We start from the raw sequence: 230,686 nt of genomic DNA on the forward strand, positions 1-230,686 counted from the left end.
GACTTAATGCCTTCAGATATTGTTGGTGCTGAAACGATGGACAAAGAAAGAAACTTCAAGTTTGTTATGGGCCCAATTTTCGGCAACATCATTCTCGCGGATGAAATTAACCGTACACCTCCCAAAACACAGGCGGCGTTGTTGGAGTCAATGCAAGAGTATGCCGTTACAATTGCCGGACAACGATACGAATTGCCAAGACCGTTTTTTGTATTAGCTACTCAAAACCCAATTGAACAAGAAGGCACGTATCCACTTCCGGAGGCGCAGCTTGACCGGTTTATGTTTAACATTCAGTTAACCTATCCATCTTTTAAAGATGAAGTAGAGGTGGTAAAAAATACAACATCCGATGAAACACGCTCCGTGAGCAAAGTTCTTACCGGAGAAGAAATTTCATATTATCAACACTTGGTCCGCCGGGTTCCAATTGCTGACAATGTTATAGAATATGCTGTTACGCTTGCTAATAAGACAAGGCCGGGCATCACAGGAGCTTCTGCGATTGCCAATGACTACTTGGAATGGGGTGCCGGCCCTCGGGCTTCGCAATACCTGGTGATGGGAGCGAAATGCAATGCATTGCTTAGAGGCAAGTATTCTCCTGATATCGAAGATGTGCAGGCGATTGCAAAGCCAGTTTTGCGCCACCGTATTGTGAGGAACTTTAAAGCAGAAGCCGAAGGAATCACGGTTGACAACTTAATCGAAAGACTAATGGTGTAGGGACCCAATGTCTTGGATTAACGTCCTGGCTACTCCAGCCCTTTCGCTTTCATTTTCTTAAACTCGCGGATTCGTCGTGTTGCAGCAACGCCAAATCCAACCATTAGCACCAGCGTACCGATCCAAAGGACGTTGATAAAAGGTTTTTCCATTGCTTTAATGACAACCCAATCTTTTTGGCGGGTGTTAATACCTAATGAAAATTCGTTGGTTTCCGGATGAATATTCATCAGTGTTATCCGAACTCCTAAATCAGAAATTTCGTCAGGAATACGACCGACCATTTTATCTCTTATTAGAAAAATTGGCTCTGCGATATAGTCGCCTTTTTCACCCTGAATTCGGACACGTGCTTTAACAGCAACGTCCTGATCACCGAGCTCCAATCCAAATACATTGTAGATGCGGTCGACCGATTCCAGAATGCCGACATAGTCATTCGCAAAAAATTCTTGCGCTTGTTTTACTTTCATTTCTTCTAATTTACTCCACTCGGCTTCTTCTGATGGGTCCATTACAGAAGACACGTGTGTGTATAGATCGGCCGTTACAGCGCGGTAAATATCGGGCGAGGCCAGTAGCCCACCCATCTCCGGGTTAATCTGCGCTCGCGGAAATAGTTTATATTTTTTATCGCCTTTTCTAAGTTCGATTTCAAAAAATGTATTCTCTCCTTGCACTACGATTGTATCGTTCTGATTATATTTTTTTGAACCTACCTTCAACTCGCGTTTGGCAACCACGAGATTTTGATCTTCGGTTTCATGTACATCACTCGTTCGAATAAACCCGCTATGATATCTTGGCTCTAATCGTTCGCCCAGGTATTCTATTTCAAATCCCCACATCGTACGCGGTTCGTGAATAAATAGTAATAAATTATCACGATTAAATTCTTCGCTGAACTCTTTTGATATCTGAAGGCCCGTGTTATTTAAAGAAACCACCCGTGAGTAACCCGCCGAAAACATTACTCCTATCAGCATAAGTCCCACACCTATATGTGCTATGGCCCCACCAGATAACGAAGGACTGGATTTTAGCAAACCGAAAAGAATCTTTGCGTTTGCGAAAACAGTAAAAAATCCTGCAAGCATCATTAATGCATACGAAAGGTTGAATACTTTGAAGATGTTGACAGCTAACAAGGAAACCAACAAAGCAGCGGTTGCGGGAATGAACAACTGATTCATCAGCACCTTGCGGTCAATTTTTTTCCACCAGAAGAATTGTCCTACAGCCGAAAGTATACCTACGGCGATAGCAAACCAGATTTGGAATTTGGAATAAAATGCAACGGCGTCAGTAGGCGGCGCAAGTTTTTTCTCAAAACCCAGGTTACTCAGAATCGTGTTAACCACAGGAATAGACGTTCCTGCTAAAACCTGGAATCCCATTAGGCATAGCGTTGTTGCACCGATGAAAATCCAGAATTCTCTTGAATATGTTGATGCTTCTTTTTCCGTAAATGGTATTTGCTTCCAACGGATTGCTGAAATCACAATTGATCCAATCAGGAAAACAAGCAGATACATCAATAACTGACCCGATAAACCCAAATCAGTAAAAGAGTGGACAGACGACTCTCCAAGAATTCCGCTTCTCGTCAGAAATGTTGAATACAGAATACCTATAAAGACACTAATCACAAGGATAATGGATGCTTTTAATGCCGTCTCACTATTCTTATAAGTAATCATCGTATGCAACGAAGCAACCAGGATCAACCAAGGAACATATACCGCATTTTCTACAGGGTCCCAGTTCCAATATCCTCCAAAGTTTAAGGTCTCGTAAGCCCAATATCCTCCCATCAAGATTCCCAAACCTAAGACGCCACATCCTATTAAAGTCCACGGTAAGGCTGGACGTATCCAATCGCTATATTTTTTTAGCCAAAGGCCAGCAATACAGTATGAAAACGGAACAACGGTAAGCGCGAAGCCCAGAAATAATGTAGGTGGATGTATTACCATCCAATAATTTTGCAACAAGGGATTTAACCCCTGGCCATCTTTTGGAATAAATTCGGGTTGCGCTTTAAAAATCGGGGCATCATGCATAGCCTCACGCAGCAAGATGAAAGGCGAACTCCCGATTTTGAACTCCAAACCCGGTATTACCACACCTAAAATCATTGAAGCAAGAAAAGCCTGGACCAGCGAAAAGACCGTCATTACGGGTGCTTCCCAAAACTTATTGGTCAGAATGATAATGATTCCAAGCACCGCGTGCCAAAACATCCATAATAAAAAGCTTCCCTCCTGTCCGTTCCAGAAAGTTGAGATCAAATAATACGTTGGAAGTTTCTTATCGGAATAGTTATAGGCGTAATGATATTCAAAATAATGGTTGGAGATAATCACGAACAGCGTAACGCATATTCCAAGGACGGAGGCGGCATGGAGATAGAAGCTAACTTTTCCATTCGATCGCCATGCTTCCTGCTTGACCAGGTCCAAAACCGTGGTAGCTTTCAGGTAGGCAAAAGAAGCGATCAATGCCGATATGAAGGACGTTATAACAAAAAGGTGACCAAGGTCACCAATGAAATAGTGCATGCGTAGAAGTTTTAGTGTCTAAGCTTTCCGAAACAACGCAAAGCAAAGTATGTGTGATGTTGTGAGTGTGCAGTCAACCAAATGTCAGACGTTAATCGTTTCTTCCTGGTACTTGGAAGGGCATTTCAAAATAATCTTTGAGGCGTGAAAAACGTCCCCCTTGTAACTTCCGATTACTACTACTTTTTCAGATCGTGTAAAATCCGGGGGCATGGGTTGATTATAAGTTACTTCTTGTTCTTTCCCCTCATCATCAACCATCGTGAAAGAAAAAGATACTCTGTCCTCACCTTCTTTAATACCGATGATATGGCCATTGGGGTCTTTCTTTAACTGTCCCACCACGTGAATTTCTTTTTTATTTCCAGCGGTAGACATTGCCCATGCCTCACTGAAACCAACATATGTGCTGGCGTCATCTGCTGTTGAAACAATTATGCCTATGGCAACTGCAATAACAATCAACAAGAATATATGGGATTTCTTCATGATGTTTTCGGAGAATTATACGGCAAACTTAGGCACAAATGGCTAAAAAATTAGTGATTTGTACGAAAAACAGAAGCTATGTTTAATTGGTTTCTTTTTTTTGCCCGGAAACCAATTTCTCTAGTTTTTTCACCTTCCTGTCCATTAAGAAAAGGTAAAAAATGAGTCCAGCAAGGATGATTAAAACGATGGAGACTACTACATAGATTTTACCTTCAGCCCTGAATTTATCGGCCATTTCTACCTGGCTTTGGCCATAGACGGGCAGAATAACGAAGAAAAATAAGCCAGCTGTGAGTAATTTAATGAATCTGATCATGTTGAATATCTAGAATTTTTTCTTCTAACTCCCTTACCTTGATTCTTAATCCCGCAATCCATACACCAATTAGAAACCATCCAATGACCGCCGGATAAAACACCAAACGCATTTTACTGTCGAGATCGTACATATTAAATCCTGGATTGCCTCCGCTGCCGGGGTGCATGGAACTTGTCATTCGGGGGATAATAAAAATCAGCGGTATCATCGCGGTGAAGGCAAAGATGTTGTAAACGGCACTCAATCTTGCTTTTTGCTCCTCATTTTGTATGGAACCCCGAAGAATAAAGTAGGCCAGATAAACCAATAGGGCGATTGCTGCCATGTTTTGTTTCGGGTCGCCATGCCATGGGGAGCCCCAAGTATAATTAGCCCAAAGCATTCCAGTGACCATTCCCAATATTCCAAAAACCAGCCCAACGTTCGCAAACTCGACTGATTTAGCATCGAGGTTGGAAGAGGGTTTCAATAAGTAAAGGATGGCATAAACCGAGGAGACCAAAAAAAGCAATACCATTCCAAACCACATTGGTACATGAAAGTACAGGGCCCTAATTGTTTCATTCAAGATGTTTAATCGCGGCACATCCAGGAGCAGTCCTCCGATGTGTACATAAAGCAAAAGCGCGATGGCCAGAATTTTGACCCATGTTTTCATACTCGAGGAAGGTAAGTATTTTAGCTTAGCGCTCACCTTCAGCTGCGCCAAATATAGGGGAATAGAAGGTAAGCCAGTGCTACCATAATGGAATTTATGGCAAGTAAATTCCAGAGTTCGTCCTGACTGTCATCCCAGGCTAAGCCATCCAATGCATTTTTCGTAAGTTTGATAGCCATAAGTAAGAGGGCAATAATTACCGGAAAGCTTAACACGGCCATCAGGATATTACTGTTATTTGTTTTTGAGGCTATCGCGGATATCAGACTCAGGCACGCAGAAAATCCAAATGAACTTAGTAATAGCGTTAGCAGAAAAAGCCCTTTATCCTGCAGCGGATTATCAATGAAAATCGAAAAAAGAACATAACCCATTACCGAAAGCGCAAGGCTTAGAACAACGTTGTATATGATTTTTGAGAGGATAATCGCCTGGGGGCTGGCGATTGAATAATAGTAAATAAGCAAGCCCTGTTTTTCGCCGATAAAACTTTTGGCAATACCATTTACGTTGGCAAATAAAATGGATAGCCAAAACAACGCTGACCATGTAGCTTCATTGATTGAGCTTTGGCGAAGACTGAAGGTGAGGTAGCAGATGAAAATAATGCTTACGAGATACAGGCTAATGCCGGAGATCACAGCTTTCCGGCGAAGCTCAAGGATAAATTCTTTTTGAATGAGGTTGAGGATCATTGTTTGGGCTTAACCTCATGGGCCATGTTTAATAATTTTCTAACAGTTTTAAAAGCAATTAGAATACTGACCAACACCAGTCCGACGAATGATCCTGAAATTAACGAAACGTAGAGGCGAGGTGTGGACGGTCTATCGAATTTCGGAAAACCTTCTATTACCTGGACGCTATTTATTAACTTGAGATTCGTTTGAACAAGAAGCTTTTCTTTTGTCAATTCTAAAATTTTTGTATTGACGGTAGTTGGATCAAACATGATGTTTCCATTTGCACGCTCGAAAAAATTACCGTCGATGATTTTTTCCTTCAAAGCTTCAATATCTTTAATTTCTCTGTTTAGCTGCGCGAGCGTTTGTTCGAGTGACGATTTATTCTCTGCTACCCGAATTTTGACATAATCGTTATTTTCGAGATAATAAATTATGCCTTGTTCTAAACCTTGTAATATTTCAGGAGTATACACCTGGGCAGTGATCACAAATTTGTCTGGCTCTTTTAGATCATCTACTCTAGACAGATTTTCAACTTCTAGGTGAACAATGTTCGTCGCAATTTCTTGTGACACATTAAGCAAACTTCGTACTGTTTCAATATTTGATTCTCGCCTGTGTCTGTTTAAATTGTCGATCAATGCTTCGCTGAACGACCTTGTTAAGATCGTAGAACTGACTACAATCCGTGATTCGTAAATTTTTTTTGAGGAATAATAGTAGACAAGTCCGATTGCTGTACCAACGCAAAAGAATAGGAGAATAAGCCAAAAATTTGCTCGTAGTGTATTAACCCCTCGGAGAAATAATTCGAATAAATCGACTTCATCCGGTTTGTTCGCTTTTTCCATTTTTAGTATTAATTGGTCGAAAAATAGAAAATAAAAATTAAAATCGACCTAATCTATTAGTTTTGTGCGCTAACTATTTGGACTTTATGAAGTCAAATCCTACAACTGTATTGATCACAGGAGCAGCTGGGTTTATCGGATTTCACCTCTCGCAAAAACTTTGCGACGAAGGCTATACCGTGCTTGGAATAGATAATCTGAACGATTATTATGACGTGACGCTAAAAGAATCGAGGCTTAGGATATTACGAACGCTTCAAGGGTTTGAATTTAAGAAATGCGATTTGACTGACTATGCCGGACTCGATAATCTTTTCAGGCAAAATGCGGTGACATATGTTGTAAATCTAGCGGCGCAAGCTGGCGTCCGTTATTCTTTGACAAATCCTCACGCCTACTTAGAAAGTAATCTCCGTGGATTTTTGAATATATTAGAGGTTTGCCGCCACCACAATACAAAGCATTTAATTTATGCTTCCTCCAGTTCTGTATACGGCGCAAACAAAAAAATGCCTTTTTCAGTTCATCACAATGTGGACCATCCGATTTCTTTATATGCAGCGTCCAAAAAGTCAAACGAACTTATGGCCCACACCTATTCAGCATTATTCAGCTTGCCGACAACGGGGCTAAGGTTTTTTACCGTCTATGGGCCTTTTGGAAGGCCGGATATGGCGTTGTTTCTTTTTACTAAAGCTATTGCAGAAGGCAAGCCAATTAATGTCTTTAACAATGGTAAAATGAAACGTGACTTTACATTCGTGGATGATATTGTTGAGAGCATCGCTCGATTAATTAAAAAAATCCCTACGCCGAACCAGGATTGGTCAGGTTTGTCACCAGATCCTTCGAGCAGTTTCGCGCCGTACAAGGTTTACAACATCGGTAATAATAAGCCGGTCGAGTTGCTTCATTTCATTGAAATTATTGAACAAAAGTTGGGTAAGAAAGCGATTAAAAATTTTCTTCCAATCCAAGACGGTGACGTCCCTGAGACATATGCGGACGTTACAGATCTGATACGGGACATCGATTTTAAGCCAACAACGCCCATCGAAGTGGGTGTTTCCAAATTTGTGGAATGGTATAAAGATTATTATAAACTAAACCTGTGATTTTTTAGCATGGAAAAAATAGGCATCATCGGGCTCGGTTATGTAGGCCTACCGTTAGCAGTAGAATTTGGAAAAATCTTAGATGTAATTGGCTTCGATATAAATGAAGAACGAATCAAACAACTCAAAGCTGCCTTCGATCGGACACGCGAAGTTGAACCAGAAGAGTTAATTCTCTCTAAAAAACTAAAATATTCGAGCCTTGTCGAAGACCTGAAAGATATAAACTATTTTATCATTACAGTTCCCACACCTATCGATGAATTTAAAACCCCTGATTTAAGTCCACTGAAAAGTGCTAGTAAAACGGTGGGTCAAGTATTAAAAAAAGGAGACATTGTTATTTACGAATCCACCGTATACCCCGGTTGTACAGAGGAGATCTGCGTTCCGATTTTAGAACACGCTAGTGGTCTCACTTTCAACCATGACTTTTTTTGTGGCTATTCCCCGGAACGAATAAATCCTGGAGATAAACATCATCGTGTAACTACCATTAAGAAAGTAACAAGCGGAAGTACGCCTGAAGTTGCTGATAGAGTTGATCTTTTGTATAAAAAGATTATCGTAGCTGGAACCCATAAGGCATCGTCTATCAAGGTAGCAGAGGCTGCAAAAGTTATTGAGAATTCACAACGTGACCTAAACATCGCCTTTGTCAATGAACTAGCGCTTATCTTTGAGAGGATAGGGATTGATACTCATGAAGTGTTGGAAGCGGCCGGCACGAAATGGAATTTTCTACCGTTTAAGCCAGGGCTCGTGGGTGGACATTGTATTGGCGTTGATCCATATTATCTAACTCATAAAGCCGAAAGTCTAGGTTATCATCCAGAGGTAATCCTATCTGGCCGGAGAATAAATGATAACATGGGGGTACACGTAGCAAATTCAGTTATTAAACTCATGGCGCAACACGAACTCCCAATTAACAAGGCTAATATTCTAATACTTGGTATAACATTCAAAGAAAATTGTCCTGACATCAGGAACAGTAGAGTAATCGATGTCATCAGAGAGCTTGAAAGCTTTGGAACAGATATCGATATTTATGATCCAGAGGCCGACGCCAGCGAAGTGAAGCATGAATATGGTTTAACGCTTATTAGTGCACTTGATAAAAAATATCATGCGGTGGTACTTGCAGTAGGACATCACGTTTTTAATGAGATTGATTGGAGTGTCATTACTTTTGAAAACTCCGTCATCTACGACGTGAAAGGAATTCTAGATAAAAGTAAAATTACAGCGCGCTTATAAATGAAAGCAAAAAAAATTCTTGTTACAGGTGGGGCCGGATATATTGGAGCTCATACTGCTGTTGAATTGATAAACGCAGGATACGATGTCGCTATCGTTGATAATTTGTCGAGAAGCGACAAACGCCTGTTGGAGGGGATTGAAAAAATAACGGGAAAACCTGTAAAATTTTTCGAAGGGGATTGCCGCGATAGAAATTTCCTTTTAAAAGTTTTTCAGTCCGAAGGTCCTTTCTCCTGCGTCCTTCATTTTGCTGCTTACAAAGCAGTAGGTGAATCGGTCGAGAAGCCCCTCCTTTACTACGAGAACAATTTGAATTCGACGATTGCGCTCGTTGAAATAATGATAAAATGTGGAGTCACGGATTTTATATTTTCATCTTCGTGTACCGTGTATGGTCAACCAGACCAAATTCCAGTGAGCGAGGCTGCCCCATTCAAAAAGGCGGAGTCTCCATATGGAGCTACAAAACAAATGAGCGAACGTATTTTAGAGGATGTTTCCAGAAATAATATACGAATAATCACGTTGCGCTACTTTAATCCAATTGGCGCGCATCCATCAGCACTAATTGGAGAAATTCCGCTTGGTACTCCTAATAATCTTGTCCCCTTTATAACGCAAACAGCTGTGGGTGTTCGAGAGAAATTAACTGTTTTTGGCAATGATTACAACACTGCCGATGGAACTTGCATTCGGGATTACATACATGTTGTTGATTTAGCGACAGCGCATGTAAAGGCAATGGAGTACTTATCCCAACAGCGAGAAACGAAATTTTATGAAGTCTTTAATGTAGGCACGGGGATCGGAGTTTCAGTATTAGAGTTGATCAACCGGTTTAAAGCCGTGAATAATGTGGAACTTAATTACGAAATCGGGTCGAGAAGGTCAGGAGATATTGAGAAAGTTTTTGCTGATCCATCGAAAGCTATGTCTTCTCTTGGTTGGGCGGCAAAGTTCACCATTGATGACTCCTTGCTACATGCTTGGCAATGGGAGAAAAAAATAAGGGATAAATGAAATTGAGCATTTAAAACTTGCGGCATGAATAAAATCAAGATGGTAGATTTAGAAAACCAGTACGCAACAATTAAAAGTGAAGTTGACGAAGCGATTCAGACTGTTTTAAGATCAACGGCGTTCATTCAGGGGCCCGAGGTACAGGAATTTGCGCAAGAATTGGCAACATACACGGGAGTAAAATTTGTGATTCCGTGTGCCAATGGAACTGATGCATTGCAGATTGCCATGATGGCGCTTGAATACAAACCTGGCGATGAAATTCTATTGCCAGTCCACACCTATGTGGCCACCGCAGAAGTTATCGCTCTACTTGGCTTAACTCCCGTTTTTATTGATGTTGATTGGAATACCTTTAACATTGATGTGACTCAACTGGAGAAAAAGATCTCAAGTCGGACTGTGGCCATAGTTCCAGTGCATCTCTACGGTCAATGCGCCAATATGGAAATCATTCTGCAGTTAGCGAAAAAGTATAACCTACATGTAATTGAAGATGCAGCGCAATCATTAAGCGCTGAATATATTTTTAGTAGTGGGGAAAGAAAAAAGTCTGGTACGATCGGAACGATAGGTACTACATCTTTTTTTCCATCAAAAAACCTTGGATGTTTTGGAGACGGCGGAGCCCTCTTTACGAATGATGAAATCCTCGCAGAGAGGATTCAAATGATTGCTAACCATGGACAGAAAGAGAAATATCATCACGAGGTGATTGGCGTAAATAGTCGCCTCGATACGTTGCAAGCTGCTGTCTTGAAGGTCAAACTGAAATATCTGGATGACTATTCGCAAAGGAGAATGGACGTCGCGTCCGCGTACGATAGCGCCTTTGGTGAGTTGGAGAACGTTGAAATTCCTGCGCGATCAGTGTTTTCAACCCATGTTTTCAATCAATATACCCTTAAACTCAAAAGTGATAACCGAGACGACTTTAAAAAATATTTGGCGCAGCATGACATACCAACCATGATCTATTATCCTGTCCCTTTACATCTTCAAAAAGCGTTTCGTCGAAATAATACAACCAACGGTTCATTCCCGGTGACCGAAAAACTTTCGAAAGTGGTAATTTCGCTCCCCATTCATACCGAATTGTCTAATGAACAAATAGAATTCATCTGCCACCGAGTTAAACTTTATTTTAAGAATGATGGAAGGTAAAGATTACTATGCCCACGCTACGGCTGTAATTGATGAGGGTTGTGAAATTGGTAAGGGGACAAAGATCTGGCACTTTTCTCACATCATGCCTAACTCTAAAATTGGTGAAAATTGTAACATAGGCCAAAACGTAGTCATTTCGCCAGATGTCATATTGGGACGAAATGTTAAAGTGCAAAACAACGTCTCCATCTATACTGGAGTAATTTGTGAGGACGATGTATTTCTTGGGCCCTCGATGGTTTTTACCAACGTGATTAATCCCAGAAGTTCCATTAACCGAAAAAATCAGTATTTAAAGACTACTGTTAAAAAGGGCGCATCTATCGGCGCAAATGCTACTATTGTGTGTGGGATAGACATCGGAAAATTTGCGTTTATCGGTGCAGGCGCCGTTGTCACCAAATCTGTGCCTGATTATGCACTTGTGATGGGAAATCCTGCCAGACAATCAGGATGGATGAGTGAGTATGGTCAAAAACTTTTATTTGATAAGAACGGCGTAGCAAATTGCAGTGAGAGCAAGGAGACATACCATCTCAAAAATGGTGTCGTCGTTAAAGTGTAAACTTCAGTTTTGCGTACAAGTGAAATTAATCGATTGACAAATATGATAACCTCATACGGGCGGTGGCCATTTTTTTTTAACTTATCGCATTCTGTACTTCTTTTTCAAATTGACTTTAAAACAAGGTCCAAAAGAAGACATGGTTAAGTATCTGATAAAGGAAGCCAATAAGTTCGTTAGCATTGAATACAGAAAAATTCTAAAGAACATCGGCTGGCTTTTCTTTGATCGAGTCTTCCGGATGGGCATGGGATTGGTTGTGGGCGCATGGCTTGCGCGTTACCTTGGCCCGTCTGACTTTGGCACATTCAATTATTTGTTAGCTACCATTGGTATCTTTATGCCTTTTGCCAGTTTAGGACTTGAAAGCATGATTGTTAAGGAGCTGGTCGAGCACCCTCAACGCATCAGCACTATCATGTCTACCTCAATAACGTTGCGCCTATTAGCAGGAATGCTATCCTTTTCTTTATGTGTCGGGATTTTCTTCTTTCTCAAACATGACGATATGCGGACGTTTTACGTTGGAATGATCCTGGCCTTGACGCTTTTCGCTCAAGCACTCGTAAGTATGGAATTGTATTATCAGTCACAAGTAGCATCCAAAGTGGCTGTCATTTCACAAAGCATCGCTTACGTACTTGTAAACATCATAAAGGTTATTCTTATCCTCGTCAAAGCAGAGTTGATGGCATTTGCCGTAGTTACTACCCTGGAGATGGCATTAGGCGGTTTATTCATGATTGGTGCTTTTAAAAAGATTACAAAGCAGCGGCTCACTTTAATGGTCGACTGGATTTTGGCAAAAAAGCTCCTCTCGAAAGGCTGGCCGCTTATCTTTTCCGGATTTATGATCATGATCTACATGCGCATAGATCAGATCATGTTGGGTGAAATGATCAATGACTATCAAGTTGGAACGTATTCCGCAGCCTTGAAGCTTTCAGAAATCTGGTACATCATTCCAACCATCATCTGCAATTCGTTTTTCCCCTCTATTATTGAAGCCAAAAAGCTAGGCGAAGAAACATATTTTCGAAAAATTCAAAACCTGTTTAATATTCTATTTATACTAAGTTTCGTGATAGCGATTGTGGTGACCATTTTTTCAGATCTGATCATACATATTCTTTATGGCACCCAGTATAAAGATGCCGCCACCATTTTATCGATACACATTTGGACGTCGGTGTTTGTGTTCGTTGGTGTAGGAAGTTCTAGTTTCTTCATTGTTGAAAATTTACAACTAAAAACTTTTACTAGAACAGCACTAGGCGCAGTCGTAAATATTGGGTTAAACGTAATCCTTATTCCAAAATATTTAGCTGTAGGCGCCGCTGTAGCAACACTTATTTCCCAGTTCCTCTCTTCTTATGCTTTCGATTTGTTGAGCCCGAAAACCTATGTACTTTTTCGAATGAAAAGCAGGGCTTTTTTGGCCATTAATTATATATCCCAACTTTTAAAGAAGCGGCAGTAATTACTAACTTCGCGGCTATATGATGAATAATTCTGTGTTCGGTGAGATTTCAAGGTTAATGAATATCAGCTTCACGTGTCAAAGTATTGTAGAACGATTATGTATTGTTATAGTATGAGTTTATTAAGTATACACTATCAGAAAAAAATCATATGAAAAATTTCGCTTTGATTGGTGCTGCCGGGTTTATCGCACCGCGTCATTTGAAGGCAATCAAAGAAACGGGAAATGAACTTGTGGCCGCTGTGGACAAGTTTGACCAAGTAGGCATCATGGACTCATATTTTCCCAAGGCAGATTTTTTTACCGAATTTGAACGATTTGACCGGCACATTGATAAGTTAAAACGACGAGGACAGAAGATTGACTTTATAAGCGTTTGCACGCCGAACTATCTCCATGACTCTCACATTCGCTTTGCTTTAAAACAGGGCTGCGATGTAATTTGCGAAAAGCCACTTGTTCTAAATCCCTGGAATATAGATTCGCTTAAGGAGATTGAAAATGAGTTTGGCAAAAAAGTATACAACATTCTCCAACTTAGGTTACATCCGGTAATTATTGACTTGAGACAGAAAATAGCAGCAGGGCCAAATGGCAAAATTTATGATGTTGATTTGACATATATCACTTCAAGAGGCCACTGGTATTTTACAAGTTGGAAAGGTGATACGGCAAAATCCGGAGGTATTGCAACTAATATCGGTATACACTTCTACGATATGCTAACATGGATTTTCGGGTCTGTTAAAAATAATATTGTTCATGTTCATACGCACGACAGAGCTGCCGGGTTTTTAGAGCTGGAGAAAGCAAGAGTCAGATGGTTTTTAAGCATAAATGACGACACCCTACCGCAAGAGGTAAGAGCAGCTGGAAAAAGAACATTCCGTTCGATCACTATCGAGGGAAAAGAAGTCGAATTTAGTGAGGGATTCACGGACCTTCATACCACAAGTTATCAGGAAATCTTGGCAGGAAGAGGTTTTGAAATAGACGAAACAAGAACATCTATCGAAATTGTTCATCAGATTAGACATCAGCAACCTTTGGGACTGAAGGGTGAATATCATGAATTTGCAAAAAAACCAATAGCTACCCATCCGTTTTCACGAGAATAATTCTTTCTTATGTGTAAAAATTTAAAACTTTTTTTAAAACGGATATCGAAGAAGGTAATTCAGGAAGCGGCTCAGACTACCATTCGGCACAACCATTTGACTCTTAACAACGATGGATTTACTGGGTAAAAAAGTGCTGATAACAGGCGCAGATGGGTTTATTGGAAGCCATCTGGTTGAACACCTATTAGAAGAAGGTTGTAAGGTCAAAGCGTTTGTCTACTACAATTCCTTCAATAGCTGGGGATGGCTCGATACCTTTCCTGCGGACAAATTAAAGTTACTTGAGATTTTCGCGGGCGACATACGCGATCCTAACGGTGTCAGAGAAGCAATGAAAGGAACGGAGGTCGTGTTTCACCTGGCAGCACTGATCGCTATTCCATTCAGTTATCATTCCCCCGATTCATATATAGACACAAACGTAAAGGGGACATTAAATATCGTTCAAGGCGCGAAAGATCTGGGCATTGAGCGTGTGCTCGTTACATCGACTTCTGAAGTTTATGGAACAGCAACCTACATTCCAATTGACGAAAATCATCCGCGCCAACCGCAGTCGCCTTATTCTGCATCGAAGATCGGGGCAGATTGTATAGCCGAGTCATTTTACAGAAGCTTTAACCTACCCCTAACCATCGTACGACCTTTTAATACATATGGTCCGCGTCAGTCAGCAAGGGCAGTGATCCCTACAATCATATCGCAGTTGCTAAATGGTATGAATGACATTCGACTTGGCGATACCATTCCGACAAGGGATCTACTTTTCGTAAAAGATACTGTGAAGGCATTTGCTGCCATTGCAAAGTCAGATAAGCTCATCGGACATGATTGTAACATCGCGACGCAATCGGAGATATCCGTTGGCGATCTTGCACAGGAGCTTATTAATCAGATAAATCCATCGGCGAAAATTGTTTCCGACAATACTCGCATCAGACCAGCTAAGTCGGAAGTGTTCCGGCTGTATGGCTCGAACCAGAAAATAAAGGAGCATACAGATTGGAAACCATTGTATACTTTATCTCAGGGTTTGACAGAGACGATTGCCTGGTTCAGGCATCCCGATAATCTTAGCAGGTACAAGGCCGATATATATAATATCTAGCATGCAGAAAGTATTTGAGGATATTTTATCGGTTATCAAGGATGCGTTTCCTGCGCAGGCACTTATTCCGCTACACGCACCAGTGTTTCCCGGCAATGAACGCAAGTATGTGTTGGATGCAATTGACTCAACGTATGTCTCATCCGTTGGGGCATATGTAAATAAGTTTGAGCGAATGATGTGCGATATTACCGGCGCATCTCACGCAGTGGCGATCGTTAACGGAACCAATGCATTGCACCTCGCATTGATACTTGCCGGGGTTGTTCGAGAGGATGAAGTACTTTCACAGAGCCTCACGTTCATCGCGACATGCAATGCCATCAGTTACCTATCAGCTACGCCAGTCTTTATCGATGTTGATAAAGATACGATTGGGCTATCTGCCGATTCCTTGAGACAGTTTCTCGATAAAAATGCAAGAATTGGTCAAGATGGATTCTGTTATAACAAGCGTTCAGGAAAACGAATAAAGGCATGTGTGCCCATGCATACATTCGGCTTTCCATGCCGCATTGATGAAATTGCACAGATATGTGCTCAATGGAATATCATGCTTGTTGAAGACGCGGCAGAATCGCTCGGAAGTAGTTATAAAGGAAAGCACACCGGTACGTTTGGAACGTTGGGAACGTTCAGCTTCAACGGAAACAAGACGGTGACCTGCGGCGGTGGTGGGGCCATCGTCACTAACGACGAGAATCTTGCTCGTCGGGCAAAACATTTAAGCACACAGGCTAAGGTTCCCCATGCATGGGAATTCGTACATGATGAAGTCGGTTTCAACTACCGGATGCCAAACTTGAATGCTGCCCTTGCATGCGCGCAGTTGGAGGAACTCAATTCCTTTGTGTCGAACAAAAGAGATCTTGCGCAACTTTATCATCGGAAATTCAAATCGCTTAAATTGTCAATCCTTGAGGAAATAACCGGCTCAAAATCCAACTACTGGTTAAATGGAATATTTTTTGAAAACAGGCATCAGCGGGATGAATTTTTAACGTATTCGAATGAAAATGGAGTTATGACGAGACCCGTGTGGGAGCTGATGCATCGACTCAAAATGTTTTCTGGTGGCCACAATGCGCCTTTGCCGAATAGTGAATGGATAGCAGACAGGCTGGTAAATATTCCAAGCAGCGTAAGGATGGAGTAATAAAGGCTGAAGTAAAGTTTAAGTATAAATTTTCAAATAGTAATGAATGCGCGTGTCATGATAATTGCTGAGGCTGGTGTGAACCATAATGGTTCACTTGAAACAGCCCGAAGCCTGATAGATGCTGCATGCGATGCGGGTGCAGACTTTGTAAAATTTCAAACTTTTAGGGCTGAGAAGCTGGTTAGCAAGAACGCAAGAAAAGCTGCGTATCAGCAAAAGAATATGGCAGATACAGGAAGCACGCAATTCGACATGCTTCGAAAGCTTGAACTGTCTGAAGATGATCATTTCAAACTCAGAGATTATGCCAACCAACGGCGCATCAAATTTTTCTCTACCGCGTTTGATGAAGATGGCCTGGATTTCCTCTATGCCCTCGGTATTGCTATTTTCAAAATACCTTCCGGAGAAATAACCAATCTTCCCTACCTCAAAAAAATAGCCAGCAAAAAAAAACCAACCATTCTTTCAACAGGAATGGCAACACTTGGCGAGATTGAATCCGCGCTGGCCGTACTGCTCACAAATGGACTGCAGAGAAATCAAATAACGGTATTGCATTGCAACACTGAGTATCCGACACCTTTTTCGGATGTGAATCTCAAAGCAATGAACACGATCGCGCAGGCATTCCACGTAAAAGTCGGCTACTCTGATCATACTACGGGAATTGAAGTACCCATTGCAGCCGTTGCCCTGGGGGCGACCTGCATTGAGAAGCATTTTACCCTGAGCCGGGATATGGAAGGCCCCGATCATAAGGCTTCATTAGAGCCTGAAGAATTAAAAGCCATGGTAACAGCCATCCGGAATATTGAAAAGGCGATCAGTGGCTCCGGCTTGAAAGAACCGTCACCTTCAGAAATAAAGAATAAGGAAGTTGCACGCAAAAGCATTCACCTGAAAAAGGATCTTCCGCAGGGCCATATCTTAAGAGAAGCGGATCTTATCATGAAAAGACCGGGAAATGGCATCAGTCCAATGAACATTCCCATGGTTCTGGGGAAAAAGGTTAGTCAGGATCTTCCATCCGATACAATGCTTGCGTTCAACCATCTCAGCTGATATGAAACGAATTGGAATTCTGACAAGTTCTCGCGCTGATTATGGTATATACTACCCGTTACTGAAGAAGCTTCAATCAGATTCCTTTTTTTCTTTATCAGTTATCGCATTTGGAACTCACCTCTCGGCTAAATTTGGTCATACTGTTGATAGGATAAAAGAGGATGGATTTATAGTAACCCATGAACTGGATACAATGCCTCCGAATGATTCTCCTGAGGGCGTTAGTATAGCAATGGGAAAAACCATACTCGCGTTTTCCTCCCTGTGGGTCAAAGAGAAATTCGATGTGGTCCTTTGTCTTGGAGACCGTTACGAAATATTTGCAGCGTGTGCCAGCTCAATTCCTTATAACGTAAAACTTGCACACCTTCATGGCGGGGAAGAAACCCTTGGCGCGATAGACGACTGTCTCCGACACTCCATTACCCATATGTCTACAATTCACTTTACTGTTGCTGAGCCGTACCGCCAGCGGGTTGTAGCATTAAAAGGTTCTGATAAAAATGTTTTCAATACCGGTTCCCTTAGTATTGACAATCTTAAACACCTCAAGCTGTTTACAATTGAGGAGTTTAAAAAGCAGTTTAATATTGATCTTTCAATACCAACGATACTCATCACGTTTCATCCTGAAACCGTATCGTATGAAAAAAACGATTGGTATGTCAACGAGCTGGTTGGCGCTCTGGAAGAATTAACCTCGTACCAGCTTGTGATTACGATGCCAAATGCCGACACGATGGGTAATGTAATAAGGGAAAAGCTGAACCAATTTATTGGAAGATCAGCGAACGCAATTGGTGTTGAGTCGTTTGGAATGCTGGGGTATTTAAGCTGCATGAAACACTGCAGCCTTATGCTCGGAAACACTTCAAGCGGTTACGTTGAAGCTTCATTCTTCCCGAAGTATGTGATTGACCTCGGAACGAGGCAGAATGGAAGAATAGTCACTGAAAACATTCGGAAGTGTGACATCGAAAAAACTGCGATACTAAAAGCTGTTAATGCCTATTCCTATATACAACTTCCATCGAAAATCGATATCTATGGGAGCGGCGAATCCTCAGACTATATCGTTAAAATATTAAAGGAAAAGAATGATTGATATTGTTAGCCATACCATTCACCATAATAGCACGGTCACCGACGCATTCGTGCAGATGGACAATTTAGGTCAAGACCTCACGCTATTTGTTGTAGACGACGATAACCGGCTAATGGGCACCTTGACTGACGGAGATATCCGCAGAGGATTGATCAAAAGACTCGGCTTGCTCGACAAAGTCGAGCTTTTTATGTTTCGCAATTGCAGCTATGTAACTAAAAATAATTTTACCGTTCAGGACGTTGCCAACATCAAGCGGAAGGGAGTGCTGCTTTTGCCAGTTCTTGATGAGGATAAAAAAATTGTAAAAATAGTTAACCTCAGCACCACGCAAACCATACTTCCCCTGGATGTGGTCGTGATGGCCGGTGGAGAGGGCAAACGGCTTAGACCGCTTACTGAAAGAACGCCGAAACCTTTACTCAAAGTTGGAGATAAGCCAATTATCGAACACAACCTTGATCGACTTATTCATTTTGGAATTGATGACTATTGGATTTGTATCCGATATCTCGGAAAGCAATTGGAACAATACTTTGGTAATGGCGCGTCCAAAAACATATCGATCAACTTCATCTGGGAAGATCAACCTCTTGGAACAATAGGTGCTATACGGAAGATCCAAAACTTCAAGCACGACTATATTTTGGTCACCAATTCCGATTTGCTGACCAACCTGGATTACGAAGCCTTCTTGGTTGATTTTATTAACAATGGCGCTGATTTTTCAGTTGCGACCATTCCCTATTCGGTTAATATTCCCTACGCAGTTTTGGACACTGCAAATGGCCATGTTGTCAGCTTCAAGGAAAAACCTACCTACACTTATTATTCCAATGCTGGAATTTATCTGATGCGAAAGGAAGTAATTGAACAGATCCCGGACGGTTTCTATAACGCAACTGATCTGATGGAGAAACTGATTCAGAAAGGACGCAAAGTGATTTCCTATCCGATTATTGGCTACTGGATTGACGTTGGAAATCCGCAAGACTACGCTAAGGCAAATCAGGACATAAAACATCTGAAGTTTTGAAATTCCTTGCATTAATTCCTGCGCGTGGAGGTTCTAAGGGTATTCCCCAAAAAAACATTAAACCCTTTTTCGGCAAGCCGCTGATTAGCTACTCCATTGATCTCGCCAGAAAATTTTTACCTGACGAAGATATATGTGTTTCGACTGACGACAGCGAAACAATCAAAGTAGTGGAAGCTTGCCATCTTCAAGTTCCATTTGTAAGGCCGCATTCGTTGGCTGGCGATGACGCTGGAATGTATGAAGTGGTTTTACATGCGCTTGATTTTTATGCACAAAAGGATAAGATGTACGATGCGGTAATACTTCTGCAGCCAACTTCACCCCTTCGTTCCGAGCAGTCATTGCGGGAGGCAATTACCTTATACAATCCTGAAGTTGACATGGTGGTTTCAGTTAAGAAAACTTTGGCCAACCCCTATTTCAAGCTTTATGAGGAAGATCAGCAAGGTTTTTTAGTGAAGTCAAAATCGGGAGATTTTAAGACGAGGCAGGAAGCTCCTGACGTTTGGGAATTAAATGGTGCGATTTACATTTACAACGTTGCAGCCCTGGGCCGTTCCTCACCATCCGGATTTAAGAAAGTTCGGAAGTATGTAATGAATGAGATCGAGTCTATAGATATCGACACTCCAATGGACTGGGCGTTAGCAGAATTTCTAAAACAAAAACAAATCGATGAAAGAAGATAGTCCAACTGTATATATTGTACACCACATCGATACGGAAGGCCCTTTGCATGAGCCTATGCAGGAAGTATTTAAACGTATTGAAACCATCCTTGGTGTTTCCCTCAATCTCTTTCCGTCTCCGCAAAATCTAAAAAAAATACAGGCAGGCCAACTTGAAAATGTGAGCAATTCAATTGCAGATGCTGCGAGGGCCATTGCAGACCCGCATCTTCTGGGATTCAAATCCTCATGGTCGGAGGTAGACGAAATGTTGTACAGGATGATGAGTAAAGATTATCGGAATTCCCTGCGTGATTCTTTTGGAAATGGCTGGATCTATAACTGGCATATTTTAGATCATGTTGGATTTGTCACCAACGAACGACGGCGGGACCTTGGGTATCTCAATATCTTTAATCACTACGAGCAAATCCTGAAGGAAACTGATTCTGCTCAGGATGAGCTTCATTGGCATTTTCATCCACTGCCGTTTTTCAGAGAAGCACATATTCCTGCCACGAGTTATGATAACTCTTTTTATGAACTGCATCAAGTGATGTGCCGACGCCTCATTGAAAAACATTGGTTTCCCAGAATAAACCGTGCCGGATTTCACACCGTACGTCCAGACTCCAATTTCTTCCTTGAACAATGGATTCCTTTTGACGCATCGAATCAAAGTATGATCGAAGAAAACGAGCAGGTGCAGAAGGATGCGATCAATGGGAGATTTGGAGACTGGAAGGGAGCACCTTCAGACTGGTCTGTTTACCACCCAGATCTTTACGACTGGAGAAAACCTGGAGATTTGAAAAGAGTAATTGCCAAATGTCTTAATCTCAAAACACGTTTTAGAAATATTAGTCAGAATGAGTTAGAAATTGCGTTCAGTAAGGCGCAGCGCGAGAATTCCGGAGTTTATGTGGGGGTGACTAACCATGATTTCCGCGAGATGTCAGTCGAGATCGAGGCGTTCTATCAGCTACTTTCAAATGTCGCAAAAAATTATCCAGATGTAAAGTTTCAGTTCAGTGGCGCTCTTGGTGCATTCCGAAATGTACTCGGATATTCATCCACGGAAATTCGAAAAAATAGAATAATGATTGAAGCTGAAATAAATGAGGAGGTGCTTAAAGTTGAAGTGGTAAATGGTGCCCTCTTTGGAAGTCAGCCATACTTGGCACTGAAAAGCAGTACCGGGACATACTGGCACGACAATTTTGACTTCGGCAAACCGGGAAAAGAATTTTTCTACACTTTCGATAGGAACACTATTACGTTAGATGCGCTAAGTACGATTGCGATTGCTGCCAATGACAAATACGGTAATACATCAATTGTAGAAATTCAGCTCGCTAACGCGTCCGTAAAAAGTAACAAACCCTATCAACAATAAGGGTCGCTGATTATTTTTTAGATGTGCCTGGGTTATCGGCGTCGAACGACTTTCGGAAATAACCCAGAACGTCAGTTCCAAACCCTTCGCATTCTGCTTTGGCCCTCGCTGTTACTGAATATTCATCCCACCATTGTGTGACACTGGCGCCCGAGGGCTCTGTTACTTTCTTGAGAATTGCTACAAATTCATAAAACGAGTTCGATTGAATTTCCTTCAGATCATTCAACGGCTGATTCAATCCAAGGTCGCCCCGTTTTGAAAAATGGAATTTTCGTTCAATGGTAAAGCCAAGCAACGGTAGGGCTTGCATAAGCAATTCAAGATCGATAAATCTGTTCGGGAAATTTTTAAGTTTTGCATTACGTTCGGCAACGTAAGCCAGGCAATCGGAGTCCGGATAATGCGCACCTTTGGCCGTAAAAAGGAACTTGCCACCGGTCTTTAGGATCCTGTTCGTTTCTTTCAAACATTCTATCTGGTCGACAATATCGAATACCCCCCACGCCACTACATGATTAAAAAAGTTGGACGGGAACGCCAGCTTTTCGGCCTGACCAACTATGGCGATCACGTATGGGTTCTTAATCGCTTCGTTGACAACCTGAAGGTCGACATCAGCGCCAAATATCTGCTTTGTATAGTTGGCAAATACCGGATATAACCTTCCATAACTGCATCCCAGATCCAGCAACCGGTCATTGGGATTGACGCCTAAAAGATTTACGTAGTGATTGCATACATTAAGCCCAGGTATAACTGTGCCATCAAGGGATTTATCAACCGCTTTTCGAAAATACTCATAGTACTCGACGCCAAATTCAAATTTTTCATTCATTAGTTCTTGGGGCAGGGTAAAGTTATGTTCTATTTCACCAGTTCGATATAAGTATTCGAGTTATAACCGCTAAAATATCATTATTTTTATCTTTTTTAATTGCGACTTGTTTAGAATCTCAAATTTTGGAAAGCCCAGGTGACTTAGTACTTGACCGACTTCTCAGTAAACTAGAAGGGGATTCAAAGGTTACAGGAATCACGCACGATGGTTCAGGGTTGGCATTATGGCCATTTATCAGACATCAGACACTTTTTTATTTCGCCTTTACAAAAAGAAATTTTGCTTCTGTGGGTAAAGGGCATTCAGCTACCAAATGGCAGGTGATAAGAACCCTCATTTTTGCTGTTTGGAAAAATGCTTTTATCCTTACAATAAAAAGCAAACCGATATGGATTGTTAATTCTGGAATTACCAATGTAAAAACGGGTAACAAATACTTCAACCGGCTTGCTGATTATTTCTATCAGGTAAAACCCAACGACACTATTGAACTGGAGGAAACGGCTTATGGTATGCATTCGCTGCCCCGAATACACAGGGAGGTTTACTCACATTTATCAATAAGAATTTTAGCTAAGGTTCTTTCTTTTTTTCTTTACCGATCTGAAGGCATAGGGGTGCAGCCGCAGGTTGATCGCCTCTTTGCAGCGTTGGAGGAAAGACTTTCTGATGAAGAGTATGATGCAGACTTCTTGAAAAATCTTAGACATGAACTGCTGGCCAAATTCCGTACGATATTAGCGGAGTACGCGATCTATAAATTTCTATTCAAGTATGGGAAACCCAAAATATTGCTGGTGGAAGACGCCTCATATGGTTCGAAGTCTCATTTGATTAAGGCCGCGAAAGACTTGGCAATTCCGGTAGCAGAATATCAACATGGTCAGATCAATCACCTTCATATTGCTTACAATTTCGGGCCTTCCGTTGGCAAGTCGTCATATGTAAATTTTTTGCCCGACTTTTTTCTAACGTTTGGAAGTCTCTGGGGCGACATGATTCAATTGCCCGTTAAGAAAGTTAACATTGGCAATCCTCATTTAGCCGAGTCCGTTGAAAAAGCGAAAGGAATAACAAAGGAAAAAATCATCCTGGTCCTAGGTTCGGGCACGAATTCTGAAGAAATGATCGATCTCGTGCTGCGTTTAGCCAAAAGGTATAAATCAATGGGATATCAGTTAATCTTTAGACCTCACCCACTTGAATGGGCTACCCTTGATTCAGTCTACAAGCGGGTTCTTGACGAAAAAATTGCAATTGATACGACCTCTAATTTATATAACTCTCTTCAAAGAGCCGAAGTTGTCGTGTCAGAGTTATCCACCGCCCTGTATGAAGCAAAGGCATTTGTTAATAAGGTTTATATAATCCGAAATTATTTTGCGGAGAGCTTTGGCGATGAATCTATTAACCTATTCCCGATTTTAAAAGCAAATGCCGAGTTGGACTTGGCCGGAGACAATAAGGCAGGCGAATCGAATCACCAGCTTTGGGAACGGAACTGGAAAAAGAACTATGAAGAATTTATTCGTTCGGTTATAAACAGTAATGCAAAAAGCACTCTTTAAGAATTCTTTTATCTATTCGCTGACTACTTTCGTTCAGAAAGGTCTTGTTTTCCTGTTATTGCCGCTTTATACGCGTTACTTACCTCCTCATGAATATGGGATTGTCACCGTAATGCTAGCCATCAGTTTTATATGCTCTGCGTTTTTTACGTTCGGCCTGGATAGCGCCATATTACGATTCTATTATGATGCAAAACAAGACGCGGAGGAATTTAAAAAGCTGTTCGGTACCTTGCTAATTGCTCTTTTTTTTATCTCACTCACAGTCTTTTTCCTCGCAGTAACGGCATTTTCTCCAGTTGTACAATTCTTCATGGACAACATACCTTTTTATCCTTATGCCTACATCGGTTTTGCAATCGTGGTGTTCCAACCATTGTATAATCTGTGTCTTGCATTTCTTCAGGCGAAGCATCAAGCATCCGGTTATAGTTTTCTCAGCTTTATGTATTTCATTATCAACATCGGGTTTATGGTTTTCTTTGTTGTGATCCTGCAAATGGGTGCTATTGGATATTTGCTATCGATCCTTATTGCACAAGTATTATCAAGTGTTGCTGGTCTGTGGATCCTTCGGGACGAATTTCTCTTTAAGTTCCAGCTACAATTTCTTAACGCGGCAATGAAGTACTCAATGCCATTGATCCCCCATTCAGTGGCGAGTCAGGCCGCTGGATATGCCGACCGTATTCTTCTAAATAAATTCATGAATTCAGGTATGGCCGGGATCTACCATCTTGGCTATGTTTTAAGCATGCCTATTGAGGTGGTGACATTTAGTATCAATAGGGCATATACACCTTTGTTTTTTAAACAGGTCGGGGAAAACCAAGAGGACCTTTCCAAGGTCGTAGATGTTGCCTTAGTAGTAACCTTGATCTACCTCTTTTTCAGCACGGCGTTGGCCCTGTTCTCATTTGAAATTGTTAGCTGGTTTTTCAGTGAAAATTTTCTCCCTGCTTATAAAGTAATCCCTTTTATAAGTTTTTCATTTGCTAATACGGGATTCTATTATCTGTTCAGTACAGTTTTATTTTACGACAAAACGTTGACCAAGTTTGTCCCAATCAGTACAATAATTGCAGCCATAACGATCATTGCGCTAGACCTCATCCTTATTCCCGAGATCGGTTTTCTTGGAGCGGGTATAGCTATGTATACGGGGCAGTTAACGCTTGCCATCCTGTCGTATTGCTTTTCATGGAACAAAATTATCCACTGGCCGTTATCCAAAATCCTTCCATGCTATCTGATTGCAGTGGCCATTTCGGCTGTAGGTATTTTCATCAGCAGTAATTTGCCAAGCCTATTTTTTTCAATTGGACTAAAGCTAATGCTGCTTTTAGTGTTGTTGTTTTTCTGTAGCTGGATATATTACCGTAACATGCTTCAGATTTTTAAGCACATTCTCAATGTTCTAAAGAGTTTAAAAAAGTGATGACCCAATGCCTGTTGTATCCGAATCCTTTTTCTGCTGTGTTTCAAAACGATGTTTGAATGCTCACGAGTCTGTGATGCTCAATTTCTGCAGTTATATTTTGCTTATTTTTGGTGCTGAGCTCAATTCTCAGAGAGGACTATACCCGTTACACTTGACTGGAAGAAATTTAGATTACCCTATGCAATCGTGTTCCCTTCCGTTGTGGATATTTTTATATGGCCACGATCTTCTCCATATTTGCTTTTGATTGTTTGCTTTACAATGTTGATTTTGCAAACGAAGACCTAAGAATTTTATGATCAAAGTGTCGCCATTGTTATTGAAAAAACAGGGCTTCCAAAATATTTAGATAATTAACAGAGATGATCCAAATAATTAACTATGGACTTGGAAATCTAGGCTCTGTCCAAAATATGCTCAAAAGAATAAACATTACGAGCGTAATTGTTAAAAGCCCTAAAGATTTAGTCCCGGAAAAGATCATTCTGCCTGGCGTTGGATCTTTTGATACAGGTATGCAAAATCTTTTAAATGACGGGTGGATTGAAGCCTTAAATGAAAAGGTGTATAAAGACAAAGTTCCAGTTCTAGGAATTTGCTTAGGGATGCAGTTAATGACAAACAGGAGCGACGAAGGGCACTTAGCAGGCCTGGGCTGGATTGATGGCGAAGTATTAAAATTTCAGGGGAATGGTCTCAAAATTCCTCACATGGGATGGAACATCGTGAGGCCGTCAACCGAGGATGTTTCTATTCTTCGCAGCGACAAGAGCGAATTGCGTTTTTATTTTGTGCATTCTTATTTTGTTAGTGTTAAGAATCATTCCGATCAGCTCGGGGTCACGCGATATGGAAATGACTTTACGTCTGTTTTTCGTCGGGAGAATATCTACGGGGTCCAATTTCATCCTGAAAAGAGCCATAAATTTGGAATGATGCTTCTTAAAAATTTTGCTTCTGTCAAATGCTGAAAATCAGAATAATTCCATGTTTGCTATTGCATGATGGTGGCTTAGTGAAAACCGAAAAATTTAAGAATCCGAAATATGTGGGTGATCCTATTAATGCCGTCAGGATTTTTAACGAAAAGGAGGTAGACGAGCTTATTTTTTTGGATATAGATGCTTCCAAACATAATCGCGAGCCAAATTTAAGCATCATTGATGATTTGGCATCCGAGTGCTTTATGCCATTTGCTTATGGCGGGGGGATAACTACTCTAAAACAAATTCAGCACATCCTTAAAATTGGTGTGGAAAAGGTTATTATCAACTATTCTGCCTTAACGGATGTTAATTTTGTAAAAGAAGCCAGCAAACATTTTGGCAGCTCTACGATAATCGTAGCGTTGGATATAAAAAAGGATTTATGGGGAAATTATAAGGTGTTTAATCATGTTAGGCAGAAAACTGAAAAAATAGGTCCGCAAGAACATGCGCAAAGAATTTGTGACGCCGGAGCAGGAGAATTATTCATCAATAATGTTGACCGAGATGGTACTTATTTAGGGTTCGATTTGCCCATTTTGGAGGCCATCAATAAAACCGTATCCGTTCCTGTAATTGCCTGCGGAGGCGCCTCACGTCTGGCAGACCTGAAAGAAGTGGTTGCTAAAACCAACGTTTCAGCAGTCGCTGCTGGTAGTTTATTTGTTTATCAAGGCCCACATCGTGCTGTGTTGATATCTTACCCGTCTCAAGAGGAACTTAAACAGTTATTTTCCTAGTTTCGATGTTACTTTATTAGTTTTGCGTCATGAATAAGACTTTTCAAAGGTGTGTCCGCTGTGTGATTGACACAACCGATCCAGATATCAGATTTGACAATGAAGGTGTTTGCAATTATTGCCGGGAGGCTGAGAAGGAACTGCCCAAATATCGATTTACCCCTGATCAAGAGAAGAAAAATCTTGATCGTATTTCCCAGCAAATACAGAAAGAGGCTAAGGGTAAATATCATGCCATTGTAGGATTAAGTGGTGGTGTGGATAGTTCATATGTTACTCATCTGTCGAAGTCCATGAATTTAAATCCGTTGATTGTTCATTTTGATAATGGTTGGAATTCAGAGAAGTCTGTCTCCAACATTAAAAAAATCGTCGACAAGTGTGGATTTGATCTAGAAACATATGTTATTAATTGGCCTGAGTTCAAGGATTTGCAGCGTTCTTTTTTTAAGGCAGGAGTCGTTGATATTGAAATATTAAGTGACCATGCTATCATGGCAACAATGTTCAAATTGCGGAGGAAGCATAACATAAAATTTGTTCTTTCAGGGAGCAACTATGTAACGGAACATGGCATGCCATTAGGCTGGCTTTGGCGTAAACAAGATTTGACAAACATAAAAGCCATACAAAAGCAGTTTGGCACAAAACCCCTAAAGGAGTTCCCTACGCTGAGTTCTGTTGAATTTCAAATGATAAAAATGTTTGGATGGGGTGGCGTTTATATAGAGCTATTAAATCATATTAATTATTCAAAAAAGAGAGCTCTGGAAATCCTTATTGAAAAGTATGGTTGGGAATATTATGGTGGTAAGCATTATGAGTCTACTTTCACCAAATTTTATCAGGCTTTTGTTTTGCCTCAGAAATTCGGATACGACAAGCGCAAAGTTCACTTATCGGCTTTAATTCGAAATAATGAAATTACCCGGGAAGAAGCCTTGAAAGAGTTGGAGAAGCCGTCATATGATCCACAGGAACTAAAAATCGATAAGGAATATGTACTTAAAAAACTCGGTTTTACTGAACAGCAATTTGACCAAATGATGAGTGAAAAACCAAAGAAGCATCTGGATTATCCGAGCGATGAATGGGTCTTTAAGATTTGGAGAAAGTTTAAGCCACACCTCGTCAAACTACCTTCATAATGGTGGGCCCAAAGAGGATTCTTTTTCTATCTGGGGTAGACTTTAAAGAAAAATCCATTCAGGTCATACGAAAGACTCCGGAGGCGTATGTTCAACGAAACTGGGAGGTTCATTATATTGTCGGTCGTGACAATTCAGTTAATGGCGATTACTTCTACGAATCTGTCATAAATCCAGAAGGGGTTATTGTACACAGGTTTATAGTACCTCTTACGAGAATTCATGGTTTGTTAAATAATGTGATTTGGAAAGCCGTTTGGTTTAGGATCAGAAATATCATCCTGGTTTGTAAACTTGCATACATTGCGGCCGGACTTATCAGAAAAAAAGACTTTCATGTTATATATGGCTACGAAATTCCCGGTGTGTTGGCTGTCCGGCTCCTTCGATTCTTTCGGATTAAAACGAATGCCAGATTTGTTACCCGATTTCAAGGCGTGCTGTACGTTAAAGAGTGGCTGCGCAAAAAACAGCGGTTCAGGTTTCTGTCTAATATCGATGCAATTTTGGCGCTGAAAACCAAGGCGGATCTTTGCATCATGACAAACGATGGGTCTCAGGGATTGGATGTCCTTAAGAAGGTCAAATCACCGGTGAAAAATATCTTATTTTTCCCCAACGGAGTAGACAAGGTTTGTTTAGACCAGCACATACTGGATGAAATACGATCTAAGTATTATCCAGACCCTCAAAAAAAATACCTTTTATCAATTTCAAGATTAGACAATCATAAAAGAATCGACAGGAGTATCCGAGTGATTCACAAGATGGTAAACTCATTTGGCTTCACTAATTTTAGATTTATAGTTATTGGGGGAGGAGTGGAGTACCAGAATTTGATCAGATTAATAGATAGGTTACACCTTAAAGATTACTTTGAATTCTTGGGTCCTATAAAACATGAATATATAAAGTATCATTTTGCTCTTGCGAATCTTTTTCTCTCCATGTATACCAGTACAAATGTGGGCAATCCATTATTGGAAGCTATAAGACATAACAAAGTAATTATAACGTTGAATAACGGCGACACAGGAGACTGGATCGCACATAGAGTCAGCGGGTTCATTTATGATGTAAATGATGACCGAGATTTGGATTCTAAGGACTATGAAATAATCGCCAGGGACGTTATTGGCGTATTGAATGATCCACACTTGCATAATGATTTAACGGCAGGTGTTAAGACCGTTGAAGCGAGTAAATTGTGGACATGGGACGAACGTTTCCAAGCGGAAGTTAATAGAGTAGAATTACTATTGAGCTAAGATCCTTTTGATTATCTGACATGTTAATTTTTGCACTCATCATTTCGCTGGTCCTTGTTGGTATTTCGATACTGAGATATAATAAAATTTTCAACCCGTTTACAATAGAGGTTTACTTTACAATTTTTTTTCTCATCCTGCCACAACTTTTGATAATAAAGACGGTAGGGATAGATAACGAATTTTTTTATTCAGATTTAGTGATCATAATTTATGTATTGGCTATTTTCTTTGGGACATTTTTGAATGTAAACTCTTTTAAGCTCAGAGCTATTGAGAATGTTAGCATTATTAATTCATTGAATATCCTCTTGTATGCGGCTCTTATCATGCCAATGATTCCTTTTTTATTACAGAGTGGGATTTCAGCTCAAGGTTTCAGGCAATTTTATGAAACCGTTGTTTTTTCAAAATATGCTTCATTTTTTGAGTTGTCTAAATTGGTCTTGTATTTTATTATTTTTTTCAAATTAATAAATCGCCAAAAGTTTACGATTGGCTTTTTCTTCCTTTTCCCACTTGTGTTTTTTTATGGGAGCAGATTTGTGATCCTTGATTGCATTATTTATTTGTGTGTCTTCCTTGAGCAATTCAAAAATCTAGGCATAAAAAGGATAATTGCTGCCTGTTTATTAGGCGCGCTTTTTATTGGTATTTACACCTATCTCCAATTTTCGTCGAGGTATAATATGAGCCAACATTTAATTTCATACTTTGATATCTATAAAAATCAATCCTATGTAATTAATAAATTTTTAAATGGCGAGATGGAATATTACTATGGTGAAATATATTTGTCATCTTATTTGAAATTTATACCGCGAATTTTGTGGGAAGATAAACCAAAGCAATTTGGTTTTGCTATTCTTAACTATGCAATATTCCCTGAGTCAGCAGCTTCGGGATATATGCCCTCATTCGGACTAGGCACTCTGTTTGCTGATTTTGGTTTTTTTAGCGTTGTGTTCACCGGATTTGTCAACGGTTTTTTTAAAAATTTTTTTTACCGAATATTTCTAAAGTCAAAGAACAATCTTTCATTTTTTCTTTTCGTTTTCCCTTTTGGAATTATAACTAGCGCTTTTCTGCTAATCTATCTAATGCTTGATTATTTCATTAGGTTGGCGCGTGGCAGACCCAATCTGGAAGGCAACGCAGATGGACAACAAGGCTAGAGCGAACACAAAGTGGAAAAAAGAGTAGCAATAAATCTCCTTAATTTTTCTGATGAAAAAATTGCCGGGGCAGCAGTGTTTGCTAAAAATTTGCTTAATGGATGGTTTAAAAAACAACTTGATTTGCCTGATGTAATTATTTATCATGCTGATAGCGTTGACATAAAGCGTGTGTTTGCCTTTCCTGATTTAGATAACGTAACCTATAAAAAAGTTAAGGCGAATAATTTTTGGTTGCGAATTCTCTATGAACAATTTATGATGCCGTTTGTCCTCAGGGGTTTTGATGTTTATTTTTCGCCAACGCCTGTCATGCCGTTCTTAAGCAGAATTGTTAACAGACAGCTAAAACACATCGTGACCATCCACGACATGATTCCTTTTTTTGTTCCAAAAAAATATGGGAAAATCCGCTCCGTATATGTAAAGCTTATAAGCAAATACAGTTCAAAATACGCAGACAAAATTATTACAGTTTCTGAAAACTCCAGGAAAGACATAAGTTTTATCACTAAGATCAATCCCGCTAAGGTGGTTATCATCTATAATTTTATGCCTTCAATAGTTGCCGCAGAAAACGTATCTTATGATCAATTCTTCCTTTCCATATCAACGATAGAACCAGGAAAGAATATAGAGAATACTATTCGCGGATTTAAGGTATTTTTAGAAGATGAATCGAACCGAAACTATAAATTTTATTGGGTTGGAAAAATTGGATGGGGTTATACGCCGGCAGCCATAAAAAAGATGATCGAAGATTCCGGATTGGAACAAAAGTTTTTTCTTTTGGGATATGTCGATGATACAAAGAAGATCGAGTTGTTAAGGCACTGCACTGCCTTAGTGTATATTAGCCATTATGAGGGATTTGGGCTGCCCGTTCTGGAGGGCCTTTACTACAATAAGCCGGCTGTGGTTTCAAACACCTCGTCGTTACCCGAAGCGGTTGGGAAAGCAGGTATCTTATGTGATAAAAGCGATGCCAACAATATTGGCGTTGCTCTCACAAAGATTACCATGAATTTGCACGAATATGTAAATGAAATACCCGATCAATTGAAAAAATTTGATGAAAACATACAGGTGCAAAGGTTTCTTGAAGTAATGGAATTGAACTGATAATTAATTTCAAATGATTGGTGAAAAAATAAGCGCGAAGTTATTAACTCAGATTCAATTTTTATCGATCATCTTGTTAGCAATTATTTTAGCTTTCAAATTTCCGGCGGCTTTCATCGTTTTGCCGCTCCTTGGTCTTTTCATTTCAGTGATAATAAATCGAGATAACTTTTCCATTAAAAGTCTTCGGGTATCAAAAAAAGGGTATGTCTTTATAATTTTTTTTGGAATTCATTTTTTATGGTTTTTTCAGTCAATTATGGAAACAAAGTCATTTTCTTATTTGGAAAAAACTTTGCCATTCTTGCTTTTCCCCCTGATGATATCGTCCACCTCAATTGATAAGCAAAAACTGAAAATTGTTTTGACAGGATTTATTTGTGCTGTTTTACTTTCCTATAGTTTATCGTTGATAGCGGCTGTCTTTCATTACTTTAATTCGGTTCCCCGATGGGGACGAGCCAGCGATTTTTTTTTCCATGAGCAGTTTACTTCCGGATTATTTGATATCCACCCAACGTACTATAGCTTATTGGGATGCTTAGCTACTCTTTTCGTATTTCAGATCACAACAAAATGGTATCGTTTTCTTATTGTCCTGATATTGACAATTTTTATCATACTAATTAATGCAAGGGTCACCATACTCATTCAGATTTTATTAATCATTTCTTTTCTCTTGAAATATTTTTTTCAAGGTTTTACGTTTCGAAAGCTTGGTTTAATTACTGGGATGGGCTTGATTATTTTGATTTTTATTCGGGTGACAAATTCAATATATGATTATCCGCATCGTAAGATGTTAGTCGATGTAAAATCATCATGGGAAAGGAGTTATGCTACGGATATTTCTGACGGAGATGGAGGCTTAGTGACACGATTTGCCATTTGGCGCAGTGCAGCCGAGGTGATAAAACGTCATCCTCTATTCGGTGTAGGTTTAGGTAATGAGAAGGAAGCTTTGGCGTTTGAGTTCAAGAAAAACAATATCCCTTTTTTAATTCAGAATTCGAACAATGCGCATAATCAGGTGCTCAGTTATCTGATAAGCCTGGGAATTGCAGGCTGTATTCTTTTGACTTTGTTTTTTCTTATACTTATAAGAGAAGCTTATTCGAAAAAATGCTGGCTCTATTTTGAATTTCTGGCCATTTTTTTTATTGTGAGTATGACTGAATCCATATTCAATAGAGGACATGGTGTTGCCATTTTTGCGTTCTTTAATTCGTTGGTACTTTTGAAACATGTAAATCAAGATGAATAGTCCATTTTTCAGAATGTATCCATTAACCCACGGGCTCAGGTTGAAATAATTTAGGTACTAATACATTAACCAACTATATTATCTTGCATCGTTTTTACGGAATAATCACATAATGCTAACGTAGAACAATACGCTGACCATACACATACGCATGTTGCAACATTCAATGTATCCTAAATTTTCAGTTTTAATTCCAGTATATATTAAGGAGAATTCATCGTTTCTTGAATCCGCCTTACGGAGTATCTTGGATGAACAAACTATAGTTCCGGATGAAGTGATCGTTGTCGAAGACGGTCCGATAACGGAAGCGTTGGAAAATGTTATCGGCGATTTTCATACGCGGCATGGTAACGTTATCAAGCGATATAAATTAGAAAAAAATCAGGGAATGGGTATTGCGATGAATTATGGATTGACGCGTGCCTCTTTCGAATGGATTGCAAGAATGGACTCTGATGACATTGCTGTATTCGATCGGTTTGAGCGACAACTCAAATTTTTGAAAAGGAATCCAATGATAGATGTACTCGGCTCTTCAATTGAAGAATTTAATCTCCAACCCGGAGATTTGCGCCGCTTTAGAGCTTTACCACAGGAAAATAACGCCATTGTAAGGTTAATGAAGTTCAGAAATCCTATAAATCATATGACGGTTTTTTTTCGCAAAGAAGTTGCCTTAAGGGCCGGAGGATATTGGTCTCATAAGTTTAACGAGGACTATAATTTGTGGTATGAAATGCAAAAAATCGGTGCTAAATTCCACAACTTGAGCGATAATCTTGTTCACGTTAGAGTTGGAAACAATATGGTAGGTCGACGGAGAGGCTATCACTATTTTGTGTTTGAAAGGATTCTTTTAACGAAATTTTTAAATGACCGTTTTATTACGCCTTTTCAATACTCATATTTAACTTTAGTTAAGTTGTCTTTAAGAATTTTGCCCACGGGTATTTTAAAAATGTTTTACAAAACATTTTTAAGAAAATCCAACTAAATGTTTTTGGTGTGATTGCCACTAACGATATCATATTGCTTTTCGTAAAAGCTTTGGAAATGATATGAGCCCCTGATCTTGCAAATAGAGAAGGAGGCCAAAGTATATTCCAATAATTTCTTAAAGAAATTTAGAGAGTTAGAATAATAGGCACATTATCTGGCATTTCACAGAAACAACTTTATAAGTACATTTGAGTTATGCACGTTTTCAATAGGATTGCCGTTGGTCTATGGGCCTCGAGATTTTTGATTTTTATTATTTGTGTTACAGAAAAATATAATTAGTAAGCATGATCCTGTTAACTGGAGGTTCTGGGTTCATTGGGAGCCATTTTCAAAGGTCTCCTTACGAAGAACAATTCATTAATTTAGACTTAAATGAACCGAAATTTCAATCCAAGGCGGCGTTCTCTCAGGGAGATATCAGGCGAAAAGAAGATGTAAGCAAGGCCATACAATCAAAAAACATAAAGTCGATTATTTCGTTAGCAGCCAAGCATCATGACTTTGGGATTGGCCATGCCGAATATTTTGACACTAATGAGGATGGGACAGCCGTGATATGTGAGGTAGCATCGGAAAATGGGATTAAAGAAATCATATTTTTCTCGTCTGTGGCCGTATATGGTATACGTGGCGAAGTGTCAACAGAATTAACAACTCCGCAGCCGGACAGTCCATACGGAGCATCTAAACTAGCGGGTGAAAAGGTATTGCAGAAGTGGGCTGATGAAGCTGCTGATCGAAAAGTTCTCATTATTCGACCTACGTTGGTCTTTGGACCGAATAATATGGCGAATATGCGAAATCTCATCCGGCAGATCGATTCTGGACTTTATTTCCACCTAGGGAAAGCCGACAATATCAAATCCATAGCATACGTTGAAAACCTGGTGAACGCTACGCTCTATTTAAAAAATCGGATTAAACCGGGCGTGTCAATATATAACTACGCAGATGAACCGCAGCTTACAACGCGGCAAATAAGTGACACAATTGCCCATGCTTTGAATAAAAAAATTCGGGTAACGGTTCCTAAAACATTAGGGATCATGATGGGAATACCATTTGACGTAATGATCAAAGTGACTGGCAAAAATTTTCCAATATCATCAGCAAGAATCAAAAAATTGGGGACACAAACACATCACTCTGCACAAAAGATTTTTCAGGAAGGTTTTAGACCTTCCTTTACTACCCTGGATGGCCTAAGAAAGATGGTGGAATGGTATAAAGAAGAAACGTCCACAGTACGAGAGAATGACGACCACCTGAAAGCAAAATAACCCTTTCCAAAGTGAAATTGTAGAATCTTATTTCTTGGCGGCGCGGACAACCCAACACTCGCGTATCGAATACTTAGTCATAACGTTAAAGAGCGTCTGATGGACTTAAATACCTGGGATAATTTTTGGAAGCGCGAAGAAGATTCATTTCACGAGGTGATGAAAATTAGTACTTCTTTTTTTGCCGCCCGCCTGCAGAAGATATTGAAGATAAAGCCTGGTGATGAACTATTCGACTATGGGTGTGGCCCTGGTTTTCTTGCCGATGATTTGGAACTAAAACAAATAAGGGTAACCGGAGCGGACATCAACAATTTTTTTATAGAACAAAGTAAAAAAAACACCCGGCAAGTTTGTTTTTATTGATAACAAATGATAGCTCCCATAATAAAAAAATATTTCAGGAGCATTTAGTTGATAAGAAATTCGATTTCATCGTATTATTGAGTATCGTTCAATATTTTGAAAATCTTTCAGCCTTAGATTGCGTAATTGACACACTACATCCTTTGTTAAAAGGAACAGGACAAATAATAATAGCGGATATATGTGATCGACATACTTCGTCAGTTACAGATGCACTGTCCTTGTTTTTTCATTGTATTAAAAATGGCAAGAGTATATCGTTTTTTAGGTTCATATTTTACTTACTTTTTTCTGACTACAGGAAGTTGCGTAAAAGGGCCAGTTTACTTAACATATCAAGTGCCCACATGATCGAAATTGCGAAAAGAAACTCGTTGTATTGTAAAAAAATTGATGGACTTACTCTTCATCCTAGTCGAACAAGCTATATCTTAACAAAACGTTTACACACTGAAGCGCCAGACATGTAACTCTATTCTAGATGTCGAACAATATCGATCTTAACCCAAAGTTTGGTGGACTTTTAAAAGATATACGCTTCTGGATTGTATTTTTTTTTCTGCTGCGGCTCTATGGAATTACTTTTCCCCCATTGGAGGTTGGCCACAATTGGCGGCAAACTGATGGGCTAATGATTGCCCGGAATTTCTATGAACGTGATTCGAATATCTTTTATCCGACCGTCGACTTAGCCGGAGAAAAAAGCGGTATTGTAGGTTGTGAATTCCCCACATTAAATTATCTCGTTTACTTGGTTTCTTTGTTGTTTGGCTATGACCACTGGTACGGAAGGCTGATTGTTTTGCTATCTTCATCCATTGGTGTTCTTTTTTTTTATAAGCTGATAAGAAAATATTTTGATGAATCAACCGCCTTTAATTCCTCGATCATACTCATCGTTTCGCTATGGTTTTCTTATTCAAGAAAAACTATTCCGGATGTTTTTGCTGCGTCACTTTGCATTGTGGGTTTATACTGCGCTTTTGGGTATTTTGAGAAAGGAAAACCACTCCATTTACTCATATTTTTTATTTTAGCACTTTTAGGATGCTTGTCCAAAATTTTAGCCGCGACACTTTTAACAGTGCTTCTTTTCCCAATGTTAGATCGCAATATTCCCCTTGGAAGAAAGATTGCATTGTCGTTATTTTCATTGTGTATTTTATCCCTTGTTTGTTGGTGGTATTTTGTTTGGGTTCCATATCTCAATACCACCTATGGGTTTGGAGGCCATTTTTTTATGGGACTATCTTTCACGGAAGGCGCCTCGCGGATTTTACAAAACCTGAACCCAGTGCTAAAACGGTTTTATGGAACACCCTTGAAATATTTTGGTTTTGCTGTCTTCCTGTATGCTGTTTTTCTTGTCATTCATAAAAAGCTCTGGCTACCTCTCGGAGTTTTTCTTCTTCCCTTCATCTCTTTTATAATTATTTTGATAAAGACAGGAACGAGCATCATCGGGGACCACTATTATATTTTAACAGCAATTCCTTCCATGGCTTTCATAACGGGCTACGGTCTAACAAAGGTCAATAGCACAAAGATTGCAACTATCGTGCTGACTTTAATCGGGATCGAATGTATTGCAGCGCAGATTTATGATTTTAGAATACGACAACCTTATAGGTCATTAGCGGAATTAGAAGTACTTTTGGATGAAGTATCCCAGCCTTCTGATTTAATCGCTGTAAATGCAGATTTCCACAATCCGACAGCAATGTACTTCACACATCGTCGTGGGTGGGCTACTCCCAACAGCAACCTTTCGGACTCTACATATAGAAATGAGTTAAGAGATAAAGGATGTCAATACATACTGATAGTCAAAAAATTATATGGAGATTTAAATCTGGAGCATCCCGTAGTGCACGACTCCGAATATTTCAAGATTTATCGGATCAATGATTATAAGAAAGAATCTTTTAAATGAATGACAATTTCAAAAAAACAATTTCATTTGTAATTCCTGTTTACAATGAAGCAGAGAATCTTGGATTGCTTCATAAAGAACTCTGCTCAACGTTATTTGATTTGCCTTATGTCTACGAATTTATTTTCGTTGATGATGGTAGTGCTGACGATTCCTTGGCAATAATTAAAAGGCTTACTGAAAAGGATTCAAATATATTTTACATTGAACTTTCCAGGAACTTTGGTCACCAACATGCATTGAAAGCCGGAATGGATATAGCGCAGGGCGATTGTGTAATTTCCATGGATTGTGACTTACAGCATCCGCCTCAAGTTGTGAGGCAATTGATTGCAAAATGGGAAGAAGGTTTTGACATCGTGTATACCCGGCGAAAGGAGGACAAAAAACTGCCAAGAATAAAAAGAAAAACATCATCGCTCTTTTATGCTTTGTTGAATAAAATATCAGACATGAAACTTGAAAATGGAACAGCCGATTTTCGGTTGGTCAATCGACACGTATTAAAGGCTTTTTCACATTTGAATGAAAATGAACTTTTCATTCGTGGACTGATCAAATGGGCAGGTTTTCGACAGTTCGCTATTGACTATTACCCGCGTGAGCGTTATGCGGGTGAAAGTAAATATGATTTTAGGAAAATGCTGTCATTTGCTTTTCGGGGAATTACTTCGTTCAGTGTTAAACCTTTAAAACTCATCGCATATCTAGGTATATTGCTTTTCTTAATTTCGATGGTCCTTGTTCCATATGCGCTGATTAGTTATTTCATAGGCAAAGCAGTTTCAGGCTGGACATCCCTAATGATCTCAATTATTTTTTTTGGTAGCTTACAACTTTTAATGATAGGTATAATTGGTTTATATCTTGGCAAACTTGTGATCCAGGCAAAACAACGACCGCTCTATTTTATTCGAGATACCAATTACAGTTCTAATGCAGCCAGCAATTTGGAAAGACCCAATCATGAAGAAAGTACTTCTCTCTTTTGATATTGAAGAATTTGATATGCCATTGGAGTATGGAAAGTCCATCCCACTCGAAGAGCAAATTCGTATTTCAAAAGAAGGTACTAGGGTTATTTTGGATATTCTCCATAGAAATAAAATTCGAGCTACCTTCTTCAGTACGGTTGTATTTGCATCACATGCCCCCGAGTTAATTGATCGCTTGGTTAATGAAGGCCATGAACTTGCATCCCACGGATATTTTCATTCGCAGTTCCAAAATAAACATTTATTAGAATCTAGAGATCAGCTTCAAAAACTATCGGGAAAGCGTGTGGATGGTTTTAGAATGCCCCGCATGATGCCCGTAAATGATCAAGAAATTAAAAAAGCAGGATACAAGTACAACTCGTCGTTAAACCCTGTATACTTACCCGGACGATATAATAATTTTTTTAAGCCCCGAATAATATTCAAATCAAATGAAGTATTTCAATTGCCTGCCTCGGCTACACCGATCATTCGGCTTCCATTATTTTGGTTATCATTTCACAATTTGCCCCTCTGGTTGTATAAGTCGGCGTGTCTTTGGACAATAAATCGAGACTTATATCTCAACATTTATTTTCATCCATGGGAATTTATAAATCTTGCCAAGTCCAACTATGGTCTTCCGAAAATCGTAACGAGGAAAACTGGCGCTAAAATGGCTGTGAGATTTTCCCATTTAATTGACTGGATGAAAAGCCGTAAATACGGCTTTTCAACGATAAAGGACTTTTTGCTTTATGATTTATACATATATAAGGTTGGGAACGACATACATTGAAATTTTGATTGTTTTCCAAGTCATCAAATCCGTTTAAATAACAAAGGTCGTTCATTGGAGAGATCAGTTCGTTCCGTCAAATATTGATCTGAGTGAAATAGGCGTATTCCTCGTCCACGTAACACCATTGGTATTGTTTTGAAGATTTTTCACTTTTTAAGCAGCGTCCATTTAGCCAGAAAGTCAAAATGCTAAAAACTTTATAAAAGGGCCTACTTCCATAATGAAAGCTGTAAGATTCCTTATGTTTCATTATTTTTAACATCTTTTTAAATCATATGGCTGTTCAACTCGCTGCTGCGATAACTTCTTTTGTCATTGCTTTTTTAATTGTTCCAGTGATTATCAAATATTCGCTACGGAAAAATCTTGTCGATGTACCAGGCCGGCGGAAAATTCATAAGAAAGTTACTCCTTCAATGGGTGGTATTGCAATATTCATAGGTTTTTTCATTTCCTCGCTCATCTGGATAGATATTCAGGGTTGGGCGAACATCAAATTTATTTTAGTTGCGCTCTTTGTAATTTTTTTTATTGGAGTCCGGGATGACCTTGTGCCATTGCGCGCAATGGTGAAGTTAATGGGGCAGATTATGGCGGCCTCGCTCGTCATCTTCTTATTTGACCTGCGTATTAAGACTTTTTACGGGCTTTTTGGTATTTATGAGTTGCCAGATCTCGTCAGTTACTTCATTACCTATCTTACCATTATTGTTATTACAAATTCATTCAACCTCATTGATGGCCTTGACGGATTAGCAGGTACAATTGCTATTGTTGCCCTCCTTGCGTTTGGATTGTGGTTTTTTCTAGTCGATGATTCGATTTTCTCCATCCTTGCCTTTTCCATGTTAGGTGCCATTTTCGCTTTTCTGATATTTAACTGGGAACCCTCGGAGGTCTTCATGGGTGACACGGGTGCGTTGGTCATCGGAATGATGCTGGCAATCCTATCCATTCATTTTATCAACACCAATTACGGCCTGCCCGCTATGGCTCCTTATAAGTTTAACGCATCGATTGGTACCGCAGCTTGTATTATCATTATTCCATTGGTGGATACGCTACGAATTGTAATACTTCGCCTCTCTAAAAGACAGTCACCATTTCATCCTGATAAAAGCCACGTACATCACGCGATCATGCGGTTGGGTATGCGACACAGTCAGACCACGTTGATCCTGGCTGCTGTTCATATATTCTACATAGCGCTGGCACTCATTTTTAATCAATTCGGTGATGCTTATGTCCTTTCAGGCGTAATCATCCTTTCTTTTCTTTTAAGTGTGTCCCTCGACAGGCTGATTATAAACAAGCTTTAGAAGCAATTATTTTCTGGATTAGTGCGTTTTCTTTCAAAATCTTAATTTTGAGGTTTCTCGAAGTTAATTATGGAAGAACGAATCCAGGAACTATTAAGTGAAGTCAAAGGCTATCTGGCGCGCGACAAAAAGGAACTTGAGGCGTTTCGCCTTAAATACATCAGCAAAAAAGGTGAGATCAGCGAGCTGTTTGAACAATTGCGAAAGGTTTCTTCTGAACAAAAGAAAAATGTCGGTAAGGTATTGAATCAGCTGAAGCAGACTGCCGAGTCAAAGCTTGTAGAACTGACCGAGAAACTGGACGCGGTTCCGGTGGAGTCGGCAGAAATTGACCTTACGCTGCCTCCGGTTCCAAATGAAATTGGGAATCTTCATCCTCTCACCTTAACACGCTATCGCATCATAGAAATATTTGAGCGCCTAGGTTTTAATGTTGCTGATGGCCCTGAAATAGAAGATGACTGGCATAATTTCTCAGCGCTAAATTTTCCTGAGAATCATCCCGCGCGGGAGATGCAGGATACTTTTTTTATTGAGAAAAAAGCAGGTGAAAAGGGACATCAGGATGTGTTGTTACGGACCCACACCTCCAATGTCCAGATCCGGCTTATGGAAAAACAAAAGCCACCTATACGAGCCATTATGCCTGGGAGAGTCTATCGTAATGAAGCTATCTCTGCTCGTGCGCACTGTTTCTTCCACCAAGTTGAAGCACTGTATATCGACAAAAATGTCGGGTTTGCAGACCTAAAACAAACCATTTACCATTTTGCGAAAGAAATGTACGGCAACGACATCAAGATCAGGTTCCGGCCTTCTTTCTTCCCTTTTACAGAACCCAGCGCTGAGATCGACGTCTCATGTTTGATCTGTAAAGGAAGTGGTTGCAATGTGTGTAAGCATTCCGGATGGGTTGAGATTGCTGGTTCCGGGATGGTACATCCCAATGTATTAAAAAGCTGCAATATAGATCCGGAGGAATACACTGGGTTTGCTTTTGGAATGGGAATAGAGCGCGTTACAATGCTTCGTTATCAGATTAATGATCTCCGATTGTTCTCTGAAAATGACATACGTTTCTTGCGGCAGTTCCAACCGGTGATATAAATCTGAAGAGGGACGGAAATCTAAGTGAGGATCTGGATGAATATGCTACCAACGAAAATTCGAAAAACAGCATCTGCTTTTTGGAGTAAGGCCACCGTTGTGTTGGTCTTTCTCGCAAGTTGTTCTCCAGATCTCAGCGATGATAACATCCCGCTGGCACATTTTCCAGATATCATTGTCAATTTAAGTCTTCCTTCCAACATCGCCCTGATAGCAAAGGGCGGTCATAAGGAATTTAATGATGAAGGTGTCAGGGGCATCATTGTGTACTGTGAAGATGTAGGTATTTACCACGCTTACGAACGTAATTGTTCGTACACTCCGAACGAAGCCTGTGCCACGGTCAATGTAGATGCTTCCAATTTATTCATGAAAGATCCATGCTGCGGATCCTCATTCGACTTTCGGACAGGAGAGCCTATTGGCGGTGTTGCCTGGAGACCCTTACGAAAATATGAGACCCTTGTCAATGGTTCACAATTGACGATTACAGAAAATATCATCAACTAATTTCTTATGCTGAGTTACGAGCGGCATTAATGATTCCAAACATACAGCGAAGCACAAGCTTACGATACAGTTTCTCATGTTGTTCTTCCGACTTTTCTAACGTGCGCAGTTGTTGAAGAGCGTATTGCTGAATGGTGATCAGCGGTAGCACGATGCGTTCACGCAACTTTACAGAATCCCGGTTCATAGGCGTATTTTCCATCAGTTCGCTTAGTCCGGAAACCTCTAAAATCATATCTACGGAAAGTTTATATTCCGAAAACATTTTCTTCCAGAGTTCACTGAACTCTTCATCCTTTGCCAGGTAGGCCGTTGCCGGATAATATGATTTGGTAAGCGACATCATACTATTGCTTAGCAGTGTTCTGAAAAATAATGATTCCTTAAAAAGTAGTTTTAACTTGGACAGCTTTCCTTTCTTTTTCAGTTCCTTTAACGCAGTGCCTACACCATAAAAACCTGGGATGTTTTGTTTCATTTGAGCCCAAGACCCAACGAATGGAATCGCCCTGAGGTCTTCGAATTTCAAACTTCCCTGACTACGTTTTACAGGCCGTGAGCCAATGTTAGTATCACCAAAGAAAGCCAATGGCGTTATTTTTTCAAGGTATGGAACGAACTTGGGGTGCTGTTTTAGATCCAAATATGCCTTGTGACCTTCTTGTGCAAGACCGTTTACCAATTGAATTTCATCCGGCGTAAGCTTGTTTCGGTTGATCTTGAAAACATCATTCTCCACTCCAGCCGAAAGCAATTGCTCTAAATTGTATGCGCATGAAACAGGTTTGCCAAAATTAGAACTGATGGTTTGGCCCTGGATAGTTACCTGCACTTCCTTATCTTCAATACTGTCTCCGAGCGATGCATAAAAATCATGTGTATTTCCACCACCTCTGGCAGGAGGGCCACCGCGACCATCAAAAAATACTGCCATAAATCCCTGTTCACGAGAGATTCTGGTGAGATGTTCTTTCGCCTGAAAGATCGACCAGTTCGCGCGCAAGTATCCGCCATCTTTTGTACCATCTGAAAAACCTAGCATGATGGTCTGCTTCGAGCCACGCCTTTTCAAGTGATCACGATAGGCTCCAACGTTGTATAGTGCCTCCATTATTTCAGGGGCGTTGGCAAGATCCTCAATCGTTTCGAACAATGGAACAATGTCAAGCGTGAGTTCATTATTGTGGCCTATGATAAGCTTGGCCAGTTGATAAACACGGATAACGTCTAAGGCAGATTGGCAATTGCTGATCACGTAACGATGACATCCATCTTCCCCATTCTGCTCCTGTATCTGTCCGATGATATCGATGCTTTCAATAAGTTCATGAACAAAATCATCTTCAAATTTTAATGAACCTGGATTGAATTTCAGCGATAACAGCGTTTCAATTTTCTCAGCTTCTGATAGCGAGTCGAAGTCCTTAAGTTTTTTATTTTTTGGTTTTAATTTTTCGATAATCGCGTTCCAAGCATAACCATGCTTACGGCTATCCTGACGGATGTCCATGCTCGCAAAATAAAATCCAAAGATTCTGATTTTTATTATAAACGCCTCTAGCAGATTTAGAAACAAGCCTTTATGATCACGCAGCAATACTTCGCGTGCTTCTGCCAAATCTTGCAGGAGCTCCTTCGGATTGTGATAGATGTCTCCATATCCTCCAAAAGCCATGGGATAAACTTTCCGTTCTGCTTTTGCGATAATATGATCAACACCTTTAAACGTTAATCTTCTTTTCAAAAAGCGTATATCACGATAGTAGCATCTGAATAACGTTTGCTGTAAATGCTGTGCAACCTTCAATGTAATTTCGTGCGTGACGAACGGGTTTCCATCACGATCGCCTCCCGGCCAGAAACCTATTTTTAGTAAATCGAAATTAGTCCAATCCTCCAGCTTCATGTGTAAACCAGTCATGAGCTTGTTCACGATTTCAGGAATGGCAACATAAAAAACATTTTCAAGGAACCAACACAGGCTTACGGCCTCATCAAACGGCGTTGGCTTTTCTCTGTTAATAAATGCTGTCTTTCCCAACTGACGAAGTAACAGGTTAATATGTTCCAGGCGGTTTTCGCGAATGGCTTGCTCAAGGTCATTTAGTATGGCCAGAACGTTACCCGGATAAAACTGAGTAGGGTGAGCGGTAAGGACTACTCTAACACTGAATTCGTTTAGCTTTTTCTTCAACTCATCCACGGCTCCTTCTGCCTCGGCCCGTAAAAGCAGTTCAGTGATTGTGCCCTTTCCTTCCAATTCATTTATTTCTTCAAAAGCAGCATCTTCTATCGAATCAAAAAGCACAACCTGGCGTTCGACATATTGAATAAAGCCGAACAATAAGTTGAATTGTTCTTCGCGGGAAGCTTTAGGGGTATAGTCAGTAAAAAACTTCTTTATGATAGCCTTGGGGTCCTTTCCTTTGTCATAGCCATTTTCACAAGATTGTTGCAAAAGTGGAAGTAACGTTCCAGTGCGGTAGATACCGGTATATGGAAGGTTAAGGAAAAGACTGTTATACATGTGATAACGTGTAGAAACAGTCTCGTTGAATTGACTTGCCATGGTAGTATAAGAAATCCAGTAAAGGTATCAAATACTACATTGGCATTTTCCCTCTAACGCCGAATTGATAACATTTTTTTTGAAAACGTTTTCGATAAAACATTTAGCCGTCAGACTAAGGATACCGTGGCCTTTGCCCACCAACCTTGCATCTGACGGCTAATTCTTAAACGACTTAGATGTTGGTTTTATTGAACCACTTCTCCTTTTATTAGTAGCTGTACGGCACCCTCACCCGCGTTTGCATTTACGGTAACTGTCTTTGTAAAAACACCAACTTTTGCAGCGTTATAGGTTGCTTTTACATAACCCTCTGCGCCGGCAGGAATAGGATCTTTGCTATAATCTGTAACAGTACATCCGCAGGAAGCCTGCACGGAAGAAATGACCAGTGGCGCATCGCCGGAGTTTGTAAATCGGAATTCGTGAGTAACGGGATTGTTCACTTTGATCTTTCCAAAATCATAAGTTGTAACGCTCCACAAAAATTGAGGTGTTTCATTTAGTTCAATGCGTGGCGTCAAAAAGTTGATGGCTGCAAATTGTTGGGCAAAGATGGGTGTGGCTAGCAGGCCGATCATTAAAATCAAACAAATCTTTTTCATAAGTTTAAAATTTAAGGTGAATAAATAATATCATTAACTCCGACGTTGCGCCAGATCAATTTGATCGTCACCAAATGATTTCCGTGCCTCGAAGTACTTGGACAAACTTCATTAATAAATCCCTTCATGAATGTTAATGAGTTTCTAATTCTTGTTAATGACATGTTAAAAATTTCAACGTTGTCTATAAAATTGCGATACCAACGTATCTGTCCAGACCAACATGCCAGGATACACCTCTTTAAACTATGATTTAAATCGTTGGGGACGGAGAGCTTTGTTAACAACTTGTTAATGCCTAAAACCATAATTCAGATTTATCGTAACTTTAATAGGTGAAGAACTCAACCATACGTTTTGTAGTTATTCTGGCAGCCCTCAGCATCGTGGGGATTACCATTACTCAAATCTATTGGATCAGGCGCGCTTTTGATCTGAAGGAAGCTGAGTTTGAACGAACAGTTAGTACAGCCCTTTACAATGTTGCCCAGCAAATTTTTGATATTAATCATACTCCCTCTCCGGCAAATAACCCTGTAAAACAACTCTCCACCAACTATTTTGTGGTCATGGTGAATAGTGAAATCGATGCCAACTTTTTGGAATTTCTTTTAAAGAATGAATTCGAAAAGCGCGGAATCATTGCCGATTTTGAATATGGCGTATACGACTGCTCGAGTGAAAAAATGGTATACGGGAATTATGTCCCTTTAAAAACTTCCAAAGAAAAAGCAACTTCAAAAAATCTTCCCAAGTGGAGTAATCAGAGTTATTATTTTGGTGTTCAATTTCCCAATCGCGTCGCTCACATCATTAATCAAATGGGTATTTGGTCCTTCTCCTCCATCGTGCTGTTACTGGTCATTACATTTTTTGCCTACACTTTGTTTGTTATACTCAAGCAAAAACGCCTCTCCGAAATTCAAAAAGATTTTATCAACAACATGACGCATGAGTTCAAAACCCCCATCGCTACCATCGCTGTCTCAACGGAAGTGTTAAAGGATCCTGCGATTATTTCGCAACCTGAACGTTTAATGAATTACGCGGGAATCATAGAAAAGGAAAATGTAAGACTCAAACAACAGGTTGAGCGGGTTTTACAAATGGCGCGTCTGGACAAGGAATATCCACGACTTAAAAAAGAAATTGTCGACATTCATCAAATCCTCCATGATGCCGTTCGACATCATACCATGGCGTTAGAAGAACGCAAAGGAAGTATCCATTATGAGCTAAATGCCACAAAAACTGAAGTTCAGGCTGACAGGTTTCATCTTACCAGCGTCTTCAATAATCTGTTGGACAATGCCATTAAATATTGTAAGGAGATTCCGCAAATAACAATTCGCACCTCCAACAAAAACCACGGATGTCTTATCGAATTTATAGATAACGGGATCGGTATTAGCCGAGAGAATCAAAAAAGAGTCTTTCAAAAATTCTACCGCGTACCCACGGGAAATGTTCACGACGTAAAAGGCTTTGGCCTTGGCCTCAGTTATACTAAAACAATTGTAGAAGCGCATAGCGGCGAAATTTCTCTGCAAAGTGAATTAGGAAAAGGTTGTTCATTTCAAATTTATATTCCTGGTTAATTTGTTTCATAAATGATAACGGATAACAACAGAATTCTGCTCGTTGAGGATGATCCAAGTTTGGGGTTTGTCATTAAAGACAATTTGAGTTTGAAGGGATATGATGTGACCCTTTGTAAGGACGGCGAAGAAGGTGAGCGATCTTTTCTTAACCACCATTATAACCTCTGCATCTTCGACGTGATGCTTCCTAAAAAAGATGGATTTTCCTTAGCACAAAGCGTTAGAAAAAGTAATGCAACGGTCCCGATATTGTTTTTGACAGCGAAGTCGATGATGGAAGATAAGCTGGAAGGATATCGTACCGGCGCAGATGACTATATCACAAAGCCGTTCAGCTTGGACGAATTGCTTTGCAAAATCGAAGTGTTTTTAAGGAGAAGTCCCAGAATTCATTTGGGGCATGAGAAGATTGTTCCGCTTGGAAAATACGAGTTTGATTTCGCTAACTTAACGCTGAAACAAAACGGCGTCGAAAAAACGTTAACACAAAAAGAAGCGGAGGTTTTAAAATTGCTTTACCACAACCGCGAGCGCGTTTTAAAGCGAGAAGAAATTTTGAAACATGTGTGGGGCGACGACGACTACTTCATGGGAAGAAGTATGGACGTTTTCATTTCGAAGCTCCGAAAATATTTAAAAGAAGATGCCTCCGTTCAGATTGTGAACTACCATGGTGTCGGCTTTAAACTCGAAGTTGCCGGCTAACAGATCTTTAACAACTTCCCTCCTATTGATTTCGTAGATGGCTGTTGTTTTTGCTGTATACGAAATAAATTACAATTCCCATGGCCATCCATACGAGCAAGCGAACCCAGGTGTCTCCTGGCAGAAATGCCATCATCCCCAAACAAATAATCATTCCCAATATAGGTACCAGGGGAACAAGGGGTGTTTTAAAAGCCCGTGGCTGATTTGGCATTTTAACACGCATAACCCAGACACCGGCACAGACCAATACAAATGCCAGAAGAGTTCCTATACTCACCATTTCTCCTACTACACGTGCAGGGACAAAGCCAGCAAACAGGCTCACAAATATCATAAACAATAAGTTCGATTTGTAAGGCGTTCTGAATTTGGGATGGACATCAGAAAAGAATTTAGGAAGCAGCCCATCTCTTGACATCGAAAAGAAAACACGCGATTGCCCCATGAGCATAACCAGAATAACAGAAGTATATCCAGCCAGAATAGCCAGGATAATTGCCTGTTGCAAAAATGTGTAAGGTGTATGACTAATCGCGACGGCAACCGGTGCAATACCATCCTGGCCTGCAAATTCTTTATAATTAGCAAGGCCGGTCATGACGTGCGCAAATAAAACATACAGGATTGTACAAACAACAAGCGATCCTAATATTCCTATGGGCATGTCCTTCTTTGGATTCTTCGATTCCTGTGCAGCAGTTGATACAGCATCAAATCCGATATAAGCGAAGAATACGATACCTGCTGCGCGAATTACACCGCTAACACCGAACTCCCCGAAAGTGCCCGTATTTTCAGGAACATAAGGAATGTAGTTATCAGGATTGATATAACCCCATCCTAGAAAAATAAAAACAAGCACCACAGTTACTTTCAACATCACAATAATCGCATTTACAAACGCTGACTCCTGGATACCCTTGATGAGAATAAAAGAAATGATAAATACAATGACAACGGCAGGGAGGTTGATCATGCCACTCACAACAGAACCATCGGCCAACGTTGCTGTATCGTATGATGACATAGCAAGATAATGGGGAATATGAATATCGTAGTACTCTAAAAACTTAACGAGATAACGAGACCAACTGATGGCAACCGTTGCTGCCCCCAATGCATATTCCAAAACTAGGTCCCATCCGATGATCCATGCTATGAATTCGCCCAAAGTAGCATATGAATATGTATATGCACTTCCTGCAACGGGAATCATAGACGCAAACTCCGCATAGCACAGGCCGGCAAATGCACAGCCCAATGCGGCAACGATAAACGATATCGTAATCGCAGGACCAGCATTTGCAGCAGCCGCAACGCCCGTGATAGAAAACAAGCCCGCGCCGATGATTGCACCAATACCCAAGGCTACCAGGTTGGTAGGCCCCAGTGTACGCTTTAGACTTTTTTCAGAATCCTCAGCTTGCTCCAGTAGTTGATTGAGAGGTTTCTTAATGAACAGACCCATGGTAATTTCTTAACGTAAACAATTCAATCATTTCGCTTGTACTTTTTCGTACAGCCATTTTAATATTATTCGCTTTTCTTATTAGGATATTCCTTCTTGAATCCGATCCAATATTCTTTTAAGGTAGTCTTCATGTCTTTATGCAATAAAAGAATTCCCACCAAATTCGGTATCGTCATGAGTGCTATGGTAATTCCAGACAGCGTCCAGATAATGGTCGTATCTGTAAATGACGCCAGAAAAAAGCCGATGACATAAACGATGTGATAGTAGATTACCCCTTTCGCCCCAAACAGGTATGTCACCGCCCGATCTCCGTAATACGACCATGATATCGCTGTGGAAAAAGCAAATAGTAAAAGTCCGATAGTAACAATGTATTTCCCATATTCTCCAAAAGGACTTCTCTTGAATGCCTCATTGGTAAGCGGAGCGCTATGCAATAACGATTTACCACTGATTTCTACATCACTACCGTTTCTTATAAGCTTGCCATTCACAATTTTTAATTTACCAGTAAACTTACCGTTGCGTTCACTAACCAGTATATCTTCTCCCACAGACCTCGCATGAAGTATGGTAAGATTGTTCGTAATTTCTCCTGCGCTTACGTCCAAATCCCCTGTAAAAAAAGGCAAGGATTCTTCGCCTTTGATGTAATTCGAAAGTTTTTGCTTGTCCTCTGCATTTGCCTCATCGTATTTGGAATCAAGCACAATAAGGTCTGTATCTTGAAAATCATTTTGAATTTTATCGTCCCATGCCCCAGAAGACAGTACAGCTAAGCCTGTAAGCAAACAAATAATAATGGTGTCAATAAAAGGTTCGAGAATGGCGACCATTCCTTCGGAAACAGGTTCATGCGCTTTTGCTGCAGCGTGCGCGATCGGGGCAGAGCCTTGTCCAGCTTCATTAGAAAACAATCCCCGGTTTACGCCCCTATTAAAGGCAAAGGAAACTGTCGCACCAAGGAACCCGCCGGTAGCGGTCGTGCCTGAAAACAGGTCTCTCCCAATTGTAGCGATGGATGGAATTAAGTTCTCTACGTTGTAAAGAATTACAGAAATGGCTCCGATGAAATATAAAATGGCCATGAAAGGAACTAACATTTCAGAAACCTGCGCAATGCGTTTGATTCCTCCAATGATGATGAAACCTAAAATAACGGTGAGGATACCCCCTGTGATAATATGATCCAATCCAAAGGAGGTATACATGGCGTTGGCAATGCTATTGACTTGAGGGAGGCTGCCAGTGCCGAAGGAAGAAAGCACGGTAGCCACGGCAAAGATTACTGCAAGCCACTTCATGTTCAATGCATTTTTCATATAATACATTGGCCCGCCGGCAACATGTCCTTTCACATCCATTTCCCTGTATTTGTGTGATAAGGTCACCTCTACAAATTTTGTAGTCATACCGAGAAATGCTGTTACGAGCATCCAGAAAAGCGCCGCAGGTCCACCGAGGTGAATGGCTAACGCAACCCCTGCAATATTTCCCGTTCCAACCGTACCAGAAAGTGCTGTCGCCAATGCTTGGAAATGTGAGGCATCACCTACATCAGTAGATTTATCATACTTGCCTCTTACGATCCGAATGGCGTGACGGAAAAAACGTATCTGCGGAAATTTTAAATAAAAGGTAAAAAAGATACCGGTGCCTAATAGAAAATATACAAACCAATTTGCGCTTCCAATATAACTGTCGATGGTGGCGAGAACGTCATTTAGCTGCTGCATTTCGGAATCGGCTTTGGTTTAAGCTAGTAATAATAGCGAAATGAAATAAAAACGCTCAATAAGTTAGAATAAAACTTATTGGAATATTTTTATCAGGTACAAGCACACGAATTCAGACTTCCTTGGAATCCGATATTTCCTTCTCTGTCGTAGAAATCGGGGGGGAATCAATCTGTGGTTCTTCCTGATGGAGTTTGTCAGCAAAGAACTTTCGCTGAAAAATCAAAATAATGACTACGCCAATGAAAATAGAAGAGTCGGCAACGTTAAATACCGGACTAAAAAATAAAAAATATTCACCACCAACCAAAGGCACCCAAGCTGGCCAGGTATGATCGAAAAGCGGAAAAAACAACATATCAATTACTTGTCCATGAAACCATGGGGTTGGAGAATTCGGCGGGTGATTGTTCAGCAGCACACCGTAAAATGTGCTATCAATTACGTTACCAACAGCTCCTCCAAGTATTAAGGCCATGCATACCAAAAATCCATAGTGTGCTTTCCTTTTAGCCATTTTAACAAGGTAATAAGCTATCCCGACCATCGCGGCGATGCGAAAAGCAGTAAGCGCAAGTTTTCCGAATTCATTGTTCCAACGAATTCCGAAAGCCATGCCCGGGTTCAAAAGATAATGCAGTTTAAATCCATACTGCTCATTGCCTAACACTGTGATTTCCTGATGCAGATACATATAATGATAAACGAGCAGCTTCGAAACTTGATCGATAATAATCACCAGCAACGCCAGCAGGAAATATTTGTAGACTTTCATTCTTCCGTTATCTGTTAGTGAAACCGTGTATCAGCACGGACATCATTTCATTACACTGATTCTGACCTTTAATACAAACTCATCCATGTCTACCTCAGTTGCATCTGCAATACTATCCTTTAACTCTAAAGTAAGTGCTTGTGTTTCTGTACTGATATAGTCGCTAAATTCTGTCAACGCAGCCGTTACAGCCTCACCATCTTTTTCGACCTCTATACTAATTTTATCGAGCACTTCCAGTCCTTGCTCTTTTCTTAAATTCTGGACACGGTTCACGAAGTCGCGGGCAATACCTTCCTTCTTCAATTCATCGGTCACCCGGATGTCCAACGCAACGGTAAGGCCACCCTCGGAAGCTACTGCCCATCCTGGAATATCTTCCGAAGAGATCAGCACATCTTCCAATACCAGGTCAAATCCTGATTTTGACAATGCACCCTGTTTTTCTAAAACTTGGATTTCCTCTTTATTAAGGCTGCTAATGACAGCAGAAACTTCTTTCATCTTCGGCCCGTATTGTTTGCCTAATTTGGGGAAGTTAGGTTTTACTTTTTTAACCAATACACCAGAAGTATCATCAATGTATTGAATGGTCTTTACGTTGACCTCTGCCAAAATAATATCCTCAACCGTCTTAATCCGATCAGCAAATGACTTGTCTAACACCGGTAACAAAATCTTCTGGAGCGGCGTGCGAACTTTGATCTTGGAATTTTTTCTTATCGAGTGCACCAGTGAACAAATCCGTTGGGCATAATCCATCGACAGCTCGAGTTCCATATCAATTCTGGACGACTCAGCCTTTACAAGATCTGTTAAATGAACTGATTCATGACGCAGCGGCGTTTTATTTGCGATAGCCTTTTGACGAATGTTATCCGTAAGATTTTTGTATAACCACTCAGCATAAAACGGCGCAATGGCTGACATCAATTGAGCAGTCACCATTAAACTTTCGTAAAGCGTTTCATAAGCTGCTTTCTTATCAACAGAAAATTCACCTTTCCAGAAACGTTTGCGATTTAAACGTACGTACCAGTTAGACAAATGATCATTCACAAAATCCTGGATCGCTCGCGCTGCCCGGGTAGGTTCATATTCATCATAAGCTTTGGTCACTTCAACGATCAACGACTGCAGTTTCGATGTGATCCAGCGATCCAGTAAACTCAAATTACTTGCCGGAACATTATTCATTTCATCCTTTTCAAATCCATCGATATTAGCATAAAGTGCAAAGAATGAATAAGTATTTTGCAGGGTACCAAAGAACCTTCGTTGAACCTCCACAATCCCATCGTAGTCAAATTTAAGATTATCCCAGGGTGGCGCATTCTCCATCATATACCAACGAACCAAATCAGGTCCATACTTCGACAACGTTTCAAATGGGTTTACAACGTTCCCCAAACGCTTGGACATTTTGTTTCCGTTCTTATCGAGCACAAGTCCGTTGGAGATTACATTCTTAAATGCAATGCCAGGATTACCGTTTGAAAGATTAACCGCTTTTATTTCATCGCTGCATTCGTTAATCATTACTGCAATAGCATGCAGCGTGAAAAACCAGCCGCGTGTTTGATCAACGCCTTCTGCAATGAAATCAGCGGGGTAATTTTTTTCAAATACTTCTTTATTTTCGAACGGGTAATGCCATTGCGCATAAGGCATGGCACCCGAGTCGAACCATACATCAATCAAATCAGGCTCCCGGTACATTGGTTGTCCTGACGGACTTACTAAGATAACGTCGTCAACATATGGTCGATGAAGATCAAATTCAGGAGGAAGTGCAGCTTTCATAATGCCGGCCTGAATTGATTTTTGAACTTCATTTGTTAGTTCGTCCATCGAGCCAATACAGATCTCTTCCTGGCCCTCCTTAGTTTTCCAAATGGGTAAGGGAGTCCCCCAGTAGCGCGACCGTGACAGATTCCAGTCTACAAGATTTTCCAACCAGTTTCCAAAACGGCCGGTACCTGTTGACTCAGGTTTCCAGTTGATAGTCTTATTCAACTCCGCCATTTTATCCTTTAAAGCTGTGGTCTTAATGAACCACGAATCAAGTGGATAATAAAGTACCGGCTTATCTGTCCGCCAGCAATGCGGATAAGTGTGTTCGTATTTCTCGACTTTAAATGCTTTGTTCTCCTCTTTTAGAATAATGGAAATGATAACATCGGTGTTCTTATAATCGTGATGGGTTTCATCTTCATTTGTATAATTCTTTACATAGAAGTCATCAACATCTAAAAGCTTATGTGTTTTGATTCCAAATTTGGCAACTCCTTCTTTTAATTTAGCGCCAACTTCTCTAATAAATTTCCCTTTGCGATCGACCGTTGGTATTTCATTTCCCGCATCATCGCGCACTGTTAATGGCGGAATGCCATGTTGTTTGGCAACTCGAAAATCGTCGGCACCAAAGGTTGGCGAAGAGTGAACTACGCCCGTTCCGTCTTCCGTTGTCACGAAGTCTCCTGCAACAACCTGAAACGCCTTTTCCGCGTCATACAAGGGCTGCACATAGGGCATCAGTTGGTTATATTTTATGCCGATAAGCTGCTTTCCGGAAAATTCCTGCACTATTTCATAAGGTATAGCCTTATCGCCGCTTTTGTATTCACTTAGTTTTAGGCCTTTATTTTTTTCTGAGAAATATTTTCCTAAAAGATCTTTTGCCAACACAACACTAACCGGTTTGAAAGTGTAAGGATTAAATGTGTTGACCTGAACATAGTTTATTTTTTCACCGACAACCAACGCGGTATTGGACGGCAATGTCCAGGGGGTTGTTGTCCAAGCTAAAATGAAAACATCTGCATTTGCTTTCTTGAACAAAAAATCAGATTTGTGATCTTTCTTGATATTAAACTGAGCAACAATAGAAGTATCCTTGACATCCTTATAGCAACCCGGCAAATTCAGCTCATGAGAACTCAGGCCCGTACCTGCAGCCGGAGAAAAAGGTTGAATTGAATAACCTTTGTACAACAGTTTCTTATTGTATAACTGCTTTAGTAACCACCAAAGTGATTCGATGTATTCTTTGGAATATGTGATGTACGGATGCTGAAGATCTACCCAGTATCCCATTTTTTCCGTAAGGTCATCCCATTGATCCTTATACATCATCACCGTCTCGCGGCATTTTTGATTATATTCTTCAATGGAAATTTTCTTGCCAATATCGTCTTTAGTAATGCCTAGTTGTTTTTCTACCTGGAGCTCCACCGGCAATCCATGCGTATCCCAGCCGCCCTTTCTCTTCACCTGGTAGCCTTGAAGCGTTTTAAATCGGCAGAAGATATCTTTTACGGTCCGGCCGATAACGTGGTGAATGCCAGGAGTTCCGTTGGCAGAAGGCGGGCCCTCATAAAATGTAAAAGAAGGTGCACCTTCACGGTTAGTCACCGATTTTTCGAAGATTTTCTCTTTTTTCCAAAAATCAAGTATTTCACTTCCGATCTGGGCAAAATTCAGTGATTTATATTCTTTGTATTTCCCGGCCATTGTTTCTACCTATATTTTTCTCACTCCCGACTACCATCGAGACAAATTTAGCCCGCAAAGATATTTGTTTTTGGATAAAGTCCACAGTAACTCCAGGGCCGGCGGTCGCTCAATTCCCGACGGGACAGTGATTTGAGTTGAAGAAAATATTGAAAGGTATCACCGGCAGCCTAATTCCATGTTGCAGCAACCACTGCTATTCCGCGGCTGGATGTCGGTTTCTGATTCTGATCTTATTCAAATCGATTTCCTCATCTTCACTTTCCCCATAAAAACTTGAGTCGAAATCGTCAATCAAGAGGTGTTCGCCTTTGCGCCCTTTTGGTTTATCGAAGGTCATGATGAGTGCAGGAAGCAGGATTAAGTTGGTAAACATCGAAATGACAAGTGTCGTTGATGTAAGCAGCCCCAAGGCGATAGTTCCGCCAAAAGATGAAAAAGCAAAAATGATGAATCCTGCAAACAGTACAATGGATGTATACATGATGCTTTTACCTGTCTCCATAATGCTGTCGCTTACAGCACGTGGCACGTAAAAATTATTGGTTAAGATTTCCTGACGGTATTTTGCGAGGAAACGAATGGAATTATCTACTGAAATTCCGAAGGTGATACTGAAAATGAGGGCCGTACTGGGTTTTAGTGGGATATTAAAATAACCCATCAATCCTGCGGTAATCATGAGTGCCAGCAAGTTGGGCAACAGGGAAATTACGATCATTCTAACGTTGGCAAACAGAATCGCCATGGAAAGGGTAATGAGCAAAAACGCCAGCAATAAACTTTCCTGCAGGTTCTCGATAAGGAATTTATTTCCCTTGATAAAGATTTTGGTAGAGCCTGTAATAGAGGTTGAAATGGAATCTCTGGCAGTAGAGGCAAAAATGGATTTCATTCGCGGCTCGATAACCTGGACAAGAGAATCCAATCGCGTGGATCCGATGTCAACAATGCGCGTACTGATCCGCATTTTGCTAAATGTTGTGTCGACGATCGAATTGAACAAACCGCTACTATCGCTTTGTCCTTTCATGTATCGTAAAATAAACGCTCCTTCCTGTGCACTGGTTGGAAGCTGATATTTCGCCGGGTTATTGTTGTAGAAGGCCTGCTTAAACGTTTTAACGAAACTCAACATGGAAAGCGGTTGAGAAATTACAGGAATGGAATCCAAAAAGTTTTCAAACTCTTCCACTTTCCGAAGATTCTTAAGATCTAAAATTGGTCTTCTTTTTTTTGTATGAAATTCAACTGTAAACTCCAATGGCATGATACCATTGAAATTTGTTTCGACGAATTTTAAATCCTTTTTGATCTGACTTTCTTCCGGAATGTCATCTACCATAAAAGACACTGATCGCAGTTGAAGAATTCCATAAATAGAAATCAATGCCAGTACAAGCGAGCCAGCATAAATCACTGCCCGATGTCGATGTACAAACAAATCGATCAGTGAAAGAAAACCCTTCATGATGGGAAAGTCCAAATGTCTCAGATGCTTTTCGGTTGGGATGGGCAACCATGAAAATATGCCTGGTATCATGATCAAGCTCACAAAAAATAAAGCCATGATATTGAGTCCAGCAACGATTCCGAATTCGCGCAAAATAATGACATCGGTGGCAAGCAACGTAAGGAAGCCTATCGCGACCGTTAGATTCGTGAGGAACGTAGCGAGTCCCATTTTTCGAACTACAATCCGGATGGCTTCCAGTTTGTTTTTCGTCTTTGCAAATTCCAGGTGGTATTTGTTGAGCAGGTAAATTGCATTGGTGATACCGAGGGTTACAATTACAGGCGGTATCAGTGCACTCAACAGCGTAATTTTATAACCGAAAAGCGACAGCGTTCCCATGGTCCAGACCACAACAATACCAATGATGATCATGGAAAAGAGAACCGCCTTAAAAGAACGAAAGAACGCGAACATGATCAGTCCGGTAACCAATATGGACGCATATAAAAATATTTGCATTTCCTTCCGGACGGCGTTGGCAACTAATGTTCGGATAAATGGCAAGCCAGCATAGTGGACCTGAATTTTTGTTTTTTCTTCAAACTTTCTTCCGGCTTCTTGCAAAGCTTCGGCGACGGCTTCACGTTTCGAAGAATTCATCACCTCCTTTGGAACAGAAACAGCCATCATCGCGGCGCCATTCTCAGGATTCAATAATAAATTAGCATATATATGTTGATTTAAGGCGATGGTCAAAAGGCTATCCAATTCTGCCTGAGTGGCAATGGTGTCAGGGAAAATGCGTGCAGGATAAAATCTAGTGTTAACTGTATCTTTTAATATGATGGGCAACACCGATAGTGAAATTGCAGTCTTAACACCGGAAATATCTCTAATATCCCGCGTCAGCTGCTGGTAAGCCTGAAAATTCTTTAATTGGTACAACGAACTGTCTTTAACGCCAACTGCAATCACATTTCCGTCTTCGCCAAACTGCTCCCTGAACTTTGTCAGATCAATCATATCGGGATCATCCAACGGAACAGAGCGCGCGAAATCGTAACTCATTTCAACCCTAGCGGCATGGTACCCCATAAAAGCCGTAATGAGCCCAATCAAAATAATGAGCGGTAAACGTTGTTTGATGACGAAATCAGCAATCTTATTCCACATGTTAAAAAGAGGAATTATAAGGGGCCAAAGCTAATGAATTTGTGGTTTAATCAGGTGTGAATTAGTTTGATTGGCCTGACTTAAGGATTTTGACTTCAGTATTTAAAATAAACTTTGAATGTCGTGCCTTGGTTGAGCTCACTTTCGACGTCAATTTTTCCGCCGAGTGCAATAATTTGCGTTTTTACAAGATAGAGGCCTAAACCCTTTCCTTCCATATGGGTATGGAATCGTTTATATAGGGTGAACATGTTTTGTTTATACTTACCAAGATTAATACCCAGGCCGTTGTCAGTGATGGTGAGACACACAAAATCCTGATCAATAGCCGTGGAAAGATTAATTCTGGGAGGCCGCTGTGGGTCGCGATATTTAATGGCGTTGCTGATGAGATTATATAAAATACTTTCAACATATGGGGCAACCGCATAGACCTTTTCTGCAGCGGAAAAATCTTTCGTAATAATGGCACCCGTTTCCTCAATTTCTTTTTCAAGCATTTTGACAACACGAATAAAGGCGGGTGCAAGATCAACGCTCACCAAATTGCTTGTGTGTTTCTGAATATTGAGTATTAGGTTCAGATCGCGAATAACATGATCAAGATCCTGTGTTGACGTAACTAATTTCTGCAGTGCTGTATCTTTATCTTCTGCGGTTTTGCTCAGTTCAACCACATTGGCAAGTCCTAAAATACGTGCAAGCGGTGCCCTTAAGTTATGCGCTGCTATAAAAGCGAATTGTTCTAACTGGTTATTGTGAAGTACCAGTTCACGGTTAGTATTTTGAAGTTCCTGCGTCCTGCTTTCGATCTCCAACTCCAACTTTTCGTTTTTAAGCTGAATTTCCCTGTTTTGTTCTTCGATAAGCTTTTGAGCATCGAATAATTGCTTGTTCTGGAATGCAAGCGCTTCATGCTGCGCTGCTAGTTCTTCACTTTGAGAAATAATTTCTTCGTTTTGAGCAGCTATCTCCTGGGTTCTTTTTGCCACGCGGTGTTCAAGCTTGGTGTTTTGATTTGTCAAAATTTTATTCCGCTCTGCTTCTGCCTGGCGAAGGAGATCTGATAACTTGAAGGTCTTGCCGGTATAATACGCCGTGTACAACAAGGTGGGTATACAAATTATAAACAGGATAATCTGCAGCATTTGATTTCGTGCAAGCGCCTTTTCGTAACTTTCTTGAGCCTGTGCAGCAATATTATTTGTGAAGGCAACTATACTTTCTTCTGAGCTTATGTATTGTCCCCAAAGACCTGCACCTTTATCAGCACTGAATAACCTTAAAAACTCTTCTGTTTTATTTTCATCCAACAATCTTTTCAAGTTGTAACAATACGTTGCGTAGGCATAAACCGAATCTTTTAAAGCGTTGAATTCTGTTAAGTCATAATTTAATTTCCTGAGGGGTTCCTCAATATTTGTAAAAATGCTGTCGCTCCATTTTTTAGCGTTTTCCATGGGCGTGGAAAACCGGTCTTCTTTTATAATGGCATACCCTCTCAATCCAATGTCTAATGAGTGAATAACAACGCGGCCCACCTGATCATGATAGCGCTTGATGGTCTCTGTTTGGATTTGGAGATCTTTGTTGTGCCTGATAATGATATTGTTTTGTCTGGTCAACAGAATATCCGCAAGGATTAGCGCGCCAATTAGTAAGACAACGATGTAAATAATGTTTTTCCAAAACATAGCGCTACCGCAGAAAGAAACCTAATGTACAAATGCAGGACAAGTTAAAGGAATATTGTAATTTCTTAAAGACTCATGCCCTTAATCTTACGATAAAGCGAGATTGCGTGTCGATCCGTCATTCCTGAAATGAAGTCAACAATGTTTCGTAGCATCAAATAGTAATTTTCAGGATCCGCTTTGGTGGCCAGTATTACTTCTGGCGGAAGTAATTTTTGCAGGTTAAAATATTTTCTCGATACTTTTTGTTCCATCAAATAAGCACCAGTCTTTGTGAACTCCTCCAGCAACCCGGGTAAGACTTCGTGCCCCGCGGCTTCAATCTCAACAACACTTCGAGCGCGATAAATTTTATCTATGGAAAGCTTAATAATTTCATTAAGCGCATTTTTTGACGAGCATTCATCACACAATGCCCGATCAAATTTGCCGTTCAAAATATCCGTTTCATGATCGAGGAACAGGCTTGTACATTCTGCCATTAGATCGGCAATCGCTAATGCTCGCAGGTAGCCGATTTTCTCCGCCTGACTGTTGATAAATTCTAATTTTCCAAGCTTGGATTTGCTTTTGGTAATGACCGATTCAAAAAGCATTTTGGCTTCGGAATAATTGACGAGCCCAAGGCTACATCCATCTTCGAGGTCGATGATACTGTAACATATGTCATCAGCCGCCTCTACCAAAAACGCTAAGGGATGGCGATTCCATCCACCCGGGTTAGGCTCAATCAGTTCTAACTGCGTGGCCACCTCCTGAAAAATTTGTTTTTCAGTTTGAAAGAATCCATACTTTTTCTGACTTCTTTTTCCTTTATCGCGAAATTGGAATTGAGCTGGGCAAGGATACTTTGTAAAAGCACCTAAAGTTGCAAAGGTTAGCTTGAGCCCAAATTGATTTTTATTCAGAATTCTGAACCCTTGCGCATTGCCTTCAAATTTGATCAGGTCGGCCCACGATTCGGGGGTTACTTTATCTTTAAAAAATAAACCTTCAGGATGGTGAACGAAAAAATCGGAAATCGCATCTTCTCCCGCGTGCCCAAAAGGCGGATTGCCTAGATCGTGAGCGAGTGACGCCGCAGCGACAATGGCACCAAAGTCGAAAAGAGAGAAGTCTTTTTTTAAAACCGGATAGCGTTCCAAAACCACTTCTCCAACGCGTTTTCCCAACGATCGCCCTACACTGGAAACTTCCAAACTATGCGTCAATCGTGTGTGAACGAAATCATGCTCCGGCAGCGGGTGAACCTGCGTTTTATCTTGTAGCCTGCGGAATGGATGTGAGAAAATAATTCGATCATAATCCTGTTCGAAAGCACTGCGAGATTGTTCAGCGGCCAATATTTTTTGCCCGGTGCGTTGTGAAGATAAAAGTGTATTCCAGTTCAAAGCTTTTTTATTCTTAAGATAGTGGTCGCAATAAGGTCGGGTCCTGATTTAGAAGCTTGCTAAGGATTTTATAAAGTTCGGGCAATGCATTTTTAAATTCGTGTGGCCGCTCAAAAAAATTTTCTACTGCCACTGCGAAAAATTCATGTTCATTCGCACATGCATACGGACGAAAGAACGTATCGTTCCAATTTTCGACATGACAAAGCTTCTGGGCATAGGCATCAAACTCATTTACTAATTCCTCATCAAAAAACTGATACTCATCATTTTTGATGATATTTTCCAGTCGCAACGCATGGGCCATCTCATGCAAACCAAGATTTATAGAATCGTTAGGATAAATAAAACCATCTACGAAACTCTGCCACGACAGCACAATGATTCCAAAGCGTGGATTAACCTCGCCTTTGTGATAACGCTTAGTAATGGAAGAATAGTAGTCGTTTGGGTATACCAGTATCTTGTCAAAATGTTGTAGATAAACGTCGGTCAGCCCGAAGGTGAGTTGAACTGCTGTGGCCGCAATTAATACCCGGGCTTCCATGGTGACCTGATCCACATTCCGAGGGATAAATCTTTTTCCATAGATGAACTGACAAACCTTTTGGACAAATTTCGTTTTTGCCACATCGTCTAATTGGCGGTAGTATAGAAAATATTTTTGAAGAATATCTCTATAAGCCTGCGGTATGGGTAAGACTTTTGAACGCAAAGGCGCTGCAACGCGGCCGGCATACAAATAGCTTTCTTTTAATTCCTTATCAAACCGGTAGATAGCAAACGCGACTACCAGAACGATGACAAAGGAAATCATTGCTCGATCTTCCGTAAAATATTATTGATAGAACACGCCGCAATAAGTTGTGATTTCACATCGCTAATCTTAACACGTTCTTGTTTCATACTGTCGCGATCACGAATCGTTACAGTGTCATCGGTTAGCGTCTGATGATCAACGGTAACGCAATACGGTGTGCCTATCGCATCCTGTCGACGATAACGTTTTCCAATAGCATCTTTCTCTTCATAGAAGCACCGGAGGTCATATTTGAGTTCATTCATGATTTCCATTGCTTTTTCCGGCAGGCCGTCTTTCTTAACGAGCGGAAGGATGGCAACTTTAACGGGGGCCAGCGGAACAGGAATTTTTAATACCACACGTTCGCTTCCATCTGGCAACTTTTCTTCGGTATACGCTTTTGAAAGAATGGATAGAAACATGCGGTCTAGTCCAACGGAGGTTTCAACCACATAGGGAATATAACTTTCGTTATCCTCTGTGTCAAAATATTGAAGCTTTTTACCAGAATATTTTTCGTGGCTTTTTAGATCGAAATCGGTTCGTGAATGGATGCCTTCCAATTCTTTAAAACCCATTGGAAAATTAAATTGAATATCGCAAGCAGCGTTGGCATAGTGCGCTAAGTTTAGGTGATCGTGGTATCGGTAATTCTCATCGCCCAGATCTAATGCTTTGTGCCACTTCATTCTTTTCTCCTTCCAGAATTCATACCACTTCATTTCTTCACCTGGCTTAACGAAAAATTGCATTTCCATTTGCTCAAATTCACGCATGCGGAAAATAAACTGGCGGGCGACGATCTCATTACGAAAGGCCTTTCCAATTTGTGCGATACCAAAGGGAAGTTTCATTCTTCCTGTCTTTTGAACATTGAGGAAGTTTACAAAAATCCCCTGCGCGGTTTCTGGCCTTAAGTAAATCTTGTTTGCTTCTTCAGCGATCGATCCCATCTCTGTTGAAAACATTAAATTAAACTGGCGTACATCGGTCCAGTTTTTTGTGCCGGAAACGGGATCAGTAATTTCCAAATCCTCCATTAATTTCTTCATGCCGGCCATATCACCGTTACCCATTGATTCCTTTAATCGGGCATTGGCATTCGCTATCTTTTGACTGTATTCAAGTACTCGCGGATTTGTCTTTATAAACATTTCGCTGTCGAAAGAATCACCGAAACGTTTAGCGGCTTTATCAACTTCCTTCTGAATTTTTTCCTCCATTTTGGCAATGGCATCCTCCACCAAAACGTCAGCACGATACCTTTTTTTGGAGTCTTTATTATCTACCATGGGATCATTGAATGCATCCACATGGCCAGACGCTTTCCATGTTGTCGGATGCATAAAAATCGCGGCGTCAATTCCTACGATGTTGTCATGGAGTAATGTCATGAACTTCCACCAGTACTCCTTGATGTTATTTTTTAGCTCAGCACCATTCTGACCGTAGTCATAAACGGCGCTTAGACCATCGTAAATTTCACTGGAAGGAAAAATAAATCCATACTCCTTTGAATGGGAGATTACATTCTTAAATAAGTTATCTTCTTGAATTGCCATAAGTGGCAAAGATAATATTAGTCTACAGTCAACCTGTTTGCTGCTGAAAGTTTTTTACCCAGGAAGGTGAAAAAATAAGCCTCCTCATGAATTTCTATGCGGAAGCATAATTGTAAAAGTCGTGCCTTCACCTACAGTAGATTCAAGCTTAATTGAGCCGGAAAGCTTCATTAACGCTTCCTTAACAATGTATAAACCCAATCCTGAGCCTTTGGATTGCTCATTTGCGCGAAAGAACATGTCAAATATTTTGGCGTGATATTCGGAAGCAATGCCCTGACCATTATCCTCAACCTGGATATAGCTGATGCGACCCGACATCTGATAATGCATGCGGATGTACTGATGGTCTTTTTTTAGATCATGATACCTCACCGCGTTCGAAATCAGATTTCCGATGATCACACGCAACCTGTTCTTATCTGATTCAATATAAATATCATCCGGTATGTCGATCCTAAAATCAATGTTCTCGGCTTCTGGCGAGAACTTGAGACTTTCCCATACGTCGTGGGCTAAATCCGCTAACTTCACGGGCTCACGCTTAACCTCAAGTCTATTGTTACGGGAGTAATCTGTAATGTCTTTAATAAAATGGTCTAGGGAATGAACCCTGTCCTTCATCAGGGAAAGATACCTTCTAACTTCGTTGGGATTTTGTGAATCGAGTGTAATGTTGATCAACCCCATGATCGAAGTTAGTGGAGCACGCAAGTCATGCGATGTGCTGTAAACAAATCTATCTAATTCAGCATTTGTTTTAGAGAGCAGCATGTTATTTTCTACAAGCTCCAATGCATTGTGGTGATTTAAACTCTTCAGCAAATATACCGTCATAACAGTTCCGGGAAGTGCCGCTGAAAAATTTATGACGATACAAAAAAGAAGCACGTCATCACTGTAGTTACGCAATGGTAATATGCTATAATCGACGAAGTATGCTAATGCAAAAAGCACATAAGTGAATACGGCAAATAGTATGGACAGTAAACGTTCATGGTAGCTAAACACAGCAAAGGACGCAATGCTGCTTACTATAAAAAATAAAAAAGATCCGGTTTTTGCTGATTCACTGGAAGCAAGAATATAAACCGAGATATTCATTGTAGCCAGCAGAATGTAATTCGCTAAGGAGTGGCGTCCATTTCGGTGACAGATAATCGAGAGAACTAAAAAGAGGGTCGTCGCCCCAAGAACAGGAAGCGTCTCCAAATACCCGATCTTATAGTTGAAGATCGCGCTCACGACGCAAAACAAAACACCTACAATAGCAAACTCACCTGAGAGCAAAGCTTGTCGGTATTCACTGTAGGATTCAATAAACTTGTCATCTCCGATAATTACATTTCTGATGACTCGTTTGAAGGACATATTGGTAATTGAATAAACAAAATTACCCGGCAATGGAGGTGCACACAACCATAAACTCAATGGTAGAGTATGCATGCAAGTTTTTTTTATTATTCCAATAAATACACATTTGCATTGTGGGAATAGGTTTAATGATGGGAATACAGTCTGAAGCACCCTATCTTTTCCCGGAATTTGAGCCTTTAAAAATTGATGAAATAATGAATAACTTTCCCTTAGCATGCTGAACGTTATCAAAAAGATAGGTGTTGCCATTGCCTTTTCACCACGCATCGAAGCCATCCTTGCGGAAGCCATTCGCATTAAAAATATGTGGAACGCCGAATTGATTCTTATCCATGTGGGTGTTCACGGAGAAAAAGAGACTGCAAGATTAAATGAGTTATTGAGTAAAACAGGGTTGGGCAATGCCGGGGATGTAAAGATTTTTTGGGAGGAGGGAAAACCTAGTCACCGCATTTTGGCAACATGCAAAAAAGAAAATGTTGACTTGCTTATTGCAGGCGCGTTGAAAAAAGAAAACCTCGTTCAATATTATCTTGGCACGGTAGCACGAAAAATTATTCGAAAAGCCGATTGCTCCGTGCTTCTTCTCACCAATCCCTCCACTACACCTCAACCTTTTAAAAATATTGTGGTAGATGCTGACGATAGGCCCTACGTAGAACAGTCATTACAAGCTGCATGTGAAGTTGCATTGAAGGATCAATCGACATGGTTGCACATTGTACGCGAATTAAAAATGTATGGCCTTACGATGGCGGCCGCAGAGCAATGCACAGAGGAGGAGTATGAAGAAATGCGCCATCAACTTGTTCAATCGGAAATTGAAACGGTAGAAAAAATTCTCCAGAAAATTCCTCACCAGGGACTAAAAGTTAATATCAAACTGGTCTCCGGCAAATCGGGATTTGAACTGGCACAATTTGCTAAGCGAAAACAAGCAGACTTATTGGTAGTTGGAGCACCTGACCGGAGGTTTTCTTTTTTTGACCGCGTTTTTACACACGACCAGGAATATATTTTTGCCGACCTCCCCTGTAATCTTTTGATCATCCACCCAAGGAAGGAGGTAGTCAATGGGTAAATTAAGCCATGCCGATGTAGTGCATCTTTTAATTCAGCTTAGTGCCATGCTGGTTATGGGGAGGCTCTTTGCCGAAGCAGCGCGAAAAATTCACCAACCGGCAGTCATCGGTGAAATTATAGCTGGTATTTTGCTTGGACCAACCGTATTGGGAATGCTTCAACCGGAGTGGTTCGAAGCCTTGTTTCCGCCCGCATCTGGCGCAGGCGTTGTGCTCACGGGATTTGTACAAGTGGCTGTGGTTATGCTGTTGTTTATCGCGGGGCTGGAAGTTGACTTACACATTGTATGGCAACAAGGGCGACAAGCAGTTACCACGAGTACGGTAGGGCTGGTGGTTCCTTTCAGTGTAGGCTTTACGTTTCCGTATTTCTTCTCTGATTTTTTCGGCATTAACGATGTAAACGCCAAATTGACTTTCGCACTTTTCATGGGTACAGCTATGGCCATCACTGCCTTACCAGTAATTGTGCGAATCCTTATGGATTTAAACTTATTTAAATCAAAAATGGGACTGCTGGTAGTCGCTTCTGCCATGGTCGATGATTTGGTAGGATGGTTGATCTTCTCCGTTATTCTAGGACTGATCGGAAAGAACAGCGGCTCAATGCCGTTAATAAATACGATAATTTTGACTATTGGCTATGCCGTTTTTATGCTGACCATTGGACGTGGTATGTTGAATAAGCTGTTGCCTTGGGTTAATAAAAAACTGGCGTGGCCCGGAGGCGTTCTGTCAATTTCGCTAGCCTTGTGCTTTCTTGCAGGCGCATTCACTGAATACATTGGCATCCACGCAATTTTTGGTGCTTTTATCATGGGCGTGGCGCTAGGTGATTCAGAACACTTTTCCGAACGCGCGAAAGAAATTGTGCATCAGTTTATCAATAACATTTTTGCTCCATTATTTTTTGTATCGATTGGGCTAAGGGTCAACTTCATCGCCAATTTTGACCTCGTGCTCACCTTGGTTATTTTATTGATTGCATTTACCGGCAAAATTATTGGAAGCGGTTTGGGTGCTCGGCTTGGCGGCTTCAGTTGGAAAGAATCCGTTGCCGTTGGTTTCGGGATGAATGCCCGCGGTGCCATGGAAATTATCCTGGGATTAATTGCGCTGGAAAATGGCCTTATCAATGAAAAGGTATTCGTATCGTTGGTTATCATGGCGTTGATAACAAGTATGACCAGCGGACCTTTGATGAAGTGGACACTAAATCGATGAAGCGCCTGATTTAGATTCAGCTATTTCGAATGTCAGATCTTTTTCGCTCGCTCCCAGTACTTGTCCATCTCGGCTAATGTCATCTCTCCCATTTTTTTACCGTCCTTGGCCGACTCGGATTCCAGGTATTGGAAACGCTTGATGAATTTTTTGTTCGTACGTTCCAAAGCTTCTTCAGGATCAATGTTGATGAAGCGCGCATAGTTCACCAGCGAAAAAAGCAAATCCCCGAATTCTGCCATAGCCCTTTCGCTATTGATGGGCTGAGATGAGTCTGTATTAAATTCACTCTTGAACTCCTGCATCTCTTCCTCAACCTTTTGCCAGACTTGTTCCTTTTTTTCCCAGTCAAATCCAACGCCGCGAGCTTTGTCTTGAATGCGTATGGACTTCACCAAAGCGGGTAGCGATTTCGGTACACCTTCCAAGACAGATTTATTTCCAGTTTTAAGTTTAATTTTTTCCCAGTTTGCTTTTACCGTTTCTTCATCGTTGGCAATGACGTCGCTATAAATATGCGGATGGCGTTCTATCAGTTTGTCACAAATAGAATTCAACACATCCGTAATATCAAACGCCTTCAATTCCGAAGCAATGCGGGCATAAAAAACAATGTGCAAAAGGATATCGCCCAGTTCTTTTTTAATTTCCGTCAGATTTCCGTTCAGTATGGAGTCTGATAATTCATAGGTCTCTTCTATTGTCAAGTGGCGCAAACTTTCGAGCGTCTGTTTTTTATCCCATGGACAATTCTCCCGCAACTCATCCATAATGGTGAGCAATCTGTCAAATGCCTGTAATTTTGCCTCCCGGTCTAAATCTGGTGTCGAAAGAACCTTTTTCATGTAAAAAGCTGTTCAAATAATATGTTAATTTGCCGAAGGTACTAACAAATTTTTAGCACCGACGGATTCACACAAAAAGCTGAAATCAGATGACAGTTTTCTTATTTAGTATCGGAATCTTTGCTCTTTTTTTTGTACTCCTATCCGTTCGGCTTCTTTTTATCAAAAACGGGGAATTCCGGGGAACTTGTGCCTCGCAAAGCCCATGGCTTAATAAAGAAGGAGTTACTTGTGGCTATTGCGGTAAGCAGTTGAAGGCCGGTGACGCAGCCTGCGGAGATCCTGATGTTTTAAATAAAGAAGCAATGCCGACCATCAAAAGAAAACCGGGCCAGTAAAACTTCTTCTCCGATCCACTTGAGGGATCTTAAAATCATTTTTAGCATTTCCGGGATTTGGTAATTAGTTACATTATTCTTTTAATTTTGCTGTACAAAATGATGTATTGTGGCTTTAATTAAATCTATTTCCGGAATTCGCGGGACGATTGGTGGCAAGACCAATGAGAATCTTACCCCGCTTGATATTGTAAAGTTTACGGCTGCCTACGGCACGTTAATCAAAAAGAAAAAAGGCACTACTAAAATTGTATTAGGTCGCGATGCCCGACCATCAGGTGAAATGGTGAGTGCTTTAGTTACGTCAACCTTGCAAGCATTAGGAATCGATGTCATTGATCTTGGGTTGTCCACTACGCCAACCGTGGAAATCGCGGTACCTTTAGAAAAAGCTGCCGGAGGAATAATTCTCACTGCAAGTCATAATCCAGTACAATGGAATGCCCTGAAACTTTTAAATGAGAAAGGTGAATTCATTTCGGGCAAAGATGGTGAAGAGGTATTAAGAATTGCTGATAAAGAAGAATTTGATTTCGCCCCTGTCACGAAACTCGGTGGCTATACCAAGAATGATACTTATCTGCAGAAACATGTCGATCTTATTTTAAAATTGCCTTTGGTTGATGTAGATGCCATCAAAGCCAGAGGATTCAAAGTTGTGTTGGATGCAGTCAATTCATCGGGTGGAATTGCTGTACCACTCCTGTTAAAAGCTTTGAACGTTACGGTCAAGGAATTATACTGTGAGCCTACCGGCCATTTTCCTCACAACCCAGAACCACTACCAGAGCATATTGGTGACATTTGCCGAGAGATTAAAAAAGGTAAATATGATTTGGGTATTGTTGTTGACCCTGACGTAGATCGGCTTGCGCTTGTTTCAGAAGATGGATCTCCATTCGGAGAAGAATATACTTTAGTGGCAGTGGCAGATTACGTTTTGAAAGCCACCAAAAAGAAAAAGGGGAACTCCGTTTCAAATCTTTCTTCAACACGCGCGCTACGCGACGTGACCGAGAAAGAGGGCGGAGAATATTTTGCCGCAGCAGTCGGGGAAGTTAATGTTGTTACGATGATGAAAGAATGTAATGCGGTGATCGGTGGGGAAGGCAATGGTGGGATTATCTATCCTGACTTACATTACGGAAGAGATGCGCTGGTAGGTATTGCGTTGTTTTTGACGCACCTAGCAAAGTCAAACATGCCCGTATCCAGGCTGCGAGCTTCTTACCCCAACTATATCATATCCAAAAATAAGATTGAGCTTACCCCTAGCATAGATGTAGATAAAGTGCTTGAGGAAATTAAAAAGAAATATAAAAAACAACCGATCAATACGATCGATGGCGTAAAAATCGAGTTTGATAAAGAATGGGTACACCTGCGTAAATCAAATACAGAACCTATTATTCGTATTTATGCTGAATCTGACCTAGAAGTGAAAGCTGAGAATCTCGCAAAAAAAATGATCAGCGACATAAAGGAAATCATTACGGAAAAAGTGATTGCGTGATCCTAACATTTATTCCGTAAGGATGTATACAACAGCAAGCATGGTCTCTTATATGCAAATCTTATCATCGGCCAAGTAACTTTTGTTAGTGTAGTTTTAACAGACACGATTGCAGTCAACACTTATGCGCATATACCTGGACAACGCCGCAACAACGCCTCTTGACCCTGAAGTCTTTGAAGCAATGAAGCCCTTTATGCTGGAAGATTTCGGAAATCCTTCATCCACACATGCGCATGGCCGGACAGTTAGGGCTGCAATAGAGTCAGCTCGAAAAAAAATTGCTGAGTTACTGCATTGTACGCCGGGAGAAATTATTTTCACTTCTGGTGGAACAGAAGCTGATAATACCATTCTTACGGGCGCAGTTATCTCCTACAATGTCCAAAACATTATAACTTCTCCAATAGAACACCACGCTGTCGAAGAAACATTGAGCAGTCTTTCCAAGAAGAAACATATCCATCTTCACATGGTTGACCTGGACGAACATGGTCATATAGATTTGACTCACCTCGATCTTTTGCTAAGCAAACATCCGAATTCGTTGGTGTCGCTCATGCATGCCAATAATGAAATTGGAAACTTGCTTAACCTCGAGGCTGCCGGTGATTTATGCAATGAGCACAAAGCATATTTTCACTCGGATACCGTTCAGACTATTGGTCACTATCACCATGATCTACGAAAAATTAAAGTACAAGGTCTTGCTGCAGCTGCCCATAAATTTCACGGACCGAAAGGTGCAGGTTTCATGTTTATTCGAAAGGATAAAAAAATACAACCTTTCATTCACGGCGGTCCGCAAGAAAGAAACATGCGTGGAGGCACCGAAAATGTATACGGAATCATCGGCCTGGCCAAAGCTCTGGAAATCGCCTACCGCGATATGGATGGCCACCAGAAATATATCACAGGGCTAAAATCTCGCATGATCGATAAGTTAAAGGCGACTATCCCCCACGTCGAATTTCATGGCGATTCTGCAAACCTCGATAGAAGCTTATACACCGTATTAAATGTTTGTCTCCCAGAATCCGATCAAAACAGCATGCTGCTTTTTAATTTGGATCTTCATGGGATATCTGCGTCCGGGGGAAGTGCTTGCTCGAGCGGTGCAACGGCTGGCTCACACGTTTTGGGAGCCCTCCACCCAGGTTCCAAAAAGGGGGCGGTAAGATTTTCATTCAGCAAATACAACACCGTAGAGGAGATTGATTTTGCCGTAGAAAAACTAGCGGAATGTTTGAAGGCGTAAAGGCGAAGTCTAAAGACAAAGACCGTTCGGATTTCTAACCGTTTCTTCAACATTTCGACTTAAACACTACCAATAATCCCCATCTTCTTCATTAAAAAGGTAGCATTCATTTTTTGCGCAATGCCCAATTTTAGTTTGTAATCGAAGGACAGTTGATCGTTTTCAATGTTGGCTTCGAAATAATAGTTTTTAATCTGACTGGGAAATTGATTTTCGAGATCACCCAATACAACATCATGGGTGGCTATCATGGCAAGGCACGGATGTGGCAACAGTTGTTTTACAAGCGCAATCGAGCCTGATTGCTTATCAGTTGAGTTAGTACCTTTTAAAATTTCATCTAATAAAACGAAAAGCGGTTTATCGTTTCTTAACTCGTCCATAATGGTCTTCAACCGATCTAACTCTGCATAGAAGTATGATTGATGGTCTTTCAACGAATCAGCAGTCCGCATTCCCGTCCGGAGGTTGATGATCGGACAGGAGAATTCGCTAGAAAATACAGGGGCTCCGGCGAGGGCCAACACCAGATTAATACCAGCAGTACGAAGAAAGGTGCTTTTTCCCGCCATGTTCGCACCTGTTATAATAAGTATTGACTGCCCTTTACCTAAATACAAATCATTTGTAACACATTCATTTGTAGACAACAACGGATGACCTAGACCCACCGCCTTGATTTTCAATTCCGAATCTATTGTCGGGTAAACAAATGTTGGATGATTGAATGCAAAAGTTCCGAGACTGCAAATCACTTCTGTCTCACGAATTACATTGAGCCAAATTTTAAGGGAGTTTGAATTTTCGTATTTCCATTTTTCCAAACGATAAATGCACTGGAGATCGTATAACAAAAGACTATTAACGAATACACTGGCCAGGAAATTAAGTCTTGCATTTAAGTAACTCACAAGACTTGCCAGCGATTTGATCTTTATATCCGCATCGTTTGCTTGTTTCGAAAAAGTTTTAAGAATACCGGAAGAAAATTCTTCCCTCCCAAAATAATGCAAGATAGATGCATACTTTTCTAAAGTGTACTTCTTTTTGCTAACGTATTCATGAAATGCATTGATTTTTTTTATATGAAACCCAATAATCACCCATTGTATAAGTACAAGGACGATTGCAAAGGGGCTGGCTTGAGTGATAACAAATGCCAACCCAACAGCAGCAACAGTCAGAATAGGTAAAACCACTAGCAGAAATTTGTAGAAAGCGGATGTGTAAAGAAACGGGGGTTGCTTTAACCACTCCAGTAATTGCTCATGATCGCCCGGCTGTTCACCAATTTCAATTCCGGCAGCCTGAAAGTGTTGTCGGAAATCCGTCTTCAATGATACTTCCCGCACAGCTTCCTGGTGGTCGAGAATCTCCTGCTTTGAATCCAGTGCATAACCCAACCGTTGTGCCATCAACTTTTTACCATGGATCGTATTGCATCGGTTAACTGCCTGAAACAACGAACCGTCTCCAAAAATATCCAGATCATGAGAATACGGATGGCGTGGATCTATGAACTCTGACCCGTTTAAAAATCCAGCGTTGTCACCGCTGAGGGACTGCCGCTCGAGGTGATTAATCTTTACTAGATTTTGAGCATGTACCTTTTGATCAAACAGATTGCTGTGTTTTACAACCAGATAAATAAAAAGGATTAGCAGAAAAAAGCTTGCAATGAGAATTAAATGATAGGAAAACCCGAAATAAAGCGATGCAATAAAAACTAAAGCAACGAAAATCCGAAAATTGGAAATCACATTTATTTGCTTTTTTACTTCTAGTAGTGTCCCCTCAAAATTTTCTTTTCGTTTTTGGTAAAAAGCAATAAGGTCAATTGAAGTCATTAAGGATCGATGTGGTTTATACTTGCTCGCGTTTTCATTAGAGAACGGATTCAATAATACGCATTATTTCTTCTAAAGCTTTTTGGTCAATCGAATTAAAATCATTTAACACATCACTATCAACATCCAACACAAGTGCTACATCATTATTTTTAAAAGCAGGCAAAACAATTTCTGATTTGGACGCCGAACTACAGGCAATATGACCTGGAAACTTATTAACGTCTGGAACCAGAATTGATTTCCTTTCTTTCCAGGCGGTGCCACAAACACCCTTTCCAAAATCGATCCGGGTACATGCAATCGGTCCCTGAAAAGGCCCAAGCACAAGTTGGTTCTCCTTTACCAAATAAAATCCTACCCAGAAAAAATTGAACGACTGCTTCAGGGCAGCCGCAATATTCGAGAGGTTCGCAATAAGATCAGGCTCACCGTTCACTAATTCTTTGATCTGGGGTAAAAGCATTTGATACCGCTCGTCTTTAAGGGTCGATGTAGAAATGATTAGTTCCTCAGCCATGATTATATTTTTTCCAATTGTTTATGCGTCTTTTCGTTTTCGACATTGCCCGTATTTAACGTCGAGGCTGGTTCAAACAATACGATATGCACCTCCTCGTCTGCGGCGGGCTTGTGCTCCACTCCCCGCGGCACAATAATAAATTCCCCCGGGTTAACCTCAACGGTTTTGTCGCGAAACTCCATCCTCAATTTTCCTTTTACCACCAAAAAAAGCTCATCTTCATGATCATGATGATGCCAAACAAATTCGCCTTTCAGTTTAACTGCTTTTACATGTTGGCCATTAAGCTCACCAATGATGCGAGGATGATAGTAGTCAGTAAATTGGCTGAGTTTTTCAGAGATGTTTACTTTATTCATAAATTAAAATTTAAAGTCGCCCGACCACCTGTGCGGCCGGACGATTATTAAAGAGAGGGTCTGTTACAAGCAATGAAACGCATTACAATAGCTTTGGTTGGTGACTTTGATGAAAAGATACATACGCTGGTCGCCCTGAACAAATCGATTGATCACGCAAGACAGGCTTTGTCGTTTGAGCTTAACGCCGAGTGGGTGCCAACCGTCGACGTGGATAAAATTTTGTCGTCCTCCAATTACTACGACGGTCTATGGATTGTTCCGGGTTCGCCTTATAAAAATGATGAAGGCGTTTTCGCTGTAATCCGTAAAGCAAGAGAAAAAAATATTCCGATTCTAGGATCATGCGGAGGCTTTCAGTATATGGTTCTCGAGTACGCAAAAAATGCGTTGAACATCCATGAGGCAAATCATGAAGAAACTAATCCTGGCGGAATTTCTATTATTTCAAAACTTCATTGTTCATTGAAAGGGCAACAGGAACAAGTTGAAATAAAAGATAAAAATTCCTGGCTATACCGAGTCCTTAAAACTGATGAAATTGTGGGAAGTTACTATTGCAGCTATGGCGTAAATCCTCAGTTCTTCGAAAAAATAAATCAGCCCCCTTTTACTTTTACTGCGTTCGCTTCAACGGGGGAAGTACGCGCGTTTGAACTGAAAGGTCATCGATTCTTTAATGGAACTTTATTCCAGCCATCTTTAGATTCCTCATTTGAAACGCCAAATCCGTTGCTCGTGAATTTTTTTAATACCTGTAGTCGTAAGGCGATTGAAATGTAAGGACGAAAATTTGGCGAAGATTAAGAATGGATAGGGTTTCGATAAACATTTAACCAATCCCGTTTTATCTTGTATTGATTATCGAGTACACCTGAAAATGCAGGTGCTTTGATCCCGGTTTCAAAAGTTTGGGGAGAGATGAATATTCGCGCTTCGTCCCAAAGCTGCTGATCTATAAAGGCCTGCAACGTCTGGGCACCACCTTCCACAATAACGGATTGAATTTGTCGCCTGTAAAGGTCTTTCAAAAGGTTCGGTAAAAAATTCTCTTCATCGATTCTGATAAAAGAAATGTTTTTTAACTGTTGATGTTTCAGTACATTATAACACCACGTTTTTTGAGATCCATCAAACAAATTTATTTTCTTATTTAATTTTAAAAATCTGTCAACCACTATGCGCACTGGATTACGTCCAGTCCAATCTCGAACATTCAGTTGCGGGTTATCGTACTGTGCAGTACGCATTCCGACCAGCACTGCATCTTCTTCCGTTCTCCATTTATGTACAAACTGACGGGAGAATTCATCGCTTATCCATTTCGAATCATAATTTTTTCTTGCAACAAATCCATCAGCTGTTTCAGCCCATTTTAAAATGATATACGGTTTTTGTTTTTCCACGAAAGTGAAGAAACGTTTATTCAGCTCACGGCCTTTCTTTTCAAGAACCCCAGTTATGACTTCAACTCCCGCATCACGCAACTTATGTAGCCCCTCGCCATTGACTACAGGATTTGAATCGACGTTGGCAACGACAACTTTTTTTACTTTGTGCTGAATGAGCATGTCACAACAAGGGGGCGTCTTACCGAAATGAGAGCAAGGTTCGAGGGTAACGTAGACGGTACTTTCGCGCAATAAGCTTTTGTCCGCCACGGCGCTAACTGCGTTGACTTCTGCATGAGGGCCACCATATTTTTGATGCCATCCTTCACCGATAATTTTTCCCTCATGAACAACGATGCTTCCTACTAACGGATTAGGACTGACGTGACCAATCCCAAGCTGCGCAAGTTCCATGGCCCGCTGCATAAAAAGTTCGTCGGTATGATGATCGTGCTTGGTCATTGCTTATACTTGCAAAGATTGATAAGCTATGAAGAATTCCAAAGCGTTGTTTCAGGATTTCGTAAACAGGGTTCAATTACCCGAAAATAAAGATGAAATCAGAAGCATTGCATATCTGGTTTTCGAAAATGTTTTTGGTTTAACGCCCACAGAAATATTGGCTGAAAAGCAAATCGATAATAACGCCGCAATAAAAAGGCTCAACGATATCCTTGCCAGAATCAATAAACATGAACCTGTTCAATACGTGTTGGGCGAGGCAGACTTTTACGGGCGAATGTTCGGCGTAAATCCGGCGGTTTTAATTCCAAGACCTGAGACGGAAGAGTTGGTTCGATTGGTAATCAATTTTGTTAATCGTTCAAAGCCTGTGAACTGCCGGATATTAGATATCGGCACTGGCAGTGGTTGCATTGCCATTACATTAGCTAAGGAATTGCCAATGGCGGATGTTATAGCGATTGATATTAGCCCAGCGGCATTGGACGTTGCTTCAGCAAACGCCGATAAGTTGGGAGCAAAAGTTCTTTTTGAGATCGGCGATGTATTAATGGATAAAATCCCTGCGCCGATCGATGTCATCGTAAGCAATCCGCCTTATATCACACGTGACGAATTGAAATCCATGCCATGCAATGTAGTAGCATATGAACCTCAAACGGCCCTTTTTGTTGACTCGAATGAACCATTGTTATTTTACAAAGCTATCATCAATCAAGCTAGACAATCGCTGAAGGCTACAGGTTTATTAGCAGTTGAAATCAATGAGAAATTTGGAAATGAGGTGTATCAACTATTTATTGAAAACAATTTCAAGGAGGTTGAGTTAATGCAGGACTTATTTGGGAAAAACAGAATTGTAAAAGGTTTATCTTCATAACTTGATTGGTCCATAATGTAATTGACTATGACTAAACACACACGCGTGTCATTTATTGGATCGGGCAACCTTGCATGGCACCTGGCTCCCGCACTCGACAATTCAGATTTTCCCGTCCAGGAAGTTTACAGTAAAAATCCAGTACACGCGGCTTTATTAGTAGAACGTCTTTATGAAGCCGATGTAAAGGCATCGTTGGATTTTTCAACCAGCTCATCGAGTGTATTTATAATAGCTACTACCGATGAAGCCATCGAGGAAGTGGTTCAGGAAATCATTCTACCAGAGGACGCGATATTAGTTCATACTTCCGGTAGTCAGCCTTTAAGCATCTTGGGATATGCAGCAACGCAGAACCTAGGGGTTTTTTATCCGTTGCAGACCTTTAGCAAGGACAAAAAAGTTGACTTCAAAGAAGTACCCGTATTTATTGAAAGCGCAAACCCGGTTACTGAAAAGATGCTGCGCGCCATAGGAAACGCCTTGAGTAAGGTGGTGATTCCATTAAAGTCATACGAACGAAAGGCGTTGCATGTGGCTGCTGTGTTTGCTTCCAATTTTACGAATCACATGTTGCTTGTTGCGCAAGACATCATGAAAGAACACAGGTTAAGTTATGATTGGCTAAAACCACTCATTGCTGAAATGATCAACAAGAGTTTAAGTATTGGGCCTGAAAATGCACAGACCGGCCCAGCTAGACGCGGCGATTTGGAAATCCTGGATAAACACCTCGAATTTTTACAGGAAGACCCTTCAATGGCAGAGCTGTATAAGGTGATTAGTCAACATATTATCGACCGCTACGGGTGAATTACTGCCAAGCAATAAGGACGGTTAACTGATCATAACAATACGTTGCGGAGAGATTCACGCATGCATTTGTTTAATCTCCTACGAAAACGGTGTTCACTTACTATTTTCTGGTCACACTTAACTTTTTTTGCTATCAAGGAAGCGTTAACTTTCGAGCTTAATTTTGAATGATGACTTCATTGAATACAATACGGCCTAGGAGAAACCGGAAGAGTAATACCATTCGCTCGATGGTGGCAGAAACAACCGTAACAACAAATGATTTTATATATCCCTTATTTCTGGTAGATGGAAAAAGCCAGAAAGTAGAAATCAGCTCAATGCCCGGAATTTTCAGGTTATCCATTGATTTAATGTTAAAGGAAATTGAAGAATGCATGAACCTTGGGGTACGTGCGTTTGATATTTTTCCAGCAGTAGAGGACCAGCACAAAGATCGGACAGCCACAAAAAGTTATGATTCTAGTTTTTTTTACCTGAAAGCATTGAAGGAAATAAAAAAACAATTTCCCGAAGCCTGTATTATGACCGATGTCGCAATGGATCCGTACAGTTCCGATGGGCATGACGGATTGGTAAAAGATGGCAGAATTTTGAATGATGAAACGTTAGAAATCCTGGGTAAAATGGCCCTGGCGCAGGCCGAAACTGGTATCGATATTCTTGGGCCTTCCGATATGATGGATGGCCGTGTTGGATATATTCGAACGTTATTAGATAAAAATGGGTATACCGACGTTTCCATTATGAGCTATACCGCGAAATATAGCAGTGGTTTTTACAATCCTTTTCGTGAAGCGCTGGATTCAGCGCCGAAGTTTGGTGATAAAAAAACTTATCAAATGAATCCCGCTAACCGCAAAGAAGCGTTAATAGAGGCGGCGCTCGACACGGAGGAGGGTGCAGATTTCTTGATGGTCAAGCCTGCGCTGGCATACTTGGATGTAATCAGATTGTTAAAAGATAATTCGTGCTTGCCTATCGCGGCTTACAACGTGAGTGGTGAGTTTTCAATGGTTAAAGCAGCTGCACAAAAAGGTTGGTTGGATGGCGACCGCGTGATGAATGAAATCCTTTTGAGTATTAAACGTGCGGGGGCTGATATTATCTTGACATACTTTGCAAAGGAATTTGCTGCAAAAAAAATCTAATTCATTCCTCATGTACAGGATACTCCTGTTTGTTTCCTTTATAACGGGCAGCCTCTTGTCTTCCGCACAGACTTTGCAACTAACGGATATCGGTAAGATCCAGGTAAATGGACAACTAGGATATCTCCGGGATGACTCACAGTCATTGACTACAGACGACGTTAAAAACATGACGTTCATGTCAATCAATACTAAATATGCGCCCAATCTTGGATTCGACCGTGCCGCGCATTGGTTTAAACTGGAAGTAAACAATGTATCTGCATCGGCTGAATGGCTGCTCGAAGTAGCTTATTCTCCCTTAGACCAAATTGATCTCTACATGGTCGATAAAGATGGAACTCCTATTCATAGAACCTCCGGCGATCACTTTCCTATTACAGCACGTGATCTTCCGCATCGACATCCAATTTTCGCTTTCGAAATTTTGCCCGGGCAAACACGCGATATTTTCCTGCGTGTACAGACCATTTCCTCCGTTCAGGTGCCAATAATTTTCTGGCATCGTGACGGCTTTCTGAAGACATCGTATAAAGTTCAACTACTCAATGGGCTTTTCTATGGAGCGATGGTACTGATGATTTTGTACCAGCTATTTTTATTTTTTTCAGTTCGTGACAAAATCACGTTCTACTATGTGCTCACACTGGTCACCATGGTAAATGTGGTAGCATTCTTTCAGGGATATTCATTCCTGTATTTATATCCTGACTACCCGAAGTTTAATGACATTCTCGCGATGGTTACGGGCCCTTTTTTCCTTGTTTCCTCAACGTTGCTGACCCGAGCATTCTTGAATTTGCGGCACTTCAGCAACTTACTCGATAAACTGCTATTGGGAAATATGGTACTCGACCTTGGTGTGGCCCTGCTCATGGCAGTCTTCTTCAGAAAAATTTCATTCCAATACCATAACTATCTCATTTTTATCCATTGCTTGCTGGCATTAATTTCTGCCGGATATTGTTTTCATAAAAAATACAAACCAGCCCGATACTACCTTATTGCTTGGTTTACCGTTTTAGTGGCCGCTGGAATTTTTACCATCAGCAGCGTTGGATTTATGCCCGGGTATTTGAGTACAAATTATATGGGATTGATGGGCGGCTGCATTCTGCAAATGTTGTTCATATCCTTTGCCCTAGGCGATCGATGGAGTACGTTAGAAAAAGAAAATCAAGAAGCCAAGGAAGCTGAACTCGATCGGGAGCATAAAGAAAAAATTCTCCTCGAAGAGGAAGTTAAAATCCGGACCGTAGAAATCCAGCAGCAAAATGTACAGTTGGAGGAGGTTAATCATGTGAAAGACAAACTTCTCTCCGTTGTATCACATGATATCCGTGGACCTTTAGGCTCGCTTCATCTGGCGTTGAATTTGGTAAAAAGTGGATCAATGACAGCAGATGAGTTCCAAAAAGTAACAGAAGGATTAGAAGCACGATTAACGCATACAACGGAGTTCATCGATAATTTATTGCAGTGGGCAAAACTTCAAATGCGAGGTGAAACGTTCGAACCCGATCGGCTGGATCTCGGCAAACTCGCAGAAGAATCAGTTGCCCTGCTCGAACCTGAATGTTCGCAAAAAAATATTCGAATAAAGAATCATATCCAGGGTCCCTTAGAAGCCTATGCCGACGTGAATATGATTCGTAGCGTTTTCCGGAATTTACTAACCAACGCTGTTAAGTTTACAAAGCCTAACGGAACCATTTCGATCGGAGCTTATCGTGTGGATCTTAAAATAATTATTTCAGTCGCCGATAGTGGGGTTGGAATTCCTGAGAAAAACAGAAACAAACTTTTTACCATTTCAAGTGTCACAACCCAAGGAACGAAGCAAGAAAAAGGAACGGGCCTCGGACTTTTACTTTGTAAGGAATTTGTCGAAAAAAATGGCGGGAGCATTTGGTTCGAAACTGAAGATGGAAAGGGAACAACCTTTTATTTTTCCCTGCCTGAATTTGTTGAAGAATCGCGCAGCGCCCAAGCCAATTAATGTCTCTGGTGTAATCGAAGGGACAACTCGCACAAAATTTTGTACGTTGTATATTCGTACTTCTATTTTTATTGATTGCAATGCCTTACCGGATTGACCTGTTCGCTGTATTTATATTTTTAGGCATCGTCCAGGGCATTTTTCTGTGCGTATTTTTCTTACTCAAGGAACACAGAAAAAATAAATCAAATCTCTTTCACGGATTAATGTTATTGAGCATTGTCGCGTGCATTACTGAGATCTTTCTGATGTATACCGGATACATCATACATTATTTGTATCTCGTCGATTTTTCAGAAGCTTTGGGATTGGCGATCGGTCCCTCATTTTATTTACTTGTCGTCAGCTTAACAACAGGAAAATTATCCTGGAAAAATTATTTACATCTCGCCTTTCCGGTAGTTTATTTTTTTCTGCAATTACCTTTTTTGGTTCTTCCTGAGGATGCAAAATATAACGCGTGGATTGGATCCTATCATCCTGGTTTGGAAGCCAGGCTATTTGATTATGATTATGACCCTCGCCTATTTTGGGTTACAGATAATTGTACCGAAATCTCTTTACTCAGTTTATTCCTCTACAGTACGTTGGGACTTACAGAAATATATAAGGCATTTAAAAGAAGGAACGAGTCCTTTTGGCATCCCGTCACCGGTGTCTTGAAGTTTTTACGATGGGAAGTTTTTATAATTGCCTCCGCTGCTTTAGGGATCCTAATCGTAAAACTGTTTCATGATCACGACACTGGCGATCATCTTTTTGCGTCTTACATAACAGTTACAATTTACTTGACCAGTTTTCGAATTATCAGCCATTCAGGATTCTTTACACAAGCCCCGTTGACCGAAAATCAAAAATACAAAAACTCGTCAGTTAGCGGGGAACATCAAAGGGAGCTGCTTATTAAATTGAATTATTTAATGACGAGCAAGAAACCCTTCCTAAATTCCGATTTTTCATTGCCGGAATTGGCTCATCAGTTGGGGACAACGATTCATACTTTGTCCCAAACAATTAATGAAGGACTAGGAAAAAGCTTCTTTGAAATGGTGGCCGAGTATCGTGTGAAAGAAGCGAAGCATTTACTAGTAGACAAACCGAACATTAAAGTGGAAGAAATTGCCGAACAAGTTGGCTACAATTCAAAATCCTCCTTTAACACGGCTTTTAAAAAGCTTACAGGTTCCACACCTTCCGAATATAGGCTAGCCAAAACCAAGTTTGTAAAGTAACTTCATTCCGGTAAAGCCGAATTTCGGCTGTTGCCAGTGCCTTTTTATAAAGTCGAACGCCCAAATTATAAAATCAATCGTGCTCTTCTCACTGATGTGTAATCTTTGGATCGGTAATCTGTCGCTAATTGGCAGGCATTTTTACATCCTTAACACTTTGTCATGAGAACTATGTTATCTACCCCGCAGTCAGTTATTATCGATGTAACCGGGCGTCGTCACGACTTGGATTGGCTCCGGTTTATTGCCATCGTCATTTTATTATTCTTTCACACAGGCATGCTTTTCAATCCCTGGGACTGGCACATCAAAAATAATGAGACCAGCGAAAGCTTTCGCTATTGGATGAGTTGGCTTCATTTCTGGCGGATGCCGCTGCTGCTTTTTATTTCCGGGGCCGGTACATATATGGCATTGGGAAAAAGATCTCCCGGGCAATTTGCTAAAGAAAGGATTACACGCCTTTTTATTCCATTAGTCTTCGGAATATTTGTGATAGTACCGCCGCAGATTTACTACGAGCACATCAGGGAATACAATAGTTACTGGGACTTCTATAAAACAGTCTTTGAATTTAAACCTTACCCCGATGGAAGTTTCAGCTGGCATCACTTATGGTTTATCGCGTACTTGTTGGTGTACTCATTGATAGCCATTCCATTTCTAATTTTTTTCCGTTCAACTGGCTCACGCCCTGTTAAGGAAAAAATTTTTAAGATTTTTTCAAGTCCAGCCGGAATTCTTTTTGTTCCGGCGGCGATTATTTTAATCACGCAAATACTTTTAAGACCCTATTTTCCCGAGCAGACACACGCTTTGATAGACGACTGGGCTTATTTTACGTTTTACCTTTGTTTTTTTCTGTTTGGAATAATTTGTTATTCAAATCCACTATTGTGGGAGTCTATTGGAAGAAATCGAAAACATCTTTTGGTAAGTATGGTGGTGCTACTGATTCCATTTTACATTCTCTACTTTCACTTACGAGAGCTAATACAACTGCCTTGGACTTTTGATACGGTGGAAACCGCCTTTGATGTAACTGCGATTTTTGTGAGTTGGTCCACGGTGATTACCATCATTGCTTATGGTCAACATTACCTGAACAAATCACATCCATGGCTAAGCAAGATCAACGAAGGTTTATATCCCTTTTATATCCTTCATCAAACGGCCATCATCTTTATTGGATTCTATATTTGCCAATTATCCTGGGGTATCGCGGCGAAATTTTGGGTCATTGCAATCTTGACGCTCATCACTTGCATTATTTTTTACCTGTTGATTATTCGACCATTTAACCCCATGCGTTTCTTATTTGGAATGAAAAAAATAAAAGTTAATAGCTGACCCGGACTGGGATAGAAAGCCATCGTCCTGGATATCTCAAATCGTGAGGAATATGTCAACAACTATTGACGCTGCAATTATATCGAATCAAAAAGCCCTGGTAGCTTCGAAGAAGGCGGCGCTATCTTTAAATGTTTATACGCGCGGTCCGCGGCCTCCCGGCCACGTGAAGTACGTTTTATGTATCCTTCCTGTATCAAGAAAGGTTCATACATTTCTTCTATTGTTTCTGCTTCTTCACCTACTGCTGTGGCTATCGTGTTTAGTCCGACGGGACCCCCTTTGAACTTTTCAATTATCGTGAGCAAAATTCTGTTATCCATCTCGTCCAGCCCATTTTGATCCACATCCAATGCCTTAAGCGCAAGTTGGGCAATGGCCATGGTTATAATTCCATTACCCTTAATTTGTGCAAAGTCACGAGTTCTTCGTAAAAGGTTGTTCGCGATGCGAGGAGTACCACGACTCCTTCGGGCAATCTCGAATGCTGCGTCGTCGTCAATCGGTGTTGTTAAAATGTGCGCTGAACGTTTAACAATTTTTGTGAGCAGCGTCGAGTCATAATATTCCAGCCTTGCATTAATGCCAAACCTTGCCCTGAGCGGAGAAGTAAGAAGCCCCGCGCGTGTAGTGGCACCGATAAGTGTAAATGGATTTAGTCCGATTTGTACCGACCTCGCATTAGGTCCGGAGTCCAACATAATGTCAATACGAAAATCTTCCATCGCGGAATAAAGATATTCCTCCACAATAGGATTTAACCGGTGAATCTCATCAATAAACAAGACATCATGCGACTCAAGGTTGGTTAGCAAACCTGCCAAATCGCTAGGCTTATCGAGTACCGGCCCGGATGTAATTTTAATATTCGTACCCAGTTCATTGGCAATGATATGAGACAGGGTAGTTTTGCCAAGGCCGGGAGGTCCATGCAAGAGGACGTGATCCAGCGATTCACCGCGCTGTTTTGCAGCCAGTACAAAAATCTTAATGTTGTCAACAATCTTTTGTTGCCCTGTAAAATCTTCAAAAGAAAGTGGCCGAAGCGCTTTTTCTACTTCCCGTTCTTCTCCGCTGAGAGATGCACTATCGCCTTTCAGATAATCTTCACGCATGGTCCATGTGACTTTATTCGTTATACGCAGCTCTGCTACTGACTCGTTAAAGGTAAAGAAAGGATCGATAAAGGTATGAATTGTTTATTTCAGTTTTCGAATGCCTAAATCATTTCGCAGAGCCAGTCGCATCAAAAAGTAGGGTTACAATGGCGGCTGGGCAATCAAATGAAGAATTAGCCGTCTCGCAACATTGTTGCATTTATAAATAAATCTATATCTTGCGCATCTTTAAAAAAACATGGACAATCGAAAGAAAAATATCATCTACTCTGCGCTATTGTTCATCGCTATTGTTGCCGTATGGTTCTATCGTAAAAACCAGGTTCAAGAACCGCTCAAGGTAGAAGGTCAAACTATGGGAACTACCTACCATATAACCTACTTTGATAAGCACAAAAGAAATTTTAAAACTTCAATCGATTCCCTGCTATCAGTGGTAAATAAGTCCATCAACAATTACGATCCGACGTCTGAAGTTTCCCAGTTTAACAAAAGTGAGCAAGGTATTGCGATAAGTCTCCCATACCTTCTTCCGCCCATTCAAAAGGCGCAAGAAGTTTTTCAGGCGTCCAACGGTGCGTTTGATGTTACGGTCATGCCGCTGGTAAACGCCTGGGGATTTGGTGCCGGCAAGCAACTCAATCCGGATAGTGCGCAGGTAGATTCTTTAAAATCTTTTGTGGGGTTTGATAAAATCCGATTTACAAGAGATAGCGTGATCAAATCAGAACCAAAAGTTCAGTTGGATTTTGGTGGAATTGGTCAGGGTTATGGCGCTGATGTTATTGCAGATTTTCTAAAATCTAAAGGCATCAATAATATGCTCGTCGAACTGGGCGGAGAAGGAATGGCGTTGGGTAAAAATTTGAAATCCGGAAAATCGTGGGAGCTCGGTATACTGGACCCAAATTCCACTTATGAAAATCAGTTTTTTAAAGCGTATGTATCATTATCCGATAAGTCTTTCACGACCTCCGGAAATTATTTTAACTATCGCGAAATTGACGGTAAAAAATATTCTCATACTATAGATCCCGCAACAGGCTACCCTGCACAACGCGCCATTCTAAGTGCCTCTGTCTTTACAACGGACTGCATAACAGCCGACGCTTGGGGAACGGCCCTCATGGTGATGGGTCACGAAAAAGCAATTGCGTTATTAAAAAATCATCCGGGGCTAGACGTTCTTTTGATTTACACAAACGCTGAAGGTAAAATGGAAACATTCATTACCCCAGGAATCAAACCTTTTGTAAAGTTAGAACCTTAGAACAGCCATGGTACTTAAGTTACTTGTTTTATTCTTTACACCGCTTATTTCGGGCTTGATGATTTATTTGTTGCCCAAAAGTAAGGGAACAAATTTCAGACTACTGCTGGTCTTTGCGGGATCTTACCTTTTTGCTATTACAGTTATTCACATACTGCCCGAGTTGTACAAACACAACCAGGAACTGGAACTCATCGGATTGTTTGTGTTAGCCGGTTTCTTTTTACAACAACTGCTGGAATATTTCACTTCCGGAATTGAACATGGCCATATCCATACGTCGGAAACTCATGTCCATGATCACAGCCATCAGTCGGTATCGGCACTGGTGCTGCTGTTTGCTTTATGCGTTCACGCTTTCCTGGAAGGAGGCATGTTGGCACAACCCCTCACAACGGGCCCGGTATATGACATGAATGCAATTCTGCTCGGCATTGCACTACATCGGGCGCCTGCAGCTTTTGCGTTGATGACAGTTCTGGCCTTTCAATTACATTCAAGAAACAAAGCGTTGCCACATTTGATTGGCTTTTCCTTTGCGGCACCTGCGGGCCTGTTGTTAAGCACGTTTCTAACCAACCACGAAGTCCTCTCGACTGCCAGCCTCATGTATTTGTACGCCCTTGTATGCGGCAACTTTCTTCACATTTCCACAACCATCGTTTTTGAGAGCAGTCCCGGACATCGGTTTAATGCGCGGAAGATGGCGGTAGCGGTGGTAGGTGCCCTGGTGGCGGTGGCGGTGGAGTATATTTTTAAGTAACAGGTTAGGTTAGTTTTTTATCTGGCAATTTATTACCTACGCTTCGAATTTAAATAGGCAAAATGTAATTGCGGGTAATGACTTATAGTGACATTTTAGCCGTTAAGTTTCATGCTATGTATATCCTTGGTGTATCTGCTTTTTACCACGATTCCGCTGCCGTACTACTTAAAGACGGAAAGATTATTGCTGCAGCCCAGGAGGAGCGATTTACGAGAAAGAAACATGATGCACGATTTCCTGAGAGTGCCATAAAATATTGCCTGGACGAAGCGGGTATTTTATTAGGTGATATTACAGTTTTAGCATTTTATGATAAACCTCTATTAAAGTTCGAACGTCTAATCGAAACTTATTACGCCTATGCACCCCGTGGAATTTTGTCTTTCATAACCAGTGTCCCTGTCTGGTTAAAAGAAAAAATGTTTCTTAAAAGGGAAATCAAGAGAGGCCTGGCAAACATTGGTTCTGTTAACAAACAGATAAAACTTTTATTTCCCGAACATCATTTATCTCACGCTGCAAGCACATTTTATGTTTCACCGTTCAAAGAAGCAGCAATATTGACAATTGACGGCGTGGGTGAATGGGCTACTGCATCAATTGGATACGGAAAGGAAAACACCATTTCAATATTCAAGGAACTCAGGTTTCCTCATTCGTTGGGGTTACTCTATTCTGCGTTCACGTATTATCTCGGTTTCAAAGTCAACAGTGGCGAGTACAAATTAATGGGCCTTGCACCGTATGGAAATTATTATTCGGAAGAGGTAAAAAATTATATAACTAAAATTAAGAATGAGATTGTCAAAATATATCCCGATGGCTCAATATGGTTAAACCAAAAATATTTCCAGTATGCGACCGGTTTAACGATGACAAAAGATTCTCCTTGGGAAAAGCTTTTTGGATTTAAAAGACGAAACCCAAATGAAGAGTTGCTAGAAGTGCATTGCAATCTTGGTCTTGCTATTCAAATTATAACCGAAGAAATTGTTTTGCAGATGGCCAAGGAAGCAAAACGATTAACCGGGTCAGAAAATATATGCCTTGCGGGAGGAGTGGCCCTGAATTGTGTTGCCAATGGAAAGTTACAAGAATCCAACCTTTTTAAAAACCTATTTATCACACCTCCTTCAGGAGATGCAGGAGGTGCTCTTGGGGCTGCCTTGGCTGCGTGGCATATCTTTCTTTCTAAGGCACGTGTGGTACGAGAAAACGAACTGGATGCTCTTCACGGCTCATACCTTGGTCCAGGTGTAGAGGAAAAAGATATCCGTTCAGTAATAAACAAGTTCAATGCATCAGCAACTAAGTATGACGATTTTGAGGCATTGGCAAACGATGTCGCTGATTTTTTAAAGGACGGTAAAATTGTAGCGTGGATGCAGGGAAGAATGGAGTTTGGCCCGCGTGCATTAGGTTCGCGAAGTATATTAGCAGATCCAAGAAATGCCGAGATGCAACAAAAACTTAATCTTAAAATTAAGTATCGAGAATCCTTCAGACCTTTTGCACCTTCCGTCTTGATTGAGGATGCGGCGAGTTATTTTGAACTTGACGGCGCATCTCCCTATATGCTGCTGGTAAAACCTATTAAGAAGAATCTGAGAAAGCAGGTTCCCCTCGCCTACAAACAATTAGATGTCCGCCAAAAGCTCTACTATTCCAGATCATACCTTCCGTCAGTAACCCATGTTGATTTTTCCGCTCGAGTACAGACCGTGCACTTGGAAACAAATCCAAGGTATCATAAATTAATCCAGGCATTTAAAAAAAAGACAGGATGTTCTGTCTTGGTGAATACATCATTCAACGTCCGGGGCGAACCGATCGTCTGTACACCTGAAGATGCCTATAGGTGTTTTATGAGAACAGGAATAGATTATTTAATTATAGGTGATTTTTTCTTTTCAAAAAAAGATCAGCCGAACTGGAAGAAAACAGATCAGTGGAAAGAAGAATTTATTTTAGACTAATAAATATTGCAGGATGGATTTCTTAAAAGATTTGATTGGCTTCCTTAAAGCAAGAAAGAAGTATTGGTTAATTCCTATGATCTTTATTTTTCTCTTACTGGGCGTTCTAATTGTAATTGGCGGAGGTTCTTCTGTTGCCCCGTTTATCTATACGCTGTTTTAAAACCAAATGAAGGCCAATCCATATCAGACTATTCTTGTCATTGTGACCGGTTTCCTCGTCTTAGGATTCATCTTTCCACGCGCTGGAACTTATTTATATGTGCTTGCAGCATCCATTGGCACATTAGGACTGGCACACAATTTTACTCGGGATTGGATTATTTTGATATGGAGAAAGTTTAGTTATGCGTTAGGATGGTTTAATAGCAAGGTATTATTAGCTGTGGTTTTTATTTTCTTTCTTACTCCAATAGCATTTTTATATCGCATACTAAAAGGTGATACTCTGAAAATAAATAAGCCACCAGAGAAGTCAGCGTTTATTGAGAGGAACCACACTTTCAGTTCAGTTGATTTGGAAAACCCATGGTAATAATCTAATCATTTCAAATTCTCAGGAGCGTGCATAATTCAGCTAATCTTTTGACTATTGTATGTGCGCTTGTCCTTATAGGAATGGTTATCCTTGCTCTTATATTGTTTAAAAATAGAAGAAAAGAGATCTGGCTTATTATTGTGTCATGTGTTGTTGCACTGATTATTGCTGAAACTTTTTTAAGAATTTTCTTGCCACAGATCGCGGAACACAATAAACTTTTTGAGTATGATGAAATACTCGGATGGAAATTTGTTCCTAATAAAAAAGCGGAAATAATATATCCTGGTGAAATACGAAATACCGTAAAGATAAACTCGCAAGGCTTCCGTGATCATGCACCTTCCGCAGAAAAGAGAAACAAATTGATGGTGGTCGGCGACTCCTTTGTGAGTAACATTTCAGTTAAAGACAATGAAGTTTTTACAGAGATCATGGAAGTCAAGTTAAAAAATTGTGATGTGCTGAATTTTGGCGTGAACGGATACGGACAAGTCCAAGAATATTTATTGTTGCAAAAATGGATAGATAAAATAAAACCAGATGCAATTATTTTGATGATTTATCTTCAGAATGATCTTACAGACAATACCGGAAACTACTGGCTTTATGAAAGGCCTTCCGCATCTTTTGGTGGTGAGGATTCTCTCCTGGAAATAAAATCACAATCAAAAATTCGACCTCTACAGAACACCCAAAAATCACCGAATATATTTTCTAACTCGCACCTGTATAGACTTATAAGTTCCACGGTAAAGAAAAGGGGACTGTTTACCGAAACAGACTCGCTCTACACTCCTCCAGAATATTACTCTTGCCGATGGCCAGTTTCCGAAGATTATAATTCCATGTATCGGATCATGGAAGCTCTACTACTTAAAATCGTTTCTCTTTGCAAAGAGAAAGGTATACCTGTTGTTTTCGTCTTAGCACCTTCCATTATCCAAATTGAAGATGAAGTATGGAAACTGTTTTTAGAAAAATATGTCGAGATTGAAAAAAATTATAACAGATCACTCCCTAACGAGATGCTGATGCACGTAGCACACAAGAATAATCTGTATATGATTGACCTTTTTCCTACGTTGAAAGAAGAAAGCCAAAAACAGGTAAAATTGTATCACACATACGAGCAGCACTGGACAAAAGAAGGCAATCGTATTGTTGCTGATTGCATTATTAATTATTTGAAATCGCATTCGCTGATTGATCACTAGGGTAAATCCACAAAAGTTCTTGTTTCAATCTGTATTTTGCTGCAAGGCCGCATCCTGCGCTTCCAATGCTTTAATAGATTCCAGTATAATTTGTGAAAATAATTCTCCTCCCGCTTCATTGAAGTGACCGTAATCAGCAAAATATTCTTTAGTCCACTTTTGTTTTCGGAGAATATCGTCAATTACTATAGTTTGTGCACCCGATGAAATCGCTTTTCGCATTAAAGCATTAAAATTCTCCATCAACATGGGCATCTCTTTATTATTAATTGTCGGTGTCCATGAATTGCTTCGAGTTGAATTCTTCAGAGAATCGAAATTCAGAACCTGTGGAATGAAAATCGTTTTTGAATTCAAGTTATCGCATAACAATTTCATGGTACGCAAATTCTTTACATACAGCGAATCAATGTATGGATCATTCGTGGTGAAAGCCTTAGTGTCGTTGAGGCGCCAAAATCCTTTTATAGTCTGTCCTAACTTTTTGGCCACTTTCGAAATAAAAAAATTATCCCAAATGTCTCTTGCTCCAAATTCAAGATTGGTTTTTTGACTCATACCATGCCAATAATAATCAGGGGAGTGGGGTTTGATATGATAGTTTCGGATATCATTCCAGCCTTCATAAATTATGATAATGTGTGGATCAAGTTCGGGCACGAACGTGATCAATTGTATTATGCCTTCGAGTGTTGAATAACCAGGCACGCCTAAATTATATACATTATAGTTTTTGCCAAGCTTCTCCTGAAGCATAAATGGCCAGCTATTTTCATCCGTAACGAATGTCCCAAAAGTGGTAGAACCACCCAGGCAAATAACATTGATGGCATCCTTTTCGTATGCCGTTGGACGCGTCTTTCTAAATCCATATTGGTCCGTGGTAATGGATAACCCATTTGAATTCACATAGTGAAATTCTTTTTTTGATACACCACTCAAATAGGGATGTTCTTCAAAGATCTGGTTTGGTGGAGTCTCATATAAAAATCTTCCTCTGAAAATCCAATATCCCAACTGGCAGACCAATTCAATAGTAATCAATAAAGTTACAAATACAGCATAGTTAACTACGAGTAATTTCGCTATCTGCATTTTTCCTTTCATAGTGCTTTGCGCTAAATAAATTCATTTTCATCCTGAATATCGAAAACCTTATCAATTAATCAAGCATATATCTTGGGGATGTACATTACTGTGAATTGAACGAGCAAATTAGTTTACTTAATTTCGGTCTCAAATACTTGATAACATTACGACGCGATGGAATTGTATCTGGACTTGTTAAAAAAAGTTCTCACTGATCTCCACAGGATAGAAAAGGAGGAATACAAACCTTTAACAAAAAAAGTACCTACCTGGAAGGAGAAGCTTCTACTTCCCATTGATAAACTGCTTAGGAAAAATAATTATACCATTTGTAAATATGTAGTACCTGATATAGCGCGTCGTGCGCAAGGCACAGACTGGCCCGCCAATGCCGAAACGATGATAGGCATTAGAAGACTAAATAATATTCAATTTTGTATTGAACAGATTCTCACACATGACGTAGAAGGTGACTTAATGGAAACAGGAGTATGGAGGGGCGGAGCCGTAATATTCATGAGGGCAGTTCTTAAGGCCCATAGAATAAGGAACAGAGTTGTGTGGGCAGCAGATTCTTTTGAAGGCCTTCCTAAACCTGATGAAGCGAAATATGTCCATGACAAAGGAGACACTCACCACTTGTATAAAGTACTAAATGTATCTCTGGACGAGGTCAAGTATAATTTTGAAAAATATGACCTTTTAGACGACCAGGTCAAATTCATAAAGGGATGGTTTAAAGATTCATTACCAATTGCTCCTATTGAAAGACTTGCATTATTGAGATTGGATGGAGATATGTACGAGTCAACCATGGATGCTCTGGTGCATCTATACCCAAAATTATCGATTGGCGGTTATCTAATCGTTGACGATTTCAATACCGTCAAAGGTTGTAAAACAGCGGTAGAAGATTTCAGAAAAAAACATGGCATAAAAGATGAAATCATTCCTATTGATGGTGAAAGCATTTATTGGGAAAAAAAATCATGAGCCATCGAAAATCTACTGCCATGAAAAATGATCCATTAACCACGAAGCGCGATTAATAATTCCGGTTAAGATTATGAAGAAATACATCTTTCATGGAATTGGGTTAATACCTGAATCATTTAGAAAACAAGGAATCTTTGTACTCATTCTTTTAACAGCTGGCTCATTATTAGATCTCTTTAGTCTTGCCACATTTATACCACTCATTATTCTGGTTATTAATCCGGATCGAAATTTAAATAATAAATACTTTTCGCAACTATCCGACGTAACCGGATTTGTTGATCCAACTTCTTTTGCGGTTTCATTCACGATCTGTGCATTGATCTTTATATTTATAAAAACACAAATCAACATTTGGATAACCTATAAAAAGGCTCACTATTCATACCGAATTGCGGGCGACTTTGCTTCACGGGCTATGGCAAGGTATATGCAGATACCGTATCAAAAATTTGCGAATTCAGATTATACGAAAGAAATGAACAGGATTTCGAATTTGCCAATCGTATATGCGAATAATTATCTTATTCCACTTGGCACCATTCTATCCGAATCGTTTATGTTGATGATGCTGTTACTAACTATAACGCTATACGATCCAAGAGTGGCATTATTCATTATGCTTATCATCTTACCAATTGCACTGCTGTACAGAATCAAACGTATTAAGATGAAAAATCTGGGGCAACAAATTAAACAGAAGTATCCACTTCTTTTAAAGTATACCTTGCAGAGTATAGAAGGGTTACCTGAAATTAGAGTGTTCAAAAAAGAAGCGTTTTTTAAAAATAGATTTACTAAAACATTCAATGATCTGGGAGTAACTTTTTCGAAGGACCATACAGCGCTTACAAGTTCCGTACGGCTTACCGAACTCATAGCCACACTCTGTGTAAGCGCTCTCATAATATACGCTCTGCTTTTGAAGCAATCGCCTGAGAAATCGATTTTGCTTTTAAGTATCTATGCAGGTGTGAGTTTTCGCGCGATACCCTCCATCAACCGCATACTGGCTGCATCGTTGCAAATTAAGACGCATGATTATATTATTCCTGAGTTACAACAAATGATGAGTCCTTCAAATATGTCATTTGACGAACCACTGCCAAACCTTTCGTTTGAGAAAAAAATTGAATTACAGGATATCTCATTTAGACATGAAGGGCACCCTTGGATTTTTGAGAATGCTTCATTGGCTATCAACAAAGGTGAAAAAGTTGCAATCTTAGGAAAATCAGGGAGCGGTAAAACAACTCTATTTCTCCTTATGATGGGATTTATTGAAGCACAGAAAGGAGAAATAAAAGTCGATGGTGTGACAATAGATAACGGGAACTCGTCCGGTTTGCTTAGACGAATTGGCTATGTGCCTCAAAGTCCTTATATCCTCGATGATACATTGGCTGAAAACGTAGCCTTTGGAATTCCGAAAGAAAACATAGATCAAAATAAAATTATGGCTTTGTTAAGGAGTCTTGATTTGGAAGCTTGGGCCAACAATCTTCCGCTTAAGTTAGATACGATCATGGGGGAAAAAGGCACTAAGTTATCTGGGGGTCAAAGACAGCGCATTGCTATCGCCCGAGCGCTTTATCATGAGGCGGAAATTTTATTATTAGATGAGATTACAAATCAACTAGATCGAGAAACTGAACAAGACGTGATACAGATTCTTCAGAATCTAAATTCATTGAAGAAAAGTGTCATTTTAATAACCCACAAAATTGAGCTTTGGAAGTTCTTTGACTCAGTCTATGAAGTAAAAAATAAACGATTCGAAAAATTGCTTACCGAAGAACTTGAATCAATTTATCTTCGACATGATTGAGAATAATTACGCTTATCCCCTTATAAGTATCATTGTTCCTACTTTTAACCGGGCAGATCTCATCGGTGAAACCATCCAAAGTGTACTAAATCAATCGTATAATCATTGGGAGTTGATTGTAATAGATGATGGCTCTGTGGACAACACCGAGGATGTGGTTTCTAAATTTGTAGACACGAGAATTCACTATTTTTTGATAGAACATAATGGGATTTTTGGAAAAGTAAGGAACGAAGGTTTAAAAAAGGCGAAAGGCGAGTATGTAGCATTTCTTGATTCGGATGACTTATGGTCGACGGATAAATTGCTTGTTCAAGTCAACCTAATGACTCAATACCCTGACGCTGCCTTTGTATTTAATAACATCACGATTTTTGGCACCCGCCCCTATCCCTCGCCTCCTGACTATGACGAGCTGTATGTGGGAAGTATTTTACTTTCAATGTTGGAAGAGACACGTTTCGTCTTCTACCCGTCAGCCCTTATGTTTAAGCGAACTGAGGTCATTGAAAAATTAGGATATATGGATGAAAAACTATTGTATGGAACTGATACAAAGTATTTCTTGAATATGTGTCAGTATTTTACAGGAATTTTTACAAACAAACGACTTGTACAAATCAGACGGCACGAACATAGCACGACCGAACGGTATCACACTTCCGAAGTTTTTTTAGACAGTATCAACATCGCAAAAGCAATTTATGAATCCAAATCCATAACCAGACTAGAATACAAACGTATTCTGGGACACTATTACTACAAGAAGGGGTTAGCTGAGCTTCTCAGTCTAAAAAGACCCAAAGAAGCAATGCACTCATTTTACTCTTGTATCCTAGTTGCTCCGCTTCGGTGGAGAAGTTATGCACGTCTTATCCACGCTTTCCTTATTTCGCTCAGGGCAAACTAAGCCTAATATAAAAAAGTAAAAGATGAGCCTAAAAGAATTTGTTAAAAGTAAGTTCACTACGCTTCAACAAAGGCGCATTAGAGGAGCAGTAAATTATTTCAAATCAATTGGTCATACGCATGACTTAACACGACTTGCTCAAATATATAAAACGGATAAGTGGGGAGGGCATTCATATACTCCTCACTATAAAACTCACCTCAAGAAGTTTAGATTCAAAAAAGTAAATTTGTTAGAAATTGGAGTTGGAGGTTATGACGATACTCAAGCGGGCGGTGAGTCACTAAGAATGTGGAAACGGTATTTCCCTTTAGGGAAAATATATTCAATCGATATTTATAATAAGTCATCCCTCGAAGAAAAAAGAATCAAAATCTTTCAGGGAAGCCAGGTTGATGATGCCTTTATAACGGATGTACTTAAACAAGTTTCTGAGTGGGATATTATTATTGATGACGGAAGCCATATTAATTCTCATGTCATTCATTCCTTCAAGCGATTCTTTCCTGCTTTGAAAGACGGCGGTGTTTATGTGATTGAGGATGTCCAAACATCTTATTGGATGGATTATGGCGGAGACAGCACAAATCTTCAAAATCCAAATACGATAATGACTTTCTTCAAAAGCTTAACTGATGGACTTAATCACACGGAGTTCATTAAACCCGGATATGAACCAAGTTATTTCGATATGAATATTACTTCCATACATTTTTATCACAATTTGATCTTCATATGTAAAGGCAGAAACATGGAAGAATCCAACTTGATAAAAAATAACCAGAAACCGAACATTTAGAAATAGAAGGATAGGTCTATCGAAAATCAGTAATCATGAATTACGCAATAGATCTAAGCTCGCCATGACTCTCGCTCATAAAAATATATTGCTCATCATCCAACGTTTTTACGGATACGAAAACCTTATTAAAGAACAATTAGAAAACGATGGTGCTACTATTACTTTTATAGAAAACAAAGCATTCAGAAACGATCCCGTTACGCGTAACACAAAATGGTATTTGACATTTCTATGCAAAAAGAATAATTATATCAAACATCATCTCTTACCAACGTCCAGCAAAAGATTTGACGTGTGCCTTTTTATAAATCTATTTTCTTTTCATCCGGAGGTAATTAAAAATCTAAGAAAGCAAAACCCATCTATTGTTTGCATTCTGTACTTGTGGGATAACATTAAAGGCTACCGCTGGGAACAGTATTTTAAATATTTTGACAAAATCTATTCATTTGATCCTGTGGAATCCAAAAAATTTGGAATAGTCTATCTTCCTAATTTTTATCCACCGATAGTACCAAAGAATGATAACCGATCTGCCAAATTTGATTTTTCATTTGTTGGTTCATTACAGGTACATCGTCTTAAAATACTCGATCAACTTCTCCTGAAGCTTCAACAACAAAACAAATCCTACTTCTTTTACTTGTACCTTCATCCAAACTATAATCGATTGAAGTACAATAAGCTTGTTTACAGCTTGGTGAAGTTATTCCCAGCGCAGTTCAAGGGTTACAAGTTTCTTTACATGCTCATCACTAAAAGAAATAAACATGTACTCGTGCATCATCAACCTTTGACAATTAGTGAGTCTGTCCACATCATGGTAAACTCGCGTAGTATCTTGGATCTTCCATTTCCTTCACAAACCGGTAGCACCCAACGTGTGATCCAAGCGCTTGCTTTGAATAAAAAAGTCATCACTACTAATGAGGCCGTAGTCCAAGAGTCTTTCTATTCTCCCGAGTATATAAAAGTTGTTTCAGCAGTAGATCCTGTAATCGATTGGGATTGGATCAGCCAAGACTTCACGATCAGACTAAATATGAATTATCTTCGACTTGATAATTGGTTACATCAAATCTTAGACCTAAAGATTAGCGACAAGCCGTGATATTAAAGTCAACCTATAAAGTTCTTATTCTAAAATATTCAGGTTGGATACTCACCCTAACTCTCATCGGCCATTCGCTTGTGCAATCTCATATAATCGGTGGAAATGATTTTGCAAATTCATATTTCGGTGCAAGCTTCTACTTACACGGCAAATTTGATCTAGGTATTTTCGACCCTTATACTTTTAACAAAACAATTTATGATCAGGGTTATCGTAATTTATTCTTAAACTATAATCCGAATCCTCCCTCGACCGCAATCTTCTTTATTCCATTTGCATTACTCCCATTATATACTGCAAAGTTGTTGTTTAATATTACTACCATCATTTTTTTCTTGGTAAGCGTGTATCGCCTTTGCAACTATTTTAATGTCAACTATAGGGTGATTATGCTTTGCATACCCATTGTTTTTTTTATCCCCATCCGAAATCAAATATTATTTGGGCAATCTTACTTTTTAATTTTTACACTATTAGCAGAGGGAGTCATTGCATATAATCAAAGAAAATTTGTATTGACCTCAGTAATGTGGAGTATTGCCATCTTCATTAAAGTTTTTCCAGCCATCGTGGTTTTATTTCTCTTGCTGAAAAAAGATTGGAAACAAATATTTTATCTGGGCTGCTTCTGCACATTAATCCTGTTTTTTTCAGTGAGTCTTCAAGGTGTCGAGATATGGAAAGAATACTTAGTTAGGGTTTTACCTCGTAATAATCAAGGCGAAATTCACGCGGCATACTTAACAACGTACCAGAGTGCCTTAATGATGTTTAAATATCTCTTTGTCAGAGATGAGATTTTAAATCCTGAACCTGTTATTGATAGCTTACCTCTCTTTAAAATTAGCTTGCTTCTTTTCAAAGCAACCATCCTTGCGTTGTGCACTATGATTGTCCTAAATCGAAAAGATTTTATTTCATTTGCGGTGACGCTGGCTTGCGGCATTCTTATTTCTCCTTATGGAAGTACATATAGCAACATATTGTTGTTAATATTATTAATTGCGCTCGAAAAGGAAAAGAACTCCACCATATTCTGGGTTTACGCTACGATCATCTTTCTCCTTGGAAACTTGCCTGTAAGCGCGTTTGAAGCAATGCCTGTAATACTCCGCTTCCCAAGGCTTATTCTCATGTGCTTCCTTGTAATACTAATATGGTGGTCAATGAAGGTACAATTCAATGCCAAAGTCTTTGGTATTTACCTCCTTTTATTAGGTGTCCCTATTTTATTTCAATCAAACATGTCAAAGGATCCCAGCAAGCTGCTTTTGACCCAGCACAAGCATAATCTTATTTTCGACTATGGAGTAACAAACGGTATACTTTTTTATACCTATTGGTATGATGGACCTGAAAAGCAGGATACAGATATTGCAGTGGAAATTTTAGAAACAAATAAAATATCAATTAAAAATAATCAGATTTTTTTTCAGGAAGAACAACTTACTAACAGCAGTGATAACAAGATAAACGCAAGTTTATTAAGCGACAATAGAATTATATACTTATCTGATAAAGGGAAGGGAATTGGCTTTTATACGATTCGAGTTATTAATCTAAAAAATGAAAGGCATTAAGGCTATTCTTTCTTGTATTGTTGGAAGGACATAATGTTACTTCGCTGAAGAAAATGTTGGATGGATACGCGTAAGACACCTAAGCTGTATCGTATACCATTTTTTAAGTTGATGGAAGATGCTTCCTTAAAATATTTGGTAGGACATGTTATCTCTGCAATCTTAAAGTCTGCATAAATTATCTGAGAAAGAATTTCATTATCGAAAACAAAACCATCCGAATTTTCCATGAAATTAATCTTTCTTAGTACTTCTGCTGAAAAGGCTCTATACCCTGTGTGATACTCCGAAAGCTTAGCACCGGTCATAACATTCTGAAAAAAGGTAAGAACCCGATTTCCGATATACTTGTAATAGGGCATGCCTCCCGCCAATGCTCCGCCCCCTAAAATGCGCGACCCTAATACAACTGGATAAATATCATTGGCAATGATATATGCCATACTTGGGATCAACTTTGGAGTATATTGGTAATCGGGATGAAGCATAATTATTATATCTCCCTTTAACTCCAACGCCTTCTTATAACAGGTTTTTTGATTTGCACCATAACCAAGATTTCTTTCGTGGCAGGTGATATGTTTTATACCAAGATTATTGGCGACCTCAATTGTATTGTCAGTACTTGCGTCGTCGGTTAGAATAACTTCGTCAATTAAGTCATTTGGCAGTTCCTCAACAATCTTATGGAGTGTACGGGCGGCGTTGTAGGCGGGCATCATCACTACAACTTTTTTATTGTTAATCATCGCCAATAAAATTTTGTGGATTTTCCATTATTCAATCTCCATTGCGCATAAAATCGATGGACATGACTAAGGGTTTTCGCGTTTGTTGTTTTTAATGTGCTAACCACGCTGTAACTATGAATCCGATGAATCCCTAATTCAATTGAATCTAATTGCTCAAGTTCGTGATAAAAGCTTACTGCTTCTGGTAATGGAATATTAAAATTAGAAGACCCTGTTGTACTTGTTGAAAAACAATTTATGTCTTTTAGCTCTTGCATGTGATTTTTTCCAAGGGAGTAAGCTTGTTTACACCACGTTACATCTACGCGACTTACTGCAATGCGTTTTAGTTTTTCGACTTGTTCATTTGCTTTTCCTCCATGTCTCAAAGAGCCAACATAAAAATTATTTCCTACAGGGCCATGAAGGTCAGTCGGAAACATGTTCATCTTTTCATTGTCCACCAATGTAATTATTGAAATTATGCGAGGGATCGAATAAGCTGCTTGCACTTGATCGGCAAGATTGTCTGACAAATTGATGTTCACTTTCCTATCGATCCTACGCTTCTCACGTTGTCTGTTAATAAACTGATTTATATTCCCAATAAATTCATGCTTCGCATATTTACCTTCAAATACAAACAATGTATTGTCACCACATGCGAGGCTATGTGTTTTTTTTAAGATTATTCTGGCAATGCTTTCTTTAAAAGCCGGAAATCCTCTCCAATTCATCGACGGCTCACTATCTTTTTCGTGGAAAGACAAACAAATTTCACCTTCGCTATTAAGGTGAGAATAAAATTCAGATAAGGTATCAACTGGAATTCCAATAATTAATGGCTTGTATCCAAGAAACAAATGGGTAGTACTAACATCTAAAGAACTGCGGCTTCCCTTTACAGTTAAGACCACACGTAAACGATCAATCAAATCTTCCAATGCCAAACAAGCATATTCTTGTGGCAGTGAATAGCCAAGAAATTGTTTCTTTATGAATTGTCTAATCATCAGGTAATTTTCCGAAAGTTAATTCTCCTTCTAGGATTGTACTATCCTTTTTAAAAAAACACCTCAGTGTTAACTGGTTTTTTCTTAGTTTTAAGCAACATGAATAAAGTAATTTTATTTAATCCGTGGAGTGCTAAATACGGGTATCGTATACCGAATTCAATACTCCAAGTTGCATCTTCTATACACGGAAAATTTGATTACATTCTCATTGATGGTAATCGTGTACGCGATCCATGGAATACCATTGACACCTATTTGGCGACAGGGGAATATAAATACTTTGGATGCACGGTCATGCCTGGTCCCCAGTTGAGGCAAGCTATACCCTTTACTAAAAAGGTCAAACGGGCATATCCAGAGATCACCACGATTTGGGGTGGCTACTTCGCATCCAATCAATATAAGGTTTCTATCGAATCAGATTTCGTAGATTATATAATTGATGGCCCAGGTGATCATGCATTTCCAATGTTATTGCAAACCCTGGAATCACGTGAACCTATATCTACCATTCCAAATCTTATTTATAAGCAAGAAGGAAAAATCATAAAAACACATAAGGAAGCGTTGTTAGATCAGGATGCTTTGCCAGACCTTCCTTATTCCAAACTCCACGAAATTTATCCGCTTAACGGATATTTGAAGAAGACATTCTTAGGAAGAAAAACCGCTGCATATCATTCTAGTTTTGGTTGTCCCTTCACTTGTTCGTTTTGTGCGGTAGTGCCAATATATAATGCGCGATGGAAAGGAAAATCCGCTCCAAATATCTATAAAGAAATAAAATATTTGATCGATTTTCACGGAGCGGATGCAGTGGAATTTCACGACAATAATTTTTTTGTAAGTGAGAAAAGAACGGTGGAATTTTCAGAGTTAGTAAAGCGTGATAAAATAAACTGGTGGGGTGAGGGCCGCATTGATACTATTGATCGATACAAAGATGAATCGCTTGAAAAAATGCGCGAAGCAGGTTGCCGCATGATTTTTTTTGGCGCTGAAACAAGTGATGATACCATGTTGAAAAAAATGGACAAGGGTGGTACACAAACAGCCGAACAGATTCTAGCATTTGCTTCCAGGATGAAAAAGTTTGATATTATTCCTGAGTATTCTTTTGTTCTGGGATTTCCAGCTGAAACGGAAGAAAAAGTGAATTCACAAATCGATCGGGATATTGCGTTTATCAGGAAAATCAAGGAAGCGAATCCTAATACAGAGATTATCATTTACATCTATAGTCCGGTTCCAACAGAAGGATCCGAACTTTATGAATTAGTGAAAAAAGCAGGATTTTCTTTTCCAGCAAAACTAGAAGATTGGCTCAATCCGCAATGGGAAGGATTTGACTTAAGAAGAAATCCATTAACTCCTTGGTTGAAGCCTTATATGATCGATAAAATTCAAGGCTTTGAAACTGTTCTAAACAGCTATTATCCGACAGTCTCCGATTTCAAATTGACTAATTTTCAACGAAAGTCTATGAAGCTGGCTTCTTCATTGCGATATAAGATGAATATGTTTCGATATCCATACGAATTGAAACTCTTACAAAAATTCTGGTTACGGTATCGTCAACCAGAAGTAGAAGGTTTTTCCATGGAGTAAATGAGTCTACTAAAAAAAACTCTTAACAGAATTCATCCGCTTCTTAAGCCATTATCATCTTGGTATCTGTCAAGTCCAAGGACCTACCGATATAAAAACATTGTAATAAAGGTTCTACCTGGTGTATTTCATCCAGGCTTATTTTTTAGCACACAGGTTTTGTTGAAATATTTAGAGGATATGAACATCTTGAACAAGAGAATTTTAGAATTGGGTGCTGGCACTGGTTTAATCAGTATTTATTGTGCGCGAAAGGGAGCGTCTGTTTCGGCATCTGATATTAGCAGAACGGCCTTGTTGGGAATACGGGAAAACGCCAAAGCGAATAACGTAAGTATTAATGTTATTGAAAGCGAGTTATTTGACAACATTAGCCAATCTGACTTTGATATCGTTATTATCAATCCTCCGTATTATCCCAAAGCGATTAAAACTGAGAAGGACATGCCATGGTTCTGCGGAGAACATTTTGAATACTTTGAGAAATTGTTTTACCAGTTAAAAGGATATACGTTGGGACTAGAAGCATTGATGATCTTATCGGAAGATTGTGCTTTAGATAAAATTAAAGCAATAGCGAATAAGAATTCGCTAGACTTGATTCAAATTCATTCCACCAAAAAATGGGGGGAATGGAATTACATTTATAAAATCAGTGAATAAAGTCCGGTTCATAAGCCGAGTGATTTCTAGCATCACTCGGAATTTCAATATTCTTGTATGGCGCTAAGTGATCGATATCACCTCGATCAAACAATTTATCCCCGAGATAAGAAAATTCATGATGAGCGTGCGTGGGTAAATCATTAAGCTTCTTTTCTATCTCATTTACCGAAATACCCCACTCCAGCGCAAGCCTGTCTATCGAAGGCTCCATAAATGATAAGTAAAGCAATTCAGCTTTGGTATGATTAGGAATAGTCATAAAAATCTGAGATTCAAGTTTGTCTCGATATGCCTTTACCATGGCCATACGATCGGCTAGAATATCTTTAAATTCTTCTGTTGAATAATAACCCGTCAGTTGATTGTCATCTTCAAATGGTGGTATTAAAGAAGTCTCGTGGCACCATAAACATTTGGCTGGTTTCCCTGCGACAGTTAATGATTTACTCGCAGCTGTTTTTAGATTCCCATTTAAGTCATACAGTGCAAATCGCAATTGACCATTCGGCATAAAATCTAAAGCTTCAAATTCTTGTTGCTCAAATTGATTAAGCGGAAGTGAGCCTTCACCTTCTGCCGCAATAAATGCTATTTCGTTAAATTGTTCTGCCTTGCTTATTTCGATTACGCGGCTCCCTAAGGCTATCGTTGATTTAACAATGCCTGCTTTCTTCTCATCGAAGTTATATTTTGCCCTGAATTCAGAATACCGTTCTTTTGCTCCGGTGAGAGCGTAGTAATGATTCGTACTATTTAATGTTAATGTGACGAATCTTCCAATGTCTATACCTCCCTGTAACTTGTACTCTTCAGAGTTTTTAAGCGTGTCAATTATTGACTTCCATGCAACACGGGCTTCTTCATTGAATCCGACTTTATCCAAACTCAAATTGAATTGCGTTTCATTTCTCCATTCCATTGCTGGATTTAAAGAACCACCTGGCACTGAACCCCCTAAAAAAGATAAGCTCCAGGCAAGACCAATGATTACATCTTCTTTTGTTTCTGATGGATATCCTTTTACCCACCGAAGATTTATTTGCAAATCATCGGGTTGTATACCTAAATCAGTATACCGACATGAATTCCATAAGATGAATAACGTTATTCCAATTACAATCGATTTCAATATTCTCATATGCAGGATGGAGGGATGGGAAAATCCTTGGTCAGAGTCAAACTCATTTAATTCGCATAATAAACTTTTTGTGCCACTGCATTCCTAATTTAGCCACCAAAGACTTTGCCTTTAATTTTGCTGCAACGATATTCGACTTTCGATTCCGGGCCTTAAAATAATTCACCTCACTAATCACCCTTTTCACTGCATAATCATAATACCTCCGCGAATACGTCCTTTTAAAATCCACTTGTCGATCCGTCGAGCTAGACCAATCTAAGTCAGTAGTTTGAAGCGCTTCAATTTCCTGAAACAGTTCTGTTCCTTTTATCGGATAGGCTACTGTAATTGTAAAGTGATCTGGATTGGATTCTTTGAGATGATGAATGGTCTCTTCAATATCGGCTTCCGTTTCACCGGGATAACCAAGCATAATAAACGTGCCGGCTTCGATACCGTGTTTCCTGGTAAGCTTGATCATATCACGCACTTGATTTACATCTACCCGTCGATCCATTAAATCAATCACCTTTTGCGATCCACTTTCTGCACCGATCCATACACGAAAACATCCGGTTTCCTTTAGCATCAAAATCACTTCTTCATTCAAACGGTCTGCGCGGGTAATGCACTCGTAGGGAATTGAAAGGTTATGCTTTTTAAGTTCGTCACGAAAAGAGGTTAACCATTTATGACTAATCGTAAAAACATCATCTACAAACCAAAGCGAATCAGGATTATATTCTTTTTTTAGCTGTACAAGGTCTTCAACAACTTTATCAGGATTTCTTCTTCGATAACTTAGGCCGTATACTGCGCGACTACACCATTTGCAAGTGTATGGGCAACCGCGCATGGTGCTAACAGAAAGTGCATTCTTTCCATGATGGGCTCTCCATGCTTCAAGATATAAGTGTAGGTTTATTTTTTTCCTATTCGGAACAGCGAGGTCATTAAGATCTTTTATTTTTTGCCGCTCCGGATTTTGAACAAACGTGTCATTCTCCAGAAATGCAATTCCTGAAATGGATTTTTGCATACTCACATTTTCCCCGGTTGAATCTTCTTCTACACGAGCAGGAACGAGTATCAAACTATTTACCAATTCAGTCATGGTCTCTTCTCCTTCCCCGATCACGATATAGTCAGCGCCGAACCGTAAAAAGTTTTCTGCACTATACCGCACTTCCGGACCTCCAAGAATAATAGTGGTACCAGGCAAGTTTTCATTGACAAAGCGAATGGTTTCCAAGACATTCAGTTTGGTCATCAGGTTAACATAAATGCCAATCAGTCGCGGTTTATGCGTTAACAGGTACGTACGAAAAGCTCTTTTAGAAGAAAAGGTTGTGTCATAAACTTCATGTTCTATGCCCTGCTCTTCAAGATATCCTGAGATGTACAAAATACCCAACGGCGGATAAGGACGCATGATTTGTTGCTCCTTTTCATCGTCCTCCAAAAAATAACAATGCGTTAAAAGGATATCCATGTCGCTAGCGTGAGAATCCTTTTGTAGGTTTTACTCTTAAATCAATCAGATAATGATCTGCCATGCCCGCCAACAGCGACCACGTGTTTAACTTCTTTTCCAGACTATTTAAAATCGCCAAAAAACGTTTATGCTTCGAAAAATACTGCTGCAAATACGACGGTGGTAACGCAATGCCTATGGGCTTCATTCTTACTACTGAAAATTTAGTGGCCCACGATTTCACCTGCCCTGGCCTGAAGTACCAAGTTTTAACCTTAGCGCCTTGCAGGCCCGCATCAACACTTCCCTTGGTCCATCTTCTGAAAGCATTCTTGAATTGAAATTTCAGCAAGAAATAAATCGACTCCCACAAGCAAAATTTAGGCATGATCACGGCGACAAATCGTCCGTCGGGAGAAAGAATTGCAGGAAGCTTGTCCAGTAATTTTTTTAATGACTCCGGATTGATACAATTCAATCCTCCGAAATTTGAGAAAACAAGATCAAACTTCTTTTCAAACAAGGAATCATCAAAGCTATCAAGATCCAGATATTGAGAACTGATTTTATTCTGCATGGAATACTGCTGCACTTTTTCCTGGGTTACTTTCAGCATCTCCTCGGAAACATCCGTAGCCACAATATTGAATCCTTTTTCACTGAATAAAACTGCATCTTCGCCCGTACCACAATTCAACTCTAGAATATCTAGCCCTTTCAGCTCGGCTGTAATCTTTTCAAGATAATTCCAGACCTGTTTCCGTTGCAGCTGTCCGATTGGCGTTCGTGTAAAAGACGAATCGTACGAGGAGGCAATATGATCAAAAGGTACGCCCATTACTTCATTTCTTCTTCTCACGCTGCTCACATTAAGGGTTAACCGCGGGTCCTTCAAGCTTCAATTTCCTTAATTTCAACCCTTGCGTGAATGTTGTTGGAATATAATAAAATGTTGCAAGACCTGCTCGCAAATCTTTATAGGTAAGACGCAAAGGGTCACGAATGAGTTTCTTAAGACTCAAAAATCCTTTTTCCTTTCGATAAATACCGTGAACATATCGATGTAACTCTTTATAGTATTGTTTGTTAAAAGTGCTTTCAAACATTACCATCAGGTCATCCGAATCACTCCAGTTTTGTTTTTCCCGCATCTGATCTTTCACTTTTTCATAAAATTTCGTTCCGGGAAGCGGATAAGAGACAGATATGCCTACTTCATCGGGCATCAATGTGCGCACCATCTGAATGGTAGCATTGATGTCCTCCTGTGTTTCGCCCAAATACCCAAATTGTAAAAAGAACGCAACGCGTATTCCCTTTTTCTTCATTAACCGTGTTGCCTCATAGATTTCCTCCACCTTCGTCCCTTTATCCATGGCGTCCAGAATTTTCTGTGATCCTGATTCCGCACCAACCCAAATCGTATCCACGCCAGATTCCGATAATGCATCCAACGTATCTTCCTGCAGCAACAGATCCACACGGGATTGAATTTTATATCGAATCTTGATATGCTTTTCTTCCAATAACATCTTAAACTCCTGCACCCATCCGGGCTTTAATCCGAAGATGTCATCACACATCCAGAAATAATCAGGTGCGTAATTCTTGATCAGCATTTCAATTTCATTTACAACGTGCTGTGGTGAACGCGAAGTATAACGGTTTCCGTAAATGGGTTTTGCACACCAATTGCATTTGAAGGGACACCCGCGTGTTGTAGCAATATTTAATGAGAAGTATCCGTGATGCTGAAGCCAGATTTTGCGATATGCCTCCATGTCGACCAGATCCCATGCGGGCATTGGCAACGTGTCCAGGTCACGAATGACCTGACGCGGAGCTGTGAGTTTTATCTCGCCTGCCCTACGGTACGCAAGTCCTTGTACTTGCTCAATATCTTGACTATTCTCCAAGGCCGTCAACAAGGCAACTAATGTTTCCTCTCCTTCACCGCGAACAACATAATCAACATGATGATTAAAATACTTTTCATAATGGTCAGCAGCATCCGAACTAGACACGATCACAGTGCATCCCCGTTTTTTACTTTCCTCCGCCATTTTAAATGCAGCGTTCCGCATGTTGGTCAGACACATCTTGCTGAGATAATTAAATCCATCATCATAGATGACCAGGTATTTTGGTTTTTGATCAACAAGAACAGGTAGTAAGTCCGTTGTATCATCGCGAAGGTTGGTATCAAAAAGTGAAACCTTATACCCGGCATTTCTAACTACAGCTGCCGCAAGGATAGTCGCCAACGGAGGATATGGTTGTTTAAACCGCCACTGCTTTTCGTCGAATTTATAAAAGTAAGAATGTGTGAATAATACCTGCATTCGTCGGTTGTTAGCGTTAATGTAGTTTCCCGGTTACTAAAGTAGAGTTACTGCGAGATGCCCAATTAAATTGTCCATTACTATTTAGTCCGGCAGACTTCAGTTTATCCTGGTATATGTCCATGACTCTGCGTTGAAAATTTTTATCATGGTTTTTCGCCGCGTATGATTTTGACTTAAATGCTACTTTAAAATCACTTGCTGAATAGTCTTTCTCGTACAATCTTTTCCATCTTGAAAGTGTCTTATGCCTGAAATATTTTTCAAGATAACTTCCGAACCAACCGCCTAAACATTTTTCAATAAGACGCTTTCTGATTGATGGGATGCTAACAGGAACATTACTCACATCCCTTTTCTCATAGTTTGGAAAAAAATCAGTTATCCATGCGTTGCGCTGATGTAAATTCTCAAACTGATTTACTCCATAGAGTGGAATTACAGTAGCCAATTCTGTGGCCGTAAACAAATTCTTTTCTTCAATTTCCAAATGATCTTCATCGACAAAGTAGTTGACACAAAAATATTTATGAGCGTTGAAAAGAAACAATCTTTTATACAGCACTAAAAGTGTGCGAGCGATCCATAATCTTTTAGGCGCAGTAATGATGAAGAAATCCAAATCCGAATTTTCATCCATGTATCCCTTCGATAGTGAGCCTGATGCCAGTACGCCCCTAACAAAGGGGAACCTTGAAATGAAGCGCGCTTTCTTGGCGGCTAACAAAAGAAATTTTTCAGCTTCACGATTTCCCTTTATCCTTCTCTCAATAAAAGCCATGTTGTCTTTCAGACTAAAGAAGTTGCCGAATTGAAAAATTATTTTCTGCTCCTTCAGAAAATTTATTCTTGACACAAATACGGAATGCGAAATGGCCGGAATTCCCAAAAAACGAATGATCTCCTCTGATTTTAAAGGATAATTAAAGATGTCATAATACAACAGCGTTCGTATGATTTGCTCATCCACCAACGTTAAGATTCGTTCAACTCGTTTTGCTTCCATACCTTTATCCGTTGTACTCCGCAAATTGCTGGATCGTTCGTTGATTAAAAAATTCCCGTTCCCGATCATTTGCCCATCCCCACTTGTTAAAATAACGGACGGCACTTTTGATGTTACACCATGTTAACCAAATATTCCGGTAGGAACCGCGTTGGTAATAATGATAAATTGTCGCCTGAGGAAAATAAACAGTGCGATAGCGTTTGTGAATTCTCCTGGAGAGGTCGATATCTTCCGTGTAAAGAAAGAACCGCTCATCAAATAGCCCAATTTCCCTGAGTACTTCGGATCTTAAAAACATAAAGCATCCGGAAAGAAAAGGCACGTCCATGATTCTATCGTACCCCGAAAATCTGAGCTCATATCGATAGTTTTCTTTTTCGAGTGATGAGGTATAAAAATTAAAGAACCGGCGTTTTATTAACGTCGTCGGTGTGGGGAGTAGCTTGCATAGGGGTTGTATCCGGCCATCAGGATAAAGTACTTTAGGCATCACTTGCCCAATTTCTGGGTGCTGATTCATAAACTGATAAAGTGTAGGAATCACATTTTCATCGAAATAAACATCCGGATTTAAGATGATGTGATATCTCGATTCATCTAGTATTTCGCGAAGGATGGTGTTGTGCCCTGCTCCAAAGCCAAGATTTTTATTGTTGAATCTGTAAATTATTCTCGGATCGTTTACCAGATATTTCAAAGCATCGGTAGGAGAATTATCCACCAAATAGAGTTTAGATTCCTGCGTGCTCTTCAAAAAGCTGTGAATCGTTTTTTGAAGTATCTCGGAGGAATTTTTATAGACAACGATGGATGCAGTTAGGTCTTTCATAAATATTTTGTGAGATAAAGACATTTTTCACCCATGTGGTTAATACACACATCAAACAAAATTTGAATTTCCAGAAAAAGAGTAGAATTTTATCCGGAACAATTGTCACTTAAACCGCGACAGGCTTTTATGAACACTATATCTTCTTTCTCAGATTATCAGCAACACTATAATAGAAGTATTGAAAACCCGGAAGCCTTCTGGGAAGACGTCGCCAACAATTTCGTCTGGAAAAAAAAATGGAGTAAAGTATTGGAATGGGATTTCCATAAACCTGAGGTAAAATGGTTTATTGGAGGGAAACTCAACATCACTGAAAATTGCATTGATCGTCATTTACCTAAAAAGGCAAATCACACAGCCATCATTTGGGAGCCTAATGATCCAAAAGATGAAGCGAAGAAGATCACGTATCAAACCCTGCATGACGAAGTTTGCAAAGTTGCGAATATGCTAAAGGCGAATGGAATCAGGAAAGGAGATCGCGTTTGTATCTACATGCCAATGGTGCCCGAACTTGCCTATGCCATATTGGGTTGCGCTCGCATTGGTGCTGTTCATTCAGTTGTGTTTGCCGGATTCTCTGCAGGATCTCTCGTCGACCGGATCAATGACTCGGGTTGTAAACTTGTCATCACCGCCGATGGAACAGTTCGCGGCGATAAAAAAATTGAACTGAAAGCAATTGTGGATGAAGCGCTAAAGAAATGCCCTTCCATAGAACGCACCATCGTGTTGTCGCGCACAAGTAAATTACCTTTTATGAAAGAAGGGCGCGATGTTTGGTGGCATGATGAAATAAAAAATGTAGACGCTCATTGTCCGGCCGAAGCGATGGATTCCGAGGATTTACTTTTTATCCTTTATACATCAGGCTCTACAGGAAAACCGAAAGGTATGGTTCACACATGTGGTGGTTATATGGTCTATACAACCTACACGTTTCAAACGGTGTTCCAGTATCAGGAGGGACAAGTATATTGGTGCACTGCAGATGTTGGATGGATCACAGGACATTCGTACATCATCTATGCACCTTTATGTGCCGGAGCTACTACTGTCATTTTCGAAGGAATACCTTCTTACCCCGACATGGGCCGGTTCTGGCAAGCTATCGAACGACATAAAGTAAATATATTTTATACGGCGCCGACGGCTATACGATCTCTTGAAAAAGCGCCGCTAAGTTTTGTTGAACGCAGTGATTTGTCGTCTCTAAAAATTTTAGGCTCAGTAGGTGAACCGATTAATGAAGAAGCCTGGCACTGGTACAACAAAAATATCGGAAAGGGAAAATGTCCCATAGTCGATACGTGGTGGCAAACGGAGACAGCAGGCTTCATGATTTCTCCGATTGCGCACGTTACACCATTGAAGCCAGCGCATGCAACACTCCCGCTGCCAGGCGTGCAACCCGCAATAATGGATGAAAATGGAAAAGAAGTAGAAGGCAACAACACGGAAGGCCGTTTGACTATTAAATTTCCATGGCCAGCCATCGCAAGGACGATTTACGGGGATCACCAACGATTCAGGGATACTTATTTTTCAACTTTCCCGGGAAAATATTTTACCGGTGATGGCTGTAAGCGCGATGAAAATGGTTACTATAGAATAACGGGCCGGGTAGACGACATCATTATTGTATCTGGTCATAACCTTGGTACCGCTGAAATCGAAAGCGCGATCGACGAACACTCGGCCGTATGTGAGACTGCCGTTGTAGGATTTCCCCACGACATTAAAGGCCAGGGTATCTATGCATTTGTTATTTGTTACAATAAGCCTAATGAAGAAGACAAACTTAGAAATGAAATCCGCGAAACTGTTTCGAAAATTATCGGCCCGATTTCAAAGCCAGACAAAATCCAGTTTGTCAGCGGCCTACCAAAAACACGTTCTGGTAAAATAATGCGCCGCATTCTCCGAAAGGTGGCCGAAGGCGATACTTCTAATTTAGGCGATACCACAACACTATTGGATCCTTCCATTGTAGATGAAATCAAAGCCGGTGCCCTTTAATTACGCTTGAAAATATTCTTTACGGAAGTTATCATAACTGCCAGGCCGCGAAAATTGACTGCGCCTGGCATTTTTATTTACAAACTAAATTCAGGAAATATTTTAACGGTGAGTTTATGGAAATGAAGTTTCATAAGCATCTAAGCGGTACTACCAAATTATACTGCGATGAAACGATTATTTACCACAATCATCATATTGGCGTGTTTCTTTTGTAAAGCCCAAGACCACGACCTGAAGGTCAAGTTTAAAATCGACCATGTGACCGTATTTCTGGATGGGGCGCAGATAACACGTCAAGGAACAGTTTCATTAAAACCCGGTGTATCAATGTTAGCGTTACAGGGAATCGCTCCAGGGATTCAAGAACAAAGTATTCAAGTTGAAGCTCCGGCGGGTGTAAAAATTTTGTCGGTTTCGTTTAACGTAAACTACCTCGAAGAAATAAAAGCATCCGAAAAAATTGCAGCACTCCTTCAGGAGAAAATCCAAATAACAACAAGTCTTGCCCAGGAGAAATCTTTAGAAGAAGTCTACCGTGAAGAAGAATCGATTCTTAAGACCAACAAATCAATTGGTGGCACGGAAAAAGGAGTTCCAATAGAGGAGCTCAAAAAAGCGATGGATTATTTTCGTCAGCGTCTAATAGATATCAAGCAACAATTACAAGTAACGGATCAAAATATTCGAAAGCACAATGAGCGCATCCTGAAAATCGATGCACAATTGAAAGAGTTAAGTGCTATCAAAGCTCAGCCGGTTGGACAAATCGTTGTAAAAGTCTCAACGAAAACTTCTATCAATGCAGGTATGAGTATCAAGTATCTTGTAAAGGAAGCTCGTTGGTTTCCTTCTTATGATATTCGCGCAAAAGACATTAAATCTCCTATCAGTGTCACCTACAAAGCAAACATCTCCCAGCATTCAGGAGAAAAATGGGAAAATGTTCGACTGACTATTTCATCAGGAAATCCTTTACAAACCGGAGCGAAACCTATCATCAACCCTTGGATGCTTGGATTTAATAACACCGTTGTTAGTAACAATTCAGCAACGATAGGAATGATACAGCCTGACAAAATTTATGAAGCTACCAATAATATGGTGAGGGGCCGAATTTTGGACGATACCGGCGAAGGCTTGCCTGGTGTAAATGTGATCATCAAAGGAACTACGATTGGAACAGTGACAGACGCTGCCGGATATTATTCCATACCTCTCACCACCGATGCAACGACACTGGTTTTCTCATTTGTCGGATATAAAACTGAAGAGGTGGTAATTAGTGGAAGAAACGAAATTGAAATGCAACTTTCGCCAGACGTAGCGCAACTTTCGGAAGTAGTGGTTACAGGTTATGATGATGACCAAGCGATCAGGATCAGAGGTAGCAATTCTGTGAGCAGGCAATTGTCCGGTCGTTTAGCTGGCGTCGAGACGCATAGCCCACGCGTGAAAAAAGCAATAGTGGCCACTCCTGTTATACGACAAACCAATGTCGAATTTACACTGGATGAATTGTTCTCTATTGATACTGACGGTGAACACAGAAGCACCGATATGGTGGAGTATGAACTGGATGCATTATTCGAATATTATTGCGTTCCAAAATTGGACCCCGATGCTTTTCTTGTGGCAAAACTTATGAACTGGGATGAATATAATTTTCTGGAAGGGGAAGCCAGTCTTTTTTTTGAAGGAAAATATATCGGAAAATCTGTTTTGGATACCCGAAACACATCAGATACGTTAAGCTTATCATTAGGTCGCGACAGAAATGTAATGGTGACCCGGGAAAAGAAAAAGGACTATACATCAAGGCAAATCATCGGAGCATATCAAAAATCTACCGTAGCATACGAGATCATCATCAGAAATAAAAAATCAGAACAGCTCACCATTGTTATTGAAGATCAGATTCCAGTCACCACTGACAAAATGATCTCCATTGATAAAATAGAAGATTCAGATGCAATGTATGACGAGCGAACGGGGCTTCTAAAATGGAGGAAACAAATTGGCACAGGACAAACGAAAACAATCCATTTAAGGTATGACGTACGATTTCCAAAGAATAGCGTGATGCTTTTGGAATAACGTCAACATTCGCGACCGGCATTGGAAGTCTGTCGGTCGCGTATTACTGACATTTCTTCCGGAAACTTTCGGCTGTAGGTCCGCGTTAATACAGCTCCCTCTCTCATCGTTGTTAATCGTGAAGAATGAAAATCCCTGAATAAGGGTCGTTCGTGATGGGTTACAGAAATCTGAACCTTTCATTAAGGAAAATAAATTTTACTATCCATGAAAAAAGTAATTGCAATCGTTTTCGCAACTGGTTTATTCTTTATGATACCAGGATATTTTGCAAGTCAACCTGACGCAGGCACTTTGGTTATTGTTGAACCGGAACTCATTTCTTATGAAACATTCACACTAGACACCTTGACAGTATACAATCCTACCGAAGATCAATGTGATGCAGATCCGTTTATCACGGCCTCAAACAAAAAAATAAACCTGGATAAGTTACACAGGGGTTCGATTCGATGGATGGCAATTTCCAGGAATATGTTGAATCGATGGGGCGGGCAACTTCAATATGGTGACACGGTAGAACTACACGCAGGAGATGATGCCATCGATGGTGTTTGGATTATTCAGGATACCATGAACAAACGCTATAAGAATCGTGGTGATCTATTGTTCCATTCCCGCTTGAAATCGTTCGGCTTATGGACTAACGTTACACTAACGAAACGCAAAGTGTATACCATTGCCGAGGAGGGTATTTCGTAAGTTGAAAATCGAACAAATGATTTTTTGTCTTTAATACGGATTGGCGGTCAACGCATGATGAGATTACAAGGGGTTGTAACAAGGTAGACAGATGCGCTACTGCAGCAATTCCTGCACTGCCATCCATGCCATTAAACCAGGCCCAATGGATAATGCATCTTCATCAATGTCAAACGTCGGCGTATGGACATAAGAGTTGATGCCTTTGGAAACATTATTTGTTCCAAGGCGATAAAAAGCCGCAGGTACTAGTTGTGAATAGTAAGCGAAGTCCTCGGCACCTAAGGTTATATCAATATCCACCACATTTTCCGGACCCAAATACTCTACAGCGGCTTGTCGAATACGGCGCGTTAGCGGTGGATTATTTTCCAGATAGGGATACCCTCTTGAAATATCAACTTCGCATTTCCCGCCCATTCCCTCAGCTATAGACTCAGCCATTTTTTTGATTTTTATTAACGCTGACTCACGCCAAACTTCATTCATTGCCCTGAATGTACCGGCAATGTTCACCTCATTTGGTATAATGTTTGTCGCACCATGTCCAATAATATTTCCGAAAGTCAAAACGGTTGGTTGCCTAGGGTTAGCGTTGCGACTAATAATTTGTTGCAATGCAATGATAATATGAGAAGCAATAACAATCGGGTCTATCGCCAAATCCGGCGCCGCGCCATGTCCGCCCTTTCCTATAACTTTTAAATATATTTCGTCGGCGCTAGCCATATACATCCCTTCTCGAAACCCAACCTTACCGGCAGGCAACAATGGAAAAACATGTTGGCCGAGAATTGCCGCTGGACGGGGATTGTCGAGAGCGCCATCACGAATCATGTACGATGCGCCTCCTGGATTCTTTTCTTCACCGGGTTGAAATAAAAAGCGGATAGTCCCGTCAAATTCATCTTTTAATTCATTTAAAATGCGGGCTGTTGTCAGTAATGACGACGTATGCACATCATGCCCACAAGCGTGCATTACGCCGGGGTTCTTCGATTTATAGATAACACTATTTTCTTCGACGATCGGCAAAGCATCCATGTCGGCACGCAAGGCGACAGTTTTTTTCTCTGGATTTTTCCCTTTTATCTGTGCTACCAGACCAGTGGTTGCAACTGGCTCCGATTCTATTCCAGCAAGCTTTAGTTGTTCCGCTACAAACTTTACCGTTTGAAATTCCTGGTACGAAAGCTCCGGATGCGCATGCAAATGCCTTCGCAGTGAGACTGTATGGGGACTATAGGCAGATGAAAGCGCCTTGATTTTTTGAAGGAGACTCATGGAAGGATTTTTTATAGGTAGAAAGCATGCTAATTGATAGCAACTTTATCGGGTATTATAATTGCCGTAGGGAAATATTTTTTTACCGAAACATAATCCTGCTGCGCGTCTATGCGGCTATAATACTTACCAACCTTTACACGAAAATTGGGCTGGGCGTATTCCACTTCAGACGACAAATCCGGCAACGAAGCAGCTAAATTCTTTTTCGCATTCAAAGCGTCTTCACGTTTCATTCCTGCATAAATCTGAATCGTAAAACCGTCGATGAACTGACGGGCCTTATTGTAACGATCGATACTATCAAGAACGGCATCTAACTTCTTATTAACCGCATATTTAGGCTCAACATATTGTGTTTGCTTTCGGTCATTCGAGCCATTTGTATTTCCCGTAGTGGTGTTATCTGCGGGAGTCTCCACCTTGGGACGCCAGATCGATAAATCTTCTGAATACCCGGAGCTTTGCGTAGACACGGTGGTGCTTTTGGGGCTTGCACAACCCAGCGCCCATACGGCAATTAGGAGATAAACATAAAAAGCCTGATTCCGCATAGTTAGTCAATTATGATGCACCGGTTATTCAAGATATCTTCTTCTACTTTTTTGTATTTAACATCCCGCAATACCTTTCCGTCAGGATATTGCACACTTACGCGATCGTTTCTTCCAGCTACCTTTTCAGATTTTGCCGGCATAATTTTCTCTTGTGGAGGACGCGACGGCTGTGGGGCTGCCGGTCTTTCACCACCACCGCTCAGCAAAGAGCGTGATTCTTCCTTTTGTTCGTTCAGGCGAACGCGGCTACGCGGTGCTCTCGCTTCCTGGACCTGATCCGGTTGTTGCACCGGGATGTCAGCTTTCAATAAAAATGAAATGGTCTCTTCATTCACTTTTGCAATAAAACGTTTGAATAACTCAAACCCTTCAAACTTATAAATCAATAATGGATCTTTTTGTTCATAGACCGCATTCTGAACAGATTGTTTCAAATCGTCCATCTCACGTAAATGCTCCTTCCATAACTGATCAATGATCGCAAGCGCAATCATCTTCTCCATTGATTTGATCAACTCCGCATTATTCGAACTAACTGTTTTGGCTAGGTTGGCGGCTACGCCAATTTGTTTTTGCCCATCGGTAAAAGGTACCAGAATATTTTCTACCGTGGATCCGCGTGTTTTGTAAATTTCCTTTACAATCGGCAGAGCCTTTTCGGCAACCATTTTATTCTTCTTGTGGTAATGGCTAAGAGCTTTGTTATAGAGATCATCCGCTAATTTTGCCTGATCCAGTTTATCGAAAGTCTCTTTGGTGATCTCGTAATCAAGTCCTAATGTGCTCAATGCATTCAGTCGAAGGCTTTCATAGTCGCTCGCATTCTTTGCATTAATCACCATGTCTTCACACGTGTCAAAAAGCATGTTAAGAATATCAAGTTCCAATCGCTCGCCGAAGAGTGCATTCTTTCTACGCTTATAAATTACTTCTCGTTGCGAGTTCATAACGTTATCGTATTCCAACAAGCGCTTCCGAATACCAAAGTTATTCTCCTCCACTTTCTTCTGGGCACGTTCGATTGAACTGGTGACCATAGAATGTTGAATCACTTCTCCTTCTTTCAAGCCCAGTTTATCCATGATCCGGGCAATCCGTTCAGGCATAAACAAACGCATCAAATTATCCTCCAGGGAAACATAAAAATGTGATGTTCCCGGATCACCTTGACGACCAGAACGGCCTCTCAGCTGACGGTCAACTCTTCGTGATTCATGACGCTCCGTACCAATGATTGCTAACCCACCGGCTGCGCGCGACTCAGGTGTAAGCTTGATATCGGTACCACGACCCGCCATGTTGGTAGCGATTGTTACTGTACCGGGTTTACCTGCTTCCGCGACAATTTCCGCTTCGCGTTGATGTTGTTTTGCATTTAAAACCTGGTGTTTGATTTTTCGCATTTGAAGTAACCTGCTCACCAGTTCTGAAATTTCAACAGATGTTGTACCTACCAGCACAGGCCTGCCTTGCGCCGTAAGCTTTACGATTTCCTCAATAACCGCGTTGAACTTTTCACGCATCGTCTTGTAAACCAAGTCATCGTAATCTTTGCGTATAGCCGGCTTATTAGTCGGTATGGTTACTACATCCAGTTTATAAATATCCCAAAACTCGCCTGCTTCAGTTTCTGCAGTACCCGTCATCCCCGCAAGTTTATGGTACATGCGGAAATAATTTTGCAGCGTAATTGTAGCGTAGGTTTGCGTGGCATCTTCCACCTTTACGTTTTCTTTCGCTTCAATCGCCTGATGCAATCCATCGGAGTAACGTCGTCCTTCCATCACACGGCCGGTTTGCTCATCTACGATTTTAACCTTGCCGTCTACGATAATGTATTCAGTATCTTTTTCAAAAAGTGTATAAGCTTTTAATAATTGATTAACGCTATGAATACGCTGCGATTTCACCTGGTAGTCACGTATCACCTCCTCCTTCCGTTGAAACCTGACGGCGTCATCAAGGGCCGAATCTTTTTCTATTCTATTAAGCTCCGTACCGATCTCAGGAAGAATAAAAAACTTAGGGTCTTCACCCTCTCCTGTAATCAGATCTATTCCTTTTTCGGTGAGATCAACACTATTATCTTTTTCATCGATAATAAAATACAGGGGCTTGTCGGCCTCTGGCATATTGCGCTTATTGTCTGCCAAATAAAAATTCTCAGTTTTTTGGAGAATAGCCTTCATGCCCGTTTCACTTAAAAATTTAATGAGGGGCTTATGCTTTGGCATCGCGCGAAAGGCACGGAATAAATTTAGTCCGCCTTCCTTTTCATTATTTTCAGAGATGAGTTTACGCGCATTATTCAAATACTCATTCACCAACTTTTTCTGCGCTTCCACTAACTTAAAAATCCGAGGTTTCAGGTCATAAAATTCATGTTCATTTCCGCGAGGCACTGGTCCTGAAATAATCAACGGCGTTCGCGCTTCGTCAATCAACACTGAGTCAACTTCATCAACCATGGCAAAATGATGGGTCCGTTGAACAAGTTCTTGTGGTTCCCGCGTCATGTTATCGCGCAAGTAATCAAAACCGAATTCATTATTTGTACCGTAAGTGATATCTGCTTTATAGGCATTTATCCGAGCCAATGAATTGGGTTCATACTTATCAATACAATCAATGGTTATTCCATGGAACTGGAATATCGGTCCCATCCATTCGCTATCGCGAATAGAGAGATAGTTATTCACGGTAACTAGATGCACACCGCGTTTTGCCAAAGCATTTAAAAAAGCAGGAAACGTTGCGACGAGAGTTTTTCCTTCCCCAGTAGCCATTTCAGCAATCTTACCTTCGTGCAGCACAATACCGCCTATAATTTGTACATCATAGTGGACCATATCCCAGGTAATCATGTTACCTGCTGCCATCCATTTGTTATACCAGCGCGCCTTTTCACCCTCAATTTTCACATTCTCACGCGTGGCTGAAATGATGCGATCAAAATCTTGCGCAGTAACTTCCAGATATTCATTCTCCTTAAAGCGTCTTGCTGTCTCGCGAACAATGGCAAAAGCTCTGGGTAATACTTTCATGAGAACCTTTTCAAGATCCTTATTCCGATCTTCTTCAAGCTTATCGATTTGGGCGAAAATGGACTCCTTTTCGTTGATATCTAAGTTTGCGTCATCAGCGATTTGTTTATGCAGGGCAGCAAGTTGTTCATCAATTCCTTTTAGCTCTTGATTAATCTCTTCCTGGATCTTTTTGGTTTCCGAACGTAATTCGTCGTTGCTAATCGACTTTAATCTCTCTCCCTCTTTCTTCGTCTGTTCGACAAGAGGCATAACACGTTTAATATCTTTGTCAGATTTTGTTCCAAAAAGCTTGGCAATAAGTTTCAGCATGCTGTGTTTCGTTATCCGTTATTAAGTGTCCATTATCCGTTTGTTACACCTGTTGACGGATAACGGATAAGGGCTTCTCCAATGGAGGTCAAAGTTAAATTGTTTTTTGGATTCCGAATGAGCAATTACAGTTCCAATTGCCCTTTAAAGACCATTTTGGCAGGGCCAATCAGATAAATATCGTAAAATGTGCCCGACTGGCTGGTTTTAAATTCTACAGCCAGATCGCCTCCAAGGCTATGGATTTTAACAGGTGACGAGTATCCCTTGAGCGATGTCACTAGAGCAGCAGCAGTAATGCCTGTCCCACATGACAGGGTTTCATTCTCGACGCCCCGCTCATAAGTGCGTACAAAAATTGAGTTATTTGGCTGTAGTTCGACAAAGTTTACATTTGTTCCGCCTGGTTTGAATTGATCAGCGTAACGAATTTTTCTTCCTTCTTCAAATACAGGATAGGTTTGAACATTATTTACGAGCCGGATGTAATGTGGCGATCCCGTATTGGCGTAAAAATCCTCACCAAGTTTTTTCACTTCTTTGACATCACCCATTTTTAATCGAATGTCTCCTGAAGGAAGAATTTCGGCAGCGTGAGCGCCGTCAAAGGCGTCGAAAGTTGCTTTTCCATTCACTAATCCTAGTTGAGATGCGAACTGAACCGCCGCCCGGCAACCATTGCCGCATAAACTTTGTGAACCGTCGCTATTGTAATATTGTAAGTGAAAATTAAGAGAAGGATGATTCTCGATGAGCATTAATCCATCTGCTCCGATACCAAATTTCGGATGACATATCTTGGCGATTTGATCTTTTGTAAAGGTCAAATTCGTTTTGCGATTGTCGATAATGACAAAGTCATTACCCGTTGCCTGATATTTATGGAAGTGAATGGTGCTCACTTTTTAACTTTTAACAATTGAATTAAAAAATGGAATTACTTGATCTCTTCGTAATCGATGTATTCGCCGGGCTTGCCGTTGCTCTTCTTCGGATTCTCAGCCTTCTCCCCCTCGAATGATCGTTTCTGCTGTTGGTTTCGAAGTTGCTGAGACGCAGCTCCCGCCTTGAAGAATAGCGCTCCAACTTTATAAACCAGGTATAAAACCAAACTGGTTATGATCAAGAATTTAAGCATGGTATTTCTTTAGGTAAATAACCTGAAAACAAAGGTATAGGTTCGTGAAGTAATTAACCAATCCGATTAAGACTTTCGACGACGCGCAATGCTTTCCCGTTTACGCCCGGAATTTCATTCAAAACAAACATTTCAAAACGTAAAACCTTCTAGCGACTCAAATAGAGGTTTCTTTCCGAATAAATCTTCATAAAGTAATCGTCCATCAAATCGTCTATAAAATATATCGATTCGCCGGTTGATTTCATTTCAGGCCCAAGTTCCTTGTTTACATCAGGGAATTTGTGGAAAGAAAATACGGGTTCTTTGATAGCGTATCCTTTTTTGGTCGGATTAAAGGTAAAATCTTTCACCTTCTTCTCGCCCAACATTACTTTGGTCGCATAATTCACATACGGTTCATCATACGCTTTGCAGATAAAAGGAACGGTCCGCGATGCCCGGGGATTTGCTTCAATGATATAAACTTTATCGTTTTTGATAGCAAACTGAATGTTGATTAACCCAACCGTCTGAAGTGCAAGCGCAATTTTATGCGTATAGTGTTCAATTTGTTTGATGACAAGGTCTCCTAAGTTATAGGGGGGCAAGACAGCATACGAATCTCCGGAATGGATACCAGCCGGTTCGATGTGCTGCATGATACCGATGATGTAAACATCTTTTCCATCGCATATCGCATCAGCTTCCGCCTCGATTGCACCATCCAAAAAGTGATCGAGCAATACTTTATTCTCGGGAAGGTGTTTCCAGATGTCCAAAATATGATGCTCAAGTTCTTGTTCGTTGATTACAATCTTCATGCTTTGTCCGCCGAGAACATACGAAGGACGAACTAACAACGGGAAGCCTATTGTTTTGGAAACTTCAATGGCAGCATCTGCATTGACTGCGACGCCGAATTCCGGATATGGAATATTTAGCTCTTTAAGAAGACTCGAAAATCTTCCGCGATCTTCTGCGAGATCAAGTGCATCAAAAGACGTTCCGATGATTTTAATACCATACTTATGAAGTTTTTCCGCAAGCTTCAGCGCAGTTTGACCACCGAGCTGCACAATTACCCCTACCGGTTTTTCGTGTTCGATGATGTCGTAAAGATGTTCCCAAAATACCGGCTCAAAATAGAGTTTATCCGCGATGTCGAAATCCGTTGAAACCGTTTCAGGATTACAGTTGATCATGATGGTTTCATAGCCGCATTCTTTTGCCGCCAACACACCATGGACGCAAGAATAATCGAACTCAATACCTTGCCCAATGCGATTTGGTCCCGAACCCAATACAACAATTTTCTTTTTATTGGATGCAACCGATTCGTTTTCAGCCTCAAAAGTTGAATAATAGTAAGGTGTTTTTGCCTCAAATTCAGCTGAGCAAGTGTCTACTAATTTAAAGACACGGTTGATACCAAAGTCCTTCCGTTTTTTATAAACCTCACTTTCGTAGCAATCTAACATATAGGCTATTTGCCGGTCAGCAAATCCTTTTTCTTTCGCCTTTCGAAGCAATGGCTCGGTTATGGTATGCAATTCATGCTGACTAATTTCCTTTTCAAGCTCAACCAGTTCTTCAATCTGTTTCAAAAACCAGCGGTCAATTTTAGTCAGCTTGGAAATCGTCTTCAACGGTATGCCTAGCTTAATGGCATCGTAAATATGGAACACGCGGTTCCAGCTTGGATGTTCTAAGCTATAGAGTAACTCATCCTGTTTGGTTAATTCTTTGCCGTCAGCGCCCAATCCGTTTCGCCTGATCTCTAGCGACTGACAAGCTTTTTGCAACGCTTCCTGAAAATTCCTGCCGATTCCCATCGCCTCACCCACAGATTTCATCTGCAGACCCAGCTTGCGATCGGTACCTGCAAACTTATCAAAGTTCCAACGTGGTACTTTTACAATAACATAATCAATTGCGGGTTCAAAATATGCAGTTGTCGTTCCCGTGATTGCATTGGTTAATTCATCCAGATTATAGCCAATTGCCAACTTCGCAGCAATTTTTGCAATGGGATATCCGGTTGCTTTGGAAGCTAGCGCTGAAGACCTTGAAACGCGCGGATTAATTTCAATTCCGATGATGTCATGATCATTATCCGGATTAAGTGCAAACTGAACATTGCATCCACCGGCAAACTGGCCAATACCATTCATCATTTTTATAGCGAGGTCGCGCATGCGTTGATACACCGTGTCAGGCAATGTCATGGCAGGCGCCACTGTAATGGAATCTCCGGTATGGATTCCCATCGGATCAAAATTTTCAATAGAGCAAATGATGATCACATTACCCGCAGCATCGCGAAGTAATTCAAGCTCATATTCTTTCCATCCCATGATACTTTTCTCCACCAACACCTCGTGAATCGGAGAAGCATGCAATCCATTATTCAGCGCGTCGTCAAAATCTTCGGGATTATTCACAAACGCTCCTCCCGTCCCACCCAGTGTATAGGAAGGTCTGATTACTAAGGGAAATCCAATTTCCTGGGCGATTTCTTTTCCGAGCAGAAAGGACGTAGCGGTGCCTCCCTGACAAACACCCACACCAAGCTCTAACATTTTAAGTCGGAACTTCTCGCGATCTTCGGTAGTCTCAATGGCGTGAATATCAACGCCTATTATTCTCACACCAAAGTGCTGCCATATTCCGGCTTTATCACAATCAATACAAAGATTGAGTGCTGTTTGCCCTCCCATGGTCGGCAGAACCGCATCGATGTGGTGCTTTTCGAGTATTTCTCGAATTGACTTCTTCGTAAGCGGCTTGAGGTAAACATGATCTGCCGTCACTTTGTCAGTCATAATCGTGGCGGGATTCGAATTGATCAACACAACCTCTATACCTTCTTCACGAAGTGAGCGTGAGGCTTGCGAACCTGCATAATCAAATTCACATGCTTGTCCGATAATAATGGGGCCGCTACCAATAATGAGGACCGATCGAATACTTCTATCTCTTGGCATTTCTTCTAGAGTGGGATGAACAAAATTGCGCAAAAATAAAACACGGATTGAAATGATTCACAGATTGCGCGGATTAATTATTGAGAAACCTGAATTATTATCGTCAGGTGCGTTCACAATCGTTATAACCCAATCATTTCAACATTATTTTAAAAAAATTCCCTTTCAATTGTTGAGCAGAATTAAGATTTTACCAACTAATCATCCATTCTTCTTAACAATCTCCTTAATTGGATCGTGGCCGAAGTCGTTTATGAACATCAATCAAAAGGGTAAAGAGCAACATACTTACGATGCGATTGTCGTAGGTTCTGGTATTAGTGGCGGTTGGGCTGCTAAAGAGCTTTGTGAAAAAGGGTTAAAAGTCTTAATGCTCGAACGTGGCAAGCCGCTCGAACATCCAAACTATCCAACATCCACAAAAGATCCATGGGACTTTCCTAACGGCATGCGTTTAACAGAAGAAGATAAGGAACGCAGTTATGTTCAAAAACGTCATTATAGTTTCAGAGGAGACAACAAAGCATTTTACATCAACGACAAAGAAAATCCATACACCGAAATAAAAAGATTTGACTGGGTTCGCGGTGATATTGTGGGCGGGCGCTCTATGCTTTGGGCGCGCATGAGTTACCGATTAAGCGATCTTGATTTCACAGCCAACAGTAAAGATGGCTACGGTGTGGATTGGCCAATACGTTATAAAGATCTGGCACCTTGGTATGATTATGTGGAATCATTTATTGGTGTAAGTGGCCAAGCCGAAGGGATCCCCCATCTTCCGGATGGAAAATTCCTTCCTCCCATGGAAATGAATTGCGTTGAAAAAGAAGTTAAAACTTTGATCGAGCGAAAGTTTCCCGGTCGGAAGGTCACCATGGGACGGGTAGCAAACCTGACACAACCTGTAAAAGGAAGAGGCCAATGTCAATTCCGAAATCTTTGCCACCGCGGTTGTCCTTACGGCGCGTACTTTAGCACCAATGCGAGTACACTCCCGGCCGCTTTTGCAACCGGAAATCTAACGCTCCGACCACATTCTTTAGTTAATAAAGTACTTTACGACGAAAAAAAAGGGAGAGCGATTGGCGTGGAGGTTACCGATGCAGAGACCAACGAGGTGATGGAGTTCTATTCAAAAATCATTTTCTTGAATGCGGCTACTGTTGCAACAACCCACATATTATTGAACTCCACGTCTAGCCGCTTCCCTAACGGACTGGGTAATGGAAGTGATCAGGTCGGACGCAATTTAATGGACCATCATAAGCAAGCGGGCGCGACTGCATCTGTCGAAGGGTTTGAAGATAAATATTATATCGGACGAAGACCCGTTGGACTTTACGTTCCGCGATACCGAAATATCAATGAAAAACGAACGGATTACATTCGTGGATTCGGTATGCAAGGTGGCGCAAGCCGTGAAGGGTGGGGAAGCTTGGTAAAATCAACCGCTCTGGGAATCCAATTGAAAGAGCAAGCACAAATGCCCGGTAGCTGGAACATCGGTTTGGGTGGATTTGGCGAATGCTTGCCTTATCCGGAAAATCGCATTACGCTTAATACTAATAAAAAAGATAAATGGGGTCGGCCAACGCTTAACATAGACGCAGAATTTAAAGAAAATGAAAAAGCTATGCAGAAAGATATGGCTGCGTCTGCCGGTGAGATGTTCGAAGCTATCGGTTTAAAGAATGTAAAGACATATGTAAACACCTCCTTCCCCGGAAATGCCAATCACGAAATGGGCACTGCACGCATGGGACGCGATCCCAAAACATCGGTCTTGAATTCATTCAACCAAATGCATGAAGTAAAAAATGTGTTTATAACCGATGGATCATGCATGGCGTCATCGGCGTGCGCTAACCCTTCACTTACCTATATGGCACTCACGGCACGCGCTTGCGATTATGCTGTGAAAGAAATGAAGAAATTAAATCTTTAACCGAATGCGAGCTCGCATTGGTAAGTAGGAATTTTGTTGCTGATTATTTAGACCTCCTCATAAGGGAACGAATCTACCGCATAAGGACTATCGTTTTTATCATGGTCTCCTGCTTTGTACTTATACGAAGATGATAAACTCCACTGGCGAGCTGCGAAGTGTTAAGAACACTTTCATACTCTTGCTTGCTTAGCATTTGGTGATGCACGACAACGCCTTGTCCATTGAATATGTTTATCTCCACCGGTTCACTGATAATCACCCGACTGATAAATAGTTTGTCATCGTAGACAGGGTTTGGGTAAAGCAAGAAATTGTTTTCTAGCGTGGGTTCTATGCCTGTTATGATGCCCACGGATCTTGAAGTTGTTGCCTCACACCCTTGTTCTGAAGTAGCTGTGAGGGTAATTGTATAATTGCCAATTAAGGAATATTGGTGTGATGGATTCTCCTCTACGCTTTTCGTTCCATCGCCAAAGTCCCATTGCCAGGATGCCGCATTCGTACTTTGGTTGGTAAGAACAATTTCATTTCCAGCTTCTGTTGCATAACTAAATTCCGGCGTCGGTTTTGGGTTAAAAATTACCTCAATCGGTAACGATTCACATTCCAATGTGCCATCCCTGACGACAACGTTGTAACTACCGGCAGATGTTACGCTAATGGACTGCGTTTTCTTGGTTGTGCTCCAGGTATATTCATCACCGGGGCTGGATGAAAGAACAACAGATTCTCCCTCGCACAATTCAAGATTACCTGACGATGTGATAATAGGATTCGGCCTCACCTTGATCGATACAGGGGTCCGTAAACTTTCATAAGTATTGTCGGCGTTTGAAACAAAAACAAGGCTGTCTTTTTTTAAGTCGATGATCGTAAATTGTGGTCCTGAGAAAATCGCAGACCCCCCGATCAAATCTGAATACCACTTAAATCTCAAAGCTCCACTGGCCTCCAATGTAGCCTGACCACCATAACATACTTCAACGTTATCTACCATCGGCTTGGGAGCATTAAATGTATAATTGTAGAGTGAGTCGGCATATTTTGCTGAGGCGATCAAGTCAGATGTAGATTTTGCGCCATGCAATGCAAATGCAATGGTAATTTCGTCGCCTCCGTTAATGGTATAGGGGCCGACGCTGACGACATGACTGATATCATTCCCGGAACTTCCTCCAGCTGTAACTTTTCCAAGCCCGCTGGATATTGCTGAGAATTTCTCAGCATCGGTAAACCCATCAAAAATACCGAAAGGATTACCCGGGATGGTATTATCATTATCAATTGCATAATAGTTGGGCGTTCCGGTTAACGCCTGAATACCTGCCCGTGGTAAAGATGCAAGTTGCGCGGGAAAAACATAACCTAACCGCGTACCGTTGTCCCAAGCGGCCTTATCACTCGCCCCGCCAGATTGAATGTCCCAATCAGCAAAAAGTCCCATGTAAAAATTAGTCAGCTGACTCGAAGTAGTGTTCTTGATTTTATATTCGAGGATAACAAAATCCTTATACGGATCTTCCTTCCGTACCATGCTGCGATAAGAAACTAACAAAGACTCGGAACCTTCTGCCGGTGCATTGCGATAGGAACCTGTTATTTCAGAGAAAGATCTTTCGCCGGGCGTATGTTTCATTATTTTACTTGCTGATGTAAAATCCTGGTTATATAAGCCACCCGTACCCCGAACATTATCAAATATCACGGACGAGGAAGTGCCCATGATCACACCCATCTCATATAATAGCTGTTGATCATTGTAAACAAAGCCCGCTCCATTACTGTGTCCTTCTGTGTTGGCATATCCTATTCGTCCAGCAGAAGTGATTGTCGTCGTGACGTTGTTTTCATTCACGTCTATAAACGATGGGAGTACAAAACTTATCAATTGTGTATCGTAGTAAGTTCCGTCTGAAAAGATAAGCAACGCTTCCACTGATTGATCTGTTGGCAAGTTGGATTTGATCGTGAGTTTAAAAGGGCTGGCACTGTTGCTCACCGTTACATTGGTTCCTAGAGCGCCCGGGTTAAATTGATTTTGTGTGATGGTGATGTAAGGTGATGAGGAAATCAGGCTAACGGTAAGGGCAGGCGACGATGTTTTTAGGAAGTTGGTAAAATCAAAAGTTAATAATGCGTTTTGTCCAGGCTCGGGTACAATGCCAGCTTCGTTGACCAACAGTTGCTTGCTGGCACGAACAGAGGGACTTTGGAGAGAAAGTGCCCGAGCAATATCAAGCCTCCCTTTTCCTAGCTTATTATTATATGCGGTGTTGTTAAGGTAAAAAGTTTCATCTGAAGAAATTCTCAGCTGTTCAGCCACCTGGAGGGGCGTAAGGCTTGGATTTTTGGCCCAGACTAAAGCAGCCGCACCGGATACAATAGGCGCAGATAGAGATGTTCCCGAATCCGTCCTGTAGCCATTATCATAGTTTGTTGTATAAATATCTGACCCGGGCGCTGTGATGTCTATCGTTTTACCATAATTGGAAAACCAGGACCGCAGATCATTCTGATCTGACGATGCCACAGATAATACATAGTCATACGCCGCCGGATATAAAGGAGTTTCGGCGTTGCTATTGCCAGCCGCCGCAACGACCAGGCAACCGAGGTCCAGTGTCACAAATTCGATTAGGTCTTGAGCAATAGTACTCGGATTCGGGTTACCCCACGAGCAATTGATGATTTTAGCGCCATGCAATGCCGCATACAAAACACCTTCATATAAATTGGACGAATATGAATTGGAGTTGTCAGCCTGGTTATCCGCATAATGCTTGGTGAATAGCAGCTTGGTGTTAAAACCCACACCCGAAATTCCAATGCCATCATTGGTTGAGGCGCTAGCGCAGCCCGCTACCATTGTACCATGACCAAAACGATTTCCTGAGTATACGGCCGGATTATTATCTCCTTGAAATCCTGGTGTTCCAATAAGGGCAATGTCAGCTCCCGAGAAATCCCAGCCACGATTGTTATCAATGTACCCATCACCGTCGTTGTCTATGCCATCCGTTGGATCCGCCGGATCCACGTAAATGTTGTTCTGAAGATCGGGATGATTCAAGTCTCCTCCTGTATCTACAATGCCGATGACTATGGATGAACTCCCTTTGGTGATATCCCAGGCTTCAGCAGCCTTGATGAGGTTAAGATAATATTGACTGCTCATAGCAGGATCATTGGGAATAAATAGAGACTGCTCAATGTACACGGGCTCCACCACCTCAAAGAGTCCCGTGGCATACAAATCGTTAATTTGGTCTTCAAGGGGAATAGCTTTATCAAAGGTAAGTTTGAAATATTGACCAATATCAACATGCAGTTTTTTGGGCGACACCCTTGCTGCCGTTTTATTGCGAGATCCAAAATTGATAAGCGGTTTGATGGTAGTTTTCGGAATCTTGGAAAGGGTTCTGCTTCCATGGTGCGCATTCTGAAATCCGTCTTGATAGAAAGCTTTCACTTTTACCCAAACAGTTCCTGCTTCGTAGCTGCTAACGGAAACTCCTGCGGGCAATTTAAATTTACCCGGTTGACTCCGGGCGGGGAGAACACCGAACGTGATAACCACAACGATAACGGAAAACGATTTCCAAGTCATACTTAAATTTAATACTAAAAAATCATGATTAATACCGCTCATGCAGACAAGGTAAAATGACAACGACTAAGTTCTTAAATCATGCCGCGTGCCTTCAATTCAAGGTATTTATTTATCGTATTTACGGTAAGATTTTCAGGGGAAGTTAAAACCGCCTGAATTCCGTGGGTTGCCAGTTCTTTAACAATGATCTTTTTATCGAGGCTGAATTTTTCTGCGACGGCTTTGTGATATACTTCTTTAAGACTATTCGCTGGAGATTCCAGCAACGATTTCATTTCAGTATTCTCAAAAAATACCACCACCAGAAGATGTTGATTCGAAAGGCTTTTCAAATACGGCAATTGTCGGTTTAATCCGTAAATCGACTCAAAGTTGGTAAACAAGAGTAATAGGCTTCGTTGCGTGATTTTCCTCCTGATATGGATGTAAAGCGTTGAAAAGTCAGATTCCTTATAGGCCGTCTTTTGATTGTACAATGTCTCCATGATCCGCAGCATTTGCTTGTTCTGTTTTCCTGCAGGTAGCACGGAGCCGAGGTTATGTTGAAAGGTGATCAGCCCTGCCTTATCAGATTTTTTAATAGCGATATTAGAAATAACCAAGCTTGCGTTAATGGCATAGTCCAGTAAACTAAGCCCATTGAATGGCATTTGCATAAGCCTACCCTTATCAATAACGCTGTAGACCTGTTGCGATCGCTCATCCTGAAAGTGATTTACCATAAGGGTATTTCGTCGTGCAGTAGCCCGCCAGTTAATCGTTCGAAAATCATCCCCGCTTACGTATTCTTTTATTAATTCAAATTCCCGGTTCTGCCCGATCCGCCGGATGCGCTTAATACCCGCATCTGAAAGTCGATTAGAAATAGCCATCAATTCATACTTCCTCATTTGTATGTAGGATGGATACACCGGCACACTCGCATCGCCTGAGAATTTAAATCGCCGGGATAAGAAAGCCAGTGGAGAGCTCGCAAAGACGTTGACGGTTCCAAAAGAGTATTCACCGCGTTTAACCGGACGGATATGATATTGAATTGTTTTTTTCTTACCAGGCGCGATGACCGTTTTGAAATTCAAATCACGCCTTTGAAATTGATGTGGAATTTCATCAACTACGTTTAGACGCACTGTAAACGGATAAAAATTTTCCAGGTGAATGGCCAATTCGTTGTCATCTCCATTAGAAAGCTTTTCCGGGGTAACGCGATAGCCGTGGAGACCTTTCTTAATTCTGAAAAGAAGCACCATGTCCGTTATGATGATGGCGAGCAATAAAAAAAATAATGCTTTTGAAACAACGATTAACCAGCTATCAGCCATGAAACTTGCAATAAAGCAAACCACGACGATAGCGATGGCTATGAATAAGCGGTTATTTAAGTATAGTGCCCGAAATAGTTTCACGTTATCGAGGAACTTCCACTTTATCAATAATTTGCGTAACAACTTCATCAGCAGTAATTCCCTCCATTTCCTTATCGGGAGTTAACATTACCCGATGACGTAGGACCGGTAATGCAATAATTTTTATGTCCTCCGGAGTTACAAAGTCACGACCATTGACTGCTGCGTATGCTTTTGATCCATTTAACAACGCAATGGATGCACGCGGAGACGCCCCGAGGAAAAATGCCGGGCTATTTCTGGTTTCGTAAATAATCTGGGCAATATACCTCAGCAAGTGATCTTCAACGTATACCTGTTGCACAGCTTGCCTGTATGTTGCAATTTGATCTGCAGTGAGTATAGATTCAACCTGATGGGTAGGGTTAACTCCCCTTCTTCTATGATGTCCGCTGATAATTTCCAATTCCTGATCAATGTTGGGATACTCGACTTGAATTTTAAAAAGAAAACGATCCAGCTGGGCCTCCGGCAACCGATATGTTCCTTCATGTTCGATAGGATTTTGTGTGGCCACAACCATATAGGGATGCTGCATGAAATAAGTTGTGCCGTCAACGGTAACTTGCCGCTCTTCCATTACTTCAAATAATGCGGCCTGCGTTTTTGCCGGAGCGCGGTTGATCTCATCAATCAAAACAATGTTCGAGAAAATTGGTCCTGCTCTAAACTCAAACTCAGATTTTTTAACATTAAAAATGGAAGTACCCAGCACATCCGAAGGCATCAGATCAGGTGTAAACTGAATGCGGGAAAAGTTAACAGATATTACTTTGGAAAGAAGCTTTGCTGTCAATGTTTTGGCAACCCCAGGTACACCTTCGATTAACACATGCCCATCAGCAAGTATCGCAGTGATGAGCAAGTCAATCATTTTTTCTTGACCAACAATTATCTTCCCGATTTCTTGTCGGATACTTCCAATACTATGATTCAAAGCCGTGAGATCCACGCGGTTTTCAAAATCCTTTTCTTCCATATCTATAGTTTAATAAAGTATTCGAATTGTTTTTTACGTAAGCATCATCGGGAGGTAAACTTCTCTATTTTTCCATTCAACTCAACTAATTCCTGTGCCGATAGACTTTCTTTTAAACGAATATCGGAGATCATGTTGACAAGGCTCCGCGTCTCCTCCTCGCTCTTACCCGACTTTCTTGCAAGTGTTTTTACAAAAGCTTCATCAATCTGTGTGGTATTGAGCCAGTAAGTTGACCTGAGCCGATCCATAAAAAAAAGAATTTTCTTTTCCGCCATATTTTTATGATCGCCACGCTGATAATATAAGTTGCCAATCGTACTTACAAACTCCAGCGTAGTATTGGCGAGCGGTGTAATGATTGGAATGATTCGTTGCCTTCGCTTCATTTCAAAAATCATGAATAACAAAACAGAAGCGATGGTAAGATAATATGCCCAGCGCAGCGATTCATTTGTTAATATAAAACGCAAGGGCGTGGATAACTCTCTCCTGCCAAGATGATAAAACTCTGTCCATGCAACTTCTTCATTTGGAAGGTAAGACAATGTTTTAGAAACAAATTCATGATTAGAAGACGACAACAAGTAGATGTTTGAAAAAACGAGCGGCGTGCTGTTTAGAATCAAATCACCCTTACCAATTTTCATCCGGATAGTAACCGGATTTTGATAGTCATTTTTTGCTATTACGGTTGTGCGCGTAGAGTCAAAGTTATCAAAATAGTTATGTATGTTATCGCGTCGGAAATAATACGCAGACAATGTATCTAACTTCGCATTAGCAAATTTCAGCGCAGCCGAATCCCGGTTACCATAAACCTGACCAACTTTAAAAAAATAATCATGGGTTGTCAGGTTTAAGGTATCGGAGAAGTGACCCCAAAAATGTTGTGCCGAGATGAACGCAGATCCACCTTGTTCAATATGCTTCAACAACGCATTTGTATCTTCTTTTCCAGCGCTGAAGTTTCCGCTAATGATGATAATATTTTGCTTCGCAGCAAGTGAATCTTTGATTTCATATAGCGTTTTATAGGAGTGTGAAATTCTTTGGTCAGGAAAAACAGTTGGCAAAAGTTGGCTTAATGCATAGGCGCCGTATGGATTTTTGTCACCATGCCCGAAAGTAATGGTCCAGTCATATTGTTTTGGACTTAACAAAATCACAACCGCATACAAACCAAAGGCCAGGGAGATGTATAGAATATATTTCCAATCTTTCCTCATTGAATTCTGGACCTCCACTCCATAAAGGTTCGCTGAACCTTTAAAAACATTTCATTGCTTACGGCAAAATTTCCGTACCAAGCGTATTCAAAATAATAGTTAAGATCTTTAAAACCTCTTTTCAATTCCTCACCGGTCAATTCCGATAAATAATCGTGATTAGTTTTACCTTGTTCCCACTGAATTAAATTTTTATCGGCTAATAGTTTCAGAGATTGCAGGAACAACAACCGTATTGCCTTTCTGTAATCACGTTGGCCTATAGCTTCCCGGATTAATTTGTCAAAATCCAGATTATGAATGTCTTCTTCCAAAACATGATAAGAAAGCGTGCTGGCACCTTCGCCCGCATAAAATACTTTAAAAGCATTTACCCGAAGTAGAATCATGATAACGACCACGATGGCCGCCAAACTCAACCCATACCAAAGTATTTTTGTCCAATCGGCAAGAATTACTTCCGAAAATAAAGTGGCAAAAAATTTAACTATCCACATCAACAGCCGCTGCCATAAACTTTCGGCGACGGTGGGTATTTCATTATACTGTAAATCCTTGTCGGATCTAAGTTTTTGAATTGCAGCTTCGTCAAAGCTTCTTACCTCGACGGAGGACGAGTCGGCTGCTGGAGTTGTGGGTTGCCCACTTTCCATTTGGAATGGCGCAGTTGCATATACATAAAACAGCGCAGGGGAATCATGGGCTTGTGCAATACATCCTGAGGATAATTGTAAGCATAAAAAAAATAAAAGAAGCCTCACCAAGCTTTTATTAAAAGTGTTCGTCCTGGCCTTGAGATGATGGTAACGGTTTGCCTAAGCTATCAATCTGATTCATCAGGCCCTTCGATTCCTTCAATTCGACCAGGTTAAAATATTGAAACACGGTTCCGATAGTAGGCAATGCAGTTAGCACCATTTGAATCAAATAGGCGATGGCAAAGAAAACTATAGCCACGATCTTTGTGTCCGACGATGTGGATAAAAAGGGGTTATTATCGATCTGGTGAATTCCAACTGTTTCCAACACGATGCCTTGAATAAAATTAATAAAATAGGTAACGATTATTACGATAAAATACAGTATCACGAGTACGCCGAATGTACTCCACCATTTATTTGTGACCAGTCGAAACGACCGCGCTAGTGCATCGAAAAAACCAATCTTTTCATAGGCACGAATGATAAATAAGAGTGATACATTGATGAGGAAGTAAATAAATGCGCAGAAAAAAATCAACACGCCAATAAATGGAATTATCATGGTTGCCATTGCCAATACAAAACCGCCCAGCATCAAAAGCAGAAATAATAAAAGCATGCTGGATAAATACATCCAGAAAGTCGATTGTACCCGATTCCATACTTCGGATACTGGTATCTGGTTTGTTCTTTTTTCGCCGTACAAAATAACGTAACTGTATATGGTGGCGATATTCATTCCTCCACTTAATACAAGAAAAAACATCATTAAGAAGAGCTGAAGCCAAAAATTCCCTGATGTAAAGTACGCTTCAGCGCCCCCGGAAGCTCCCATTTGGGCAATGGCACCAAAGTCACCGATCAAAGAACCGATAACCAGGCTGGCAAAAACTACCGGCGGGCCGGAAATAAACAGGATGCTTTTACCCAACGATTTAAAATTTTGTTTGATGAATTCAAATGTGGCATTCAGTTTTTGGCTGAAGTCTCGCGTCTTATGAAATTCGATTACCTTAAAATTTTCCATGGCGTTTAAGTCTAATGGGATAGATTAAAAAATAGTAAATCATGAGTAGCGCAGAAAGTCCAATAATAAGTACTTTCATGCTACCTGGCATAAAAGCATATCGGGTAACAAAAGATTCAATGAATCCGGCGATGATAAAAAAGGGTACCAGTCCGATAACAATTTTTAAACCCTTTACAGCGCCAGTTTTAAAAGACTCAAGCCGCGAGTAAGTACCGGGAAAAAGTAAACTATTGCCCATCGTAAACCCAGCGGCAGCGGCGATTACAATAGAAGATAATTCAATGGTACCATGGAGCATAATTACCGGCAACGCCTGGCTTAATTCGCCCTCATTAAAAAACAACATTATAAAGGTACCTACCATCATAGCGTTATAAAACAACATGAAGGCTGTTCCTAATGAAGCCAATACCCCGAAAGCAAAAATCCGAAAAGAAACAAAAATATTATTCCACGTTATCTGTAAGAACATGTTAAAAGAGTCTGCATCGGCATAAACATTAGTGGGGTTTCCGCTTTTAATATTTTCCAATGTCATATTTACATAGTCATCACCCAGGATCAGCCGTACAAACGTATCATCATATCGGGCGGAAACGGCTCCCATCACACCTGCAACTAAAAAAATAATGAGCGCATACAACAGCGGCTTCCGCACCTCATACATCACAGATGGAAGTTCTTCTTTCCAAAAGGTTATAAATCGATTTTTATCCTCTTTTTTATTCTTATAAATCTCCAGGTGGACTTTACTGGCGAGATCATTCAAATAACGTGTAGTGCGACTTTCCGGGTATTGGGTACGAGCAAAAGACAGATCGTCCGTAAGCTGAATAAACAGTTCCGCTAAACGGTCGGGTTCGGCTTTTTGAGGATTCCTTATTACCTTTTCGAATTCCTCCCAACGCGATTTACTTTGTTTAATAAAGGCAGCTTCCCGCATTTAAGTTTCTGGTGTTTGGGGCACATCCTTGATTCGTCCGGGTTGAATTATGTGACCTGCTACAACAAAATATGTCCGGCGATGGATGCACTATTGAACAGATTTTTCTGCTGTTTCAATCACTTTGTTCCACACACGGAAGACATTTTTCGAACAAATTTTTTCTATATCGTCATCACTGTATCCGCGTTTTAACAACACATAAATCAAATTTGGATAATCGGATACGTCTTTTAATCCGATGGGCAAACTATCGCCTACACCATCATAATCGGAGCCAATGCCGACGTGATCAATTCCAGCGAGCTTAACCACGTGATCAATATGATCTGCCACACGTTCAACATCAGAATAAAGTTCTACATGGTTTTGGGCAAACTGATCAATGATCGGCTGGGCTGCCGAATCACGTGAGGTGAGTCCCTTTTCCGTTAATACTTTTTCAAGTGAATCTAACAGCAAATGGTTTACTCTCGCCAGTGAATCTAGAAAAGATGCTCCAAAATTTATTTGAATCACCCCGCCATTTTTGCCCAACGCTTTAACCATGTCATCCGACATATTGCGTTGAAATCCGGGGGTGTAAAATCTGCAAGATGAATGTGACGCGATGAGCGGAGCTTTAGTGATTTTCAAAACATCATAAAACGTGCTGTCCGATACATGGGATATATCCACCATTATTCCGATACGGTTCATTTCAGCAACAACCTTTTCTCCAAACGGACTTAACCCATTCCAGCGGTTCAAGGTATCGTAGGAGGAATCACAAATTTGATTGTCCTTTCCATGCGTTAAGGTAATGTATCGTATTCCGCGGTCGAAAAAGTATTTGACATTTTCAAGGCTGTCGCCAATAGGCGCCCCGTTCTCCATTCCCAATGGAAGTGAGATTTTGCCGGCCTGCGTATTCGCAATGATATCTTGAGGAGTTCGCGCCGCGGCAAATTTATCAGGGTGAGCATTAACGATCCCTTCTATCATGTTAATTAATGAATCGGCCAAGGCCTTCCCTTTGTCTGGTTTCTGTTGATAGTCTGAAGGAATGTATATTGACATGAAAGGTGCATCTAAACCTCCTTTTTTTGCACGCTCAAAATCAAAGTCACCTTCTGTGGTACTGACAGGTATGCCGAGGTACTCACGGTCCAGCCTAAAATTTTTGATTCGCAAGCGATAGGGTAAATCGACATGTCCGTCGGTAAGAATAAACTTTTGAGCAAGTTCATTTGCCTTGGTGCGAAGTGCTGCATCCGAGCCGTTGCTGGAAGTGTGCTCTTTACATCCGAAAAATAAAATGGAAATGATTGCTACAATACTTCGAAATTTCATCAGGTCTTTTTGAATTTAATAGATTTACGTAAACTTTTAGCAATGCGCAGAAAGCATATTCAAGGTAATAGCTTTATTTTGAAATTGCACAAAATAAAAAGTGGATGCAAACCATTCGGGTAAGGACGACACAAAATGTTTTTATTGAGTATCCGTTAGGAAGCGTCGGCGACAGAATGGTAGCTTTTCTTATCGATCTTTTAATTTTAATTCTTTATACCATTCCTGTTCTATACATCTTGTCGAAGATAGAGACGGGCAACTCATACGCTGCATTTATACTGTTAGGAATCCCATATACCTTCTATAGTTTGCTGTTCGAGATTTTCATGAATGGCCAGACACCAGGGAAATATTTATTGAAGCTGAAAGTAGTAAGGTTAGATGGTACACCTCCGACCATTGGTAACTATCTTATGCGATGGATGCTGATCTTTGTCGACAACTTTCTCTCGTTGGGTGCTATCGCGATCATCTCCATCACCATGGGAGGCAAGGGCCAGCGATTGGGTGACGTGCTGGCAGGTACCTCCGTAGTTAAAGTTATAAACGTTGATCAACTCTCTGCTAAACATGTGTTCGTTACTCCTGAGGAGCAATACACACCAACATTTTCTCAAGTCATTAACCTGACTGAAAAAGATATTGAACTGATTCAGCGGGCGCTCGAGGTAAATCGTGATCAAGGAAACATTAAACCTGTTATGGCCGTATCAGAAAAAATTCAAACTTTGCTGGATATTAAGACTGATATGCCGCCGGTGAAGTTTTTGTATACTATTATTAGAGACTACCAAAACCTCACCGCCGGATGATGGAGCCATTACCGGAATATACCCGTGCCTTTATTGCCCTGCGCAACGGTCAGGATAAACCTGAGATATGGGTTGCCTACCAAGGGAAGGTGTATGATGTAAGTCGTTCTAAACTTTGGCGGGCTGGTAAACATTACGAACACTGGGCAGGTCAGGATCTTACAGAGGAATTAAAAGACGCGCCACACAACGAAAATGTGTTCGACAAGTTTAAAGTGATTGGCATCTTGAAAAGTTAATCGCAAGGTTTAGCAGCCAATTGTAAAATAACAACTCCCTATAAAAGCAGACTGGTAGCAAGGAGAAATGAAAGTAATTGAACACTCTTTTGGAGAATTTTTTATTACAACTGACAAAACGAAATTGGACATTGTCGCCATTCACGACTTTCTATCAAAGCATTCAGGTTGGAGTGACAATATCCCTTTTGAAAGAGTAAAAATTTCTATCGACAATTCACTAAACTTCGGGCTGTTTCATAGCAACAAACAAATCGGGTTTGCCAGAGTGATTTCCGACTTTTCAACTATTGCATATTTAGGGGACATTTACATTTTGGACAATTATCGTGGACAAGGGCATTCGAAAAAGCTGATGGACGTCGTAATGGGACACCCGAACTTACAAGGACTAAGACGCTGGATTTTGCTGACTTCTACGGCAGAGTGGCTTTATGAAAAGTATGGTTTTACTAAATTGCCAAAACCAGAAATATATATGGAGCTTTTTGACCCTAATGTTTATAAACCGGATAACAAAAGATTGAAAAAGATAGAGTGACATAACAACAACAAAGTACTACCAACAATCCGCTAAACATATGCTGTAGTTGTAGGTCTTAAAGTGTGTGCAATTGAAATTCATCTTCAACGTGGCAAAAAGATAGCTTACCAATGACCGCGATATGCTTAATGACCATTAGATTTGGGACAACTGCGAGTGTGTGTGGGTGAATTATTCGTTATTTAAGACAACACTTTGAAACTTATCACTTAATCTGTGACACATGAACACATACAAATCATTTGTTTTTTCTGTTACTTACAAGGTTTAGCTTTGCTAAATCTATAGTTGAACCTAAATCTTGAACCAAATTTCTTACACTTTACCTGAATTCAACCGATGATCCTAATAGCGGATAGCGGAGGCTCCAAAATTGACTGGCGGCTTTTAACAGTGGAGGGCACTATATTGCAAGCCAATACTCCAGGCTTCAATCCTTACTATCAACCCATAGAAGACTTAATCAAAAATTTTAAGGAAGTAGTCATTCCTAAAGTTACCGAGCGCATCACGAAAATATTCTTTTATGGCGCTGGCGTCTCTTCTGAAAAGAATCAGATGAAGGTTAAAAACGCCTTTTTGGAATTTTTTCCGGAGGCGCATATCGAGATCGGCTGGGACCTGTTAGCGGCAGCGCGCGCGTTGTGCGGACGTGAACCCGGTATCGCATGCATTATGGGTACCGGCTCCAACTCCTGTTTGTACGATGGCGAAAACATAATCGGGAACGTTGCGAACCTGGGATGGATTTTAGCAGACGAGGGCTCGGGTGCCAATATTGGGAAAAAGTTTCTGGTTGATTATCTCCGGCAGAATATGCCTGAAGGACTAAGGAGCCAATTCCATGAACGCTTTCCCTTTACGCGCGAAGAATTTCTTGAAAAAATTTATCAGCAGGAACGGCCGAGCGCTTTTCTTGCAAGCTTTCTGAGGTTTATTTTCCAACATTTGAAAGATCCCTATTGTTATAAACTCATATACAACAGTTTCAGTGAGTTCTATGAAAACAATGTGATGAAATACGAGAACTATAAAAATCTTAAAGTCCATTTCACCGGATCAGTTGCTTTTTATTTCAGCGACATCCTCAGACAAGTTGCAAATGATAAAGGGATTACCGTTAAGAATATATTGGAGGGACCCATTGCCGGTCTCACCTTGTATCATCAAAAAGATTTGACGAAGTGAACACAACAGAGTCATCTTCTCATTACGAGGACCTTGAACACATGAGCGTTCGGGATTTGCTGATCAACATAAACCGCGAAGATAAATCCGTACCGCTTGCCATTGAAAAAGTAATTCCTAAAATAGAAGTGCTAGTGGATGCAATCGTTGAAAAAATGCAAGCCGGTGGCAGATTATTTTATGTTGGGGCCGGCACCAGTGGCCGGCTTGGTGTCGTCGATGCATCCGAAATTCCACCTACTTATGGAATGCCCCACGGGAAAGTGATTGGTCTCATTGCGGGCGGCGACAAGGCGATTAGGAAGGCGGTAGAGAATGCCGAAGATGATCCCGTACAAGGCTGGAAGGATCTTGAGGAACATTTGATCAATCAACAAGACGTATTAATTGGTATTGCTGCCTCAGGAAGAACTCCCTATGTTATCGGTGCGCTGAAGACAGCACGTTCTAACGGTATTATCACAGGGTGTATTGTATGCAACGAAAATAGTGAAGTGGCAAAACATGCAGATTTTCCGGTCGAGGTAGTCGTGGGACCTGAATTCGTCACAGGAAGTACCCGGATGAAAGCAGGTACCGCGCAAAAACTTGTTCTTAATATGATCTCTACTACCGCCATGATCAAGCTGGGTAGAGTTAAAGGAAATAAAATGGTAGACATGCAACTTACCAATGTGAAGCTGGTAGACCGCGGCGTAAAAATGATCATGAGTGAAACAGGAATTTCTTACGAAGAAGCCGAACAATTGCTAAATGAATACGGTTCTGTAAGAAAAGCTGTGGAAAGCAGAACGAAGTAATGCATGAGATTGAGCCTTATTATAACTGGTTAAAATACTACGATCCGGCACAGGACGAACTCTCGCCATTCTTTGGCAAAGAATATAACCATGATGTATATTCTGAAACAATTTACGGATACTATATAGATCCTGCCTGGGATTCCATCGGCTCGGAAACTCTTTTTATCAAGATACTTTATACTGACTATAATTTAGGGTTTACTGTACTTGAGTTTATCGGAGAGTGGAACGATGCTATCAACAACGACATCATGTATTTGAAGCGAAACATTGTCGAAGTTTTGATTCACCAAGGCATCAATAAATTTATTCTTATCGGCGAAAATATTCTCAACTTCCACGGCTCCGACGATAGCTATTATGAAGAATGGTTTGAAGATGTAGAGGATGGGTGGATTGCCGCAGTTTCCTTCCCCGACTTTATTCAGGAAGAACTCAGAAAATATCATATCGATCACTATATCAATATGGGAGGCACATTACAGCTGGACCGCTGGCGTACACTCCAACCGTTGCACTTTTACGAGATCGTCAGTGGACTCATTCAGAGAAGGCTCAATTGAACATTCTGAACAAGTGCATCTGCCGGAACCAGATAGTCTCTTTTTGACTTCAGTTCCTTGCACAAAATTCTCGTTCTTCTAAGTTTACCTTTTTTGAAATATCTGCCTTGCAATTGAAAAGTACTGCCTTCCGGTAACTGCGAGAGGACTGCGGCATGTGTTTTATTTTTATCAAAAAGCCTGAATGCCTCCGTTAATTTAGTATCTGCAAATGAACTTGCTTTTGGATTGACCATATGCCGTCTTAATTCATGCAATACCTCTTCAGGATAAATATTCTCCCAAAGCAAAGGAATCATTAAATCCGTAAAGGTTTGTTTCCATTCTTCGCCGTGAGGATCAACCCTATGACCATGCTTGATAAAAACGTGTAAATGCGCAACCTCATGGACATACGTTGTGAGGAACAGGTATGGGTTCAAATCGTTATTGAGCGTAATGCGCGGATGACTCTTACTTCGTTTGCTGGTAAAGTCACCTACTTTGGTTTGCCTGCTTTTAGAAAGTTTCAGCTCAAATGGGTTAGTCTTCCATAAGGCGAAACAGTATTCAACAGCGTCAGGTGGAAGGTGAGTTTGTAATATCTCCAGGACTTTGTTCGCGTTCATAAAATAAAAAAGGCTTTAGTTTTCTAAAGCCTTCAATTAACAATCTTTTTTCAGACTGATTACTGTACTGCAGTTGTATCAACGGCAGCAGAGTCTGCTGATACTTCAGATGCTGAATCAACAACAACTTCTTCAGTTGTAGTAGCAGCTGAATCAACAGCTTCAGCAGCAGGCTCAGCTTTCTTGCCACAAGCAACGAAAGCAAGTGCGAAGCCACAAACAGCTAACAATGCGATAATTTTTTTCATAGTTACAGGTTTTATAAATTCACCGCAAATATAGCAGTATTATAGTACCACCGCAACAAATCTCATTTTTTCCTGAAGATTAACCGAAGCGGTACCCCCTCAAAATCAAAGTGTTCCCTCATTTTATTTTCGAGAAAGCGCTCGTACGACCGTTGAATGTACTGAGGAAGATTACAGAAGAAAACAAACGATGGAAACCTTGCTGCGACCTGGGTAATGTACTTTATTTGGATATGTTTTCCCTTCATGGAAGGGGGTGGGTTTCGCTCAATTTCAGGTAACATCAGGCCATTCAATTTCGACGTTGGAATTTTTTTGGTTTTATTTTCAAAAACCTGAACGGTCTTTTCAACAACCTGGAAAATGCGCTGTTTGGTTAAAACCGACGCAAAAATGATAGGTATATAATCGATCGGGGCAATGCTCTCCAGGATATCCTTTTTGAACTTTTCTGACGTCTTTGAGTCCTTTTCCACCAAATCCCATTTATTCACCATAATGACCATTCCCTTGCCTTGTCGCTCAGCAAGACTTATCAGGTTTACGTCCTGGGACTCCATTCCGCGTTCGGCATCGATTACGATAATGCAAACATCGCTTTCCTCCAACGCCCTGAGTGAGCGCAACACGGAATAGAACTCAATATCCTCTTTTACCTTTCCCTTTTTCCTGACACCTGCTGTATCGATCAAAATAAAATCCTTACCGTACATTTTATAGTGCGAGTGAATGGCATCCCTGGTGGTGCCGGCTTCATCTGTAACGATGCTTCGTTCTGTTCCCAGCAAAGCATTCAATAATGAGGACTTCCCAACGTTCGGCCTACCTACAATAGTAATTTTTGGAATTCCGGCGTTTGGATCCTCTACCCCTTCCGTTGGAAAGGTTTTAACCAGTTCATCTAAAAGCTCTCCTGTGCCCCCGCCATTCTCCGACGAAATGGGAAATACTTCTCCTAAACTAAGTTCATAAAATTCCGCAGCATAAATTGCTTTATCAGGGGTATCAGCCTTGTTGGCAGCAACAAAAATCGGCTTCTTTGATGTTCTTAATACATTGGCAAATTCCTTATCAAAACCCGTTAGTCCATCTCGGCAATCAACCATAAAAATAATGGCAGATGCTTCGTCGATTGCCATCTTAACTTGTATCCTGATTTGCGATTCAAATTTGTCTTCCGAGCCGGTAACATAGCCTCCTGTATCGATAACAGTAAAGAACTTGCCACACCATTCAGCATAACCATAATGTCGGTCACGTGTCACCCCGGGCATATTGTCCATAATGGCTTCACGTTTTTCAACCAGCCGGTTAAAGAAAGTTGATTTACCAACGTTGGGTCTTCCTACTATTGCTACGATATTGGCCATTTTTCAGGGACGAGTTACGGGATATTAAATACGAATTTTATTCCAGGTAGCCGAATTGTCTCAGCTTTAATGATTGCTTGCGCCAGTTGTCTGCTACCTTAACATGAGTTTCTAAAAATATTTTTTTTCCGAAGAATGCTTCCATATCCCTTCGCGCTTCAACGCCGACTTTCTTGATGGAACTTGCTGCCTTCCCGATAATTATTCCCTTTTGTGAATCGCGCTCAACATAAATCGTTGCACTGATTTTGATAATTTCCGCTTCTTCCTTAAAAGAAGTTATCGCGACTTCCGTACTGTAAGGTATTTCCTGTTCATAATTCAGAAATATTTTTTCCCGGATAATTTCTGAGGCAAAAAATCTTTCGGAACGATCGGTGTAATCATCTTGAGGAAAATAAGGAGGATGAACCGGCATCCACTCCAATATTTTAGGTAGTAGCAAGTCAACCTGTTGTCCGGTCTTCGCCGATACAGTAACAACTTCTTTAATGTTCTGAAGAGATTGTTTCCAGTAGGTTACCTTGTCGACTACCTGGGACCCCTTACCTAGATCGATTTTATTTATAACAAGTAAAATCGGCGTATTGAATTTCAGAAATCGATCAAAAAGCTCCGGTTCATATTTATCTTCAATAGATACTACGAGCAAAATGAGATCAGCATCTTCCAGCGAAACCTTCACATAGCTCATCATCGCTTCATGCAATGTGTATTTGGGCTCAAGGATGCCAGGCGTATCGGAATAGACAACCTGATAATTTTCTCCATTCAGGATACCCATTATCCGGTGACGGGTAGTTTGCGCTTTGGGGGTAATGATCGAGAGATTCTCATGCATCAATTGATTCATAAGAGACGACTTTCCGACATTCGGCTTACCCACAATGCTTACAAAACCCGATTTAAAGGATGATTGGTCCATATTAATTCGCAAAGGTAATGCGAATTTTATTGAATGACTTTGTTTCTTCTAAATTACCATTACAATCCGACTCTGTGGCTTTTGATTCGAATCACTTGCACGCTTACCCCGGACAATTATTCAACTGAACTTATGGTATTTTGAAAAGGATTTCCTTTTCAATGAACTCTCCCCCACACCACTTTTCAGATATTTTTCGCGCGCAATTGCATCACCTTTTTCATTGAATGTCTCGCTGTTAATTAATATCCAAGGCCGTCCTCTGAGAGTCCACCCCTTAATGCCGTTATTGTGAGCATGCAACCGAGCATCCAGATTTGCAGTGAATCCAACATAAGTCTTCCTTAACGAGGCAGACCACAATATGTAAACATAAAATGACTTAAAACGGAGAAAGCGATCTTTGGGATCGCTTTCTTTAGTAGCGGGGACAGGACTCGAACCTGTGACCTTTGGGTTATGAGCCCAACGAGCTACCAACTGCTCCACCCCGCGATGTATTTGCGTTTTTATAACCAGAGGGTTGTAAAAATCGTTCGCAAAAGTAGGTCTACAATAATTAAAAACCAAATGGTTGAGTCAATCTCATCCAACAGAATAAAGCTCGGTACCGGTAATAATTCAATAATTGGAAAGGAATTACGCCCTTTTTGCCTCCTGCAATATCATATTTGGCTGCATGGTAATTTCAGGCGTATTTTCTTGGGACTTAATTTCCGTAATCTGATGATCCCACAGTTCCTTAAATACTAGGCTGGAGCGTCTTAGTTCTTCAAAAGTTCCTTTGTCGACAATGAAGCCGTCCTTGAGAATGTATACATAATCAAAGTAGTGCAATAAGTGTAACCGGTGCAAGGATGAAATTATAGCCTTACCTTCAAATGCCTGGAATAGATTTTCATAAATGTTTCTCTCGGTACGCGGATCTATGCTGCTGGTAGGTTCATCCAATAAAACCAGGTCGCTGGTTTTCGCCGCCAGAATTCCCCGTGCCAGGGCTAATCGTTGCTTTTGGCCACCTGAAAGGTTTACACCCTTTTCCTGGATGTTCGTTTCAAATCCATTCGGGAGCTTGTTCACTACAGAATCAAACTGCGCTGCACGGCACGCTTGTGCAATCTCATCCTCATTGAATTTCAGGCCTAGTGTGATATTGTATAATATCGTGTTCTCGAAAATTTCTGGATCCTGTGGCAGAAGCGTCACATTGTTGGCTATCGTTTCAAAGTTTTCGGTTTCACTGTCATTAATGCGTATTTGTGTTGACGATTGCGGTTGGAACAAGCCACGAAGCAGTGCTAATAAGGTGCTCTTTCCGCATCCACTTTCACCAATCAAGGCAATTCGTTTACCTTTTTCAATCCGCATGCTTAAGTCATGTAAACCCACGCGAGGCTGTGTATTTGACGTATCAGCCCGATAAAAATTCAGGTTTTCGATATCGATGGTTTTCCAGTGGGAAGGAAGTTTTTTTTCTGCATCGAATAAATGCATTTGATCATAGGCCGCTTCCACTTCCCTGACATTCTGTAGTTCAGTGTTGAACTTCATGATCTGAGTGTAGTGACCCGCGATATCATTAAATACACTGGTAAATTGATTCACATATCCCAGCAGCACAACCAATCCACCTATGAAAAATGTTGAACCGGTATTCCAATGTTGATAGAGGTACCCAATGGTGGTCACACAATAAATTAATCCTACCATCATTTGTGCTGTGAACCACTTCCATTCGTTGACCGAAACATTTTTCTTGAATGGCGGATAAACGGCCATCAATTTGCCCATATAAGTTGCTTGAATTCTTTTTTCAAGTCGTAAAGTAATAACCGTTATAATATTGGACAGACTATCAAAAAGTGTCGACGATACTTCGTGTTCGCGTTCGTTTACCTCCTTCAGTGAGCGGATAAAAACTTTATCAAATTTTGCTATAACCCAGATCGTAATGATTCCAAGTATAACCCCTATTGCGCCAAACAGCGGTGAAAAATAAAGCATCGCGCCAAACGAAAAGAAAAACTTACCAAATGAATAGAAATAGATAAATCCGTTTTGAAAAAAATCGCGAAGTGCTTCGTGGGCTTTGCGCAATTTGTTGATCGTTGATCCGCTGTGGTGATCCTGGTGCCACTTCACAGGCAGGTGCAAAATCTTGTGGTAAACTTCTTCCATGAAGTTCCGGCTTAAGGTAAAGGCCAACTGGCGTTCCATTACCCTACCCGGACCGTGGAAACACCATTCCAGTAAACGAAGTCCCAGAAAGCCACCAATGTATAGCCAGCCCGTTCTCAGTACATCTGCGCCTTGGAACTGAAGTTCATTTATAAACCATCCATAAAACAACGGGTTTATGGCAACTATAGTGGTAGCCATAATAAACATTGCATATACTACAACAAAACGTTTCTTCTCCTGGCGGGCATATTTCCATGCTGTTGAAAGAAGGGAGAAATAAGGATTACGCATTTACGTGTGAGGGATTTTGATGCAAGTACGCAGGCGGGTATTTTAAAAGCTGTGTAATCTCAGAAAGGATATTACATTCCTCAGAGATTGAGACCCTAGGTAAGATTGGATCTAAATGGCGACCAAACTTTCTTGGACAAGGAATGCTTTGCAGGAGAATTTTTTGGTTCAAATCAAGTCATGATATCGTTTGTTACGCTGAGCTCATATCCGCCGCGGCGGACACAGGTTCGAGTCCTGTCCCCGCTACTAAAGAAAGCGATCCCAAAGATCGCTTTCTCCGTTTTATGCCATTTTATGTTTACATATTGTGGTCTGCCTCCTTGAGGAAGACTTATGTTGGATTCACTGCTAATCTGGATGCTCGGTTGCATGCTCACAATAACGGCGTTAAGGGGTGGACTCTCAGAGGACGGCCTTGGATATTAATTAACAGCGAGATATTTAATGAAAAAAAACATGAAGCTATTCTTTCCGGTCAGGATATGGGGGGCTGGGTACAGAGTGGCCATGAAGAGGGGTTTTATTGTTGAGACTATTAAGTATATTTACTCACGTTATTGAGTAAATTGTACATAATGTTTGAAAGGCCTCATATTCAGCATCTTATAACTAGATTGAAGGAGCCGAGATCCTTCATTCAGGTTCTTATGGGACCTCGACAGGTAGGAAAAAGTACGCTTACTGGCCAGGTCCTAGACAAGCTTAACATCCCCAATTTGTTTATTTCTGCCGACGCCGTGGCTAACTCCGGCGAAACCTGGCTGGAGCAGCAGTGGGAAGTCGCGCGTTTACAATTGAAATCAACTGGAGCTCCAGAGTTCATTCTAGCCATTGACGAAATCCAGAAAATTAGCAACTGGAGTAAGGTGATCAAAAAACTGTGGGACGAGGACACGCGCGCCAGACAAAACATCAAAGTAATCCTATTAGGGTCTTCGCGGCTACTTTTACAGCAAGGTCTCACGGAATCGCTGGCAGGAAGATTTGAAACTTCCTATCTTGGTCATTGGTCGTTCGCGGAAATGGAGCAAGCCTTCGGCGTGACTGCCGAGAAGTACGTTTGGTTTGGCGGCTACCCGGGTGCAGCCGCACTGATGAGTGATGAAGACCGTTGGAAGAAGTACGTGAATGACGCGCTCATTGAAACGAGTATCTCGAAAGATATTCTGATGCTCACCCGAGTAGACAAGCCTGCCTTGCTCCGACAACTTTTTGAGCTCGGATGCTTGTATTCCGGACAGGTGCTTTCCTACACCAAGATTGTTGGACAATTGCAAGATGCCGGAAACACTACTACCCTTGCTCATTATTTGCAATTGCTTGACACAGCCGGACTACTCGCAGGAATTGAAAAGTACACCGGTGAACAATTGAGACAACGCTCTTCGAGCCCGAAGTTCCAGGTACACAATACGGCCTTACTCACGGCACAGCAAGGCGATTCGTTGACAGAAGTAATCGTAAAGCCTGATGTTTGGGGACGCTGGGTGGAAGCTGCCATCGGTGCACATCTTGTGAATCATAAGTTAAGTGAAGGATACAGCGTTCATTACTGGCGACACCGAAATGACGAAGTTGATTTTGTACTGGAGAAAAAAGGAAAAGTGATTGGGTTAGAAGTGAAAAGCGGTGCCACACAAAAAGCACCGGGCATGGAAGCGTTTAAGAAACAGCATGAGCCAGATAAAGTACTGCTCGTTGGAAATAGTGGAATACCATGGCAAGAATTTTTGAAAATGAATCCATCACAATTATTTTAAATTTGATAAGCAAATAAGTACCCTAAATAGTTGAAGCAGTGCAGGGCCAAATGATATAACGATTTGAATACAATTCATGGTGCTAATCAAGTTTTCGTAAACAAATTAGATGTACACTAAGAAAAACCCTAAATATTTAAACTGCTAATCAGTTATTTAATTCACATTTTACTCAAACCCCATTCGACATGTATCGCGGCTATGTCAAAATAGCATTTCGGAGTCTGCGTAGGAATAAACTAATCTCGGCGATCAACATCCTGGGTTTAGCCGTCGGTATGTCGGTCGCACTGTTGCTTTGCTTATGGGTGGTGGACGAACTTTCTTTTAACCGTGATTTTGACGGACATGATAGAATAGCCCGCGTGTTGCAATATGTAAGCAAGAACGGCGAAGTAACAACTTGGAGACATGTACCCTATCCGTTAGCGGCTGAGTTGCGCAAGGATTATGCGAGTGACTTCGAATTGATTAGTAATGTATATCCACAGTATGAACTGTTGAGTTTTGAAACCAAGGTTTCCAACAGAAATGGAAAATACGCAGAACGCGATTTCTTTAAACTCTTCTCCATCAAACTAATCTGTGGCAGTGAAAACCAACTACAAGGAACTACAAATATCTTTTTGTCTCAATCTGCCGCCAAAGCTTATTTCGGAAGCGCTGATCCACTGGGAAAGGCAATGACGTTGAAAAGCACGGATTCTGATCCGATGAATGTCCTCGTCGCAGGTATCTATCAGGATTTTCCTATTCACTCCGATATGGCGGGAACGGATTATATCGCGCCGTGGGATATTGTCCTCTCTAAAGGTTGGATAGCTGAAATGGAAGATCAGTGGACGCAGAACTTTGTCGAGTTGTACGTCAAGATCAAAGATTTGACTTCATTCGAGAAAGCCTCGATGAAGATCAAAGATGCCAAGCTTCGTAGGGTGGATGCGGATGATGCTAAAATGAAGCCAGAACTTTTTCTCCATCCAATGGACGACTGGCACTTGCGCGACGAGTTTAAAAATGGAAAGAATGCGGGAGGTCGAATACAGTACGTTTGGTTGTTTGGAGCGATCGGCATCTTCATTCTGCTCATGGCGTGTATCAACTTCATGAACTTAACCACAGCACGGTCGGAACGTCGGTCGCGGGAAGTTGGCGTGAGGAAGTCGATCGGATCGTTGCGCAAGCAACTGATCGCGCTTTTTTTTACAGAATCACTCCTTGTTACGTTGCTGGCGTTCGCTGTTACACTATTAAGTGTTCTTGTATCATTGCCTTTCTTCAATGCCCTGGCACATAAGCATATATACATACCGTTAGGCACGCCAATGTTCTGGGTGTCAACGCTTTTTTCATGTCTGGTCATCGCGCTGGTATGCGGAAGTTATCCTGCGATATACTTATCGTCGATCAACGCGATCGATGCGCTAAAGGGATCTTATCGTTCGGGAAAATCCGCAGCGACTCTGCGTCGTGCACTGGTGGTGGTGCAATTTACTGTATCGGTTGTTCTCATTGTAGTGACGATCACAGTTACGAACCAGATTGAGTTCGCGATGAATCGTCCTGTCGGATACGATCGCGCAGCGTTGGTTACCGTTCCCGTTAGAACGAATGCCATACACGCACATTTTGATACTTTCACCCGAGAGCTGACGAGTGACGGATCGGTCATTTCCGTTGCGGAAGCAAGTGCACCACCTACTGCAAGATATTCTCTTACGACGAAGATTTCATGGCCTGGCAAAGACCCCAATACGATTTATACATTTGCAGCATTCCCCGTGTCACAGCACTATGGCCAAACGGTTGGCTGGAAGATCAAGTATGGAGAAGATTTTCCTCAGGATATGGAGGCAGACACGGCGAGCATCGTTATCAATGAGGCTGCGATGGAACAAATGGGTCTTCAGGATCCCGTAGGATCGGTGATCCAGTGGTGGGGTGATAATTTCAAAGTGATTGGTGTTGTCGATAATATGATGCATGAATCACCTTATCAAGCCATTCAGCCTTCTGTCTATACGCTGCTAAATAACAGCGGTGTTCTAATCATTAGGTTGAATTCCTTTTCTGAAGCATCGACAGCTTTAGAGCATATTGAAAGAACCTTTAAAGAATTTAATTCGGAAGAACCCTTTACCTACCAGTTTGTCGAAGATGAGTACGCAAGGAAATTCGACGCCGAGAAGGATGTGAAAAGATTGACTACTATTTTTTCTGCGTTGGCAATTGTGATTAGTTGCTTGGGGCTACTTGGATTAGTCTCTTACGTAGCAGAACAACGAAAGAAGGAAATCGGCATCAGGAAGGTCATGGGTGCGTCAGCACTCAATATCTGGATGATGTTGTCAAAAGATTTTGCATTCCTGGTTGTAATCTCAGGTGTCATTGCAATACCCTTAGGATATTATCTCATTGATTCTTGGCTTGCAAATTATGAATACAGAATTACCTTCACCTGGTTCATCTTTGTCGAGGCTTTCCTTTCGGTAATGTTTGTAACGCTACTAACGGCTAGTTATCAGACTATTGCGACTGCATGTAAAGCTCCCGCTGAAAGTTTGCGCTCGGAGTAGATACATCGCCAGTACTTCATTTTTTGTGGAATCAGTATTTAACCAGTCCGATCCGAGTTGCCGGCTTTGTAAGCTTACTTAAGCAATTGGGCCTTCTAGATTCTATTCAAGATCCTTTCAAGTATATAGTATATAAGGCCACTATCATGCATTATTAGATTAATAAAACCCCACCAATCAAGGTATCCGAGCGAGGCCATTTATCAGCCCCTATCGGTTCACTTTAGGGTTAGTATTTTCAAGTATACTGACAGCGGAGCTAGGGCGGAGTTAAGGCGAAGCTAGAGTCAGGTTTTTGTACGGTGCGGTCATAATGTCAGTCCTCAAAAAAAGTCGTTCTATTCAGAGGCTAAACTAGACACCATCCGGTTCAGTTATATAGTCCAACCAGTACCAAGCCGAAAGCCAATCTACTTCTGCGAATCCCACTTTCTGTCGCCTAGTTCGATTGCGTCAGGCGTTTTAATCCATTAACTTCAAGCGGTAACTAATGCCTCTACATCGACGTTATGGCTATAAATTTTTGTCGCATCAAGATTCATGCTCCGGAAAATTAAGAGAACATTGCTGCTTCGTCGCCCTTGGTTTCCAAAAGCAATAAAAGCAATCTGGATTTTCTTCTTTTGTCTTATTATCGGCTTGCCACTGTATGTCTATTCCGTCCGCATCGATTTGTTCGGATTGTTCGGGGGAATGCCAAGCCTGAAAGCAATTTCAAATCCTGAAAATGATTTGTCGTCCGAATTAATCTCTGAGGACGGCGTCTCCCTGGGTAGATATTTCCTTTACAATAGAAGCCAGGTTACATACGCGCAGTTGTCACCGGACTTGGTCAGGACTTTACTTTATTCTGAAGACCACAGATTTTATGATCACTCAGGTTTGGATTTTCAAGCCTACCTGCGCGCCATCTATGGTGTTCTTACCTTTAGCTCTTCAACCACCGGCGGCGGCAGTACGCTTACGCAGCAGTTGGCAAAGAATCTCTATACGCAAGATCCGGAGTTGGACGGCAGCCTTGCGAAACTTGGAGAACTGCCAAGAAGAATTATCCAGAAGACCAAAGAATGGATCATCTCGGTTCACCTGGAAAGAAATTTTACAAAAGAAGAAATTATAACCATGTATCTCAATACAACCACCTGGAGTAGCAATGCGTATGGGATAAAGGTTGCAGCCGAAACGTATTTTAAAAAACATCCGAAAAATTTAAATCTGCAAGAGTCTGCCGTGCTTGTTGGCATGCTTCAGAATCCCTCCCTATTTCACCCGAAGTTTCGGCCCCAGAATTCGTTAAAGAAAAGAAACCAGGTGCTGGCAAAAGTATTTGAGCATGGCTATATAAAAGCATCCACTTACGATTCGCTCATACAACTTCCGATCGAGTTAAACTATTCTGTGCAAAACCAAAATGCAGGAGTTGCCACTTATTTCCGTGCAGCAATTGAAAAGGATCTAATGACCTGGTGCAAAAAACATGGTTACAACCTGAATGAATCCGGACTAAAAATTTACACTACCATCAATAGCCGGATGCAGCGATATGCTGTGGAAGCAATGAACGAAAGCATGAAACTACAGCAAAAAACATTTGATGCACATTGGAAAGGAAGAAATCCTTGGATTGACGAAAATCGTAACGAGCTGCCGGGTTTTCTTGAATCACGAATTAAACAAACAAACGCTTACAGAAATCTGGTAAAGCGGTATGGCGAAAATACCGACTCAATTAACATCATGCTTCGCATGAAAAAACCCATGACTGTTTTTACCTGGAACGGTGATCGCGACACATTGTTCAGCTCAATGGATTCTTTGAATTATTATAAGCGCTTCCTGCAGGCTGGCTTTATGTCAATGGATCCACACACCGGCGCAGTAAAAGCATGGGTTGGAGGAATCAATCATAAATATTTTAAGTATGATCATGTACGACAAGGTACCCGACAACCTGGTTCGACCTTCAAAGCATTTGTTTATGGAACAGCAATAGAAGCGGGATACAATCCATGCTTCCGGCTTCAAGATATTTCACCTACGTTTAATCTTGCAGGTGGAGCAACATGGACGCCTGCTAATGCCGCCGGCGATCGTGGTACCGGTGCTTCACTAACTTTACGGCAAGCATTAGCGCTGTCTAAAAATTCCATTACGGCGCAAGTGCTGCAACGTGTTGGCGCAGAGAACGTAGTGGATTTCGCGCGAAGAGCAGGTATCAAAAGTCCGATTGATCCAGTCCCAGCGTTGTGTCTGGGTGTAAGTGATGTATCCTTGTATGAACTTATCGGCGCTTACAGTACCTTTGTTAACTTAGGTATCTACACAGAGCCGTTTTTCATTACACGTATTGAAGATAAAAATGGCAATGTGATCGAAAGCTTTATTCCAGAGAAAAAGCAAGCCATCAATGAGGCAACAGCTTTTAAAATGATTTATATGCTGATGGGCGGTGTAGAAGAAGAAGGCGGAAATTCACAAACACTGGATGAAGATCTAATCATCGACAATGAAATTGGCGCAAAAACCGGAACTACGAATAATGCGTCCGACGGCTGGTACATTGGCATCACCCATAACTTAGTAGCTGGGGCATGGGTGGGAGGCGATGAACGCAGTATCCACTATCGCGAATGGGCTTTAGGCCAAGGTGGACGAACAGCCCGTCCCATTTGGGAAAAATATATGCTGAAGGTATATGCGGATCGAAACCTTGAATATAAAAAAGGTGCATTCAAAAGACCAGCAGAATTAAACATGACAATTGACTGCAGTGAGTTTGATACAACAGAAGACCCATCCCCTTTCGAACCGAACAACTAGCTCAGGTTGACTTGGAAATCTTAATTCAATCGCCTTAAAATTCCAGCCCATCCGCCCCCTGATGCCAGCTGTATTTTAATTTTATTTCCGGCGCTGATTTTAATCACTTCTCTTTTGTAGTCCGTCGCTTCCCGGTCAGCATTGACTCCATCCTTAAATATTTCTGCTTCGTATGTTCCTTTAGGGAGGAAAGAAAAATCTAATGTCAGCTCACGCGCGTTCCAGTTGGTCATGGCACCAACGTACCAGGTATCCGCCTTTCTCCTCGCAAGCGCAACATACTCCCCGACCTTGCCATCCAATGCTACCGTTTCATCATAAACGGTTGGAAACTTGGCAATAAAATCAGTGCTTTCTTGCTCCTTCATGTAAATCGTCGGATTGTCTGAAAGCATTTTCAACGGTTCCTCAAAGATAACATACATGGCCAGCTGGTGGCAGCGCGTACCCTGACTCATAGGGGAGGCATGGATTGGCCGGAAGTTCGTTTTGTTTGCATTTCTCATAGCCCCGGGCGTATAGTCCATCGGCCCGGCAACCATCCGGATAAAAGGTATGGTTACATCATACCTCGGAACATCATCTCTCGCCCATTTTGTGTTTTCCATTCCCTTCACTCCTTCAAATCCTATAACGTTGGGATAGGTGCGTTGAAGGCCTGTCGGTTTATACATGCCATGCAAATCGATCATTAATTTATGCCTGGCTGCTTTCTCCGCAATTTCATAGGTTGATGCGACCATCTTCTGATCGTCACGGTCCAGAAAGTCGATCTTAAATCCTTTTACCCCCATTTTCGAATACTTCTCAAATACGTCGTCAATTTGTTGAGTAAGTGCATACCAAGTAGCCCAAAGAATAACACCAACACCTTTTTCCTTTCCGTAGGTAACGATCTCCTCCATGTCAATCGTCGGTGATACTTTTGTCATATCCGTACTAACGGACCAACCTTCGTCCATTACAATATATTCCAACTTGTTTGCAGCAGCGAAATCTATATAGTACTTATAAGTAGCCGTGTTTATACCGGCCTTAAAATCCACGTGGGAAATATTCCAGTTGTTCCACCAGTCCCAAGCGACTTTTCCGGGCTTAATCCATGATACATCAGCAATGCGTGGAGGAGATGCAAGTTTTTGCACAATATCGTTATCCAGTAATTCCCTGTCTTGCTCGCTGATCACAACGGCGCGCCATGGAAAGCTTCGGGTACCCTTGGTTTTTGCAATGTAATCTGCGCGTTTAGTTACCATAAGGTTCATCATATTAAAACCACCTTGCTTTTCTTCCAACGGAAAAGGTGCAAACTCGCCAACCAGGCCCTGCCGTGTCTCTTGATTTACATTAATGAACATGCCTGGATAATCCTCCAGGTCCGCTTCAAGGATCAACGCTTTCTTCCCATCGCCTATATCGACAAGCAGTGGTAAGAATGCAAGGGTGTCATTATTGAATTTTGAGATGTTAGTTTCCTTGTAAAGTGACTCAAACGAATTGACGTAGATCTCCGTCCCTCGCAAGTCTTTGACAAAAGGGATAAAAGCTTTGTGATCCTCCGTAAAGTTGAAGTTGACCACCTCATTCTTAACTGTCAGGTCTTCCTTTTTCGACGTAAATAATCTGTAAGCAACACCATCATTATAAGCCCGGACAAGTAATCCATAATCACCTTTTAAGCGGACCGTCAACTGATTGTACTCGTCGGGAATAACATTTTTTTTATAGTTAATGGCATTAATTGTTCTTTTAACTTTTTCCATTTTAGAGGAAGAAATTTTTGGGTCTGCACCCAGCACTTCTCCACTTTGCAACTGAAGGGCTATCGCAGAAGGCGTAATGATTTGTTCCCCTTTGTGTGTAACTGACCACGTTAACTGGCTACCCGCTTCGACTTTCACAACAATTGCACCATCGGGTGACGCAACCTGCAATATTCTTCCATTTTGCGCGTAAATAGAAATTGTACACAGGAAAATCATTGTGAGACTAACAACAAGGTTCTTCATGTTGATTATTTTATGGTTGGTTGTCCGGTAATCCCGTCACAGACAAATTAAAAGACTCAATCAATATAACGCTAGGGCTTATTTGCGAATTAATCCATGGATAAATTTAATCCTACACTACAGCGATTTGATCAGGCCGATATAAAGATCGGTCAGAGAATTTTCGGCTTTGCCAGCGACTGCAATTATTTCTTCAATGTTAGCAGGCTGTAGGTTGTCGGGATCGCAATCATCAGTTAGAACCGAAATAGCACAACACGGCAGCCCCGCATGATTGGCTACGATAACTTCCGGTACGGTACTCATACCAACAACATCGGCGCCAATTCTTTGAAGATAACGGTACTCAGCACGGGTTTCCAAGTTTGGCCCAGACACGCATGCATATACACCAACATTAAGTTTGATGTCTTTTTGCCTGGCAATGCTTACTAACTTTTCATTAAGGATTTTTGAGTAGGGTTGACTCATGTCTGGAAAACGGGGGCCGAGTTCATGGTAATTTTCACCGCGCAACGGATTGTCTGGCTGCAGATTAATATGATCATCGATCAGCATCAGCTCACCTTTCTTCCATTTTAAATTCATGTTTCCAGCCGCATTGGAAATGAGGAGATTTTTTACTCCCAGTGCTTTCATCACCCGAACAGGCAATGTGATTTGCTGCATGGAATATCCTTCGTAATAATGATAGCGGCCTTGCATGGCCAGTATCTTTCTCCCGCCAATCTCACCATACACCAGTTTCCCCTTGTGAAATTCAACCGTCGAGTCCGGAAAATGAGGAATGTCTTTATAGTCGACAATCACAGGATCTTTAACATGTTGGATAAATCCATTACCAAGTCCTGTCCCTAAAATTACGCCTATTTCAGGGAGTTTAACGCCGAGATTTAAAATGTAATCAGCTGCTTCTTTAATTTGCTTAATCATAACGCAATATAACCGTTGTACAGTACCGTAGTAATCTTGCAATTATAATTAAGATCAGTTATCTCAATAAACTACCACTTAAACGGAGCAATTCTATTTCAGCGACTTTGGCAAGATAACGCGCATTGATAAGACGGGTATATGCCTCCGCTAAGCTCTGCTGTGCTGTACGCAGCTCAACAAAAGTAGTGGCACCGCGCTTGTAAGTTTCCAAAGCAATGGAAACGTTTTCCTTCGCCAGAAAAATATTCTCTTCTTCAATCAGTAATATTTTTTTTGCATTGTCGTAGCTCACAAATGCATTTTGTAATCCAACATTCACATTTGTTTTTAGTTGGTCATAAGTTATTCTTTGCCGACTAATATTGAGTTTTGCTTGTTGGATCAGGCGTCGTTGATTAAAGCCGGTTAGAATCGGGAAGTTCACGGAAAATCCGTAGTTGTAACCCTCACTTTGATTATACACGGGAGAGAATGGATTAAGCAGTCTGGTATTATCTGTTCGCTGAAAATTGTAAGAAGTGTTAAAATCGATAAAGGGTAATAACTCCGCTTTACGTTCTCTACTGGAGAGACTTGAGATTCTTATTTCACTTCTTGCAGCCTGTAATCCAAAATTTGTGTTTTCAAGGTTGCTGGAAAGTTCTTCCTGGCGGAGATTGAGGTTCATGATAATAGTATCAGAAACTTCATACTGCGTGGGTAACTGCAATCCTACCAACGCATTCAGCTGATCTTTAAGTTGGAGGATCAATACTTGTTGTTGTATGGCTTGCGTACGTTGAGCATTATAGTCAACCTTGGCTTGAAGCAATTCAGGTTTAGCGCCCATCCCAACCTGTAATTTTCTTTCAGCAAGTTTAACCCGTTCTTCGCTAACCGACATTTGTTCCTGGATTGCCTTAAGCTGTTGTTTTTGTCGAATAATATCAAAATAGTTAGAGGCTACAGAGGCAATTGTATTTACCATTTGGTCTTTTACCAACAACTCACCTTGCTCTGCAATTGCTGCGATGCGTTCCCTGGTTGCAAACATTCTTGTTCCATCAAACAGTGTCCAGGTAAGTTGTGCAGACGCGTTGGTGTTATTAGCTTCAGCTTTTCCGGTAATATTTCTGGACTCATCCGCAAATCTTAATTCCTGGTCATTACTGTTCCATACAGTCGTACCAACCGCGTTTATTTGAGGAAGAAAGGCACCAAATGCATATTTATTATCTGTTGCCGCAGCTTCTGAAACGTTTTTGGATAATTGAACATCATAATTTTTTTCAAGCGCTAAGGCAATGATCTGTTCAAGCGGTATTTCTTCCTGAGAAAACGAATGGTGAAAAGCAAAAACGAAAGCAAGCAATAAGACTCTATGCATCATAAACCAATTCCTTATTAGGCTGAATTATTTCCTGATCAAATGATACATGTTTAGGTTGCCTTGATAAATATGAATACATCGCCGGGATAACAAATAAAGTAAGCACTAACGAAAACATAATTCCTCCCACAATTACAATTCCCAGCGGCTGGCGACTTGTCGAAGCTGCGCCAATTGACAAGGCTAAAGGCAAGGATCCTAACGCCATGGCTAAGCTCGTCATCAATATAGGGCGCAGGCGGAGTTGGGAAGCTTCTAATACAGCTTCAACTTTAGATAACCCCTCCTCCCGTTTTTGATTGGCAAATTCCACAATCAGAATTCCATTTTTAGTTACCAGTCCAATCAGCATGATCATACCGATCTGCGAAAAAATATTGATCGTTTGGCCAAATATGGCCAAGGCAAGGATAGCACCGGCAATGGCAAGCGGAACTGTGAACATAATGGTCAGCGGATCAACGAAACTTTCAAACTGCGCAGCCAAAATCAAATAAATAAGAATGAGCGCAAGTAAAAAAGCAAAAGTGGTATTGCTGGAACTTTCGGAAAGATCACGTGACGTACCCGTTAAAGAGGTTGTAAAAGTATCATCCAATACCTGGGCCTTGATTTCGTCCATCACCTTAATACCGTCCCCTACGGTTTTGCCAGGCGCAAGCCCCGCTGAAATTGTCGCAGATTTATAGCGATTAAAGTGATACAGGGAAGGCGGCGTTGTTGACTCCTCAACAGAAACGACATTGTCAAGTGAAATCAACTGACCGGATACTGTTCTTACGTACAAGTTTTTCAAATCATCAGGATCATCACGGTCAACCCGCGTTACCTGACCCATCACCTGGTATTGCTTACCCTCCTTTGTAAAGAATCCAAAACGAAGGTTACTATAGGCAAGCTGTAACGTTTGGGCTATGTCCTGAACACTTACCCCCAGCTGTGCAGCTTTCAGCCGGTTGATTTGAACACGCAACTCAGGCTTGTTGAATTTTAAATCCATATCAACGCCTTGAAGCACCGGGCTTTGGTTAGCCGCCTCTAAAAACTTTGGCAGCACTGCTTTTAATTTTTCAAAATCATTATGTTGAATTACGAACTGAACGGGCTGGCCTCCACGGCGGTTAACCGCAATAGTTTGTTCTTGAATAACGAACGCTCTTCCCTCTGGAAAACGGTTTAAGTTCCGACTCACCATATCTACAATTTCCTGCTGCGATCGCGCTCGCTGACTTGGGTCGCTAAGGGTCACCCGCACAAAGCCCATGTTCACAGCACCAGCGCCCGAAAAACCAGGAGCCGTAACGGAAAGTGCTGTTTCATATTCAGGAATAGAATCTTGTACAAATTGAACCATCTTTTGTACAAACTGGTCCATGTAATCAAAAGAAGTTCCCTCCACAGCAGTAAGTTGTAGGCGGAACTGATTTCGATCTTCCATCGGAGCTAATTCCGACTGAAGATTGGTGCCCACGAAATATGCAGAAGCAATGCATAGTGCGATAATAATAAATGATATCCACCGTACGCCCATGAAAGCTCCCAGCCATCTGCGATAGCCATTTTCCATGGCATTGAAGAAAGGTTCCGTTTTATGATAAAACCAGGAGTGCTTGTGTTTGCTTCTTGTCAACTTAACACTCAATACCGGTGTTAATGTTAACGAAACAAAACAAGATACGAGTACAGCACCCGCCACCACAATTCCAAATTCGCGGAACAACCGTCCTACAAATCCCTCCAGAAAAAGAATCGGGAGAAAAACAACGGCCAGGGTAATGGACGTCGATATAACGGCGAAGAAGATTTCTTCAGAACCTTCTTTTGCTGCCTGATATTTATTCATCCCGGATTCGAGCTTTTTATAAATATTTTCGGTCACTACAATTCCGTCGTCCACCACAAGACCCGTGGCCAAAACAATTCCAAGCATGGTGAGCACGTTAATGGAGAAGCCACACAAATACATGATAAAGAAGGTGGCTATAAGAGAAACTGGAATATCAATGAGCGGGCGAATGGCAATGATAAAATCACGGAAGAAAAGATAGATGATCAGCACAACAAGAATGATGGAGATCAAGAGCGTTTCTTCCACTTCGGTAATAGCCCGCTTGATGAACTCCGTCTGATCCATTGCTACTTTAAGACTAATATCAGCCGGCACATCTTTTTCAATTTGTTCCAGGCGTTTATAAAATTCATCCGATATCTCCACATAATTTGCACCTGGTAACGGAACGATGGCCAATCCAACCATCGTCACATTACTTTCGCGACCTTGCGACTCCTCGTTCTCCGGGCCAAGCACAGCTTCGCCTATATTTTTCAGCCTGATTTCTCCTTGCGGACCCGATTTGATAATTACATTTTCGAAATCCTCTTCTGTATAGAGCCGTCCAAAAGTCCGCACGGTTAATTCCGTGTTGTTGCCCGCAATCTTTCCAGACGGCAGCTCAACGTTTTCCTTATTTAGGGCAGCTTGAACATCTAACGGTGTAAGGCTGTAAGCACTCAGTTTAGTCGGGTCAAGCCAGATTCGCATGGCATACCTTTTCTCACCCCAAATTTGAATGCTGCTCACGCCAGGGATGGTTTGTAATCGCTCAACCAAAGTGTTTGTTGCATATTCAGTCAGTTGCAATGCATTACGCGAATTACTTCTTACAGTCATAGAAAGTATAGCGTCAGCGTTTGCGTCTGCTTTTGATACGACCGGCGGCGTAGTGAGATCCTGAGGTAATTGTCTAACCGCCTGAGAAACTTTATCCCGTACATCGTTCGCTGCCGTTTCAAGGTCGACACCTAATTCAAATTCGATATTGATATTGCTGATCCCTACACTTGAAGACGAAGTGATATTTTTTATTCCAGCGATTCCATTGATCGATTTTTCAAGGGGTTCCGTAATTTGTGATTCTATGATGTCGGAATTAGCCCCGGAATAAGAAGTTCTAACATTCACATTCGGCGGATCTATTGCCGGGTAATCTCTGATACCCAAAAAATTAAAACCAATAATCCCGAACAACACAATGAGAATGTTCATCACAAATGCTAGAATGGGTCGCCTCAAGCTTAATTCTGAAATATTCATAACCCTAGTTGTTTAGCCCGATCACTTTTTATTAGTGACGCGTGCAATTTTTATTTTTGAATCTGGCCGTATGGCCATTAGCCCTGTGGTGACAACAGTATCACCAACTTTTACTCCGCTTGTAACGTGAACAAAAGCGGAATCACGCACGCCTGTTTCTACCACTGCATAAACTGCGCTATCCCCGCGAATAACGATAACTTGTTTATTTCTGGCGGTAGGGATAACGGACTGGGTAGGCACCATCAATGCATTGGTATTTTTACCCAATTCCAAATTCACTTTGGCAAAAACGCCTGGTATTAGCTCCGGATGTTTTTCGTCTACCAGGGCACGCACTTTAAGCGTACGGGTGTTTTGATCGACGCTGTTTTCAGTGGCAATAACCTTTGCTTTATGGTAACTCTTTCCACCGTCTACCTGGAAGCTTACTGTATAGCCTGTGGAAATTTCCTTGGCATATTTTTCAGGAATGGAGAATTCTAGTTTTAGTTTATCGACCTGGCGGATTACCGTGATGATATCGTTGGGAGCTATGTATGCGCCTAGACTTACATTTCGTAAGCCTGCACGGCCCGTATAGGGTGCCCGGATTTCAGTTTTAGAAATTGCAATTTTTGTTGACTCAATATCGGCACGAAGGTTCTCTACATCCAACGCGCTTAAATCATAATCCTGCTGACTAATACCTTGAATCTTTAACAGCTCACCACTCCGTTCTTCAGACTTCTCCTTAATCTTTAATTGAACCTCGAGCTTGCGTAGCTGTGCTTGCAAATCCTCGTCGAACAATTTTACCAGCAAAGTACCTTTGTTGATGACAGATCCTTCAACAATATTTAGCTGCACAATCCGGCCACCGACTTCCGAGCGAATTGCAGTTTCTTCAAACGGAAGCAATGACCCCGGTACTTCAATGTTTTCACTGATGGACCTTTCGGATACCACAAAACCATCCACAGCAATCGGTCCAGAAGCTCTGCCTCCACCACCAGCCGGCCGTTGAGGTTTCTTATCGTTACAAGACGTCATCAATAGTAATGTTATCGCGAATGTCCCTACAAATCGAAGTGTTATGTACATATGAAATTCCTAGACGTTTTAGTAACAAGCTTACTGTTAATCCGGTTCTGCGGTCTTACGAATGCATTGAAATAAAGTGTTGGTGCAATGCGATCACCTGGGGGATTAAAAGTATTGTCTCGTCGTTTTGAATCATAAAATCAGCTCGTTTCAATTTCACTTCCTCAGGCATTTGATTTTTAATGATTGCCAGTATCTGATCTGCAGTACGATGATGGTCTCGCTTAAGTACTCGTTGTACGCGTAGCGATTCAGGTGCGTGAACAACGATAACCTTATCCAGCAATTGATGCGAGCCCGATTCAAAAAGCAAGGCCGCCTCTTTTAATACATAAGGATGATTAACCTGATGCGCCACCCATTGTTGGTAGTTTAAACCTACTCGAGGATGAACTAAACTATTTAATGTTTTAAGTCGCGCTGAATCATTAAAAACTGTACCAGCAAGATACGACCGATTTAGGCTTCCATCTTCATTATAAGACAATACTCCGAATTCTTTCTTGATCTCTGATACGAGTATTCCATCGGTGGTCATTAGTTCTTTCGCATGGCGGTCTGCATCATACACAGGCACGCCCAGACATTGAAAGATTTTACATACCAAACTCTTACCCGAACCTATGCCACCGGTAATACCAACTTGAATTGGAGGTTTCAATCGATTTAAAATTTTACAGAGATAGAATCCAATTTAACAACGCGAGAGTATGGAGGAAGACCTTCAATTTTCGGTAATATTTTTTTCTCACCCTTGGTTATATTTTTTAAATCGACCAACGCCCGCAAAGAATCGACAGAAAAGGATTTCTGAAATGACTGGGGTACAGCTGCCGTGAATGCGAGCTTTTTTTCTCCAATGACAGTCCATGCGTTCTTCGGAGGATTAATGATTTCAAGTTTAACAGAATCTTCAACTTCAATGTATCGATCCACCCGAAAACTAACGGATACGGTAGGGGGATTTCGCTTGATAAGCTCATCATTCAAAAACTTTACTTCAACGTCATCGGAAAAATCTTCGTCAATGTTTCGGGCGTCGAGCTTTAAATCGACTTTGGCGGGTAAGCTGTTGATCAATTTTACCGGACCTTCAATGAAGACAGAATCCGGGGAGATTTGAACCTCACTTATCAACCCATAACCACCCTTAAAAAGCAACGTAGGAGTATCGATTTGCAACGTTATCCATTTACTGGATTTAGGTTCGATGGCTACGTGCAAGGTGTCGGTGAGGACAAAGTTTATGGCAAAACCCTCAGGCTGATTTAACACCAACGCGGGCAAGGTACTGCCCACAATTTTCTTGACTTCACTGGGCTGCGGCAGCGGTACCACCAGGGGTGGTATTTTCAAACCGGCACTTCGCCGAAACAGGTTCCAGCCTACTCCGGTTACATTAAAGCGCACCGCTTCCGGCAATGGTCTTACGGCAATGTAGTTCTCCTGGTCGTAATCGAATACCAGAGGTAGATTGATGTTTGTAGTATAGCTTTTATTAAGGGCATTAAAAAACCAAAAGACCGTAGCAGCAAAAATGCAAAGTGCTACGGCCTTCCAATTTCTTCTGTGAAATCTAAGCAGGTTGAATATGGATTGAATGAAACTCATTACATACTTAGACGCTAGGTTAAGTCAATCTTTATTTCTTGTTAGCTGCTTTGGTGGCATCCAGCGAAATCGCGGATTTATTAAAACGAATTCTTCCGCCTTTTTCCACTTCAAGAATAAATGTATCGCCATCAAGTTCGGCCACATAACCATGTGCACCGCCAATGGTAATAACATAGTCACCTTTCTTAACCTCCTCGATAAACTTCTTTTGATCTTTAGCCTTTTTTTGCTGGGGGCGGATCATGAAGAAATAAAACACCAGTATAATCCCACCGAAAATTACATATTGAAATATGGGGTTGGATTGTTGTTGGGCTTGTAGCAGAATGCCGTACATAGATTTTGATTTTTAAGAGGTCAAAGTTATCTCAATTAAAACAAACATCCCAATCTACCTTTCGGTGGATTGGGATGTTTGGGTGAAAAATTGAGGATCTATTTCTTTACTGGACCTTCTGTTGATGTTGAAGCCTTGGGCAATACCATTGCTTTAAATCGCAATACAGTTTGCTTTGGCCAGGTATTGGCAGTTACGGTTACTGTTTTGTTCTGAACATTAGGCTTTCCGTTCGAATCGAATTTTGCTTTCACAAAACCAGTTCCACCTACCGGAATAGGATCTTTGCTCCAATCAGGAACCGTACAGCCACATGATCCCTGAGCATTTTGAATTATTAACGGAGCCTCACCTGTGTTTTTAAAGGAATAAGTATGCTCTACCACTTCCCCTTCATTGATGGTTCCGAAATCATGTTCCATTGTGGAAAATTCCATTACAGGAGTCGGACCTTCAGGTTTCGCTTCAGGAGCAGGTGCCGCAGGTGTAGCGGTAGCAGATGTTAACTCAGGTGTTTTCTTCCCTTCCAATTCTGCCAGGCGACTTTCAAGCTGCGCAATTTTCTTCTCAGCATCACGATCTTTGCATGCCGTTGCCAATAGGATCAGCAGGCTAAAAAATACAAAAGATTTCAAAACGTTTTTTGTCATATTTATTCCTTTATAGGTTCAAGTTCAGTATCCTAACCCTTTTTGCCGCGAATCTGTTCCAATAGCTCATCAACATCTTCCAGTAATCGTTCAGCTTTATTCTTTGCCTCATCTACTACCTTTTGACCTTGTGACTTTGCCTCACTGGTAAGAGGGGTTTCTCGGCCTGAAACGAAATCGTCGATCAAGTTTTCCAACATCTTGCGATACTTATCCAATTGGTAGGATAATTTCTCGCGTGTGTTGGTACCCTTATCAGGCGCATATAAAATTCCAAGTATTGCTCCCGCAGCTGCTCCGAAAAGGAACGCCATCATCGCATTTCCGCTTTTTTTGCTCATAAACTTTTTAAAATTAATTACAGTCTGAATGCAAATTCAAAATTTTAACAATTTTTAACAAATCATGTAAGGAAGGAGGGCATTCTACACTTTTACATCGCGTTATCGGGGGATGACCAACATATGATTCCGATGCAAAGACAAAAAATCTCGCTTCTTCGTATTATCATTTGTTATCGATCAAACCGCGACCGCTCTTTTTCACATCACCGGTGGTTTTTAGTTCTTTAGAAATAACGTCCAAAATACCATTTATAAACTGGCGGCTTTTTGGTGTGCTATAGTTTTTGGCCAGTTCAATATATTCATTGATGGAAACCTTCACGGGTATATTGGGAAAGAGAATCAATTCCGCAATGGCCATTTCTAAAATGATGCGGTCTGTTAAAGGCAAACGATCCACTTCCCAATTCCGGGTATTGTTTGCTATTAATGCCTTATATTTTGCCTCCAGCTGCGAACCCCGGCTATAAAGCTTCTCTATAAAATCCTTATCATCGTCCCAATTTACCGATAGGGTGTGCAAGGTAAGACTACCGGTTCCGCTGGGGTCAAAAGATTTAATCGTTTTTTCAACGAGCCCTTTAACGATTTCCTTGTCTTCGGCCCATCGCTGGACCTCTTCCTCAAAATATTCATTGATAACGGTTTTGCCCAATATTATCTTTTTAAAAAGATGATTGGCAAATCTTTTTTGGTCTTCCAATGAAGGGCTTTTTTTGTCAAGGTAGTGTAGGTACTCCGTTTCCTGCCGGATCACATCGCGGAACCAAACGCGTACACGGTCCATCTTATCACCCCACGGATTCCCCAGCTTCTTAACTTCCTTCTTAAGATCACCACTGTCTCGCAGACCCTGTATCCATTTATTGTTGACGAAATTTTTATGGCTAACTTTTTTATCGGCTTCAGCTAATTCTAAAAATTCAACCGCTAACGTAAGGACTGCAACATAACGTTCGTAAATTTTCTCGACTTCACTTACAAGATTTTTGGCAAAGAATGCCATGTCTTTCTTAGACTGCGTCTGGTAAAATATCAAACATTCATTTACTGCTTTTTTTATTCTCAGATCTTGATGATCAATAGAAGATTCATCGTTTGCAAAGGCATCTTTAAAAAGCTGAAGCGCTTGTTTTCTCTGCGACGCTAGTTGTGTTCTATTTTGAACTTCCATCGAATTTAAATCCGGCGAAAGCATCTCATTTATCTTCTCCAGGCATAATTCGTAATTAGCATCTCTGCACTGCTGGAGTGCGAATAAACTTTGCATTACTTTAATCCGGAGACTTCTTCTGTTAAGCATGATAAAGAACTACTTTATAATAGGGAACAAAAATAGAACATCCCAATAGGTTTCACAATGTTACCTCGTGATACTTATGACATTTCTTGCGTTTTGCTTTATAAGAACTGCTGCACATCGCCTAAACCCTCTCGCATCACGACAATTTGTCCGCCGGTACAATCAATTACGCTGGAAGGAATGTTGTTACCTGGTCCGCCATCAATGACCAAATCAACTGAATGCTTGAAATCTTCAAAAATCTCTTCAGGATCTGTGGTGTATGCTTTGATAATGTCATCATCCTTAATAGAGGATGTGATCAGCGGGTTCCCAAGCAGTGAGACAATAGCACGAGGAATGGCATGATCGGGTATTCTGATGCCCACGGTTTTTTTGTTGATGTCAAGTATTCTGGGCACTCTGCTGCTGGACTCAAGAATAAAGGTATACGGTCCCGGTAGCGCTTTTTTCAAAATCTTAAAAACAGGCGTATCAATACGCTTTACATATTCAGAAATATGGCTGAGGTCGTTGCATATAAAGGAAAGATCCAGCTTTTGCGGTTTGATATTCATTACCTGGCAAAGACGTTCTATGGATTTTCGATTCATAAGGTCGCAACCAATTCCATAAATCGTATCGGTGGGATAAATAATAATCCCGCCGTCTTTGAGTACGTTCACCGCATGTTGAATCTTTCTACCTTCGGGATTTAACGGATGGATTTTTAATAATTCAGCAGGCATTTTAAAGTTGATCGGTTATCAAATGAACCACAACAGCAAGATACTGTTATGGATACTAAAAATTGATATCCCTTAAGCTGGATTGACAAGATTACGGTCAACTAACTATGTTTTATTATTTTTGAAGTCTAAGTGCTGAATATGAAGTTTAATAAGCGTCTGATTTTCTTCCTTGTCATCTCCGTCTTAGGAATATCGTTTACCTTTTACGCCTATCAAGTCGTTTACACCCCCAACATCTTGGTGGACCGTGAAGACCGGTTATTAATCATTAAAGAAGGCGATACATTCAAAGATGTGCAACAGGAAATCCATGAAGGTAATTATGCACAGGATTTGATCTCCTTTAGCTTTCTGGCTAAGCTGATGAATTATGATAAACAGGTTAAACCTGGCCGATACTTGTTGAAACGGAATATGAGCAACTTGCGGGCTATCCAACTGTTAAAATCCGGAGCTCAGGAGCCCGTTCGGATTACGTTTAATAATGTTCGGCTCATTCGTGAATTGGCAGAGAAGATCACAAGAAATTTGGGTATGACGCCGGAGGAATTTGAAGCAGCCTTAATTCAGTTTGCCATGTCAAATTCCTATGGGTTAAACAAAGAAAATATTCTGGTGATGTTCATTCCAAATACGTACGAAGTGTATTACAATATTTCACCGGAGGCGCTTGTAAAAAGGATGTACGGTGAATACGACAAGTTCTGGAACGACGAGCGGAAGGCAAAAGCAAAAAAAGTGGGATTAACACCGCTGGAAGTTTCAATATTAGCTTCTGTAGTTCAGGCAGAATCCGTTCGGGAAGATGAGGCCCCCATTATTGCAGGACTTTACTTAAACAGATTAAAACAAGGTATTCCTCTTCAGGCCGACCCCACGCTTGTTTTCGCTGTGGGTGATTTTTCATTGAAACGCATCTTAAACGTTCATAAAGAAATTGACTCGCCATATAACACATACAAGTACGCGGGGCTGCCACCAGGGCCAATCAACATGCCAGAGATTTCATCGCTCGAAGCCGTGTTAAATTACTATCAAAGTGATTATATCTACATGTGCGCGAAAGAAGATTTCTCAGGTCGCCACAATTTTACCAGCGATTATAAAGAACATATGAATAATGCAATTCGATATCAGAGAGCGCTTACCATTGAACAACGGAAAGGTGCCGCATTAAAAAAACGTTGAACGAATGTACAGATCAGAAACAACGGTAAGGGTACGCTATGGAGAAACGGATCAAATGGGATATGTGTACTACGGGTGCTATGCCATGTATTATGAAGTGGCCAGAGTCGAAAGCCTGCGCCAACTTGGATTAACCTATAAGTCGATTGAAGCACAAGGCATCATCATGCCAGTTTTAGAAAATAAGTCGAAGTATATTGCTCCGGCTCGTTATGACGAATTGCTTAGGATTGTGTGTGTTATTCGGGAAAAGCCAGGTATTCGAATTAAGTTTGATTACGAAATTTTTAACGAAGAGAATAAGCTGATTCATATTGGTGAAACACTGTTGGTATTTGTAGATAAACAGTCATCCAAACCCTGTAAACCACCCGAAACCATGGAATCAGTGCTACAGCCTTTCTTTAAATGAAATACAAATACAAACGACTCATATTGCAATGGAATCCAGGCCGGGTAGTGATTAACTGGTTGAAAAAAGTACGCTTTAAAAAATATGAAAACGTTTCTCTTTATAAAATTTTAAAAATCTTCTTACGCAATTTGCTCAATGACGACATAGGTGATCGGGCCAACAGCGTAGCGTTCAATTTTATTCTTGCCATCTTTCCTGCGATCATTTTTTTATTCACGCTAATTCCATACGTCACACAGTTTTTTCCCGAGATCAATACAGAGAGCATCATGGAATTTCTTGGGCAACAAATTCCGCCAAGCATGTTTGAAGTGGTGTCTTCCACCGTGCAAGATATTGTAAGCAACCAACGCGGAGGTTTGCTGTCATTGGGTTTTCTTTTCTCCATTTACCTTTCGACTAATGGAATGATGGCGTTGATGCGTGCATTCAATGCTTGTTATCGAACGATAGAAAACCGGAGTGGTCTAAAAACACGACTTATTGCAACTGGACTAACCATTAATTTAACTTTTGTGCTTTTTCTGGCCATTATTCTCTTGGTCGTAGGACAATTCATTCTGGAGGCCTTTATGGCTAAACTTCCCACCGTAGGCTGGATTAATATGAGTTATTTTACAGTCGTTCTTTTGTTCATCGTCCGCTTCATCACCATCTTCATTGCCTTTTTCCTGGCAATTTCCTTTATCTATTATTTTGGACCCGCTATTCATTACAACTGGAGATTCTTTTCGGTAGGTTCGCTGCTGGCCACTTTTCTTTGTCTAGCCGTATCGTATGGGTTTTCCTTTTATGTAACCAACTTCGGAACCTATAATAAAGTGTATGGTTCCATTGGGGTATTAATTGCCATCATGGTTTGGATTCAGTTAATAACAATTGTACTCTTGGTGGGATACGAAGTAAATGCGAGTATCCATGATGCAATTCGGAAAGAAGCGCTATGGAACACAAGAATGCATCGATTGAAGAAAATAAATTAGGGGCGCTCTAAAACTATGTTTGGCTGGACTAATCCTCTTCCCGTCTCAAAGAACTAGTGAAATTTTAGATGCCCTTAATTTATTCATGAATATTTTTTAGTAATCAATTTTGATCGAGATGGATACGTCATGTGGTGCCGGCAGTGTTCCCCCGAAATAAGGCCACAACATATAATACAAACCTTTGTCACACGTGGTACCGCGTGGAATCGATACTGGCTCCTGATGATTCAGCTGAAACACGTAACTATCCGCAGTAATTTTTAGCTGGTATTTGTTCTCCTCATCAAGCGCAACTGCTCCGATATATTTTTCCTGTCTTACACCATTCACATAGCAGTATGCATAAATCTCCAATTGTTCATTATACCATTGCCACGCAAAACGGGCACTGTTTTCATGGTGAAGCGAATTGCAATCTGAAAATCCCAGGAGTTTGTTTTTTGAATCCTGAAATGCTGTCTCTTCAAAATGATATACGGCTGATTGGTTAAACTTCGCTGTAAAATTAAGAATGTTTGATTGCATACTTTGAACGAGCCTCGGGCTTGCATAGTGCTCACCCTGCTGCATTACAAATGTCCTCGAAAGGTCAGCCTCTTCCTCACAACTCATAAACATAAACATACCAAAAACCAGTATGAGAAGGTTTCTAAACCGAGTGGTTGAAAACATATCGTGGTACAATTGATTCATGCTGCTAAGATCTATCATTTTTAAGCGACACAAATCGGTGATTTCCCTGAATTAAAAAAAATCAGCAGTTGGCAACTTCGCGAGCTTCAATCGGGTAAAAAATGAGCATTTTTCTTTAAAAGGTATAAAAGAGTCCTGAACTTTTACGGGCTAATCATGACATGAATAGGGGTTTACCCTGATTATCATAAATCAATGAATCCAAACAACTGCGATCAATAATGACCACTAAAAATCTGTATTATAAAATTGGGTGAGATAATTTTAGACCAATAGACGGGTAGCCTACACGATAGCCCATGCCAAAAGTAGTGCTTAATTTACGCCAGGTTTTGATCCTCGTTTCCAGACCTGGTACCACTACAAAGAAGTTCTCGTTCACCATTCCAAGCCGCGCGGTCGCAAAAAAATCTATTTTCTGACTTTTGGCGAGCGGTATTTGAAACAATACCCCGTAAAATGCATCATTTAATTCCCCACTTTCCTTTCCTTGGTTTAAAATGCCGGTCTGATAAAATGCGCCAAGTCCCCATTTCCCTTTTGTTTCAAATGTAAGACCACCTCCATACAAACATCGTGGGGCAGTTTTTTCCAATCCCATAGAGAGATGAAGTGTTTGGCTTTTGGCTACAGTGATAAAACCAATCAGAATGATTGTTACAAACAAGCGCATCTTAAAAATCGATAATTCGCGATGGGTACTTTGAATAAGGGACCATATTTCAGACAGCTTCAATAACATTTTTACATACATTTCTGTGATTTGGACAGATCTTATCGCAGAAATCCAAAACTCACACCCACATTGATGGATGTTGCATTGGCTACTTTGGTGTTTTCAAAGAAATCATCAGCGTCCTGGCCCATAGCCCACGAGTAGCGAGCTTCGGCAAATATGTGAACGAAGTCATGCATCTGTGGTAATCGCCATTCAATACCGCCGCCCACTGTTCCGCGGGTCATGGAGATTTTACCTATATAAGGAGCGGAAGAAGCGCTATAATTGATTTTTGCGTCTGGGTTGTTATAATATCCGAAGAATTTTAAAGTACTATAGTCAATACCACCTGAAACGTATGGATTAATTGCTTGACGGGATTTGTTAATAAATTTTAAAGGATAAACATTTAATTGCAAAGCCGACTCTACCATGTTGACGGTTTGCTTTACGCTGGAATTTGAATAATAAAAACCTGCCGCCTGAAGCCTGGTCTTTACAAGTTGATTACCCATCACAAACCCTAAACTTCCGCCTTCTTCCATAACAGCCATGTTGTTAAGAGCAGGTAAATCGCTGGTAAGCTTGGTTGATTTCATGCCAAAATTTGCCTCAAATCCAAAATACCGGTAGTTCGAATTTCTCATTCCCTGTGCCTGTGCCAACACAGCGTTGAAACAAATCAGAATGAAAAACGAAAGAACTACGAATCCCTTTAATCGATTGCTGAGTATAGATTGTGAATACATAACCTTAACATTTAATGTTATGCTAAGGTGGCGGTTTTTGGAAAGCTTAAAATCGGTAGAATCCCTGAATTGTGTAAAATCAGTTAATCAGGGTTTAAATACAGAACATTGTAATATGCCAAGATACATCCTCGTCCAAAAGTTTGAAACAACCAACTAACCCATGATTTCCTGCGGCAAAACCCTTATGATGATAAGGGTTTCCCCTTACGGAAAATAACTAAAGCCCTACCAGTCGAAATATTCATCCTGTTCGAGTTCAAGCTCTTTCTTTTCTTTCGTGCCTTTATTCTTAAACGCGTCCTTTAGTTCTTGGACTTCTTTTTTCAGATCTGTCGCAATTTTCTTTTTGACAGATTCTGTATCGTATACAACCTTATAATCATCGGTTGTGCCGATTATCTTTAAATATAATTTGCTTTGCCCAGCGCCATCCTCTTGCAATGCTTCCTTTGCTTCGACTGACGTGATGTTCTTATTATTTCGCAGGGGAGCAATGATGCGGTAGTCAATACGTTGATCAAAAGTGTGTGTGCCACTTACCTTTATGGATGTAACATTGGTACGAACCTCCATCTGAGGTATATAAATTGTTTTATTCTCAATATGAATATCATTTTTGATATCTGAAAAACGAAGTTTACTGAGGCCCTCATCATTGAGGTATTTATTCAATTTTTTCATCGGTTCAAAGTTATTCAATTCGCCATTTTTGATGGACATGCTGATATCACTGATAAGCGTTTCCTGGTATAACCTCAAATTCTGATTCAATGTCAATTCCAAGGACACATCCGCATTTGCCTGGCCTTTTAAATGCTTGTCTATGATGAAATTTTGATTAAAATTTTCAAATACATAAAAAATGCTGTCGATGTGAATTCCATTCAGTTGGAAAGTGCTAACCACATCAATCGCCTTATTATTTTTCGCATCCACAATACCGGAAAATTGCATATTACCTCCCATGGAGTTGAACTTAATATTGCGGGACACCGCCATTTCATTTTTAACGAGTAAGTCCCCGCGCAAGGCTGTCGCATAAAACCGGCGGTACCGGAGGGCCTGTACGTCACAATTAAAATTGAGGTTAATGTTTTTTGAGATCTTAAACTCGTATTGTGGTTTTTCACGTGATGATACTTCTTGAGTTTGTTTTCCAAATCCGATAACAAGAAGTTGATCTACGTCCAGGAATTTCGATTTTAGGTCCGTTTCAATACCAATGGGTTGGTTTTCAAATAACAGAAACGTAATAATGTTTTTAAAAAATCCATTGAGAAGAAAATCACTGTTGCCTAATTTTCCTGACACATTGCTTAAGGCTAGATCATTGTTGTTGAATTGCATGTTACCGCTCAGGTTGTGCAGCTTGATTTTATCATCACCGTACGCTAATCCAATATTCTTGAGTTCAATAGTTCCTTGTGTTGAAACTTTTTGGGCAGTAGCTCTCTTTTTCAGCAATCCGATTCTACCCTCAAATGTTACGTTAGCCAGGAGAGATCCAGACACATCACCAATATTTTGAACGGGATAAAAGTCAAGCAGTGATGATGCGTCCACTAGCCCACTGAACGCACATTTAACGCTAGGGTCCTTAAAATCGCGAAGTCTGAAGTCTGCAGTAAACGGCTCATTGTTAAGTTTACCCCGAATATTTTTCAGCTCCAGAACGGCCCTTTCTACATCCAATAATTGAGGGCTTTTAAAAGAGCCCTCCATACTCGCGTCGGTAATCCTGGACTTTGATTCCGGATTGAATACCGTGGCATCTTTAAATCCAAAACTGATTGAAATGGATGGACTCATCTTCCGGCTGATTTGTCCTTTAAGGTGGGCGGTAAGGTAAACGTCTCCTTTGCTTTTATAACGTTGAAACTTCTTTGCTGCAGGCTCAGTGAGCAAAGAAAGTAAGGTCTGGATATCTGTATCCTTTCCGTCTGCTGTAATATCAATTGTATTCTTGTCCTTCCACTTGTAACTTCCTGATACGGTAAACGAAGAACCCCTTACACCCAATGTGGAAGGTTTTATCACAAGAGATTTTTTCAAGTCATCATAAGTCAGGTTGCTTTTGATCTGAAACGATTTTCCAGTAAGAAATTCGTTCTGATTAACGCTTATCTTCTCCGTTGTAAGCTCGCCCTCCGCATCGATGTCGTACACATCGTTTTCAGAGTGAATAGATGCTAAGAGTTCATCACTTTTAAAAATCAGATGCTGAACAGCACTCACATCGATATAATGAACTGTGGTCTTTTCCAGATTAACATCTTTCAACTGAAATTTAACTGTGCTGGCGCTTCCTGATGTTTTATCAGTTTCCTTCAGTATAGTGTAGTTATTCTTGCCTTGCTGATTAATCTTAAGATTCGTTTCGCTATTTCTGATTTTCAGTCCTTCAATGGTATAATCTCCTCTCCATACCCTCATTGGACTTAATTGAAATGAAATTTCGGAAGCAGTTAATAATGGGTACTGACCTTCGTGACTATCTTCAATATAAACATCCTTTAAAACAATCGACAGGTGAGGAAAACTTGAGAACATGGAAATGTCCATCTTACCGATCTTGACAGGTGTATTCAGACCTTTGTTTGCTTCGCGAATAAACTGGCTAATGATTCGTTCCTTAAATAGAAATACCGATACAGTCAACGATAGAAAAAGTACCGCAAAAGTTAATAACGTGTAAAAAAGAATCTTACGAAAAATCTTCAAGCTCAAAAAAATGGGTTTTACAAAAGTACAGACAAAACTTTAACGACCATGACGATAGCTTATTTTGCCTACATCCCTTGCAAAGAATAGTCCAGGAATGTTCTGACGGACTTGAAAGACCAGAATTATCGAGTTAAAATCAATTTTCGTCGATATACCGTTTGGTTATCGGTTGATATGAATCGATTCGACGGTCTCGTAAGAAAGGCCAATGCGTTCGATAAGTGTCGGTTTTATTCAGATCAACTGCTAACACATGAACCTCTTCTTTGTCGTGTGACGCTTGTAGCAAAATTCGGCCGAACGGGTTGGCAATGAAGGAACCGCCCCAAAACTTCATGGCACCCTGTTGCTCAAATCCCACGCGATTCACACTTACTACATGTATTCCATTCGCAACAGCATGACTGCGCTGAATAGTTTGCCACGCGTTGAACTGTTCACTGTTTGTATCTTCATCCTGAGAAGTAGCCCAGCCAATAGCGGTGGGATAAAATAAAATCTCCGCGCCCATAAGCGAGGTGATTCTTGCACCTTCTGGGTACCATTGATCCCAGCATATCAAAACACCAATGGTCGCGAATTTCGTTTTGAAAATCTTGTACCCGAGATCGCCTGGAGTGAAGTAAAACTTTTCATAGTAAGCTGGATCATCAGGGATATGCATCTTTCGATATTTGCCAAGATACGTTCCGTCAGAATCAAGGACGGCGGTAGTGTTATGATAAATACCTTGTGCGCGTTTTTCAAATAATGATGCAATGATTACAACCCCCAACTCTTTAGCTAATTCAGAAAGCGTTTCAGTTGATGGTCCTGGAATTGCTTCAGCTAGGTTGAAATTGTTGTAATCTTCAACATCACAAAAGTAAAGTGACTTGAATAATTCTTGTAAACAGATGATCTGCGCGCCTTTGGCGGCGGCTTCACGAATTTTAACAATAGCTTTATCCAGGTTTTCCTGGGGCACCGCCGAGCAAGCTATCTGCACGATACCTACGTTTACGATTTTACTCACTTAATAAATTTTAGGGTGTAAAATTATAGAAGTAAATCCAGTTATAAAACGTTCATACCGGATACCTCTTCTTCAACCGAAGGGGCGTAAAGTTTCGCAAAAGGCCTTATCAAAAAAAATCGTTGAAAGATTATGCTTCCTGCTCGAGATGAACAAATGATTCATCCTTAGATTCCAAAGCACTTGAGCCCATTAACCAAATATCCACGGCACGCGCTGCCTCGCGACCTTCAGAGATTGCCCACACAACCAGTGACTGGCCTCTGCGGATATCTCCAGCGGCGAAAATGCCTTCTTGTGTAGTTCTATACTGGTGTGTTCTGATGTTGCCGCGCTCATCCAATTCAAGCTTGAGCTCATCGACCATGCCTCCTTTTTCTGCGCCGGTAAAACCGATAGCAAGCAACGCCAATTCACAGGGTATGATTCTTTCTGAGCCAGGGATTTCTTCGAAGCCCATTTTGCCCTGAGCGTTTACACCCCATTTGATGTCAACAATTTTCAAACCTGTAAGACGCCCCATAGAGTCACCAAGAAATTCTTTCGTAAGTATCGCCCACTCACGTTGTACGCCTTCCTCGTGCGAAGAAGATGTCATCAGGACCATCGGCCAAAGTGGCCATGGATTAGCTTCCTCATTGCGTTTTAAAGGTGGCTTTGCCAACAATTCGATCTGCGTTACTGACTTTGCAGTTTGGCGGTTAGAGGTCCCTACACAGTCGGACCCTGTATCCCCACCACCAATCACTAATACATTTTTGCCATTTGCCAGGATCTCCCCAGAAAATATTTTGTCGCCCGCTACGCGTTTGTTCTGTTGCGTTAAAAACTCCATAGCGAAATGGACACCTTTAAATTGTCTACCTGGAATCGGAAGATCTCGCGGTGCAGATGCTCCCCCGCAAATTAGGGTCGCGTCGAACTCTTCTTGTAAATGCTTAGCGCTTATGTTGACACCTACGTGTGCATTCGTCCTGAAAATAACGCCCTCTTGCTCCATCAGCCGGATTCTCCGGTCAAGAACATTTTTCTCTAACTTAAAATCAGGGATACCATATCTTAAAAGGCCTCCTATCCGGTCGCTTCTTTCGAATACGGTTACCCAATGACCAGCCTTATTCAACTGTGCAGCTGCGGCTAGACCGGCCGGGCCTGACCCTACAATAGCGATACGTTTTCCTGTACGGCTTTTAGGTGGAGTAGCCTTGATGTATCCTTTCTCGAATGCCTGCTCAGCTATTGTTTTTTCGATATACTCAATTGTAACCGGTTTATTATTAATGCTCAATACGCAGCTTGCCTCACAAGGTGCTGGGCAAATTCTTCCGGTAAATTCAGGAAAGTTATTCGTGCTGCTTAAAATGCGAATAGCATCATCCCATTTCCCTTGATAAACAGCATCATTGAAGTCAGGAATATTATTTCCAAGCGGACAGCCATTGTGACAAAATGGTACGCCACAATCCATACAACGTGAAGCCTGCTGCTTTACCTTCTCTTTATCGAGTGGTGTATAAACTTCCTTATAATCTTTGAGTCTTTCTTTTGGATCACGAGATTTTGGCATCTCGCGATCAAATTTCATAAAACCATCTATTTGTCCCATGCTATACGTGAAGTATTAATGCGTTCTTATTTAACTATATTTTTATTTTAGAAGGTTCAGGAATACCAATTTCATCATTGACAGTTGATTGATGTCGAACCTTTTGTTTGGAAAGCACTTGCTTGTAGTCTTTTGGCATCACTTTGACAAATAACTCACAGGCTACAGCCCAATTTTCAATTACCCATTCAGCCGGATCACTGCCTGTATATTTGAAATGTTTTTCCACCATGGCTTTGACTTCCGCTTTGTCTTCTTCTTCCATGGTTTCCAGGTCCACCATATCCTTGTTGCAAAGCCTTTCCAATGCGTGTTCCGGATCAAATACGTAGGCAATACCACCGCTCATACCAGCCGCAAAGTTTCTCCCTGTTTTTCCAAGGATGACGACTCGTCCACCGGTCATGTATTCGCATGCATGGTCACCAACCCCTTCAACCACTGCTGTTACTCCGGAATTTCGAACACAGAATCTTTCCCCTGCTTGTCCACGGATATACGCTTCACCAGAAGTAGCACCATAAAAGGCTACATTACCAATGATAATATTATCCTCCGGTTTAAAACTTGCTTCCTTGTCGGAGTAGACAATCAATTTTCCTCCCGACAGACCCTTGCCGAAATAGTCATTCGCTTCTCCCTCCAGTTCGAATGTCACGCCCGGCGCTACAAATGCTCCAAAGCTTTGACCAGCCGAACCTTTAAACTGAAAATGAATGGTATCTGATGGCAATCCTTTCCCTTTATACTTTTTTGAAATTTCGTTTGACAGTAACGCACCCGTTGTCCGGTCGGTATTTCTGATGATAAATTTCTCGCGAACGGGCTCACCTTCGTCTAACGCCAGACGCGCGGCTTCCACCAATTTCCAGTCAAGTACTTTTTCAAGTTCGAAATCCTGATCAATCTGCTTGTATAAACCTACATGCTCGCGAACAGGCTCACGGAGCAATATTGGGGATAGATCCAATTTTTTAACTTTCCAATGGTCGATATCCTGACGGACACGCAACATGTCTGAACGACCTACCATTTCATTCACTGTCCTAAACCCAAGCTCAGCCATTACTTCTCGTAAATCTTCAGCGAGGAACCGGAAGAAGTTAACCACGTGATCAGGATCACCGGTAAACAGTTTGCGCAGATCTTCATCTTGCGTCGCAATTCCAACAGGACATGTATTCAAATGGCACTTACGCATCATAATACAACCTTCTACCACTAAGGCAGCCGTTGCTACGCCCCACTCTTCTGCGCCTAATAAAGTTGCTATCGCGATATCGCGCCCCGTACGGATTTGACCGTCCGTTTGCAGTACCACGCGACTGCGTAAATTATTCTTCACCAAAGTCTGATGTGCCTCAGCCAAACCCAGCTCCCATGGCAATCCGGCATGCCGAACAGAACTAATGGGTGATGCCCCGGTTCCACCATCACCTCCCGAAATAAGTATCGCATCTGCTTTCGCCTTTGCTACACCCGCTGCAACAGTTCCAACGCCAGCTTGCGATACAAGCTTAACATTTATACGTGCTTGCCGATTTGCATTCTTTAAATCATAAATCAATTGCGCCAAATCCTCGATAGAATAAATATCGTGATGAGGAGGAGGGGAGATCAAACCAACGCCCGGGGTAGAGTGCCTTACACGCCCAATCCACTCATCTACTTTATGCCCCGGCAACTGACCACCTTCGCCTGGCTTTGCACCCTGTGCCATTTTGATTTGTAACTCATCAGCATTGGCCAGGTAGTAACTTGTTACACCAAACCTTCCTGAAGCAACCTGCTTTATTGCGGAACGTTCCCAATCACCATTAGATTTTTTCTCGAAACGTACTTCGTCTTCGCCACCTTCCCCGCTATTGCTCTTGCCCCCTATGCGATTCATGGCAATGGCCAATGTGCTATGCGCTTCATGAGAAATAGAACCGAAAGACATCGCACCGGTAGCGAATCGTTTGAAAATCTCTTCAGCGGGTTCTACCTCGTTAATTGAAATCGGATTGCGTTTTTTAAATTCAAACAATCCGCGGAATGTTATTGTATCGCGCGTCTGATCGTTGATCTTATGCGCGTATTTTTTATAGATTTCGTAATTGTTGGTCTTTGTGGAATACTGTAACCAATGGATCACTTCAGGGCTAAACAAGTGTTTTTCACCACGTCTTTTCCATTGATAAATTCCACCCACCGGCAATTCTTTGCTCTCTAATTCAAAAGCCAGATGATGTCTTACCAACACCTCGCGGGCTAAGTCGTCAAATGACAGACCTTCGATACGGCTGATGGTACCTTTAAAACATTTTTCTACCACGTCACTTCCCAGTCCCAATGCTTCAAAAATTTGTGACGACTGGTAAGATTGCAACGTACTGATACCCATTTTGGACATCACCTTCAGCAATCCACTTCCAATTGCTTTCTGGTAATTTTCATATGCTTCTTCGTCCGTCAACCGCTTATAGAACAAATCATGTTTGTTCATAAAGTGAATGGTTTCGAGCGCCAGGTAAGGATTTACGGCACTCGCACCATAACCAATGATAGTAGCAAAATGGTGAACTTCCCATGCATCACCGGCTTCTACTACAAGTCCAGCCTGCGTACGAATTCGTTTTCCAACCAGGTATTGATGAACAGCGCCTACTGAAAGGAGCGAAGGTATTGGCGCGAATTCATCACTTATTTTCCTGTCGGATAAAATCAATATTCTTTTACCCGCACGCACAGCTTTTTCAGCTTCGGCACAAATTCTGTCAAGACTTTCTTCTAATCGGCCAGGTTGACCATCTGCTTTAAATACGCATTGAATAATGGCGCTTTCAAAACCCTGATCTTGTAAATGTTTGAATTTTTCAAGATCACTGTTTAGCAACACAGGTTGTGAAATATGGATTTGTCGTGTATGCTCAGGTGTTTCGTCCAGTACATTTAGGCTGGCTCCCACCCGCGTAAACAACGACATCACTAAGCGCTCCCTGATAGGATCTATCGGGGGGTTACTTACCTGGGCAAAATGTTGTTTGAAATAATTTGAAAGGTGGCGGCTTTCTTTCGATAAAACAGCTTGCGGAGAATCATCTCCCATTGAACCGATCGCCTCGTATCCTTTCTCGGCCATTGGTAAAATGAGCGTCTTTACATCTTCGCTAGTGTAACCATAGGCATTTTGCCGTTGAATCAGAGTTTTTTCATCAAAGTTACTCTCTACCCATTCTTGCTCAGGCTCAAGTCTAAGCTTTAAACGGTTTTGTATGATCCAGTTGTAATATGATTTGCCCTCGTAAACGGCACGTTTTACTTTTTCATCGTCTAATACCTTGCCCAACTCAAGGTCCACCATTAGCATTTTGCCTGGGGTAATGCGACCTTTTTCCAATACGTCTTTGGGATCGATAGGCAATGCACCCGCTTCCGAAGCTGCGATGACACGTCCGGAACGGGTAATGCAATATCTTAACGGGCGAAGGCCGTTTCTATCCAACGTGGCACCTATGCGACATCCATCGGTGAAGACAAGTGCAGCGGGCCCATCCCATGGTTCCATCATGGACGCATGGTATTTGTAGAATGCCTTGCGGTGCGGATCCATCAATTTATTATCCTGCCACGCCTCGGGTACCAGCATCATTAATACATGTGGAAGTGACCGGCCGGACAACACCAGCATTTCAACTAAAGCATCCAGGTTCGCCGAATCCGATCCATCGGGACTTGTAATGGGAAGCAGCATTTTTAACTCTTCATCTGTAAAGTATGTAGATTTAAAAAGCGCCTCCTTAGATTTCATCTTATTTACGTTACCACGAATGGTGTTGATTTCACCATTGTGCGCGATGTAACGGAATGGCTGGGCTAACTTCCAGTTCGGAAATGTATTGGTTGAAAAACGACTGTGCACTAATGCCAACGCCGTTTTCAATCTTGGATCCTGAAGATCATAAAAATATTCGCGGAGCTGTTCGGTACGAAGTTGTCCTTTATAAACAATGGTCCGCGCCGAAAAACTGGTAATATAGAATTCGTTGTTGCTGCCCTTTACATCACGGCTAATGACGTGAGAGGTATGATTTCGTAGCACAAACAATTTTCGTTCGAAAGCATTGCCTGTTATAGACTCATCTTTTGATCTTACAAAGACCTGTTCGATCACTGGCTCTACTTCTACGGCACCAGGACCAGGAACACTATGGTCTACTGGAACAACTCGGTATCCCAAAAGCTCAAGGCCTAACTCTTTAATATTTTTGCGCAATACCTCGCGGCACGCATTCATCACTTTCTTGTCGCGGGGAAAAAATACCATTCCCACGCCGTAACTTCCCGCTGCTGGTAGTTTAAAACCTAAACGGTTGCACTCCTCGTCAAAAAATTCATAGGGCAGCTGGATTAAGACTCCTGCTCCATCACCGGTTTTTGGGCTGCTGCCTTTTCCTCCACGATGCTCCATGTTCTCGAGCATCGATAACGCGTCACGCAGGTTTTGATTGGTTTTTGTACCATTGATATTGGCAACAAAGCCGATACCGCAGGCATCATGTTCCAGTTCAGGGGTATACAAACCACGTCTGGTTTTTTCTTTCATCGTCTGGTCGGTTTTAAGTACTACAAAAAATCTCCACTTAGGGCAAAATGGAGTTTTGAATTTACGGAAGAAACAGAAGGAAATTCTGTTAAAGTTTGGATAGACCCCAATTTTTTGAATCTTTTTACAAATGAATCCGAAGGCTTTAAATATTAAAAAGTGGTAACGATTGCATAATTGCGGATTTTAAAAATTTTAAAAAAGAGCGAAAACGATTGATATATTTTTAAAACCCTCAGGTGCCTTTTATATTATCCACATTTTTTCCACAGTTAATTTCAAAAAAGATAAAATCACATTTTCACCGCCCTTACCATTTCCTTTTTTCCCGGAGGCCCCGGGAGCGTTTCTACCGTCATGCCCAAGCTTTTTAAATCCCTTTTAAGTTGCCCTTTAGCACAATAAGTGGCTAACGTCCCACCACGCTTCATCAATCCGAAGATCTTTTCCAGCACTGGCAGCTCCCAGAGTTCAGGTTGTTTCGATGGAGCAAAGGCATCGTAATAAATGAGGTCGAAAAAGTTAATCGGCAATCTCGCGTCCTGAATTGAGTCGCAAATTTTTAAGAGAGTAAAATAGTTACTTATCAGTTGATCCTTACCCCACGACGCATGGTGAATTTCCCTGTATTCGTCAGCCAAATCCAAAGTAGTCGGATAGTTTAGTGCAGACCAAATATCTTCCGGCAAAGGATATAATTCGATTGTTGTAAAATGAATATTTTGCTGATGCTTCACTGCATGTTGCAAAGTAAGCAATGCGTTTAAGCCGGTTCCAAAACCTACTTCCAAAATACGAAGTGGCACATCGCGGTCCTGGCTTACGAATTCAAGTCCTTTTTTTATAAAAACATGCAGGGACTCTTGTAATGCACCATGAACGGAATGGTAGCTCTCTTTCAGGGTTTCGTTTAAAAGTGAGTGCGACCCATCAGACGTCGTAATAATTTTAAGTGACACTAGTCCTTCTGGATTAAAGCTACTGCATAGGAGCATACACCTTCTTCGCGCCCAACGTAACCGAGATTTTCATTGGTAGTTGCTTTGATAGATACGTCCTCCTCCGAAATATTCATCAGTGGTGCCAGCACCTTTTTCATCTCCTGTATATGGGGATTCACTTTGGGTTTTTCCAAGCAGACCGTACAATCGACGTTGCTAATTTTCCAGCCCTTTTCTTCAACCATCCGGGTAACTTCTTTTAAGAAGTATTTGCTATCCATGCCTTTCCAACGGTTGTCGGTATTGGCAAAATGAAAACCAATATCCCGGAGGTTAGCAGCACCTAATAGGGCATCACAGATAGCATGAATTAAAACGTCTGCATCAGAGTGTCCAACAGCACCTTTTTTAGCTTCCGGCAGTTCAATTCCCCCCAGATAAAAGTTCCTGCCTTCCTCCAATTGATGAACGTCGAACCCCATGCCTACACGCACTTTCATTGATATTAATTTTTTTGTGCCTGATAATATAAAACACTGGCATTTTCTTCCCTGAAAATCTGGTTCGATACGCGATTAATATCCACGGCTGTAACGCCTTCAATTTTTTTTGCTTCTGTATTCACTAGGTTAGCATCCCCAGAAAGTTTGGCAAATGCCAGATTCATCGCCCGGTTAATCACTTCAACTTCACTAAATTCCAACATAGACTCGGCTTGATTTTTTACTTTAGAAAGCTCTTCATCAATCGTTCCGTTTCTCCTGAGTTCCTCAATTACTTTTTCAACTTCTTCTTCAGCGATAGGCAATTCTATACCATCCGTCAAACGGCCACTGACCACCAATAATCCTGGGTCTAACGTACCCATAACGAATGACGAGATCGAGGTAAAAATCTCTTTTTCCTTAACAAGCTTTTGAAAGAGCCTGCTGGATTGACCCCTTCCAAGAAGATCACTCAATAAATCGATGGCATAATAATCCTCATGAAATCGGCCGGGCATGTGCCATGCTTTATAAAATGCATTCGCAGGTACATTGGCTTTTACTTCCAAAAATCTTTTTTTGTTTTGCGGCGGTTCTAATGGCAAGCTGCGTTGTTTTTTGCCTCGGGGAATCGGACCAAACCATTTTTCAGAAAGCGCTTTAATTTGTCCCACGGTTACATTACCAGCGACGACAAGGATTGCATTGTCAGGCACATAATGTTTGAAAAAAAACGCGCGTACATCTTCCATGGTAGCATTTTCAATGTGGCTGATCTCTTTTCCAATAGTCGCCCACTGGTAGGGATGCACCTGATAGGCTAATGGTCGTAGCTTTAGCCAGACATCACCATAAGGCTGATTGAGATAACGTTGCTTAAACTCTTCAATCACTACCTTTCGTTGAACCTCCAGCACCTTTGGATCAAACGACAAGCTCATCATACGATCACTTTCCAGCCAAAAACCTGTTTCAATATTAGAGGCTGGTAAAGTCAGGTAATAGTTCGTTATATCCGTATTCGTAAAGGCATTGTTCTCTCCACCCACCCGTTGAAGGGGCTCATCGTAATTGGGTATATTTTGCGACCCCCCAAACATTAAATGCTCGAATAAATGGGCAAATCCTGTCTTTTCGGCATGTTCGTCCCGAGATCCAACATCGTACAAAATGTTCATCACCGCTATTTGGACGGTCGGATCTTCGTGAACAATCACTCGCAGACCATTCTCAAGTTCAAATTCCTTAAATGCTACCATAATGGTCCAAAAATAACAAACCTTCCGATCCTTTCCCTTTTATAGGGTAAAGTCTTCAAAATAACCCTTCATTTCGTTGATCAAAAAGCGCACTCCAAAAACTCGTTTAACTTTGTTACGATTCTTTACTATGGACTTCGATCGAAAAAATTATTCCGACACCGTACTAAAAAATTTGTACGCTGCTCTTCTTAAGCCCAGAATGATAGAAGAGAAGATGTTGATATTGCTCAGGCAGAACAAAATTAGCAAGTGGTTTAGCGGCATAGGACAGGAGGCTATATCGGTGGGTGTAACGCTTGCCCTGGATAAAGACGAATACATATTGCCCATGCACCGTAACCTGGGCGTCTTTACCGGACGGGACATGCCCTTTGAAAGATTATTCGCGCAATGGCAAGGTACAATGTACGGATATACAAAAGGCCGCGACCGCTCTTTCCATTTCGGGACACACGATCATCACATCGTAGGAATGATTTCACATCTCGGGCCGCAGAACGGCGTTGCAGACGGGATTGCGCTGGCTTGTAAATTAAAAGGTGAGGAAAAAATCACCGTAGTATTTAATGGTGATGGAGGAACAAGTGAAGGCGATTTTCACGAAGCTGTGAATGTGGCCGCTGTGTGGGATCTTCCCGTAATTTTTATCGTTGAGAATAACGGTTATGGACTATCAACGCCAAGTCAGGAACAGTTCAGATGCAAAAGCTTTGCCGACAAAGCGATCGGCTATGGTATTGATGGATTAAGTATTGATGGAAATAATGTGCTTGAGGTGTATGACACAATAACTACGCTGGCAACAAGCCTTCGTAAAAATCCACGGGCTATATTGCTAGAGTGCCGAACTTTCCGCATGCGCGGTCATGAAGAAGCATCCGGGACAAAATATGTTCCTAAAGCGTTGATGGATGAATGGGGCAAGAGAGATCCAATCGATAACTACGAACGCTTTTTGTCAGAAGAAGGAATTATTGACGACTCATACATTCACGATCTTAAAAACCAATTCAAAAAAGAAATTGAAGAAGGACTTGCGCATGCGATGGAAGACGACCAACCGATTCCTGACACGACACAAGAGTTCAAGGATGTTTATGCTCCCTTCAACCAGGTTGTTGTTCATCCCTCCTCCGAGAAAAAATCAGAGAAAAGATATATAGATGCAATCTCCGATGGCTTGAGACAAAGCATGGAACGATTTGATCATCTTGTATTGATGGGCCAAGACATCGCAGAATATGGAGGCGTCTTTAAAATCACAGAAGGGTTCGTCAAGCAATTTGGTAAAGATCGTGTTCGAAATACTCCTTTGTGTGAGTCCGCTATAGTTGGTGCAGGCCTTGGTCTTTCTATCAAGGGAATGAAGTCTATGGTCGAAATGCAGTTTGCAGATTTTGTAACAGAAGGATTTAACCAAATTGTAAACAACCTCGCGAAATCACATTGGCGTTGGGGGCAAAATGCAGATGTGGTGATTCGAATGCCGACTGGCGCTGGAACCGCTGCAGGACCTTTTCACTCACAAAGTAATGAAGCTTGGTTTTTTCACACGCCTGGATTAAAAATTGTATATCCGTCAAATCCTTTTGATGCAAAGGGACTTTTATGTTCAGCGTTGGAAGATCCAAACCCGGTGATGTATTTCGAACATAAATTTTTGTACCGATCGCTGAAAGAAATGATTCCCGATGATTATTACACGATTGAAATTGGGAAAGCGAAACTCGTGCAGGAAGGAACACAACTCTGCATAATAACCTATGGGCTAGGGGTACATTGGGCTAAAGAAGTTATTGCTGAAATGCCTGAGGCAAGTATCGCGATCTTAGACTTGAGAACGCTTCTTCCTTGGGATCAAGAAACCGTTTTTGAATTCGTTAAAAAAACGAATCGCATTTTAATTCTTCATGAGGATACGCTAACCGGGGGAATTGGCGCCGAAATCAGCGCTTGGATAAACGAAAATTGCTTCGTTTATCTTGATGCACCTGTTTCCCGAGTCGCGGCACTCGATACGCCGATACCCTTTGCAAGCACCCTGGAACAAAATTATCTGCCCAAAGGGCGCCTAAAAGCAAAGATTCAAACGCTGCTAAAATTTTAATTATTGGCAAAAGAAAGCCGTTAATCGAGCGTTTACCCTAAGAACGGTACATGAAAGCCCCAAAAAGGCAAATTTTACTTATCTTACCCTGTTTCTAATGCCATTTTTTGAACGCTAAGAATACCAATAGAATGCATTTTTATTCCAGGACATTTAAGGTCATTGGTTTTTTGCTGCTCCTATTGTTGTTTGCCCTTCCTTCCTTTTCTCAAAATACAAAGGGTGATAGGCCAGCCAGCCAGCGAGAAGGCCGGGTTAAATCGCCTTCGAAAAAAACAGGACAAAAGAGGAAACCTGGTAAAAGGATATCCGCACGGAAGCAGTCGGTTGCCAGCAATGCCGGAAATTATACTCCGCGGAGACGAGCCAAAGGGGGAGAAAGATCCGGGAGGCCTATTCGTCCTATAGCCGGTACAAAGCCAAAAAATACCCAGAACGCGTGGAAGGGCGATATTGCGGGTTACAAAATCCGCGCTAAGTCAGCTTCTGCACGAAATAAAAATGTTTATCCGCAGTATGGCCGTTATTCTCACAATCCGTCCCGTCGACCCAAATCAAATCAAAATGCTGTTTCTAACCGAAGCACGCTAGCGCGATTAAAGAAAATTCAAACGCCGGCAAGTGCACGGAAGGTGTATCCACAGGAAGGACGTTACGTGAATAATCCGTCAAAAACTCCAAGGTCAACCCAAAATGCAGTTTCAAATCGCGGCACTTTGGCGAGGGTAAAAAAACTTCAAAGTTCACCGCCAAGAATTTTCCGAAAGAGTATTAATGTGTATGCCAATTTCCCACGGCCAAAACGTAAAGTAGAGAAAGCTTACGAGGGAGATATTTCAGGAAGGCCTTTAAGAAAAAAGAATTTTGAAACACCGCGCGCTGGTGTGGTAACCCCAACCTTTAAGCCTTATCATGGCCGCGGAAAGATGGGTGATAAACCTTACGGTGGTCAACCATTGGGTGGCTATCGCTCAGCAACAAAACAAAGGCAACAAGCCTGGCAAGGCGATCTTGCCGGCAGGAGAATTAGGGGACGTAATTTCTCCAGCAAAAAATCAATTGAAGGTACACCTATTTTACCCACGCGAAAGAACAGAGATCGATTCGGTGACCGGGCATATTCCGGAAAGGCCGGCTGGTTTAAATCAGCATCCCGTTCAGGTGAAACAAGACCTGGCTTACAGCCGCTTCCACGACGGAATCCTGGTATGGGGGCCGATGGGATAAACTTCCAAGGAAAAATTAAACGGAAGCCGCCTATGAAGGGAGGAGGCAGCATCAGCGGTAGAACCTGGAATAATGAGGGGCGTCCATTAGAAAGTCGAACGCCAAAGGGTGCGGCCGTGGCACTTTATCAGGGCAATCTCAAAGCCAAACGGCTTCAAAAAGGTGGTGGAAGTGTGAGTGGGAAACTTTGGAATAATAAGGAAGCTCCAATTCCGGGTAAAACATATTCGCAGGATGCAAAAAAAGTTGGCGGGTACCCGGGACGTAACAGAATGTTCGATTTACATCCTGGGTTTGCAGATCAAGGTGAACGCTTTACGGGTTATATCAAGCTGAAAAAGTTCAAAAAGAATTATGTGCAAAACCAATACGCCGCTGAGGAATCCATTAAAAAGAAACGCCAGGATAAACGGGCTTTTGAAGCTGAAGGCTTGCAGGTTAAAGTTCAGCGAAGAAAGTATGTGGACAATAAAAATACTGCAGACGATGCCCTAAAGAAACTCCAGCCTTCTAAAGCCGATGCACAGGCAGGAGAATTGCAGGCGAGATTAAAGCAGAAGGAATATGGTAAGAAGCCGCATGCTGCAGAAGGGTCGCTTCCTGGAATAAAACCATCAAAAACTTCTGTCAAGGCGAGCGAATATGCACGCGGTGTTAAACGAACCTGGAACTACGTAAGGAACCCAAGCAGTGCTGACGAAGCTTTGAAAACCCGGGAACCCAGCAAAGCTTTTGCTCGCTCTTCTGCATATCAGGGAAATATAAAAATGCAAAAGTTCAAATTGTTTGAACGGAATAACGAATTTCATCCAGACACCAAATTCATAAAAACAAACAAAAACAACGTGTCTGAAGAAAAGGACATGTTGACGAACTTTAAACTATGGTGGGCACGTTTATTTAAAAAACAAGATACCCAACCTGATCATTTAAAAGAGAAAGGGAAGAAACCCCGCTACGATAAAGGTGAAGATGGAATGTGGTACGAATAAGAATTTATGAAGTGGAGTGAACTTAAATCAATTGGTCAGATCGATCAGATCAGGGAGGAGTCGAAACAAAGCCCGATTCTTATCTTTAAATATAGTTCGAGATGTTCGATTAGCCGTATGGCCTTAGATCGTCTCGAAAGAAACTGGATTGAAGGTGAAATGATAGGCGTAAAGCCCTATTTTCTCGATTTAATAACCTATCGCGAAATCTCAAACCGCATTGCTCACGTTTTTAATGTTGAACATGAATCACCCCAAGTACTTATTATAGAAAACGAAAAAGCTATCTATGATCAGTCCCACATGGCCATAGATTATCAAAGTATCAAAGAAATAGTCCATACTTAAGGACTATCTCTGAGAAAAATAGTTCTACCCTGGCGGCATGTTGAATAACTTTGGACTTAATATTTGTGTTAGAAAATTAATATTCTAAATTTATTGTAAAGATTGGCTTTTGGAATGCAGCGCCTCGAGAAGTTATTAATCCCCACCTTTTGTTTTGTTTTCCTGGTTTCGGGCGCTTTTGCTCAAACGCAAGACAGCTATGAGTATCAGTCGGAATTCATTTGGGGCGTCAATAAAAACACTTCCGGAGGTTTGATCGGGGGACTTGTATTTAAAAAAGCCCGCAAATTAAATGACCGGGTCCTCGAGACTTTTGGATTGGAGCTCATGAATGTTAAACACCCTCAAGAGGTGCGTCGAAGTTCATCAAGGACTGGTAACTTCTTTATTTATGGCAAGTCTAATTACCTCTATGCGGTTCGGTTGCAGTACGGCCGCGACTTAATCTTATTTAAAAAAGCGCCCCAACAAGGGGCAGAAATAAAAGGCGTTTTTGCTGTGGGGCCTACTATTGGCGTAGTTGCACCATATTATGTGGAATACTTTCCAAACAACAATGATATGGTAAGCGTGAGAACGCAATACAATCCCTCTATCGGCATAGGCGATATTGGCGGAACCGGCAGGGTGTTTGAGGGGTTAGGAGAATCGAAGATTGTACCCGGCGCGAATGTTAAGGCAGCACTGAATTTTGAACTAGGCACAATCAAGAGTCAAGTAACAGGTTTTGAAGCTGGATTTTTGTTGGACGTCTATACCAAAAAAATTGAAATAGTGCCGACCAGTAAGAATTATTCAGTGTATCCCACCCTCTTCTTGACACTTTTTTACGGAAACCGGAAATAGCCGGCAAAAAATTTTATTAAAAGTGTGACCTTTCTTTATATTTGACATTCTAATTGTTAAAAATACTTAACCTATGGAACCGAAGAAGACTGACAAAGCGGACCTTACCAAAAAATCATTCTTGTTTTTCACTATTGGTATGGTGGCCAGCTTACTACTTGCTATCATGGCGTTCTCTTATCGTGTATATGATGATACTTCTGTAAAAGATTTAGGCGATAAGGACGCTGTTGAGGAAGAAATTTTAGAAGTACCGCCAACGGAGCAATTACCTCCTCCTCCTCCAAAAATTCAGCAACCTCAAATCATTGAAGTTCCTGATGAAAAGAAGATTGAAGAGGAAATAGAAATTAATATGGATACCGAGGTAACGGAAGAAACCAAGGTTGAAGAAATTAAAATTCAGCCCGTTGAAGAAGAAAAAGAAGATCCAAATCAGGTTTTCCTTGTGGTTGAAGAAACCGCAGCTCCTATCGGAGGCATGCCTGCATTTTATGAGTTTGTTAGTAAGAAATTAAAATATCCTGCTCAAGCTCGAAGAATGGGTATAGAAGGAAAGGTTTTCGTTGAATTCGTTATTGAAAAAGACGGAAGCATTACGGATGTAAAGGCAATTAAAGGTATTGGCGCCGGATGTGATGAAGAAGCTGTCCGTGTATTGCAATCAGCTCCAAAATGGAAGCCAGGAAAACAAAGAGGTAAACCAGTTAGACAAAGAATGGTTCTTCCCATTTCTTTCAAACTTGGATAAAAGTAGCCCAGAAAATTTATACTAGCCCCTAAGAAATTAGGGGCTTTTTATTTTAAAAGAAATCCCAACACCAATCCTCCAACAATAATGAGTGGGGATGGTATCTTAGTAAAAGTTAGCAAACCAAAGGTTACAATTGTGAAGGCAAAATTCAGAAATGTATTGGCCAGGGGTTGAAACAAAATTACGGCAGAAGCCAATACTAACCCTGAACTTGCAGCAGTTATTCCCTCTAACGATGCGCGTACGGCACGGTATTTTTTTAGACTATCCCAAAATCGAATAACAAAGAAAATAAGAAAAGTGCCTGGAAGAAAAATTCCTAGGGCAGACATTAGCGCGCCGATAATTTCACCACCGGTACCATAATCACGCATGGATAACGCTCCTATATATGCACTGAAGGCAAATACAGGGCCGGGCAATGCTTGGACCACAGCATATCCCGACAAAAATTCGTTATGCGATGTAGGATGATGGAGGGGTTTGGGTGCGTATTTCTGTTTGATCTTCGCTTTCAACTTCGAAGCCTTATTTACATCTTCGCCATCCTGAACCTCTACAAATTCCGTGTAGAGCAACGGTGCGAGTACTTGCCCTCCGCCGAAAACCAGGCTACCATTCCGATAAAAATTTTCAAATAACTTAACGGGTAATGACTTGGTAGCCGCGCCTAAAATTGCCGCGAAAATTAGCACATTGATCCAAAGCAAGAAATTTGCCCACGGCACCACAACCTTTTGTTTTTCTTCCTTCGGTTGATTTTTATATTTAAGCGCGGTGACTAACCCTGCCCCCAACAAAATGAGCGGAAAAATAAAAGGAGTCTGGAAGAGATAGGATGTTGCAGCGGCAACTATCAAGATAGCCAAGCCTGTCTTCGTTCGGATAGTTTTTAAACTAATCGTGTAAGCTCCATAACTTACAAATCCCACCGCCATCGGCTGAATAAAACGCGTGAAATCAGTTGACCAGTTTTTTTGCTGAATACTAGCCATGATCATGGCTGCAATCATCATAACTGTAACTGCTGGGAGTATCCAGACCAACAATGTTAAATAAGCGAGGTTGGGCCCGCCTATCTTGAACCCAATAGCAGTTAAGGTCTGTGTTGACGCAGGGCCTGGAAGAATTTGACACAATGAGTTGATCTCCATTAGTTCATCCTCCGTCAAATATTTTCTTTTGTCAACAAGAAGTTTATTAAAATACGCCAGGTGAGCTTGGGGGCCTCCGAATGCAGTCAAAGCTAGCGTGAGTATATCCCGAAGAAATACATGATATTTCACGCGTTGGATTACTATCGGCGTACGGCTATCTCGAACCAAAAGTTATTTTTTTAAACCAATTTCACGAAGGCGTTGATCTAGAAATTCGCCAGCATTAATATCCTCCCAAAGCTTTGGATATTCGGGAGTGACACAACCGGGCAATGCAGCTAAGCTCATCTCTGATCTCGGATGCATAAAAAAAGGAATGGAGTAACGTGGTGTGTTCATCAATTCTCTCGGCGGGTTGACCACGCGATGTATTGTCGATTTTAATTTTTTGTTGGTAAGGCGCTCCAACATGTCTCCGACATTTACAACAAGTTGGTCAGGCAAAGCAGTAATTGGAATCCATTTGCTATCCCTTCTTAAGACCTGAAGGCCGTCTGCACTCGCACCCATTAACAAAGTTATGAGATTTATATCGCCATGTTCTGCTGCGCGTACAGCATCCGCAGGAACAGCCATCGGATTTTCAATTGGGAAATAATGAATCGGTCTGAGAATACTATTACCATTTTTGATTTTGTCGTCGAAATACGTTTCTGGTAAATCGAGATACAAAGCGATAGCACGTAACATCTGTGTTCCTGTCGCCTCTAATGCTTTGTAAACGTCCAATGCAGCCGATTTGAATTCGGGGACTTCGGTTGGCCACACATTTGGAGGATATCCTTCTTTTTTTAACTCGTCAGGCGGCAGCTCTTGGCCAACATGATAAAATTCTTTTAAGTCACCTGTGTTTCTCCCTTTAGCATGCTCCTTGCCTTTGCTAGTATAACCCCGCTGGCCGGCTATGTCACCGAGTTCATATTTCTTCTTGATATCATCCGGCAACGAAAAAAATTTTTTGATAGCATCATAAAGGCGATGCTGCAACTCCGATGTGAGAAAATGATTTTTGATAGCGACAAATCCGATATTATTATATGCTTCACCAAGCGTTTTGACAAACTTTTGCTTCCTTGACGCGTTTCCCTTATAAAAATCATCCAAATCAAGGGAAGGGATAATATCATATAATATCTCTTGCATAGTTCAGGTCATTTATGAAGCTTCCGCAAGCTAAATATTTTTAAGTAATTTTACTTTAATCAAAACCACCCCAGTATATGAAGACTTCAAGGAGAAAATTTATTGAAACCAGCTTCAAAGCGTCCGCAATAGCTATAGGATCGCCCATTATTGGGGCGGCTGCTTTACGTCCAACAACAGGGTCTCCAACTGCCGCACTTCAATTCTCTCAGGTTGCATTACCTTATGGTTATAACGCATTAGAACCGTCCATTGACGCCATGACAATGGATATTCATTATAACAAACATCATACGGCGTATATCAAAAATGTCAATGAAGCCATTGCCGCAGATAAGATTTCATTCGCTTCTGAACAAGATTTCTTCAAAAACGCTTCTAAACTTTCTGCGAAAGCAAAAAATAACGGTGGGGGTGCCTGGAATCACAATTTTTTCTGGCAAGTAATGCATCCATCCAGTGAAAGTAAGGCACCTGCGGGCAAGTTATCAGATGCGATAAACGGCTCGTTCGGCTCCTTTGAAAAATTTAAAGAGCAATTTACACAGGCCGCAATGACTCGGTTTGGGTCGGGATGGGCTTGGCTTGTGAATGACAATGGTAAATTAAAAATCGGATCAACACCCAATCAGGATAATCCATTAATGGATACCAGTGAGATTAAAGGAACACCAATTCTTGGTATCGATGTCTGGGAGCATGCATACTATTTAAAGTACCAGAATAAGCGCAATGAATATGTGGCTAACTGGTGGAATGTGGTGCACTGGGACGAGGTTGCTAAACGATTAGCTTAAGCGTTTAACGCTCAAAGAATTTCCCGAAGCACTTGTATCGACTTCATTTCTCCAAGGTTATCCATGTGATCAGCATAAAACTTGAGTAACAATTCAAGGATCTCTCGTCTTTGATTGTTATGAATCAACACGGTTTCTGTGTAATCAGATTTCAAAAGTTTTTCAAGAATTTGCTCAATGTCAACACTTGTCATCCTGGTGCCCAGTAGCTCATTCACATTATAGACTCCAAATCCTAAAAAGCGACTCAGCCTCAAGAGAAAACGCAAGTGAAAGTTCTCCGTTTGCTCACTCATTTCATCGAGGGTAATAAAAGAGCGGATGAGAAACTGACAAAGTTCCTGCGCGTGACTCTCGTCCTTAATTGTTTTATTGATCACCTCAGCAATAAACATCATCAAGGCTGATTTTTTTATGTCTGTCGAAATTGTACGGTAAGGGTATAGGCATTTCACTTCCTTAATACGATTGATATTTGCATGTTCGCGATGGTATACAACAAGATCGAGTAAGGTTAGCGGCTGGAATAATGCGATTTTGCTCTTTGCTGATTTGCTACGGACGCCATTAACGATATAACTTCGTAAGCCGAACATTTCAGTAAATAATGTAACGATGATAGAGGTCTCACCATATTTTGTAAATCGAAACACAACCCCAGTCGTCTTATGCAGCATGGATGAAAGTTACAAATTAGCGTTGAGAATGAATGCGCGTCATGTCGTGGGAGACTATTCACCGACAGCAATCTTTTCCACAACATTTTCACTTGTTGTAAAACTAACAAGTATACCGCCCGGTGAGACGTGACGTGAATCCCGAACGATTTTGCCAGAACTGCGCAGGGGATTTAACTACCCCATCCGTTGTATGCCATTCAGTCCGACCGGCGATTTATGTCCAGGCGGGTTCAAAAAAATGTAACTCCCTTTTCAAATTATTTCAAGCTAAGCTCCAATACTTTTAATTTGAATCATTTTTTGCGCTTCATCATCCCTTCGTTGAAAGCTCTCCTGCTTCTGGCTTCATACTCTTTCTTTTCCCCTAACAATACCTGCGATTCGTGGTGTGTTAGTCGAAATGAAAACGATGCAAGTTCGCCGGTTTGGGCGCAGATCGCATGAACTTTTGTTACAAACTCGGCAACAGCGAGCAGATAAGGCATTGGTCCAAAGGGTTTACCTTCATAATCCATATCCAGGCCGGCCACAATAATCCGCTTCCCCTGGTTTGCTAAGGCGTTACACACTTCAACAATCGATTCATCAAAAAATTGTGCTTCATCAATCCCTACTACATCGCAATCTCCAGCAAGCAAGAAGATATCATTGGCAAAATTTACCGGCGTCGACCGGATGGAGGTATCGTCATGCGACACGATTTGCTCGTGATGGTAACGTTTATCGAGCACTGGTTTAAAGATTTCAACCCGCTGTTTTGCAATAATCGCCCGGTTGAGCCTGCGGATAAGCTCTTCAGTCTTTCCGGAAAACATACATCCGGAAATAACCTCAATCCAGCCAGTGCGCTCTCGCCCTAACCTGGAGCCGATATGTGGTTCAATAAACATGAACTAAATTTAGAAGTTAGAATGCAATTGTGTCGTATGAAACGACAAAAAGCATGTATCATATTTAAAGTGTTTATTGCAGGAGTTGTGAGGGAAGATAAAAAATTTGTCAGATCAATACTTTTTAATACACGGCAACCCGACGATTGGCTGTTTACATTCTTGAATATCCATTAACTTTACTCTTTGTTAAGACCATACCCTCATGGACGAAAAGATAAGTCTTGAATCGATCTCCAGATATAGTGATGCATACGCTGAAAAGGTGTTAAAAACATTTTTTTCCTCAAAAGATAAAATCACAGGTCCGGAAATTTTGTCCCTTAGCAACATTCAACAGGTAAATCTTTTTGTTGTGAGAGACCTTTTCAAAAGCTGGAAGGACGAAACACAGAAATTGAAAAGCCCATACTTTAATTATGAGAGTCCGGACGTTAAAGAAGCATTTCAATCCTTAATGGATACGCTATCAAACAACATTGCCATCAATAAAGATAATTTTTCACCTCTCTTTAAAAATGCGGTTAATCAGACGTTAATGGCCGTCTTTGATCCTTACGATTTTTTCTCCATGATCATATCGGGTAAAAACAATAGGCTAGAGGTTGCGTCATTTCAAGAGGAGATGAAGTACATTAAAGTTAATAAGGGGCCTCTGGACAGATTATTGCAGAAATTAATAGAAAAAGGTGTTTCCGAAATTTCCGGCAACGAAGCTTTTGCCATTCTGGATCAGATACTCGAGGAAGTCAACTTTAACCCTGAAGATGTTGATTCTTATTTGGAAAAATTTTCAGCAATAGTGCCCCTGGACGCTAACAAATTCTATGTTGAAAAGAGCCCAATAAACGAACCGCCGCCCCCACCCCCCGTTCAAAAGGTTCAACCTCAAGCAGCTGAGCCAGCAAAATCTAATCAGACAGCGCCACCGAAAAATGCTTCAATAAACGACAGTTTGACCAAGCCGTCAAAGGCAACCTTAGCGGATAATTTTCAAAGGATTGCCAAAATTAAAGACAGCTTGACAATCAATCAGAAATTTATGTTCACGAAGGTTTTATTCCATGGCGACTTTGAGTTATTCAGCAAAGCCATAGACCACCTTGACCGCCAGGATAATATGAAAGGTGCTATGCGTTATCTCGAACAAGAACACGCCTCGACCTGGGATCGTGATAGCGAAGAGTTTCATGAATTCATGGAACTGGTGGAAAAGAGATTTGGCAACTGATACTGAATACTTTCCTTTTTTTGCAATTACATTCTTTGCAATACCTGCGAACGGTGAATATCCAGCTTTAGCAGGATGAACAACAGGATTGTAAAACCCCATAAGCCTGATCCTCCATAGCTAAAGAATGGCAAAGGAATGCCTATTACCGGGAAAAGACCAATAGTCATACCGATGTTAATTGCAAAGTGGAAGAAAAAAATGCACGCGACGGAATAGCCGTATACTCTAGCGAATCTATTTTTTTGTCGCTCCGCTAAAAAAATTATTCTGAGCATAAGTCCTATAAATAGAGCCATGGTAAACAAGCTACCTAGCCAACCATGTTCTTCGCCAATAGTGCAAAAGATAAAGTCGGTACTTTGTTCAGGCACGAAGTCAAACTTGGTTTGAGTTCCCTTTAGAAATCCTTTACCCGTAAAGCCCCCACTTCCAATAGCAATTTTGGATTGTGTTACATTCCATCCAAAACCTAAAGGGTCAGCGTCGGGATTAATTAAAGCTTTTACCCGGTTTTGTTGATGCGGCTTTAAAACATTGTTAACGACATAATCAACGCTGACAATGACACTACAAATCAGCAATGCGCCAGCCGAGAGGAAAGCTATGCGCTTCCATTTTTTCTTACCCAACATAATAGCGGCTACGAGTATCACACCGATAGCCGTAAAAAGATAATACTCATTAACGAGCAGGGTAAGTATAAAGATAATGGCTGCCACCACGCCCATAATGATTAATAATGGCGACATACCTTCTCTGAAAAACACAAGGGTAAACACAGTGAAGACCAGTGCTGTACCAGTATCTTTCTGCAACAAAATCAATACCATGGGTATGCCGATCATCACAAAAAGTATAACCTGATTTCTCATTTGATCCATTTTAAATCCAACGGATCCCATATACTTTGCCACCGCAAGCGCTGTCGCGAACTTGGCAAACTCAGATGGCTGCACACCAAATGAACCGATGCCCAACCAGGCTTTGTTACCTCCGACCTCTTTACCGATGATAGGCACCAAAAGCAATAAGAACATAATGAACCCGTAAATCACGTAGGCAAAGGTTTCATAAAACCGCATGTCCATGATCAGAATACCCATAATGATAATTGTTCCTCCTGCTATGAAAAGAAGCTGGCGGCCAGAGTTTATCTGAAGACTGAAAATGGATAGATTCGCAGACTGGTCATAAGTGACAGCATAAATATTTAACCAACCCAGGAATACGATGGAGGCATATAATGCCACCGTCACCCAGTCCATTTTGTACGATATGATTTCTTGATTTCTCACGGGGCTTAGTTCAAAAATTTTCCGCGCAATACATATTCTTCAATTTGTGGTCGCTTTGTGGCGCCATATAAATATTTTTCAATCATCAACGTTGCAATTGATGCAGCAGCGCGCGCGCCTTGACCGCCATACTCAACATAGACAGAAACGGCGATCTTCGGATTCTCTTTAGGAGCAAAAGCGATGAAGACGGAATGATCTGGCCTCGGTTCATTTTGTACCGATCCCGTCTTACCACATACCACGATGTCTTGAAGTTTACCACGATAAGATCCAGTACCAGATTCCACCACCTGTTGCATGGCATCGGCAGCTACCCGGAAGTGCGACGAATCAATCGTGGTATAATGTTTTTCCATATACTTTGGCAACGGCTTCCCGGTTTCGCCCACCGCCTTTACTAAGTGCGGGATGATATAATACCCTTTATTCGCTATCGTCGCTGCAAAGTTTGCCATTTGTAATGGAACGACGAGATTCTCTCCTTCGCCAATCGCAATCGAATATATATTTGAGAATTTCCATGGCCTGCCACCATACGCCCTGTCGTAATATGCCGGGCTGGGAACTAGTCCACCTTTTTCATTCGGCAAGTCTATTCCCAACGGTTTGCCTAATCCAAAGCTCCGAATGTGTTTGTTCCATTCTTCCAAACCAATTCGAGTATCATCAAAGGGGTTATTGGATACCCCTTTATTCAGCATTCTCCGGAGCGCAGCATGAAAGTAAGGATTACAGGAGTGCGTGATTGCGCCCCGAAGGTCTTCATTGGAGTGAGGTCCATGGCAATTGATAATCGAACGGTCACAACGAAAACGAGTCTCAGGCGTAATAACTTTTTCCTGAAGCGCCACCATGGCCTGAGCAATTTTAAAAATTGAACCCGGCCGATATTGTGCCATCAACGGCCGATTGAAAAGCGGCTTATTGGTATCATTACTAATAAGGACATAATTGGAGCTATAATTCTTTCCTGTTAATAAGTTCGGGTCGTAGGTCGGGCCTGAAACCATTGCCAGAATCTCACCGCTTGACGGTTCTATGGCGATAATACTTCCTGCCTTACCGTTCAATAAGTATTCACCGTATTCCTGTAGGTCGAGGTCAAGCGTAGTTGTAATGTCTTGACCGGGAATTGAAAGGGTATCTATCGCGCCATTTTTGAAAGACCCTTTTTCAACTCCGTCTACATTCCGAAGTTTAAAGCGTACACCACGCTGTCCCCGCAAAAACTCTTCATAATATGCTTCAATGCCGCTTTGACCAATGTAGTCGCCTTGTTTATAGATGCCAGTTTTATCCCGTTCTAATTGTCCTTTCGATATTTCACTGACGTATCCGATAGCATTTGCGCCCGCCTTTGCTGTGTACGCTCGTGTGCTTCTGGCCTGAATATAAAACCCTGGGAACTCATCTATATTGTCTTGAATTTTTGCGAAGTCAAGGGTAGAAAGTTTCGTTAGAAAAATGGTCGGCTTTACGGAAGAATACTCTCTTCTTGCTTTTAACTCCTTAAAGAGCAAGCGAAGTTCCTCGGGCGTCTTTGAGAAAACCTCACAAAATCTCGCGCTGTCAAAACTTTTGACTTCTTTATGAATGATGTTTAAATCAAATTCTGGGGTGTTGTAAACAATCAGTTTGCCGTTTCGATCCTTTATCAATCCCCGAACGGGGTAGTCCACTTCCGCGCGGATGGCATTGCTGTCCGCCAATTGTTTGTAACGGCTATCGACTACCTGTATAAAAAAAAGTTTTATCAGGAAGACTACGCCAACCAGTACAAAGACAATTTGAATAATTTCTCTTCTTCCCTCATTCATAATAATCGTCGAATAAGTTTTTTAAATAGGAAAGTAACGACCAAGCTCTTCGTCAATCAAAAAATTTAGAATCCCAGTCTGTTTATCTTGGCCTTCGGCTGGGAAACAAAAACTGCGCAATTAAAATTACCAATACCGTAAAAAAAGTGCTAGTAATTATTTTCCAGACTGTGAACCAAAACATTCCGAAACCACCAGCTTCCATAAAAAATAAAACTGTATGATGTAGCAAAACCAGCGGTGTCGCGTAAATCAAAAACCATTGCAATCCATTCAGCGATAAAGAAGGTGTAGAACTGCTATCATATCCGCCTTGCGGCGTTAAATTATTTAGCCAATAGTTACGTACATACATGATCAGCACACAGGCAAAAGCATGTAATCCTAAACTATCATAGAACATATCAACGGCCAGCCCCATACCAAGGCCTATTGCCATTAGAGCCAGCGGATTGGTTTCAACGGGCAGCACAAGCAAATATGCCACATATAAAAAACAAAACGCCGTGTGAAACAATACGACATTCTGAAGAATCAACACCTGGTATAACAGGTAAATAAAGAAGGCAATAATTTGTACGACACTAATCCGGCTCATTTGTCAACGTTGATTATGGCCTGTTCTAAAGAATCCTGTTCATGCTTCAAATTACTTTTCACAATCGTTACAAAGGAGAGCTTCCGAAAATCCTGACTGAGTTTCACTTTTAAGTCATAAAATAAAGCCTCATCGCGCAGGTTTACTTCAGCAATCGTTCCGATCATAATACCATCTGGAAAAATTGAATAACCCGATGTTTCAACTGTATCCCCCACAGCAGGTTTAACGTGTCTCGGCATGTATTTGAATTGCACGATATCAGGGTCGAGCCCATCCCATTGAACGGTGCCAAAATGTTCTGTTCGTTTCAGGCGCGCGGAAACCATTACATCGATATGTAACAACGATGTGACTACCGCAAAGTGCTCGGAAACTTGTTTTACCTTGCCAACAGCTCCTAACGGACTGATTACTGCCATGCCTGGCATCAGACCTTTGTCAGAACCTTTGTCAATGGTAATATAGTTTTTGAAAAAATCTACATGGTTGTTTACCACTTTTGCGCTTTCAAATTCATATTGATTAAGCAGCACTGAATCGCGGATGGCAACCGTTGTATCACCTGCGGCGATGTATTGCAGTTGCTGATTGATTTTGTATTTCAAAGCAGCATTCTCTTCCGCCAGCATTTGATTCACTTGCCTTAACTGAAAGTAGTCTCTTACGCCTTGAGAAAAGTTATTCATGGTTGCCACAATTCCGTTGGAGGAATTAAAAAATTTGGCACCCTGGTATTGGTTATTCGTCACAATAAGCCAAGCACAAGTTAATTCTAGCGCTAAGAAAGTAAAGAAAGCCCGGTTTTGATATACAAAAAGAAAGAGCCTCTCCATGGCTTACGTCATCAACACAGCTCGATATTTTGCAATATTCTTTAAGGTTTGACCCGTTCCTCTAACAACAGCACGAAGCGGATCATCGGCAACATGAAGCGGTAATTTTGTTTTCAATGCTAACCGTTTGTCCAATCCTCTTAAGAGAGCACCTCCGCCGGTCAGGTAAATACCACGTTCATAAATATCTGCAGACAATTCTGGAGGAGACGTTTCCAACGCTTTCAACACTGCCTCTTCCAGTTTGGAAACAGATTTATCTAACGCAAAAGCAATTTCAGAGTATGATATTTTAATTGTCTTGGGAATACCTGTCATAAGGTCTCTTCCACGGATTTCATAATCTTCTGGTCCGTCATCAAGCTCCGTCAATGCAGAACCAACTTCAATCTTAACTCGTTCGGCAGATCTTTCACCGATAAGCAGATTATGTTGCCTGCGCATATAATCAAGAATGTCTCGGTTAAAGGTATCTCCGGCAACACGGATGGACTGGTCGCATACAATTCCAGAAAGTGCTATCACAGCGATGTCTGTAGTACCGCCGCCGATATCTACGATCATGCTTCCGATAGGTTGCTCAATGTCAATACCTGTTCCGATAGCAGCGGCAATCGGTTCATAGATCATGTATACTTCTTTAGCGCCAGCATGTTCTGCCGAATCGCGAACGGCACGCTTTTCAACTTCCGTAATTCCTGAAGGGATACAGATAACCATTCGATACGAAGGTGGGAAAAGGCGTTTACCTGTATCAATCATTTTAATCAATCCACGGATCATCATTTCCGCTGCCTGGAAATCGGCAATGACTCCTTCTTTCAAAGGACGAATTGTTTTTATATGATCGTGGGTCTTCTCGTGCATCTGCATCGCTTCCCGACCGATAGCAAGCACTTTGTTGTTTACTTTATCAAGAGCGATAATGGAAGGTTCATCGACCACGATTTTATCTTTGTAGATGATGAGGGTATTTGCCGTTCCTAAGTCAATCGCGATGTCGCTGGTGAAGAAATCAAAAAATGCCATGTATATTAATGTTGCCTAAAGTTTAAAAATTGTTGTGAGTTTAACGTAGAAGAGAACCGCTTGTAAAGTTGCATCTAATTTACCAAAATATCGACTATCGCTTAAAAAATGTAAGTTTTTTGGCACCTTAGAATATTTAGTTCCATCCTCATCTTTCTTCGATGCGATCAACAATCGCGAAGTGATGTTGCCTTTCTCCAACTTAAACTTAATGCTTAAAATGACGCGTGCCTGTAAAGACCATCGACATATTATGCTGATCACAGAAGTTTATTGAGTCTTGATCCTTAACTGAACCACCCGGTTGAATAACAGCAACTACTCCGTGTTGGCTTGCAATTTCAACACAATCCGGAAAAGGAAAAAATGCATCTGATGCCATCACTGATCCTTGCAAGGAAAACCCGAAAGCAGCGGCCTTTTCGATCGCTTGCTTCAGTGCATCGACGCGTGAAGTCTGCCCAACACCACTGGCGATCAGCTGACCTTCATTCGCTAAAATGATTGTATTTGATTTCGTATGCTTACAAATCTTGCTGGCGAATAACAATGCATTGATCTCCGAAGCACTCGGAGCTTTCTTAGTAACTACTTTAAGATCTTCTTTCACGTCCGTTTTCAGATCAAGATCTTGTTCAATAATTCCATTTAAGATGGTCTTTGATTGCTTAGTCTCTGTAACCTTACCTTTCTGCAATAAGAGCATTCTATTCTTTTTTCCTTTCAATAAAGCAAGGGCATCCTCTGCGTACGATGGTGCGATCAGAATTTCAAAAAACAATTTATTGATCTCTTCTGCTGCTGAAAGATCAATAGGTCTGTTCGTCGCTAAAACTCCGCCGAATGCTGAAATGGTATCAGCTTGAAAAGCTTTGAGGTATGCCTCTTTAACACTTCCGCCTGTGGCCACACCACAAGCGTTGGTATGTTTAATGATCACGAAAGCAGTTTCATTATCAAACTCCTTTAACAAGCTAATGGTGGCATCAACATCGACAAGATTATTGTACGATAATTCTTTGCCGTTCAATTGTTCGAACAATCCATCCAGGTCACCATAGTAAATTCCCTGCTGATGGGGGTTCTCTCCATAACGTAAGGTTCTTCCTCGTTGTATACTTTTTTTGAAACTGGGGATCTGAAATTCCTGGTTGAAGTAATTGAAGATAGTCGAATCATAATGCGATGTAACATCGAACGCCATTGCTGCAAATTTTTTACGATCATAGACATCGGTTGAGCAATTTTTGTTTTCAAGCAGTTGAAAGACTTCTTCGTATTGATTTCGGGATGCGACAATAAGGACATCGTTAAAGTTCTTGGCTGCTGCGCGTATCAGCGAGATGCCTCCGATGTCAATCTTCTCAATTATATCTTCTTCTGATCCGCCCTTCAATACCGTCTCCTCAAAAGGATAGAGATCAACGATAACGAGGTCGATAGGGGCCACGTTAAATTCCTTTGCCTGTTTCAAATCCCCCTCATCCTGACGTCGGTATAGAATTCCCCCAAAAACCGCAGGATGTAAAGTTTTCACTCTGCCTCCAAAAATAGAAGGGAAGCCCGTTAGTTGTTCAACAGGAGTGACCGTAAAACCCAATTTTTCAATAAACTCCTGAGTACCCCCCGTGGATACAAACTCCACCCCATGCTTTCCTAATAACTGAATAATTGGTTCAAGCTTGTCTTTATAAAAAACGGAAATTAATGCGCGGGAGATCTTACAAGTAGACATAATGGTGGTTAGATATTTTAAACTGATGTGTTAGGACTGTGGAAATAATTACCGGCCGATAAAGTCTGAGGGCTCTTCAAACTCTTCGAACTCAATGGTAAACTCATCCGCATCCATATACGCTGGAAAACGATCGCGAAATGCATGAAGGGAATTGGCGTTCAGATCCACTGTACGACTTGCCTCACCACCTTCATTCGTGAAGATGATTTCCCCCTTTGGACTTATAACAGAAGAGTGGCCGTTGTATTCTATGCCGTTACCATCTTGGCCAATGCGGTTTACTCCAACCACGTAGCTCAAGTTTTCAATGGCACGGGCTTTTAATAAAGTGTTCCAGGCATCGATGCGTGCAGTTGGCCAGTTGGCCACATAAATTGCCACATCGTACGTTGGTCTTTTGGTGGTTACATCCCATCGGTTCCGGCTCCATACCGGGAATCGCAGATCATAGCACACCAAGGGACAGATTCGCCAGCCTTTCCAAGTAGAAATTAGGAGGCTCTCGCCAGGTGCAAAGGTCTTGTGTTCATTTGCCATCCTGAAAAGGTGGCGTTTATCGTAAGTTTTAAAATTACCTCCGGGTTCCATCCATAGAAGACGGTTGTAAAAACGGTCATGAACCTTTACAATGTAACTTCCCAGGATCAATGCGCCGGTTTGATCAGCTACCTGTTTCATCCATTTAAAAGTTCTCATGTTCATCATCTCGCCTAGCCTGGCTGCCGCCATAGTAAAGCCAGTCGTAAACATTTCAGGTAAAACAATCACGTCTGTGCCACCATTAATTCGCCATATTTTTTCCTCAAACATGGATAAATTGGCTTCAGGGTCTTCCCAATGGAGATCCGACTGAATTAAGGTGATTTTTAAGTCTTGCATGGCGTCGTGATTTGCCCGCAAATAAAAGGAATGAGGAGCAATTTCTCTAACTAAAAGTAGAGTAATAGCCTAAGGATCAGATTTAAATCGTTCGTAGAATGGCGCACGCCTTTTCGAGCGTTTCCTCCTTTTTTGCAAAACAAAATCGCAGGATATGATGATCGGATTTATCCTGGTAAAATACCGATACCGGGATTGCCGCAACTTTAAACTTTTTGGTAAGCTCCTCAGCCATTTCTACCTCTGATTTCTGAGCGATATTTTTGTAAGATAAAATCTGAAAATAAGAACCATAACATGCGAGCGGCTCAAATGACGATCCGCTCATTTGTTGAAGAAAAAAATCCCGCTTCTTTTGATAGAATTTGCCCAGGGACTCGTAGTGTTCTGGTACTTTCAAGTATTCTGCCAGGGCTAGCTGAATGGGCGTGTTGACACTGAAAACGATAAACTGATGCGTCTTTCTAACTTCTTGCATTAAATATGGAGGAGCCACGACATAACCCATCTTCCAGCCGGTGGCATGAAATGTTTTGCCAAACGAAAATACAGCTAGACTCTGAGATGCGAGCCCGGGATATCGCAATACGCTTTGATGAACATTGCCATCAAAAATTAGTCGCTCATAAGCTTCATCACTTAACACCAGCAGATTGTGTTTAAGCACGATCGCCTCCAATTCCTTTAGATCTGCCTCTCGTAAAACAGAACCACTGGGATTATGCGGCGTGTTAATAATGATCATTTTGGTTCTCGCTGTTATTTTAGCCCGAACCAGGTCCCAATCCACGGAAAAGTCAGGATACTGCAAATTCAGGTGGATGGGTAGTCCCCCATTTAAGCGAATTGCTGGATTGTAAGAATCATAAGAAGGATCGAATACAATCACCTCATCACCGGGTGTAATAAAAGCAGCAATGGTTGAGTAGATGGCTTCCGTTGCCCCTGATGTGATTGTGATCTCCGATTCAGGATCAACGTGTTTGCCAAATGAACGTTTTATCACGTCAGCAATCACGGCTCTCAAGCCAGGCATCCCAAGCATGGGCGCATACTGATTGTGGTCCTCCAACATGAATTGATGGACCAGTTCAATGATTTTTCGATCGATAGGAAAATCCGGGAATCCTTGTGAAAGATTAATGGCGCCGTGTTCAAGCGCCATCCTTGACATAACTGTAAAAATGGATGTACCAACATCCGGAAGACGAGATTGAATTTTCATTTAGAAATAAGTACTGGCCAGTGGCAATTGACAAAGAACAACTCAAAATGTCAAATGCGATTTCACGTAAAGAATATTTTGTTCTTAGTGACGCTAGTTTGCCAAAACGATTTCCTTTAAACAAGAAATCCATAATGGATGATCGTTGAGACTTTCAACCAGCTGCACCTTGTCACCGCCGTTCTGGTGAAATATTTCCTGGTACTCTTCTCCAATCTCGATTATTGTCTCAAGACAATCAGCCGTAAACGCAGGTGAGAAAGCCAGAATCTTTTTCATTCCTTTTCGCCCGCATTCCTCCACAACTTTGTCGGAGAACGGTTTGAGCCATTTGTCATCAAGCCGCGATTGAAAACAGACTGTGTATTTTGCAGCCGGAATATTCAGAGCTGCAGCCAGTAACCGGGTTGTAGCATAACAAGTTGCCTTGTAACAATATTTATTGTCGTCTGTAATTTCATTTTCACAGTTATGATCGGTGCATAACCCGTCGTTATATACTTTGTCAACATGGCGCTCAGGCAGACCGTGGTATGAAAACAAGACGTGGTCGTATTCGTTGTGGTTATACTTTTTACCGATATCTACAATTGCGTTGATAAAGGCTGGATGATCATAATACTGACTTATAAATGAAACATCGGGTATAACCCACCATTTACTTATTACACGCATTACTTCTTCATGTGCTGACCCGGTGGATGCGGACGCATATTGAGGGAAGAGCGGCAACACGATGATGCGCTGATAATTTTTTCTTTTCATTACACCCAGCACATCCGGAATAGACGGATTTTTGTAGCGCATAGCAAGGTGTACTTCATACGCCGGCCCCAAATCTTTTTGTAAAAGGTCTTTAACCCTTTCACTGTAGTATAACAAGGGAGAGCCATTCGCAGTCCAAAGCTTCTTGTAAATCTTTGCCGATTTTGGAGCCCTGAACGGAACGATGACCAGGTTAACTAACATTTTTCGCAGTAGCCAAGGAATATCGATTACACGCGGATCATTTAAGAATTGAGATAAATAAGAACGTACATCACTTACGGATGGACTATCTGGTGTACCAAGATTAATAAGAAGAACTCCTGTTTTGTTTTTCATCTTTAAAAAGTGTCGGGATCTTAAACGGATGCCTCAAACAGCCCGGAATGTTTGTCCCAAGAACTCTACATTCAGGCACTTGGTTCCATTCGTTTTGCCTCCGCGTCGTCAATATTGATTACTCATCTCTAACAACGAAAATCCGGGAAAATTTGATTAAAGAAAAATCTGTCAGGCTATTTTAAAATTGGAGCACGCTTGAACGGTTTAGTTTCATCGAAAAGCTTCCGGTAGGTGGCATGTCTTTTACATTCTTCGGCGCCTACCTGTTTCACCACGTTAATCATTGTTGGGTGGAAGTCACCTATCCAATTCATTTCATACTCACTGTATCGGTTATACTTTTCTTGTAATACTTCTCTTGCTTTCATCACCATTGCTCCATCCAAACCTTTTCCCTGGTGTTCTGGGACAACGCCAAATAAAATCCCGAATGCTTTCCGGTTGGTTTTCATTAATGTGTGCCAAACAAATTTAAGTTTCCCAAGCCAGTCCAATTTTCCATTTACATACTTAAAAATCTGATTCATCTCCGGCAAGGAAATAAAGAAGCTCACGGGTTCACCTTTGTAAAATCCGAAATACAAAAGTCTAGGGTCAAGGATTGGCTTCATCTGTTTAACCAGCAGTTTGGCTTGCTGAAGATTGAGCTCGGGGTTCTCATTTCGTGTAGCCCAAGCTTTGTTATATACATGGTGAATGTATTCCGCCAAACGCGGCATTTCAGCTTTACTGATGTACCGAAAATCATAATTAGGATCCTTGGCAGCAATTGCCGCCTTTTTCGCAAGTCTTGGTACCACAGGATCATTTACTGGCCTGCAAAAAGTAAACTGATAGAAATAAACCTGAAATCCGTACGCCTCAAAAAAATCCTTATAATATGAAAAATTGTAATTGCACTGATAGTTCGGTTGCTTGTCAAATCCTTGAATCAACAGGCCCCACCACCGGTCGCGCGTACCAAAATTGATAGGCCCATCCATGGCCTCCATACCTTTTCCTTGCAACCATTCCTTGCACTGATCGAACAGCATAAACGCAGCTTTCCGATCGTCGATGCATTCAAAAAAGCCCATTCCTCCCGTAGGCTGGTCGTTGCCTTTGTGTACAGTCTTTTGATTAACAAACGCAGCAACTCTTCCTATCGCTTCATTTTTATCGTCGAGCAAGATCCAGCGAATACACTCTCCATGTCGAAAGGTTTTATTTTGATCTTTGTCGAAAACCGATTCTATGTCCTTATCAAGAGGTCGGATCCAGTGGGGTTCATTTTTATAAAGTCTGACAGGCAGCTGTAGAAATTCCTTAACCAGCCGGGGGGTTGTGACTTGTTGAATCTTCATTACTGTTCAACTTGCATTTGAGGTGTATTGTGTATTACGTTGTTTATTCGATTTGGAAGAATAATATTAAATCTTGTTCCCTGTCCAACACGGCTGGCGACATATATCTGCCCACCTAATTTCTCAACAGCATTTTTGACAATGTATAAACCAATGCCTGATCCATCCGATTGTTCCGTCGCTCTATAAAACATTTCAAAAATTTTTGACAGGCTGGCGTCGCTGATGCCGATACCGTTATCGGAAAAAATTATTTCAGTGCGAAGATGGTCTGTCGTGATCTTGATATTTATTTCAGAAAATTCACTTTCCAACCGTCGGTATTTGATCGCATTTGAAATCAGATTTCGAAGAATTTCTGATATTCTCCATGGGTCACTATAAAATTCGATCCCCTCAATCTTTATCGAGCGCCGCATTTCTTTTGTGCCCTCGAGATAATTAAGGTCGCTAAAGGTTTGCTGAATGATACGTTCAAAGTCAACCTTCGCCGTACTGATCTCCATCTTCAGATTTTTTGAATGACTAAGCACATCACCAATAAAATGATCCAGGTGCTCTACTTTAGTCCCGATGATGTCGATATAATCCATCGGATTATCAGTGTTGCCGGGAAGTTTAGCCAGGTTAACGAGTCCAAGGATTGAGGAAAGGGGCGCACGAAGGTCATGTGAAACTTTGTACACAAAATTATCCAACTCTCCATTTCTGATTTTCAATTCTTCTTCAACCCGTTTGCGTTCCGTAATATCAACATATACCCCATAGATGCCGATGGTTTGATTCTCGAGTGTTACCGGCATTCCATACAAAATCACGTCAACGAGTTTTCCATTGCGGTGCCTTCGTGCTGTTTCAATGCTCACGACACGATGATTCGTAATGAGATTATTTAAGTCGACACCTTCGTGAGTCAATTCCTCAGGCACAATAAAATCATTAATACTCCGCCCCTTAAGTTCTGTCAACGTAAAACCAAACATTTCCTCAAAACCCTTATTGACTTGTTCTACTTTTCCAGAATCATTCAGTAGCACTACCGCGATGGGAACGTTCTGAAAAAGCTGAGCCAACAAAGTCTCATTCTTTTTTGTACGTTCCTCGGTTTGCTTTCGCTCTGTTACATCCCTGAAGATGATTTGAAAACATGCTTCACCTTTGAAAGTCAGGGGAAAAGTTGTTGCTTCAACATATATTGTTTGCCCATCTATGCGAATAAATTTCTGTTCTTCCATCACCCCGGTTATGCCCATCGTCGCGTCTTTCATTCCTCTGACAATGTGCTGGTGAAAATCCGGATGCACAAAATCCATCACAAAAGTACCTAACAAATCCAGAGAATCGGCGGCGTTCAGAATGGCTCGGGCCTGTGTATTTATAAAAAGAAGTTTACCGCCTTTGTGAATGATGATGCCTATAGGCAAACGTTGAATGGATTCGAGGTACTTCTCTTCGCTTTCATCCATGCGTTGCTTGCGGAGTGTGATATCTTGTATGACGCCTCTTCGTATTACACTACCATCGGGTTTCAATGCGTGATTTGAACGAAACTCCAGCCATTTAATTTTTCCGGCAACCCATATTCTCCCTTGCCAGTTCCATTCTTTACCTGCGCGCTCACTTGTGGTTGACGTTTCATATAGATCCTGAACATCGTCTTGATGAACAATAGAGTCTAGTGTCTGGGCATCATGAAGAAGGGATCGGGCAGGAAGCCCTAACATTGATTCACATGCATCGCTAATAAATTCGAAACGCCTGGAGCCATCAGGTAAGATGACATACTCGTAGAGCACTGCCGGCAAATGCTTGATAAGATCCTGCATACAAAGTAGAAGAAAAGGAAAACCTTAAACTCAAACAGGGCCAGGAATGAGTGTAATTAAACTTCGAAAGATACTTGATCGTTGTAAGAAAACAAGGGACAAAATACGTTTAAAGATTATTTAAAATGAGTGAAGTGTTACAAAACCGTGTCAACCAGGCAAAGCTTCGATCAAATGTTAAGGTTCAAAAACAGACGGTAATGTTATAAGTTGGTCATTTTTCGCAACCAGGACCTGGCTTCGCGAATCGAATCGAAATTTCGAACTTTCATAGTCGCGGCACCTTCTTCCATTTCAATAATGGACAGGAGTGTAAATTTATTGCTAGGCATGACCACGGCCAGGTAACGAATGCCGATTTTCTCCATCTGCGGCAAAACCTGATTTTTAAAGTAGTGGATATCTTCGTCCAAAACGGGGCCCGCGGCTCGACTATCCGTAAGCATATGTAACTTTGGATAATTACCGATTTCCTGCCGAATCAATTCTAATCGTTTTTGCTGTACAAATTGATAGTGCTCACTATAACGCGGAATGCCATTGAGGGTAAGCTTAATACACGGGATTGAGTCATCCAGTTCGAGGGTAGCATATTCATCCTTATAAAAAGGTTTTATCATGCTTTCAACATTTGAATGGACATTTAAGGAGGTCATGAACATGTAATTTAATATCTAACCACAATTTGTAAAAATATTGGTGACATTTTAGGGGTCAAAAAGCCCCAAAACGTAAACTTTATTTTAACTATCTTCATAACCATAATTACCGTTTATTATGGCCACCGTAGAAATTGGACAAAAGATTAAAGAAGTATTTGACCAACGTCAAATGAAACTTACTGACTTTGCGGATGAATTAGGGACTGTTCGTCAAAATGTCTACCGCATTTTCAAGAAACGGCATCTTGATACAGGATTATTACTAAAAATCTCGCAAGTTCTTAATCACAACTTCTTCCAGTACTATGTAGCTGATCCTAACGAAAGAACGGACGAAAAGATTAAACTTTTAAAATCCGAAACCTCCGACTATCAAAAACAACTGGATCTTTCGCGTAAGGAAATCGATTACCTGCGTAAAATTATTAAACTTATGGAAGAAAAAGCCGAGTTGGTTCACCAATTAGGCAAAGACACTATGATGTTGCAGTAATTAAAAATTGTGGGCGGCAACAGATGATGAAATATTTTTTATGTTCTTGAGAATTTACTTCTGAATCGAACGGTTTTAATAAATCCCCCGTAAAAAGTCTGGAATTCCACTTCAAGAAATCCATTTTCACTCATGAGTCTTTCCCAATTGGGCAGCGTCATAGTCTCTATTGAGCATGTGAATTTAAAAAACCAATACATGAGGAAGAGCATTACGCTGTGCCACCAGGTTGTATTTACAAAATCGGTGGCAATCCAAATACCCTGGGCGTTGAGGGAACGTTGGATTTTATGAATTGCCTGTGCACAGTTCTCCTGAGAAAACAAATCAAGGTAAAAGGGAGTGATTACGGAATCGAATATTATATCCTGAGGTATGGAATTTTCTGTGCCATGGATAAATGTTATTCGATTGCCGAATTTTTTTGTTTTCCTTTTTGCAAGTTCTATCATTTTGTGAGAGGCGTCGATATACCATACCTGACATTCAGGCTTGGTTATCATCAATTCGGAAAGGAGCCGTCCGGTACCTCCCCCTACCATCAACACTTTAGCTTCCCGTGGTACCTTTGTCAGATAATATATTTGGGCATTGTGAATGCTCGATCCGAAAACAATTCTTGAGAGTCGGTCATAAAAGGGCGCAACCTTGTCAAAGGTGTTCATCACTGGATTAGAAAAATGATCGGTAAAAGAAAGACAGCGTCACCTATTAATCGATACAAATCGTTTTGCGCCAGAAATTCCCTGAAGAAAAAAATGAGAAACAGTACAGTATTCATCATCAATAATATGATAACAGGGATATTGAACCCCCATAACATACTATGAATTACCGCAAGCAAATAATTGAAAATGCACAATCCGTAAAGAAAAAAACCTGTAATGCGATCACCAGCCACTGTGACAAATGAGTTCTGTTCGTCTTTTTGATCGTAGTGCTGATCGAACCATGAAAACAAAACTAAATTTATCCAAGCTATCAATCCAAACTGAAGAATGTGAAAATAGTGAGGTCCGCTGACTTCTATTGATGTAAGGCTTAGAGACAGAATAAGAATACCGCATGTATACAGCCCAGCGATTACAAATTCTTTTAAAAAGCGAAGTGACCGCTGTACAACGAGGTATATGATAACACCAATAAGTAATATCAATCCCAATTGAAGCACTTGCTGTCTGATGAAGAAGATGGTGATGGCGTCTATCACCATTGCCAAGCATAAAAAGAAAATCAAAGCCGTGAAATTGCGTTGATGAAAGCGATGTCTTTTCGTGGAAGCCGGGTGCCTTATCTTTTTTGCATCTCTTAAATGGTCGACGGTGTAAATGATCCATACAGTGAGACCTAGCGCAATCAAACCATACACCCTAACATTGACGTCAAATATTTTTGCAAAGAACAATGCACTGATAACCGCACCTGCTACAATATCAAGGCTGAGAATATTTATTAACTGATATAACCGAGTCAGTTTGTGCATAAAAAAAGTCTTCCAATCGCTCGGAAGACTTCAAATTTATGACTTAAAAGTTTAAGCCGACTTAAGTGCTTCCGCACCGCCGACAATTTCAAGAATCTCCTTTGTAATGGCAGCCTGGCGAGAGCGGTTGTATAGAAGTTTGAGTTCCTTCAATAACTCACCGGCGTTTTCAGAAGCTTTATCCATGGCCGTCATTCTTGCAGCATGTTCCGCAGCATTAGACTCAAGGACCGAGCGGTATAATTGAACATTCAGAAGCTGAGGGATCAACCCCGCCAACAGTTCTTCTGCATTCGGTTCAAAAATGTAATCAGGCGCGTTAGACACAGAAGAAGCTTCAACAGCCAGTGGTAAAAACTGATCTATCTTCAACACCTGGGTTGCAACGTTCTTAAATTCATTATAAACAATTTCAACTTTATCAAATCCACCTTGTTTAAAGGTGTCAATAATGTAGTTGCCGGCCTTTGATACGTTTTCAAAAGTCATCTGGCCAAAAATTCCCCAATAGGAATCCTGACAAACATATTTCCGTTTACTAAAATATTCCATCGATCGTTTTCCAAACGGAAGGATGGTCACATTTCCCTTGTTGAATTGGGTAGGATACTTCTCTTGAACAAGCTTCACAGCAGCTTTTAAAACAGTACTGTTAAAAGCTCCGCACAATCCACGGTCTGAAGTTATAACAACTACAAGGATCTTGTTCTCAGTTCGCTTTGTAGCATACCAGTCGTTATCATTATCAGAACCGATAGATGCTGTAAGGTTTGATACAATGGTGTTTAGCTTCCTGGCATACGGCCTGATCTGCTGCATTTTCTCCTGTGATCTTCGAAGCTTAGAAGCAGCCACCATGCGCATGGCTTTAGTGATCTGCTGCGTCGAGATAACAGAGGTAATCCTACTTTTAACTTCTTTTAAGCTTGCCATTTGTCTTAAGCTAAATTACCAGCAACTTCCTGAGCAATTTTTTTAATCAAATCTACATCTGCGTCTTCCATTTTACCTGCTCTGAAATTGTCTAACACTTTACGGTGTTGGGCTTTCAGAATTAGTAAGAAATCGCTTTCAAATTCTTTTACTTTTTCTACCGGCACTTTATCCAGGAAGCCGCGCGTTGATGCCAGAATAATTGCAACCTGATCCTCAACCGGTACAGGTGCAAATTGAGGTTGTTTTAGAATTTCCTGATTTTTTCTTCCGCGATCGATGGTAAGTTTTGTGGCCGCATCCAAGTCTGAACCAAATTTTGCAAAGGCCTCCAGTTCTCGAAACTGTGCCTGATCCAGTTTCAACGTACCGGCTACCTTTTTCATGGATTTTATCTGCGCAGACCCGCCCACACGCGATACAGAAATACCAACGTTAATAGCAGGGCGAATACCCGAGTTAAACAAATTCGATTCAAGGAATATCTGTCCATCCGTAATTGAAATCACATTGGTAGGGATATACGCAGAAACGTCACCTGCCTGTGTTTCAATAATAGGAAGCGCCGTTAATGAACCTCCACCCTTTACCAAATGCTTGATGGAAGCAGGAAGGTCATTCATGCCTCTTGCGATCTCATCATTATTGATAATTTTCGCTGCACGCTCTAATAATCTTGAGTGTAAGTAGAAAATATCTCCAGGATAAGCTTCACGGCCCGGAGGTCTACGCAACAAAAGACAAACCTCCCTGTAAGCAACAGCTTGTTTGGACAAGTCATCATAAATAACAAGCGCTGGCCGGCCGGTATCTCTAACAAACTCGCCGATAGCGGCTCCTGTGAACGGGGCAAAATACTGAAGCGGTGCAGGATCAGAAGCGTTAGCAGCTACAACCACTGTATATTTCATTGCGCCGCTTTTCTCCAATTCAGCTGCAACACCTGCTACTGTAGACGCTTTCTGTCCAATAGCCACGTAGATACAAAACACGGGCTGACCACGTTCATAAAATTCTTTTTGGTTGATAATGGTATCAATCGCTACGGCCGTCTTACCGGTCTGCCGATCGCCAATGATCAACTCCCGTTGACCTCGACCGATAGGAATCATCGCGTCAATTGCTTTGATACCTGTTTGCAACGGTTCATTTACTGGTTGTCGGTAAATTACCCCAGGAGCTTTGCGCTCCAGTGGCATTTCATACAATTCTCCTTGCAGCGGACCTTTTCCATCAATAGGCTCACCCAATGTATTGATTACGCGACCAATCATTCCATCGCCTACTTTGATTGAAGCAATGTTTCCTGTTCTGCGCACAGTGTCACCTTCGTGAATTCCTTTGGTATCTCCCATCAATACCGCACCCACATTATCTTCTTCAAGATTGAGAACCATCCCTTTCAGTCCGTTCTCAAACTCCAGATACTCACCTGCCTGTGCTTTGGTTAATCCATAAATACGGGCAACACCATCTCCAACCGTTAATACGGTTCCAACCTCCTCCAAATCCGCTTGGGTCTTTGCTCCAGCTAGTTGTTCAATTAAAATAGCTGATACTTCTTCTGGTCTTATCTCTGCCATATTCTATGAATATTATTACTTATTAAGTTGTCTGTTATTACTGAAATTTAACTGGAGTATTCTCAGTTTATGTTTAATCGAAGAGTCGATTTGTTGGCTGCCAGCATTTAAAATAAATCCGCCAATGATTGAAGGATCTACTTCTTCCTTCAATTCGACCTTCGTTTTTCCAACCACTTTTTTAGCCACCGCAAGAATTTGCTCGCGCAATTCATTGTCGATTGGAACAGCGGTAACAACAGAAGCTCTTCCGATCCCCTGATGTTCATTATAAGCATGATGGAACTCTTTTGCAATCTGCGGTAGCAATCCTTCGCGGTTTTTTTCGGTGATGATGCGAAAGAAAGATAAAGTCAGCTCATTAAATCGACCGCGAAATAATGCTTCTAAAATATTCTTCTTTTTATAATGTTTGATGATGGGGCTTCTCAACGTAGTTATGAGCGCACGGTTCTCTGATAAGACCTTATCAAAGGCTAGCATATCCTGGTGCACTTGCTCAAGAGCTCCCTTTTCAACTGCAAGGTTAAGCAGTGATTTGACATAACGCGAAACTGCCTTAATGTCTGCCATTGCTTAGTTCAGTTTTAAATCTTTGATGTATTCCTGTGCAAGACTTTTTTGTGCTTTATCGTCGGCCAGATTTCTTTGCAAAATTTTCTCAGCAATCTCCAAAGAAAGGTTCGCCACAAGTGCCTTAACTTCTTTCAATGCATTTGATTTTTCCGCTATGATTGCGGCACGCGCTTCTTCGATGATACGATCAGCAGCTTTCTTAGCGTCGGCTTGTGCTTCATCCTTAATTCGGTTGGACGCTTCACGCGCATCGCGTAAAATCTTTTCACGTTCTTCGCGGGCTTGTTTCAACAAGTTCTCGTTGTCAGCTTTCAGCCTGGACATTTCCATCCGTGCTTTCTCAGCTGTATCCAACGCCTCCTGAATTGATTTTTCTCTCTCCTTTAATGAGTTTATAATAGGTTTCCACGCGAGCTTAGCAAGCAGAAAAAACAAAAGGACAAAGACAATAAGTTGCCAAATAATGAGTCCTGTGCCAGGTGTAAGAAGTTCCATATTTTATAATATCTGGTGTAGTTTCACATAAAAAGAAACTTGCCCGGTCCATTACCTAAGGCAAGTTTCTTAATTTTTTTACACTGCGCGCTGAGAAATCAACAAGCAAATTACAAGCGCAAAGAGTGCAGCAACCTCAATAAGAGCAGCAATGATAAGCATTGCACCTTGAATCTTACCAGAAGCTTCAGGTTGACGAGCCATACCTTCCATTGCAGAGCCACCAATGCGGCCGATACCGATTCCAGCGCCTATCGCAGCCAGACCAGCACCAATGCCAGCGCCCATTACCGCATAGCTGATGTCTAATAAAATAGCAAAAAGCATAATTATAAATTAGTTAAGTGAAACAAACCACCCGCCAGCTGACGGATGGATATCTTTAATTCTGTTTAATGATGGTCGTCATGTTCAGCCATAGCCATACCGATGTACAGAGAGGAGAACAATACAAATACATATGCCTGGATACCTGCAACCAGCAATTCGATCAAGCTAATAAATAAAACCATCACGGTTGATCCTGCCCCAACCCAAACGCTTTTAAATATAAAAGCAAGGCAAATCAAACTTAGCAATACAATGTGACCCGCAGTAATGGCAACAAATAGACGAATCGTTAGGGAAATCGGCTTCGTAAAAATGCCCACCAGCTCAACCGGAAGAATAATTAATCGAAGCGGAAGTGGCACGCCTGGCGTCCAGAAAATATGACCCCAATACGCCTTATTTCCATTAAAATTGGTAATGATAAAAGTCAAGGCCGCAAGCGTGAGCGTAACTGCAATATTTCCGGTAAGGTTTCCAGCGCCTGGTAATAAGCCCAATAGATTTCCAAAAAGAATAAAAAAGAACAACGTAAGCATATACGGTAAAAACTTTTCGTAATGATGCCCAATGTTTGGTTTTACAATTTCGTCACGAACAAAAATGATGATTGGTTCAAAGAAGGATTGAATACCCGTAGGTGCTTTACCCTTGTTTTTCTGATAACCTTTTGCCACTGCCAGAAAAATCAGCAGCAATAATGCCGCGTTGATAAACAACATGGCAACATTCTTTGTAATGGAAAGATCCAAAACTGCTTTGTGAGAATCGGCGAGGTAAATATGGTTGTGATCCAGAACGTAGCCGTTGTATTCAACCACATTATGATGCTCATCGTAGAAGTTTCGGGATGAGAAAACATCGAGGCCGCGTTCCGAGGAATAGACAATAACTGGCAAATAAATAGTGCCACCATGATCCCATAAATGCCAAATGTGATCGTCCATCACGTGGTGGAGAATTACCTGGCTGGCATTAAACGGTTCTTCGCTATCAGCATGCTCGTCCTGCGCTGAAAAACCCACTACAGGTATCATCAGGAAAAATGCAAAAAAGGCGATGAAATTTTTTCTAAGAATACTCAAGAATTGGCTCATTCAGGGCTAATTTCAAGGTTTTTAAATCCGAGCGCAAAGGTATCAATTAATGCTCCAGAAAAAAATGTTTTAAAAAAAATTTGCCCTGACTTTACTTCCCCGATCGGTTGGTAATTTTTTGATACAAAAAAGCGATCTCCAAAGCTGAAAAAAAGAAATACACCAGCATAAACCAGGACACATTCAGGGTCGCGCCTTTTTCATCTTCAACAATTACAAAAAAATTATAAGCCCCATAAGCAATCAACTTTAAAGCCATGCTAAGGAGATAGAGCTGAACAAAATAGTCGGGCTTATCGAACTTGTAGAGGTAAACAAACAGTATCCCTGTTCCAAACAATAAAAAAATCAGACTCTCAAAAAAAAATGAAGGCAAGGCCTCTATCCATTGCTTTTCAACCACGATCCAGGCGACAATTACGAGCAATGCCGCAACCAATGACAGACTCAAAAAAAAACGTATCAAGAATTATCCTTGTTTATAGATCTGTATACCTGATACATCATGCCACCGAATGCAATGAGTCCAAAAAGCAGCATGAAAGCCGGAAATTTAATTTGTAGATACTGGTCAAGCTTATACCCAAGCCATCCCAATACCCCGATCGCTGCCAATAGTTGGAATGCTAAACTGCTGTATTTTAAATAGCTGTTATATGTTTTTAACTTCTTGTTGGGGGATGGATCTTGGAAGCCCATTGTCTCCGAGTTTTATATCTTTTATAACAGCGCCCATTTTACAAGTACCATTAAAAACAGCGCCAGGCTCAACCACCATTTTGCCGGTAAGAATATCACCGTTAATGACGGCAGTGGCTTTTAACACCAATAACTCAGTAATCTCAATTTTACCTTTTACCTCGCCTTCGATATCCGCATTCTGCGCCAGAATATTGCCCTGAACCTGAGATCCATTCCCTAACGCGACCTTAGATTTAGATTTGATGTTGCCGTTTATTTTGCCTTCAATACGGATGTTACCGTGAGTTTCGATATTTCCTTCAAGATAGGTTCCTTTGCCGATCGTGTTGCTGGAGGTACTGATTTCATCGGCAGCGCGTTTTTGTTCTTTCGATGTTAGCATGTTGTTAAAGTTTAAAAAGTGACAAATTCTTCCGGGTTCAATGAATTACCATTGTACCACAATTCAAAATGTAAGTGAGGCCCGTTAGTCAGTTCCCCACTATTGCCAACAATAGCGATGATTTCTCCACCGTTAACAAAAGTACCAACTTTTTTTAAGAGTTGGGCATTGTGCTTATAGGTTGATAGGAGATTGCCCCGATGCTGCACAACAATTACATAACCAGAATCCTGGGTCCACGACGAAAAAACAACTGTGCCGTCGGCGATGCATTTTATGGGTTCATTGGCTTTCGCTACAACATCAACACCCATGTGTCCTTTTTTGACATCATATTGATCGGAAACAAATCCAGTGATGGGTGAGTAAAAAAAAGTTTCCTGCAGTTCTCTGTATTTTGAATTCGTAAGTGAGATTAATGAGAGATCCGATTTTTCAAAATCTTTCCGAAATGCCGAATCGGTTGGTGCAGGTTTGAGATTTGCAGGTTTGGTTAAAGGCTGACCTTCTCCGCGTATACTATTTGCCGGATCTTTAAAGTTGATCGTATCTCCACTTAATACCCGTTGGAAGTTTGCTATGAACCGGTCTTTCCGATCCACCTCTACACCAAGGGAGTCAACTTTCAGCGCAAGTTCAAACAACTGTTGGTTCAATACCATCTGCTCATGTTTGGGATCAAACCATTTCGCCAAAATCGTTTTAGACATGAAAAGACTCAGTACAAAGAGTCCGGTGAACAGAATAACCGAAAAAAGGATAACTTTCGAGTAGGTAAAACCCATGCTGGTCTTTTCAGCGAAGTTCTCTTCATTACGAATAATAAGTTGATACCTCGTGGTGAGCCAGTTTGATAATGTCTTTTTGGGTTTCAAATTATTCCTCTTTTTTGTACAAAATTAGAGATTCCATGGTATTAAAATATGGAATGTAGGTTTTTTGCGTTTATGACAACACAATCCATTTCAGCTTGAAAGGACTTTTTAAATACGTATACTTTCTTCTCGGGCTTTTCACAATAGGAGCATGTTCATCCGAAAGAAATACCTGGACCAGTAAAGCCTACCATAATGCCACTGCGCATTACAACGGTTATTACTATGCAAAGGAAGAGGTTAGGAAAGTAGAGAATACACTCTGGGAAAGTTTAATAGACGACTATAATAGGATCCTGAGGTTATACCCCGAGCTCGATACAGCTTTAGCAAAAAGTTATGACAAGGAAATCCAGGAAGCTATAAAAATGGCATCGATTGCCATTCAACGACATCCGAATAGCAAATGGGTAGACGATTGTTATATACTCGTAGCGAAGGCTCGACTCTATAGTATGGACTGGGGTAACGCCGTTCAAACTTTAAAATGGGTGAACTCCAAAAGCAAGGATCCAGATGCCCGGCATAAAGCGATTATTCAACTCGTGCGTACTTTCACCGAACACCAGGAATTTAATAACGCGCAGGCCGCCATCGATTTTGTTGAGAAGGAAGAGTTGACAAAAACGAACAGAAAGAATCTGCTCATCGAAAAGGCTTACTTCTATCAGGAACAGGAGGATTATGACCGCATGGTGAGAAACCTCACTGAAGTGGCGCCAATGCTGAAGAAAAAAGACAAGCCAGGGCGAATATATTTTATCATTGGTCAGGTTTATCAAAAGTTGGGTTTCGAAGCGGAGGCGTTCAATTTCTATAAGAAATGTATAGCGACGAATCCGGAATATGAAGTCGATTTTTATGCCCGATTATACCTCGCGCAGGTGACTGAAATTTCGCGAAGCAAAAGCGTGAATGCAGCACGTAAGTCTTTTAGGAAACTGTTAAAAGACAATAAGAACAAGGAATTCAAAGACAAGATTTTTTATGAAATGGGTGTTTTTGAACTTAAACAAAAGAATCTGGATGAAGCTATTGCTAATTTCAACAAATCCATTCGCGAAGGAACAAACAGGAGAATTGATGGCGAAGCTTATTTAAGACTCGGTGAAATCTACTATGACACACTTCGAAAATACGAGCTTTCTCAGGCGTATTATGACAGCGCGATAACTTCATTGCCAACGGATTACGAGGGGTATGCTGAGATCAAAGCACGTCAGGAAATTCTGGATGAATTTGTAAAAAACCTGAATACCATTAAATGGCAGGATAGTCTGCTGGTGCTGGCTGGCTTGGATTCAATAACCATTCGGACAAAAATTGATTCTGCTTTTCAAGCCAAAAAGGCCCTGGCCGACGCAAAAGAGGGTAAGAAAAAGAGAAGACGTTCCAATAGAATTGATATTACATCCAACGCCAATAGTGTTTTCGATACCGGTGGTGACGACGGTAATGAAGAAACCACTGACTGGTATTTTGGAAATCTTTCTGCTATGAGTCTTGGGCAATCCGAATTCAAACGCATATGGGGAAATATTCCGTTAGAAGATAATTGGCGCCGATCGTTGCGTTCAACGGCAAACCAACCGGCAAATCAGAATGCCGCGGATGCACCAGCAGAAGCTCAAGCGGTGGCAGCAGAAGAGGCAGCAGCACCGGTCGATCCTGTTGCTGCCGAGTATGAACGTATCGATAAACAGATTCCTCGGACGGAAGAACAAAAGAAAGCGGCCCTCAAGCAAATTGAAGATGCCTACTATAATCTTGGAGATATCTATTACTTCAAATTATTGGAAAAAGATAATGCCGTGATTACTTACAATAAACTCCTCGACCGATTTCCGGAAACTGAATACGAACCCGAAATATTGTATAAGCTATACCTGTTCTTTAAAGAAACCGATGCGGCGAAGTCAGAAGTATACGCCTCACGCCTGAAAGCCGAACACCCTAACTCCACTTTCACAAAAATTCTCCTCAACCCAGATTTTCTGAAAGAATCGAGCCAGGCGGTAGAACGGCAAAAGACCTTGTATAAAAAAGCTTATGAGGAATTTGAAGCTGAAGCGTACGACTCCAGCCTTCAGACAATTGAAGAAGCGTATGCCATCGGAGAGAATAGTTTTACACCATCCCTGGATCTTTTAAAAATTCTTATTGCTGGTGAAACGGAGGATATAAATAAATATCAATACCTGCTCACTGAGTTTATTAACGCGCATAACGATGATGAATTGGGAGCCTACGCGAAGAAGTTACTAGAGACTTCTCAAAATTTTCAAAAGAATCAGGAACTCAACAAAGGCATCCAATACATTCGATCGTTGGAGGAACCACATTATTTTTTGATTGTCTATAAGACAGAAGAGAACATGAGTCTGGCGGCATCAACAGCATTGTCAAAATTCAATGAAGATAATTTCAAAGATCTTAAACTTAAGACAAGCAATTTGGTGTTAAATGATATGTACACGTTAACATTGGTTGCAGATTTGCCGGGTATAACTACCGCACTTGATTACATAAAGACATTCAACGAAAAGCTCAGTACCCTTACCGAATTCCGAAACCATAAATTCCATAATTTTGTAATTACTAAAGACAATTTCGATATATTTTATAGAACAAAAGGCCTGGATGAGTACCTCAAATTCTTCGAAAAGAACTACCCTGCAGAAATTCAATAAAATCCTGTTGCTGAAAGGCTCGTGGTTTAAAACACTGGTAAAAGCAATTTGGATTCTTCTCTTGTGCCTTATAGTAGGCATTCCGTTATATGTCTATTCGGTACGCTTTGATGTTTTTGGGCTTTTTGGAGGAATGCCTAGTCTCAAAGCGATCGAGAATCCCGAAAATGATTTGTCCTCTGAGTTGGTCTCCGCCGATGGTGTTTCTCTCGGCCGTTATTTCCGATATAACCGAAGCCAGGTAACCTACGATCAGCTCTCGCCAGATCTTGTTAACACCCTCTTGTATTCAGAAGATCACCGATTTTATGATCACTCAGGGTTAGATTTTCAGGCATACTTAAGAGTTCTCTACGGTGTTCTTACTTTCAACTCATCTTCTTCAGGTGGTGGCAGTACAATAACCCAACAGTTGGCTAAAAACCTTTACACCCAAAATCCGGAGTTGCAGGGAAGTTTAGCGAAGTTAGGAAAACTTCCCAGCCGCATCATTCAAAAGACCAAAGAATGGATCATTGCCATCCATCTTGAAAGGAATTTTACCAAGGAAGAGATCATTACCATGTATCTTAATACCAGCGATTTCAGCAGCAATGCGTATGGTATCAAGGTTGCCGCAGAAACCTATTTTAACAAACAACCCGATAGTTTAAATCTTCAGGAATCGGCTGTGCTTGTCGGCATGCTGCAGGCGCCTTCTTTTTACAATCCAAAGCGGAACCCCAATAACGCGCTTTCGAAAAGAAATGAAGTGCTGTATAAACTCTTTAAGCATGGCTATATTAAAACCCGTGCGGAGTATGAATCTCTTAAACTTCTACCTATTGAACTGCGGTATTCCATTCAAAACCATAACCAGGGTCTCGCTCCCTATTTCCGGACCATCATCAAAAATGATTTAATGGCCTGGTGTAAAGAGCACGGCTATGACCTGGAAGAGTCAGGATTAAAAATTTATACTACAATTGATAGCCGAATGCAACGGTATGCCGAAGAAGCGGTGGACGAAAACATGAAAGCTCAGCAAAAAATCTTCGATGCTCACTGGAGAAACAAAAATCCATGGATCGATGATGAAGGGAATGAATTGAAGGGATACCTCGACTCCAGAATAAAACAAACCGATGCATACCGCTTGCTGATAAAAAAATACGGAAAGGATAGCGACTCCGTTAAGATCATGCTGAACATCAAAAAACCGATGACGATTTTTACGTGGAAAGGTGAACGCGATACTTTATTCAGTTCCATGGATTCGTTAAATTATTATAAACGCTTCCTTCACGCAGGTTTTATGTCAATGGATTCACAAACCGGGGCAATCAAAGCATGGGTTGGTGGAGTCAACCATAAATATTTCAAATACGATCACGTTCGGCTCGGTACGCGGCAGCCGGGTTCAGCATTTAAACCTTTCGTATACGGCACTGCCATGGAAGCAGGGTATAACCCTTGTTTGAAGCTTCAAGATGTTTCTCCTACGTTCAATGTACCCGGAGGAACGTGGACACCGCCGAATGCCGAAGGTGACCGTGGAACCGGAGAGTGGCTGAATTTACGTCAGGCGCTTGCGCAATCTAAAAATTCCATAACAGCGCAAGTACTGCAACGTGTTGGAGCCGAGAATGTCGTTGATTTTGCAAAACGTGTAGGAATTAAAAGTCATCTGGATGCCGTGCCTTCACTTTGTCTCGGTGTGAGCGACGTATCACTTTATGAGATTGTGGGAGCTTATAGCACGTTTGTTAATTTGGGAATTCATACGCAGCCATTTTACATTTCAAGGATTGAAGACAAAAACGGAAACGTAATTGAAAATTTTGTTCCAAAAACGCGTCAGGCAATCAATGAACAAACAGCATTCAAAATGGTGTACATGCTGATGGGCGGCGTCGAGGAAGCCGGAGGAACATCCATTGCGCTTCCTTATGACCTAAAAAAGGATAACGAAATTGGGGGAAAAACAGGAACAACAAACAATGCATCGGATGCGTGGTACATGGGTGTTACACGTGACCTCGTTTCGGGGGCTTGGGTAGGGGGAGACGAACGCAGCATCCATTATCGCGAGTGGTCTTTGGGACAAGGTGGCAAAATGGCGAGACCGATATGGGCCAGCTATATGCTCAAGGTGTACGGTGACGCAACGTTGGACTATAAAAAAGGACAATTCAGACGGCCTTCGACTGGTCTTGATATGACTATGGACTGCAGAGCATACGACACACCTCAAGATGCTCCAAATGACCAAACGGAAACCTGGGATCCAAATCTTTAATCATGGCGGCGGATGTGGATGACCGGCTGAAAGATGTCGTTCAACGTTTACCCGATTCTCCAGGGGTTTATAAGTTCTATAATCAGGATGATGTTTTGATCTATATTGGCAAAGCCAAAAGCATCAGAAAAAGGGTTAGCAGCTATTTCTCCAAAAGCTCTGGGATTAATCGCAAAACACTACGACTGGTTTCTGAAATTGCCAGGATAGATTATACCGTTTCCAATACAGAGTTTGATGCGCTTTTACTTGAAAACAATTTCATCAAGCAGAATCAGCCAAAGTATAACATACTTCTTAAAGACGACAAAACATTTCCTTACATCTGCATTCTGAAAGAACGATTTCCGAGAATCATTTACACCAGAAAATATTTGCCAGAACAAGGAGAATATTTTGGTCCGTATTCGAGTGTAGTAGCAATGAAAAATGTGCTTGAGCTCACGCGGAAACTATATTCCATCCGAACCTGCAGCTTATTGCTCAGCGAAACAAACATTGAACAAAAGAAATTTAAAGTTTGCCTTGAATATCATCTGGGCAATTGCAAAGGCCCTTGTGAAAACTTTTATGATGAAAAATCTTACCGGGAAGAAATCGAACAAGCGCGGCATATTCTTAAAGGTAATCTGACCATTGTATATCAGTATTTCAATACCCACATGAAAACAGCCTCTGCCAATCTGGAATTTGAACGTGCGCAGCGATATAAAGAAAAGCTTGATACGCTTGAACGATTTCAGGCAAAGTCACTTGTCGTAAATCGCGAACTTACCGATATCGACGTGTTTACCATTACAAGCACTGAAGAATATGCATATGTAAACTATCTTCAGATAAAAGAAGGATCCATTATCTATTCGAAAACAGTTGAGCTCAAAAAGAAACTTGACGAGCCCGATGACGAATTGTTAAGCTTTTCCGTATGGGAACTCCGCGAACAGCGAAACAGTGATAATAAGCTGGTGTTTACCAACATCCCTATCGTTGTACCGCAAGACAACATAGAAAATGTAATTCCGAAAATTGGCGATAAGAAAAAATTATTGGCCTTGTCGATCAAGAATGCATTGGAGTTAAAGAAAGAAAAGGAAATACTTCGCGAAGGAAAAAAGTCTAAACAAATCGAAGTATTGCTTACACTTCAAAAAGATCTGCAGCTTCAACATCTTCCTAGCGTTATAGAATGTTTTGATAATTCGAATTTCCAAGGCACTACACCCGTCGCTTCTATGGTGCGTTTTGTGAATGGCAAACCCGAGAAAAAAGGATATCGCCATTTCAATATAAAAACCGTAGAAGGCCCAAATGATTTTGCCTCCATGAAGGAAATTGTGTGGCGCAGGTACAAGAGAATTCTCGAAGAAGCTGCTAAACTTCCGGACTTAATTGTGGTGGATGGGGGTAAAGGACAACTAAGCAGTGCATGTGAAGCGCTGAAGGAACTGAATGTTTATGGCCAGGTGCCGATTATCGGGATCGCAAAAAAGTTAGAGGAGATTTATTATCCAGAAGATCCCTTCCCATTGCACATCAACAAGAAGTCTCAAGGGCTTCTTTTACTTCAATTCATACGGGATGAGGCGCATCGCTTTGCAATTACCTTTCACAGGCAAAAAAGAAGCAAAGGCCAGTTGAAAACGGAGATAGAAGGATTGGAGGGAATAGGGGAAAAAACCGCAATGAAACTCCTTAAGCATTTTAAATCCGTTAAGAAAATCAAGGAAGCGTCATTTGAAGAAATTGAAACGCTGATAGGAACGAAGAAAGCCGAAATCGTTAAGAAATAAAAAAGGGAGATTGTAGTCCCCCTTTTTTTGTGTGTCAGAATATTTTTTAGAATTCCCACAGGTTGTGCTCTTTTTCCATGAGCATCATCTCTGTCCACTCACGAGCCCAAACACCCTCACGATAAGGTCTGCCATTGCCACGGTATGTATCATCGATCGTTTCGTCATCAGGGTTCTGAACCTTGTATATCGTTCCCTGGAATAATCTTAACAGAATTGCATCAGCAAAATTTTTGTTTTGCGCTGTGTTTAATCTGTTAAACCAAACTGCTTTTGGAATATTATTCCGGAACAGTTTTTCCAAATCTTTATACTTGAACCATCCGAGCGAAAGATCAATCCCCGTAGTGGTTTTTGATCCCGGGACGATAATCTCTATCCCTTGAATATCATAATACAACCTTGAGCGTCTTCTGTCAAAGATCATGTCTTCCATTAAATGAAGTGTACTCATGTCAATGATAGAATACTCCAAGCCGCTACCTTGCGTTGTCGCGGCCCAATTGTCTGTTGCATCTTCACTTGGCGTAACTCCCTGGCTATCTTGAACAGCACGGTAGTTCCTTCCGTTGTGAGTCACTATATCATCTGTATAAAATGTCTGCGTGGGACTCCAGGCAGGGAAAGTCTGTGCCTGCTCAGATACCAACCTGCTCAGAAAATCCTCTTTGGAGAGTTTCGTCGTGAGAGAGTCGTTCTGATATACATCCGTTAATTCCCCAGACTTAACTGCATCAACAATAAGCTTGCTGACCTCACCGTTCTTGGCAAAAAAACCTTTGTTTTGTTTTTCGCGCAGATCAATGTTTCTCCACACTCTTACTTTGTAATGCTGTTCATATACTGGTATTGGATTAAGGGAGTTCGGATTGTATTGTACTTCCAAATCCTGAACCTCTTGAGCCATTACCCCACTCATCGCCGAGGAAAGTAATACTATGAATAGTGACTTCTTCATCATGTTTAGTTAATAGGGATCTGAATGATACCGCTTGAACCTTTAGGTACTACTTTTTCTTCTTCGTCCTTATAAGTTCTGCGAGAAACATCTTTAATATCAATAATAACTCTGTCGCCTGGTCTGGCTTGACTAGTCCAAGCGCGTAAGTCAGGGTTTTCGTTAGTTGCATTCATACGTTGAACCCCTGCGGTTCCGCGACCCAAGATAACTTCCGCTCTCTTAATTCTATAGCGTGCATCTTTTGGTACTTCTTCTTTGAAGTTAGCCTCTGGTTCAGCCACAATGCGGAGGGCGCCGATTTGATTAGCACGTATACCTTGTCTCAGATCCACCGGATTATTACCCACATAGGCTACATAGCGAGGATCTGGTACATTTTTCACATCGAAACCTTGATTTCCGATAGCGGTACCTGCGTTACTAACAGCAACAGAAATCTTTCTTTGCTTAGGGATGATGGTAACTCTTCCAGGTTTGTCACCTTTAATAATTTCAGCTGATCCACCGGCCGAAAATGCTGGGTTATAAGCTGTTCCCAATGCGGGCACTTCGATAAAAACCGTGTTACCACAATTCATATAAAGTGTCGGTGCATTACCGGTTGTAACCCGAATAGTTGGTTGCGCCACTTCATATTCAATGTTTTCTGTAAACGTTCTATCGTTCATCTTGATTTCAGCCTTGAATGATTTTTTCGCAAAACCATGAGAGTCGTATCCACCACCTTGCGCAGTAAATTCAACCTTACCCATTTTTACACCTGTCTTATCTTCAATAACAGGAAGTTTTGAGCCGTCCTTGTAAAACTCAGGTAGGATAGCTGTTGACGAACCTGTTAAAAACATTTCAGCTTCGTACTTGGCACCAGCCGCTACAACCGAAGATTTTGCTCTCACCATTGGAACAAATTGGTCGAAGCTAATTCTATCTGCTCCGGCTTCTTCGCGAATTTTATCCAAGGCACGTGCCTCATACTCTAAGATCTCAGTTTGCGTCTGTGTAACTGACGCAAGCGCGGCAATTACAGGCGTGTTTTCAAACGTAAATGTCAAGTAATCTTTACGCACGTGATCATCATCACTTGCAAACAAAGGGATTTCCTTAGGCGGCTTAGCCAGCTTATCAAAGTCTTTAATACCTGAAAGATCGCTTAGCTGCTTAACGTAATCCGTTAAAAGTTTCTCATACTTTTTTCCTTCTTGCTCATTAGACTTAGGGTCAATCATCATCGCAGCTACTTTAGAACTGTGATCATTAATAACTCTTTCATCCACTTTATCAGTACCAGAAGTCTTGATCATTTTTTGTTTCAATGCATCTATACTCTCCAGGGTACTTTTAGTTAAGTCCCTTACCTTCTGTGCGCGTTCTTTAGCACTTACCACATTAGCACTTTGGCTTTTACCAGCTTCTTCTATAATGGCTGCCAAAGTTTGCTCACTCTTCTTCTTACCGTCTTCAATTAATGCGGAGAGCGTTTCATTGATGATCGCAAACTTCTCGAGTACCGCATTACTTACCTGAAGGGCGAGCAACGCAGTGAGCACGAGATACATCATGCCTATCATCTTCTGACGCGGGGTTTCTTTTCCACCTGCCATGTTGATTTTTTTGTTTAAACGTTAGAAACCTTTATAAATTATGCGTTTTGTCCGCCACCTTTCATGGCTGTCAGCATGCTGCCATACACCTTATTTAACGACGTCAGATTATCAGTCAGCTTACCAAGCTCGCTTGTAAACTTGGCAGTATTGTCGCCAACTTTTGATAATCCATTCATTGCACCTGTTAAGCTTTCATAGAACTTGTTCATATTCTTAACATGGCTATCTGCATCTTTCAATTCCATTTCATAAACAGAATTTAAAGCAGCAAGATTCTTTGTTACTTTCTGAACTTGTGAATGATATTCACCTGCATCCTTAGAAGCTTCCGACATACTGGATACAGCCTTAATAGCTACATCGTACGACTTGTTCATTTCTAAAAGTTGGGTAGATGCTTTCTTTACGTTGCCTGCATATTCATTTGTGGCTACCGCTGCATCAGAAAGCGTATTCATTTTCTTTGCTGATTCCGCCAGGTTATTCAACCCCTTGCCTAGGCTATCCAAAAGCTCGGGACCTATCTTTGCTTTTTCTAACGATACGTCTAACTGCTGCGTTAACGACACGCCAGGTTTGTTAGAAATTCTGGTTGGTACAGCAGGTGCTTCATAATCTTCGCCGAGTTCAGGATAAACCTTTGACCAATCCGGTTCTTGATGAGGTGGTTCAAAAGCACTTAGAAAGAATATAACAGCTTCAGTTGTTAATCCAATAAATAGCATCTGGTCAGCACCTTCGTAGTGGAGAATCTTGAATAAAGCACCAATAATTACGACTGCCGCACCAATACCATAGACTTTTGGCATTATGGTTTTGTAGAGAAGTTCAACAAATCCGCCTTTTTTCTTGCTCATTGTAGTGATGGTTTAAATTGCCTTTTGATGTTTGAAAATAAAAAATATAGAAATTAAAAAAATTAAAATTCCTGACCTGAAGAGCGGCCCAAGTGAGTCAATGCGCAACGGAAGCCGATATACGCACGAGTTGAATCTTTGAATTCGTACGTTCTTGTACCTGTTTCGAGGTAATAAGCAACGTCTTTCCAAGAACCACCACGCACTACCTTTTTAGGTGGAACACGTGGATTGTATTTAGCGCTCTCAGGATTTGTTCTAGGGTCGATGTATTGAGGATTCAAATCCCAAACTGTTGGAACAGAAGCAGGGTTGAAATCATCTAAACACCACTCCGACACATTTCCTGACATGTCATAGAGACCATAGTCGTTAGGGAAATAAGATTGAACAGGGGATGAGTATGCAAAACCATCGTCATAAAAATTTCCACGACCAGGTTTAAAGTTTGCCAGCATGCAACCCTTTGAGTTACGGATGTATGGATTACCCCATGGATACTTCGCCATGTCACGACCGCCACGGGCCGCATATTCCCACTCAGCTTCAGAAGGAAGTCGGAATGCAGGCATAGGGAAGTCACCTACGCTCTTTCTGTAATCATTCAGGTATGCAGTTCTCCATTGTCCAAAGAATACAGCAGCATCCCAGTTAACGCCTACAACAGGATAATCATCATAACCCGGATGCCAGTAATAATAATCCTGAATAGGGTCACCCATGTGGTGCGCAAAATCTCTAACCCAGGCAGCTGTATCAGGATAGTATTTTTGACGGAACGTTTCAGCATCTACGGTTTCAAAACCTTCGATGCTTCCGT

The 230,686-nt window shown here is 41.1% G+C and carries 195 protein-coding genes and 1 tRNA gene (2 of these 196 running past the window's edge); 88 read left to right on the forward strand and 108 right to left on the reverse strand.

Annotated features, from left to right (window positions below):
* Window positions 1–726, forward strand: the 3' portion of a protein-coding gene (locus P2W71_RS03955; protein ID WP_276367310.1) for an AAA family ATPase. The gene continues 243 nt to the left of window position 1, outside the view; 726 of the gene's 969 nt are visible here — the last part of the coding sequence; its start codon lies beyond the left edge, outside the window; it ends in the stop codon at window positions 724–726.
* 29 nt (window positions 727–755) lie between these two features.
* Here P2W71_RS03955 and ccsA (P2W71_RS03960) read toward each other — a convergent pair whose 3' ends face one another.
* From ccsA (P2W71_RS03960) to P2W71_RS03985, 6 genes are all read right to left on the reverse strand, one after another.
* Window positions 756–3,287, reverse strand: a complete 2,532-nt coding sequence (ccsA, locus tag P2W71_RS03960; RefSeq protein ID WP_276367312.1) for a cytochrome c biogenesis protein CcsA — start codon at window positions 3,285–3,287, stop codon at window positions 756–758.
* A gap of 84 nt (window positions 3,288–3,371) precedes the next feature.
* A complete protein-coding gene (locus P2W71_RS03965; protein WP_276367316.1) occupies window positions 3,372–3,776 on the reverse strand; it encodes a cytochrome c maturation protein CcmE in 405 nt (134 codons plus the stop codon).
* An 82-nt stretch (window positions 3,777–3,858) separates the two neighbouring features.
* Window positions 3,859–4,095, reverse strand: coding sequence for a CcmD family protein (locus P2W71_RS03970; RefSeq protein ID WP_276367319.1), 237 nt, complete (start codon window positions 4,093–4,095; stop codon window positions 3,859–3,861).
* A complete protein-coding gene (gene ccsA / locus P2W71_RS03975; RefSeq protein WP_276369031.1) occupies window positions 4,079–4,792 on the reverse strand; it encodes a cytochrome c biogenesis protein CcsA in 714 nt (237 codons plus the stop codon). Before ccsA (P2W71_RS03975) ends, P2W71_RS03970 begins: the two co-directional genes overlap by 17 nt.
* A gap of 2 nt (window positions 4,793–4,794) precedes the next feature.
* On the reverse strand, window positions 4,795–5,451 hold the full coding sequence (locus tag P2W71_RS03980) for a heme exporter protein CcmB (RefSeq protein WP_276367322.1): 657 nt from the start codon (window positions 5,449–5,451) through the stop codon (window positions 4,795–4,797).
* Window positions 5,448–6,293 carry a Wzz/FepE/Etk N-terminal domain-containing protein gene (locus P2W71_RS03985; protein WP_276367327.1) on the reverse strand — a complete coding sequence of 282 codons (846 nt, stop codon included), beginning with the start codon at window positions 6,291–6,293 and terminating at the stop codon, window positions 5,448–5,450. Before P2W71_RS03985 ends, P2W71_RS03980 begins: the two co-directional genes overlap by 4 nt.
* An 86-nt stretch (window positions 6,294–6,379) precedes the next feature.
* Between P2W71_RS03985 and P2W71_RS03990 the strand changes: the two genes are divergently transcribed.
* From P2W71_RS03990 to P2W71_RS04055, 14 genes are all read left to right on the forward strand, one after another.
* On the forward strand, window positions 6,380–7,408 hold the full coding sequence (locus tag P2W71_RS03990) for an NAD-dependent epimerase (RefSeq protein WP_276367330.1): 1,029 nt from the start codon (window positions 6,380–6,382) through the stop codon (window positions 7,406–7,408).
* 9 nt (window positions 7,409–7,417) lie between these two features.
* Window positions 7,418–8,668, forward strand: a complete 1,251-nt coding sequence (locus P2W71_RS03995) for a nucleotide sugar dehydrogenase (RefSeq protein WP_276367333.1) — start codon at window positions 7,418–7,420, stop codon at window positions 8,666–8,668.
* Entirely contained in the window at window positions 8,669–9,691 is a 1,023-nt protein-coding gene (galE, locus tag P2W71_RS04000; RefSeq protein ID WP_276367337.1) for a UDP-glucose 4-epimerase GalE, read from the forward strand.
* 24 nt (window positions 9,692–9,715) lie between these two features.
* The gene (locus P2W71_RS04005) at window positions 9,716–10,855 is read left to right on the forward strand and encodes a DegT/DnrJ/EryC1/StrS family aminotransferase (RefSeq protein WP_276367340.1); all 1,140 of its coding nucleotides are present in this window, start codon (window positions 9,716–9,718) and stop codon (window positions 10,853–10,855) included.
* Entirely contained in the window at window positions 10,845–11,423 is a 579-nt protein-coding gene (locus P2W71_RS04010; RefSeq protein ID WP_276369034.1) for an acyltransferase, read from the forward strand. Before P2W71_RS04005 ends, P2W71_RS04010 begins: the two co-directional genes overlap by 11 nt.
* Before the next feature lie 139 nt (window positions 11,424–11,562).
* On the forward strand, window positions 11,563–12,903 hold the full coding sequence (locus P2W71_RS04015) for a flippase (protein ID WP_276367343.1): 1,341 nt from the start codon (window positions 11,563–11,565) through the stop codon (window positions 12,901–12,903).
* A 152-nt stretch (window positions 12,904–13,055) separates the two neighbouring features.
* Entirely contained in the window at window positions 13,056–14,024 is a 969-nt protein-coding gene (locus tag P2W71_RS04020) for a Gfo/Idh/MocA family oxidoreductase (protein ID WP_276367345.1), read from the forward strand.
* A 112-nt stretch (window positions 14,025–14,136) separates the two neighbouring features.
* Window positions 14,137–15,135 (forward strand): NAD-dependent 4,6-dehydratase LegB, encoded by a 999-nt coding sequence (locus P2W71_RS04025; RefSeq protein ID WP_276367348.1) that lies wholly within the window; start codon window positions 14,137–14,139, stop codon window positions 15,133–15,135.
* Window position 15,136: 1 nt separating this feature from the next.
* On the forward strand, window positions 15,137–16,291 hold the full coding sequence (locus P2W71_RS04030) for a LegC family aminotransferase (protein ID WP_276367350.1): 1,155 nt from the start codon (window positions 15,137–15,139) through the stop codon (window positions 16,289–16,291).
* 42 nt (window positions 16,292–16,333) lie between these two features.
* The gene (gene neuB, locus P2W71_RS04035) at window positions 16,334–17,359 is read left to right on the forward strand and encodes an N-acetylneuraminate synthase (protein ID WP_276367353.1); all 1,026 of its coding nucleotides are present in this window, start codon (window positions 16,334–16,336) and stop codon (window positions 17,357–17,359) included.
* Between the two features lies 1 nt (window position 17,360).
* Entirely contained in the window at window positions 17,361–18,467 is a 1,107-nt protein-coding gene (gene neuC / locus P2W71_RS04040; protein WP_276367355.1) for a UDP-N-acetylglucosamine 2-epimerase, read from the forward strand.
* Window positions 18,460–19,503, forward strand: a complete 1,044-nt coding sequence (locus P2W71_RS04045; RefSeq protein ID WP_276367356.1) for a nucleotidyltransferase family protein — start codon at window positions 18,460–18,462, stop codon at window positions 19,501–19,503. The genes neuC and P2W71_RS04045 overlap by 8 nt, the downstream gene beginning before the upstream one ends.
* Window positions 19,500–20,195 (forward strand): acylneuraminate cytidylyltransferase family protein, encoded by a 696-nt coding sequence (locus tag P2W71_RS04050; protein ID WP_276367357.1) that lies wholly within the window; start codon window positions 19,500–19,502, stop codon window positions 20,193–20,195. Before P2W71_RS04045 ends, P2W71_RS04050 begins: the two co-directional genes overlap by 4 nt.
* Window positions 20,182–21,570, forward strand: coding sequence for a hypothetical protein (locus tag P2W71_RS04055; RefSeq protein WP_276367359.1), 1,389 nt, complete (start codon window positions 20,182–20,184; stop codon window positions 21,568–21,570). Before P2W71_RS04050 ends, P2W71_RS04055 begins: the two co-directional genes overlap by 14 nt.
* 10 nt (window positions 21,571–21,580) lie before the next feature.
* Here P2W71_RS04055 and P2W71_RS04060 read toward each other — a convergent pair whose 3' ends face one another.
* Window positions 21,581–22,408, reverse strand: coding sequence for a class I SAM-dependent methyltransferase (locus P2W71_RS04060; protein ID WP_276367362.1), 828 nt, complete (start codon window positions 22,406–22,408; stop codon window positions 21,581–21,583).
* 125 nt (window positions 22,409–22,533) lie between these two features.
* On the opposite strand from P2W71_RS04060, the gene P2W71_RS04065 reads away from it, so the two are divergent.
* The 18 genes from P2W71_RS04065 to P2W71_RS04150 all read left to right on the forward strand — a co-directional run bounded on the left by P2W71_RS04065 (window position 22,534) and on the right by P2W71_RS04150 (window position 42,422).
* On the forward strand, window positions 22,534–23,979 hold the full coding sequence (locus P2W71_RS04065) for a hypothetical protein (RefSeq protein ID WP_276367365.1): 1,446 nt from the start codon (window positions 22,534–22,536) through the stop codon (window positions 23,977–23,979).
* Window positions 23,960–25,417: an oligosaccharide flippase family protein gene (locus P2W71_RS04070; protein ID WP_276367367.1), complete on the forward strand. Its 1,458-nt coding sequence runs from the start codon at window positions 23,960–23,962 to the stop codon at window positions 25,415–25,417. The genes P2W71_RS04065 and P2W71_RS04070 overlap by 20 nt, the downstream gene beginning before the upstream one ends.
* A gap of 365 nt (window positions 25,418–25,782) precedes the next feature.
* The gene (gene hisH / locus P2W71_RS04075) at window positions 25,783–26,391 is read left to right on the forward strand and encodes an imidazole glycerol phosphate synthase subunit HisH (protein ID WP_276367370.1); all 609 of its coding nucleotides are present in this window, start codon (window positions 25,783–25,785) and stop codon (window positions 26,389–26,391) included.
* Window positions 26,385–27,146 carry an AglZ/HisF2 family acetamidino modification protein gene (locus P2W71_RS04080; protein WP_276367373.1) on the forward strand — a complete coding sequence of 254 codons (762 nt, stop codon included), beginning with the start codon at window positions 26,385–26,387 and terminating at the stop codon, window positions 27,144–27,146. The genes hisH and P2W71_RS04080 overlap by 7 nt, the downstream gene beginning before the upstream one ends.
* Window positions 27,147–27,175: 29 nt before the next feature.
* Window positions 27,176–28,294 (forward strand): N-acetyl sugar amidotransferase, encoded by a 1,119-nt coding sequence (locus tag P2W71_RS04085; RefSeq protein ID WP_276367376.1) that lies wholly within the window; start codon window positions 27,176–27,178, stop codon window positions 28,292–28,294.
* Window positions 28,294–29,562, forward strand: a complete 1,269-nt coding sequence (locus P2W71_RS04090; protein ID WP_276367378.1) for a glycosyltransferase — start codon at window positions 28,294–28,296, stop codon at window positions 29,560–29,562. Before P2W71_RS04085 ends, P2W71_RS04090 begins: the two co-directional genes overlap by 1 nt.
* A 689-nt stretch (window positions 29,563–30,251) precedes the next feature.
* Window positions 30,252–30,737, forward strand: coding sequence for a hypothetical protein (locus P2W71_RS04095; protein ID WP_276367380.1), 486 nt, complete (start codon window positions 30,252–30,254; stop codon window positions 30,735–30,737).
* A gap of 12 nt (window positions 30,738–30,749) precedes the next feature.
* On the forward strand, window positions 30,750–31,859 hold the full coding sequence (locus tag P2W71_RS04100) for a glycosyltransferase family 1 protein (protein ID WP_276367383.1): 1,110 nt from the start codon (window positions 30,750–30,752) through the stop codon (window positions 31,857–31,859).
* Between the two features lie 259 nt (window positions 31,860–32,118).
* Window positions 32,119–33,123, forward strand: a complete 1,005-nt coding sequence (locus P2W71_RS04105) for an O-antigen ligase family protein (protein WP_276367385.1) — start codon at window positions 32,119–32,121, stop codon at window positions 33,121–33,123.
* Between the two features lie 151 nt (window positions 33,124–33,274).
* Window positions 33,275–34,120 (forward strand): glycosyltransferase, encoded by an 846-nt coding sequence (locus P2W71_RS04110; RefSeq protein ID WP_276367388.1) that lies wholly within the window; start codon window positions 33,275–33,277, stop codon window positions 34,118–34,120.
* A gap of 292 nt (window positions 34,121–34,412) precedes the next feature.
* Window positions 34,413–35,408 carry an NAD-dependent epimerase/dehydratase family protein gene (locus P2W71_RS04115; protein ID WP_276367391.1) on the forward strand — a complete coding sequence of 332 codons (996 nt, stop codon included), beginning with the start codon at window positions 34,413–34,415 and terminating at the stop codon, window positions 35,406–35,408.
* Between the two features lie 99 nt (window positions 35,409–35,507).
* Complete coding sequence (locus tag P2W71_RS04120) at window positions 35,508–35,774, forward strand: hypothetical protein (RefSeq protein ID WP_276367393.1); 267 nt, start codon at window positions 35,508–35,510, stop codon at window positions 35,772–35,774.
* 481 nt (window positions 35,775–36,255) lie between these two features.
* Window positions 36,256–37,707, forward strand: a complete 1,452-nt coding sequence (locus P2W71_RS04125) for a glycosyltransferase family 39 protein (RefSeq protein WP_276367396.1) — start codon at window positions 36,256–36,258, stop codon at window positions 37,705–37,707.
* Window positions 37,704–38,699 carry a glycosyltransferase family 2 protein gene (locus P2W71_RS04130; RefSeq protein ID WP_276367398.1) on the forward strand — a complete coding sequence of 332 codons (996 nt, stop codon included), beginning with the start codon at window positions 37,704–37,706 and terminating at the stop codon, window positions 38,697–38,699. The genes P2W71_RS04125 and P2W71_RS04130 overlap by 4 nt, the downstream gene beginning before the upstream one ends.
* On the forward strand, window positions 38,674–39,483 hold the full coding sequence (locus P2W71_RS04135; protein ID WP_276367401.1) for a polysaccharide deacetylase family protein: 810 nt from the start codon (window positions 38,674–38,676) through the stop codon (window positions 39,481–39,483). The genes P2W71_RS04130 and P2W71_RS04135 overlap by 26 nt, the downstream gene beginning before the upstream one ends.
* A 278-nt stretch (window positions 39,484–39,761) precedes the next feature.
* A complete protein-coding gene (locus tag P2W71_RS04140) occupies window positions 39,762–40,805 on the forward strand; it encodes an MraY family glycosyltransferase (RefSeq protein WP_276367404.1) in 1,044 nt (347 codons plus the stop codon).
* A gap of 66 nt (window positions 40,806–40,871) precedes the next feature.
* Entirely contained in the window at window positions 40,872–41,912 is a 1,041-nt protein-coding gene (pheS, locus tag P2W71_RS04145; RefSeq protein ID WP_276369037.1) for a phenylalanine--tRNA ligase subunit alpha, read from the forward strand.
* A 36-nt stretch (window positions 41,913–41,948) separates the two neighbouring features.
* Window positions 41,949–42,422, forward strand: a complete 474-nt coding sequence (locus P2W71_RS04150; RefSeq protein ID WP_276367406.1) for a hypothetical protein — start codon at window positions 41,949–41,951, stop codon at window positions 42,420–42,422.
* A 4-nt stretch (window positions 42,423–42,426) separates the two neighbouring features.
* On the opposite strand, the gene P2W71_RS04155 is transcribed toward P2W71_RS04150, so the two are convergent.
* Together P2W71_RS04155 and P2W71_RS04160 are read right to left on the reverse strand one after the other, a co-directional pair.
* Window positions 42,427–44,991, reverse strand: a complete 2,565-nt coding sequence (locus P2W71_RS04155) for a phosphoenolpyruvate carboxylase (RefSeq protein ID WP_276367424.1) — start codon at window positions 44,989–44,991, stop codon at window positions 42,427–42,429.
* Window positions 44,992–45,179: 188 nt separating this feature from the next.
* Complete coding sequence (locus P2W71_RS04160; protein WP_276367428.1) at window positions 45,180–45,596, reverse strand: DUF1573 domain-containing protein; 417 nt, start codon at window positions 45,594–45,596, stop codon at window positions 45,180–45,182.
* A 335-nt stretch (window positions 45,597–45,931) separates the two neighbouring features.
* On the opposite strand from P2W71_RS04160, the gene P2W71_RS04165 reads away from it, so the two are divergent.
* Together P2W71_RS04165 and P2W71_RS04170 are read left to right on the forward strand one after the other, a co-directional pair.
* Complete coding sequence (locus P2W71_RS04165; protein ID WP_276367430.1) at window positions 45,932–47,194, forward strand: HAMP domain-containing sensor histidine kinase; 1,263 nt, start codon at window positions 45,932–45,934, stop codon at window positions 47,192–47,194.
* 12 nt (window positions 47,195–47,206) lie between these two features.
* The gene (locus P2W71_RS04170; protein ID WP_276367431.1) at window positions 47,207–47,902 is read left to right on the forward strand and encodes a response regulator transcription factor; all 696 of its coding nucleotides are present in this window, start codon (window positions 47,207–47,209) and stop codon (window positions 47,900–47,902) included.
* A 22-nt stretch (window positions 47,903–47,924) separates the two neighbouring features.
* Here P2W71_RS04170 and P2W71_RS04175 read toward each other — a convergent pair whose 3' ends face one another.
* The 10 genes from P2W71_RS04175 to P2W71_RS04220 all read right to left on the reverse strand — a co-directional run bounded on the left by P2W71_RS04175 (window position 47,925) and on the right by P2W71_RS04220 (window position 64,927).
* Window positions 47,925–49,373 (reverse strand): amino acid permease, encoded by a 1,449-nt coding sequence (locus P2W71_RS04175; protein WP_276367432.1) that lies wholly within the window; start codon window positions 49,371–49,373, stop codon window positions 47,925–47,927.
* Between the two features lie 65 nt (window positions 49,374–49,438).
* Entirely contained in the window at window positions 49,439–51,115 is a 1,677-nt protein-coding gene (locus tag P2W71_RS04180) for an amino acid carrier protein (protein WP_276367435.1), read from the reverse strand.
* Between the two features lie 112 nt (window positions 51,116–51,227).
* A complete protein-coding gene (locus tag P2W71_RS04185; protein WP_276367438.1) occupies window positions 51,228–51,890 on the reverse strand; it encodes a lipoprotein signal peptidase in 663 nt (220 codons plus the stop codon).
* A gap of 42 nt (window positions 51,891–51,932) precedes the next feature.
* Window positions 51,933–55,403, reverse strand: coding sequence for an isoleucine--tRNA ligase (gene ileS / locus P2W71_RS04190; protein WP_276367444.1), 3,471 nt, complete (start codon window positions 55,401–55,403; stop codon window positions 51,933–51,935).
* 196 nt (window positions 55,404–55,599) lie between these two features.
* Entirely contained in the window at window positions 55,600–58,032 is a 2,433-nt protein-coding gene (locus P2W71_RS04195; RefSeq protein WP_276367445.1) for an efflux RND transporter permease subunit, read from the reverse strand.
* 95 nt (window positions 58,033–58,127) lie between these two features.
* Window positions 58,128–59,726: an ATP-binding protein gene (locus P2W71_RS04200; RefSeq protein ID WP_276367446.1), complete on the reverse strand. Its 1,599-nt coding sequence runs from the start codon at window positions 59,724–59,726 to the stop codon at window positions 58,128–58,130.
* A gap of 65 nt (window positions 59,727–59,791) precedes the next feature.
* Complete coding sequence (locus P2W71_RS04205; protein WP_276367449.1) at window positions 59,792–61,117, reverse strand: deoxyguanosinetriphosphate triphosphohydrolase; 1,326 nt, start codon at window positions 61,115–61,117, stop codon at window positions 59,792–59,794.
* Between the two features lie 13 nt (window positions 61,118–61,130).
* Window positions 61,131–61,934 (reverse strand): zinc-dependent peptidase, encoded by an 804-nt coding sequence (locus P2W71_RS04210; RefSeq protein WP_276367452.1) that lies wholly within the window; start codon window positions 61,932–61,934, stop codon window positions 61,131–61,133.
* Window positions 61,931–63,481 carry a glycine--tRNA ligase gene (locus tag P2W71_RS04215; RefSeq protein ID WP_276367455.1) on the reverse strand — a complete coding sequence of 517 codons (1,551 nt, stop codon included), beginning with the start codon at window positions 63,479–63,481 and terminating at the stop codon, window positions 61,931–61,933. Before P2W71_RS04215 ends, P2W71_RS04210 begins: the two co-directional genes overlap by 4 nt.
* Before the next feature lie 84 nt (window positions 63,482–63,565).
* A complete protein-coding gene (locus P2W71_RS04220) occupies window positions 63,566–64,927 on the reverse strand; it encodes a HAMP domain-containing sensor histidine kinase (protein ID WP_276367458.1) in 1,362 nt (453 codons plus the stop codon).
* A gap of 145 nt (window positions 64,928–65,072) precedes the next feature.
* Between P2W71_RS04220 and P2W71_RS04225 the strand changes: the two genes are divergently transcribed.
* Together P2W71_RS04225 and P2W71_RS04230 are read left to right on the forward strand one after the other, a co-directional pair.
* Window positions 65,073–65,939, forward strand: coding sequence for a universal stress protein (locus P2W71_RS04225; protein ID WP_276367461.1), 867 nt, complete (start codon window positions 65,073–65,075; stop codon window positions 65,937–65,939).
* Window positions 65,932–67,164, forward strand: a complete 1,233-nt coding sequence (locus P2W71_RS04230; protein ID WP_276367463.1) for a cation:proton antiporter — start codon at window positions 65,932–65,934, stop codon at window positions 67,162–67,164. Before P2W71_RS04225 ends, P2W71_RS04230 begins: the two co-directional genes overlap by 8 nt.
* A 32-nt stretch (window positions 67,165–67,196) precedes the next feature.
* Here P2W71_RS04230 and mazG read toward each other — a convergent pair whose 3' ends face one another.
* Window positions 67,197–68,009, reverse strand: coding sequence for a nucleoside triphosphate pyrophosphohydrolase (mazG, locus tag P2W71_RS04235; protein WP_276367465.1), 813 nt, complete (start codon window positions 68,007–68,009; stop codon window positions 67,197–67,199).
* Between the two features lie 89 nt (window positions 68,010–68,098).
* Here mazG and P2W71_RS04240 point away from each other — a divergent pair, with 89 nt between their 5' ends.
* The 3 genes from P2W71_RS04240 (at window position 68,099) to P2W71_RS04250 (ending at window position 71,118) form a co-directional block, all read left to right on the forward strand.
* Complete coding sequence (locus P2W71_RS04240; protein ID WP_276367468.1) at window positions 68,099–68,347, forward strand: hypothetical protein; 249 nt, start codon at window positions 68,099–68,101, stop codon at window positions 68,345–68,347.
* A 109-nt stretch (window positions 68,348–68,456) separates the two neighbouring features.
* Window positions 68,457–69,860 carry a phosphoglucosamine mutase gene (glmM, locus tag P2W71_RS04245; RefSeq protein ID WP_276367471.1) on the forward strand — a complete coding sequence of 468 codons (1,404 nt, stop codon included), beginning with the start codon at window positions 68,457–68,459 and terminating at the stop codon, window positions 69,858–69,860.
* 124 nt (window positions 69,861–69,984) lie between these two features.
* Entirely contained in the window at window positions 69,985–71,118 is a 1,134-nt protein-coding gene (locus tag P2W71_RS04250) for a cysteine desulfurase family protein (RefSeq protein ID WP_276369039.1), read from the forward strand.
* A gap of 59 nt (window positions 71,119–71,177) precedes the next feature.
* Here the strand turns inward: P2W71_RS04250 and P2W71_RS04255 are convergent, their stop codons facing one another.
* The 3 genes from P2W71_RS04255 to P2W71_RS04265 are packed head-to-tail and all read right to left on the reverse strand — an operon-like array spanning window position 71,178 to window position 73,847.
* Window positions 71,178–72,965, reverse strand: a complete 1,788-nt coding sequence (locus P2W71_RS04255) for a hypothetical protein (protein ID WP_276367474.1) — start codon at window positions 72,963–72,965, stop codon at window positions 71,178–71,180.
* Window positions 72,966–73,002: 37 nt separating this feature from the next.
* Window positions 73,003–73,485, reverse strand: a complete 483-nt coding sequence (locus P2W71_RS04260; protein ID WP_276367477.1) for a GAF domain-containing protein — start codon at window positions 73,483–73,485, stop codon at window positions 73,003–73,005.
* A gap of 2 nt (window positions 73,486–73,487) precedes the next feature.
* A complete protein-coding gene (locus tag P2W71_RS04265; protein WP_276367478.1) occupies window positions 73,488–73,847 on the reverse strand; it encodes a cupin domain-containing protein in 360 nt (119 codons plus the stop codon).
* 72 nt (window positions 73,848–73,919) lie between these two features.
* Here P2W71_RS04265 and P2W71_RS04270 point away from each other — a divergent pair, with 72 nt between their 5' ends.
* Window positions 73,920–74,630, forward strand: coding sequence for a gamma-glutamyl-gamma-aminobutyrate hydrolase family protein (locus P2W71_RS04270; RefSeq protein ID WP_276367480.1), 711 nt, complete (start codon window positions 73,920–73,922; stop codon window positions 74,628–74,630).
* A 20-nt stretch (window positions 74,631–74,650) separates the two neighbouring features.
* On the opposite strand, the gene ribD is transcribed toward P2W71_RS04270, so the two are convergent.
* Entirely contained in the window at window positions 74,651–75,700 is a 1,050-nt protein-coding gene (gene ribD, locus P2W71_RS04275) for a bifunctional diaminohydroxyphosphoribosylaminopyrimidine deaminase/5-amino-6-(5-phosphoribosylamino)uracil reductase RibD (RefSeq protein ID WP_276367482.1), read from the reverse strand.
* Between the two features lie 28 nt (window positions 75,701–75,728).
* Between ribD and prmC the strand changes: the two genes are divergently transcribed.
* The 6 genes from prmC (at window position 75,729) to P2W71_RS04305 (ending at window position 83,128) form a co-directional block, all read left to right on the forward strand.
* Window positions 75,729–76,580: a peptide chain release factor N(5)-glutamine methyltransferase gene (gene prmC, locus P2W71_RS04280; protein ID WP_276367485.1), complete on the forward strand. Its 852-nt coding sequence runs from the start codon at window positions 75,729–75,731 to the stop codon at window positions 76,578–76,580.
* Window positions 76,581–76,607: 27 nt separating this feature from the next.
* Window positions 76,608–77,393 (forward strand): Rossmann-like and DUF2520 domain-containing protein, encoded by a 786-nt coding sequence (locus P2W71_RS04285; RefSeq protein ID WP_276367488.1) that lies wholly within the window; start codon window positions 76,608–76,610, stop codon window positions 77,391–77,393.
* A gap of 173 nt (window positions 77,394–77,566) precedes the next feature.
* Complete coding sequence (gene hemB / locus P2W71_RS04290) at window positions 77,567–78,547, forward strand: porphobilinogen synthase (RefSeq protein WP_276369042.1); 981 nt, start codon at window positions 77,567–77,569, stop codon at window positions 78,545–78,547.
* Between the two features lie 10 nt (window positions 78,548–78,557).
* Window positions 78,558–80,546, forward strand: a complete 1,989-nt coding sequence (locus tag P2W71_RS04295) for a sensor histidine kinase (RefSeq protein WP_276367491.1) — start codon at window positions 78,558–78,560, stop codon at window positions 80,544–80,546.
* A gap of 206 nt (window positions 80,547–80,752) precedes the next feature.
* The gene (locus tag P2W71_RS04300; protein WP_276367494.1) at window positions 80,753–81,778 is read left to right on the forward strand and encodes a helix-turn-helix domain-containing protein; all 1,026 of its coding nucleotides are present in this window, start codon (window positions 80,753–80,755) and stop codon (window positions 81,776–81,778) included.
* Between the two features lie 162 nt (window positions 81,779–81,940).
* The gene (locus P2W71_RS04305) at window positions 81,941–83,128 is read left to right on the forward strand and encodes an acyltransferase family protein (RefSeq protein WP_276367496.1); all 1,188 of its coding nucleotides are present in this window, start codon (window positions 81,941–81,943) and stop codon (window positions 83,126–83,128) included.
* 77 nt (window positions 83,129–83,205) lie between these two features.
* Here the strand turns inward: P2W71_RS04305 and ruvB are convergent, their stop codons facing one another.
* The gene (gene ruvB / locus P2W71_RS04310; RefSeq protein ID WP_276367499.1) at window positions 83,206–84,243 is read right to left on the reverse strand and encodes a Holliday junction branch migration DNA helicase RuvB; all 1,038 of its coding nucleotides are present in this window, start codon (window positions 84,241–84,243) and stop codon (window positions 83,206–83,208) included.
* Window positions 84,244–84,484: 241 nt separating this feature from the next.
* On the opposite strand from ruvB, the gene P2W71_RS04315 reads away from it, so the two are divergent.
* From P2W71_RS04315 to P2W71_RS04340, 6 genes are all read left to right on the forward strand, one after another.
* On the forward strand, window positions 84,485–85,516 hold the full coding sequence (locus P2W71_RS04315; protein ID WP_276367502.1) for an FAD:protein FMN transferase: 1,032 nt from the start codon (window positions 84,485–84,487) through the stop codon (window positions 85,514–85,516).
* A gap of 7 nt (window positions 85,517–85,523) precedes the next feature.
* Window positions 85,524–86,279 carry a ZIP family metal transporter gene (locus P2W71_RS04320; RefSeq protein ID WP_276367505.1) on the forward strand — a complete coding sequence of 252 codons (756 nt, stop codon included), beginning with the start codon at window positions 85,524–85,526 and terminating at the stop codon, window positions 86,277–86,279.
* Between the two features lie 77 nt (window positions 86,280–86,356).
* Window positions 86,357–88,258, forward strand: coding sequence for a carbamoyltransferase (locus P2W71_RS04325; protein ID WP_346659941.1), 1,902 nt, complete (start codon window positions 86,357–86,359; stop codon window positions 88,256–88,258).
* Between the two features lie 13 nt (window positions 88,259–88,271).
* Entirely contained in the window at window positions 88,272–88,421 is a 150-nt protein-coding gene (locus P2W71_RS04330) for a DUF5989 family protein (protein WP_276367507.1), read from the forward strand.
* 6 nt (window positions 88,422–88,427) lie between these two features.
* A complete protein-coding gene (locus P2W71_RS04335) occupies window positions 88,428–88,793 on the forward strand; it encodes an SxtJ family membrane protein (RefSeq protein ID WP_276367510.1) in 366 nt (121 codons plus the stop codon).
* Between the two features lie 29 nt (window positions 88,794–88,822).
* A complete protein-coding gene (locus P2W71_RS04340) occupies window positions 88,823–90,013 on the forward strand; it encodes a hypothetical protein (protein ID WP_276367513.1) in 1,191 nt (396 codons plus the stop codon).
* 24 nt (window positions 90,014–90,037) lie between these two features.
* Here the strand turns inward: P2W71_RS04340 and P2W71_RS04345 are convergent, their stop codons facing one another.
* Window positions 90,038–91,120, reverse strand: coding sequence for an SGNH/GDSL hydrolase family protein (locus P2W71_RS04345; RefSeq protein WP_276367517.1), 1,083 nt, complete (start codon window positions 91,118–91,120; stop codon window positions 90,038–90,040).
* Window positions 91,121–91,276: 156 nt separating this feature from the next.
* Here P2W71_RS04345 and P2W71_RS04350 point away from each other — a divergent pair, with 156 nt between their 5' ends.
* From P2W71_RS04350 to P2W71_RS04375, 6 genes are all read left to right on the forward strand, one after another.
* Window positions 91,277–92,095, forward strand: coding sequence for a TylF/MycF family methyltransferase (locus P2W71_RS04350; protein ID WP_276367520.1), 819 nt, complete (start codon window positions 91,277–91,279; stop codon window positions 92,093–92,095).
* A 73-nt stretch (window positions 92,096–92,168) separates the two neighbouring features.
* Window positions 92,169–93,926, forward strand: a complete 1,758-nt coding sequence (locus tag P2W71_RS04355) for an ABC transporter ATP-binding protein (RefSeq protein WP_276367522.1) — start codon at window positions 92,169–92,171, stop codon at window positions 93,924–93,926.
* A complete protein-coding gene (locus tag P2W71_RS04360; RefSeq protein ID WP_276367526.1) occupies window positions 93,919–94,836 on the forward strand; it encodes a glycosyltransferase family 2 protein in 918 nt (305 codons plus the stop codon). Before P2W71_RS04355 ends, P2W71_RS04360 begins: the two co-directional genes overlap by 8 nt.
* Before the next feature lie 22 nt (window positions 94,837–94,858).
* Window positions 94,859–95,635: a class I SAM-dependent methyltransferase gene (locus P2W71_RS04365; RefSeq protein ID WP_276367529.1), complete on the forward strand. Its 777-nt coding sequence runs from the start codon at window positions 94,859–94,861 to the stop codon at window positions 95,633–95,635.
* 64 nt (window positions 95,636–95,699) lie between these two features.
* A complete protein-coding gene (locus P2W71_RS04370) occupies window positions 95,700–96,749 on the forward strand; it encodes a hypothetical protein (RefSeq protein ID WP_276367532.1) in 1,050 nt (349 codons plus the stop codon).
* A complete protein-coding gene (locus tag P2W71_RS04375; protein WP_276367534.1) occupies window positions 96,746–98,332 on the forward strand; it encodes a glycosyltransferase family 87 protein in 1,587 nt (528 codons plus the stop codon). Before P2W71_RS04370 ends, P2W71_RS04375 begins: the two co-directional genes overlap by 4 nt.
* Window positions 98,333–98,334: 2 nt before the next feature.
* Here the strand turns inward: P2W71_RS04375 and P2W71_RS04380 are convergent, their stop codons facing one another.
* Both P2W71_RS04380 and P2W71_RS04385 read right to left on the reverse strand, forming a co-directional pair.
* Window positions 98,335–99,081 (reverse strand): glycosyltransferase family 2 protein, encoded by a 747-nt coding sequence (locus P2W71_RS04380; protein ID WP_276367537.1) that lies wholly within the window; start codon window positions 99,079–99,081, stop codon window positions 98,335–98,337.
* The gene (locus P2W71_RS04385; protein ID WP_276367540.1) at window positions 99,078–100,076 is read right to left on the reverse strand and encodes a hypothetical protein; all 999 of its coding nucleotides are present in this window, start codon (window positions 100,074–100,076) and stop codon (window positions 99,078–99,080) included. The genes P2W71_RS04380 and P2W71_RS04385 overlap by 4 nt, the downstream gene beginning before the upstream one ends.
* Window positions 100,077–100,175: 99 nt before the next feature.
* Between P2W71_RS04385 and P2W71_RS04390 the strand changes: the two genes are divergently transcribed.
* Window positions 100,176–101,687 carry a radical SAM protein gene (locus tag P2W71_RS04390; protein WP_276367544.1) on the forward strand — a complete coding sequence of 504 codons (1,512 nt, stop codon included), beginning with the start codon at window positions 100,176–100,178 and terminating at the stop codon, window positions 101,685–101,687.
* On the forward strand, window positions 101,688–102,350 hold the full coding sequence (locus tag P2W71_RS04395; RefSeq protein ID WP_276367546.1) for a methyltransferase: 663 nt from the start codon (window positions 101,688–101,690) through the stop codon (window positions 102,348–102,350). It abuts the gene before it with no gap.
* Here P2W71_RS04395 and P2W71_RS04400 read toward each other — a convergent pair.
* From P2W71_RS04400 to P2W71_RS04425, 6 genes are read right to left on the reverse strand one after another with little or no spacing between them, the layout of a single operon-like run.
* Window positions 102,340–103,491 (reverse strand): hypothetical protein, encoded by a 1,152-nt coding sequence (locus tag P2W71_RS04400; RefSeq protein WP_276367549.1) that lies wholly within the window; start codon window positions 103,489–103,491, stop codon window positions 102,340–102,342. The genes P2W71_RS04395 and P2W71_RS04400 overlap by 11 nt on opposite strands.
* A 43-nt stretch (window positions 103,492–103,534) precedes the next feature.
* Complete coding sequence (locus P2W71_RS04405; RefSeq protein ID WP_276367553.1) at window positions 103,535–104,965, reverse strand: radical SAM protein; 1,431 nt, start codon at window positions 104,963–104,965, stop codon at window positions 103,535–103,537.
* Window positions 104,966–104,969: 4 nt separating this feature from the next.
* Window positions 104,970–105,806 (reverse strand): methyltransferase domain-containing protein, encoded by an 837-nt coding sequence (locus P2W71_RS04410; RefSeq protein ID WP_276367556.1) that lies wholly within the window; start codon window positions 105,804–105,806, stop codon window positions 104,970–104,972.
* Window positions 105,807–105,816: 10 nt separating this feature from the next.
* Complete coding sequence (locus P2W71_RS04415; protein WP_276367558.1) at window positions 105,817–107,289, reverse strand: radical SAM protein; 1,473 nt, start codon at window positions 107,287–107,289, stop codon at window positions 105,817–105,819.
* A gap of 16 nt (window positions 107,290–107,305) precedes the next feature.
* Window positions 107,306–108,295, reverse strand: a complete 990-nt coding sequence (locus P2W71_RS04420; RefSeq protein WP_276367560.1) for a hypothetical protein — start codon at window positions 108,293–108,295, stop codon at window positions 107,306–107,308.
* A 4-nt stretch (window positions 108,296–108,299) separates the two neighbouring features.
* Window positions 108,300–109,127 (reverse strand): glycosyltransferase family 2 protein, encoded by an 828-nt coding sequence (locus tag P2W71_RS04425; protein WP_276367562.1) that lies wholly within the window; start codon window positions 109,125–109,127, stop codon window positions 108,300–108,302.
* A gap of 102 nt (window positions 109,128–109,229) precedes the next feature.
* Between P2W71_RS04425 and acs the strand changes: the two genes are divergently transcribed.
* From acs to P2W71_RS04440, 3 genes are all read left to right on the forward strand, one after another.
* Complete coding sequence (gene acs / locus P2W71_RS04430; protein WP_276367565.1) at window positions 109,230–111,149, forward strand: acetate--CoA ligase; 1,920 nt, start codon at window positions 109,230–109,232, stop codon at window positions 111,147–111,149.
* A gap of 168 nt (window positions 111,150–111,317) precedes the next feature.
* Complete coding sequence (locus P2W71_RS04435) at window positions 111,318–113,246, forward strand: DUF4139 domain-containing protein (protein ID WP_276367568.1); 1,929 nt, start codon at window positions 111,318–111,320, stop codon at window positions 113,244–113,246.
* Window positions 113,247–113,453: 207 nt separating this feature from the next.
* The gene (locus tag P2W71_RS04440; protein ID WP_276367571.1) at window positions 113,454–113,948 is read left to right on the forward strand and encodes a hypothetical protein; all 495 of its coding nucleotides are present in this window, start codon (window positions 113,454–113,456) and stop codon (window positions 113,946–113,948) included.
* 96 nt (window positions 113,949–114,044) lie between these two features.
* On the opposite strand, the gene P2W71_RS04445 is transcribed toward P2W71_RS04440, so the two are convergent.
* The 6 genes from P2W71_RS04445 to carB all read right to left on the reverse strand — a co-directional run bounded on the left by P2W71_RS04445 (window position 114,045) and on the right by carB (window position 123,249).
* The gene (locus tag P2W71_RS04445; protein ID WP_276367574.1) at window positions 114,045–115,232 is read right to left on the reverse strand and encodes a M20 family metallopeptidase; all 1,188 of its coding nucleotides are present in this window, start codon (window positions 115,230–115,232) and stop codon (window positions 114,045–114,047) included.
* 29 nt (window positions 115,233–115,261) lie between these two features.
* Entirely contained in the window at window positions 115,262–115,786 is a 525-nt protein-coding gene (locus P2W71_RS04450; protein ID WP_276367577.1) for an SPOR domain-containing protein, read from the reverse strand.
* Between the two features lie 2 nt (window positions 115,787–115,788).
* Window positions 115,789–119,145 carry a preprotein translocase subunit SecA gene (gene secA / locus P2W71_RS04455; RefSeq protein ID WP_276367580.1) on the reverse strand — a complete coding sequence of 1,119 codons (3,357 nt, stop codon included), beginning with the start codon at window positions 119,143–119,145 and terminating at the stop codon, window positions 115,789–115,791.
* 125 nt (window positions 119,146–119,270) lie between these two features.
* Entirely contained in the window at window positions 119,271–120,047 is a 777-nt protein-coding gene (dapF, locus tag P2W71_RS04460; protein WP_276367583.1) for a diaminopimelate epimerase, read from the reverse strand.
* Window positions 120,048–120,082: 35 nt separating this feature from the next.
* Complete coding sequence (locus tag P2W71_RS04465; RefSeq protein WP_276367585.1) at window positions 120,083–120,283, reverse strand: hypothetical protein; 201 nt, start codon at window positions 120,281–120,283, stop codon at window positions 120,083–120,085.
* A 149-nt stretch (window positions 120,284–120,432) separates the two neighbouring features.
* Window positions 120,433–123,249, reverse strand: coding sequence for a carbamoyl-phosphate synthase large subunit (gene carB / locus P2W71_RS04470; RefSeq protein WP_276367589.1), 2,817 nt, complete (start codon window positions 123,247–123,249; stop codon window positions 120,433–120,435).
* A gap of 253 nt (window positions 123,250–123,502) precedes the next feature.
* On the opposite strand from carB, the gene P2W71_RS04475 reads away from it, so the two are divergent.
* Window positions 123,503–125,197 carry a GMC family oxidoreductase gene (locus P2W71_RS04475; RefSeq protein ID WP_276369046.1) on the forward strand — a complete coding sequence of 565 codons (1,695 nt, stop codon included), beginning with the start codon at window positions 123,503–123,505 and terminating at the stop codon, window positions 125,195–125,197.
* A gap of 73 nt (window positions 125,198–125,270) precedes the next feature.
* On the opposite strand, the gene P2W71_RS04480 is transcribed toward P2W71_RS04475, so the two are convergent.
* The 8 genes from P2W71_RS04480 to P2W71_RS04515 all read right to left on the reverse strand — a co-directional run bounded on the left by P2W71_RS04480 (window position 125,271) and on the right by P2W71_RS04515 (window position 136,430).
* The gene (locus tag P2W71_RS04480) at window positions 125,271–128,807 is read right to left on the reverse strand and encodes a S8 family serine peptidase (RefSeq protein ID WP_276367592.1); all 3,537 of its coding nucleotides are present in this window, start codon (window positions 128,805–128,807) and stop codon (window positions 125,271–125,273) included.
* 74 nt (window positions 128,808–128,881) lie between these two features.
* Window positions 128,882–130,132 (reverse strand): DUF58 domain-containing protein, encoded by a 1,251-nt coding sequence (locus P2W71_RS04485; RefSeq protein ID WP_276367594.1) that lies wholly within the window; start codon window positions 130,130–130,132, stop codon window positions 128,882–128,884.
* A gap of 85 nt (window positions 130,133–130,217) precedes the next feature.
* Window positions 130,218–131,195 (reverse strand): MoxR family ATPase, encoded by a 978-nt coding sequence (locus P2W71_RS04490; RefSeq protein WP_276367596.1) that lies wholly within the window; start codon window positions 131,193–131,195, stop codon window positions 130,218–130,220.
* A 44-nt stretch (window positions 131,196–131,239) separates the two neighbouring features.
* Window positions 131,240–132,424: a DUF4350 domain-containing protein gene (locus tag P2W71_RS04495; protein WP_276367599.1), complete on the reverse strand. Its 1,185-nt coding sequence runs from the start codon at window positions 132,422–132,424 to the stop codon at window positions 131,240–131,242.
* A complete protein-coding gene (locus P2W71_RS04500; protein WP_276367602.1) occupies window positions 132,421–133,185 on the reverse strand; it encodes a hypothetical protein in 765 nt (254 codons plus the stop codon). The genes P2W71_RS04495 and P2W71_RS04500 overlap by 4 nt, the downstream gene beginning before the upstream one ends.
* 10 nt (window positions 133,186–133,195) lie before the next feature.
* Window positions 133,196–134,152 (reverse strand): hypothetical protein, encoded by a 957-nt coding sequence (locus tag P2W71_RS04505; RefSeq protein ID WP_276367605.1) that lies wholly within the window; start codon window positions 134,150–134,152, stop codon window positions 133,196–133,198.
* The gene (locus tag P2W71_RS04510) at window positions 134,139–135,098 is read right to left on the reverse strand and encodes a stage II sporulation protein M (RefSeq protein WP_276367608.1); all 960 of its coding nucleotides are present in this window, start codon (window positions 135,096–135,098) and stop codon (window positions 134,139–134,141) included. Before P2W71_RS04510 ends, P2W71_RS04505 begins: the two co-directional genes overlap by 14 nt.
* Window positions 135,099–135,188: 90 nt before the next feature.
* Entirely contained in the window at window positions 135,189–136,430 is a 1,242-nt protein-coding gene (locus tag P2W71_RS04515) for a dipeptidase (RefSeq protein ID WP_276367612.1), read from the reverse strand.
* A gap of 104 nt (window positions 136,431–136,534) precedes the next feature.
* Between P2W71_RS04515 and P2W71_RS04520 the strand changes: the two genes are divergently transcribed.
* From P2W71_RS04520 to P2W71_RS04545, 6 genes are all read left to right on the forward strand, one after another.
* Entirely contained in the window at window positions 136,535–137,245 is a 711-nt protein-coding gene (locus tag P2W71_RS04520; protein WP_276367615.1) for an RDD family protein, read from the forward strand.
* Window positions 137,242–137,484 (forward strand): cytochrome b5 domain-containing protein, encoded by a 243-nt coding sequence (locus P2W71_RS04525; RefSeq protein WP_276367619.1) that lies wholly within the window; start codon window positions 137,242–137,244, stop codon window positions 137,482–137,484. Before P2W71_RS04520 ends, P2W71_RS04525 begins: the two co-directional genes overlap by 4 nt.
* Before the next feature lie 67 nt (window positions 137,485–137,551).
* On the forward strand, window positions 137,552–138,025 hold the full coding sequence (locus P2W71_RS04530) for a GNAT family N-acetyltransferase (RefSeq protein WP_276367621.1): 474 nt from the start codon (window positions 137,552–137,554) through the stop codon (window positions 138,023–138,025).
* 342 nt (window positions 138,026–138,367) lie between these two features.
* Window positions 138,368–139,216: an N-acetylglucosamine kinase gene (locus P2W71_RS04535; RefSeq protein ID WP_276367625.1), complete on the forward strand. Its 849-nt coding sequence runs from the start codon at window positions 138,368–138,370 to the stop codon at window positions 139,214–139,216.
* Window positions 139,213–140,016, forward strand: coding sequence for an N-acetylmuramic acid 6-phosphate etherase (murQ, locus tag P2W71_RS04540; protein ID WP_276367628.1), 804 nt, complete (start codon window positions 139,213–139,215; stop codon window positions 140,014–140,016). The genes P2W71_RS04535 and murQ overlap by 4 nt, the downstream gene beginning before the upstream one ends.
* Window positions 140,016–140,582 carry a hypothetical protein gene (locus tag P2W71_RS04545; RefSeq protein ID WP_276367630.1) on the forward strand — a complete coding sequence of 189 codons (567 nt, stop codon included), beginning with the start codon at window positions 140,016–140,018 and terminating at the stop codon, window positions 140,580–140,582. The genes murQ and P2W71_RS04545 overlap by 1 nt, the downstream gene beginning before the upstream one ends.
* Here the strand turns inward: P2W71_RS04545 and P2W71_RS04550 are convergent.
* The 6 genes from P2W71_RS04550 to P2W71_RS04575 all read right to left on the reverse strand — a co-directional run bounded on the left by P2W71_RS04550 (window position 140,564) and on the right by P2W71_RS04575 (window position 146,205).
* Window positions 140,564–141,190 carry a SprT-like domain-containing protein gene (locus tag P2W71_RS04550; RefSeq protein WP_276367632.1) on the reverse strand — a complete coding sequence of 209 codons (627 nt, stop codon included), beginning with the start codon at window positions 141,188–141,190 and terminating at the stop codon, window positions 140,564–140,566. The genes P2W71_RS04545 and P2W71_RS04550 overlap by 19 nt on opposite strands.
* A 59-nt stretch (window positions 141,191–141,249) precedes the next feature.
* Window positions 141,250–141,438 carry a hypothetical protein gene (locus P2W71_RS04555; RefSeq protein ID WP_276367635.1) on the reverse strand — a complete coding sequence of 63 codons (189 nt, stop codon included), beginning with the start codon at window positions 141,436–141,438 and terminating at the stop codon, window positions 141,250–141,252.
* A gap of 62 nt (window positions 141,439–141,500) precedes the next feature.
* The gene (der, locus tag P2W71_RS04560) at window positions 141,501–142,808 is read right to left on the reverse strand and encodes a ribosome biogenesis GTPase Der (protein WP_276367637.1); all 1,308 of its coding nucleotides are present in this window, start codon (window positions 142,806–142,808) and stop codon (window positions 141,501–141,503) included.
* 37 nt (window positions 142,809–142,845) lie between these two features.
* A complete protein-coding gene (gene era / locus P2W71_RS04565; protein WP_276367640.1) occupies window positions 142,846–143,733 on the reverse strand; it encodes a GTPase Era in 888 nt (295 codons plus the stop codon).
* A 422-nt stretch (window positions 143,734–144,155) separates the two neighbouring features.
* A tRNA-Met gene (locus P2W71_RS04570) sits at window positions 144,156–144,228 on the reverse strand.
* Window positions 144,229–144,372: 144 nt separating this feature from the next.
* Window positions 144,373–146,205, reverse strand: coding sequence for an ABC transporter ATP-binding protein (locus P2W71_RS04575; protein WP_276367643.1), 1,833 nt, complete (start codon window positions 146,203–146,205; stop codon window positions 144,373–144,375).
* Between the two features lie 650 nt (window positions 146,206–146,855).
* Here P2W71_RS04575 and P2W71_RS04580 point away from each other — a divergent pair.
* The 3 genes from P2W71_RS04580 (at window position 146,856) to P2W71_RS04590 (ending at window position 153,364) form a co-directional block, all read left to right on the forward strand.
* Window positions 146,856–147,968 carry an ATP-binding protein gene (locus tag P2W71_RS04580; protein ID WP_276367647.1) on the forward strand — a complete coding sequence of 371 codons (1,113 nt, stop codon included), beginning with the start codon at window positions 146,856–146,858 and terminating at the stop codon, window positions 147,966–147,968.
* Between the two features lie 188 nt (window positions 147,969–148,156).
* Window positions 148,157–150,544, forward strand: a complete 2,388-nt coding sequence (locus P2W71_RS04585; protein WP_276367652.1) for an ABC transporter permease — start codon at window positions 148,157–148,159, stop codon at window positions 150,542–150,544.
* 540 nt (window positions 150,545–151,084) lie between these two features.
* The gene (locus P2W71_RS04590; RefSeq protein ID WP_276367655.1) at window positions 151,085–153,364 is read left to right on the forward strand and encodes a transglycosylase domain-containing protein; all 2,280 of its coding nucleotides are present in this window, start codon (window positions 151,085–151,087) and stop codon (window positions 153,362–153,364) included.
* A 20-nt stretch (window positions 153,365–153,384) separates the two neighbouring features.
* On the opposite strand, the gene P2W71_RS04595 is transcribed toward P2W71_RS04590, so the two are convergent.
* The 12 genes from P2W71_RS04595 to P2W71_RS04650 form a co-directional block, all read right to left on the reverse strand.
* On the reverse strand, window positions 153,385–155,373 hold the full coding sequence (locus P2W71_RS04595) for a glycoside hydrolase family 97 protein (RefSeq protein WP_276367657.1): 1,989 nt from the start codon (window positions 155,371–155,373) through the stop codon (window positions 153,385–153,387).
* Between the two features lie 117 nt (window positions 155,374–155,490).
* Window positions 155,491–156,306, reverse strand: a complete 816-nt coding sequence (locus tag P2W71_RS04600) for a purine-nucleoside phosphorylase (RefSeq protein WP_276367659.1) — start codon at window positions 156,304–156,306, stop codon at window positions 155,491–155,493.
* A gap of 58 nt (window positions 156,307–156,364) precedes the next feature.
* A complete protein-coding gene (locus P2W71_RS04605; protein ID WP_276367663.1) occupies window positions 156,365–157,678 on the reverse strand; it encodes a TolC family protein in 1,314 nt (437 codons plus the stop codon).
* The gene (locus P2W71_RS04610; RefSeq protein ID WP_276367665.1) at window positions 157,668–160,772 is read right to left on the reverse strand and encodes an efflux RND transporter permease subunit; all 3,105 of its coding nucleotides are present in this window, start codon (window positions 160,770–160,772) and stop codon (window positions 157,668–157,670) included. Before P2W71_RS04610 ends, P2W71_RS04605 begins: the two co-directional genes overlap by 11 nt.
* A 21-nt stretch (window positions 160,773–160,793) precedes the next feature.
* Window positions 160,794–161,804: an efflux RND transporter periplasmic adaptor subunit gene (locus P2W71_RS04615; protein ID WP_276367667.1), complete on the reverse strand. Its 1,011-nt coding sequence runs from the start codon at window positions 161,802–161,804 to the stop codon at window positions 160,794–160,796.
* 106 nt (window positions 161,805–161,910) lie between these two features.
* Entirely contained in the window at window positions 161,911–162,516 is a 606-nt protein-coding gene (gene coaE / locus P2W71_RS04620) for a dephospho-CoA kinase (RefSeq protein WP_276367670.1), read from the reverse strand.
* A 5-nt stretch (window positions 162,517–162,521) separates the two neighbouring features.
* On the reverse strand, window positions 162,522–163,466 hold the full coding sequence (locus tag P2W71_RS04625) for a hypothetical protein (protein ID WP_276367672.1): 945 nt from the start codon (window positions 163,464–163,466) through the stop codon (window positions 162,522–162,524).
* 31 nt (window positions 163,467–163,497) lie between these two features.
* Window positions 163,498–163,806 (reverse strand): preprotein translocase subunit YajC, encoded by a 309-nt coding sequence (gene yajC, locus P2W71_RS04630; RefSeq protein ID WP_276367674.1) that lies wholly within the window; start codon window positions 163,804–163,806, stop codon window positions 163,498–163,500.
* Window positions 163,807–163,904: 98 nt separating this feature from the next.
* Window positions 163,905–164,456, reverse strand: coding sequence for a DUF1573 domain-containing protein (locus P2W71_RS04635; RefSeq protein WP_276367677.1), 552 nt, complete (start codon window positions 164,454–164,456; stop codon window positions 163,905–163,907).
* Window positions 164,457–164,488: 32 nt separating this feature from the next.
* Entirely contained in the window at window positions 164,489–164,797 is a 309-nt protein-coding gene (locus tag P2W71_RS04640; RefSeq protein ID WP_276367680.1) for a YtxH domain-containing protein, read from the reverse strand.
* A 166-nt stretch (window positions 164,798–164,963) separates the two neighbouring features.
* Entirely contained in the window at window positions 164,964–166,103 is a 1,140-nt protein-coding gene (gene nusB / locus P2W71_RS04645) for a transcription antitermination factor NusB (RefSeq protein ID WP_276367682.1), read from the reverse strand.
* Window positions 166,104–166,201: 98 nt separating this feature from the next.
* Entirely contained in the window at window positions 166,202–166,831 is a 630-nt protein-coding gene (locus P2W71_RS04650; RefSeq protein WP_276367685.1) for an L-threonylcarbamoyladenylate synthase, read from the reverse strand.
* A 141-nt stretch (window positions 166,832–166,972) separates the two neighbouring features.
* Between P2W71_RS04650 and mltG the strand changes: the two genes are divergently transcribed.
* The 3 genes from mltG to P2W71_RS04665 are packed head-to-tail and all read left to right on the forward strand — an operon-like array spanning window position 166,973 to window position 169,420.
* Window positions 166,973–168,022, forward strand: a complete 1,050-nt coding sequence (gene mltG, locus P2W71_RS04655) for an endolytic transglycosylase MltG (protein WP_276367688.1) — start codon at window positions 166,973–166,975, stop codon at window positions 168,020–168,022.
* 4 nt (window positions 168,023–168,026) lie between these two features.
* Window positions 168,027–168,434 (forward strand): thioesterase family protein, encoded by a 408-nt coding sequence (locus P2W71_RS04660; protein WP_276367692.1) that lies wholly within the window; start codon window positions 168,027–168,029, stop codon window positions 168,432–168,434.
* A complete protein-coding gene (locus P2W71_RS04665) occupies window positions 168,431–169,420 on the forward strand; it encodes a YihY/virulence factor BrkB family protein (protein ID WP_276367694.1) in 990 nt (329 codons plus the stop codon). Before P2W71_RS04660 ends, P2W71_RS04665 begins: the two co-directional genes overlap by 4 nt.
* A 96-nt stretch (window positions 169,421–169,516) precedes the next feature.
* Here the strand turns inward: P2W71_RS04665 and P2W71_RS04670 are convergent, their stop codons facing one another.
* From P2W71_RS04670 to P2W71_RS04715, 10 genes are all read right to left on the reverse strand, one after another.
* Window positions 169,517–170,134, reverse strand: coding sequence for a hypothetical protein (locus P2W71_RS04670; RefSeq protein ID WP_276367697.1), 618 nt, complete (start codon window positions 170,132–170,134; stop codon window positions 169,517–169,519).
* A 223-nt stretch (window positions 170,135–170,357) separates the two neighbouring features.
* Entirely contained in the window at window positions 170,358–170,870 is a 513-nt protein-coding gene (locus tag P2W71_RS04675) for a hypothetical protein (protein WP_276367699.1), read from the reverse strand.
* Window positions 170,871–170,890: 20 nt separating this feature from the next.
* Entirely contained in the window at window positions 170,891–171,583 is a 693-nt protein-coding gene (locus tag P2W71_RS04680; protein WP_276367701.1) for a hypothetical protein, read from the reverse strand.
* A 228-nt stretch (window positions 171,584–171,811) separates the two neighbouring features.
* Window positions 171,812–174,307, reverse strand: a complete 2,496-nt coding sequence (locus tag P2W71_RS04685) for an AsmA-like C-terminal region-containing protein (protein WP_276367704.1) — start codon at window positions 174,305–174,307, stop codon at window positions 171,812–171,814.
* A gap of 139 nt (window positions 174,308–174,446) precedes the next feature.
* A complete protein-coding gene (locus P2W71_RS04690) occupies window positions 174,447–175,325 on the reverse strand; it encodes a carbon-nitrogen hydrolase (RefSeq protein WP_276367706.1) in 879 nt (292 codons plus the stop codon).
* A gap of 130 nt (window positions 175,326–175,455) precedes the next feature.
* Window positions 175,456–176,931 (reverse strand): glutamate synthase subunit beta, encoded by a 1,476-nt coding sequence (locus P2W71_RS04695; protein ID WP_276367709.1) that lies wholly within the window; start codon window positions 176,929–176,931, stop codon window positions 175,456–175,458.
* Window positions 176,932–176,965: 34 nt separating this feature from the next.
* Window positions 176,966–181,519, reverse strand: a complete 4,554-nt coding sequence (gene gltB / locus P2W71_RS04700) for a glutamate synthase large subunit (protein ID WP_276367711.1) — start codon at window positions 181,517–181,519, stop codon at window positions 176,966–176,968.
* A gap of 293 nt (window positions 181,520–181,812) precedes the next feature.
* Window positions 181,813–182,478: a tRNA (5-methylaminomethyl-2-thiouridine)(34)-methyltransferase MnmD gene (mnmD, locus tag P2W71_RS04705; RefSeq protein ID WP_276367714.1), complete on the reverse strand. Its 666-nt coding sequence runs from the start codon at window positions 182,476–182,478 to the stop codon at window positions 181,813–181,815.
* The gene (gene ispF, locus P2W71_RS04710) at window positions 182,478–182,960 is read right to left on the reverse strand and encodes a 2-C-methyl-D-erythritol 2,4-cyclodiphosphate synthase (RefSeq protein WP_276367716.1); all 483 of its coding nucleotides are present in this window, start codon (window positions 182,958–182,960) and stop codon (window positions 182,478–182,480) included. The genes mnmD and ispF overlap by 1 nt, the downstream gene beginning before the upstream one ends.
* A 5-nt stretch (window positions 182,961–182,965) precedes the next feature.
* Window positions 182,966–184,204 (reverse strand): pitrilysin family protein, encoded by a 1,239-nt coding sequence (locus tag P2W71_RS04715; RefSeq protein ID WP_276367719.1) that lies wholly within the window; start codon window positions 184,202–184,204, stop codon window positions 182,966–182,968.
* A 130-nt stretch (window positions 184,205–184,334) separates the two neighbouring features.
* Here P2W71_RS04715 and P2W71_RS04720 point away from each other — a divergent pair, with 130 nt between their 5' ends.
* From P2W71_RS04720 to P2W71_RS04740, 5 genes are all read left to right on the forward strand, one after another.
* Window positions 184,335–186,314, forward strand: a complete 1,980-nt coding sequence (locus P2W71_RS04720) for a dehydrogenase E1 component subunit alpha/beta (protein ID WP_276367721.1) — start codon at window positions 184,335–184,337, stop codon at window positions 186,312–186,314.
* A gap of 107 nt (window positions 186,315–186,421) precedes the next feature.
* Window positions 186,422–188,533, forward strand: a complete 2,112-nt coding sequence (locus P2W71_RS04725) for a hypothetical protein (RefSeq protein WP_276367723.1) — start codon at window positions 186,422–186,424, stop codon at window positions 188,531–188,533.
* 6 nt (window positions 188,534–188,539) lie between these two features.
* Window positions 188,540–188,881: a bacillithiol system redox-active protein YtxJ gene (ytxJ, locus tag P2W71_RS04730; RefSeq protein ID WP_276367726.1), complete on the forward strand. Its 342-nt coding sequence runs from the start codon at window positions 188,540–188,542 to the stop codon at window positions 188,879–188,881.
* A gap of 114 nt (window positions 188,882–188,995) precedes the next feature.
* Complete coding sequence (locus P2W71_RS04735; protein WP_276367729.1) at window positions 188,996–189,727, forward strand: hypothetical protein; 732 nt, start codon at window positions 188,996–188,998, stop codon at window positions 189,725–189,727.
* Between the two features lie 73 nt (window positions 189,728–189,800).
* Window positions 189,801–190,478 carry an energy transducer TonB gene (locus P2W71_RS04740; RefSeq protein ID WP_276367732.1) on the forward strand — a complete coding sequence of 226 codons (678 nt, stop codon included), beginning with the start codon at window positions 189,801–189,803 and terminating at the stop codon, window positions 190,476–190,478.
* A 47-nt stretch (window positions 190,479–190,525) separates the two neighbouring features.
* Here the strand turns inward: P2W71_RS04740 and P2W71_RS04745 are convergent, their stop codons facing one another.
* Window positions 190,526–191,806, reverse strand: a complete 1,281-nt coding sequence (locus P2W71_RS04745) for a chromate transporter (protein ID WP_276367734.1) — start codon at window positions 191,804–191,806, stop codon at window positions 190,526–190,528.
* Window positions 191,807–191,809: 3 nt separating this feature from the next.
* Window positions 191,810–192,781 (reverse strand): 2-oxoglutarate and iron-dependent oxygenase domain-containing protein, encoded by a 972-nt coding sequence (locus P2W71_RS04750; protein ID WP_276367737.1) that lies wholly within the window; start codon window positions 192,779–192,781, stop codon window positions 191,810–191,812.
* 77 nt (window positions 192,782–192,858) lie between these two features.
* Between P2W71_RS04750 and P2W71_RS04755 the strand changes: the two genes are divergently transcribed.
* Window positions 192,859–193,578: a Fe-Mn family superoxide dismutase gene (locus P2W71_RS04755; RefSeq protein WP_276367740.1), complete on the forward strand. Its 720-nt coding sequence runs from the start codon at window positions 192,859–192,861 to the stop codon at window positions 193,576–193,578.
* An 11-nt stretch (window positions 193,579–193,589) separates the two neighbouring features.
* Here P2W71_RS04755 and recO read toward each other — a convergent pair whose 3' ends face one another.
* Entirely contained in the window at window positions 193,590–194,255 is a 666-nt protein-coding gene (gene recO, locus P2W71_RS04760) for a DNA repair protein RecO (protein WP_276367743.1), read from the reverse strand.
* Between the two features lie 296 nt (window positions 194,256–194,551).
* Complete coding sequence (locus P2W71_RS04765) at window positions 194,552–195,148, reverse strand: thymidine kinase (RefSeq protein ID WP_276367745.1); 597 nt, start codon at window positions 195,146–195,148, stop codon at window positions 194,552–194,554.
* 205 nt (window positions 195,149–195,353) lie between these two features.
* Between P2W71_RS04765 and P2W71_RS04770 the strand changes: the two genes are divergently transcribed.
* On the forward strand, window positions 195,354–196,379 hold the full coding sequence (locus P2W71_RS04770; protein ID WP_276367748.1) for a hypothetical protein: 1,026 nt from the start codon (window positions 195,354–195,356) through the stop codon (window positions 196,377–196,379).
* Between the two features lie 26 nt (window positions 196,380–196,405).
* On the opposite strand, the gene rodA is transcribed toward P2W71_RS04770, so the two are convergent.
* The 12 genes from rodA to P2W71_RS04830 form a co-directional block, all read right to left on the reverse strand.
* Window positions 196,406–197,677: a rod shape-determining protein RodA gene (rodA, locus tag P2W71_RS04775; protein WP_276367751.1), complete on the reverse strand. Its 1,272-nt coding sequence runs from the start codon at window positions 197,675–197,677 to the stop codon at window positions 196,406–196,408.
* A 5-nt stretch (window positions 197,678–197,682) separates the two neighbouring features.
* Window positions 197,683–199,497, reverse strand: coding sequence for a penicillin-binding protein 2 (mrdA, locus tag P2W71_RS04780; RefSeq protein ID WP_276367753.1), 1,815 nt, complete (start codon window positions 199,495–199,497; stop codon window positions 197,683–197,685).
* 82 nt (window positions 199,498–199,579) lie between these two features.
* Complete coding sequence (locus P2W71_RS04785) at window positions 199,580–200,095, reverse strand: Rod shape-determining protein MreD (protein WP_276367757.1); 516 nt, start codon at window positions 200,093–200,095, stop codon at window positions 199,580–199,582.
* Window positions 200,092–200,931, reverse strand: coding sequence for a rod shape-determining protein MreC (gene mreC, locus P2W71_RS04790; protein WP_276367760.1), 840 nt, complete (start codon window positions 200,929–200,931; stop codon window positions 200,092–200,094). Before mreC ends, P2W71_RS04785 begins: the two co-directional genes overlap by 4 nt.
* 3 nt (window positions 200,932–200,934) lie before the next feature.
* Window positions 200,935–201,960, reverse strand: coding sequence for a rod shape-determining protein (locus tag P2W71_RS04795; RefSeq protein WP_276367762.1), 1,026 nt, complete (start codon window positions 201,958–201,960; stop codon window positions 200,935–200,937).
* A 208-nt stretch (window positions 201,961–202,168) separates the two neighbouring features.
* Window positions 202,169–203,695: a bifunctional phosphoribosylaminoimidazolecarboxamide formyltransferase/IMP cyclohydrolase gene (gene purH / locus P2W71_RS04800; protein WP_276367766.1), complete on the reverse strand. Its 1,527-nt coding sequence runs from the start codon at window positions 203,693–203,695 to the stop codon at window positions 202,169–202,171.
* A 48-nt stretch (window positions 203,696–203,743) separates the two neighbouring features.
* A complete protein-coding gene (locus P2W71_RS04805) occupies window positions 203,744–204,577 on the reverse strand; it encodes an amidohydrolase (protein ID WP_276367769.1) in 834 nt (277 codons plus the stop codon).
* A gap of 82 nt (window positions 204,578–204,659) precedes the next feature.
* The gene (locus tag P2W71_RS04810) at window positions 204,660–205,802 is read right to left on the reverse strand and encodes a methionine aminotransferase (protein ID WP_276367771.1); all 1,143 of its coding nucleotides are present in this window, start codon (window positions 205,800–205,802) and stop codon (window positions 204,660–204,662) included.
* Between the two features lie 93 nt (window positions 205,803–205,895).
* Entirely contained in the window at window positions 205,896–206,906 is a 1,011-nt protein-coding gene (gene hemH, locus P2W71_RS04815) for a ferrochelatase (protein ID WP_276367772.1), read from the reverse strand.
* A 176-nt stretch (window positions 206,907–207,082) separates the two neighbouring features.
* Window positions 207,083–208,252 carry a hypothetical protein gene (locus tag P2W71_RS04820; protein ID WP_276367773.1) on the reverse strand — a complete coding sequence of 390 codons (1,170 nt, stop codon included), beginning with the start codon at window positions 208,250–208,252 and terminating at the stop codon, window positions 207,083–207,085.
* Window positions 208,252–210,078, reverse strand: coding sequence for a PAS domain-containing sensor histidine kinase (locus P2W71_RS04825; RefSeq protein ID WP_276367776.1), 1,827 nt, complete (start codon window positions 210,076–210,078; stop codon window positions 208,252–208,254). The genes P2W71_RS04820 and P2W71_RS04825 overlap by 1 nt, the downstream gene beginning before the upstream one ends.
* A 203-nt stretch (window positions 210,079–210,281) precedes the next feature.
* The gene (locus tag P2W71_RS04830; RefSeq protein WP_276367778.1) at window positions 210,282–210,734 is read right to left on the reverse strand and encodes a hypothetical protein; all 453 of its coding nucleotides are present in this window, start codon (window positions 210,732–210,734) and stop codon (window positions 210,282–210,284) included.
* Between the two features lie 121 nt (window positions 210,735–210,855).
* On the opposite strand from P2W71_RS04830, the gene P2W71_RS04835 reads away from it, so the two are divergent.
* Entirely contained in the window at window positions 210,856–211,233 is a 378-nt protein-coding gene (locus P2W71_RS04835) for a helix-turn-helix transcriptional regulator (protein WP_276367782.1), read from the forward strand.
* A gap of 38 nt (window positions 211,234–211,271) precedes the next feature.
* On the opposite strand, the gene P2W71_RS04840 is transcribed toward P2W71_RS04835, so the two are convergent.
* The 12 genes from P2W71_RS04840 to P2W71_RS04895 all read right to left on the reverse strand — a co-directional run bounded on the left by P2W71_RS04840 (window position 211,272) and on the right by P2W71_RS04895 (window position 219,686).
* Window positions 211,272–211,898 carry a class I SAM-dependent methyltransferase gene (locus tag P2W71_RS04840; RefSeq protein ID WP_276367786.1) on the reverse strand — a complete coding sequence of 209 codons (627 nt, stop codon included), beginning with the start codon at window positions 211,896–211,898 and terminating at the stop codon, window positions 211,272–211,274.
* Entirely contained in the window at window positions 211,898–212,716 is an 819-nt protein-coding gene (locus tag P2W71_RS04845) for a hypothetical protein (RefSeq protein ID WP_276367789.1), read from the reverse strand. Before P2W71_RS04845 ends, P2W71_RS04840 begins: the two co-directional genes overlap by 1 nt.
* A 51-nt stretch (window positions 212,717–212,767) precedes the next feature.
* Window positions 212,768–213,649 (reverse strand): ATP synthase F1 subunit gamma, encoded by an 882-nt coding sequence (atpG, locus tag P2W71_RS04850; RefSeq protein WP_276367793.1) that lies wholly within the window; start codon window positions 213,647–213,649, stop codon window positions 212,768–212,770.
* A gap of 5 nt (window positions 213,650–213,654) precedes the next feature.
* The gene (gene atpA, locus P2W71_RS04855) at window positions 213,655–215,232 is read right to left on the reverse strand and encodes a F0F1 ATP synthase subunit alpha (protein ID WP_276367797.1); all 1,578 of its coding nucleotides are present in this window, start codon (window positions 215,230–215,232) and stop codon (window positions 213,655–213,657) included.
* 15 nt (window positions 215,233–215,247) lie between these two features.
* Complete coding sequence (gene atpH / locus P2W71_RS04860) at window positions 215,248–215,805, reverse strand: ATP synthase F1 subunit delta (RefSeq protein ID WP_276367802.1); 558 nt, start codon at window positions 215,803–215,805, stop codon at window positions 215,248–215,250.
* A gap of 3 nt (window positions 215,806–215,808) precedes the next feature.
* Window positions 215,809–216,303 (reverse strand): F0F1 ATP synthase subunit B, encoded by a 495-nt coding sequence (atpF, locus tag P2W71_RS04865; RefSeq protein WP_276367805.1) that lies wholly within the window; start codon window positions 216,301–216,303, stop codon window positions 215,809–215,811.
* A gap of 78 nt (window positions 216,304–216,381) precedes the next feature.
* The gene (gene atpE, locus P2W71_RS04870; RefSeq protein ID WP_276367808.1) at window positions 216,382–216,630 is read right to left on the reverse strand and encodes an ATP synthase F0 subunit C; all 249 of its coding nucleotides are present in this window, start codon (window positions 216,628–216,630) and stop codon (window positions 216,382–216,384) included.
* A 65-nt stretch (window positions 216,631–216,695) separates the two neighbouring features.
* Window positions 216,696–217,727 (reverse strand): F0F1 ATP synthase subunit A, encoded by a 1,032-nt coding sequence (gene atpB, locus P2W71_RS04875; RefSeq protein WP_276367811.1) that lies wholly within the window; start codon window positions 217,725–217,727, stop codon window positions 216,696–216,698.
* 91 nt (window positions 217,728–217,818) lie between these two features.
* Window positions 217,819–218,193 carry a hypothetical protein gene (locus P2W71_RS04880; RefSeq protein WP_276367814.1) on the reverse strand — a complete coding sequence of 125 codons (375 nt, stop codon included), beginning with the start codon at window positions 218,191–218,193 and terminating at the stop codon, window positions 217,819–217,821.
* A complete protein-coding gene (locus P2W71_RS04885) occupies window positions 218,190–218,426 on the reverse strand; it encodes an AtpZ/AtpI family protein (protein WP_276367817.1) in 237 nt (78 codons plus the stop codon). The genes P2W71_RS04880 and P2W71_RS04885 overlap by 4 nt, the downstream gene beginning before the upstream one ends.
* On the reverse strand, window positions 218,380–218,811 hold the full coding sequence (locus P2W71_RS04890) for a polymer-forming cytoskeletal protein (RefSeq protein ID WP_276367820.1): 432 nt from the start codon (window positions 218,809–218,811) through the stop codon (window positions 218,380–218,382). Before P2W71_RS04890 ends, P2W71_RS04885 begins: the two co-directional genes overlap by 47 nt.
* Before the next feature lie 11 nt (window positions 218,812–218,822).
* On the reverse strand, window positions 218,823–219,686 hold the full coding sequence (locus tag P2W71_RS04895; RefSeq protein WP_276367823.1) for a M23 family metallopeptidase: 864 nt from the start codon (window positions 219,684–219,686) through the stop codon (window positions 218,823–218,825).
* Window positions 219,687–219,781: 95 nt separating this feature from the next.
* On the opposite strand from P2W71_RS04895, the gene P2W71_RS04900 reads away from it, so the two are divergent.
* From P2W71_RS04900 to uvrC, 3 genes are read left to right on the forward strand one after another with little or no spacing between them, the layout of a single operon-like run.
* Window positions 219,782–222,376 carry a tetratricopeptide repeat protein gene (locus P2W71_RS04900; RefSeq protein WP_276367826.1) on the forward strand — a complete coding sequence of 865 codons (2,595 nt, stop codon included), beginning with the start codon at window positions 219,782–219,784 and terminating at the stop codon, window positions 222,374–222,376.
* Window positions 222,327–224,654 (forward strand): transglycosylase domain-containing protein, encoded by a 2,328-nt coding sequence (locus P2W71_RS04905; protein ID WP_276367827.1) that lies wholly within the window; start codon window positions 222,327–222,329, stop codon window positions 224,652–224,654. Before P2W71_RS04900 ends, P2W71_RS04905 begins: the two co-directional genes overlap by 50 nt.
* 2 nt (window positions 224,655–224,656) lie before the next feature.
* Window positions 224,657–226,444 (forward strand): excinuclease ABC subunit UvrC, encoded by a 1,788-nt coding sequence (uvrC, locus tag P2W71_RS04910; RefSeq protein WP_276367828.1) that lies wholly within the window; start codon window positions 224,657–224,659, stop codon window positions 226,442–226,444.
* A gap of 46 nt (window positions 226,445–226,490) precedes the next feature.
* On the opposite strand, the gene gldN is transcribed toward uvrC, so the two are convergent.
* From gldN to P2W71_RS04930, 4 genes are all read right to left on the reverse strand, one after another.
* Complete coding sequence (gene gldN, locus P2W71_RS04915; RefSeq protein WP_276367830.1) at window positions 226,491–227,405, reverse strand: gliding motility protein GldN; 915 nt, start codon at window positions 227,403–227,405, stop codon at window positions 226,491–226,493.
* Between the two features lie 2 nt (window positions 227,406–227,407).
* Complete coding sequence (gene gldM / locus P2W71_RS04920) at window positions 227,408–229,006, reverse strand: gliding motility protein GldM (protein WP_276367832.1); 1,599 nt, start codon at window positions 229,004–229,006, stop codon at window positions 227,408–227,410.
* A gap of 38 nt (window positions 229,007–229,044) precedes the next feature.
* Window positions 229,045–229,866, reverse strand: a complete 822-nt coding sequence (gldL, locus tag P2W71_RS04925; protein WP_276367835.1) for a gliding motility protein GldL — start codon at window positions 229,864–229,866, stop codon at window positions 229,045–229,047.
* Between the two features lie 62 nt (window positions 229,867–229,928).
* Window positions 229,929–230,686, reverse strand: partial view of an SUMF1/EgtB/PvdO family nonheme iron enzyme gene (locus P2W71_RS04930; RefSeq protein WP_276367838.1) — the 3' portion only. The gene runs 328 nt beyond the window's last position; 758 of the gene's 1,086 nt are visible here — the last part of the coding sequence; its start codon lies beyond the right edge, outside the window — the gene reads right to left on this strand; the stop codon is at window positions 229,929–229,931.

The organism is Chryseolinea sp. H1M3-3 (assembly GCF_029360725.1).
GTDB lineage: Bacteria > Bacteroidota > Bacteroidia > Cytophagales > Cyclobacteriaceae > Chryseolinea.

Bases quoted from the DNA above. Each gene is read 5' to 3' on its own strand.
- ccsA (WP_276367312.1), bottom strand. From the start codon at position 3,287: ATGCACTATTTCATTGGTGACCTTGGTCACCTTTTTGTTATAACGTCC.
- P2W71_RS03965 (WP_276367316.1), bottom strand. From the start codon at position 3,776: ATGAAGAAATCCCATATATTCTTGTTGATTGTTATTGCAGTTGCCATA.
- P2W71_RS03970 (WP_276367319.1), bottom strand. From the start codon at position 4,095: ATGATCAGATTCATTAAATTACTCACAGCTGGCTTATTTTTCTTCGTT.
- P2W71_RS03980 (WP_276367322.1), bottom strand. From the start codon at position 5,451: ATGATCCTCAACCTCATTCAAAAAGAATTTATCCTTGAGCTTCGCCGG.
- P2W71_RS03985 (WP_276367327.1), bottom strand. From the start codon at position 6,293: ATGGAAAAAGCGAACAAACCGGATGAAGTCGATTTATTCGAATTATTT.
- P2W71_RS03990 (WP_276367330.1), top strand. From the start codon at position 6,380: ATGAAGTCAAATCCTACAACTGTATTGATCACAGGAGCAGCTGGGTTT.
- P2W71_RS03995 (WP_276367333.1), top strand. From the start codon at position 7,418: ATGGAAAAAATAGGCATCATCGGGCTCGGTTATGTAGGCCTACCGTTA.
- galE (WP_276367337.1), top strand. From the start codon at position 8,669: ATGAAAGCAAAAAAAATTCTTGTTACAGGTGGGGCCGGATATATTGGA.
- P2W71_RS04005 (WP_276367340.1), top strand. From the start codon at position 9,716: ATGAATAAAATCAAGATGGTAGATTTAGAAAACCAGTACGCAACAATT.
- P2W71_RS04010 (WP_276369034.1), top strand. From the start codon at position 10,845: ATGGAAGGTAAAGATTACTATGCCCACGCTACGGCTGTAATTGATGAG.
- P2W71_RS04015 (WP_276367343.1), top strand. From the start codon at position 11,563: ATGGTTAAGTATCTGATAAAGGAAGCCAATAAGTTCGTTAGCATTGAA.
- P2W71_RS04020 (WP_276367345.1), top strand. From the start codon at position 13,056: ATGAAAAATTTCGCTTTGATTGGTGCTGCCGGGTTTATCGCACCGCGT.
- P2W71_RS04025 (WP_276367348.1), top strand. From the start codon at position 14,137: ATGGATTTACTGGGTAAAAAAGTGCTGATAACAGGCGCAGATGGGTTT.
- P2W71_RS04030 (WP_276367350.1), top strand. From the start codon at position 15,137: ATGCAGAAAGTATTTGAGGATATTTTATCGGTTATCAAGGATGCGTTT.
- neuB (WP_276367353.1), top strand. From the start codon at position 16,334: ATGAATGCGCGTGTCATGATAATTGCTGAGGCTGGTGTGAACCATAAT.
- neuC (WP_276367355.1), top strand. From the start codon at position 17,361: ATGAAACGAATTGGAATTCTGACAAGTTCTCGCGCTGATTATGGTATA.
- P2W71_RS04045 (WP_276367356.1), top strand. From the start codon at position 18,460: ATGATTGATATTGTTAGCCATACCATTCACCATAATAGCACGGTCACC.
- P2W71_RS04055 (WP_276367359.1), top strand. From the start codon at position 20,182: ATGAAAGAAGATAGTCCAACTGTATATATTGTACACCACATCGATACG.
- P2W71_RS04060 (WP_276367362.1), bottom strand. From the start codon at position 22,408: ATGAATGAAAAATTTGAATTTGGCGTCGAGTACTATGAGTATTTTCGA.
- P2W71_RS04070 (WP_276367367.1), top strand. From the start codon at position 23,960: ATGCAAAAAGCACTCTTTAAGAATTCTTTTATCTATTCGCTGACTACT.
- hisH (WP_276367370.1), top strand. From the start codon at position 25,783: ATGATCCAAATAATTAACTATGGACTTGGAAATCTAGGCTCTGTCCAA.
- P2W71_RS04080 (WP_276367373.1), top strand. From the start codon at position 26,385: ATGCTGAAAATCAGAATAATTCCATGTTTGCTATTGCATGATGGTGGC.
- P2W71_RS04085 (WP_276367376.1), top strand. From the start codon at position 27,176: ATGAATAAGACTTTTCAAAGGTGTGTCCGCTGTGTGATTGACACAACC.
- P2W71_RS04090 (WP_276367378.1), top strand. From the start codon at position 28,294: ATGGTGGGCCCAAAGAGGATTCTTTTTCTATCTGGGGTAGACTTTAAA.
- P2W71_RS04095 (WP_276367380.1), top strand. From the start codon at position 30,252: ATGAGCCAACATTTAATTTCATACTTTGATATCTATAAAAATCAATCC.
- P2W71_RS04105 (WP_276367385.1), top strand. From the start codon at position 32,119: ATGGAAACAAAGTCATTTTCTTATTTGGAAAAAACTTTGCCATTCTTG.
- P2W71_RS04110 (WP_276367388.1), top strand. From the start codon at position 33,275: ATGTTGCAACATTCAATGTATCCTAAATTTTCAGTTTTAATTCCAGTA.
- P2W71_RS04115 (WP_276367391.1), top strand. From the start codon at position 34,413: ATGATCCTGTTAACTGGAGGTTCTGGGTTCATTGGGAGCCATTTTCAA.
- P2W71_RS04120 (WP_276367393.1), top strand. From the start codon at position 35,508: ATGGACTTAAATACCTGGGATAATTTTTGGAAGCGCGAAGAAGATTCA.
- P2W71_RS04125 (WP_276367396.1), top strand. From the start codon at position 36,256: ATGTCGAACAATATCGATCTTAACCCAAAGTTTGGTGGACTTTTAAAA.
- P2W71_RS04130 (WP_276367398.1), top strand. From the start codon at position 37,704: ATGAATGACAATTTCAAAAAAACAATTTCATTTGTAATTCCTGTTTAC.
- P2W71_RS04135 (WP_276367401.1), top strand. From the start codon at position 38,674: ATGAAGAAAGTACTTCTCTCTTTTGATATTGAAGAATTTGATATGCCA.
- P2W71_RS04140 (WP_276367404.1), top strand. From the start codon at position 39,762: ATGGCTGTTCAACTCGCTGCTGCGATAACTTCTTTTGTCATTGCTTTT.
- P2W71_RS04150 (WP_276367406.1), top strand. From the start codon at position 41,949: ATGAATATGCTACCAACGAAAATTCGAAAAACAGCATCTGCTTTTTGG.
- P2W71_RS04155 (WP_276367424.1), bottom strand. From the start codon at position 44,991: ATGGCAAGTCAATTCAACGAGACTGTTTCTACACGTTATCACATGTAT.
- P2W71_RS04160 (WP_276367428.1), bottom strand. From the start codon at position 45,596: ATGAAAAAGATTTGTTTGATTTTAATGATCGGCCTGCTAGCCACACCC.
- P2W71_RS04170 (WP_276367431.1), top strand. From the start codon at position 47,207: ATGATAACGGATAACAACAGAATTCTGCTCGTTGAGGATGATCCAAGT.
- P2W71_RS04175 (WP_276367432.1), bottom strand. From the start codon at position 49,373: ATGGGTCTGTTCATTAAGAAACCTCTCAATCAACTACTGGAGCAAGCT.
- P2W71_RS04180 (WP_276367435.1), bottom strand. From the start codon at position 51,115: ATGCAGCAGCTAAATGACGTTCTCGCCACCATCGACAGTTATATTGGA.
- P2W71_RS04185 (WP_276367438.1), bottom strand. From the start codon at position 51,890: ATGAAAGTCTACAAATATTTCCTGCTGGCGTTGCTGGTGATTATTATC.
- ileS (WP_276367444.1), bottom strand. From the start codon at position 55,403: ATGGCCGGGAAATACAAAGAATATAAATCACTGAATTTTGCCCAGATC.
- P2W71_RS04195 (WP_276367445.1), bottom strand. From the start codon at position 58,032: ATGTGGAATAAGATTGCTGATTTCGTCATCAAACAACGTTTACCGCTC.
- P2W71_RS04200 (WP_276367446.1), bottom strand. From the start codon at position 59,726: ATGTTTTGGAAAAACATTATTTACATCGTTGTCTTACTAATTGGCGCG.
- P2W71_RS04210 (WP_276367452.1), bottom strand. From the start codon at position 61,934: ATGATTTCCTTTGTCATCGTTCTGGTAGTCGCGTTTGCTATCTACCGG.
- P2W71_RS04215 (WP_276367455.1), bottom strand. From the start codon at position 63,481: ATGGCAATTCAAGAAGATAACTTATTTAAGAATGTAATCTCCCATTCA.
- P2W71_RS04220 (WP_276367458.1), bottom strand. From the start codon at position 64,927: ATGCATACTCTACCATTGAGTTTATGGTTGTGTGCACCTCCATTGCCG.
- P2W71_RS04225 (WP_276367461.1), top strand. From the start codon at position 65,073: ATGCTGAACGTTATCAAAAAGATAGGTGTTGCCATTGCCTTTTCACCA.
- P2W71_RS04230 (WP_276367463.1), top strand. From the start codon at position 65,932: ATGGGTAAATTAAGCCATGCCGATGTAGTGCATCTTTTAATTCAGCTT.
- mazG (WP_276367465.1), bottom strand. From the start codon at position 68,009: ATGAAAAAGGTTCTTTCGACACCAGATTTAGACCGGGAGGCAAAATTA.
- P2W71_RS04240 (WP_276367468.1), top strand. From the start codon at position 68,099: ATGACAGTTTTCTTATTTAGTATCGGAATCTTTGCTCTTTTTTTTGTA.
- P2W71_RS04250 (WP_276369039.1), top strand. From the start codon at position 69,985: ATGCGCATATACCTGGACAACGCCGCAACAACGCCTCTTGACCCTGAA.
- P2W71_RS04255 (WP_276367474.1), bottom strand. From the start codon at position 72,965: ATGACTTCAATTGACCTTATTGCTTTTTACCAAAAACGAAAAGAAAAT.
- P2W71_RS04260 (WP_276367477.1), bottom strand. From the start codon at position 73,485: ATGGCTGAGGAACTAATCATTTCTACATCGACCCTTAAAGACGAGCGG.
- P2W71_RS04265 (WP_276367478.1), bottom strand. From the start codon at position 73,847: ATGAATAAAGTAAACATCTCTGAAAAACTCAGCCAATTTACTGACTAC.
- P2W71_RS04270 (WP_276367480.1), top strand. From the start codon at position 73,920: ATGAAACGCATTACAATAGCTTTGGTTGGTGACTTTGATGAAAAGATA.
- ribD (WP_276367482.1), bottom strand. From the start codon at position 75,700: ATGACCAAGCACGATCATCATACCGACGAACTTTTTATGCAGCGGGCC.
- prmC (WP_276367485.1), top strand. From the start codon at position 75,729: ATGAAGAATTCCAAAGCGTTGTTTCAGGATTTCGTAAACAGGGTTCAA.
- P2W71_RS04285 (WP_276367488.1), top strand. From the start codon at position 76,608: ATGACTAAACACACACGCGTGTCATTTATTGGATCGGGCAACCTTGCA.
- hemB (WP_276369042.1), top strand. From the start codon at position 77,567: ATGACTTCATTGAATACAATACGGCCTAGGAGAAACCGGAAGAGTAAT.
- P2W71_RS04295 (WP_276367491.1), top strand. From the start codon at position 78,558: ATGTACAGGATACTCCTGTTTGTTTCCTTTATAACGGGCAGCCTCTTG.
- P2W71_RS04300 (WP_276367494.1), top strand. From the start codon at position 80,753: ATGTTATTGAGCATTGTCGCGTGCATTACTGAGATCTTTCTGATGTAT.
- P2W71_RS04305 (WP_276367496.1), top strand. From the start codon at position 81,941: ATGAGAACTATGTTATCTACCCCGCAGTCAGTTATTATCGATGTAACC.
- ruvB (WP_276367499.1), bottom strand. From the start codon at position 84,243: ATGCGTGAAGATTATCTGAAAGGCGATAGTGCATCTCTCAGCGGAGAA.
- P2W71_RS04315 (WP_276367502.1), top strand. From the start codon at position 84,485: ATGGACAATCGAAAGAAAAATATCATCTACTCTGCGCTATTGTTCATC.
- P2W71_RS04320 (WP_276367505.1), top strand. From the start codon at position 85,524: ATGGTACTTAAGTTACTTGTTTTATTCTTTACACCGCTTATTTCGGGC.
- P2W71_RS04325 (WP_346659941.1), top strand. From the start codon at position 86,357: ATGACTTATAGTGACATTTTAGCCGTTAAGTTTCATGCTATGTATATC.
- P2W71_RS04330 (WP_276367507.1), top strand. From the start codon at position 88,272: ATGGATTTCTTAAAAGATTTGATTGGCTTCCTTAAAGCAAGAAAGAAG.
- P2W71_RS04335 (WP_276367510.1), top strand. From the start codon at position 88,428: ATGAAGGCCAATCCATATCAGACTATTCTTGTCATTGTGACCGGTTTC.
- P2W71_RS04345 (WP_276367517.1), bottom strand. From the start codon at position 91,120: ATGAAAGGAAAAATGCAGATAGCGAAATTACTCGTAGTTAACTATGCT.
- P2W71_RS04350 (WP_276367520.1), top strand. From the start codon at position 91,277: ATGGAATTGTATCTGGACTTGTTAAAAAAAGTTCTCACTGATCTCCAC.
- P2W71_RS04355 (WP_276367522.1), top strand. From the start codon at position 92,169: ATGAAGAAATACATCTTTCATGGAATTGGGTTAATACCTGAATCATTT.
- P2W71_RS04360 (WP_276367526.1), top strand. From the start codon at position 93,919: ATGATTGAGAATAATTACGCTTATCCCCTTATAAGTATCATTGTTCCT.
- P2W71_RS04365 (WP_276367529.1), top strand. From the start codon at position 94,859: ATGAGCCTAAAAGAATTTGTTAAAAGTAAGTTCACTACGCTTCAACAA.
- P2W71_RS04370 (WP_276367532.1), top strand. From the start codon at position 95,700: ATGACTCTCGCTCATAAAAATATATTGCTCATCATCCAACGTTTTTAC.
- P2W71_RS04380 (WP_276367537.1), bottom strand. From the start codon at position 99,081: ATGATTAACAATAAAAAAGTTGTAGTGATGATGCCCGCCTACAACGCC.
- P2W71_RS04385 (WP_276367540.1), bottom strand. From the start codon at position 100,076: ATGATTAGACAATTCATAAAGAAACAATTTCTTGGCTATTCACTGCCA.
- P2W71_RS04390 (WP_276367544.1), top strand. From the start codon at position 100,176: ATGAATAAAGTAATTTTATTTAATCCGTGGAGTGCTAAATACGGGTAT.
- P2W71_RS04395 (WP_276367546.1), top strand. From the start codon at position 101,688: ATGAGTCTACTAAAAAAAACTCTTAACAGAATTCATCCGCTTCTTAAG.
- P2W71_RS04400 (WP_276367549.1), bottom strand. From the start codon at position 103,491: ATGAGAATATTGAAATCGATTGTAATTGGAATAACGTTATTCATCTTA.
- P2W71_RS04405 (WP_276367553.1), bottom strand. From the start codon at position 104,965: ATGGATATCCTTTTAACGCATTGTTATTTTTTGGAGGACGATGAAAAG.
- P2W71_RS04415 (WP_276367558.1), bottom strand. From the start codon at position 107,289: ATGCAGGTATTATTCACACATTCTTACTTTTATAAATTCGACGAAAAG.
- P2W71_RS04420 (WP_276367560.1), bottom strand. From the start codon at position 108,295: ATGGAAGCAAAACGAGTTGAACGAATCTTAACGTTGGTGGATGAGCAA.
- P2W71_RS04425 (WP_276367562.1), bottom strand. From the start codon at position 109,127: ATGAAAGACCTAACTGCATCCATCGTTGTCTATAAAAATTCCTCCGAG.
- P2W71_RS04435 (WP_276367568.1), top strand. From the start codon at position 111,318: ATGAAACGATTATTTACCACAATCATCATATTGGCGTGTTTCTTTTGT.
- P2W71_RS04440 (WP_276367571.1), top strand. From the start codon at position 113,454: ATGAAAAAAGTAATTGCAATCGTTTTCGCAACTGGTTTATTCTTTATG.
- P2W71_RS04445 (WP_276367574.1), bottom strand. From the start codon at position 115,232: ATGAGTCTCCTTCAAAAAATCAAGGCGCTTTCATCTGCCTATAGTCCC.
- P2W71_RS04450 (WP_276367577.1), bottom strand. From the start codon at position 115,786: ATGCGGAATCAGGCTTTTTATGTTTATCTCCTAATTGCCGTATGGGCG.
- secA (WP_276367580.1), bottom strand. From the start codon at position 119,145: ATGCTGAAACTTATTGCCAAGCTTTTTGGAACAAAATCTGACAAAGAT.
- P2W71_RS04465 (WP_276367585.1), bottom strand. From the start codon at position 120,283: ATGCTTAAATTCTTGATCATAACCAGTTTGGTTTTATACCTGGTTTAT.
- carB (WP_276367589.1), bottom strand. From the start codon at position 123,249: ATGCCAAGAGATAGAAGTATTCGATCGGTCCTCATTATTGGTAGCGGC.
- P2W71_RS04475 (WP_276369046.1), top strand. From the start codon at position 123,503: ATGAACATCAATCAAAAGGGTAAAGAGCAACATACTTACGATGCGATT.
- P2W71_RS04480 (WP_276367592.1), bottom strand. From the start codon at position 128,807: ATGACTTGGAAATCGTTTTCCGTTATCGTTGTGGTTATCACGTTCGGT.
- P2W71_RS04485 (WP_276367594.1), bottom strand. From the start codon at position 130,132: ATGGCTGATAGCTGGTTAATCGTTGTTTCAAAAGCATTATTTTTTTTA.
- P2W71_RS04490 (WP_276367596.1), bottom strand. From the start codon at position 131,195: ATGGAAGAAAAGGATTTTGAAAACCGCGTGGATCTCACGGCTTTGAAT.
- P2W71_RS04495 (WP_276367599.1), bottom strand. From the start codon at position 132,424: ATGAGGAAAGATTGGAAATATATTCTATACATCTCCCTGGCCTTTGGT.
- P2W71_RS04505 (WP_276367605.1), bottom strand. From the start codon at position 134,152: ATGGAAAATTTTAAGGTAATCGAATTTCATAAGACGCGAGACTTCAGC.
- P2W71_RS04510 (WP_276367608.1), bottom strand. From the start codon at position 135,098: ATGCGGGAAGCTGCCTTTATTAAACAAAGTAAATCGCGTTGGGAGGAA.
- P2W71_RS04515 (WP_276367612.1), bottom strand. From the start codon at position 136,430: ATGAAATTTCGAAGTATTGTAGCAATCATTTCCATTTTATTTTTCGGA.
- P2W71_RS04520 (WP_276367615.1), top strand. From the start codon at position 136,535: ATGCAAACCATTCGGGTAAGGACGACACAAAATGTTTTTATTGAGTAT.
- P2W71_RS04525 (WP_276367619.1), top strand. From the start codon at position 137,242: ATGATGGAGCCATTACCGGAATATACCCGTGCCTTTATTGCCCTGCGC.
- P2W71_RS04530 (WP_276367621.1), top strand. From the start codon at position 137,552: ATGAAAGTAATTGAACACTCTTTTGGAGAATTTTTTATTACAACTGAC.
- P2W71_RS04535 (WP_276367625.1), top strand. From the start codon at position 138,368: ATGATCCTAATAGCGGATAGCGGAGGCTCCAAAATTGACTGGCGGCTT.
- P2W71_RS04545 (WP_276367630.1), top strand. From the start codon at position 140,016: ATGCATGAGATTGAGCCTTATTATAACTGGTTAAAATACTACGATCCG.
- P2W71_RS04550 (WP_276367632.1), bottom strand. From the start codon at position 141,190: ATGAACGCGAACAAAGTCCTGGAGATATTACAAACTCACCTTCCACCT.
- P2W71_RS04555 (WP_276367635.1), bottom strand. From the start codon at position 141,438: ATGAAAAAAATTATCGCATTGTTAGCTGTTTGTGGCTTCGCACTTGCT.
- der (WP_276367637.1), bottom strand. From the start codon at position 142,808: ATGGCCAATATCGTAGCAATAGTAGGAAGACCCAACGTTGGTAAATCA.
- era (WP_276367640.1), bottom strand. From the start codon at position 143,733: ATGGACCAATCATCCTTTAAATCGGGTTTTGTAAGCATTGTGGGTAAG.
- P2W71_RS04575 (WP_276367643.1), bottom strand. From the start codon at position 146,205: ATGCGTAATCCTTATTTCTCCCTTCTTTCAACAGCATGGAAATATGCC.
- P2W71_RS04580 (WP_276367647.1), top strand. From the start codon at position 146,856: ATGGGACCTCGACAGGTAGGAAAAAGTACGCTTACTGGCCAGGTCCTA.
- P2W71_RS04585 (WP_276367652.1), top strand. From the start codon at position 148,157: ATGTATCGCGGCTATGTCAAAATAGCATTTCGGAGTCTGCGTAGGAAT.
- P2W71_RS04590 (WP_276367655.1), top strand. From the start codon at position 151,085: ATGCTCCGGAAAATTAAGAGAACATTGCTGCTTCGTCGCCCTTGGTTT.
- P2W71_RS04595 (WP_276367657.1), bottom strand. From the start codon at position 155,373: ATGAAGAACCTTGTTGTTAGTCTCACAATGATTTTCCTGTGTACAATT.
- P2W71_RS04600 (WP_276367659.1), bottom strand. From the start codon at position 156,306: ATGATTAAGCAAATTAAAGAAGCAGCTGATTACATTTTAAATCTCGGC.
- P2W71_RS04605 (WP_276367663.1), bottom strand. From the start codon at position 157,678: ATGATGCATAGAGTCTTATTGCTTGCTTTCGTTTTTGCTTTTCACCAT.
- P2W71_RS04610 (WP_276367665.1), bottom strand. From the start codon at position 160,772: ATGAATATTTCAGAATTAAGCTTGAGGCGACCCATTCTAGCATTTGTG.
- P2W71_RS04615 (WP_276367667.1), bottom strand. From the start codon at position 161,804: ATGACGTCTTGTAACGATAAGAAACCTCAACGGCCGGCTGGTGGTGGA.
- P2W71_RS04625 (WP_276367672.1), bottom strand. From the start codon at position 163,466: ATGAGTTTCATTCAATCCATATTCAACCTGCTTAGATTTCACAGAAGA.
- yajC (WP_276367674.1), bottom strand. From the start codon at position 163,806: ATGTACGGCATTCTGCTACAAGCCCAACAACAATCCAACCCCATATTT.
- P2W71_RS04635 (WP_276367677.1), bottom strand. From the start codon at position 164,456: ATGACAAAAAACGTTTTGAAATCTTTTGTATTTTTTAGCCTGCTGATC.
- P2W71_RS04640 (WP_276367680.1), bottom strand. From the start codon at position 164,797: ATGAGCAAAAAAAGCGGAAATGCGATGATGGCGTTCCTTTTCGGAGCA.
- nusB (WP_276367682.1), bottom strand. From the start codon at position 166,103: ATGCTTAACAGAAGAAGTCTCCGGATTAAAGTAATGCAAAGTTTATTC.
- P2W71_RS04650 (WP_276367685.1), bottom strand. From the start codon at position 166,831: ATGCCTGCTGAATTATTAAAAATCCATCCGTTAAATCCCGAAGGTAGA.
- mltG (WP_276367688.1), top strand. From the start codon at position 166,973: ATGAAGTTTAATAAGCGTCTGATTTTCTTCCTTGTCATCTCCGTCTTA.
- P2W71_RS04660 (WP_276367692.1), top strand. From the start codon at position 168,027: ATGTACAGATCAGAAACAACGGTAAGGGTACGCTATGGAGAAACGGAT.
- P2W71_RS04665 (WP_276367694.1), top strand. From the start codon at position 168,431: ATGAAATACAAATACAAACGACTCATATTGCAATGGAATCCAGGCCGG.
- P2W71_RS04670 (WP_276367697.1), bottom strand. From the start codon at position 170,134: ATGATAGATCTTAGCAGCATGAATCAATTGTACCACGATATGTTTTCA.
- P2W71_RS04675 (WP_276367699.1), bottom strand. From the start codon at position 170,870: ATGTATGTAAAAATGTTATTGAAGCTGTCTGAAATATGGTCCCTTATT.
- P2W71_RS04680 (WP_276367701.1), bottom strand. From the start codon at position 171,583: ATGTATTCACAATCTATACTCAGCAATCGATTAAAGGGATTCGTAGTT.
- P2W71_RS04695 (WP_276367709.1), bottom strand. From the start codon at position 176,931: ATGGGACAAATAGATGGTTTTATGAAATTTGATCGCGAGATGCCAAAA.
- gltB (WP_276367711.1), bottom strand. From the start codon at position 181,519: ATGAAAGAAAAAACCAGACGTGGTTTGTATACCCCTGAACTGGAACAT.
- ispF (WP_276367716.1), bottom strand. From the start codon at position 182,960: ATGAAAGTGCGTGTAGGCATGGGGTTCGACGTTCATCAATTGGAGGAA.
- P2W71_RS04715 (WP_276367719.1), bottom strand. From the start codon at position 184,204: ATGGTAGCATTTAAGGAATTTGAACTTGAGAATGGTCTGCGAGTGATT.
- P2W71_RS04720 (WP_276367721.1), top strand. From the start codon at position 184,335: ATGGACTTCGATCGAAAAAATTATTCCGACACCGTACTAAAAAATTTG.
- ytxJ (WP_276367726.1), top strand. From the start codon at position 188,540: ATGAAGTGGAGTGAACTTAAATCAATTGGTCAGATCGATCAGATCAGG.
- P2W71_RS04735 (WP_276367729.1), top strand. From the start codon at position 188,996: ATGCAGCGCCTCGAGAAGTTATTAATCCCCACCTTTTGTTTTGTTTTC.
- P2W71_RS04740 (WP_276367732.1), top strand. From the start codon at position 189,801: ATGGAACCGAAGAAGACTGACAAAGCGGACCTTACCAAAAAATCATTC.
- P2W71_RS04750 (WP_276367737.1), bottom strand. From the start codon at position 192,781: ATGCAAGAGATATTATATGATATTATCCCTTCCCTTGATTTGGATGAT.
- P2W71_RS04755 (WP_276367740.1), top strand. From the start codon at position 192,859: ATGAAGACTTCAAGGAGAAAATTTATTGAAACCAGCTTCAAAGCGTCC.
- recO (WP_276367743.1), bottom strand. From the start codon at position 194,255: ATGCTGCATAAGACGACTGGGGTTGTGTTTCGATTTACAAAATATGGT.
- P2W71_RS04765 (WP_276367745.1), bottom strand. From the start codon at position 195,148: ATGTTTATTGAACCACATATCGGCTCCAGGTTAGGGCGAGAGCGCACT.
- P2W71_RS04770 (WP_276367748.1), top strand. From the start codon at position 195,354: ATGGACGAAAAGATAAGTCTTGAATCGATCTCCAGATATAGTGATGCA.
- mrdA (WP_276367753.1), bottom strand. From the start codon at position 199,497: ATGAATGAGGGAAGAAGAGAAATTATTCAAATTGTCTTTGTACTGGTT.
- P2W71_RS04785 (WP_276367757.1), bottom strand. From the start codon at position 200,095: ATGAGCCGGATTAGTGTCGTACAAATTATTGCCTTCTTTATTTACCTG.
- mreC (WP_276367760.1), bottom strand. From the start codon at position 200,931: ATGGAGAGGCTCTTTCTTTTTGTATATCAAAACCGGGCTTTCTTTACT.
- P2W71_RS04795 (WP_276367762.1), bottom strand. From the start codon at position 201,960: ATGGCATTTTTTGATTTCTTCACCAGCGACATCGCGATTGACTTAGGA.
- purH (WP_276367766.1), bottom strand. From the start codon at position 203,695: ATGTCTACTTGTAAGATCTCCCGCGCATTAATTTCCGTTTTTTATAAA.
- P2W71_RS04805 (WP_276367769.1), bottom strand. From the start codon at position 204,577: ATGCAAGACTTAAAAATCACCTTAATTCAGTCGGATCTCCATTGGGAA.
- P2W71_RS04810 (WP_276367771.1), bottom strand. From the start codon at position 205,802: ATGAAAATTCAATCTCGTCTTCCGGATGTTGGTACATCCATTTTTACA.
- hemH (WP_276367772.1), bottom strand. From the start codon at position 206,906: ATGAAAAACAAAACAGGAGTTCTTCTTATTAATCTTGGTACACCAGAT.
- P2W71_RS04820 (WP_276367773.1), bottom strand. From the start codon at position 208,252: ATGAAGATTCAACAAGTCACAACCCCCCGGCTGGTTAAGGAATTTCTA.
- P2W71_RS04825 (WP_276367776.1), bottom strand. From the start codon at position 210,078: ATGCAGGATCTTATCAAGCATTTGCCGGCAGTGCTCTACGAGTATGTC.
- P2W71_RS04830 (WP_276367778.1), bottom strand. From the start codon at position 210,734: ATGACCTCCTTAAATGTCCATTCAAATGTTGAAAGCATGATAAAACCT.
- P2W71_RS04835 (WP_276367782.1), top strand. From the start codon at position 210,856: ATGGCCACCGTAGAAATTGGACAAAAGATTAAAGAAGTATTTGACCAA.
- P2W71_RS04840 (WP_276367786.1), bottom strand. From the start codon at position 211,898: ATGAACACCTTTGACAAGGTTGCGCCCTTTTATGACCGACTCTCAAGA.
- P2W71_RS04845 (WP_276367789.1), bottom strand. From the start codon at position 212,716: ATGCACAAACTGACTCGGTTATATCAGTTAATAAATATTCTCAGCCTT.
- atpG (WP_276367793.1), bottom strand. From the start codon at position 213,649: ATGGCAAGCTTAAAAGAAGTTAAAAGTAGGATTACCTCTGTTATCTCG.
- atpA (WP_276367797.1), bottom strand. From the start codon at position 215,232: ATGGCAGAGATAAGACCAGAAGAAGTATCAGCTATTTTAATTGAACAA.
- atpH (WP_276367802.1), bottom strand. From the start codon at position 215,805: ATGGCAGACATTAAGGCAGTTTCGCGTTATGTCAAATCACTGCTTAAC.
- atpF (WP_276367805.1), bottom strand. From the start codon at position 216,303: ATGGAACTTCTTACACCTGGCACAGGACTCATTATTTGGCAACTTATT.
- atpE (WP_276367808.1), bottom strand. From the start codon at position 216,630: ATGCTTTTTGCTATTTTATTAGACATCAGCTATGCGGTAATGGGCGCT.
- atpB (WP_276367811.1), bottom strand. From the start codon at position 217,727: ATGAGCCAATTCTTGAGTATTCTTAGAAAAAATTTCATCGCCTTTTTT.
- P2W71_RS04885 (WP_276367817.1), bottom strand. From the start codon at position 218,426: ATGGGCTTCCAAGATCCATCCCCCAACAAGAAGTTAAAAACATATAAC.
- P2W71_RS04890 (WP_276367820.1), bottom strand. From the start codon at position 218,811: ATGCTAACATCGAAAGAACAAAAACGCGCTGCCGATGAAATCAGTACC.
- P2W71_RS04905 (WP_276367827.1), top strand. From the start codon at position 222,327: ATGAGTACCTCAAATTCTTCGAAAAGAACTACCCTGCAGAAATTCAAT.
- uvrC (WP_276367828.1), top strand. From the start codon at position 224,657: ATGGCGGCGGATGTGGATGACCGGCTGAAAGATGTCGTTCAACGTTTA.
- gldN (WP_276367830.1), bottom strand. From the start codon at position 227,405: ATGATGAAGAAGTCACTATTCATAGTATTACTTTCCTCGGCGATGAGT.
- gldM (WP_276367832.1), bottom strand. From the start codon at position 229,006: ATGGCAGGTGGAAAAGAAACCCCGCGTCAGAAGATGATAGGCATGATG.
- gldL (WP_276367835.1), bottom strand. From the start codon at position 229,866: ATGAGCAAGAAAAAAGGCGGATTTGTTGAACTTCTCTACAAAACCATA.